Source organism: Bacillus sp. FSL K6-3431 (assembly GCF_038002605.1).
Classification (GTDB): Bacteria; Bacillota; Bacilli; order Bacillales; family Bacillaceae_C; genus Lederbergia.
The window spans coordinates 4,495,899-4,726,584 of record NZ_JBBOCT010000001.1; the positions used below are offsets into that span (position 1 = coordinate 4,495,899).

The 230,686-nt window shown below is 37.1% G+C and carries 164 protein-coding genes and 3 riboswitches (2 of these 167 only partly in view); of the genes, 152 read left to right on the forward strand and 12 right to left on the reverse strand.

The features are described from left to right. From MHB53_RS21625 to MHB53_RS21635, 3 genes are all read left to right on the forward strand, one after another. A protein-coding gene (locus MHB53_RS21625; RefSeq protein WP_340922302.1) for a methyltransferase crosses the window boundary here: on the forward strand, positions 1–550 show its 3' portion. It extends 59 nt beyond the left edge of the window; the window shows 550 of its 609 coding nt (coding positions 60–609); the start codon falls outside the window, past its left edge; its stop codon occupies positions 548–550. 666 nt (positions 551–1,216) lie between these two features. Further along, positions 1,217–2,239, forward strand: coding sequence for a VanW family protein (locus MHB53_RS21630; protein WP_445661468.1), 1,023 nt, complete (start codon positions 1,217–1,219; stop codon positions 2,237–2,239). Between the two features lie 182 nt (positions 2,240–2,421). Beyond that, positions 2,422–2,730 carry a DUF3892 domain-containing protein gene (locus MHB53_RS21635; protein ID WP_340922304.1) on the forward strand — a complete coding sequence of 103 codons (309 nt, stop codon included), beginning with the start codon at positions 2,422–2,424 and terminating at the stop codon, positions 2,728–2,730. Between the two features lie 103 nt (positions 2,731–2,833). Here the strand turns inward: MHB53_RS21635 and MHB53_RS21640 are convergent, their stop codons facing one another. Further along, the gene (locus MHB53_RS21640) at positions 2,834–2,998 is read right to left on the reverse strand and encodes a hypothetical protein (RefSeq protein ID WP_340922306.1); all 165 of its coding nucleotides are present in this window, start codon (positions 2,996–2,998) and stop codon (positions 2,834–2,836) included. 547 nt (positions 2,999–3,545) lie between these two features. Between MHB53_RS21640 and MHB53_RS21645 the strand changes: the two genes are divergently transcribed. The 11 genes from MHB53_RS21645 (at position 3,546) to MHB53_RS21695 (ending at position 17,403) form a co-directional block, all read left to right on the forward strand. After that, complete coding sequence (locus MHB53_RS21645; protein WP_340922308.1) at positions 3,546–4,757, forward strand: NupC/NupG family nucleoside CNT transporter; 1,212 nt, start codon at positions 3,546–3,548, stop codon at positions 4,755–4,757. A gap of 1,203 nt (positions 4,758–5,960) precedes the next feature. Next, on the forward strand, positions 5,961–6,593 hold the full coding sequence (locus MHB53_RS26490; RefSeq protein ID WP_445661540.1) for a methyl-accepting chemotaxis protein: 633 nt from the start codon (positions 5,961–5,963) through the stop codon (positions 6,591–6,593). 194 nt (positions 6,594–6,787) lie between these two features. After that, positions 6,788–7,045 carry a DUF3949 domain-containing protein gene (locus tag MHB53_RS21655; RefSeq protein WP_340922313.1) on the forward strand — a complete coding sequence of 86 codons (258 nt, stop codon included), beginning with the start codon at positions 6,788–6,790 and terminating at the stop codon, positions 7,043–7,045. Between the two features lie 338 nt (positions 7,046–7,383). Continuing rightward, positions 7,384–8,202 carry a PRD domain-containing protein gene (locus MHB53_RS21660; protein ID WP_340922315.1) on the forward strand — a complete coding sequence of 273 codons (819 nt, stop codon included), beginning with the start codon at positions 7,384–7,386 and terminating at the stop codon, positions 8,200–8,202. 438 nt (positions 8,203–8,640) lie between these two features. Continuing rightward, on the forward strand, positions 8,641–10,092 hold the full coding sequence (gene nagE / locus MHB53_RS21665; RefSeq protein ID WP_340922317.1) for an N-acetylglucosamine-specific PTS transporter subunit IIBC: 1,452 nt from the start codon (positions 8,641–8,643) through the stop codon (positions 10,090–10,092). Positions 10,093–10,161: 69 nt separating this feature from the next. Beyond that, on the forward strand, positions 10,162–10,389 hold the full coding sequence (locus MHB53_RS21670; RefSeq protein WP_340922319.1) for a hypothetical protein: 228 nt from the start codon (positions 10,162–10,164) through the stop codon (positions 10,387–10,389). A gap of 138 nt (positions 10,390–10,527) precedes the next feature. Further along, positions 10,528–10,634, forward strand: a riboswitch (SAM riboswitch). A 173-nt stretch (positions 10,635–10,807) separates the two neighbouring features. Next, a riboswitch (SAM riboswitch) is annotated at positions 10,808–10,921 on the forward strand. 249 nt (positions 10,922–11,170) lie between these two features. Continuing rightward, on the forward strand, positions 11,171–13,135 hold the full coding sequence (locus MHB53_RS21675; RefSeq protein WP_340922321.1) for an acetoacetate--CoA ligase: 1,965 nt from the start codon (positions 11,171–11,173) through the stop codon (positions 13,133–13,135). Then, positions 13,135–14,301, forward strand: coding sequence for a thiolase family protein (locus tag MHB53_RS21680; protein WP_340922323.1), 1,167 nt, complete (start codon positions 13,135–13,137; stop codon positions 14,299–14,301). The genes MHB53_RS21675 and MHB53_RS21680 overlap by 1 nt, the downstream gene beginning before the upstream one ends. Further along, complete coding sequence (locus tag MHB53_RS21685) at positions 14,298–14,720, forward strand: Zn-ribbon domain-containing OB-fold protein (protein ID WP_340922325.1); 423 nt, start codon at positions 14,298–14,300, stop codon at positions 14,718–14,720. The genes MHB53_RS21680 and MHB53_RS21685 overlap by 4 nt, the downstream gene beginning before the upstream one ends. A gap of 32 nt (positions 14,721–14,752) precedes the next feature. Beyond that, positions 14,753–16,075, forward strand: a complete 1,323-nt coding sequence (locus MHB53_RS21690) for an MFS transporter (protein ID WP_340922327.1) — start codon at positions 14,753–14,755, stop codon at positions 16,073–16,075. Between the two features lie 170 nt (positions 16,076–16,245). Beyond that, the gene (locus MHB53_RS21695; RefSeq protein WP_340922329.1) at positions 16,246–17,403 is read left to right on the forward strand and encodes an acetyl-CoA C-acyltransferase; all 1,158 of its coding nucleotides are present in this window, start codon (positions 16,246–16,248) and stop codon (positions 17,401–17,403) included. A 183-nt stretch (positions 17,404–17,586) separates the two neighbouring features. Here the strand turns inward: MHB53_RS21695 and MHB53_RS21700 are convergent, their stop codons facing one another. Continuing rightward, positions 17,587–17,766, reverse strand: coding sequence for a hypothetical protein (locus MHB53_RS21700; protein ID WP_340922330.1), 180 nt, complete (start codon positions 17,764–17,766; stop codon positions 17,587–17,589). Positions 17,767–18,247: 481 nt separating this feature from the next. On the opposite strand from MHB53_RS21700, the gene MHB53_RS21705 reads away from it, so the two are divergent. From MHB53_RS21705 to MHB53_RS21780, 16 genes are all read left to right on the forward strand, one after another. Next, the gene (locus MHB53_RS21705; RefSeq protein ID WP_340922332.1) at positions 18,248–19,603 is read left to right on the forward strand and encodes an ABC transporter substrate-binding protein; all 1,356 of its coding nucleotides are present in this window, start codon (positions 18,248–18,250) and stop codon (positions 19,601–19,603) included. A 78-nt stretch (positions 19,604–19,681) separates the two neighbouring features. Beyond that, entirely contained in the window at positions 19,682–20,638 is a 957-nt protein-coding gene (locus MHB53_RS21710) for a carbohydrate ABC transporter permease (RefSeq protein WP_340922334.1), read from the forward strand. Continuing rightward, positions 20,635–21,510, forward strand: coding sequence for a carbohydrate ABC transporter permease (locus tag MHB53_RS21715; protein WP_340922336.1), 876 nt, complete (start codon positions 20,635–20,637; stop codon positions 21,508–21,510). Before MHB53_RS21710 ends, MHB53_RS21715 begins: the two co-directional genes overlap by 4 nt. A 70-nt stretch (positions 21,511–21,580) precedes the next feature. Continuing rightward, the gene (locus MHB53_RS21720; RefSeq protein WP_340922338.1) at positions 21,581–22,246 is read left to right on the forward strand and encodes an aspartate/glutamate racemase family protein; all 666 of its coding nucleotides are present in this window, start codon (positions 21,581–21,583) and stop codon (positions 22,244–22,246) included. Next, entirely contained in the window at positions 22,247–23,761 is a 1,515-nt protein-coding gene (locus MHB53_RS21725) for an FGGY-family carbohydrate kinase (RefSeq protein ID WP_340922339.1), read from the forward strand. Between the two features lies 1 nt (position 23,762). Next, entirely contained in the window at positions 23,763–24,683 is a 921-nt protein-coding gene (locus MHB53_RS21730; protein WP_340922341.1) for a class II fructose-bisphosphate aldolase, read from the forward strand. Positions 24,684–24,756: 73 nt separating this feature from the next. Then, a complete protein-coding gene (locus MHB53_RS21735) occupies positions 24,757–27,222 on the forward strand; it encodes an alpha-mannosidase (RefSeq protein ID WP_340922343.1) in 2,466 nt (821 codons plus the stop codon). A gap of 100 nt (positions 27,223–27,322) precedes the next feature. Next, the gene (locus MHB53_RS21740; RefSeq protein ID WP_340922344.1) at positions 27,323–27,976 is read left to right on the forward strand and encodes a class II aldolase/adducin family protein; all 654 of its coding nucleotides are present in this window, start codon (positions 27,323–27,325) and stop codon (positions 27,974–27,976) included. A gap of 4 nt (positions 27,977–27,980) precedes the next feature. Further along, positions 27,981–29,270 (forward strand): four-carbon acid sugar kinase family protein, encoded by a 1,290-nt coding sequence (locus MHB53_RS21745; protein ID WP_340922346.1) that lies wholly within the window; start codon positions 27,981–27,983, stop codon positions 29,268–29,270. Positions 29,271–29,313: 43 nt separating this feature from the next. Further along, on the forward strand, positions 29,314–30,123 hold the full coding sequence (locus tag MHB53_RS21750; protein ID WP_340922348.1) for a DeoR/GlpR family DNA-binding transcription regulator: 810 nt from the start codon (positions 29,314–29,316) through the stop codon (positions 30,121–30,123). 2 nt (positions 30,124–30,125) lie between these two features. Then, entirely contained in the window at positions 30,126–30,761 is a 636-nt protein-coding gene (locus MHB53_RS21755) for a D-sedoheptulose-7-phosphate isomerase (RefSeq protein ID WP_340922350.1), read from the forward strand. Then, positions 30,758–31,735, forward strand: a complete 978-nt coding sequence (locus tag MHB53_RS21760; protein ID WP_340922352.1) for an ROK family protein — start codon at positions 30,758–30,760, stop codon at positions 31,733–31,735. Before MHB53_RS21755 ends, MHB53_RS21760 begins: the two co-directional genes overlap by 4 nt. A gap of 338 nt (positions 31,736–32,073) precedes the next feature. Then, positions 32,074–34,203: a Sip1-related alpha-galactosidase gene (locus tag MHB53_RS21765; RefSeq protein ID WP_340922354.1), complete on the forward strand. Its 2,130-nt coding sequence runs from the start codon at positions 32,074–32,076 to the stop codon at positions 34,201–34,203. A gap of 167 nt (positions 34,204–34,370) precedes the next feature. Beyond that, complete coding sequence (locus MHB53_RS21770) at positions 34,371–36,176, forward strand: MBL fold metallo-hydrolase (RefSeq protein WP_340922356.1); 1,806 nt, start codon at positions 34,371–34,373, stop codon at positions 36,174–36,176. A 392-nt stretch (positions 36,177–36,568) separates the two neighbouring features. Further along, entirely contained in the window at positions 36,569–38,176 is a 1,608-nt protein-coding gene (locus tag MHB53_RS21775; protein ID WP_340922358.1) for a PTS sugar transporter, read from the forward strand. A 327-nt stretch (positions 38,177–38,503) separates the two neighbouring features. After that, positions 38,504–39,229: a response regulator transcription factor gene (locus tag MHB53_RS21780; protein WP_340922360.1), complete on the forward strand. Its 726-nt coding sequence runs from the start codon at positions 38,504–38,506 to the stop codon at positions 39,227–39,229. Here the strand turns inward: MHB53_RS21780 and MHB53_RS21785 are convergent. Continuing rightward, positions 39,210–39,377 carry an anti-repressor SinI family protein gene (locus MHB53_RS21785; RefSeq protein ID WP_340922362.1) on the reverse strand — a complete coding sequence of 56 codons (168 nt, stop codon included), beginning with the start codon at positions 39,375–39,377 and terminating at the stop codon, positions 39,210–39,212. The genes MHB53_RS21780 and MHB53_RS21785 overlap by 20 nt on opposite strands. 124 nt (positions 39,378–39,501) lie before the next feature. Between MHB53_RS21785 and MHB53_RS21790 the strand changes: the two genes are divergently transcribed. The 13 genes from MHB53_RS21790 (at position 39,502) to queE (ending at position 57,907) form a co-directional block, all read left to right on the forward strand. Further along, positions 39,502–44,736, forward strand: coding sequence for an ATP-binding sensor histidine kinase (locus MHB53_RS21790; protein ID WP_340922364.1), 5,235 nt, complete (start codon positions 39,502–39,504; stop codon positions 44,734–44,736). Positions 44,737–44,941: 205 nt separating this feature from the next. After that, positions 44,942–46,153: an ROK family transcriptional regulator gene (locus MHB53_RS21795; protein WP_340922366.1), complete on the forward strand. Its 1,212-nt coding sequence runs from the start codon at positions 44,942–44,944 to the stop codon at positions 46,151–46,153. 23 nt (positions 46,154–46,176) lie between these two features. Next, complete coding sequence (locus tag MHB53_RS21800) at positions 46,177–47,001, forward strand: sugar phosphate isomerase/epimerase family protein (protein ID WP_340922369.1); 825 nt, start codon at positions 46,177–46,179, stop codon at positions 46,999–47,001. A 23-nt stretch (positions 47,002–47,024) separates the two neighbouring features. Beyond that, the gene (locus MHB53_RS21805) at positions 47,025–47,987 is read left to right on the forward strand and encodes a Gfo/Idh/MocA family protein (RefSeq protein ID WP_340922371.1); all 963 of its coding nucleotides are present in this window, start codon (positions 47,025–47,027) and stop codon (positions 47,985–47,987) included. Positions 47,988–48,128: 141 nt separating this feature from the next. After that, positions 48,129–49,073: a carbohydrate ABC transporter permease gene (locus MHB53_RS21810; RefSeq protein WP_340922372.1), complete on the forward strand. Its 945-nt coding sequence runs from the start codon at positions 48,129–48,131 to the stop codon at positions 49,071–49,073. A gap of 15 nt (positions 49,074–49,088) precedes the next feature. Beyond that, positions 49,089–49,988 carry a carbohydrate ABC transporter permease gene (locus MHB53_RS21815; protein ID WP_340922374.1) on the forward strand — a complete coding sequence of 300 codons (900 nt, stop codon included), beginning with the start codon at positions 49,089–49,091 and terminating at the stop codon, positions 49,986–49,988. A 73-nt stretch (positions 49,989–50,061) separates the two neighbouring features. Continuing rightward, complete coding sequence (locus tag MHB53_RS21820) at positions 50,062–51,441, forward strand: extracellular solute-binding protein (protein WP_340922376.1); 1,380 nt, start codon at positions 50,062–50,064, stop codon at positions 51,439–51,441. Positions 51,442–51,656: 215 nt separating this feature from the next. After that, positions 51,657–53,153: an amidase gene (locus MHB53_RS21825; protein WP_340922378.1), complete on the forward strand. Its 1,497-nt coding sequence runs from the start codon at positions 51,657–51,659 to the stop codon at positions 53,151–53,153. 191 nt (positions 53,154–53,344) lie between these two features. Next, positions 53,345–54,667, forward strand: coding sequence for a branched-chain amino acid transport system II carrier protein (gene brnQ, locus MHB53_RS21830; RefSeq protein ID WP_340922379.1), 1,323 nt, complete (start codon positions 53,345–53,347; stop codon positions 54,665–54,667). Positions 54,668–54,688: 21 nt separating this feature from the next. Beyond that, positions 54,689–55,864, forward strand: coding sequence for a GNAT family N-acetyltransferase (locus MHB53_RS21835; RefSeq protein WP_340922381.1), 1,176 nt, complete (start codon positions 54,689–54,691; stop codon positions 55,862–55,864). A gap of 77 nt (positions 55,865–55,941) precedes the next feature. Next, a riboswitch (PreQ1 riboswitch) is annotated at positions 55,942–55,984 on the forward strand. A 52-nt stretch (positions 55,985–56,036) separates the two neighbouring features. Continuing rightward, positions 56,037–56,717 carry a 7-cyano-7-deazaguanine synthase QueC gene (gene queC / locus MHB53_RS21840; protein ID WP_340922383.1) on the forward strand — a complete coding sequence of 227 codons (681 nt, stop codon included), beginning with the start codon at positions 56,037–56,039 and terminating at the stop codon, positions 56,715–56,717. Continuing rightward, entirely contained in the window at positions 56,704–57,186 is a 483-nt protein-coding gene (gene queD, locus MHB53_RS21845; protein WP_340922385.1) for a 6-carboxytetrahydropterin synthase QueD, read from the forward strand. Before queC ends, queD begins: the two co-directional genes overlap by 14 nt. After that, complete coding sequence (gene queE, locus MHB53_RS21850; RefSeq protein WP_340922387.1) at positions 57,179–57,907, forward strand: 7-carboxy-7-deazaguanine synthase QueE; 729 nt, start codon at positions 57,179–57,181, stop codon at positions 57,905–57,907. The genes queD and queE overlap by 8 nt, the downstream gene beginning before the upstream one ends. A gap of 183 nt (positions 57,908–58,090) precedes the next feature. Here the strand turns inward: queE and MHB53_RS21855 are convergent, their stop codons facing one another. Further along, positions 58,091–58,399 carry a PepSY domain-containing protein gene (locus MHB53_RS21855; protein WP_340922388.1) on the reverse strand — a complete coding sequence of 103 codons (309 nt, stop codon included), beginning with the start codon at positions 58,397–58,399 and terminating at the stop codon, positions 58,091–58,093. A gap of 241 nt (positions 58,400–58,640) precedes the next feature. On the opposite strand from MHB53_RS21855, the gene MHB53_RS21860 reads away from it, so the two are divergent. The 12 genes from MHB53_RS21860 (at position 58,641) to MHB53_RS21915 (ending at position 72,499) form a co-directional block, all read left to right on the forward strand. Next, the gene (locus MHB53_RS21860) at positions 58,641–59,525 is read left to right on the forward strand and encodes a GNAT family N-acetyltransferase (RefSeq protein WP_340922390.1); all 885 of its coding nucleotides are present in this window, start codon (positions 58,641–58,643) and stop codon (positions 59,523–59,525) included. 39 nt (positions 59,526–59,564) lie between these two features. Beyond that, positions 59,565–60,347, forward strand: coding sequence for an ABC transporter ATP-binding protein (locus MHB53_RS21865; protein WP_340922392.1), 783 nt, complete (start codon positions 59,565–59,567; stop codon positions 60,345–60,347). A gap of 298 nt (positions 60,348–60,645) precedes the next feature. Then, positions 60,646–61,227: an ABC transporter permease gene (locus MHB53_RS21870; protein ID WP_340922394.1), complete on the forward strand. Its 582-nt coding sequence runs from the start codon at positions 60,646–60,648 to the stop codon at positions 61,225–61,227. Positions 61,228–61,241: 14 nt separating this feature from the next. After that, positions 61,242–62,222: an ABC transporter ATP-binding protein gene (locus MHB53_RS21875; RefSeq protein WP_340922396.1), complete on the forward strand. Its 981-nt coding sequence runs from the start codon at positions 61,242–61,244 to the stop codon at positions 62,220–62,222. After that, the gene (locus tag MHB53_RS21880; RefSeq protein WP_340922398.1) at positions 62,215–62,958 is read left to right on the forward strand and encodes an ABC transporter permease; all 744 of its coding nucleotides are present in this window, start codon (positions 62,215–62,217) and stop codon (positions 62,956–62,958) included. The genes MHB53_RS21875 and MHB53_RS21880 overlap by 8 nt, the downstream gene beginning before the upstream one ends. 24 nt (positions 62,959–62,982) lie before the next feature. Further along, the gene (locus MHB53_RS21885; protein ID WP_340922400.1) at positions 62,983–63,885 is read left to right on the forward strand and encodes an ABC transporter substrate-binding protein; all 903 of its coding nucleotides are present in this window, start codon (positions 62,983–62,985) and stop codon (positions 63,883–63,885) included. 129 nt (positions 63,886–64,014) lie between these two features. Beyond that, positions 64,015–64,218, forward strand: a complete 204-nt coding sequence (locus MHB53_RS21890) for a hypothetical protein (RefSeq protein WP_340922402.1) — start codon at positions 64,015–64,017, stop codon at positions 64,216–64,218. A gap of 931 nt (positions 64,219–65,149) precedes the next feature. Then, positions 65,150–66,553: a cytochrome ubiquinol oxidase subunit I gene (locus tag MHB53_RS21895; RefSeq protein ID WP_340922404.1), complete on the forward strand. Its 1,404-nt coding sequence runs from the start codon at positions 65,150–65,152 to the stop codon at positions 66,551–66,553. Beyond that, positions 66,540–67,556 carry a cytochrome d ubiquinol oxidase subunit II gene (gene cydB, locus MHB53_RS21900; RefSeq protein WP_340922407.1) on the forward strand — a complete coding sequence of 339 codons (1,017 nt, stop codon included), beginning with the start codon at positions 66,540–66,542 and terminating at the stop codon, positions 67,554–67,556. Before MHB53_RS21895 ends, cydB begins: the two co-directional genes overlap by 14 nt. Continuing rightward, complete coding sequence (gene cydD / locus MHB53_RS21905; RefSeq protein ID WP_340922409.1) at positions 67,556–69,280, forward strand: thiol reductant ABC exporter subunit CydD; 1,725 nt, start codon at positions 67,556–67,558, stop codon at positions 69,278–69,280. The genes cydB and cydD overlap by 1 nt, the downstream gene beginning before the upstream one ends. Then, the gene (gene cydC, locus MHB53_RS21910) at positions 69,277–71,010 is read left to right on the forward strand and encodes a thiol reductant ABC exporter subunit CydC (protein WP_340922411.1); all 1,734 of its coding nucleotides are present in this window, start codon (positions 69,277–69,279) and stop codon (positions 71,008–71,010) included. The genes cydD and cydC overlap by 4 nt, the downstream gene beginning before the upstream one ends. A gap of 301 nt (positions 71,011–71,311) precedes the next feature. Then, entirely contained in the window at positions 71,312–72,499 is a 1,188-nt protein-coding gene (locus tag MHB53_RS21915) for an MFS transporter (protein ID WP_340922413.1), read from the forward strand. A gap of 70 nt (positions 72,500–72,569) precedes the next feature. Here MHB53_RS21915 and MHB53_RS21920 read toward each other — a convergent pair whose 3' ends face one another. Both MHB53_RS21920 and MHB53_RS21925 read right to left on the reverse strand, forming a co-directional pair. Continuing rightward, on the reverse strand, positions 72,570–74,084 hold the full coding sequence (locus MHB53_RS21920) for a glycoside hydrolase family 5 protein (RefSeq protein ID WP_340922415.1): 1,515 nt from the start codon (positions 74,082–74,084) through the stop codon (positions 72,570–72,572). A 201-nt stretch (positions 74,085–74,285) separates the two neighbouring features. Then, entirely contained in the window at positions 74,286–74,906 is a 621-nt protein-coding gene (locus MHB53_RS21925; protein WP_340922417.1) for a YktB family protein, read from the reverse strand. A gap of 88 nt (positions 74,907–74,994) precedes the next feature. On the opposite strand from MHB53_RS21925, the gene MHB53_RS21930 reads away from it, so the two are divergent. The 11 genes from MHB53_RS21930 to MHB53_RS21980 all read left to right on the forward strand — a co-directional run bounded on the left by MHB53_RS21930 (position 74,995) and on the right by MHB53_RS21980 (position 90,014). Continuing rightward, on the forward strand, positions 74,995–75,963 hold the full coding sequence (locus tag MHB53_RS21930) for a 2-hydroxyacid dehydrogenase (protein ID WP_340922420.1): 969 nt from the start codon (positions 74,995–74,997) through the stop codon (positions 75,961–75,963). Positions 75,964–76,323: 360 nt separating this feature from the next. Beyond that, positions 76,324–78,609 carry a UvrD-helicase domain-containing protein gene (locus MHB53_RS21935; RefSeq protein WP_340922422.1) on the forward strand — a complete coding sequence of 762 codons (2,286 nt, stop codon included), beginning with the start codon at positions 76,324–76,326 and terminating at the stop codon, positions 78,607–78,609. A gap of 222 nt (positions 78,610–78,831) precedes the next feature. Continuing rightward, complete coding sequence (gene brnQ, locus MHB53_RS21940; RefSeq protein WP_340922425.1) at positions 78,832–80,139, forward strand: branched-chain amino acid transport system II carrier protein; 1,308 nt, start codon at positions 78,832–78,834, stop codon at positions 80,137–80,139. Between the two features lie 485 nt (positions 80,140–80,624). Next, positions 80,625–81,755 (forward strand): betaine/proline/choline family ABC transporter ATP-binding protein, encoded by a 1,131-nt coding sequence (locus MHB53_RS21945; protein ID WP_340922427.1) that lies wholly within the window; start codon positions 80,625–80,627, stop codon positions 81,753–81,755. Further along, positions 81,752–82,405, forward strand: a complete 654-nt coding sequence (locus tag MHB53_RS21950) for an ABC transporter permease (RefSeq protein ID WP_340922429.1) — start codon at positions 81,752–81,754, stop codon at positions 82,403–82,405. The genes MHB53_RS21945 and MHB53_RS21950 overlap by 4 nt, the downstream gene beginning before the upstream one ends. A 10-nt stretch (positions 82,406–82,415) precedes the next feature. After that, complete coding sequence (locus MHB53_RS21955) at positions 82,416–83,300, forward strand: glycine betaine ABC transporter substrate-binding protein (protein WP_340922430.1); 885 nt, start codon at positions 82,416–82,418, stop codon at positions 83,298–83,300. A 549-nt stretch (positions 83,301–83,849) separates the two neighbouring features. Beyond that, positions 83,850–84,551 carry a response regulator transcription factor gene (locus MHB53_RS21960; RefSeq protein ID WP_340922432.1) on the forward strand — a complete coding sequence of 234 codons (702 nt, stop codon included), beginning with the start codon at positions 83,850–83,852 and terminating at the stop codon, positions 84,549–84,551. Further along, entirely contained in the window at positions 84,548–85,921 is a 1,374-nt protein-coding gene (locus tag MHB53_RS21965; protein WP_340922434.1) for a sensor histidine kinase, read from the forward strand. The genes MHB53_RS21960 and MHB53_RS21965 overlap by 4 nt, the downstream gene beginning before the upstream one ends. A 21-nt stretch (positions 85,922–85,942) precedes the next feature. Further along, positions 85,943–86,713 (forward strand): hypothetical protein, encoded by a 771-nt coding sequence (locus MHB53_RS21970; protein ID WP_340922436.1) that lies wholly within the window; start codon positions 85,943–85,945, stop codon positions 86,711–86,713. Positions 86,714–87,041: 328 nt separating this feature from the next. After that, on the forward strand, positions 87,042–88,394 hold the full coding sequence (locus MHB53_RS21975; RefSeq protein ID WP_340922438.1) for an ABC transporter substrate-binding protein: 1,353 nt from the start codon (positions 87,042–87,044) through the stop codon (positions 88,392–88,394). Positions 88,395–88,667: 273 nt separating this feature from the next. Beyond that, on the forward strand, positions 88,668–90,014 hold the full coding sequence (locus MHB53_RS21980; protein ID WP_340922440.1) for an ABC transporter substrate-binding protein: 1,347 nt from the start codon (positions 88,668–88,670) through the stop codon (positions 90,012–90,014). A 401-nt stretch (positions 90,015–90,415) separates the two neighbouring features. Here the strand turns inward: MHB53_RS21980 and MHB53_RS21985 are convergent, their stop codons facing one another. Next, positions 90,416–91,765 carry an ABC transporter substrate-binding protein gene (locus MHB53_RS21985; RefSeq protein WP_340922442.1) on the reverse strand — a complete coding sequence of 450 codons (1,350 nt, stop codon included), beginning with the start codon at positions 91,763–91,765 and terminating at the stop codon, positions 90,416–90,418. A gap of 691 nt (positions 91,766–92,456) precedes the next feature. Here MHB53_RS21985 and MHB53_RS21990 point away from each other — a divergent pair. The 27 genes from MHB53_RS21990 to MHB53_RS22120 all read left to right on the forward strand — a co-directional run bounded on the left by MHB53_RS21990 (position 92,457) and on the right by MHB53_RS22120 (position 131,517). Then, positions 92,457–93,797 (forward strand): ABC transporter substrate-binding protein, encoded by a 1,341-nt coding sequence (locus MHB53_RS21990; RefSeq protein WP_340922444.1) that lies wholly within the window; start codon positions 92,457–92,459, stop codon positions 93,795–93,797. A 517-nt stretch (positions 93,798–94,314) separates the two neighbouring features. Next, positions 94,315–95,619, forward strand: coding sequence for an extracellular solute-binding protein (locus tag MHB53_RS21995; protein ID WP_340922446.1), 1,305 nt, complete (start codon positions 94,315–94,317; stop codon positions 95,617–95,619). A 176-nt stretch (positions 95,620–95,795) separates the two neighbouring features. Further along, the gene (locus MHB53_RS22000; RefSeq protein WP_340922448.1) at positions 95,796–97,109 is read left to right on the forward strand and encodes an ABC transporter substrate-binding protein; all 1,314 of its coding nucleotides are present in this window, start codon (positions 95,796–95,798) and stop codon (positions 97,107–97,109) included. A 406-nt stretch (positions 97,110–97,515) separates the two neighbouring features. Next, complete coding sequence (locus MHB53_RS22005; RefSeq protein ID WP_340922450.1) at positions 97,516–98,613, forward strand: GntR family transcriptional regulator; 1,098 nt, start codon at positions 97,516–97,518, stop codon at positions 98,611–98,613. 86 nt (positions 98,614–98,699) lie between these two features. Beyond that, the gene (locus MHB53_RS22010; protein ID WP_340922452.1) at positions 98,700–100,016 is read left to right on the forward strand and encodes an ABC transporter substrate-binding protein; all 1,317 of its coding nucleotides are present in this window, start codon (positions 98,700–98,702) and stop codon (positions 100,014–100,016) included. A gap of 306 nt (positions 100,017–100,322) precedes the next feature. Then, positions 100,323–101,642: an ABC transporter substrate-binding protein gene (locus tag MHB53_RS22015; protein WP_340922455.1), complete on the forward strand. Its 1,320-nt coding sequence runs from the start codon at positions 100,323–100,325 to the stop codon at positions 101,640–101,642. A gap of 407 nt (positions 101,643–102,049) precedes the next feature. After that, a complete protein-coding gene (locus MHB53_RS22020; protein WP_340922458.1) occupies positions 102,050–103,168 on the forward strand; it encodes an ABC transporter ATP-binding protein in 1,119 nt (372 codons plus the stop codon). A gap of 13 nt (positions 103,169–103,181) precedes the next feature. Beyond that, positions 103,182–106,166 carry an extracellular solute-binding protein gene (locus MHB53_RS22025; protein ID WP_340922461.1) on the forward strand — a complete coding sequence of 995 codons (2,985 nt, stop codon included), beginning with the start codon at positions 103,182–103,184 and terminating at the stop codon, positions 106,164–106,166. Continuing rightward, a complete protein-coding gene (locus tag MHB53_RS22030; protein WP_445661469.1) occupies positions 106,156–107,169 on the forward strand; it encodes a carbohydrate ABC transporter permease in 1,014 nt (337 codons plus the stop codon). The genes MHB53_RS22025 and MHB53_RS22030 overlap by 11 nt, the downstream gene beginning before the upstream one ends. Beyond that, a complete protein-coding gene (locus MHB53_RS22035; protein WP_445661470.1) occupies positions 107,156–108,073 on the forward strand; it encodes a carbohydrate ABC transporter permease in 918 nt (305 codons plus the stop codon). Before MHB53_RS22030 ends, MHB53_RS22035 begins: the two co-directional genes overlap by 14 nt. Positions 108,074–108,099: 26 nt before the next feature. Beyond that, on the forward strand, positions 108,100–110,250 hold the full coding sequence (locus tag MHB53_RS22040; protein ID WP_340922463.1) for a YIP1 family protein: 2,151 nt from the start codon (positions 108,100–108,102) through the stop codon (positions 110,248–110,250). Then, positions 110,250–112,574 carry a DUF5696 domain-containing protein gene (locus MHB53_RS22045; RefSeq protein WP_340922465.1) on the forward strand — a complete coding sequence of 775 codons (2,325 nt, stop codon included), beginning with the start codon at positions 110,250–110,252 and terminating at the stop codon, positions 112,572–112,574. The genes MHB53_RS22040 and MHB53_RS22045 overlap by 1 nt, the downstream gene beginning before the upstream one ends. Continuing rightward, positions 112,575–113,441 (forward strand): carbohydrate ABC transporter permease, encoded by an 867-nt coding sequence (locus tag MHB53_RS22050; protein WP_340922467.1) that lies wholly within the window; start codon positions 112,575–112,577, stop codon positions 113,439–113,441. It abuts the gene before it with no gap. Positions 113,442–113,453: 12 nt separating this feature from the next. Then, entirely contained in the window at positions 113,454–114,431 is a 978-nt protein-coding gene (locus MHB53_RS22055; protein WP_340922469.1) for a carbohydrate ABC transporter permease, read from the forward strand. A gap of 369 nt (positions 114,432–114,800) precedes the next feature. Beyond that, on the forward strand, positions 114,801–116,567 hold the full coding sequence (locus MHB53_RS22060; protein WP_340922471.1) for a sensor histidine kinase: 1,767 nt from the start codon (positions 114,801–114,803) through the stop codon (positions 116,565–116,567). Position 116,568: 1 nt separating this feature from the next. Continuing rightward, positions 116,569–118,233 (forward strand): response regulator, encoded by a 1,665-nt coding sequence (locus tag MHB53_RS22065; RefSeq protein ID WP_340922473.1) that lies wholly within the window; start codon positions 116,569–116,571, stop codon positions 118,231–118,233. A 105-nt stretch (positions 118,234–118,338) separates the two neighbouring features. Then, complete coding sequence (locus MHB53_RS22070) at positions 118,339–120,003, forward strand: extracellular solute-binding protein (protein ID WP_340922475.1); 1,665 nt, start codon at positions 118,339–118,341, stop codon at positions 120,001–120,003. A 184-nt stretch (positions 120,004–120,187) separates the two neighbouring features. Then, on the forward strand, positions 120,188–121,078 hold the full coding sequence (locus MHB53_RS22075) for an ABC transporter permease (RefSeq protein WP_340924918.1): 891 nt from the start codon (positions 120,188–120,190) through the stop codon (positions 121,076–121,078). Between the two features lie 20 nt (positions 121,079–121,098). Further along, positions 121,099–121,983 (forward strand): carbohydrate ABC transporter permease, encoded by an 885-nt coding sequence (locus tag MHB53_RS22080; RefSeq protein WP_340922476.1) that lies wholly within the window; start codon positions 121,099–121,101, stop codon positions 121,981–121,983. A 53-nt stretch (positions 121,984–122,036) separates the two neighbouring features. Further along, on the forward strand, positions 122,037–123,887 hold the full coding sequence (locus MHB53_RS22085) for a glycoside hydrolase family 16 protein (protein WP_340922478.1): 1,851 nt from the start codon (positions 122,037–122,039) through the stop codon (positions 123,885–123,887). Between the two features lie 113 nt (positions 123,888–124,000). Further along, positions 124,001–124,822, forward strand: coding sequence for an alkaline phosphatase family protein (locus MHB53_RS22090; protein ID WP_340922480.1), 822 nt, complete (start codon positions 124,001–124,003; stop codon positions 124,820–124,822). Positions 124,823–125,787: 965 nt separating this feature from the next. Next, positions 125,788–126,294 carry a pyridoxamine 5'-phosphate oxidase family protein gene (locus MHB53_RS22095; RefSeq protein ID WP_340922482.1) on the forward strand — a complete coding sequence of 169 codons (507 nt, stop codon included), beginning with the start codon at positions 125,788–125,790 and terminating at the stop codon, positions 126,292–126,294. A gap of 318 nt (positions 126,295–126,612) precedes the next feature. After that, positions 126,613–126,870 (forward strand): transcriptional regulator SplA domain-containing protein, encoded by a 258-nt coding sequence (locus MHB53_RS22100; RefSeq protein ID WP_340922484.1) that lies wholly within the window; start codon positions 126,613–126,615, stop codon positions 126,868–126,870. Beyond that, positions 126,863–127,891 (forward strand): spore photoproduct lyase, encoded by a 1,029-nt coding sequence (splB, locus tag MHB53_RS22105; RefSeq protein WP_340924921.1) that lies wholly within the window; start codon positions 126,863–126,865, stop codon positions 127,889–127,891. Before MHB53_RS22100 ends, splB begins: the two co-directional genes overlap by 8 nt. A 65-nt stretch (positions 127,892–127,956) precedes the next feature. Next, positions 127,957–128,904, forward strand: a complete 948-nt coding sequence (locus MHB53_RS22110) for an AEC family transporter (protein WP_340922486.1) — start codon at positions 127,957–127,959, stop codon at positions 128,902–128,904. Positions 128,905–128,965: 61 nt separating this feature from the next. Further along, positions 128,966–129,379 (forward strand): YugN family protein, encoded by a 414-nt coding sequence (locus MHB53_RS22115; RefSeq protein ID WP_340922488.1) that lies wholly within the window; start codon positions 128,966–128,968, stop codon positions 129,377–129,379. A gap of 1,316 nt (positions 129,380–130,695) precedes the next feature. Further along, positions 130,696–131,517, forward strand: a complete 822-nt coding sequence (locus MHB53_RS22120) for an alkaline phosphatase family protein (protein WP_340922490.1) — start codon at positions 130,696–130,698, stop codon at positions 131,515–131,517. A gap of 436 nt (positions 131,518–131,953) precedes the next feature. On the opposite strand, the gene MHB53_RS22125 is transcribed toward MHB53_RS22120, so the two are convergent. Together MHB53_RS22125 and MHB53_RS22130 are read right to left on the reverse strand one after the other, a co-directional pair. Further along, a complete protein-coding gene (locus tag MHB53_RS22125; RefSeq protein ID WP_340922492.1) occupies positions 131,954–134,047 on the reverse strand; it encodes a hypothetical protein in 2,094 nt (697 codons plus the stop codon). 37 nt (positions 134,048–134,084) lie between these two features. Continuing rightward, positions 134,085–134,705, reverse strand: a complete 621-nt coding sequence (locus tag MHB53_RS22130) for a hypothetical protein (protein ID WP_340922494.1) — start codon at positions 134,703–134,705, stop codon at positions 134,085–134,087. A 377-nt stretch (positions 134,706–135,082) separates the two neighbouring features. On the opposite strand from MHB53_RS22130, the gene MHB53_RS22135 reads away from it, so the two are divergent. From MHB53_RS22135 to MHB53_RS22185, 11 genes are all read left to right on the forward strand, one after another. Further along, positions 135,083–137,287, forward strand: a complete 2,205-nt coding sequence (locus MHB53_RS22135) for a helix-turn-helix domain-containing protein (RefSeq protein WP_340922496.1) — start codon at positions 135,083–135,085, stop codon at positions 137,285–137,287. A 399-nt stretch (positions 137,288–137,686) separates the two neighbouring features. Then, positions 137,687–138,652: an ABC transporter permease gene (locus tag MHB53_RS22140; protein WP_340922498.1), complete on the forward strand. Its 966-nt coding sequence runs from the start codon at positions 137,687–137,689 to the stop codon at positions 138,650–138,652. A 12-nt stretch (positions 138,653–138,664) separates the two neighbouring features. Continuing rightward, positions 138,665–139,567, forward strand: coding sequence for a carbohydrate ABC transporter permease (locus MHB53_RS22145; protein WP_340922500.1), 903 nt, complete (start codon positions 138,665–138,667; stop codon positions 139,565–139,567). A 107-nt stretch (positions 139,568–139,674) separates the two neighbouring features. Continuing rightward, complete coding sequence (locus tag MHB53_RS22150) at positions 139,675–141,339, forward strand: ABC transporter substrate-binding protein (protein WP_340922502.1); 1,665 nt, start codon at positions 139,675–139,677, stop codon at positions 141,337–141,339. A 636-nt stretch (positions 141,340–141,975) separates the two neighbouring features. After that, entirely contained in the window at positions 141,976–142,938 is a 963-nt protein-coding gene (locus tag MHB53_RS22155; RefSeq protein WP_340922504.1) for an ABC transporter permease, read from the forward strand. 14 nt (positions 142,939–142,952) lie between these two features. Further along, the gene (locus tag MHB53_RS22160; RefSeq protein ID WP_340922506.1) at positions 142,953–143,858 is read left to right on the forward strand and encodes a carbohydrate ABC transporter permease; all 906 of its coding nucleotides are present in this window, start codon (positions 142,953–142,955) and stop codon (positions 143,856–143,858) included. 120 nt (positions 143,859–143,978) lie between these two features. After that, positions 143,979–145,586 carry an extracellular solute-binding protein gene (locus MHB53_RS22165; protein WP_340922508.1) on the forward strand — a complete coding sequence of 536 codons (1,608 nt, stop codon included), beginning with the start codon at positions 143,979–143,981 and terminating at the stop codon, positions 145,584–145,586. Positions 145,587–146,022: 436 nt separating this feature from the next. Then, complete coding sequence (locus MHB53_RS22170) at positions 146,023–147,435, forward strand: sulfatase-like hydrolase/transferase (RefSeq protein WP_340922510.1); 1,413 nt, start codon at positions 146,023–146,025, stop codon at positions 147,433–147,435. A 61-nt stretch (positions 147,436–147,496) separates the two neighbouring features. Beyond that, complete coding sequence (locus tag MHB53_RS22175) at positions 147,497–148,789, forward strand: sulfatase family protein (RefSeq protein ID WP_340922512.1); 1,293 nt, start codon at positions 147,497–147,499, stop codon at positions 148,787–148,789. 211 nt (positions 148,790–149,000) lie between these two features. Further along, complete coding sequence (locus tag MHB53_RS22180) at positions 149,001–149,621, forward strand: YesL family protein (RefSeq protein ID WP_340922514.1); 621 nt, start codon at positions 149,001–149,003, stop codon at positions 149,619–149,621. A 30-nt stretch (positions 149,622–149,651) separates the two neighbouring features. Then, positions 149,652–151,925 (forward strand): AraC family transcriptional regulator, encoded by a 2,274-nt coding sequence (locus MHB53_RS22185; protein WP_340922516.1) that lies wholly within the window; start codon positions 149,652–149,654, stop codon positions 151,923–151,925. 164 nt (positions 151,926–152,089) lie between these two features. On the opposite strand, the gene MHB53_RS22190 is transcribed toward MHB53_RS22185, so the two are convergent. Further along, a complete protein-coding gene (locus MHB53_RS22190; RefSeq protein ID WP_340922518.1) occupies positions 152,090–154,306 on the reverse strand; it encodes an AraC family transcriptional regulator in 2,217 nt (738 codons plus the stop codon). A gap of 37 nt (positions 154,307–154,343) precedes the next feature. Beyond that, on the reverse strand, positions 154,344–154,964 hold the full coding sequence (locus tag MHB53_RS22195; RefSeq protein ID WP_340922520.1) for a YesL family protein: 621 nt from the start codon (positions 154,962–154,964) through the stop codon (positions 154,344–154,346). Between the two features lie 284 nt (positions 154,965–155,248). On the opposite strand from MHB53_RS22195, the gene MHB53_RS22200 reads away from it, so the two are divergent. The 38 genes from MHB53_RS22200 (at position 155,249) to MHB53_RS22385 (ending at position 217,319) form a co-directional block, all read left to right on the forward strand. Further along, positions 155,249–156,643 (forward strand): alpha-L-fucosidase, encoded by a 1,395-nt coding sequence (locus MHB53_RS22200; protein WP_340922522.1) that lies wholly within the window; start codon positions 155,249–155,251, stop codon positions 156,641–156,643. Between the two features lie 47 nt (positions 156,644–156,690). After that, a complete protein-coding gene (locus tag MHB53_RS22205) occupies positions 156,691–159,816 on the forward strand; it encodes an alpha-mannosidase (protein ID WP_340922524.1) in 3,126 nt (1,041 codons plus the stop codon). Between the two features lie 273 nt (positions 159,817–160,089). Further along, a complete protein-coding gene (locus MHB53_RS22210; RefSeq protein ID WP_340922526.1) occupies positions 160,090–162,390 on the forward strand; it encodes a glycoside hydrolase family 3 N-terminal domain-containing protein in 2,301 nt (766 codons plus the stop codon). Positions 162,391–162,715: 325 nt separating this feature from the next. Continuing rightward, positions 162,716–163,657 (forward strand): ABC transporter permease, encoded by a 942-nt coding sequence (locus MHB53_RS22215; RefSeq protein ID WP_340924924.1) that lies wholly within the window; start codon positions 162,716–162,718, stop codon positions 163,655–163,657. Between the two features lie 16 nt (positions 163,658–163,673). Further along, a complete protein-coding gene (locus MHB53_RS22220) occupies positions 163,674–164,567 on the forward strand; it encodes a carbohydrate ABC transporter permease (protein ID WP_340922528.1) in 894 nt (297 codons plus the stop codon). Positions 164,568–164,663: 96 nt separating this feature from the next. Further along, entirely contained in the window at positions 164,664–166,235 is a 1,572-nt protein-coding gene (locus tag MHB53_RS22225) for an ABC transporter substrate-binding protein (protein ID WP_340922530.1), read from the forward strand. A 115-nt stretch (positions 166,236–166,350) separates the two neighbouring features. Beyond that, complete coding sequence (locus tag MHB53_RS22230; RefSeq protein WP_340922532.1) at positions 166,351–169,431, forward strand: beta-galactosidase; 3,081 nt, start codon at positions 166,351–166,353, stop codon at positions 169,429–169,431. Between the two features lie 16 nt (positions 169,432–169,447). Beyond that, positions 169,448–169,612, forward strand: coding sequence for a hypothetical protein (locus MHB53_RS22235; protein WP_340922534.1), 165 nt, complete (start codon positions 169,448–169,450; stop codon positions 169,610–169,612). A gap of 4 nt (positions 169,613–169,616) precedes the next feature. Beyond that, the gene (locus MHB53_RS22240; RefSeq protein ID WP_340922536.1) at positions 169,617–170,939 is read left to right on the forward strand and encodes a glycoside hydrolase family 125 protein; all 1,323 of its coding nucleotides are present in this window, start codon (positions 169,617–169,619) and stop codon (positions 170,937–170,939) included. A 318-nt stretch (positions 170,940–171,257) separates the two neighbouring features. Further along, positions 171,258–172,316, forward strand: coding sequence for a Gfo/Idh/MocA family protein (locus tag MHB53_RS22245; RefSeq protein WP_340922538.1), 1,059 nt, complete (start codon positions 171,258–171,260; stop codon positions 172,314–172,316). A gap of 22 nt (positions 172,317–172,338) precedes the next feature. Further along, on the forward strand, positions 172,339–173,199 hold the full coding sequence (locus MHB53_RS22250) for a sugar phosphate isomerase/epimerase family protein (protein ID WP_340922540.1): 861 nt from the start codon (positions 172,339–172,341) through the stop codon (positions 173,197–173,199). A gap of 257 nt (positions 173,200–173,456) precedes the next feature. Beyond that, positions 173,457–174,455, forward strand: a complete 999-nt coding sequence (locus tag MHB53_RS22255; protein ID WP_340922542.1) for a Gfo/Idh/MocA family protein — start codon at positions 173,457–173,459, stop codon at positions 174,453–174,455. Next, on the forward strand, positions 174,452–175,435 hold the full coding sequence (locus MHB53_RS22260) for a Gfo/Idh/MocA family protein (RefSeq protein WP_340922544.1): 984 nt from the start codon (positions 174,452–174,454) through the stop codon (positions 175,433–175,435). Before MHB53_RS22255 ends, MHB53_RS22260 begins: the two co-directional genes overlap by 4 nt. Positions 175,436–175,544: 109 nt before the next feature. Then, the gene (locus MHB53_RS22265; protein ID WP_340922546.1) at positions 175,545–176,333 is read left to right on the forward strand and encodes an endonuclease/exonuclease/phosphatase family protein; all 789 of its coding nucleotides are present in this window, start codon (positions 175,545–175,547) and stop codon (positions 176,331–176,333) included. A gap of 233 nt (positions 176,334–176,566) precedes the next feature. Further along, entirely contained in the window at positions 176,567–178,903 is a 2,337-nt protein-coding gene (locus MHB53_RS22270) for a helix-turn-helix domain-containing protein (RefSeq protein ID WP_340922548.1), read from the forward strand. A gap of 648 nt (positions 178,904–179,551) precedes the next feature. Then, positions 179,552–182,236: a M60 family metallopeptidase gene (locus MHB53_RS22275; RefSeq protein WP_340922550.1), complete on the forward strand. Its 2,685-nt coding sequence runs from the start codon at positions 179,552–179,554 to the stop codon at positions 182,234–182,236. 63 nt (positions 182,237–182,299) lie between these two features. Continuing rightward, positions 182,300–182,896: a hypothetical protein gene (locus MHB53_RS22280; RefSeq protein ID WP_340922551.1), complete on the forward strand. Its 597-nt coding sequence runs from the start codon at positions 182,300–182,302 to the stop codon at positions 182,894–182,896. 54 nt (positions 182,897–182,950) lie between these two features. Next, on the forward strand, positions 182,951–183,496 hold the full coding sequence (gene sipW, locus MHB53_RS22285; protein ID WP_340922553.1) for a signal peptidase I SipW: 546 nt from the start codon (positions 182,951–182,953) through the stop codon (positions 183,494–183,496). A 92-nt stretch (positions 183,497–183,588) separates the two neighbouring features. Beyond that, positions 183,589–184,176: a CalY family protein gene (locus MHB53_RS22290; protein WP_340922555.1), complete on the forward strand. Its 588-nt coding sequence runs from the start codon at positions 183,589–183,591 to the stop codon at positions 184,174–184,176. A gap of 286 nt (positions 184,177–184,462) precedes the next feature. Next, the gene (locus MHB53_RS22295; protein WP_340922557.1) at positions 184,463–188,092 is read left to right on the forward strand and encodes a polysaccharide lyase family 8 super-sandwich domain-containing protein; all 3,630 of its coding nucleotides are present in this window, start codon (positions 184,463–184,465) and stop codon (positions 188,090–188,092) included. Positions 188,093–188,205: 113 nt separating this feature from the next. After that, positions 188,206–191,133 (forward strand): M60 family metallopeptidase, encoded by a 2,928-nt coding sequence (locus tag MHB53_RS22300; RefSeq protein ID WP_340922560.1) that lies wholly within the window; start codon positions 188,206–188,208, stop codon positions 191,131–191,133. A 179-nt stretch (positions 191,134–191,312) separates the two neighbouring features. Next, positions 191,313–194,777 (forward strand): polysaccharide lyase family 8 super-sandwich domain-containing protein, encoded by a 3,465-nt coding sequence (locus tag MHB53_RS22305; RefSeq protein WP_340922562.1) that lies wholly within the window; start codon positions 191,313–191,315, stop codon positions 194,775–194,777. Between the two features lie 257 nt (positions 194,778–195,034). Further along, positions 195,035–196,375 carry a sulfatase family protein gene (locus MHB53_RS22310; RefSeq protein WP_340922564.1) on the forward strand — a complete coding sequence of 447 codons (1,341 nt, stop codon included), beginning with the start codon at positions 195,035–195,037 and terminating at the stop codon, positions 196,373–196,375. Between the two features lie 337 nt (positions 196,376–196,712). Continuing rightward, positions 196,713–197,546, forward strand: coding sequence for an MBL fold metallo-hydrolase (locus MHB53_RS22315; protein ID WP_340922566.1), 834 nt, complete (start codon positions 196,713–196,715; stop codon positions 197,544–197,546). A gap of 595 nt (positions 197,547–198,141) precedes the next feature. Further along, on the forward strand, positions 198,142–198,993 hold the full coding sequence (locus MHB53_RS22320) for a sugar phosphate isomerase/epimerase family protein (protein WP_340922568.1): 852 nt from the start codon (positions 198,142–198,144) through the stop codon (positions 198,991–198,993). Between the two features lie 473 nt (positions 198,994–199,466). Further along, entirely contained in the window at positions 199,467–200,696 is a 1,230-nt protein-coding gene (locus tag MHB53_RS22325; RefSeq protein ID WP_340922571.1) for an MFS transporter, read from the forward strand. Between the two features lie 263 nt (positions 200,697–200,959). Continuing rightward, positions 200,960–202,552 carry an extracellular solute-binding protein gene (locus MHB53_RS22330; protein WP_340922573.1) on the forward strand — a complete coding sequence of 531 codons (1,593 nt, stop codon included), beginning with the start codon at positions 200,960–200,962 and terminating at the stop codon, positions 202,550–202,552. 161 nt (positions 202,553–202,713) lie between these two features. Beyond that, positions 202,714–203,676, forward strand: a complete 963-nt coding sequence (locus MHB53_RS22335) for an ABC transporter permease (RefSeq protein ID WP_340922575.1) — start codon at positions 202,714–202,716, stop codon at positions 203,674–203,676. Positions 203,677–203,689: 13 nt separating this feature from the next. Continuing rightward, on the forward strand, positions 203,690–204,571 hold the full coding sequence (locus MHB53_RS22340; protein ID WP_340922577.1) for a carbohydrate ABC transporter permease: 882 nt from the start codon (positions 203,690–203,692) through the stop codon (positions 204,569–204,571). A 104-nt stretch (positions 204,572–204,675) separates the two neighbouring features. Continuing rightward, positions 204,676–206,385, forward strand: coding sequence for an alpha-L-fucosidase (locus tag MHB53_RS22345; protein ID WP_340922579.1), 1,710 nt, complete (start codon positions 204,676–204,678; stop codon positions 206,383–206,385). A 175-nt stretch (positions 206,386–206,560) separates the two neighbouring features. Beyond that, entirely contained in the window at positions 206,561–207,391 is an 831-nt protein-coding gene (locus tag MHB53_RS22350; RefSeq protein WP_340922580.1) for a sugar phosphate isomerase/epimerase family protein, read from the forward strand. Between the two features lie 208 nt (positions 207,392–207,599). Then, entirely contained in the window at positions 207,600–208,697 is a 1,098-nt protein-coding gene (locus MHB53_RS22355) for a mandelate racemase/muconate lactonizing enzyme family protein (RefSeq protein WP_340922584.1), read from the forward strand. Between the two features lie 181 nt (positions 208,698–208,878). After that, the gene (locus tag MHB53_RS22360) at positions 208,879–210,678 is read left to right on the forward strand and encodes a glycoside hydrolase family 36 protein (protein WP_340922587.1); all 1,800 of its coding nucleotides are present in this window, start codon (positions 208,879–208,881) and stop codon (positions 210,676–210,678) included. Between the two features lie 228 nt (positions 210,679–210,906). Then, positions 210,907–213,198, forward strand: coding sequence for a glycoside hydrolase family 95 protein (locus tag MHB53_RS22365; protein WP_340922590.1), 2,292 nt, complete (start codon positions 210,907–210,909; stop codon positions 213,196–213,198). A gap of 38 nt (positions 213,199–213,236) precedes the next feature. Next, a complete protein-coding gene (locus MHB53_RS22370) occupies positions 213,237–214,268 on the forward strand; it encodes a glycoside hydrolase family protein (protein ID WP_340922593.1) in 1,032 nt (343 codons plus the stop codon). Between the two features lie 102 nt (positions 214,269–214,370). Next, positions 214,371–215,513, forward strand: a complete 1,143-nt coding sequence (locus MHB53_RS22375; protein ID WP_340922596.1) for a DUF2264 domain-containing protein — start codon at positions 214,371–214,373, stop codon at positions 215,511–215,513. 48 nt (positions 215,514–215,561) lie between these two features. Beyond that, positions 215,562–216,431 carry a metallophosphoesterase family protein gene (locus tag MHB53_RS22380; protein WP_340922599.1) on the forward strand — a complete coding sequence of 290 codons (870 nt, stop codon included), beginning with the start codon at positions 215,562–215,564 and terminating at the stop codon, positions 216,429–216,431. Between the two features lie 57 nt (positions 216,432–216,488). Continuing rightward, positions 216,489–217,319, forward strand: a complete 831-nt coding sequence (locus MHB53_RS22385) for an amidohydrolase family protein (RefSeq protein WP_340922602.1) — start codon at positions 216,489–216,491, stop codon at positions 217,317–217,319. 43 nt (positions 217,320–217,362) lie between these two features. Here MHB53_RS22385 and MHB53_RS22390 read toward each other — a convergent pair whose 3' ends face one another. Beyond that, on the reverse strand, positions 217,363–218,382 hold the full coding sequence (locus MHB53_RS22390) for a LacI family DNA-binding transcriptional regulator (protein ID WP_340922605.1): 1,020 nt from the start codon (positions 218,380–218,382) through the stop codon (positions 217,363–217,365). 843 nt (positions 218,383–219,225) lie between these two features. On the opposite strand from MHB53_RS22390, the gene MHB53_RS22395 reads away from it, so the two are divergent. From MHB53_RS22395 to MHB53_RS22440, 10 genes are all read left to right on the forward strand, one after another. Further along, positions 219,226–220,197 (forward strand): ABC transporter permease, encoded by a 972-nt coding sequence (locus MHB53_RS22395; RefSeq protein ID WP_340922608.1) that lies wholly within the window; start codon positions 219,226–219,228, stop codon positions 220,195–220,197. 27 nt (positions 220,198–220,224) lie between these two features. Then, positions 220,225–221,121: a carbohydrate ABC transporter permease gene (locus MHB53_RS22400; protein WP_340922610.1), complete on the forward strand. Its 897-nt coding sequence runs from the start codon at positions 220,225–220,227 to the stop codon at positions 221,119–221,121. Positions 221,122–221,314: 193 nt separating this feature from the next. Then, the gene (locus MHB53_RS22405; protein WP_340922613.1) at positions 221,315–222,940 is read left to right on the forward strand and encodes an ABC transporter substrate-binding protein; all 1,626 of its coding nucleotides are present in this window, start codon (positions 221,315–221,317) and stop codon (positions 222,938–222,940) included. A 134-nt stretch (positions 222,941–223,074) separates the two neighbouring features. Then, positions 223,075–224,385: an alpha-L-fucosidase gene (locus tag MHB53_RS22410; protein ID WP_340922615.1), complete on the forward strand. Its 1,311-nt coding sequence runs from the start codon at positions 223,075–223,077 to the stop codon at positions 224,383–224,385. A 298-nt stretch (positions 224,386–224,683) separates the two neighbouring features. Beyond that, the gene (locus MHB53_RS22415; RefSeq protein WP_340922617.1) at positions 224,684–225,964 is read left to right on the forward strand and encodes an alpha-L-fucosidase; all 1,281 of its coding nucleotides are present in this window, start codon (positions 224,684–224,686) and stop codon (positions 225,962–225,964) included. Between the two features lie 268 nt (positions 225,965–226,232). Further along, the gene (locus MHB53_RS22420) at positions 226,233–227,579 is read left to right on the forward strand and encodes an ABC transporter substrate-binding protein (RefSeq protein WP_340922619.1); all 1,347 of its coding nucleotides are present in this window, start codon (positions 226,233–226,235) and stop codon (positions 227,577–227,579) included. Between the two features lie 251 nt (positions 227,580–227,830). Further along, on the forward strand, positions 227,831–228,154 hold the full coding sequence (locus MHB53_RS22425) for a UxaA family hydrolase (RefSeq protein ID WP_340922622.1): 324 nt from the start codon (positions 227,831–227,833) through the stop codon (positions 228,152–228,154). 1 nt (position 228,155) lies between these two features. Continuing rightward, positions 228,156–229,316, forward strand: coding sequence for a UxaA family hydrolase (locus MHB53_RS22430; protein ID WP_340922623.1), 1,161 nt, complete (start codon positions 228,156–228,158; stop codon positions 229,314–229,316). A 28-nt stretch (positions 229,317–229,344) separates the two neighbouring features. Next, entirely contained in the window at positions 229,345–230,160 is an 816-nt protein-coding gene (locus MHB53_RS22435; RefSeq protein WP_340922626.1) for an SDR family NAD(P)-dependent oxidoreductase, read from the forward strand. Continuing rightward, on the forward strand, positions 230,157–230,686 hold the 5' portion of the coding sequence (locus MHB53_RS22440; protein ID WP_340922628.1) for an SDR family NAD(P)-dependent oxidoreductase. Its footprint extends 244 nt past the window's final position; the window shows 530 of its 774 coding nt (coding positions 1–530); its start codon is at positions 230,157–230,159; the stop codon falls past the right edge of the window. The genes MHB53_RS22435 and MHB53_RS22440 overlap by 4 nt, the downstream gene beginning before the upstream one ends.

Below are 230,686 nucleotides of genomic sequence, written 5' to 3' on the forward strand. Positions count from 1 at the left end.
GTTTAATAAGTCCAAGCATTATCATCGTTATGAAGCAACACCATATAATGCATTAGAAAAGCTATTTCAGCAATATGAATTAAAAAGTAGCGATCGTATAGTCGATTTTGGATGTGGTAAAGGACGTTTAAATTTTTATATTCATTATCTGTTTAAAGCATCAGCTATTGGAATCGAAATGAATAAGATATTTTATCAAGAGGCAATGGAAAATCTTAATAGTTATACGAAGAAAAATAAAAAAGGTTTAGAGAAGATTCATTTTCATTGTTGCTTAGCGGAAGAGTATCAGATTGATCCATTGGATAACCGTTTTTATTTCTTTAACCCTTTTTCGATACAAATTTTCATGAGAATTATATATAATATATTGCTTTCTGTGGAAAAGTCACAACGAGAAATAGAACTAGTATTATATTATGGATCAAGGGAATATGTATTTTTTTTAGATAACTACACCTCATTTGAATTGGAAAGGGAAATAGTACTTCCAAGTTTGTATGAACACGATCCTTATGAAAAGTTTTTAATATATAGATTATTATTTTAGAAACCTAATTGAATGAAATTTAAAAGCAGTATTAAGAAAACCAGGCGAAATACCCGGTTCTTTTATAACTATTCGAATATGAGTGTTGTTTTCCGTAGTACTCGCTTTCCGCTAGCATAACAATTACCTTTGCAAAAAGACTACTCATGATTCTGAAAGTGATTTTTGAATCGCTTTTTTTATTGATATGGTGTCTATTTTGATGATAGTTTAATCCATTAATTTCAATAATCGATTACTTTAATGATCTTTTGACAATTCTCCATTTCATCCTCCATGAAATCTGTTGTGTTTTTGATGGGAATCTTATATGAACTAAAAATCATTGATTGTTGATTTTTAGCAGGTTCGGTTGATTGGGGCGGAAGGCGGCGACTGGAGCGGAAATCAACGGTATTCTAAAATAGATCCTTACATTAAAAGGACTTTTTTAGTGCCCTCAAAAATACTTACTCATTTTTTATCTATGTCCGACGATGCTGTTTTATCATACACACCATCATAAGTGACTGGCCAAAAAAAGTATGTCAATTAACAATCCCAACATAGGAATATTTCAATATGTGTTCTATTGGAATATAGAAATGCCTACCTGAATAGTATTAAAAGCATCAAAGAATAACGCTTAATGATATCTATCAGATGATAAAAAGGTAGGAGAGAAAAATGGGAATGTTTAAAGGGGCAATCGTGATGGTGTTAGTTGCTAGTTTAATAGGTTTAGTTGGGTGTTCAGGAAAATCAGCAAAGGAAAAGGAGTTGGAGGAAAAAGTAGCAAAACTAGAGAAGCAAATTAACACGAATAAGAAAAAAGAGGAAGTAAAACAAAAAGAAGCACAACAAAAAGAGGAAGAAGAGCAACCACTTGCAGTAAAAGTGGTGGATCCTAATACAAAAGAGGTTATTAAAACATTTTCTCCAGAAGAAATGGGATATGGGTCTAATGATGAATATAAAGAAGAAGTTAAAAAGTGGGTAAATGATGTGGCTAGAGGAACAGAAACAACGGATGGATACGATCAGAGAATGATCCCAGATAAAATAGGAGAAGATGGACAGATCATAAAAGGAATACCTAGAGTAATATTAGAGGAATCTGAGCTATTTAAAAAAGTAATTAGTGCGTTTTCAGAAGGTGGAACAGTTGAATTACCTCTATATGTAAGTGAAAGTGGATATAAAACGGAAGAAGTTTCACAATTGGGAGAAGTGATGGTCGCTTCATATACGACAAATTTCGATAGTAGTGTAGCTGGGAGAACAAAAAATATAGAACTTTCTGCGCAGGCAATCAATAATGTAATTCTCGGAGTGGACGATATATTTTCTTTTAACACGACTGTTGGACCGAGCGATGAAGCACACGGATATCAAAAAGCAATGGAAGCATTAAACGGAAAATTAGTGGAAGGAATTGGTGGCGGTATCTGTCAGACGTCATCTACTTTGTTTAATGCGGTAGATAAATTAGGTGTTTCTTATGTGGAGAAGCATCATCATTCGTTAAATGTTGGGTATGTACCGGATGGAAGAGATGCAACCGTATCATACGGAGGGTTGGATTTTAGGTTTCAAAATTCTGTAGGTGTTCCACTGTTATTGCAAGCTATTGCAAATAATGGAACACTAACCGTAGAGGTTAGAACGTCTAAAGTAAATCAAGGTCTAATAAAAACAGGAAATAATTAAGTTATTACGGGATTGAAAAATGGACATTTAAATAATAAAAGCTTAGATATACGAATCTTTATTTCAAAATGGAGGTATCATTTAAAATAAATAACATCCATTGTATCTGTATAAAAAATGTCAAACTCCACATAAAACACTCCAATATAGTAAAGCTTATCAATATATTGGAGGTGTAGGAAATGGAGAAAAAGGACTTTGAGAAAATATATGATGAGTATCGTGGAAGTAACCAAGAGACCAATATTACTGATCAAGAAGATACAATGGGAAAAGAAGAAATTATTGCGGTACGGAAAAATAATGATGGAAATCTTATTGCTTTTAAAACGAAAACAGGGCGTGAATTGGATTATATAACGGCTCTGGATGAAGCAAAGGCAGGGAAAATTGCTAATATTGATGTATTTCATAAATATGACCGAGACATTATTCGCAGCGAACCTGATGGGATAGAAGAAAACAATTTAGATAACCTCCCTTTATTTTAGAGGATGTTCAAAAAATCACCAAATGATAAAAGGAGAATTTCCTCGTTGGCACTTTTTAGTTAACAGTTATCCCCCACATCCATTCAATGTGAGGGATAACTGTTTATAGATTATTATTTTGTTGCTCTATCTCTTTACGGGCTTGAATTAAATTTGCTGTTTCAAACGCCCGATGTTCATTCACGGAATCGCCAGGCTCCAAATTGTTTAAATTTGCCTGAACCTTCATTTTCTCCTCGTCTATACTAGCATTTAATTTCTTCTTCACGTTAGTCACTCCATTTAAAGAAATTCTTCTATTCTATAGCTTTTACGAATGTATAACCATTATTCCTCTCATATTGTTAATAACATAAAAACTTCTGTAAAATTAAAATGTATGTTGGTTAGATATCAAGGAGTTGGTGCAAGTGAAAGCATTTTTTAAATCAGCACAAGACTTTTTCAGTATTGATTTTTCTAATGTTAAAAATTATTTTATTTCCTTAGCTTTAACAATAATCATTACTTATCTAATTATATTCGTTTGTCGGAAGATACTAAGGCAAATCTTCAAACATGTACGTATTATAGAAGCGAAAAAGGCGGAAACCATTGAAAGTGTTGTAAAAAAATACATCTAAATATATATTTGCAACGATAATATTAAAATTAAGATGGCGGAGCAATCTGTGGAGATAAAATAGAACGTTACTGTATTTTTCATAGGAATATTAGATAATTGTATCAAAAAGTAAAAAAGGCTAATCCTATTTATACTTAGCCTTTTTTCTTTGCGTCAATTTAAAAAGGAAAAACATAAAGAGGTGGAAAAAGTGAATTTGTTATGGGGTATTTTTGGTGTATTTGTTGTTTTAGGTATTGCTTTTCTGTTATCGAATGCGAAGAAGTCATTAAATTTTAGAACCATTTTAGGCGGCTTAGCCATTCAGATAGCTTTCGCATTTATCGTATTAAAATGGGAGGCAGGAAGAGCAGGGTTGAAATGGTTGTCGATGGGAGTACAAAATATTATTAATTATGCCAATGAAGGAATTGCCTTTTTATTTGGTCCGGCCGCAAATACAGAAGAATTTGGATTTGTCTTTGCTTTTCAAGTATTAACGATAATCATTTTCTTTTCTTCTTTAATTTCCACATTATATTATTTAGGTGTAATGCAATGGTTTATTAAATTAATTGGAGGTGGATTAAGAAAGCTGTTAGGAACAAGTCAGGCTGAGTCCGTATCTGCTGCAGCAAATATTTTTGTGGGCCAAACGGAGGCTCCGCTTGTTATCCGCCCATTTTTGGCAAATATGACAAGGTCTGAGCTTTTTGCTGTTATGACAGGTGGCCTTGCTTCTGTTGCCGGTTCCGTACTAGCGGGTTATGCACTCCTAGGCGTACCACTTGAATATCTTTTAGCAGCGAGCTTTATGGCCGCACCTGCTGGATTAATTATGGCTAAAATAGTCATGCCTGAAACAGAAAAGTCAGTGGTGACTGATTTTAAAATGGAAAAAGAAGGCGATTCCGTTAATGTAATTGATGCGGCGGCACGCGGTGCAAGTGATGGTTTGAAACTCGCATTAAATGTAGGCGCGATGTTATTAGCGTTTATTGCATTAATTGCATTAATTAATGGGATATTGGGTGGAATAGGTGGCTTGTTTGGATTTGGTTCCATCACGCTTGAAGGAATATTAGGAGTTTTGTTTTCACCACTTGCATTTGCAATTGGAGTTCCATGGTCGGAGGCAGTGATTGCTGGTAGCTTTATTGGTCAAAAACTCGTTCTAAATGAATTTGTCGCTTATGCTGCTTTTGCTCCAGAAATCGGAGAATTATCGTCTAAAACAGTAATTGTTGTAAGTTTTGCGTTATGTGGATTTGCTAACTTAAGCTCATTAGCGATTCTACTTGGCGGACTAGGTGCACTTGCGCCAAACCGACGTCCAGATATTGCAAGATTAGGTATTCGCGCTGTAGCCGCGGGTATGTTGGCTTCATTATTAAGCGCAGCAATTGCCGGAATGTTTATATAAAAACTTTATTGGGACGTGTGAATATTATTCCAGATACAGATTGGTGCTAGCAGGGGATGAAGTAGCCATTTAATATAGGGGCATTCAATGGCTGCCTGACGTATTAATTATGTACGGAAGCACTTTCTTACATGAAATATGAGTCGATAAACATCATCTTAGTGATCACAGACCTGCTACAAAATTGGTTTACTCTTTTTTTGTAGGCTTAAAGAACTATTTGTAGGGGGGATAGTGGTAACTATGATTAATTAGACTTATGATTAGACAACATAAGATGATTCTAAATAACTAAGGGGTGTGAAAGTGTTGATTGTTAGAAAAAATATTATGATGATGGTTTTTGCATCTTTTGTTGTAATATTATCGGCTGTTATTTATATCTTACATAGGTTTGTCGGTTGGCTAGATTCGTATATACTCTTAACGCAGCTCCGAGGAGAGAATACTAGTTACGAAGGAAGTGTAATATTAATTTTTTTCATTTTACCAGTATTATTCTTATTAATGGCTTTTGTTTTTTTCCGAAAGGAGAAAGATCATGACTGGATTCCTATTCTTTTAACATTATCATTAACATTTGGTAGTATTTCTTTAATTGCTAATGGAAATGGAATGGTAGAATATCATTTTTCAATTTTTATGGTAGTTGCGGCTTTGGCTTATTTCGAAAGCGTTCGCCTTATTCTATTAAGTACAGCAATTTTTGCAATACAGCATTTTGTAGGATTTTTTGCATTTCCAGAATTAGTCTGCGGAACTGCAAACTATCCATTTAGTTTGCTCATGATTCATGCATTGTTTTTAGTGTTTACTAGTGCAGTTGTCATTGTACAAATTATTGTTAGACAACGCTTTTTTCTACAGTTGAAAAAAGAGAAAGACCATGCAGATATTATTAAAGAAATGATGAATAGTATTTTATCTACTTCCAAAAATGTATTACAAAACGTGGAGAATTTAGAAACAGGTTCAGAGGAATCAGCGCACTCGACCCATGAGACTGCTGCCTCGATAGAAAATATGGTGAACGCTGCACAAAAACAATTGGATGATGCGAAAAAGAGTCGCCAAATGCTAGATGAAGTGTTAAAAAATGTTGCTTCTATTATTCAACAATTAGATCATTCAAAAGCATCTTCTTTAGATACGACAAAAGAGGCACTTATTGGTCAAAAAGGAATGATAGAAACGGTTGAGCAAATGTCTTATATCTCTGCCAACGCAGAACAAATGGGTCAGGTAGTGGCGAGGCTCGAGAAACGCTCCATCGAGATTCAAGAGACATTAAAACTGATGACAGAAATAACTAGGCAAACAAATTTATTAGCTTTAAACGCAGCTATTGAAGCTGCAAGAGCTGGTGAAGCCGGAAAAGGTTTCGTAGTCGTCGCGGATGAAGTACGAAAGCTGGCTGATCTCTCGAGTAAACATGCCGATAAAATTAGCGTGGTACTGAATGATTTAACGCATGATACAGCTGATTTAGCTATTGAGATGGACCGTTCAAAAGAGACAACATTGATGGGAATATTAAAAGTAAAAAGCTCCGATGCAATATTCTCAAGCATTGTCCAAAAGGTAGAAACGGTTCATAATTTACTTGATGTTTCGCATACGATGGCTGAAAACATCGGGAGAAGCGCGGATAATGTCCATCGTTTTATAGATGAGATGAATATTATGTCAAAAGAAAATAAAGAAAATATGGAGAGTATCTCGGTTGCCTCGGAGCAACAATTGGCTACATTTATTGAATTTAAAAGTATTACAACAGATTTACGAAGTACTACAGAAAATCTTAATAAGCAAATTGCTGATATCAGGGTCTCATAATAATCTGACACGTTTTAGTGGCACATCTGGAGGGGGAGATTTATCGTATCTAAATTGGAATTAGATAGAATGTTAGGTATTTAAAAGCTGCGACTTTATATGTTCATTCAAGTATTTTTCAACAAAGTGAAACTATAATCCTTCCCTTCCGTATTATTAATATTAAGATATAATGTGTAGGGAAGGAGAGTACAATGATGGAGTTTATGATTATCATTGGTTCAGTACTTGTTCTTTATTATATAGTTTTGATTCCGATGCAATACGCAAATATTGCCACAACAAAGAAGTCGATGAAAAAGTCCGGTTTAACTCATAATGAGGAATATGAAAAAATGAGTTTTGAAGAGCAGCAATTACAATACAACTTACAAGGGAATATTTTCAATTTGCCCGCTACATTAATTGCGCAGTTTATTTACTTTATTCGCCATCGAAATGAAAACAGGTAGAAGGTAGTACGAATCCACCTTTCTATCAATTAGTTAAATAAATTGATTGCGGTTACATCTTGTAATTTTAAAAGTTCAATGTTATACTACTACTATAATTTCATTACGGATCACATGTTACTGATACGATCAGGCATGGTGGTAAATAAAAGAAGTCATGCTTCTTTTGTTATACCTCCATGCCTTTTTTGATGCCTTGTTTCACTTTGTATAACTATAAGCGACATGTTAATGGTTTTGAATACATGACCGAATCACCGCTAATTCGCGGTTGAAGGATAACAGCTTATATATAGTGACACACTGATGAAAAAGGGAAAACAAGGAGATGGTTTCCGTTGAAAATAACAAAGATATTGAATAATAATGCTGTGATAGTAATGGATGGACAAAAGGAGAAAATTGCGATTGGAGCTGGGATTGCTTTTCATAAGAAAAGAAATGACATTGTAAATGTCCATAAAATTGAGAAGCTTTTCGTTATGAAAGAGAATGAAAAGCTTCAACAACTTCTAAATAGGATCCCAGAAGAGCATTTTACCATCTCGGAGGAAGTTATTACTTATGCAGAGGAGTATATCGGCTCAAAGTTAAATGAGCATATTCATATTGTTCTTACTGATCATCTTTCATTTGCGATCGAACGGGCAAGAGATGGCATTCATTTGAAAAACAAATTATTTCATGAAATAAAAATCTTATACAAACGAGAATTCGAAATAGGCCTATGGGCAGTTAAACATATAAATGAAAAATTTCGAATAGATATGCCCGTTGATGAAGCTTCTTTTATTGCACTTCATATCCACACGATGAAGCTCCAAGGTGGTGACTTGCGGCAAACGGTTAGACATACAACGATTGTTCGAGATATGGTCCAAACGATTAAAGGATATTTAAATATCACGGTCGAAGAAGACGACATATCTTACCAACGTCTGCTTACTCATTTACATTTTGCTTTGGCTAGATTAAATAATTACGAAATCCACACGATGGATGAAGAAATGTTAGGAATGATCAAGAAAAAGTTTCCAATATCGTTTAAATGTGCATCAGAGGTAGCAAAGAAGTTGTCTATAGTGCATAAGGTAGAGCTACCAGAGGAAGAATTAGGTTATATCACACTTCATATTGAAAGATTAAGAAAATATTAGTTTAACAAGGAGATTTGCTTTTTCAATATGGGAGTAAAAGTGACTTTAAAGGAGGCGATGCAAGCCATATATGCTTTCGATTGTTTATTTTTCAACAGAGAACTACAAATGGATGCAATTTTATATAATATAAATTCGTTTTCTATTCATCGTTGAACATAGATAATTGTGCCGTATTGATTCAAAAGGTTAATTTATCGCAGATTAACGGGCAGTAAAACCCCGCTTCAAGACTTAGAGAAATCGAAGAAGGATAAGTGAGGGAAACTGCCCGTAAAGGCCCGATTGGTTCAGGCCAACAGGATGTTGGTCACTCAGGCGTTGCCGCAGGACGCGGCGACCTTTTCCTGAGTTCCTTAACCATCAGTGGGGGATGAACAAAACCCCCACTGATGGAAGTTTCACTTTATACGAGTTTTGATAGGAGGAATGGTTAAAATGATGAAATATTTCCAAAAACTTGGTCGTTCCCTCATGTTGCCAGTTGCCGTATTACCAGCAGCAGCAATATTAATGGGAATTGGTTATTGGATCGATCCCTCTGGAATGGGAGAAGGAAGTGCGATAGCCGCTTTCTTAATTAAAGCTGGATCTTCCATAATTGACAATATGTCTATTTTATTTGCAGTTGGTGTTGCGCTCGGGATGTCCAAAGATAAAGATGGCTCCGCTGCGTTAAGTGGGTTAGTAGCCTACCTTGTAGTAACCACTTTGCTTTCAACAGAGTCAGTAGCTATGCTACAGGGAATAGATGTGGAAAATGTAAACCCTGCCTTTGAGAAAATAGGCAATCAATTTGTTGGTATTATTTCCGGTATAGTGGCAGCAATTATGTATAATCGCTTCAGTCATGTACAATTACCAGATGCATTGGCATTCTTTAGTGGAAAGCGCCTTGTGCCGATTATGACAGCTGTTTCAATGTTAGTAGTATCTGCTATTTTGTTCTTTGCATGGCCTGTTATCTTTACTGGATTGGTTTCATTTGGAACAATGATTAGTAAGTTAGAGTTTATTGGTGCAGGATTATATGGATTCTTCAATAGATTATTAATTCCAACAGGCTTACATCATGCATTGAACTCTGTATTTTGGTTTGATGTAGCTGGAATAAATGATATTGGGAACTTCTGGGCTGGAACGGGTACTAAAGGTATAACAGGAATGTATCAAGCAGGATTTTTTCCTGTTATGATGTTTGGTTTACCAGCAGCAGCACTTGCTATGTACCATACAGCGAAAACGAAAAGGAAAAAACAAACTGCATCCTTAATGTTGGCAGTAGGTTTTGCTTCGTTCTTTACAGGTGTTACAGAGCCACTAGAATTTGCATTTATGTTTTTAGCACCAGCACTTTATGTCGTCCATGCTGCTCTAACTGGTATCTCTTTGGCCATTGCCGCATACTTTCAGTGGACTGCCGGGTTCGGATTTAGCGCAGGATTCGTAGACTTTTTCTTAAGTTCAAGATTGCCACTTGCTAATCAACCATATATGTTAATTGTTCAAGGATTAGTTTTTGCTGTTATTTACTATTTCTTATTCCGATTCTTAATAGTCAAATTCAACTTAAAAACACCAGGTAGAGAAGACGATGTAGTAGAAGAGAAACAGGAAGAAGATGAAGTAGAAGAAGTTACCGGAGATAGATTTGCTGTTATGGCAGCTAAAATTTATGAAGGATTAGGCGGTGACGATAACGTCACTTCTGTCGACAATTGTACGACACGTTTAAGAGTGGAAGTAAAAGATATGGATGCAGTAAATCAAAATAAAATTAAGAATACTGGCGTCCCAGGAATTAATATTGTTGGAAAACAAAGCATTCAAGTAATTGTTGGTACAAATGTTCAATTCGTAGCGGATGCCATTGATAAGATTCGCAAATAAAAACCGAAACCTTTTTTATATAGAAACGTAGGAGATAAAGAAGGAGGGATTAGGCTGAAAAAATACTTTGTGTTTGCTGTTATTTTTGCTTTAGCTTTGATTGTACTCCAACTCATTTTAGGTGTAGTATTAACAATCTCGTACACACCTAGCTCGTCAGTAGGGGAGATCACTGCATTATCATCCAAGGTTGAATTCGGAGAAACAAGTATGGTTTCGCAAGTTGTCATCGCCTTATCTGCATTAGGTATTACTATTGGTGTGACAAAGCTTAGCAATAAAAAAATAGTTAGATGAGCAAAAGGAAGGGATGCAAATGGCATTCCCTTCCTTTTTGTTATTCGATGAGGAAACATTCACACTTTTTGTAAAAATATGTTGACTAATTGTAACGAAGCAAGTATTATCATTTTATACAATAATTTAATGAATTTCTTCTTATCAAGAGAGGTGGAGGGACTGACCCCGTGATGCCTCGGCAACCGACATATAAATGTACGGTGCCAATTTCAGAGGAATTAAGATGATTCCGAAGATGAGAAGGTGGACTAATGCTGATTATGTTTATTCACGCACTCCCCTTCTCTCTTTATGAGCAGAGGGGTTTTTGTTTTCTAAAATAAGGTAAGGATTCTAACTTTTCATTTTCAATAAAATAATAAAAGTATCTATAATCTAGATATATGAATACTTTAATATATAACTAAATATGTATTTCTTATCCAGAGAGACGGAGGGTACACAGGCCCGAAGATGTCCGGCAACCTTCAAGTGAAAGCTTGAAAAGGTGCTAATTCCTGCAGGTATGTATGTTCCTGAAAGATAAGATGAGGCGCCCCTCTTCTTATGATGAGGGGCTTTATTGTTTATAGCTTCTGTTTTACATTTCCGAGTATCCACTTAAAGAGTATAAGAGAAGGGCAGATCAAGAATTAATCTGAGTAATATTATAGAAATAATTAATATTGAGCAAGAGAGTTAAAACCAAACGGAAGTATTTAATGACATAATTTTTCTAGAAGTGATGAACGATAACCAATTAGATGCGTTCACGTTTGGTTCAGAGGAGGAAAAGAACTTGATAAAAGAAGAGAATTTACTGGAATCAAATATATTATGGCAACCGAGTGAAGAGTGGATTTCACAGTCTAATTTAGTGGAATTTTCTAAACAGATTGATTATCCACTTCTACCATATGAACGTTTTCACCAATGGTCGGTGGATCAACCTGAAGAATTCTGGTCAGCTATTTGGGATTTCACTAATATCATTGGGGAAAAAGGTGAAAAGGCATTTGTGCCTCCAACTAAGAGTGGCATGCTGGGTGCCCAATGGTTTCCAGATGCTCGTTTGAATTTCGCAGAAAATCTATTGAGTGGGGACAAAGGAAATGCAGCAGTGATTGTAGCTGGGGAAGATGGTGTTACCCAATCTTATACATGGGGGGAATTACGCAGTAAAGTAGCTAGGGCACAGCTAGGTTTGAAAAATCTAGGTGTATGTCGTGGTGATCGCGTAGCAGGGATAGTGACAAATGGAATCGAAGCGATAGTAGCGTTATTGGCGACAACGTCACTGGGAGCTGTTTGGACTTCATGTTCTCCAGATTTTGGCTCTCAAGGGATTGTCGATCGTATCGGGCAAGTAAAACCAAAGGTATTGATCGTTTCACTGGATTATCAATATAATGGCAAGTTTTTTGATATTCGAGAAAATATCAATGCTGTATGTAAGGTGCTTGACGGTATTTCTGCAATCATTACGTTGACAGAGAAAACAGATGAATCTATTAAGCAAACAAAGAAAGTGTTGAGCTGGCAGGAACTGTGTCAGGAAGGGCCTTCTGTTCCAGAATTTACGAGAGTTCCTTTTGATCATCCCCTGTATATCCTATATACATCAGGGACCACGGGCCTTCCTAAAGCAATTGTACATTCCGTTGGCGGCACATTAATTAAGCATTTGAAAGAACATCAATTACACTGTGACGTGAAACCTGGAGATGTAATGTATTGGTACACGAATACTGCATGGATGATGTATCCGTGGTTAGTTTCGGGGCTTGCGAGCGGTGCTGCAATTTTGCTTTATGATGGATCACCATTGCGTAAGGATAAAATTGGAATACTGTGGGAGATTGCTGAAAAAGTTGGTGTGACACATTTCGGAACTAGTCCGAAGTATCTGGAAGCTTTACAGAAAGCTAATTATTCGGTTGGACAGGAACACAATTTGTTAAAGTTGCGCAGTGTTCTTTCTTGCGGGGCACCACTATCGGCAGAACAGTATGACTGGGTCTACAAACATATTAAGAAAGATTTAATGTTGGCATCGATTTCGGGTGGAACTGAAATAATTGGTTGTTTCGTGATGGGCTCTCCTATACACCCTGTTCGGCGTGGTGAGATTACTTGCAAAGCCCTTGGAATGGCTGTCGATGTGCTTGATGAATATGGTCTATCGGTTTACAACCAAAAAGGGGATTTAGTTTGCACAAAGCCGTTTCCAAGTATGCCGCTCACATTCTGGGGAGAGGGTGGAGATGAAAAATACCATTCTTCCTATTTTGCTAATCGACCAGGGATTTGGACACATGGAGATTTAGCAGAACAAACTGCGGAACAATCGCTTGTCATATACGGAAGGGCTGATACAACACTTAATCCAGGCGGTGTCCGCATTGGTACTGCTGAAATTTATCGTGTTGTTGAACAAATCCCGGAAATCATAGATTCTTTAGTTTTCGGTTTACCGAATGCGGGTGATGAAGAAATAGTGTTATGTATAGTAACGAAAAATGGGGAACTAGACGATGTACTAGCTGATGTTATACGTAAAAACATTCGAAGAAAAGCTTCTCCACGACATGTTCCTCGTCGTATTTATTGTGTGAAGGAAGTCCCTTATACAATAAATGGGAAGAAAGTGGAAGGGGCGGCACGATCCGCGGTAGTTGGTCAGGAGATAAAAAACAAGGGATCACTTAATAATCCAGATTGTCTTGTGGATTATGCTACGTTGTCAGAAAGGAGTTACGTATGATGGTCAAACGACGGGTTCCGAAATGTGCAATTGTAGGTATCGGGGAACTTGCGCCGGTACGTTATACAGAAGGCGCAACAACATTAGGATTAATTGCGGAGTCTGTGCGGCTAGCAGTTGAAGATGCCGGTCTGGAAAAAGATGCGATTGATGGTCTTTTAGTCGGCCCACAAGTGGGAGAAACTCCTCAACATGTACCAGCAACAGTAGCGGAATATCTTGGCCTTGAGCCGACAATGTCGAATGTGGTCGATCTCGGTGGAGCTTCTGGAGCTGGAATGTTATGGCGAGCTGCAGCAGCGATCGAAGCGGGTATGTGTGAAACGGTTGTATGCGTGCTTGCTAATACGAATGAAAGAAGCGGAACTCCGCGTTCACCTAATCGTAATCCAATTCGAGAATTTGATGTACCGTTCGGTGCTTCCGGAGCGAATACCTCCTATGCGCTGCTGAAGCAACGTCATATGGCAGAATATGGATCAACGCAAGAGCAATTTGCTTTGATTGCACATTGGGCGCGGAAAAACGCTCAACTGAATCCGAATGCAATTTTCTATGGTAAACCGCTTTCGGTTGAGGAAGTTTTACAATCACCTCTTATTATCGATCCAATGCATTTATACGAAATTGTGATGCCAGTTGCCGGTGGAGCGGCATTCGTCGTCACTTCGAAAGATAATCTGCCAAGTGGGGGTCATCCACCGGTATATTTACTCGGTGCGGGGGAAAAGATCACTCATCGCGCGGTTAGCCAATCCCCGGCGCTCGCATCAGCGCCGTTGCAATATGCGATCTCGGCTGCATTAGGCCAAGCTAATGTGAGTGTGCAGGACATGGATTTATTATCTTTATATGATTGCTACACAAGTGTAGTCGGGATTACGTTAGAAAATGCGGGATTATGTACACCAGGGAAGTTCGGTGAATGGATGAAAGACCATTCATTCGGCTACGACGGGGATTGGCCGCTTAATACGCATGGTGGTCAACTTGGATTTGGGCAAGCAGACCTTGCGGGGGGCATGTCACATATTATTGAAGCAGTGCGTCAGTTAAGGCATGAAGCACATCCGCGGCAAATTCCCAATGCGCGCCTTTCCCTTGTGACAGGCAATGGGGCCACATTAAGTGAAGCAGCAGCTTTAGTAATGGGGGTGGAATCATGAGTAAGAAGTTTGAAAATCTCGTAGTTCCGGGCCCAACAATTACCGCTGTGTCAAAGCCTTTCTGGGATGCGGTGGCGCGAAAAGATTTTATCTTGCAAAAATGTGTGGATTGCAAACAATCGGTATTTTATCCGAGAGAGATATGTCCACATTGCTGGAGTGCCAATCTAGAGTGGGCACCTGCTTCCGGACATGCACGTTTGAAAACATGGGGTGTTGTTCATAGACCTGGTCATCCAGGTTGGCAAGCGGTGGCTCCATATATCCTTGGAATTGTTGAACTAGAGGAAGGTCCAACGATGATGACTCATCTGTTACTCGATCCCGTTCAAGACTTGCACATTGGTTTGCCATTACAAATTAGTTTTACAAAATGCAATGATGTTTGGCTGCCTTTTTTCAAACAAAAAAGTGAATGAAATAAAACATAATAAATAAAGGAGGGCATAAAATGTCCCAAAGTCATTTACAAGAGAAATCAGTTACAGTGGGCAAAGGCCTTTCCAAAGAGCATCGAAAAGTAGCGCTCGCTAGTTTTATCGGAACTACGATAGAGTGGTATGACTTCTATCTTTACGGTACGGCAGCTGCACTCGTTTTTCCGGCATTATTTTTTCCGAACTTTGATCCATTATATGGAACATTGGCTGCCTTTGGTTCATATGCAGCAGGGTTTATTGCACGTCCACTCGGTAGTATGGTTTTCGGACACTACGGAGATAGGCTTGGGCGTAAGAAAGTACTTACCATTTCGCTATTACTCATGGGGATTGCCACCTTCTTAATGGGAGTACTCCCAACGTACCAATCGGTTGGACTACTAGCACCACTATTAATCAGTCTCCTGCGTGTCATTCAAGGATTCGCGATCGGGGGCGAATGGGGATCAGCTGTTGTAATGGCTGTGGAACATGCACCGAAAGGAAAGCGTGGACTTTACGGAAGTTTTCCGCAAATGGGCGTTCCAGCTGGGCTACTCTTATCGACAGCTGTCTTTTCACTCGTATCAAATAATATGTCAAATGAAGCCTTCCTTACATGGGGCTGGCGGGTTCCATTTTTATTAAGCATCATACTTGTGCTTATCGGACTTTATATTCGTTTAAAGGTAAGTGAATCACCAGCATTTTTGGAAATGGCAGAAAAAAAGCAACAGGAAAAGCGACCTGTTGTAACAGTGTTACGTGAACAGAAAAAGCCATTATTCTTAACAATTGGAATGAAACTATTACAGAATGCTGTGTTTTATATTTATTCCGTATTTGTACTAACTTACCTTGTAACAACACATAATTTTGATCGTTCAGTTGGACTAAATGCAGTGATGATCTCCTCAGTGATCGGATTAGTGACAATGCCACTTTGGTCATATCTTTCTGATAAAATTGGACGTAAACCTGTGTACTTGTTTGGAACGATTGCTTCTACTCTGTTCATTTTACCTTTTTTCTGGATGATGGATTCAGGTTCGGTCATTTTAATCACCATTGGAATTGTAATTGGATTGAATGTTTTGCATGATGCAGTGTATGGACCACAGGCTGTATATTATTCCGAACTTTTTAGCACAAAGACACGTTTAAGTGGTGCATCGATCGGATATCAAATAGGAGCGATTCTAGCAGGCGGATTTTCGCCAATTATTGCCACAGCCTTATTAGCAAAATACGATGGGCAGTACTGGCCGATCGCAGTTTATTTAATTGCACTTGGGATACTTAGCATTATTGCAACGCTATATGCACGAGAAACGTATCGTGACTCATTGACATAAGAACTTTTAACCATTCAGCAGAAGTCCCCGACTTTTGCTGAATGAAGTTAAAGCCTCCGGCGGAATGTCACAGATTTTTAAGGGGAAGTTTATCGAGAGAGCTCGATAAAATCTGGACGCAATTCCGCCAAGGCGTAATTGATAAATATGAGATGTTAGGGTGATTTGTTTTGAAAAAAGCTGTGTTATTAGATGGAGTTCGCACACCAATTGGTCGATTTAAAGGCGTTTTTCATACAAAATCAGCTGTAGAATTAGGTGTTAAGGCAGTTTCTGAGCTTGTTCGCCGTTATCCTGAAGCAACGCAAGCGGATGGTGTCATTCTTGGTCAAGTCATTCAAGCAGGCCAAGGTCAGAATCCTGCACGTCAAGTTGCAATGAACGCTGGGATCGGCATTCATTCGCCAGCTATCACGCTTAATAATGTTTGTCTTGCTAGTTTAGCTTCCGTTTCTGATGCTGCTCGCCGGATAGAAAGAGGCGAAGGGGAATTATTCGTTGTTGGAGGTTTTGAATCGATGACGAATGCTCCACACGTTTCTAACATGCGTAAAGAAGTTAAAATGGGGTCTGTGGAATTTGGAGATACGCTTAATGATGGATTACGGTGTGCGCTCTCTGATGAATCGATGGGCGGAGTTTCCGAAAAGGCAAATCGCACATTTAATATTAATCGTCAAGATCAAGATGTGTATGCAGAACAATCGCAATTAAGGGCAGCGAAAGCTCAAATAGAAGGAAAGTTTAAGGGAGAGATCGTTGGGGTTACAGTGTCTGATCAACTTATTACAGAAGATGAGTGTATAAGATCACAAACTACACTAGAAAAATTGCAAAATCTTAAACCTGCATTTGAAAAAGATGGCACGATCACAGCAGGAAATGCGAGCCAAATGTCAGATGGAGCAAGCGCTGGCCTGATCTCAAGTTTAGAAACCTGTGAAAAAATAGGCAAATCTCCGCTTGCGACAATTATAGATTGGGCCTTTATTGCCGGTCCAGATCCAACATTACATCTGCAACCTGCAAATGCAATCAAATCCTTGTTAGATCGTACGCAATTACGACTATCTGATATTGATTTGTTTGAAATTAATGAAGCGTTTGCGAGTGTTGTGATTGCTAGTCAACGAGAGTTAGGATTACCATCAGATGTAGTGAATGTGAATGGTGGAGCAATCGCCTTGGGTCATCCTTTAGGTGCTAGTGGTTTTCGAACGTTATTAACACTTGCGCAAGAACTTAAACGCCGTGGTGGAGGTAGAGGTATTGCCTCCTTATGCGGTGGCGGAGGCCAAGGTGCGGCGGTATTGATAGAAGTAGAATGATATTATAATAGTTGAATGAAAAAGTGCTTGGACAAAGTTTTATTGTCTAAGCACTTTTTTGTGGAAATAATAGAGTTCAAGGTAGGAATCCGTGGAGTAATGATTAGTATTTATTTTTTGGTTTTCTTTTTAGAGGAAGGTTGCAGCAAGTAATATACGAAATTATCATTGATATACATTCATTTATATTATCCGCCTGCATTCGGCAGTATCGGCTTCATGCTCGATAGAACGAATGGATAAGCGTCCTAATATTTTTTCTTGTCTTAATTGATCAGCATCAAGCTGTTGAAACAATTCTTTATGCGATAATTGTTCCACTTTTAAGTTAGTAACTTCCCCGTGGTGTTTATGGATATCCAATGAAATACTTTCTAATTTAGCATCTGTTTCTTCTTGTCTATCACGAATGATTTTTACTATTTCCGTGTTCTCTTTTAATCGGGATTTAATTTGTTGTTGTTCTAGTTTGATATCTTTCAGTTCTGATTTTATCTCTTTTACTTGTGAATTAGTGTCCTCTCCATTCTACCTACATATTTGTCAAGAATTTTTAGAATATATCTATTCTAATTAATTGTTATTGGAATAAGGAGCCTTGAGCATGTTTTATTAGTTGTTGTATTGGGGTTTATGAGTTTTTTTGTTGAGGAAACCATTAAAAGTAGTCAGATTTTTTAAAAAACCAGTTGACATTGTAAGCGTGCTCATATAATAATGTTAACAAGGCAACAAAATACCACGTAAAGACCAATAAAAACACCATAAAGCATTATGAAGGCAAATGAACAAACTTAGAATGTGGTCTTTGTTGCTGGAAATTTAAATTTAAGGGGGAAGAAGATTGATAGGTTTTAATAAGTCTTACAAAATGTTACTCGTTCTTATTGTTGTCTTTAGTGTAATGTTGGTTGCGTGTGCTGGAAAGCCACAGTCACAGCCGGTAGAAAATTCAGATGGTAAGAGTTCAAGCACGGAGTCTGGAAAAGATAAGGTTGTTCTTGATTTTTGGACATTCTGGGGATCGGAAACACGCAAACCCATTATTGAAAAAATTATTAGTGATTTCAACTCTTCCCAAGACGAGATCGAGGTAAAACATACATATCTTCCTTGGGGTGATATTTGGACGAAGGCATTGGCTGCAGGTGCGGCAGGAAATCCACCTGATGTGATTATCAATGATATCAACACCGTTGCACAGCGGGCAGATAAAAAACAAAACACAAATCTATCGGAGTATATTAACAAAGAAGATGGTTTTGAGGATCAATTTTACCCTAATTTGTGGAGTCCGGTATTACATGATGGCGATGCTTATGCACTCCCTTTTACTACCGATACTTACATGCTTTTTTATAACAAAGAGGTCTTTAAAGAAGTTGGTTTAGATCCTGAACAACCACCTAAAACATGGGCTGAGGTTGAAGAGTTTGCTAGAAAAATAGACAAGAAAAACGGTGACCGTTATGAGAGGATTGGATTTTTGCCTCGTTATGGAGCTGGTCATAATATCTGGATGCTAAATGCAGATGGGCAATCATATTGGGACTATGATGCAAATGAACCTACAATCAATCAACCAACAGACGTTGAAACCCTTGAATGGATTGTAGATTACGAGAGTCATTACGGTCAAAAAGTGATCAACTCATTTACAGCAGAGTTTGGCTCAGAAACAGCTAATCCATTTATTGCTGGTAAAATTGGGATGTTTATCAATCCGGGTACATTTTATACTCAGATTCGTGATTATGGAGATGGTGTGGAATTCGGAATTGCACCATTACCGGCAAAGGAAGAAGGGACAGGAAATATTACATGGGGTGGCGGATTCGTAGCCGAGATTCCATATGGAGCCAAAAACACCGATGCATCTTGGGAATTTCTCAAATATTTAGCAGGCACGGAAGCACAAGAATATTGGGCTGTTAAAAACTTTGACAATGTGGCAAATATTGATGGTGCAAAAGCAGCGGCCGAAAGTTCGGAACTTTCGGAAGAAGGGCGTGCTACGTATGGAGCAACGGTAGAGAACTTAGAAAATACGATTTTAACACCAAATCCGCTTGAAGCTCCAGATTACACTACTTTAATAGATCCAGAAATTGAAAAAGCTTTACTGGGTGACCAGTCACCACAAGATGCATTGGATAAGGCCCAAAAAGCTGTGGAAAAGTTGATTGATAGTTCTAAATAACGACCATAAATGATTAGGGAGTGAGCATCCTTTCTGCTCCCTGATCATCTCATATTCAGGAAAAAGGGGATGAGAAGCATGCGTGCCTCACCAATAACCAAGTCAAAGAATCTTATCCGCAAAGAGAAGAAACCGATGTCTCTTGAGAGGAAAGAAAGTATACAAGGATACATATTTATTGCCCCGTGGATCATTGGCTTTTTATTTTTAACTGGGGGTCCAATTTTATTTTCTTTATACGGCAGTTTTACTAATTACGATGTCACTTCAAGGATGAACTTTGTCGGCTTTAGTAATTATATACGCATGTTCACTAATGATGATTTGTTTTGGACGTCTTTGTACAATACATTGTATTACGTTGCAATATCTGTTCCTTTAACTACAGTTGGGGCTGTTTTGTTAGGTGTTTTATTAAATCAAAATGTTCCTGGCATGAGGGTATTCAGGACTATTTATTATTTGCCAGCTGTTTTATCCGGTGTGGGGGTTTACCTGTTATGGATGCAATTATTAAGCCCAGATACTGGGTTAATAAATACTATTTTAAGTTGGGTAGGCATTGACGGTCCTGCTTGGCTCTCCGACCCAACTTGGACAAAACCGGCCCTAATATTTATGAAGCTCTGGAGTCTTGGTGGCGGAATGCTTTTATATTTGGCTAGCTTGCAAGGCGTTCCGAAATCTTTATATGAAGCGGCAGAGATGGATGGTGCTAATATAATTCACCGTTTTCGCCACATTACAATTCCAATGATTACACCGGTTATATTCTTTGACCTGGTTACAAGTTTAATTGGCGGATTCCAAATTTTTCAAGAGGCTTATGTTATGACAGAAAGTGGGAGCGGAGGTCCAGCTAATTCATTGGTATTCTTTAATCTCCATATGTGGAATAAAGCATTTAAGGTATTTGATATGGGGTACGCAATGGGGATGTCCTGGGTGCTCTTCGCGATTGTTTTTCTCTTAACACTTATAAATATAAAGCTTGCTCCACGGTGGGTGCATTATGAAGGGGAGGATCGAAAATGAATACAGTGACGCAAAAGAAAACAACTTATTTTGAAAGTTCGAAAAACAGAGAACGAATATTGCAAATTTTCGTCACTAGTATTTTGATCCTAGGCAGTATATTAATATTGTCACCTGTTTGGTGGATGATCGCTACTTCCCTAAAGGATATGAAAGAGGTTATGGCTTATCCACCGACTTTTTTTCCGAAAGAATTTCACTGGGAAAACTATAAAAGAGTATTAGATGCGGCACCATTTTTTGGATATGCTGCGAATACTCTAATCATAACATCTATAGGTGTAGTTGGTAGCGTTCTTTCAAACACTTTTGTAGCATATGGGTTTTCGAAGATCAGATTTAAAGGAAGAAATACATTGTTCGCAGTTGTACTTGCTACGATGATGATTCCAGGATTCGTTATGCTGATCCCTCAATATATTATCTTTTCTAAATTGGGTTGGCTGAATACATGGTTACCATTGATTGTGCCAGCGTTTTTTGGAAATGCCTTTTTTATCTTTTTATTGAGACAGTTTTTCTTAACAATACCAAATGAGTTGATTGAAGCCGCAAAAATGGATGGTGCTAATCACTTCTACATTTGGTGGAAGTTGATGATCCCTCTAACAAAACCTGTCATTGCTACTGTTGCTATTTTCTCATTTAACGGAGCTTGGAATGATTTTCTTGGTCCTTTACTCTATATAAATGACGAAGCGCTTTATACATTGCAACTAGGGCTCCAAGTGTTTAAAGGTCAAAGCAATACACAGTGGAACCTATTAATGGGTGGTTCATTAATGGTGCTATTGCCAGTTATCGTCCTTTTCTTTATTTTCCAACGATACTTTATCGAGGGAATGAATATCACAGCAGGAACGAAAGGTTAAGTTTTCATAAGTACAAATACACAATTTTATGCAAGAAAAGTATATTACTAAAAAGGAGCGCTATTGAATAATGGGTAATACATTGGCGATCATTCATACGACACCTGTTACAGTAGAATCTCTAAATACTTTGGCAAATGAGTTGTTACCTGAGTTTAATATAGTTAATTTTGTTGATGACTCTATCTTGCCACAATTAGCGGAGAATGGCGGGAAAATTGAAGAAGTGGAAGAGAGGCTAATTCAATACGCAAAATATGCCGAACAAGTAGGTGCGGATATTATTTTGAATGCATGCTCTTCGGTTGGAGAAGTGGTTGAAAAAGCGCGAGAAGCATTAAACATACCGATTATTAGGATTGATGAAGCGATGGCTGAAGAAGCTATTAAACTTGGTAGGAAAATTGGGATTGCTTCCACTCTTTCGACGACAATGAATCCTACGCTTAAATTATTGGAAGATACAGCACGAAAATATAATAAACAAATAGACTTTCAACCTGAGTTAGCAGGGGAAGCATATAAACGTTTAGTAAACGGTGATAAAAAAGGTCACGATGATTTACTTCTTGAAGTATTATCGAAACTAATGACAGAGGTAGATGTTGTCGTACTTGCACAGGCATCAATGGCTAGAGTTGTTGAGAAACTTCCGAAACAGCAGCAAGGTAGGTTTCTTACAAGCCCTAGGCTTGGAATGGAGAGAGTTAAACGAACGATGGAAGGGATCCAATAGATGACAACGACAACGCTTCTTGGAATAGATATAGGAACAACACATTGTAAGGTAGGATTATTCGATCTGTTCGGCAATAGCTTAAAAATAGCAAGCCGTAAAACGAAAACTCATTATCATACAAACGGTAATGCCTATTATAATCCGGAAGAAATTTTGGAAATTGTGTTACTTAACATAAAAGATGTTATTAAGGAAAATAGCAAAATAATTGCTGCTATAGGTATAACAAGTATGGCTGAAACAGGTCTACTGATTGACACAAAAACAGGTTTGCCCAAAACAGAAATGATCCCTTGGTTTGATAAACGTGCAATGGAAGAGGCAAAACGAATTGCTAAAGAAGCAGATCAATTTGAACGCTTTACAAAAACAGGAATACATAACAGCTATAAATATGGATTATCCAAGTTATTATGGCTGAAGAAACAAGATTCATCTATTACCAATAATGCGATTTGGCTTTCTGCCTCAGATTTTATCGCCTATAAGTTAACAGGTCAATTTGGGACCGATTATTCTCTAGCGGCAAGAACATATGGTTTTAGAATTGATAAAAAAATGTGGGATGTACCATGGCTTAACAATTTTGGCCTCGATGAAAAAAACTTTCCACTTGCACAACCAAGTGGAACACCAATCGGAGAGCTAAACAATGAGGAATATATTGCAAGCGGACTGCCTAAAGGGATTCCAGTTGCAATATCAGGTCATGATCATATTTGTGCTGCATTAGCAGTAGGAGCCATTAACCCAGGTGTAATCCTTGATTCAATTGGAACAGCGGAAACATTAGTAGGGACATTGAATGTACAAAAATTAGGGGAAAAAGAATACAAATCCGGCTTATCATACGGATGTCATGTCGTGAAAAATCGATACTTTTGGATGGGAGGACTTCCTGCTTCAGGTGGGTCAGTGGAGTGGATACGGTCGCAGCTTTCCGAAGTTACCTTAACATATGAAGAACTACAAGAATTATTGAATGAAACCACACAAAACCCTACAGGGATCTTATTTTATCCCTATTTGTCGGGGAGTGGTGCGCCGAATCTTAATCCATATGCAAAAGCAGCATTTATTGGGCTGGAAAGAAAGCATGAGAGAAAAGATTTACTAAAAGCAATATTGGAAGGTACAGCATATCATTTGGAATCTATACGCAAAGCTGCTGAATCTATTATAAAGAGTGATATCACAAAGGTAGTTGCTGTAGGAGGAGGAACGAAAAACAATCATTGGATGCAAATTAAATCAAATGTTTCGGGGTGTTCCTATTCGATTCCGGCAGTCACTGAATCATCCTTGCTTGGAGGAGCAATTGCTGCAGGGATCGGCGCAGGAATTTATAAAAATGAACAAGAAGCAACCGATTTAATAAATAGACAAAACCAAACAGAGATTAAACCAAATAAAAAATGCCATATTGCTTATCAATCATTATACAAAAATGGATATTTGAGAATGGAAAAACCACTTCGCATGTATTATCAAAATCTGCTGGGAGATGAGTGACATGACAACGAATACAAAACCAAAGAATGTAATAACTTTGAAGAAAATATTAGAAATGGCTGAAAAAGGCAGCTATGCAGTTGGCTCCTTTGCACCACGATATACAGATATGATACGCCCAATCCTGAGAGCAGGTCAGAAAACAGAATCACCAATAATTGTTCAAATATCTCAAAAAGAGATGATACGGTATGGGGTCTCACCTTTCGAATTTGCTGAAGAATTTTATACTGCAATTTCAGATGAAAATATAACGGTACCGGTTGTTCTCCATTTGGATCATACAAAGGAATTATCTGTTATTAAAAATACTATTCAAGCTGGATTTACTTCCGTGATGATTGATGCTTCTGAAAAGGAATTGGAAGAAAATATTGCTATTAGTAAGGAGGCTGCAGAGTACGCACATTCAAAAGGAGTGTCTGTTGAGGCAGAATTGGGGAAGATTGGTACCACTGATTTCGTTGAGACGGATAATGACGAAGAATTATATACAGACCCAGTTGAAGCACTTCGCTTTATCAATGAAACTCAAGCGGATGCATTGGCTGTTTCAGTTGGGACGGCACATGGTGTGTATGTTGTAAAGGAACCGAAAATTGATTTTGATCGATTAAAAGCAATTAGGGCGTTAACTCCAGTCCATCTCGTGCTTCATGGCGGATCAGGCGTTCCCCCGAAAATGATACAACAAGCGATAAAGCTAGAAGATGGAGGAGTCAGTAAGGTTAATATTGCTACTGATTTGGAAGTTTCTTTACTGAAAGCATTAGGAAAAGAAAAAAGTATGACCAATGCAGAGTGTAAGGCATTACCTAAAGATCAATTGGAAATCGCCCAATCTGCTGTTGAAAAAACGGTCACAGATAAGATCAATCAGTTTTTAAGAAGTAATAATCATGCAGCTGAGTTTCAACTATAAAATAACAAACAAATCATATAACAGAGAAAAGTTTTAATAATGTCATGTTTTATAAAAATGGGAGGTCTTAAACGTGAAGGAAGCAACTTTAGTAAAAAACGAACAAGTCTTAAAAACGAAACAACAAACATTGCATATGATTGGCAATGCCCACTTGGACCCAGTGTGGCTATGGCAATGGCAGGAAGGGTTTCAGGAAACAAAGGCAACATTCCGTTCGGCACTTGATCGAATGAAGGAATACGATGACTTTATTTTTACGAATAGTTCAGCAGCTAATTATGAGTGGATTGAAAATAACGAACCTGAAATGTTTGAGGAGATTAAACAACGCATTAAAGAAGGGCGCTGGGAAATTGTTGGTGGCTGGTGGATTCAACCCGATTGTAATATTCCAGGTGGAGAATCTTTTGTTCGTCAAGGGTTATACGGACAGCATTATTTTCAAAATAAATTTGGTGTAACCGCAAAGGTTGGCTATAACGTTGACAGCTTTGGTCATCATGGCATGCTACCGCAAATTCTTAAAAAGAGTGGGATGGATCACTATATATTCATGCGACCTAGCCCGCAAGAAAAAGGCCTGCCAGGACGTATCTTCTGGTGGGAATCTGATGATGGGTCTCGGGTATTAACGTATAGAATCCCGTTTGAATATTGCACATGGGGCAAGGACATTGAAAAGCATGTTCGTCGCAATGCTGGAGAATTAAAAGCTCCTTTTAATGATTTAATGTGCTTCTACGGTGTAGGAAACCATGGAGGTGGGCCAACGATAGAAAACATCGAAAGCATTAAAAGAATGAATAATGACCCGGAGTTTCCTAATCTTGTATTCAGTACACCAAATCGATATTTCGCTGAAGTGATTAAAAAAGACTTGCCATTCCCTGTTGTACATGATGACTTCCAACACCATGCAAGTGGGTGCTATTCCGTCCATTCCGGTATAAAGAAATGGAATCGTGAAGCAGAGAATATATTACAAACGGCGGAAAAGTTCTCATCAATTGCTAGTTGGACAACGGGACAAAAGTATCCGGAAAACTATGAATTGGCATGGAAGAACGTACTTTTTAATCAATTCCATGATATTTTGGCTGGCACAAGTCTTGAGGCAGCCTATGAGGATGCCCGAAATATGCACGGAGAAGCGATGTCAATTGCCAGCAGGGGTTTGAACTATGCGATCCAATCTTTATCGTGGCGAATTGATATTGAGGAAGAAGAAGGAATGAAACCAATCGTTGTCTTTAATCCGCATTCATGGGACAGCAAAGTAAATGTGGAACTTGAAGTTGGCGGCTTGAAAGATTCCTATGTATTAGTTGATGATGAAGGAAATGAAGTAGCACATCAAACCGTTCAATCATGGGCAACTGCAGGAGGAAGATATCGCATCAGCTTTATAGCTGAATTACCGGCATTGGGATACCGCGTATACAAAATTAGAAAACAAAATCCTAGCATGAAATTTCAAACGATTAAAGCAAATGATCATACGTTGGAAAACGATACATATCGTGTGGAGATTGACCCAAAGACTGGCTATGTGATAAGTCTTTTTGACAAATTGAAAAACTTAGAACTGCTTGAAGGTCCCGGGGCACGACCTGTTGTAATGAATGACAAGAGCGATACATGGTCCCATAATGTCTTGCATTATAATGATGAAGCGGGTCAATTCATCGCTAAAAGCGTTCAAAGAGTGGAACACGGTTCGGTTAAATCGGTCATACGAGTCGTTAGTGAGTACGGAAAGTCGGTATTAGTGCAAGACTTTACGATGTATCGTGAGTTAAACCAAATTGATGTGCACGTAACCGTAAATTGGCAGGAACAATTTAAAGCCTTGAAATTAAAGTTCCCAGTAGATCTTGTCTTTAGAAAAGGAACGTATGAAATTCCTTATGGACATATTGTGAGAGAGTGTAATGGGGAGGAAGAACCAGGACAAAGTTGGATTGATATCTCTGGGACACATCCATCCACAGGTGAAATGTATGGTCTAAGCATTTTAAATGATGGAAAATACAGCTTTGATATTCATAATAAAGAAATGAGCATGACGGTTTTACGTAGTCCGATTTATGCCCACCATGATCCGCTTGAACCGGTAGCGGATGGACATTATACATTTATCGATCAAGGAATCCAAACATTTACCTATTCATTAGTACCACATGTAGGGAATTGGGAAACAGCAGGTATTGTCAAAAAGGCAGCGGAATTGAATCAAAAGCCAACAACTATTATCGAGACATATCATAAAGGTGCGCTTCCACAAAAGGATTCTTTCATATCGATTGATGTAGACAATATCATTGTAAGTGTTATTAAAAAAGCAGAAGACAATGATGATTTAATAGTCCGTGCCTATGAAACAACGAATAGTGAAACCAAAGTGAAAATTGAATTACCCAAATGGAATCGAGTGATAAGCACAACGTTTAAACCATCGGAAATTAAGACGTTCCGCATTCCTAGTGAGCAATCAGAACCGGTAAAAGAAACAAACATGTTGGAATGGGTCGAATAAATTTATCTTGATGAAAGGCAGTAATCCCCTCACCTTAAAAGTGAATATTACAGGTGGGGGAAACTGTCTATTACATTTTCAAAAGAAAGGAAGAGGGAAGTTGATAAACAGAGCTGAAGCTCGGGACCAATTGCAGGCAGTCGGACATTATATGATGGAAAATCAATTAGCTTGGGGTAATGCAGGAAATATTAGTGCACGAGTTGCTGCTGATCAGTATTTAATTACAGCTAGTGGAACATACTTGGGTGAGTTAGGTGAAGGTGATTTCACACATTGTAACTTTAACGGGAATATTTCTTTCGTTGATCGTAAACCATCGAAAGAGATGCCTATGCATAAGGCGATTTATGAGGAAAGACCCGAGATAAATGCGATTCTTCACGCATCCCCATTTTATAGTACATTGGTTGCGTGCTCTGAGATTGAAATACCTGCAAACCTATTTGTGGAATCGATGTATTATCTTGAACGAATTGAGCGAGTTCCCTACCATCATCCAGGGTCAGTTGAGTTAGGGGAAGCTGTGAGAGAGAAGGCATCTAAGGCAAATATCCTCCTTTTGGAAAATCATGGTGTGCTCGTCTATGATACAAGTGTGCAAGAAGCGCGTATGAGTTTGCAGACGCTTGAGATGGTTTGCCGAATGATCGTCACTGTGGAAAAGTCTGATATTAAGTTAAGTGCATTATCAAATGAAACGGTAGACGACTTCCTTCATCATTCTGGTTATAAGCCTAAAAGAAAGTGGTGAAATCATGATTGGTGTTGTAGCAGATGATATTACGGGTTCAAATGATATAGGAATAATGTTTGCTAAGTCGAGCTATATAACAGATATCTTTCATTATAAAGAATGGGATCTATTAACAAATGTAGCGAAAGAAAAGCGTGATGCTTTGATATTGGATACTGACTCTCGTTTTGATCAACCTGATGTCGCATATGAAAAAGTCTATAAAGCGACAATGAACTTAAAAAAAGCGGGAGCTAAACAGTTTTTTAATAAAACTTGCTCCGTTTTTCGAGGGAATATTGGCGCTGAATTTGATGCAATGCTAGATGCATTAGGAGAGGAATTTGCAGTTGTTGTTCTTGGCTTTCCCAAGAATGGGAGGACAACGATGGAAGGGATTCATTCCGTTAATGGTAAAAAGTTGGAAGACTCCGAGTTCCGAAATGACCCCATGCATCCGATGATTAGATCCAACCTGGTAGAGATTTTACAAACTCAAACGAAACGAAAAGTGGGATTGATTAACTATAAGGTAATACAGGAAGGGCCAAAGGCAATAATATTAGAACTAGAAAAGCTTAAAGGGGAATTTAATTATGTTATTTTTGATGTAAAAGGTCAAGAAGATCTTCGGATCATTGCACAGGCTGTTCATGATGTTACGGTTTTTTGTGGAAGCTCTGCATTGGCAGAAGAACTTCCAAGCGTTTGGCCACAAAAAAAGGGTGAGAAATTGTCGTTGGACCTGCCAGCTTATTCACATGATAATGGATTACTCTGTGCTGCAGGAAGCCTGATGCCACAATCCGCAAGCCAAATTGACTATATGCGAGAAAAAGGTGTAATTGTCATTGAACTCGACACGCTTCAATTGTTTGAACTAGAAAGAAGAAGTTATATATTAGAAAAGTTGTCTCATCAAATTATTTCCTATATACAACAAGGATCTGATGTTGTTCTACATTCTTCAAATGATAATGAAGCGGTTAAGCGAACAAAATCATTGGGATTGTGCAAAGGTTTTAACCAAACGGAAATCTCAAGGTTAGTTTCAGGAGCCATCGCCGAAATAGTTCAAATGGTTGTACATCGGACCGGACAAAACAGACTGCTTGTAGCGGGTGGAGATACTTCTGCAGCCGTTTGTAGTAAAATGGGCATTCACGGGATGCGGGTATGGAAGGAAATTCAACCTGGTTTACCTTCGTGTGTTTCATATTCCGACCCACCAATTTTACTAATATTAAAATCGGGTAGTTTTGGTCAACCAAACTTTTTTGAACAAGCATTTACTCATTTGAAAAGTCAATAATTGGTTAATTGTAATTTTTCCGGTGAAGGAGTGGTACATAGTGATGGCTGTTGAACGACAAAAAAAAATTAGAGAAATTTTAATGGAAAATGGAAGTGTAGAGGCCCTTGAATTAGTCCGGCAATTTGGCGTTTCAAAGGAAACTATCCGCCGGGATTTAAATCAAATGGAAAAAGACGGTTTCATCCAAAAAAAATATGGCGGTGCTATTTTGATAGAAGAGCAAGAAAAGACGCCAGATTTTATTTTACCTGTTCATCAAAGAAAACTGCAGTATTTTAAGGAAAAGAATGAAATCGGCAAACGAGCAGCTAAATTAGTTCAGGAAGAACAAATTATCATTCTTGATGCGGGGACAACAACGTGGTGCACAGTTAAATATTTGCATCACTTGGAAAAAATAACCGTCATTTCTAATGGATTAAATGTAGTGGAAGAATGTAGTAAAAATGATGCAGCTTCTATTTATTTATTAGGGGGTCAGCTGAGGAAAAATTCAATGAGTTTAGTCGGACCGCAAGTGGAAGATGAACTTAAAAAGTATAATGCGGATTATGTATTTTTGGGTACTTCAGGATTTTCCCTTCACCAAGGGTTTATGAGTTCAGACCTATATGAGGCAGAAATAAAACGGGCAATGGTGTCAGCTGGGAAAAAGGTAGTCTTACTGGCTGATCATAGCAAATTTGAAAGGACTGGTCTTACTTCCTTTTGTGGTTTTAATGAAGTAGATATATTGATTACCAGTGATCTAGTGAACGAAGAAGTTCGCAAAGAAATTGAAAAATTCGGCGTTGAAGTGATCGCAATTTCATATCAAGAAAATAATGAAGAGAAGGAGGAGAAAGGATAAAAATGGATTATGAACTTATTAACCTAGTAAGAAAATATCCCGATTTGTCCATTTGCAGTTCAGATATAGAGACAGCTTTTCAATTACTTAAGGCAACGTATCATGATGGGGGAAAGCTACTACTCTGTGGGAACGGAGGTAGTGCCTCGGATTGTGAACATATTGTAGGTGAGTTAATGAAAGGCTTTCGTTTAAAACGATCTGTTGATGATCCATTTAAACAGAAACTACAACGCAACTTCCCTGCTGACTCTGAATATATGTCAAGTCATTTACAAGCAGCGCTTCCTGCCATATCATTAGTTAGCCATACTGCATTAATTAGTGCATTCGCCAATGACGTTGCAGCAGATATGATCTTTGCCCAGCAAGTGTTTGGATATGGTAAAGACGAAGATACACTAATTGGTATAAGTACATCCGGCAACTCGGAGAATGTGTTAAATGCTTTAAAAGTAGCCCGAACAAAAGGTTTAAAAACAATTGGTATGACTGGAAAAAATGGTGGGCAGATGAAAAAAATATGTGATGTAACGATATGTGTGCCAATGGAAAACACACTTGATATACAAGAGCGGCATTTACCAATCTATCATACACTTTGCATCATGTTGGAGGAGGAGTTCTTTGGACAATGAGTATCCTAGCTGGAATAGATATTGGTGGTACTAAATGTGCAGTTTCAATTGGAAAGACTACTGACCAGTCAGTGGAAATGATCGCCAAAGACCATTTCCTAACTCCAGACACTCCGGAGCAAACATTGAAGCAACTGATCGAAACATTAATGAATCTCTTGGATAATCTGAACATGGATTCAATTGATTCAATTGGTATCAGTTGCGGAGGCCCATTGGACAGTAAAAGTGGACTAATCCTTTCTCCCCCAAACTTGCCTAATTGGAATAATGTTAATGTCATTCGACCTTTTCAAAAACAATTTTCTGTTCCCGTCGGTTTACAGAATGATGCTAATGCTTGTGCACTCGCAGAATGGAAATGGGGGGCTGGACAAGGGTGCAAAAACATGATTTTCCTTACTTTTGGAACCGGAATGGGAGCAGGTTTGATTCTGGATGGAAAGTTATATTCAGGAACAAATGATAATGCTGGGGAAGTTGGTCACGTCCGATTGGAAGAGAAAGGTCCGGTAGGATACGGAAAAGCGGGTTCTTTTGAAGGTTTTTGCAGTGGCGGGGGAATCGCAAATTTGGCACAGACAAAAGCGATGGAGCATCTTTCTAACGGTAACGAAACTATATTTTGTCAGTCGCTAGATGAAATATCGAATATAACAACTAAGAAAGTAGGGGAAGCAGCGCAGGCTGGCGATCCACTTGCAATAGAAGTATTTCAAACCGTGGCAAGAAAACTTGGAAAAGGATTAGCGTTTATTGTAGACATTTTGAATCCGGAACGTATTGTCATTGGAAGCATTTATGGACGACAGCAATCATTATTAATGCCGATTGCGCTGGAGGTTCTTAAAAAGGAAGCATTGCCGCAATCATTGGAAGTATGTGAGATTGTATCTGCTGGGCTTGGTGAACAAGTCGGTGACTATGCTAGTTTGTCTGTAGCATTAAATACATTAGAAAGTGTCCATTCTTAAGGGAAAAAGAAATTCTCCTACAGGCAGAGTCTTGGCTTGAAAGGAAGTTGATGAACTGTGGATATACAAAGCCTATTATTGGATTAGGACATACTGCAGTTAAAACTCCTAACATTAAATAGCTCGTGCCAAATATTGTAACATCTGAAAGTACCTATTATAATTTCTCCATTTGTGCCCTATCCATAGCTTTCTTTGTTACAAGGATACAATAGCCTTTATTAATGAAAGCGGGAACATGATTTTAATAAGAGGTTTTGTTATATCAAGAACTTATACTTATCGGGTCTTACTAATGGTTTAAAAACTAAAAACATTACTTATTTGAAGGAGATAAAATGGCACATCCTAAAATTAATATTCATTGTAAATCCAATATCATTTTAGGTGATATAGGCCTATCGGTTACATTAAATGATCATTCGAATGTTGAACTTACGTACAAAGATACAGTTGAACATAATGGTAAAGATCACCTAGGAAACTATGAAAATATCCTCCATCATTTTTCTGATCCGGCAGAGACAATATCATTAACACTACAGCTGAAAGTGTATCACGAAGTCACTTTTGCGTTTGTAGATGCCACGATAAAAAATGAAAGAATACAAGGCAGACATCATTACTTTGCACCTGAAGGATGTATTTCTATAAGGGTTGGAGATATAGGTGAGATACAAGGTTTAATGGCCAACTATCAGCATAAGGACTGGTGGACTCGCCCTTACTTTGGCCATGACATTTCATTTCTTCCGGAAAGGACACAATCTTTACTTTGGAAAACGGAAGAAAATCTCAATTACATAATACCTGTTGTTGATAAGGAGTACAGAACAGATTTTGCAGGTGGAGAAAAAGGCTTGACTATTAAGCTTTCATCCTTTACAGGTGGATATGATCAATGCCAAACACTGGCCTTTGCAATTGGAAGTGGCGATAATCCATTCAAACTTTCCGAGAGAACGATTATAGCAACACTGAAAATGTTAGGCTTTCCAACATTACCACGGGAAAATAAGCACTATCCTGAAATTTTGGAATATCTCGGGTGGTGTAGCTGGGATGCGTTGTATCACCAAGTTAGTGAAAGTGGAATCATTGAAAAAATGGAGGAACTTGAGGAAAAAGAGCTACCGGTCAAATGGGTAATGATTGACGATGGTTGGCTTAATGTGAATGAAAATCGTCTTGTATCATTTGATGCAGACAAGGAAAAGTTCCCTAATGGGCTTCACTCCATATCCAAAAGGCTTAAAGAACAATTCGGTGTTAACTGGGTCGGCGTATGGCATACGATAACTGGGTATTGGGGAGGTATTCACCCTGAAAGCGATCTTGCAAAAACAATGGAACGATCTCTTTATATGACAAATAGTAACAAGTTAATTCCAAATCCCGATCCAAGTAAAGGCTTTGATTTCTGGAATACATGGCATAAGGCACTTAAAAAGGAACATATCGACTTTGTAAAAGTAGATAGTCAAAGTGCCGTTAATAATTTTATGATGTACCATGATGCAATTGGCAAAACTGCTCGAGGAGCGCATGTAGGATTAGAGGCATCTGTCGGCATTCATTTTGACCAGTGCATTTTAAATTGTATGGGGATGGCTTCTGAAAATATTTGGAATCGTCCTATATCAGCTGTTTCTAGAAATAGCGATGATTTTGTTCCAGGTGAAGAAATCAGTTTTAAGGAACATGCCCTCCAGAATGCCTATAATTCTTTTTATCATGGCCATTTCTATTGGGGAGATTGGGACATGTATTGGACTAAACATGAAGAGGATGTACAAAATGCTGTTTTGAGAGCGGTCAGCGGTGGCCCAGTCTATTTCAGTGACCGTATAGGTGAAACAGACCCTTCCAAAATTTGGCCATTAATTTTAAGCAATGGCCGGATTCTGCGAGCAGATCGACCAGGACTACCAACCAAAGACTGTTTATTCATAAATCCTAATGAAGATGCCGTCCCATTAAAGATCTGGAATACGACAAATGGTGTAGGGATCATCGCTGTTTTTAACATCCATTTGCACGATGAGCAGGTAAATGGAACAATTTCTCCAACAGATGTTCCAGGACTTGCTGGAGATAAATTTGCCATTTACGATTATTTTAATAAAGATATAACAGTAATCGGAAAGGAAGAAAAGTTAGACGTTTCACTAGAAAAAGAAGCGGCCCAATTATTTTTAATTATACCTTTAGTAGAAAAGGTTAACCCTATTGGTTTAATCAGAAAATATTTGGCACCACTAACGATTTCAAAACAATTTCATTATGAAAATAAATTGGTCATTCATTTAGTAGAGGGCGGTCAATTTGGATTTATTTCAACTGAAAGACACCTAACCGCAATAATTAATGGGAAGGAAACTGCTATTTTACAAATGGAGGAAAATTACTATACGATTGATTGCTCAAAATATAAAGAAGAAGTAGTTATAGAAATAGTGCATGGATGAACTTTATGATTTGGAGAATAAACATTTGCCAAATATCAAAAAGCGAAAATGAAACTACTTATAGTACTGGTGAACAAAATGAAATTTCCCATTTGAAAGACAGGCGGAGTGGATAACTTATAACCCTTTGATAGGTAGGTTTATTGGAAAGGGGAGGATGAATTACAATGAAACAAATTTCTACCAATCTTTTTCTATATGAGGATACGTGCAATGTTTATATCATTCGAAAAGAAAAAACTGCTATCCTAATCGATTTTGGGGATGGCGGGGTATTAGAAAAGCTTTCATCGATAGGAATCAAAAGCGTATCTGATATCCTTATGACTCATCATCATCGGGATCAAGCCCAAGGTTTACATAAAGCAGTAAAAGCAGGTATTCGAATATGGGTGCCACATGTAGAACAAGATTTATTTCATTCAATGAATGAACATTGGAATGCTAGAGAAATAGATAATAATTATAATATGAGACAGGATAGGTTTTCGATCCTTCACTCTGTACCTGTGTATAATATATTAAAAGATTATTCTATGCATGTTTTTCATGGGATGAAATTCAACATTTTGCCAACACCAGGTCATACTATGGGGTCTATTACGATTATGGGACAAATAGATGGTAAACATGTTGCCTTCACGGGAGATTTGATTTATGCACCTGGAAAGGTTTGGTCAATGTCAGCAACTCAATGGTCATATAACGGCGGAGAAGGGATCGCATTAAGTGTACTTTCTTTATTGGACCTAAAAGATCAAAACTTTGATTTGTTGCTCCCATCCCATGGTCATATCATGGATCACCCAATTGAAGCGATAGATCTATTGATAGAACGTTTTACTAAATTAATGACAGCACGAAAACAAAATCCAAGACTTTTACAATTACGAGAAAAACCATATGAAGCGATAACACCCCATCTATTAAAAAACCGCACAAGTATGGCAAATTCATATGTATTATTGTCGAAAACTGGTAAAGCATTATTTATTGATTTTGGTTACGATTTTATTGGTGGAATGGCGGCTGGTTCAGATCGAGCTTCAAGAAGACCTTGGCTGTCTACCCTATCAAAGTTGAAAGAGGAGTTCAATGTTAATAAAATAGATGTTGTTATTCCAACTCATTATCATGATGATCATATTGCCGGAATAAATTTGTTAAGGGATGTAGAAGGGACAGAAGTCTGGTGTCCAGAAAACTTTGCAAATATATTGGAGAAGCCAAAGAATTATAACTTGCCGTGCCTTTGGTACGACTCAATAAAAGTAGATAGGAAACTGGCTCTTTACCATAAAATCCAGTGGGAAGAATATGAATTTACTTTATATGAACAGCCAGGCCATACCCTATACGCGGTAGCTATTAGCTTTCAAATTGATGGAAAACAGGTAGTAGCAATTGGTGATCAATATCAAGGGGATGAGGGCGATTATAATTATGTCTATCATAACAAATTTCGAATAAAGGATTATGTTGATAGTGCCGAACTATATAAAAAAATCAAACCTGATATTCTTATTTCCGGCCATTGGGACCCTATTTATGTGACTGAGGATTATCTCCAGTTAATTGAGGAAAAAGGAATATTGTTACAAGAACTTCATAATGATCTGCTTCCCTTAGAAGAAATCGATTTTGGTGTAGAAGGTTTTGGAGCTACAATCTTGCCCTACCAATCATTTGTGCGGGCAGGGGAAACCTTTTCAGTAACAGTAGAAATCAAAAACCCATATCCAATAGAGACACTGGTAAGAACCAGCATGGTTACACCTAAGGATTGGGAAGTTGAAAAGAAAATATATGAAAGAATAGTATCTGGTAATAAAAGTGTTTGTTTTCAAACTTCTATTACTATTCCTAAAGGAACGACAGGATATAGAGAAAGAATTGCTATCGACATAACAGTGGGAGATCAACAGTTTGGACAACATGCTGAGGCGCTTGTCTCAATTATGAATAGTAAATAATGTATTTGAATGCTTCAAATTGAAATTTACACAAATAAAAAAACTATGGATACATTCAAATACAGTTTTTAAATAAAACATAGTAACGGAGATAGATATTTTACAATTATGAAGTGGAAACAATATTTTGAAAAATACGCTTGCTAGTTTCATCTTATGATATTTTATTAAATGTATATTGCTTACAGAAGATGTCGATGGGTTTCTTAGATTAAATTTTATCAGGCTGTGTTTAACCTCATAGACACAGTTAAATCTTTGAGAGGAAAATAAAAAGAATGTTATAATAAAAAAATTGATATTGACAAATTTTCAGAAATCAATTAAATTGTGCGTACATCATATATAAATATTCATTATATTATGGCAATGAGATGTTTAGGGGGAAAGTTGTGAAAAACGTAGCAATTTTAGGTAGCAGTGGGGGGAATTTGTATAATTTGGGTGGTAAGAATCCCAAAAGGCTTGTCTCTGAAATATTAATTCAAAGTGATTCTGCAGGAGTGAATGTTAGCGCCGTCCAATTTATTGGTGCTGAGGTATCTATGGATGTAGCGAAGAAAAATACAAGAGCTACTCTTTTTACACTTAAGGAAGAAATACCTATGAGAATATTTGAAGGATCATTACTAGAAGTTAATCATGAAGCTAGTACGCTTGATTCAGAAATTGCTCAAAAAATCCGTGATGGGAAAATTGATGGACTAATCGTGATGAGTATCGACCCAGAGGGCCCAAATAGAAATGCTATATTGGCAGCTATTGAGAAAAAGATTCCGATAGTAGGTACAGGTGGAACATCTATGGCAATCATTGGTTCTAAAGGAGCCAATGTCATTTCCGCTTCTGGTACAACTGGGACTACTAATCGAACAAGGGCAATATCATTTATTTCATCTTTATGTAAATTGTGGGGAATCAAGTATCACCCGATAATTGGTCAACCGTCTGGAAAAAATAATGTAGCAGGGAATCCTTTAAAACGAATAAACATTAGGGGCATCATGATCTCTTCCCTACCTGCATTTATTGCACTAGCACTTATTCTAGCATTAAGTAAGATTCCGGCCTTATCTGGTTTGGGTGAAATATTTGATATTTTATTACAAGCTCTTCCAGTCGTCATTGCCGCGATTGCGGCCAAACAGGTATCAGATTTAGATGAAGTATCAATTGTTGCAGGGATAATAGCTGGGGTTTTGTCAATAAAGGGCGGTATTATCGGTGGAATTATCGGTGGTATTGGAGCAGGACTATTCGTTCAGTTATTATTCTTGAAATGTGTACAATGGCGTTTTCCAATGACTACTGTTAATATCGTTGCAGGTGGGGTTTCAGGAATTATATCTGGGTTACTTGTATTTTATTTTGTAGCACCTGTAGCATTAATGGTTGGAGATTTTATTAAATTAATCATTGAACAAGCCGTAGTATTCAGTCCTGTTCTTGCAGGTGCTGTTGCTGGGTTATTAATTTGGCCAGCAATACTAGGCGGCATATATCATGCGGCAATACTACCAATTGTTTTGCTTGAAATGGAAAAAACAGGAAATAGCTTCTTAGGAGCTGTAGATATGGTCTCTTTAGTCATGGTTGCTGCCGGAATTAATCTTGCGAATATCATTTCGCCTAGAGATAAAGGAGAGGCTGCAATAGCAACACCTGGCTTTATGATTAATCTTGGTTTTGGTACTTTCGTAGAATCAGCTTATCCGTTTATGTTCTCGAATAAAGTCGTCTTTGGAGGGGCGATATTGTCTGCTGGTGTTGGTGGAGCGCTTGTTGGAGCATTTGATGTTAGGGGTACCGCCTATTTACCTTCTTTTGTAGCACCTTTTGCATCAAATAATGTAATAGGATTCATTATTTCGATGATTGGGGCATTTATTTGTTCATTTCTAATCACGGCTTTTGCTAATAAATTAATGAAGAAAAAAGGAACGGACGTTGAAAATGTTGTTTCAAAAAGTACCATACAGATTAATAAGCAAAGTCTTTAATGTATGCCTATAAGTATACGATTAAACAACAAATAATAGTTATCAGCCATAATTACTTAAGCACTAAGAGGAAACGAACTGCTTGGCCCAAGAATAATGTTTTTAAAAGCAAGCCCTATGGAAATTACCCCATAGGGTTTTTGATTTTATGACAAATGCTTGAAAAAAATGGTAGTTAATTTATGCTGGAAATGGTAAAATTGAACTAGGAATAGACGATATAAAAGTATTACTATATAAATGAATTGACTGAAATTGTTTAGGATCCGAATGTAAGATCAATTTATGAATATAAAGACATAGAGTGAGGAAAAATTGGAGGGGGAAGTGTTGAATAAGGAAAAGATTTTGATTGTCGATGATGATGCCGACATTCGTAAAGTACTTCAGCTCTATTTATGTAAAGCGGGTTTTGATGTGATTGAAGCTGAACATGGGGAAGGATCCCTCACGCTTTTTGATCAAGAAAACCCAGATTTGATAATTTTAGATGTAATGCTACCAGGTCTGGATGGTTTGGAAGTATGCCAAATCATTAGACGAAAAAGTGATGTTCCTATTATATTTTTGAGCGCAAAAGAAGATGATGTAGATAAGATTGTAGGATTAGGAATTGGCGGTGATGATTATATATCTAAACCGTTCAGTCCGTCTGTTCTGACTGCAAAGGTAAAGGCTCACCTACGCCGAAAGCGTCTTTTAGATAATCAGATCAATCAATTAGAAAAAGAACATGATAAACAGGCGATTATTGCATATCCGGGATTGGTTATCAATCAAGAATCATATTCAGTAAAAGCAAATGATGAAGAAATCCAACTTTCAGCAAAGGAATACAGAATCCTATGTCTTTTGGCTGCAAATCCAAATAAAGTGTATACAGTGGAGCAGCTCTTTCAATTGGTTTGGGGTGAAGAAAGTTTCGGTGATCATCGAACTGTCATGGTACATATTAGTAATCTACGAAAAAAAATCGAAGCTAACCCAACGCAACCATCTTTTATTATTACCGTTCGAAGCATTGGGTATAAATTCAATGTTCAGAGAGATTGAATTGACTAGTTTTCTGGAAAAAAGCGCGGATGTCGTCTACAGTTAAGCCAATCTCTTTTGCAGATAGGAATAAAGTAATCCATTCTTGATCCAATGGAATCTCTGACTTATCACATGCTGTTGGTCTTATATTAGTGCTTTGGTTCATACTAATATACCCCGCCTTTCATTGTATCTCAATTCATCATACAACTTAGAGTATAAAATGCGATCAAAGTTATCTAAAGATTCGTTAAAGATTAATTTTATTATGGTATCTGTGGGGGAATTTCATGAATAAGCTAGCTGATCAAAAAGTGATCTTACCGGGATATGACATACTTGAAGAAATGGAAGCGAATAGTGTATGGGCTTTTTATAAAGCAATGAATAGTTCTTCAAGGCAAGTTGTGTTAATTAAAAAGCTTCAAAAGCATAACATCAGCGCTCAAGATCTAGCTGCAGCAACCCATGAATTTAATCTGGTGAAGGATCTTCGTATTGCAGGTATATTGACACCGATTACATTAGAGAAACATTGGAATCAACCATTTCTTATAGTGGAGCCATTTGATGCCTATACATTAAGCTCCTTCATTCAGAATAAACCTGTTGAGATACGATCATTTTTTAGGCTAGCAAAGCAATTAACATCAATTGTAGATAAACTTCATCAAAATCATGTCATTCATAAAAGTCTTCAGCCCGAAAATATACTCATTCACAAAAAATCAGGCGAAGTAAAATTAACCGGATTCTATCATGCAGCAATGCTTAAGAGTGAAAATCATCGTTCACATGCCAATCCATATACATTAGGCAGCCAGCTTAATTATATTTCTCCCGAGCAAACAGGACGCATAAACCGGCATCTTGACTATCGATCCGATCTATATTCATTAGGTGTTGTATTTTATCAAATGCTTACTGGAATGCTTCCTTTTGATCAGGAAGATCCGATCGAACTTGTTCATTCGCATATTGCAAAAAATCCTATTCCACCGATAGAAGTGGTTGGAACCGTTCCCAAAGTAATGTCAGATATTATCATGAAATTACTATCTAAAATGCCAGAAGATCGTTATCAAAGTGCAACAGGATTGGGCTATGATTTGATAGAATTTGAGAAGTTATGGCATGTACATGGAACAAATTCCCTTGAGTTTTTAATGGCAGAAAAGGATATACCGCAGAATTTTGAAATCGGAGGGAAACTGTACGGCAGGGAAGAGGCATTAGGCACATTAATATCGGCTTTCGAACGTACATGTAATGGTCAATGCACGTTTGCTTTAATACCTGGAATTTCTGGAATTGGAAAAACCGCACTTGTCAATGAAGTGCGGAAACAACTCATACATAATAAGGGATATTTTATAGCTGGAAAGTTTGATCAGTTGAAACGCGAAGTCCCATATGCACCGCTTGTTCAGGCATTTCAAGATTTGCTGAAACAGGTAATGGCAGAGGGAGAGAAAAGCATTCAATATTGGAAAAGTCATTTGGAATCTGAACTGAGTGCAAATTTAGCTGTACTTACAAAAATAATACCTGAAATAAAATGGATGACAGGAGAATTGTCGGAGCCTGAAATGTTAACAGCCGTTGAAACGAATAACCGAATTCGCTTCGCTTTTCTTAAATTAATTAATATATTTGCAAGCGAGCAACATCCGCTTGTTTTATTTTTAGATGATTTACAATGGGCAGACCAAGCTACGTTAGATTTGCTACAATACATTCTTGCCCAACAAAAGCGAAGCTATTTATTCATCATTGCTGCTTATCGTGATGATGAGGTGGCTGTGACGCATCCGTTTAATGTGATGTTAAAAGATCTGCAAACGATCGAGGGCCTTATACAAACAATTCCCCTTAAACCGTTGGAGATGGAGCATCTGGAGGAATGGGTGCTAGATACTTTATCTTGCGAAGATAATGAAGCAATAGAGTTAGCTATCTTTATGCAACAAATTACACGTGGGAATCCCTTTTTTTTGAATCAATTGTTCCAAGCTTTTTATGATCAGCAATTGCTCGTATACGATGAGGAAAAAATGAAGTGGACAAGCGATTTTCAGAAATTATTTCAGTTGGATATTCAGGGAGATATTATTACTTTTATTGCGAAACGCTTCTATAAGTTGCCTGAAGAAACACAGAAGCTGTTAAAGCTTGCTTCATGTATAGGGAACCAATTTGAGATAAATGTGTTAAGTGCAGTTTATGAAAATAGTAATGTAACTACAGTGCGCACATTGTGGAATGCATTAAGAGATGGGCTTATTTTACCACTAAGTCCGAGATATAAATGGGTATTTCCAAATGAGAACTTGTTAGATGAAGAAAAACAGCCACTTATATATAGATTTTTACATGACCGAGTTCAACAAGCTGTTTATTCTACGATGACAACATCAGAATTAGAACAAAACCATTTAACGATAGGACGTTTAATAGTAAACTATTATACTCGAAAAGGAAGTCTAGAGGAAAATATATTTGAGGTTGTTAATCATTTGAACCAATGTCGAAATCTATTGAATACCAAAGAAAGAATTCAGCTTGCTAAGTGGAATGCAATCGCCGGAGAAAAAGCAAAGCATGGTGCAGCATTTAAGGCTTCCCTTTCTTTTTTTGAAGTTGGAAAAGAATTGTTAGGTGATACGGGTTGGGATTTACATCATAAATTAACCGCTAAGATCCTGATTGGTCTCGGTGAAACAGAGTATCTAGATAATCAATTTACCATCGCCGAAGGAAGGTTCGATGAAGCCTTAGATAAAGTGCAATCCAGGCAAGAACAACTAAAGATTTATCATTTGAAAATGACTTTGTATATTCATGTACATCGTGTAGAGGACGCAGTAGATTGTGGGCTTAAAGCCTTAGAGTTATTCGGATGGCATATTAATAAAAGACCTGGAAAGATGGCCGTTGCAAAAGAATTCTTGCAGACAAAGATCGCTCTAAGAAATCGGAAGGCAAAAGATTTGAATGAATTACCAGAAATGACCAATGAGAATCAGCGACTTATTATGCAGACGTTTATTAATATGAATGGGCCTGCCTATCATGTGGATCAAAATTTAGCGACATTATTAATGCTAAAGGCATTCAACTATACATTAAAATATGGAATTACCGACTTATCTTCGCTTGTATATAATAATTATGCGCTGATTTTAAGTGCTGGTTTCCATCAATATAATGACTGTTATGAATTTGGCAACCTTGCCCTTCAAAACGCAGAAAAGAGTCAAAATTCTCATTTAATGGGTAGGGTGTATTTTGTATTTGGAAGCTTCGTGAATCACTGGAAAAATCCAATCAGGTATAACCAGCAATATTTAGAACGTTCACAAAAGTATTGTATTGAATCCGGAAATTCTCATCTAGCTGGAGCAGCAAGTTCATTTATTTGCATCGCTAGTTTTTTAAAGGGACATGGGCTAGCAGAAACAGATCAGACCATTAATGAACAATTGCGATTTTCGGAGCAAATACAGTATGATTTATCGAAAAACTTTTTAAATGATTTAAAATACTGGATATATATTTTAAGAGAAGCGAAGGAAGTACCAAATTGGGATGTTGTTCAAATGACAGATGATAAATCAGCGGAAATAGTCCATTACACAGTCCGATTGCAGCTAAGTTATATTCTTAATGAACAGGAAGTTGCGAAGATTTTGAGGCAGAAACTCGATCAACTTGTAGATAAATCATTAGTTCTAGTGATTGCTCCAGAATATTATTTTTATGAAGATCTATGGATGACGAAGCAATATGACAGTGAGGGTACGAAGGGAAAGCTGCGAATTCGTAAACGATTAAAAATGCATTTATCCCTTTGGAGAAAGTGGGCATTGCAATCTCCAGATAATTATCTGCACAAATATTTACTCATCAAAGCCGAAGTCGCAAAAATTAAAAAGCGAATATCTAAAGCAGCAATTTATTATGACCAGTCCATCGCTCAAGCGCAAAAAAATGGCTATATTCAAGACACAGCAATTGCCAATGAATGTGCGGGCCTTTTTTATCTGAATCGTGGTTTGCCTTATTTCGCAAAAGTGTATATATTAACCGCTTATTCAGCATATGAAAGCTGGGGTGCAAGTCGAAAAGCATTACAGCTTAGAAAAGAGTTTGATGAATTATTAACAGATAGTGGTAAAAGCTTAATGATACCAAACAGTAAGGAGCAATTTTACATTGACATTGATGAAGCCACAATGTTAAAGGCAGCACAAGCAATCTCTGGAGAAATTGTCTTAGAGAAGCTCATTTCAAGATTATTGAATATTGTTCTAGAAAATGGCGGTGCGCAAAAAGGAGTATTGTTTTTAAAGATTGATGATCAGTTAAAACCTGTAGCACAAGGTAATATTGATGAAATAGTAATGCATATTGCGGACAAGGATGTAGTTGAATACCCTGAAAATATTTTACAGTATGTAGAGAAAAGTCTTGAGCCTGTTGTACTCACTGATGGGGCAGATACGGGGATATTTATGAATGATCATTATATGAAAGTCCATCGTCCAAAATCTGTTTTATGTTTTCCGATTTTGTACCAACGTAAGTTAGTAGGCGCTTTATTTTTAGAAAATAATATGATTACCCATGCTTTTACAAAAGAGAGAATTGAATTGTTAAATTTTCTATCCTCACAGGCAGCTGTTTCACTAGAAAATGCCTATTTGTACAGAGATTTAGAGAAGAAAGTAAAAGAACGTACCATACTTTTAGAATCAGCTTATGAGAACCTAGAAATGGCTAATCAGGATTTGGCCCTAGCGGAAGAAGTGCGTCGTAAATTTTTATCTGATATTTCCCACGATCTAAGAACACCAATTACATCGATCCAAGGTTATATTGAAGGTATTCTAGATGGGGTCATTGATAATAAAGAGGAGCGAGAGTTGTATTTAAAAAGAAGTCATCAACGCTTATTGACGCTGAAACGATTAATTGATGATTTATTTGAATTGGCGAAATTAGAATCAAGAGGAATGTCTTTTGATATGGAATATGTGCCTTCCGATCAATTATTTGACCATCTTTGTAAGCAATTTGAGCATGATATCATACAGGCGAATCTCACGTTTACGGTTAAGATTGATCGGTCATTTTTGAATGAATATCCTCTCGTTGAAGTTGATGTAAGGCGGATAGAACAATTAGTCCAAAACCTTATTTCAAATGCAATTAAATTTACACAAAGCGGTGAAATAGTTTTACAGTATATGTATGATAAGTTTAATAAAGAAGTTGTTCTTATTCTTAAAGATACTGGAATGGGAATACCTAAGGATGAGCTTCCACTTGTTTTTGATCGCTTCTATACGAAATCCCCCGATAGAAAAGAGGGGCATGGATTAGGTCTTGCGATCTGTAAAGAAATTATCCAATATCATAAAGGAAAAATTATAGCTGAAAGCATAGAAGGCTCTGGTTCTATCTTCACTATCAGGCTACTAGTTTATGAATTAAAATTAGAAGATAGTGAACAGATTGAATAAAAAGGTGTCTGACCTCCAGTGCGTTATTGTAATAATGCAGGTGGGGGAAGATGCTTTTTTTGTAATGCGTTTTATCAAAAATTTTAAAATAATCAAAACAATTATTGAATTCCAAAAAGATATATGTTACCTTAAACTTAATAAAGGCAATGGAGAAAGAAAGGAAGAAACTACATCATAGTAGGCTGAATGGAATGAGTTGATATTGAAAAGAACTGGAGATCTTAATCTTATAAAAGAGTTAAACAAATCGATTGTATTAGATATAATTCGCAAAAAGGGTCCAATCTCGAGAGCCGAGATTGCCAAGACTGTCAAGATTAGTCCTACAACTGTAACATCAGCTGTTAGTGAGTTAATAGGCGATTTATTAGTATGTGAAGCTGGTTTAGGGTCTTCAAATGGTGGAAGAAAACCAATACTTGTTCAGCTGAATCCAAATAATCGATTTTTAATTGGAATTGCAATAGATGCATCTAAAATTACAATAGCTGAACTTAATCTAAACGCCGAAGTACGTTTAAAAGAAGTGCACCATTTAAGCAAAGTAACTGATTTCGATCTTAGTGTCTTAATTATGGACAAGATAGAGAAATTTAGTGAAAGGTGTAAAAGCTTGGATCAATGTTTAGGTATATCGATAACGATGCAAGGTATAGTTGATTCTGTTAACGGTGTTCTTCTTTATAACCCAAAGTTAAAAATAAAAAACCTTTCCCTTAAAAGTATGATAGAAAAGCGGTTTAATATACCGACGTATATAGACAACGATACAAATGGTAATCTCTTAGCTGAAAAAGGTTTCGGAAAATATCAGCATTCGAAAAATATAATATATGTCAAAGTTGGAAACGGGGTGGGTGCAAGTATTTTAGTAAATGATTCAATCTTTCGTGGATTTCATGGAGGAGCGGGAGAATTTGGTCACACTACTATTGATCGTAATGGTGTTCCTTGCTATTGTGGGAATGTTGGTTGTCTTGAGGGTTATGTTAGTTGGGGAGTTATTTATAAACGTATTTTGGATAGTATTAGGAAAGGGCAAGGTACAATTATTTCAGAGATAATTGATGGGGAATCATCTAAGCTTACACCTGAAGTCCTTCGACAAGCGGTCGCTAGGGATGATCCATTATCTATATCAATTATGGAAGCGTTATCAAGGGATCTGGCTATTGGAATGGTTAATCTGATCAATTTATTCAATCCAGAAATAATTATTCTGGGTGGTGAATTCGCATATAAAAACTCATATCTAATTAGCAGCGTAAATGAACATATTTCATCCCATGCGTTGGAGGTACATACAAATGGTTTGAAAGTTGTACCAAGTTCCTTTGGAAGTGACTTTGAAGTAATTGGATCTGCTTCTTTATTGCTCCATGAATTGTTTCATTTCACATTAAGCGGTCGATGAATGGAAATTAGGAGGGAAAATGAATGTTAAAAGGGATAAATCAATGGTGCTATCCTGAAGGCACCTCTATCGAAGAAATATTTGAATATAGTAAGAATGCGGGTTTTGATGCTGTAGAACTTAATCTATATCCAGAAGGCGGAGAGGGACTAACACTAGCAACGACAAGGATTGAAGCTGAAAGGGTTGCTTCACTTGCATCTAATTACCAATTACAACTTAGGAGTTTATCAACCTCACTTCTTTGGGGGACACCACTTAGCTCATCAGATGAAAACATTCGTAAGCAAGGTATGTCGGTCATAGAAAAGATGCTTGAAATTGCAAGCTGGATAGGGATGGATACAATTCTGGTTGTGCCAGGAGTGGTTTCAAAAGAAGTCTCTTATGATGAGTGCTACAAAAGGAGTCAGGAATGTATCAAACAGATTCTTCCTATCGCAGAAAAGTTTAATGTGAAGATCGGTATAGAGAATGTATGGAATAAATTTTTGCTATCCCCACTTGAAATGATGAGGTATATTGATGAATTTCAATCAAATTATGTAGGCGCTTACTTTGATGTAGGGAATATTTTGCAGTATGGTTATCCGGAGCAATGGATACGGATACTTGGGAACAGAATTTTAAAAGTTCATGTGAAAGATTTTAGTGCGAATGTAGGAAATGGAAATGGATTTGTACCTTTATTAGTGGGGGATGTTGATTGGAAGGCTGTGAGATATGCACTTGAGGATATTGGCTACGAAGATACACTTACAGCTGAACTTACCCCGTATGCACTTTGTCCTTATACATTAGCAGACGACACGGCGCGACATATTGATGTGATTTTAAATAAAAAATAAAATATTTTTAGGAGTGGTTTATCATGACAAAAGTTAAAGTAGGTTTTCTAGGTGTTGGTGGCATAGCTACTGTTCACTTGAAAAACGTACAAAAAATGGAAATGGCAGAAATTGTAGCCGTTTGTGATATATCTGAAGAGAATGCAAAAAAACAGGGAGAGGCATTTCAAGCGACAGTATATACAGATTTTCAAGAAATGCTTGATAAAGAAGAAATGGATGCATTATTCGTAAGTATTCCTCCGTTCGCCCATGGAGATATAGAAGAGAAAGCGGTAGAAAAGGGCATTCATATCATGATTGAAAAACCGATAGAGCTGGATCTTGAAACAGCACGAAAAAAGGCAGAGGTCATTCGTGCATCGGGTGTAATAAACGCTTCTGGCTATTGCCTCAGATATTTAGATACTGTCCAAAAAGCAAAAGAGTATTTGCAAGATAAGAAAATTGCGATGGTTCGTGGGCATTATATTACTAGTTTTGTAGAAACCCCTTGGTACCGGATAGACAGTAAGTCTGGAGGACAATTAGTTGAACAGGCAACACATATACTTGATACAATGCGCTATATGGCAGGTGATGTTAAAAAAGTAAGCGCTAACATGTCCTTGCAGGTAATGCAAGATATTGAAAATATAGATATACCTGATGTTACCTCGGTCAATCTTACTTTCGAATCTGGAGCAGTTGGTCATTTAGATAGTTCATTTATACAGCATGATCACCGAATGGGTGTTGAACTATTAGGTCGAAATTTTCGTATTGAGTTGAATGGGACTACTCTTTCAATCATTGAAAAGGATAAAACAATTACTTATAAATCCAATGTCGATTTTTATGAGGAGCAAGATCGTAGTTTCATAGAAGCAGTTAGAACGAAAAATCAAGCATTAATTTTAGCATCTTATGAAGATGGCTTAAAGACGTTAGCAGTAAGTCTTGCCGCAAAAAGATCTAATCAAGAAGGGGAAATTATCCAAATGTAAGTTTCATCTTTCATTGAAAGATATAAGGTAAGGTTGGTTTAAAATGAAAACTACTAAAAGATAAGGAGCTATGACTAGGTGCTAATAATGTATAAAAATAGGTATCCTTTTTCCTAAATTTAATCATAAAGGGCTGAGTATATGTCAAATAAAGCGGAATATTCTACTGGGAAAAATATTGGATTGAAGCCTAATAGAAAAAAATTCTTCACACCACAGGATTTGGCTGGATATGCATTTTCTGCTCCGTTAGTTATTGGTGTATTGGTATTTGCCATTTACCCAATGATAGGTGCATTAATATTGAGTTTCAAAAAGTCAGCTTCTTCATTTGGAGGCGAGTGGATAGGGCTTGCTAATTATAAGTATGTGCTGACAGATACTATGTTTTGGAAATCTTTATATAACACGGCTTATATGGGTGTTTTGTCCGTTATTTTAGGTGTATCTTTATCTTTTATACTTGCAACCTTAATTCATAACGTACCGTGGTTGAAGTGGCGGAATTTCTTTAAAGGTGTATATTTTTTACCAAATGTAGTGTCTCTAGTAGCCACAAGTATTCTATTCCAATTCCTTTTTAATCCAGGGAGTGAGGGGATTTTAAACTATGTTTTAGGCTGGGTTGGTATTGAGCCTATAGGTTGGTTCACAAATCCAAGTGTTTCGAGATTCAGTATCGTGTTAATGACTTTATGGGGAATGCTAGGCTACAATACAATTATTTTCATCGCAGCTTTATCAAGTGTACCACGAGATCTTTATGAAGCATCTGAAGTCGATGGAGCAAACTGGATGAAGAAATGGTTATACATTACTGTTCCATATTTAAAACCCATTATATTATTTATGGTCATCATAAGTACGATTGGCGCAATGAAGCGGTTTACCGATGTTTGGTTAATCGGAGGAACAGCTGGGAATCCAGCAGGTTCATTAATGACTGTAGTTCTATATATTTATCGCAATGCATTTTTATCCAACCAAATGGGCGTTGCAACCGCGGCTTCATATATTTTGTTTATTGTGATTCTCGTACTAACGGTTATCATGTTAGTGACAAACAGAAAGAATAATTTTGACTGATAAGGGGTGAGGGATATGAGTAAGGATATCAGTATGACTAATGCAAATATAAAGAATGGAAACCCTAATGAGAATAAATTTTTTAAGAAATCAAAACTAATTGGTAGCTATACGCTTACGACCTTTCTTATTCTAGGCTCACTTATTATGATCATTCCTTTTGTATGGATGGTTTTAACAAGCTTTGATTGGGCTGCAAGATTGAATATTCCATTTCCCCCTAGATTCTGGCCAAAGGAAATAACGACAAGGACATATGAAGCTGCTTTTACAAATATTCCAATGTTTCGATATATGTTTAATTCTTTAGTCATTTCTGTAGGAGTTATTGCTGTCAGTTTAATGTCTGCGCTACTCTCTGGATATGCAATTTCAAAACTTAAATTTAAAGGGTCTATGATCGTTCTTGTTTTAGCATTAAGTACTATGATGATTCCGTTTGAGATGACAATGATCCCTCAATACCTACTATTTTCAAAGATTCGTCTATTGGATACGTATTGGGCATTTTTTCTACCTGCTTTAAATTATGCATTTGGAACATTTTTGGCGAAGTCTTTTATTGATCAAATTCCATCAAGTCTACGAGAGGCAGCTATTATTGATGGGGCAAGTGAGTTTAAAGTATTCTTTAAAATCTATTTTCCTTTATGTGTTCCAATTATTGCGACCATGGTTATCTTACAGTTTTTAGCAGTATGGAATGATTTATTATGGCCATTATTAGCACTGAAAACACCTGATAAATATACAATTCAACTTGGACTGGCTATGTTTACTTACAATAAAAGTATGCCATTACCATCCATCATTATGGCTGCAACAACCGTTAGTTTAATTCCAGTTATTACTCTATATTTATTCCTTCAACGTTATATTGTTGAGAGTATTGCATTATCCGGAATTAAACAATAATTAAGGAGGTGAGTAATACGTTTCGCTTGTGTATATGTATGCTCTATGAAAATACTAAACGGGGGGAATAAAAATGAAGAAAAGTATTTCAATTTTTATTGTGGCATTAATTATAATGATGTCTTTAGCTGCATGCTCGTCTAGCTCAGGTGGAAAAGGTGAGAAAAAGAGCGATATTGAAGTAGTTTCAGATATAAAAGGAACTGTTCGTGTTTCATTAGCGGGTTGGGCACTTGAGAATGGAATTGATCCAATCACAGGTATAAACACGATTGGATTAAACGAATTCTTAGAAAACGAATTTTATCCTAGGTACCCTAATATTAAACTAGAAGTTTACCAAGTACCTTGGGAAAATGCACAAGCAAAGCAAAGTGCGATGCTACAATCAGGCGATGTTGATATATTATACACTGGTGGGGCATTTGCATCACAATGGATGGAGCAGGGATTATTAAAAGGTATTGATGACTTATTAAAGAATGATAAAGATTTCGATCCAAGTATATATTTAAGCGGAATCTGGGAGAATTCGTATAGTACAGTATCTTTTGATGGTAAAACTCGCTTTGGACTACCGGCTGTTCTAGGGAAACGTATTACAATATATGATAAAAAAATGTTCGAGGAATGGGGAGTGGAGCCATTATCTGATAAGCCTACTCCTGAAGAAATTTTAGAAAAAGCAGCAAAAATGACAGGGAAAAATCCTGTGACTGGCGAAAAAAACTATGGTTTATGGTTTAACGGGAATAACCTTAATATTTCTACTTTCGTTGCCTTAACACATGCATTTAAGGCTGAGGGCGCGGTTGGTTCATTGGCTGATGTTAAAAATATTGAATGGAAGCTGAATACTCCAGAGATGGTCAAAGTAATGGAATGGCTTAAGGAAGCATCGAAATTTCCGCCTACTGAGTTTTTAAATGCTCAAGGAGCAGAGAACTTCGGGTTGAACACAAATAATATTGCGATAGCCCTTGACCATGCTGGCGGTGCAACAATGGGAGAATATGCTGCTAACGATGATAAAGAGTTATTGGATCGTTTTGAATCAGCATTGAACTTAGGACCAAACGGCGAAGGCTGGGTGGCAATGGATCCATTTGTCATGGCTGAAAAAGTAAAAGATGCCGACGCAGCTTGGGAAGTGATGAAGTTTTTAACAGGATATGAAACACAAAAGTGGAATTACGATAATTTCAAATCAACACCTACTTTAGTTGAGGCTGATTTTGTTGGGGAAGAAGATAAATATGTAAAAACAGCGATGGAAATAGCAGATATCACTTCTTCTGTTTTGATGGATGAAGCAAATCCGTTTTTCGGCAGTGAGATTGCTCCAGCTGTAAACGGCTTTATAAGTAATGCGGCTAATGATAAAGCTCCAGACATTCAAAAGTTTTTAGATGATTTACAAAAACGTGCGGAAAAATGGTCTGCAAGTCAATAAGATAACCCATTGTGCGGTAGTGACGAGTAGTTTTTTCACTACCGCATATTCGGTTAACAAGGCATATTCTCTCTGAAAATCAAAGATCTGCCCTCCCACCGTGTTAATACATTAACGCAGTGGGAGGGCAGATACCTTTTTACTTCTGAATACTTTGTTCACTCCGCTATCAATGATAGAGTATAGATTATAATAATATTTAATGAGGTGAACAAATGAAACTACATACATATTTGCAATTGGATGCTACTGATATGACTAAGCTAATTCAAAGGAAAGAAGTCCAGCCAAGTGAATTAATTGAATTGAGCTTTGAACAATTGGAAAAGGTAAATCCGACCTTAAACGCAGTTACTCATTCTCGAAAAGAAAAAGTATTAGAAGAAGCAAAGCAATTTAACGTGGATAATCGCCCGTTTGCGGGGGTTCCTTTTTTATTGAAAAATATATCACAATCATTGAAGGATGAGCCAATTACTTCTGGATCTAGATTATTTCAATCAGTGATATCGGATCATGATTCACATCTCGTTTCAAAGATACGCGAGGCTGGTTTTTTATTCACGGGTCATACCAATGCACCTGAGTTTGGATTGAAAAATATAACGGAACCAGTGCTTTATGGACCTTCGAGAAATCCTTGGAACGCGGATTATTCACCAGGTGGCTCAAGTGGCGGAGCAGCTGCAGCGATTGCTTCAGGTATTGTTCCGATGGCGGGTGCAAGTGATGGTGGGGGATCGATCCGTATCCCAGCATCTTTTTCTAGTTTATTTGGCCTTAAACCTACAAGAGGACGTACACCAGTAGGTCCAGGGGTTGGTCGTCAGTGGCAAGGTGCTTCCATCGATTTTGTTCTCAGTCGAAGTGTGCGGGATAGTGCGGCCATGCTTGATGCTCTCCAAGTCATACAACAAGCGGCGGCATTTCAGACACCGTTACTGACTGGTAGTTCGATAAAGACGTTGAATGAATCATTTCAAAAGCCTTTAAAGATTGCATTTACAACAAAGTCACCTGTTGGAACACGGGTTTCTGAAGAGGCAGAATTTGCGGTTAATAAAATAGTGACATGGTTGGAAAACGAAGGTCACATAGTTGTGGAACAGGAAAATGGAGTAGATGGTACTCAATTAATGAAGGATTATTTTCTTATGAATAGTGGAGAAATTTCTACATTAATCGAACAATTAGAACGAGCAATTGGAAGGTCAATTACAGCGGATGATGTTGAAATTGAGACATGGCTGCTTAATGAAGCTGGGAAATCAGTGTCCGCTTCCCAGTTTTCAGCTAGTCTTGCTTCATGGGATATTGCTGCGGCAAAAATGGCTACACTTCATGAAACATACGATTTCTACATTACACCGGCGACGGCATTTACAGCTCCGAAAATTGGCGAATTAACACATACCGTAATGGAACAAGAACAACTGCGTGAGCAGATGAGAATGGCTGTAGGAAGTGAGCAACAGCAATCCTTAATATGGGACATGTTTTTACCGAGTTTAACGTATACGCCATTTACTCAACTTGCAAATTTGACAGGACAACCTGCTATTTCTGTTCCAGTACATTTATCAAAAGAAGGTCTCCCGCTAGGCGTTCAAGTAATGGCACAGAAAGGGGAAGAAAGACGCCTGTTGCAGCTAGCCGCTCAACTTGAACAGACTAGTTTATGGGTTGGAATGAAAGGCAATCCACTGTTATGAGTATCATTGTAGTGTAAATAGTTTAGGAGAGGATATTCAAAAATTCACCAAATGATAACCGGCGAAAATTTTACTCGAAAATAAAAAGAAGATAATTTGTCATGACTTTTCGCTAATATACGACAACTTTTCTGTGAATATGTTTATAATGGAAGGCATGCTTATCAAAATTATATTTAGGAGTCTTCACTATGAATTATTCACAGAAACTATCAATTAAGAAAAATATAACAGTAGGACTGATGTTGTTCGCATTATTTCTCGGGGCAGGAAATATTATATTTCCCCCTGAACTTGGTCAGATGGCAGGAGAAAATATAATCATTTCGATGATTGGCTTTCTCATTACTGGCGTCGGTCTCCCGTTGTTAGCTGTTATTGCTATTGCAAAGTCAGGTAGTGACTTTGAGTTAATCGCGAGTCGAGTACATCCTCTCTTTGGCATTATTTTCACAATTATTGTTTATTTATCGATTGGTCCATTTTTCGGTATCCCACGTACAGCAACCGTTTCTTATGAAATCGGGATCGTACCATTTTTGCCGGAAATATTACAGAATTCGAGATGGACGCTTGCGGTGTTTACCATTCTGTTTTTCGTTATCACCGTTCTATTTGCGTTAAATCCAACAAAGCTTGTTGACCGAGTTGGTAAAATCCTAACACCAGTTCTACTTATTGTCATTGGATTACTTGCCTTAAAAAGCTTTATCACACCGATGGGGGAAATAGGTGCTCCACTTGGCTCGTATGTAGACAATGCCTTTTTTGAAAGTTTCGTTCAAGGGTATTTGACGATGGATGTCATCGCAGCACTTGCGTTTGGTATTGTTGTTATCAATGCTTTACATAATGAAGGGGTAAGAGAGAGTAAATCACTTGTAAAAGCAACAATAATTGCAGGTGCCATCGCAGCAGCCGGGTTATCGCTCGTTTATATTTCGCTTGGATATATTGGGGCAACAAGTATGGAAGTAGTCGGATTACAGGAAAACGGAGGAGCAATTTTATCAATTGCTTCGAAGGTACTCTATGGACAGTCTGGAACAATGATACTTGCAGTTACGATTATTTTTGCTTGTTTGACAACATCAATTGGCCTTGTTTCTGCATGCTCGCAATATTTCGGTAAGCTAATGCCGAAAATACCCTATAAGTTGTATGTTTTCATTTTTGCCGGATTTAGTATGTTCGTAGCTAATGTTGGACTTACAAAGTTAATCGAGATCTCCGTTCCAATATTGCTGATCGTGTATCCATTAGCGATTGTTCTGATGTTGATGTCATTTATTGATCATTTATTTGGTCGTGAGCCAATTGTTTATTCACTTGCACTAATTGGGACTGTCATTGTTAGTATTTTTGATGGACTGAAAGCTGCCGATATTAACATCCCTATCGTTGAAAATATCTTATCCTTTTTACCACTATATGAACAAGGGATTGGTTGGCTGGTACCCGCAATAGTCGGTGCATTTCTAGGTATTCTTATTCATAAGCTAAAGAAAAAATAGTTGAAATCGGAGGACATCCCTATGAAAGAATTGAAAAGGTTGGGAGAAGGCGATTATGAGGAAGCAGTAGCATTATCTCAGTTTGCATTTCAATACAAGCTATCTGATGAAGAGCGCGAGAAGAAGGTGGAGGAATTTAGAAATCAGGTCATTTGGGGGCATATAGTCGAAGGGAAATTGGCCGCCAAATTGCATCTTTTTCCTTTCACTTGCTATATAAACGGCGAATCATTTGACGTCGGGGGCGTTTGCTCCGTTGCTACATGGCCAGAATATCGGCGTCAAGGAAGCATTAGGGCACTAATGCAGCAATCACTTCAGTATATGAGAGAAATTGGACAAACGGTTTCTTATCTCCATCCCTTCTCCGTAGCCTTTTATCGGAAATTCGGTTGGGAATTGACGTTTTCGAATCGTAATTATAAGATTCCAATTAATCATTTAAAAAGGAATTGGGCTGGGAAGGGATTAGTGAGACGTATTGATGCTGACATACCTTTACTGCATACCATTTATACGGATTATGCAAGAAAATATAATGGGATGCTCGGTCGGGACGAAAATTGGTGGGAACAGCGTGTATTAAAGGATCAGCCACAAATAGCGGTTGCATATAATGAGGCAGGCAATCCTGGAGGGTACATTATTTATCATGTGAAAGATCAGCTGATGACTGTAAAGGAAATGGTTTCTACCTCTTTAAATGAATGGAAGCTTTTATATCAATTTATCGCAAATCATGATTCGATGGCGGAAAATGTTACGATCACTGTACCAGAAAATGATCATCTTCCTTTTATACTAGATGAACCAAGGTTTGAACAAATGAATATTCCTTTTTGTATGGCACGAATTGTAGATGTACTACCTTTTTTGAAAAAATATCCTTTCCATATCGAAGAAGGAAATGCAACGGAATCTATTATTCTACAGGTTGATGATGAGTTCCTACCTGAAAATGAAGGAGTTTACGAGATAAAACTGGAAAATGGTATGATGGATGTATGTATGCTGAAGGATTTTAGAGGTGAAACAGGCATACATTGTAGCATCCAAGCATTAACGGCCATGTTTTTAGGATATAAACGCCCGTCGACACTCCATAATTTAGGTATGCTCAGTGGTGAAAAGGAAGAAATAGAGCGATTTGAAACAATGATTCCATCTAGACAAACGTATATGATCGACTTTTTCTAATATATGTTGTAGGAATGTGGGTAACCAAAAATATTAACTTATGATAAGATGATAGAGAGAAAAATATATCCGTCTTTACGGAAGAGGTTCTAGCTACCCTCTCTAAAAAACTAAGGAAAAACAGTACCGTTTTCTTAGGTGCTGTTTTTTTCTGTGAAAAAGGAGTTATCAGATGAAGAAAAAAGAAAAGGCAATCGTCGTATTTAGTGGAGGTCAGGACAGTACAACATGTTTGTTCTGGGCAATGAAGCGATTTGCAGAAGTAGAAGCAGTTACGTTTGATTACAATCAAAGGCATCGTTCAGAAATTGAATGTGCGAAAAAAATTACACGAGAACTTGGGATTAAGCATCATGTTCTTGATATGAACCTTTTACATCAATTAGCACCTAATGCATTGACTCGTGATGAAATTGAGGTTGAAGGTGGAGAGAATGGAGAATTACCTTCCACTTTTGTCCCAGGAAGAAACTTGTTATTTATGTCATTTGCTGGTGTATTAGCACATCAAATCCAAGCTAAAAGTCTTGTTACAGGTGTGAGTGAAACAGACTTTAGCGGCTATCCAGATTGCACCGATATATTTATGAAATCACTCAATGTTACATTAAACCTATCAATGGAAAAAGACTTTGTGATACACACGCCATTAATGTGGCTGAATAAGGAAGAAACATGGGAACTCGCAGATCAATTAGATGCATTTGAGTTTATTAGGGAAAAAACACTGACATGCTATAACGGTGTAATTGCTGATGGTTGTGGTAAGTGTCCTGCTTGTATACTGAGAAAAAAAGGACTTGACGACTACTTGATCAATCGGAAGGAGGTAGATAATAATGTATGGCTTTAGAATTGTCGATAAACTTCAGAAGATGGATGAGGATATTAAACGTGAACAATTAAAGTATCATCATAAAAGAGTGCTAGTAAGTAAAGAATTTACGTTCGATTCCGCACATCATTTGCATTGTTATGAGGGTAAATGTAAAAACCTGCATGGACATACGTACAAAGTGGTATTTGGTATCAGTGGATATGCAGACGATCGTGGCCTAGTCATTGATTTTGGGGATATGAAGGACATTTGGAAATCAGAAATAGAGATTCATCTTGATCATAAATATTTAAATGAATCATTGCCACCAATGAATACGACAGCTGAAAATATCGTTGTGTGGATATATGAGAAAATGAGTGAAGTTTTGCAACAAGGGGATAGACAAAAACAGTATCATGATGTGAGAGTCGAGTTTGTTCGTTTATATGAAACTCCCACAAGCTATGCGGAAGCAAGACGGGAGTGGATGGAAATTGAGTAAGATTCCTGTGATGGAAATATTCGGACCAACCATTCAAGGAGAAGGTATGGTTATCGGCCAGAAGACGATGTTTGTGCGGACTGCCGGTTGTGATTATTCATGTGCATGGTGTGATTCGTCTTTTACATGGGATGGTAGTGCCAAAGATATGATTAAACAAATGGACGCGGAGTCGATTTGGGAAGAATTAAAGTCAATTGGTGGTGACGGTTTTTCCTTTGTTACGATTTCCGGGGGGAATCCTGCCTTATTAAAAAATTTAACTCATTTAGTACAGTTATTGAAAAACAATAACATTAAAACATGTTTAGAAACACAGGGTAGCAAATGGCAGGAATGGTTTCTTGATATAGATGAATTAACAATTTCTCCTAAACCACCTAGTTCAAAAATGTCGACTGATTTTAAGATATTGGATACGATTATAGAGAAGCTAAATCAGCAATCAACTTCACAAAGTATTAGCTTAAAAGTAGTTGTTTTTGATGACGAAGACTTTGCATATGCAAAAAGAGTTCATCAATGCTATCCAATGATTCCTTTCTTTTTACAGGTAGGAAATGACGATTCAAGCACCTCTGATCATGGCAGTCTAGTCTCCAACTTACTAGAAAAGTATGAATGGCTAATAAATAAAGTCATCGCAGATCCGGAAATGAATCATGTAAAGGCGCTTCCTCAATTACATACATATATATGGGGGAATAAGAGAGGCGTATAGCCTAATAAAAAGCTTGTTCAAATTGTCCATATTTTTTATTAGGTGTTATGCACAAAAATACTCTTGCTCCAAGGAACTATCCCTAATCGTTCCTTGGAGCAAGAGATAAAATGAGCCAAATATTAACAGCTTCATATAACAAAGCCTATAATAAATGTAAAAGTGCCTTATCTGATACCATTTTTAATCAAGTTCTATGCTGATTATTTCGCCAGTATTCACATCAACCTCTACTTCATATTTGACGCCTTGTTGTGTTACGATGTCTACTTCATATATTAAAGCTCCCATTTTAGTATCTAGCTCCACTTTAACTATTTGGCCAGGAACTCGTTCTACAGCTATATTCATTGCCTCTTGGATTGTAACTCTGCGCTGCAAATTAATTGGTTGTTGGTGGTATCCTTCTTGGTTATACCAATTAGTAGGTTGTTGGTGATATCCTTGGTTATGCCAATAATGATTTTGATTATACCAATGGTTATTATTCATTAAGCATGCTCCTTTATATATATAATCATAGTCAGTTAATATCATATTCATCTGCCTATGATAGGTGCAAAATTAGGGGAGCAAGCCTTTGTTAAATGATAAAGAGTTAGACAATTCTGAGCATCAATCCCCTAATATGGAATGTTTTCCTTTATAATATAATGAAATACAATTTGAAAAGAAGAAAAGGAATAGTGTGCATGTTAATTAACACATTACTGTATTTTCTTAGGGTGACATAATGAAGAAGCATACAATTATTAGTGATTATTTCCACAACGATCTGTATCGAAAAAGCTTTAATCAATTATCAAAGGATATATTTCAGTTGGATTTAGAATCTTGGTATCAAGCTGGATTTTTTAATGATCGATACATTCCATATTCCTATGTACTAGATGATAAAATTATTGCGAATGCATCGATCAGCTTTTTAGATTTAGTCATTAATCATCAGCAGAAAAAAGCAATTCAAATTGGAACGGTGATGACCGATAAAAAGTATCGTCATCGGGGGTTAGCCAGACTTTTGATGGAGCGGATAATCGCTGATTATGAAGATCAATGTGATATTCTTTATTTATTTGCTAATGATCAAGTTTTACAATTTTATCCGAAATTTGGTTTTAAGAAAATAACTGAAAAGCATTATACAATGGACACAAAAGAAGTTGTCCTCCACAATGCAAAGATTCAAATGTTAAATCCTAATAATGATAGCGACCGATTGATTATTTCCAGACTAATGGAAAATAGGAAGCCAGTTTCGAATCTTTTTGGTGTTGTGAATGATAAGTGGCCACTTTCCGCTTCAACACTCGATTCTTATTGTGATTATTTAGAACGTTATTACCTCGTCGATGATGATGTAATCGTATTAGCCGGCAGAGACGAGGGTGTGTTGAACATCTATGATATCATTAGCCAAAACACTATTAATTTGGATGATGTCATAGAAAAAATGATTACTAAACGAGATCATCAGATTGACTTTCATTTCATCCCAGAATTGAAAAAGTACAAGGTAATGAATACGTCAGCATGTTGGGAAGATGATACCTTATTTATAAAATCTAAAGAGCCGATTGATTTTGATGTGTTATTTCCTTTAACATCGCACACGTAACATAATACATATTAATTTTTAAGTATCGGGGGGAGTTCGTTGGAGAATGTTCTTTCTTTTAAGGATGTAACATGGCGAAGAGAAGGGCAAGTGATTTTAAGTGAGATCAATTGGAATATACAACATGATGAACATTGGGCAATACTTGGATTAAATGGGTCTGGAAAAACATCTCTACTTAATATTATGACAGGCTATCATTTTCCAACCAAAGGAGATGTTACGGTATTAGGAAATGAATTTGGTAAAACGAATTTACCGGAGTTACGCAAGGAAATTGGCTATGTTAGTAGTTCATTAGATCGTTTTTCTCATATCATGCAATATGAAACAGTAGAAGAACTCGTCGTGAGCGGGAAGTTTGCTTCCTTCGGTCTATATGAGGAAGTGTCTGATACCGATTGGCAAAAGGCGAATTTTTTATTAAGTAGTTTACGGTTAGATTATTTGAAGGGAAAGTCTTTTCAAGTATTGTCCCAAGGTGAAAAAAGAAGGGTACTGATTGCCAGAGCACTGATGAGTGGTCCTAAAATGTTGATTTTAGATGAACCTTGTTCTGGATTGGATATTCTTTCACGCGAGGAAGTTCTAGCTCTAACGAAAGAAATAGTCAAAAGTAAATGTCACTTAATTTATGTTACACACCATATAGAAGAATTAGTAAATGAAATTACACATGTTTTACTTCTTCATAATGGAAAAATAGTGGCAGCTGGGCCGAAGAAAGAAGTTGTAAGAGATGATTTATTATCAGAAACATTTCAGATAGGTGTACAGGTTCGTTGGGAAGAAAATCGACCATGGCTGTCTGTTAGAAAATAGTATGAGTGTAAAATCATAGAAACTATTTGTATTTTCAACTCCCCTTGATCAGGTGAAGCTGACTAAGAGGAGTTTATTTTTTCTAGAAAATGATTCCATTAATGCTTTGGAATATATGTTGGTTTAGTTACAGCTGTTGAAATATATGTCGAACGTTGATATCATAGACTGTCGGGATGTTTAATTTTTATCAATATTAAAGCTTACATGGTAGGAGGTGCACATCATAAGTAAAATCATAGACTATGTTTCTCGTAACAATAACGAAATACTCCAATTCACTTTGGAGCATATCCAGTTGGTTGGAATTGCAACGATTATCGCCATTTTGATTGGTGTTCCTCTCGGTATTTATTTAACTACCAATGAATATTTGGCAGAATCAATTCTTCGCATTGCATCAATTATTATGACAATTCCGAGTCTCGCTTTATTCGGAATGATGATCCCCATTCTATCTCTCATCGGCCAAGGAATAGGATTTTTGCCTGCATTAATTGCACTTGTACTATACTCACAACTGCCCATCATACGTAACACCTATACAGGTATAAAAGATGTTAATCCAAATGTTCGTGATGCTGCTAAGGCAATCGGTATGTCGACTGTTCAACGATTAGTAAAGGTGGAAATTCCAATCGCAATGCCACTCATTATGACTGGAATTCGTCTTGCTACGGTTATGAATATTGGAATTGGAGCTATTGCAGCATTTATTGGAGCTGGAGGCTTAGGTGTTTTAATCAATCAAGGAATTAGCCGTTCTAATTCGACAATGGTGATTGTAGGGGCTGTGGCAGTATCTATTATGGCTATTATTGCTGATTTACTACTTAAGTATATTCAAAATCGTTTTACCGTAAAAGGAATAAATAGTTGAAGTGAGGTAAGCGTGTGATTAAATTCCAAAATGTAATTAAAACATATGAAGGAAATATTAGAGCGATCGATAATGTAAGCTTTAATGTGGAAGATGGCGAGTTTGTTATTCTACTTGGTCCCTCTGGTTGCGGGAAAACAACATTATTACGAATGGTCAACCAACTAGAAACAATTACAGATGGCGATATCATTCTTAATGATAAAAGTGTAAAACACTCGAATATCATTGAAATGCGTCGGAACATTGGATACGTTATTCAAAGTAATGGATTATTTCCTAATATGACGATTGAAGATAATGTTTTGGCCGTACCTAATTTAATTGGCTGGGATAGGGCAAAGCAACAAAAACGTTATTCATATTTGATGGATTTAATAGGCCTGAATCCTGATGAATATAGAAAAAGATATCCACATGAGTTATCTGGGGGACAGCAACAAAGAATAGGTGTGGCGAGAGCCCTTGCAGCAGATCCACCTGTCATGTTAATGGACGAGCCATTTGGTGCACTAGATCCGATTATTCGCACAAGATTGCAAGAAGAGTTTTTACAAATTCAAAGAGAAGTAAAGAAAACGATTCTATTCGTAAGTCACGACATTGATGAAGCTGTGAAAATGGGAGATAGAATCGCTTTATTTCGTGATGGAAAAATCATGCAATATGATCGCCCAGCAGAGATTCTAAATCATCCCAAAAATGATTTTGTTTCGGAATTTATTGGGAATGATCGAATGTTAAAATCGATGAGTCTATACACAATTAAAGATTTGTCTAAAGTTTGTTCGCTTCAACCAAATAGTACTTCCGAAGATATAAAAATCATCCAAGAAAACGCATCATTACGAACAGCTATTTCTTTATTATTAAATCAAGAAGCTGATCAACTCGTCATTGAAGATGAAAATGGAAATAATATGGGCAGCTTGACGTTTGACCTTATCGACGAGTTCCTTCGCATGGAAGTTAGAGGAAGCAAAGTATATGAATAAAAAGAAACTAATAGCGAATATTGTCAAAGTAATATCTTGGATATTTGTAATTGTCTTTTTTTATTGGGCAATCAAGAACAATATGCTTACTCATATTTATGAAGAGCCAGATAAATTTTTGCGATTGCTCAAGCAACACCTAACAATCGTACTCGTCTCAGGTTTAGCGGCTATTTTTACGGCAATTCCATTAGGTATATTATTGACACGACCGAGATTTCGTAAAGGAGAATGGTTGTTTGTCAATATTGCAAACTTAGGACAAACGATCCCGAGTTTAGCTATTTTGGCACTTGCGATGGGATTTTTAGGAATTGGGATAAAAGCTGCAATTATCGCCTTATATGTGTTTTCAGTTTTGCCGATTCTCCAAAACACAATAGCGGGATTAGATTCTGTTGATAAACAAACAATCGATGCAGCAAAAGGAATGGGCTTCACGCCTACACAAGTTCTGTGGAAAATAGAAATGCCACAAGCTTCTTTTTTTATTTTTGCAGGGATACGAACTGCCCTAGTTATCAATATAGGTACCGCGGCATTGGCATACTTAATTGGTGGCGGTGGATTAGGTGTTTGGGTTTTTACAGGTATTCAATTATTTGATAATGGCTTTTTATTGTCTGGTGCGATTCCCATTACAATACTAGCGATTGTGATCGACTATTTATGTAGGGGACTAGAATATTTAGTCGTACCAAAGGGGTTAAGATTAGCTAGAAAAAGAAATGGATAAACAGATATAGGGGGAATGAAATAGATGAAAAAGTTATTAATACTATTATCAACTTTTGTATTAGTTTTCGTTTTAGCAGGATGTAATAACGGTAAAGATTCAAAAAAAATTACTGTTGGTGCTAAGAACTTTACTGAACAGTTTATTTTATCGAAGATGACAACAATAATGCTAGAAGAAAATGGATTTGATGTAAAAGAAAAAAGTAACCTAGCAAGTCTTGCACTTAGAAGTGCACTAGAAAACAAGCAAGTCGATCTTACTTGGGACTATACAGGAACTGGACTTGTCACATATTTAAAAGAAGATCCAATCAGTGATGGTCAAGAAGCACTCAAAAAACTCAATGAACTTGATAAAAAAAATGATATTGCTTGGTCAAATATTACCGAAGCAGACAACACGTATGCACTTGTGATGAGAGCTGATCAGGCAAAAGAATTAGGAATAAGCACGCTAAGTGATTTTGCTAGCTATATGAATGAACATCCGGATAAATTAAAGATGGCTTCACATGCAGAATTTGCTAATCGTCCAGACGGAATACCTGGAGTAGAGAAAGAATATGGTTTTGAATTTGCTGATGGATCTATCGTAGAAATGGATTCTGGGCTTACGTATGCAGCATTGAAAGATAAACAGGTCGATGTATCTGTTGCGTTTGCGACAGATGCTCGTATTAAAGAATTTGATTTTATTATTCTTGAAGATAATAAAAGCTTTTTCCCTTCTTACCAAGCAGCAGTTGCGATGACAATTAAAACAAAAGAAAAGTATCCGGAAATCGAAGAAATTTTAGCACCTTTACAAGATATTCTTAATAGTGAAACATTACGTGATTTAAACTATCAAGTAGATATAGAGGAAAAAAGCGAAGATGCTGTTGCTAGAGAATTTTTAATTGAAAACGGATTGATTGAAAAGTAAGTAATATAACAAGGGCTGTTCCAAAAGTCATAAAATGGCTACGGGACAGCCTTATTTTTTATATGGTAGAATGGAATATATTGTTTCGCCTATTTAAAGGAAAGAAGCTTGATGAAAGGAAGTTGAAATGTGAAAAGATTAGTCGTTGTCATCCCGATTATGGTTATCGTAGCAACAATCGCTATGTGGATGCTTGAGAAAGATTATTCGGATATTGAACCCTCAATAAGATTAATGATAACAGGTGGTGCAGCTATTCTATCAGGAATAATCTCGTATTTTTTAATGAGAAATGATATAGACAAAGTCGATCCACCTAAAAATAAGAAGTAATAAAAAAAGGGGGTGTCCAAAAAGTCATATAATTGGCTTTTAGGTGCCCCTCTCCATTTTATCCTCATCGCGAAAAAGGCAGGACCTGGTCATTGGATGCACTTCGAATGCCCCTCCCTGCGAAAAAAGTAGAACTACGGTAAATCGAACGCCTCCCGAATGCCCCTCCCTGCAAAAAAAGCAGAACCAAGGTAAATCGAACGTTTCCCGAATGCCCCTCCCTGCAAAAAAAGCAGGACGAGGGTAAATCGAACGCCATCCGAATGCCCCTCCCTGTGAAAAAAGCAGGACTAAGGTAAATCGAACGTCTCCCGAATGCCCCTAACTGCGAAAAAAGCAGGACTAAGGTAAATCGAACGTCTCCCGAATGTCCCTCCCTACGAAAAAAGCAGGACTAAGGTAAATCGATCGTCTCCCGAATGCCCCTAACTGCAAAAAAAGCAGAACTAAGGTAAATCGAACGTCTCCCGAATGCTCCTAACTGCAAAAAAGGGGTAAATCGAACGTCTCCCGAATGCCCCTCCCTGCAAAAAAAGCAGGACTAAGGTAAATCGAACGTCTCCCGAATGCCCCTCCCTGCAAAAAAAGCAGAACGAAGGTAAATCGAACGCCAACCGAATGTCCCTAACTGCGAAAAAGGCACTCCCAAGGTCAATTGAACGCACCCCACTCCAATCAACTGACATTTTTTTAAATCAGAGCAAGATGAAAAATCAGCAGAAAGCCGTTTTACCGATTTTCCTATTTATCGGACAGCTCCTTTTTATGATGAGGCGTTTACAGGATATAATTGTGTCTAACGTATAACAGTGACGAAAGTGTCATAATTAAGAGTTTCTTATTTTGTAACAAAACTTTGTTCAAACGTTCACAAACAAATTTGTTTCTATAGATATAATGAAGATAGATCAAATTTGGAGGGATCACATTAATGGATGCAGTTTTACTGGCAAGGATTCAGTTTGCTTCAACTACATTGTTTCATTTTATATTCGTGCCCTTATCTATTGGTTTAGCATTGTTAATTGCGATTATGCAAACCATGTATGTTATAAAAAAAGATGAAGTTTATTTAAAGATGACGAAGTTTTGGAGTATCTTTTTCCTAATTAACTTTGCTGTCGGTGTTGTAACTGGTATTATTCAAGAGTTTCAGTTTGGGATGAACTGGTCTACTTACTCTCGCTTTGTCGGAGATATTTTCGGTGCACCGTTAGCAGTTGAAGCGTTATTTGCCTTTTTTATGGAATCAACTTTTATTGGTTTATGGGTTTTTGGTTGGAATCGACTACCTACAAAGCTTCATTTGGCATGTATTTGGCTTGTTTCAATTGGAACAATCGCTTCTGCATTTTGGATATTAGCTGCCAACTCATTCATGCATAATCCTGTTGGCTTTGTAATGCAAAATGGTAGAGCAGAAATGAATGATATTGTTGCGTTGCTGACTAATCCAAAATTATGGGTCGCTTTTCCGCATACTGTATTTGGTAGTTTCGCCACAGGCGCGTTCTTTATTATCGGTGTGAGTGCGTGGAATATAATAAAAAAGAAAGACATCGATTTATTTAAGCGTTCGATGAATGTTTCATTAATTATCGGATTAATTGCCGGATTGGGGCTAGCATTCACTGGCCACTCGCAGGCAACATATTTAATGCATGCACAACCGATGAAAATGGCAGCAGCTGAAGGATTGTGGGAAGATAGCGATGACCCGGCAGCATGGACGCTCGTGACTAAAATTGATGTAGAAAATAAAGTTAGTACGAATCGACTGGAAATTCCTTACCTATTAAGTTATTTAGCATATGGTAAGTTTGAAGGAAAAGTCCAAGGAATGAATACACTGCAGGAAAAATATGTGTTGAAATATGGTGACGGAAGCTATGTGCCACCTGTAAAAACAACATTTTGGAGCTTCCGGATTATGGCTGGAACTGGTGGAATGTTAATTCTATTAAGCTCATTAGGTTTATTTTTATCGTATCGGAAAAAGCTAGAAAAAAGTACAAAATACTTAAAAATAATGGTTCCTGTCATATTATTACCATTTATCGGAAACTCCTTTGGTTGGATTATGTCAGAAATGGGACGGCAGCCATGGGTTGTTAATGGATTAATGAAAACAGCTGATGGGATTTCTCCGAATGTTTCAGCAGGACAGATATTATTTTCGCTTATTTCCTTTTCGACAATTTATACATTGCTTGGAATTACGACGGTGTTTTTGTTCATTAAAGTAATTAAACAAGGACCACATGAAAAACCAAAAGATGATATTTCTACTACAGATCCTTTTGAGACGGGAGGGTTAGAACATGCAGCTAAGTGAGATATGGTTTGTGTTAATTGGTGTTCTATTTGTCGGATTCATGTTTCTCGAAGGATTTGACTTCGGAGTAGGAATGAGTACGAAGTTTCTCGCTAAAAGTGACTTAGAAAAGCGGGTGTTAATTAATACAATTGGTCCGTTTTGGGATGCGAATGAAGTATGGCTAATAACAGCTGGCGGCGCGATGTTTGCTGCTTTTCCCCATTGGTATGCAACGTTATTCAGTGGTTTTTATATTCCATTCGTTGTGTTACTACTTGCGTTAATTGCAAGAGGTGTAGCATTTGAGTTTAGAGGGAAGGTACAGACGGAACGATGGGTTAAAACATGGGATTGGTCCATACTGCTAGGGAGCATACTGCCGCCATTTTTACTTGGTGTCGTATTTTCCAGTTTAATTAAGGGTCTCCCGATCGACGAAGATATGAATATGTATGCGGGATTATTAGATTTTGTGAATATATATACAGTGATCGGTGGAATTTTATTTGTGCTATTGTCCTATTTACATGGGTTGATGTTTATTTCACTGAAAACGACTGGAAATATGCGGGAACGAGCACGTAAAGAGGCACAGAAAATATATATTATTAGCGGAGCGGTTCTCGTAGCATTTATTGTTTTAACTGCGATTTATACAGAGGCATTTACAGAAAAGGGATCGATCTTAATTCCTATATATGTGATCGCGATAATATTATATGGTTTACTATTCATTCTTTTACGCAATAAAAAAGAAGGACTTAGTTTCACAATGACTGGATTAATTATCATTCTGATTATGACATCCTTTTTTATCGCCTTATTTCCTAATGTAATGATCAGTTCAGTGGATGTAGCTAATAATATGTCCATTTATAAAGCCGCTTCTGGGCAATATTCCTTGCGTATAATGACAATTGTTGCAGCAACAATGATTCCAATCGTGCTTGGTTATACGATTTGGAGTTATTATATATTCCGTAAACGAGTGACGGAGGAGAAGGAGCATTTAGAATACTAATGGATAAACATTTGCTTCACTACAAAGGTAGTAAATCTGTCATGGCACTTGTCGGGTTGCTCACAGTTGTCCAAGCAGTCGCTATTATCGTTCAAGCTTTATATTTATCGAAAGCAATTACACAGATGTTTCATGGGACTGCTTGGTCAGCAGTCCTTCCCTCGTTTTTTATTTTCCTTGGGGCACATATTTCTCGCCACTTTCTGCAATGGGGAAAGGAGAGAGTAACGTATCGGTTTGCTGATCTCACTGCGCTAGAATTTCAACAATTACTTATTAGGCAAGTGTTTAAACTTGGACCCCGTAGTATTGGGAAACATGGTTCAGGAAGCCTAATTACACTTGCACTTGAGGGAATTCCTCAATTCAAAACGTATTTAGAATTGTTTATTCCCCGTTTATTATCAATGGGGATAATTCCAATCGTTTTGGTCGTTTATATTTTTACGATGGATCGGATCTCTGGGATTATTCTAGGAATTGTGATGCCGATTATGATCGCCTTTTTAATTTTACTAGGGCTTGCCGCAAGAAAACAAATGGATGCGCAGCTAGACACGTATCAGTTGCTTTCACGCCATTTTGTTGATTCACTTCGCGGTCTTGTCACATTAAAATATTTGGGACGTAGTAAGTCACATAAAAAAGCAATTGAAATTGTGAGTAATAAATATCGGATAGCAACGAATCGAACACTTCGCGTTGCTTTTTTGTCTACATTTTCATTGGATTTTTTCTCAAGTTTATCCGTAGCAGTTGTCGCAGTAGAACTTGGGTTGCGGCTTGTTAATGGGCATATCGGTCTTGAGGTAGCATTAGCAATCTTGATTTTAGCCCCCGATTACTTCTCGCCAGTCCGAGAACTAGGAAATGACTTTCATGCGACGATGGATGGGAAAGAAGCTGGTGCGCAAATTCGGAGCTTGTTAGCAGAAAATACGGGCGATCGAACCGTTGCGACACCAACACTTTTAAGTTGGTCGGAAAATAGCAGCTTAACGGTTCGTAATTTAAATAAGCAGTCAGAAGACGGTCGGGATATCCTTAAGAATATCAATTTCTCAGTAAAGGGGCATCAAAAAATTGGTATTGTTGGCGCATCCGGTGCAGGAAAATCAACAATGATTGACTTATTATCGGGATTTACTCGTCCAACTACAGGAATTATTGAGTTTGATGGGATTGACTTGGATGATCTTGCCATACCGGTTTGGCAGGATCAAGTAACATATATTCCACAGCATCCTTATATATTTTCTGGCACAGTATCGGAAAATATCGCATTTTATCAGCCTGATGCACAACAGAATATAATTGAACACGCAGCAGAAATGACTGGATTGACTGATTTAATTAGTCATTTTCCGAAAGGCTTCGATGAAAAAATTGGACAAGGTGGCAGGTCTTTAAGTGGAGGGGAAGAGCAAAGGATTGCACTTGCACGGTCACTATTGCAAAATCGAACGATTCTATTATTTGATGAACCGACAGCTCATTTAGATATCGAAACCGAGCATGAGATCAAAGAAATGATGTTACCAATATTAGAAAATAAATTGGTTTTCTTTGCGACACATCGCTTACATTGGATGAAAAATATGGATCTTATTTTTGTGGTGGAAAATGGTCAAATCGTTGAAACAGGAACACATGAGCAATTAGCAGGTAAATCAGGGGCATATGACCGATTGATCCAGGCACATAGGAGGGGAATGAAGGTATGAAATTATTTCAATCCTATATATCACCGTATTTAAAAAAGTACAAAAAGCTAATGATTGCCACTATATTATTAGGTGTATTATCGGTTTTATCAGCCGCAATGCTGACCTTTACTTCCGGCTTTTTAATTTCTCGTGCCTCAGAAATGCCAGCAACAATATTGCTATTGTATATCCCAATCGTAGGTGTTCGGACATTTGGACTGTCAAGAGCAGTGACACGTTACCTGGAAAGATTGGCAGGTCATAATGCCGTCTTAAAAATACTATCAGAGTTACGGGTGAAATTATATGGGATGCTTGAACCGCAAGCATTATTTATTCGTTCTCGTTTTAAAACAGGTGATTTACTTGGTACCTTAGCGGATGATATTGAGCATTTGCAAGATGTGTATATTCGTACTATTTTTCCAACCGTGATCGGCCTATTTTTATTTGTTTATGCGATCACAGTATTAGCTTTATTTAATTGGTTGTTTGCTATTTGGATCGGATTCTGTTTAAGCGTGATTGTGTTCGCATACCCATTGCTTTCTTTATTCCTTTTAAAGAAGTGGCAACGGGATTCAAAGCTTATACGCAACCGCTTATATCAAACACTTACTGATGCTGTATTTGGGATTAGTGACTGGATTATTAGTGGGAAAAAAGAGCGATTTATTACTGACTTTATGGACATTAGCCGCGACAGTCATGTTGTTGAAAAGAAATTGGCCAATTGGAATCAATCGCGTCAGCTACAATTGCAAATTATCTCAGGCTTGATCGTTTTAATGGTTGGCATTTGGGCTGGACTTTCCGCGATACAAGGTGATATTCGTCCTGTCTATATTGCTGCTTTTACATTGGTTACATTGCCGATTATAGAAGGGTTAATCCCACTTTCTCACGCGATCGAACGGATTCCGGCATATCAAGAATCACTGACGAGAATTGAATCAATTCGAAAGTTTGTTCCCGAAGAAGAAACAAGCAATGCTATGATCGAAATTGCTAAAAAAGTGGATCTAACGATCAAGGATGTTACCCATAGGTATGAAGGGCAACAAGCTGATGCACTTCATGAAGTGTCTTTAGCTATTCCACATGGACAAAAAATAGCAATGCTTGGAAAAAGCGGCGCGGGAAAATCTACTTTGTTGCAAATACTGCAAGGAGCACTCTCTCCAACTGCTGGAAATATTCTCGTAAATGATCATAAGCCAGTGCAATATGGAGAGCAGATATATGAATTGATGGGTGTATTAAATCAGAAGCCCTATTTATTTGCGACAACTGTGGAAAATAATATTCGCCTAGGGAATCAACAAGCATCGAAAGAAGAAATAGAACGCGTTATTAAACAAGTGAAACTAGATGCATATATTCATTCCCTTCCCAATGGATTGCAAACTCAAATGGAAGAGACGGGACAGCGCTTTTCCGGAGGAGAAAGACAGCGGATTGCATTAGCGAGAATCTTATTAAAAGATACACCGATTGTTGTGCTTGACGAACCGACGGTTGGATTAGACCCGGAAACGGAATTTGAGCTGATTGAAACGATATTAACAAGCTTAAAAGATAAAACGGTCATTTGGATCACCCATCATTTAATTGGAATTGAACAAATGGATCAGATTTTATTTTTAGATAAAGGGCAGATTGTCATGAAAGGAACCCATGAACAATTGATGAAAACAAATGAGCGCTATCAACAATTGTATAGACTGGATCGAGGAACGGATGAGTGATACCAAATTTTACTATAATAGATAGAATGTATGTGAATGCAAGAAGGATTCCAGGAAAATCCTTCTTGCATTCATTTTATATTAACGGACTTTATTTACCAATATCTAATGGTATAGAATAATATATTTTCCTTATTCTATTAAAGTATTCTTGTAAGATGCTAGGTGGCGAGGTAGAATTTAGATTAGAAAGATAATTTACTAGAGAGCCTCTAAATAAGCTTGCACTTATTATCAGCTAATCGTAGTTGGGAGGCCTTGTAGCAAGAGATGTCTGTATGTTGAAAAAATAGGAGGGAATATGAATATAATTAGTGATATACGAGCATTTTTAAACATAAAAGGGGCATGGTTCCTCTTGCTTGGGTTATTTTTGTATGGGATTGGAACGGGGATATTAGCGCCGATGAATGCTGTGTATATGAGTGAAGGTATTGGGTTATCTAAGGTAGAAATTGCTTCGATTTTTTCAATATCTGTTTTGCTAAATATGACTATCACGATCTTAGTGGGTTTTATTAGCGATAAAATGCAACGAAAAAAGCCATTGCCGCTTTTCGCATTACTCTTGTGTATGGCTGGACTCATCATATATATGCAAGCGGATACATATATAGGGGCGTTAATTGGTATGGTCATCACGATCGCGCCTTCAGGCTTAATTATGGGACAGTTTTATGCGATGGCACGTAATCATTTTATGCAGCTTGCACCTACTATTTATGAAATAGCACAAATATGGCTGCGGGCGATGATGAGTGTGGGTTTTTTTGTTGGATTACTAGTCGGGGCAAATCTTTACTTATTTGCTAGTTTTAAAGGAATATTGATAGGAAACTTTTTTGGTTACCTTTTCCTTTTCATTCTTTTACTCTTCTATAAAGAGTATGAAGGTGTAGATTCGAATGCTGCCAGCACAAAGGGAGAAACCTTTTCTTTTATTATGCTCCTTGCTCTCCTTTTACTCGGTTGTGCTGATTCATTAAGAGGACTTTATTTACCGCTTATTGTTGTTGATTTATTTGAAAAGCCATATTTAATGTCTTATTTATGGAGTGTACAAGCAGTATTTGAATTGCTATTTATGACGTTTGCTGGATATTGGGCAATGAAATTTGGCAGTAAGCGCGTGATTTTATTAAGCAGTTTTTGTGCGGTAATCACCTATCTTATTTATAGCACGAGTCCACCACTATTCGTATTTTTCCTTGTGCAGCCGCTCTATTCTTTTTATGTATCCGTTTTGTACGGTGTAGTGATGGGCTATGTGCAAAGAATGTTTCACACAAAGATTGGCTTTGGCTCAAGCATCTATGTCTTTTTATTTCAAATGGCCTCCCTCATTGGCTACGTATTACCATTTTTAATTGAAGGATATAAACCGCAAATCTTTATTATTCCAACCGTTCTTGTTGCAATTGGGATTTTGCTAATGTTTGGCCTAGCAATTACGACGAATCGGCAAAAGCAGTTGAAAATTCCGATGTAAATTCTAAAAGGATTAAATGATGAATCCCCCTATCTTTTAGATAAGGGTTCATCCTTCTAACTTGAACTTTCTATTCTTTTGCCCCAACTATGACCAAGCTCCGGATGCCATCCGTGATAGGGGGGATCTCCATCAAACCGGCATAAGAATCTTCAATTGGGTGAATCGTATAAAGGCTATCATCGGGATCCAAGGTTACACTATCGTCCGTTATTTTTCGAATGTCTGGAAGATAGACGATAGTTGGTACGTCGCTATCATTCGTTTCGTCCCACTTCATATGATAAGATTTCAGGCTATGTTCGTAACGATATTGCAACAGCCTTCCTGTAACTGCCATCGGGTAGCCTCGGCATACGCCTAAGAAAGAAAGGCTGCTATCCATCTGCGGTGTATAATGCCAGTATGTGTCACTGCATAGGAGCTGCTCCATGATATGTTGAATATGGACGGAAACATGCGCTGTTTTGTCCGAATCGTAAAATGCCCCCCATTCACCTATGAGCATGGGCATATCTAGTCTTTGTCGCGTTTGTTCGTGTCGATTAATAATAAACTCCAATCGCTTATCATTAGCTGTATGCGCTAAATGGGTGTCTGTAACCAAATCATATGCGTGCGGTGCGTAGGCTTGAAGTTGATCCCTATCACCTTTCGCATTCTCCACTGGTTCAATCATGCTTGGAGTACCTAAGTTAGAAAAATAATTTGTTTCTAAGAACAAGATACCTTGTTTATCGTTTTCACGAATGGTGTCAGCTACTTTACGGTACAGTAGTGAGAGTGTAGACTGCTCGAAAGGGTGTGAAATTTGGCTGGGCGCATCTACTACTTGTTTAAATGCATCTACATCTTCAAGTAAACGAAGATAATCATGTTTCTTTTGTGGATCTACCCAGGCGGCAAATAATTCTTCTGTGTCGACATCCCCATAACGATTACTATACATTTCTGCATATTTAGCAAACATTTTTTCGTTTACTTGAAGAGCTGGACTGCCGACGAAGGGTTCATTTATTATATCGTAACCGATAATATTCGGTTCGTTATGTAGCTTTTCTACGAGATATCCCCAGGCTTGAACAAAATGATCTTGGATACCTATTTCATCTGGGGCTGGTGTATTACTCCAAAAGTGATCGAACGCTCTATGAACGGCACCATTAAATAAATAAGCGTCACTCCATACATGACCAGGTTCATACGTTTCTCCATCTGTGAATGTAGCCCAATAAGGAGCACCACTGGCATATACCGAACTATACAAATCCTGATGCATATCAAGGATAATGTACAGATTTTTCTTGTGAGCCAACTGAATCAAGTGACGAAGCTCCTCTATATACGAATCATTATATGATCCTGGTTCTGGTTCCAGTCCATCCCAAATCACACCAAATCGGATGACATTAAACCCCCAGCTTTGAATCTTTTTGAAATCATCTTCCCCCCAATCCCCTATATAATTTTGTTTTGCATCCTTGCACACCATATTAATACCGTGAAGTAGTACCTGCCTCCCGAAAATATCGGTAAAGCTATTCTCCCGAATACCAATACCTAGACGTTTGATTGTATCAGCCATTGGATATATCCTCCTTAATCGATTGTGCTCGAAAAACTGTGCCGCTAATTGTTAGGTCCGTGAAGTGCAATCTATTATTAATCCCCATTATAACATCTATTGCGAATAGTCTGATTCCTAAATAAAGAAAGCCCATAAAAAGTATATTCTTTTTACGGGCTTCCCGATTAAGGAGGTATTTGGATATTGCTTTTCAACTAATTATGATGAGTAGGCTAATTGATAAATAGGAATCAATGTATCAAAAGTTTCCTTCGCTAATTGGATCAGTTTTTCGCCATTTTGTAAAATAGGATCATTTATGGCTATATGTCGACCGATCAAAAATTCTGATTTTTTTACATCGCGAAAACGTTCTAAAGCCTTGGTCAAGTTTAGTTGCTCAATAGAAACAGCGCCTTTTTTCATATGATCTAGTGAAACGACATAATCATTAGGTATCGTATCTTTGATCATTTTGGTATTTTTTAAGAAAGTCTTTGCGATTTCTGTTTTACCTGGTAATTCGTAAATAAATGCCAGCCAGATAAAGAGATGATCGTCGAAAAGGCCAATTTGAAAATGTGGATGTTGTTTATATCCTCGTTTATTATTACAAATTGCGAGCCATGTATCCTGTGGTGGATTAACCGTTCTTCTTGCATGCTTTGCAATATGTAGGAACATTTCATTTCCAAGAATTGCAGCTAAATCATCTGTCAAGATATCACCAATTATTTGGAATTTCGGTTGGATTCTATCTTGAATTGCTTCCATTCTTTCTTCTAAACCTTTAATATGAAAAGTATCAAAGTCACTTTTTACAAAACCTACAAATGTCATTGTTAAAACTCCTATCTTTAGTAGCGTCAGGCACCACCTGAAATTTATTGTTTTTTGTCGAATACAAAACCCCAAGGAGGAATATAGTATGAAACCTAAGGTATATCTTACATTACCAGTTCCTGAAGAAGTAAGAAAGTATATTGCTGAGCATTGTGATATTAGCCAATGGGAAGAGGAGGGGCCGATTCCCCGTGAAGTACTATTTCGGGAGATTGCAAACGTAGATGGAATAATTACTAGTGGTGGTAAGATTGATGCTGAGTTACTTGACCATGCTCCAAATTTAAAAATTGTTAGTAATATGTCTGTTGGATATAATAATTTTGATTTAGAAGCCATGAGACAGCGGAATGTGATTGGAACGAATACGCCATATGTATTAGATGAAACTGTTGCGGATTTAACATTTGCACTTATGTTAGCTTCGGCTAGAAGAATGACAGAGTTGGATTGTTTCGTTAAAGATGGGAAATGGGAGCCAACAAAAGATGATGAAGTGTTCTATGGGCTTGATGTACATAGTACAACAATTGGAATTATCGGTATGGGAAGAATTGGTGAGGCAATCGCAAGAAGGGCGAAGTTTGGGTTTAATATGGATGTGCTTTATTACAATCGAAACAGAAAGCCTGAAGCAGAGAAAAAGTTTGATGCGGTACATTGTGATCTAGATACACTATTGGAAAAGTCGGACTTCATTGTGTTGATGACCCCATTAACTCCAGAAACTCAACATTTAATTGGCGCGAAGGAATTTAAATTAATGAAAAACTCAGCTATTTTTATCAATGTGTCTCGTGGACAAACTGTTGATGAAAAAGCACTGATTCAAGCATTACAGAATAAAGAGATCCATGCAGCAGGGCTAGATGTTTTTCAAAAAGAACCTATTGAAAAGGACAATCCTTTACTTAAAATGCCAAACGTCGTGACTGTTCCCCATATAGGGTCTGCGACTTTGAAAACACGTGATGCGATGGCGATGAGAGCAGCTAAGAATCTAGTTGCAGTCGTTACAGGCAAGGACGCGATTGATCCTGTAACTAAATCTTAAGGAAAAGCGAGTGATTTATAGCTATTTGTTTTTGATAAATATTAAAAGGTATACAAAATAATGATATAATAGGTGAGTGAAGAAGTGAACACTAGGTCGTTTGTCTTTAGTGAGTAATTTCATTATAAATATATTGATAGCTCATTAATAAATCAACATCCATGAACATGATGAGAAATAGTATTTTCAGTTTACATTATTGTTCCAAAATAATTGATTATAAACTAACTTCCACTTTTACAACTAATAAGGTGACCAACATTGGGTTGCCTTTTTTAGTTTTACTTAGAAAATATAATAAATGGCAGATAAAGAGTACCGTCTAATAAGATTCTATTATATATAGGGAGTAAAATAACTATGAATGTAAAAGAAAAACCACGCTTTTTTAAGTTGCCTGCAGGTGCAAATTTGCATGAGTTACCTTTTGCAGAGATCGCAGAAACAGCAACGAGTGTAGATTTAGTAACAGAATCGGATAAAGATGCGTTTTATTTCCGAGGGTTAGAACAGCAAGAAATACAATTAAATCGTTCTCAGATAGAAGCTGTAAGGCATGTAGATGGTTCGCTGCTAATTTTGGCTGGTGCAGGAACGGGGAAAACGTCTGTACTCGTATGCCGAACTGGTTATTTATTGAATGTACAAAGAGTTGCACCACAAAGCCTTTTGTTGATGACATTTACCAAAAAAGCGGCTGACGAGATGAGGGAACGAATTGCTTCCTTACCAGGTATGGACGCGGGGCGGGCGAGGAAGATCGAAGTCCGAACGTTTCATTCCTTTTTCTTGCAAATACTGAGGCATTCCGGCTATCGTCAGGAAATGTTGGCAAATGAAAAATTTAAACAAATTATTTTAAAAAAGAAAATGAGGGAATTCAGCATCCCCGATGACTTTCAACCTGAGTCTGTTTTATCCCTACTTTCATTATATAAAATGAACGGTAAAACTGTGGCGGATATGCCAGAAACATCAGCGGCCGAAAAACAAATTAAGCAGTTAGCTGGTTACTATGAACAGTGGAAAGTTAACAATCAAAAGCTTGATTTTGACGATGTTCTAACAGAAGCATTTTTACTGCTTAGAAAGGATGAGCGATTACTTCAAACGTTGCAACAACGTTTTCAATATGTCATGGTTGATGAATTTCAAGATACGAATCCGTTGCAATATGAATTAGTAAAACTAATCGCCGCTCCTCAAAATAATTTATGTGTTGTCGGAGATGATGATCAGACGATTTATGCATTTCAGGGGGCAAAGAATGATATTATATTGGATTTTGATCAGTTATACCCTGATGTAAGAACAATCGTTTTAACGATTAACTACCGATCTACTTCGCCAATTGTAGGATTAGGAAATGCGGTCATCTACCAGAATAAAATACGTAAGGAAAAACAGCTAGAGTCGACAAGAAAAAGCAGTATTGTACCGTTCTATTTAAGGCCTTGGTCTACTGATGAAGAGGCGGAGTGGATCGCAGAAGAAATTATGAGGAAAGTAAATGAAGGTACTTGTAAATATAATGATATTGCTATTTTACATCGGACAGCGAGTAATAGTAGGGCCATTTTCGAACAACTTGCACTAGAGGAAATTCCCTTCTATGATTTTGGCATGGGTGGTAACTTCTTTTATGAGCAAAGTATCATTAGTCCGGTAATGGCTTATTTGAAATTAGCACTGAACCCTCTTGACTGGCACGCTTTTGAAACGATATTACCAACTATGTATATTCAAAGAGATGCAGGGATGCAGCAAGTACATGCGGAACAAATGCGCCATCCAAGAGAAAGTCTTATCGATCATATCGCTGCATTATCAACACTTAAGCCGTATCAGCGTAAATCAATTGTAGAAAAAACAAACTTACTTAAACAATTACCATCATTAGAACCAAAATTGGCTGTGAGACGAATACGCCAACAGTTTTATGATAAGTATCTTGAAACACATGATCAAAAAACTGTCACAACTCAGAAAGAATCTATAAAGGAACAATTAGATGAGCTAGAAACATCGGCAAGTCGCTTTGAAAAACTGGAAGATATGCTCCATTTTATTAAAGATATGAAAAAGCGGCATGAGCAAATGAAAATGGTAGCAAATAATCCGGATGCTAATGTCGTAAAAATGATGACGATTCATAAAGCGAAAGGACTAGAATTTCCTATTGTTTTTTTTATTGGAGCGTCAGAAGGTATTGTCCCTCATATTACTGCGATAGACGTAAAAAAGTATGAAGATGTGAAGCTAAAAGCAACTGCAGAGGCTGAAATGCTTAAGGCCATTGAAGAGGAGAGAAGGCTAGCTTATGTAGCAATTACAAGAGCAAAAGAGGAACTATACATTAGTTCACCTTCTTTTTATCGTGGGAATAAAATTGAAGTATCTCGCTTTATCCGGGATGTTTTTGATAATGGAGAAAAGAAAGCAATAATTAGGCGTAGTGGGAAAGTAAAGGAGATCAACACAGAAAGACGGAAAATAAAAGCATGGATTTGCACCTCAGATAAATGTATAGCCTGGCAACGAATTACATCAGATGAAGAGCAAATTCATACTAGTAAAAATTGCCCTCTTTGTTCGAGTTCTATGGAAAAAGGGGAAAAGTATGTTGAGGTACCCGTAGTTTCTTAGAAAAAAGCTTTTCTAAACGGTATGCTTCCAATGTTACGTTAAAATAGCGAGTAATTATCTCCTAGTCGAGAATAATTACTGGCTTATTTTTTGCTATTAATCTTAGATTTTTCACTTGTAGCCTGACATATAATTATGAGTAATTTGAATTTTTATTCCTGTGGATATGAGCGATACTAGTTGTTATAATTTTATCTATTGATTCGAAAGGAAAGGGACATCATGAAGCAATTTACAAAAAGAGAACTTCTCTTCATTAGTTTGATGTTATTTTCCATGTTTTTTGGAGCAGGTAATTTAATATTTCCTGCCTTTTTAGGATATGCTGCTGGTAATAATATGTGGCTCGCTTTAACTGGATTTATTATTTCTGCTGTTGGGCTTCCCATACTTGGTGTTTTGACCATCGCGAAAGCAGGCAGTTTCGAAACACTTACGAAAAGGGTACATCCTTTATTTGCGATTGTTTTTCCATTTTTGATTTATATTTCAATCGGGCCAGGTTTGGCTATTCCGCGTGCTGGAACGATGGCTTTTGAGATGGGAATGAAACCATTTTTGCCAATCGGTCTAGCAGATAACCCCCTTATGCTACTGATTTATTCGATTATTTTCTTTAGTGTTGTGCTATGGTTGAGTTTAAACCCATCAAAGCTTATTGATCGATTTGGTAAGCTGCTGACTCCTTTACTTTTATGTATGATTTTAGTTATCTTTATTAAAAGTCTTTTTGTGCCGATGGGATCATTTCAAGTACCTGCTAAAAATTATCAAATTGGCCCACTTTTGCAGGGGTTTTTAGACGGTTATTTAACTATGGATGCTTTGGCGGCGCTTGTGTTTGGAATTGTGGTTGCTAACACCATCCGATCCAAAGGAGTAGAAGATCCTAAAAAGATATCTAAATATATGATGATATCCGGAATTGGTGCAGGAATTTTACTTGCGTTAATGTACAGTATTCTAGGTTATGTAGGAGCCTCAAGTACATCACTAGGACAAGCTGATAATGGGGCAAAAGTATTAACGATTGTCATGTATGAATTATTTGGCTTTGGCGGGTCAATTATGTTGGGGATATTATTTATACTCGCTTGTCTCTGTGTATCGATTGGTCTTGTTATCTCCTGCAGTCAATATTTCTCCAAAGCGTTAACTACGTTAAGGTACAAAGGCTGGGCGATTGTATTAGTAATATTGAGTACTATTGTCGCCAACTTAGGATTGACACAAATTCTTAATGTTTCTGTTCCAATTCTTGGTGCCATCTATCCAATGGCTGTTGCGCTTATTATTATTGGATTATTTGATTCATATATAAAAACAAGAGTGATGTATTTCTTCCCAATTTTGTTAACAGGTTTATTTAGTTTAATCGAAACAATAAATGTCACATTTTTATCCCGGTATCTCGATCCAATATTAGAGTATTTCCCACTTTATGGACAAGGCGTAGGTTGGATCATCCCCGGGATTATCGGTGTGGTTGGAGGATATATTTACAGTAAAATAATTGCACTTGATGCTTGATAATAGCCTTGAACCCCGATAGATGGAAGGGTTCAAGGCTATTATCGTTTTTAATTTAGGTGGGAAAATATGTAGCGTTAATATCGTCGGTGATCATTTCACAACTAATTTCTATTATTAATTTCTATATTCAACTAGCATACAAATGGTCATTTCTATCATCATCCACACAAGGTAAATAATATCCTTATTTATTTTGTGAGGATATATTTATATGGAATTATTATACGATATCTAGAGTAATACATAGGATATGAGAGTAATAGGCATCATTAACACAGTTTCTTACATAGGTTGCATGAATAGTGAGAAATTTCAGAGTTGTATCGGGATTGTACGGTTTGTAACAAAGTTGTCATACATGTATACTTTTAGTAGATGCTTTTTTTCACAGCCCTTTTGTTACCTAGGGTTTCCTTAGTTTAGTCAACACTAAGGAGGTGAAAAGTAGTTTTTTTTTTGTAAAAGTAAAACAGGAGGTTCACATGCTTAAATTTGAAAATGTAAGCAAAGTGTATGATGACGGTTTTAAGGCAGTAGACTCTGTTAGTTTTGACATTCAAGAAGGAGAACTTTTAGTACTCATCGGACCAAGTGGTTCTGGTAAATCAACGACCATGAAAATGATTAATCGGATGATACCGCATACAACTGGTAAAATTTCAATCGATGGCGAGGATATTACAAAATTAAATGCGGCGGAACTTAGAAGAAATATTGGATATGTTATTCAGCAAATCGGCCTATTTCCCCACTATACAATCGAGAAGAATATTGGGGTTGTTCCAGAATTAAAGGGTTGGGATGAGAAAAAAACAAAGCTACGGGTACGAGAGCTTATGGAAATGGTCGGTTTGGAACCTGAAATATACGCTAAACGTTACCCGAAAGAATTATCTGGAGGTCAGCAGCAACGTGTCGGGGTTGCGAGAGCATTAGCAACAAACCCACGAGTCATTTTAATGGACGAACCATTTAGTGCGCTGGATCCAATTACTAAAGAACAGTTGCAGGGAGAATTGATTTCATTACATCAAAAACTAAAAAAAACGATCGTTTTTGTCACACATGATATGGACGAAGCTTTAAAATTAGGTGATCGAATCGCAATTATGAAAGATGGAAAATTACTTCAGTTAGACACCCCTGAAAAATTATTACACGAGCCTTCCCACGGTTTTGTAGAGGACTTTATTGGTAAACATCGTATCATGCAAAATCCTGATTTAATGTCGGTCACGGATGTGATGAATGAAAAGCCTTTAACCTCCCTACCTAAACGCTCTCCTGAAAGGGCACTTTCAATGATGCGTAAACGTCAAGTAAATACGTTAATTATTGTAGATGAAAATGATGTATTATTAGGCATTATGACTGCCTATGATCTCATCGCAAAAATGAAAGTAATAGAAAAGATTGAGGAGATTATGTTTACTCCGGAGCCATTTTTATTTGATACGGCAACTGCAAAAGATGCCATTCTTATGATGGATGAAGCACCAGATGGCATAATTCCGATTGTAGACAAAGGTAAAAAGGTAATTGGCGTAGTTACACGAGGATCATTACTGTCTGCTTTGTCTAGTCAGTGGACAGAAATGGAGGTAACTGAATGAATAAATTAACGATATGGGAACAATTTATTCAACAATCACAATTACGTTGGCAAGAAGTATTAATGTCAACATTTACACATATACAACTCGTGTTTTTTTCAATGATACTAGCAATTATTGTCGGTGTGACTTTAGGTATTTTGATTACAAGGGTTCCATCATTAGTCACAGTTGTGATGGGTGGAGCAGGTGTCATGCAAACGGTGCCTAGCCTGGCACTGTTAGGATTCATGATCCCAATTTTTGGTATAGGTATAAAAACAGCGATTGCTGCTTTATTTTTATATTCGTTATTACCAATCATTCGAAATACGTATGCTGGAATAAAAGATGTTGATAAAGGAACAAGGGAAGCTGCGAAAGGAATAGGAATGACAAACTGGCAAATATTATTCAAAGTAGAACTACCTCTTGCCATTCCTGTCATGATGGCTGGAATTCGAACGGCAGCTGTTATCAATGTTGGTACTGCAACATTAGCAGCATTTATCGGTGCAGGTGGACTTGGAGACTTTATCTTTTTAGGGATTACGCGCGGTATTGATGGGCTAATACTATTAGGAGCTATTCCGGCAGCCTTATTAGCGATTATTCTTGAAATTCTACTTAGTTCAGTTGAGCGCTGGACAACACCAGAAGGACTAAAGTAAAGGAGAAACTATGATAAAACGTAAAAAATATATACTTTTGTTAATGATACTTTCAGTCCTCCTTTCCGGTTGTATTCTGAAAAGTGGAGATTCAGTTACAGTGGGTTCAAGAAACAATACGGAAAGCATTATTTTATCTAATTTAATTGGGCAGTTAATTGAAGAGAAAACGGATATAAAAGTAATATACAAAGAAAATCTTGGCGGTTCAAACGTCGTTTGGAATGCGATGCTTAATGACCATATTCAAGTGATACCTGACTACACAGGAACGATTGTAGCTAATTATTATAATGAAACGCCTGGTAATGCCGAAGAAACATTGGAACAAACGAAGAAACTTGTTGGAGAAGACGGAATTATCGCCTTCAACACGTTTGGTTTTAATAATACATACACACTTGCGCTTGATGAAAAGAGAGCAGAGGAGCTTAACTTGGTTACATTTAGTGACTTTGCAGAAGTATCCGACCAATTTATTCTCGGTGCAGTATTTGAATTTATCGATCGTCCGGATGGATTGCCAGGATTCCAAAAAGAATATGATATTCAATTTAAAGATGTAAAAGGAATGGATCATGGTATCATGTACCGATCTTTTGGATCAAAGGAAGTTGATGTGATTAATTCATATACAACAGATGGTCAACTTCAATTATACGACTTGAGAGTTTTAGAAGACGATCGATCATTTTTTCCTCCATACCATGCACTTCCACTCATAAGAAAGGATACGTTAGAACAATATCCAGAATTGGAAGAAGTGTTACAATTATTGGAAGGCAAAATAGATGAACCAAATATGCAAAGTATGAACGCGAAAGTAGATAATGAGGGAATGATGGTTGAAGTTGTTGCGAAGGAATTTTTACAAGAAATTGGTTTAATAGATTAGTAGATGTTAAAATGGCAGCTCTTGAAAAAGGGTTGCTTTTTTTATTTGGTAAACGTAGAGATAAAGAAGAATGATGTAACATACGTGCCAATGGTTTCTGTAAATCAAAAACTGATAAGACCCATAAGATATGAAATTAAGTTGAATTAAAGAAGCTAAACCGTGTTGCACAAAGGTATTATCATCAAAATTGCAAAACTAACATATCAATAAAAAAATTACATAGAGGGATAAATTTCAAGGTGTGTTGACGCTTACAATATAGCTGAGTATAATTTAGATTACATAGATGTTACAGATACGAATGAATGTTAATTAAATACTCCAATTGCGCGCAAGTATTAAGGAGTAAAAAGTAAAAAAAATATGCTAATAAAATAGTAATAAGACATTATTGAAGTAACTATTACAAGTTTCACTTTTGTGAGTGGAATTTGTGTATTTGGTGAATTTGCGGAATAATTAAAAATCTATAAAATCATTTAATCAATACGAGGAATATAGGCTATGAACTCGAGTAAATGAGAAAATTAAACAGGAGGTTTCATTATGGCTATTCTGATTGTTGAGGATGAGGTTTCGATTCGTGATGTTCTAAAGTCTTATTTTTTGAAAGAAGGATGGGATGTTTTGACCTCTAGTGATGGATTAGATGCAATGAAGAAGATACGAAAGTTCAAAATAGATTTAGTAGTTTTAGACCTTATGATTCCAAAATTATCAGGTGAAGAAGTTTGTAGGGAAATTAGAACAATATCGAATGTACCGGTTTTTATCATTTCGGCAAAATCGAGAGAAGAAGATATGATCAATGGACTAAATTTAGGCGCGGACGATTATATAACTAAACCATTTCGAATTAAAGAAGTCTTGGCCCGTATTAATGCTTTATTGAGAAGAATTGAAATGGTTACAAAGGAAAGTAAAAAGATATTGTATTTTAATCACAAAAGCCTGGTTATTAATTTTGAAACAAAAGAATTGTTAGTTAGCAATAAAGTAGTTAATTTAACTTTTACCGAATTTAAAATTCTAGATGCCCTAGTAAAAAAGCCTGGGAAAGTCTTCAGTAGGCAAGATTTAACATATATAGTTCAAGGGTATCGATTTATAGGCGATGGTCGTACCATGGATGCTCACATCAAAAACTTACGAAAAAAGATCGAAGAAGATCCAAAGAATCCTAAGTATATTGTTACTAAAATTGGATCAGGGTATAAGTTTAACTGTCATTTGGATGAGGCTCAATGATATTTAAACACTTTTTTCGAAGAACACAAACGATTTTATTTTTCGTATTAGCAAGTTTTTCTATCATGTCGGTAATTATATTATATCTAGTTATTTCAACCTTTTCAGATAGGCTATTCATGCAATACAAGAAAGGTTATTTTACAGAACAAACATATAATATGAGTTATATTATTACTACTAAAATGGAAGAGTTTCCGCATGCAGAGAATGATAGGGAATTGTTTAAAAATATGTCTGATAAATTTTCAACTCCGGTTGAATTATTAAATGAAGATTTAACTGAAATACTATTAAAAAATGATTTAGATTATACTGCATACGAAAAATCCTTTTCTGTGGATGTTCCAATCATTACAGATGGTAAGTTAAATGGGTATTTACGGGCTTATTATGATTTAGAGCATTCAATAAGTTCACCAGCACTATCCATGTTTCAACAGAAAATTAATAATATACAGCGTTATATCATGCAAATTGGTGTTATATTAATAATCGTTTTCAGTTTTATCATAGCAAAAGTGCTTTCTAAACAAATACAAGCATCATCCTTTTCCGCTCTCCGGGTATTGAAAGGTAATCGTGAAGCATTTATACCAAGAAAAGGGACAGAGGAAGTTAAACAATTGATTGATAGTACTAATAGTTTATTAACAGAGTTTAATAATCTAGAGGGTTGGCGTAAGCAGATGATGGAAGATTTGACTCATGAATTACGTACACCACTAACATCAGTACTTATGAGAATGGAAGCGATCATTGATGGTGTCTACCCAACAACAACAAAGAACTTACAGGATATCTATGATGAAGTGGAAAGACTGTCGAGATTAGTCATTAGCGTACAAAAGTTATCAGAAGCAGAAGGAGCACGGTTTAAATTAAATATAAGAAAAGTCAATGTAGTTAATTTGGTAAAAGGAACATATGAAGGGTTTTTGTTTATAGCTAAACAAAAAGAAATTCAGCTCCATTTTAAACATCCGAACAGACCATGTACGGCATATGTAGATCCTGATCGAATCATTCAAGTAGTTACAAATATTATTTCAAATGCCCTTGAATATACTCCCAAGGGGGGGCGGATTGAAATAGGTGTCGAAAGTTATGAAGATAAATCGATTATTTATTGTCGTGATACCGGCATAGGCATATCAGAAGAAGATCTTTCATTTGTTTTTCATCGTTTTTACCGGACTGATAAGTCACGATCACGTGATAATGGTGGATCAGGTATTGGTTTGAGCATCTCAAAAGCACTTATACTTGCGCATGGAGGGGAAATTGGTGTTCATAGTGAACCTAATAAAGGTTCTAGATTTTGGGTAAGTATCCCTACATCTAACAAAGAAATAGTATCAAAAATTTAAAGTAATATTGCGGAGGGCATAATGATATTAGTAAAAGCATTTGGGAACATTCATCGCCACTATACTCTCCTTTTATATCCGATTTTATTTGATCTACTTTCATTAGTTATCGGTTGTTCTATCATTGGTTTCTATGGAAAAGAGATAGTATCAATTCGCCTAATATTGGAAATGGGACTACCATCAGTTAGCCATCTGGCGAATATCCCGTTATTTGCAAATAATCTTGAGTTTTTAAATGCTGCGGTAGATAAACCTACATATACATGGCTTGTAGTCGTGATAATGATCATAATAGGAGCCTTTCTTCAAGGCGGATACATAAGTTTTTTATATGCGGTTGTCATGAATAAGAGTTTTCGTTTTTCACAGTTTTTAAATGAAGGAAAAAAGTATTGGTTACAGTTCATTTTCCTAGAAGTAATTGTTTTTTTAGGGAAAATTGGAGTGACAGCTTTTCTAGTTCTATTCTTTAATATAATCGGCGTTTTTGCTTCACTTGCTTTTTTTATGTTCTTGCGCATTATATTTATTTATCTAGAATTTTCAATAGTAGTTGATTATGTAAGCATAGCTTCAGCAATGAAACGTAGTAGAAGTTATTTGAAACAGTCTTTAATTGTTTCTTTAGCCCTTATTGTTGTCATGTACGCAGTTTCTAGTGGCATCAGTTTACTCGTCCACATGTTCTGGTCACCTTACATTATTATTGGGTCCATACTTGTTTATGCCTATGTAATGAGCGTGATACAAATGGCATTAATGTCAGTTATATGTAAGGTGCGGAATTGAATAAATTATCTAGGTAACCATGAGAAAGATCTCATGGTTTTTTAATTTAAAAAATTCGACTAAGAGATGTTTCCGAGCAACTACTTCTTGGTACAACTCGGAAGTGTTGAATTATTCAAATAGATTCATATGAAATTCACACCATATAATGCAAAATAGTATTAAGCGTTTCATCGCTGCTACATGGAGAGGAGGGTAGTGAAAAATTGATAGCAAAATATAAATATATAAATATTTATTGGGGTGTTGATTGTTCTTACCGGGTAACAGCTATGCTAAGTATCTCGTCAGGAAGAAAGGATAACAAAGTTAATTGGGGTGAAAGGTTATGAGCATTGTTCATCGTAAATGGTATTTAATTTTAGGATTAATGATATTGAGTATACTTGTCGGAGCGTGTTCAAATGGTGAGCAGTCAGGTGGAGAGGCAGAAAAGAAAGAAGAGAAAAAGTCACAGACTGCTGATGAAGAACAAGGGACTGCCGAGAATCCGATAACAATGACAATTGCCTATCCATGGGACGAGGGGCAATTTAATGAACGCTTTGGTCCAATTGATGAAAAGCTTGAGAATTTGGAGATAAAATATGCGAGCTATGATGGATCGAGCCAAGGTTTACAAGAATTGTTTGCAGCTGATGTTGTGCCTGACATCATTGTATCATCGCCAACTAATATTGCTCCATTAGAAGAATTAGACGCTATTTACCCTCTTGATGATCTCGTTGAGCAAGAAAATTTCGATGTTGGTAAACTGAACCCTGCGCTTGTTTCGCTTGTGAAAGGCTTTGATTCCGACAATCGATTAATCGGGTTGCCAGATGGAACAGGTTTATTTGCACTTTACTACAATAAGGAAGTATTCGATTTATTCGGTATGCCATATCCTGATCCAGATAAACCCATGACATGGAAGGAGACATTAGAAATTGCCGCAAAAATGACGGCAGAGCGAAATGGTCAAATGTACATCGGGCTTGAATTTGGCGGCAGTGGCTCAACAGGTGAAGTAGCTCAAGTGCCACTAAAACAGCTTGCAACAGCGATGACCGATCGGGAAACGGGAGAGGTCTTGATTACAGAGAAATCTGAATTCAAGTCCTATCTAGAGTTGATGAAAGATTATTATAGTATCCCTGGTATGCGTAGTAAAACAGCCATTGAAAATGAGATGTTTGCGCAAAAGAAAGCAGCAATGGTTATTAATTGGCATAACTATTTGGCCTATGGATGGGGAGATCTTGCCTATCAGGAAAAAATGGATCTTGCACCTGTACCTGTTTGGGAGGATAAACCGACGACAGGACCATATCTTGGTACGGCGACGATGGTGGTAACGACATACAGCAAGAATAAATTGTCAGCCTTCCATGTGTTAGAGGAATACTTATCCACTGACAATCAGATTAACATTGTGAAAACAATGGCATCAGGACCTGCTGTCATTGAACCAGAAGTATTGAAGGAATTTGGTTCGGAACTAGATCAATATGCTACACGCGATACATCTGTCTTTTTCGCCCTAGAGCCCGCAACATTTGAAAAATATAGCCATTTAGATCGTTACGTGAATTTAGATCTCCAAAAGTTTGCCGAATCAGATGCGGATATTCCCACATTCCTTCGGGAAACAAAGGAAGAGGCAGAAGCTGCGATTGCCGAGGCAGGGGCGAGCAATTAAAGTGGGGCTGTATTTATAGTTTGAGAGTATAAGCGGAAATGGCTTTACACTTGATCCACTGCATGGATGATGTGAAAAGTATAAAAGGGGTAATAGCATCGGAAAATGGTATGGGGAGTTAATTAAAAAAGCGAATTTGGAGATGTTTGAGTGGTTTTTTTATTCAAGTGCTCTTATTTTATCTTCCGCGCGATTTGACCTTATATATTAGTATCAGTATAAATGTTTGAACATTAGAAAAACAGAAGCAATTAATCATCGTTGGAGGAATGTATGATGAATAGAGTAAAATCCAATCTTATACTAATTTTTATTTTTATGGTAATAGTTGTACTTGCGGCTTGTAGCAATTCCCCTACTTCTAAAACTGAAAGTCCACAAGACCAAGAGCCGGATAAAAAGAATATCGTGACAGAAGTTTGGGATGAAAATGGGGAAGAGGTCACCGTAAAAGTATTATATCCTTGGGGAGAAGATGCTTTTCAACAGTTTATTGTAGGCACCTATAAAGATGCCCTTCCGAAAAACATTACATTAGAATGTGTATGTGTTGGTGCACAATTGGAACCACTCCAAGAAATGAATGCAAAAGGAATCATCCCTGATATGATGTTTGCCAATTGGGGAATCGATGATCTGGACGAGTTGGAAATGCTTGAGCCAGTCGATGAGTATGTAGAGAAATATGGTGTAGATTTAAGTGAATTTAATCAAAGTGTCATCGCTACATACCGGGCGATGGACCCAGAAGGAAAAGATCGTTTAATCGGTATGCCGACTTTTGTGGACAGCGTTGGCTTGTTTTATAATAAAGATGTTTTTGATTTATTCGGAGTTCCGTATCCTGATCCAGAAAAACCGATGACGTGGAAGGAATTGCTTGATCTTGCTACTAAACTGACTGGGGAAAGAAATGGCGTCCAGTATCGAGGGTTGGAAATGGGACTTGGTTTCACATCGTTTGAAGCGACTTTCCCATTAAAAGAATTTGGAATAAACCTGACAGATCCGAAGACCGGAGAAGTATTAATTACTGAATCCCCGGAAGTAAAACAATATTTAGAGCTAATGCAAAAGTTCTATAATATCCCAGGGTTGTACGATCCCGCTCCAGAGGCAAGGGAAACAGATAAGTTTGCACAAAAAACAGTTGCTATGACGGTTTCCTGGCCTGGCTATTATAGATGGGGATTGGGAGAAGAACCAGAAGAATCAACAATGATAGATTCAGCACCTGTACCAGTATGGGAAGGGGAAGGAAAAGGCCCACAAGCATATGCCCATCCATATGTGCTAAATAAATTTAGTGAAAATAAAGATGCTGCATTCCAAGTTATGTTGGCCATTAGCAAAGTAGATAGCATGGACCCATTAACAAGCCCGAATAGTGAATTCAGTGATTCAAGTGAGTACTTCCCTATTTATGAAGGGAAAAATTTGCAGCCCTTCTTTAACTATGAATCAGCGATGCCTCCTAAACAGGTTAGTAAGTGGGATAATTATGTTGATATTCCAGGTAGTCTCAATAAATTAGCAGAGGGCGATTCGGATATAAATGAATTTTTGCGGGTGCTAAAAGAAGAATCGGAAATTAAAATTAAAGATGCTATGGCGAAATAGCATTTATTAGTTATCAAGTAATTGTAATCAATCCAAAAAAGGATGGGTTCATTATTGCTTACTTTTTGGAGAGAAGATCCGAATGAAAAATGGCGATCTCCAGTAAGTGACTTGAATGACCAGTAAACGACGCTCGAAGGTAAGTAAACATTAAAAAGCAGCCACATCACACGCAAAAAGGCACATAATCTATCGCTTTATCGATTTGATTTTGAAAAACCTCGGGTCAGTACTCGGGGTTTTTCAATGGTTATGAAACGATATAATTAGCTAACGCAAAAGTCTCTATCAAAGTTTAAGTATCAAATTTGATAGAGACTTTAGTCTATTAAAACAAATTTAAGACCGTTTATATTACACTGCCATTTTATGAATCAAGCTTAGGATGAAAGTGAGGTAAGTTATTTTTGAGCTTGCATTTCTTTAACGATTGTAGTGTATTCTTCCTCCATTTCCCGTAAATAAGTGACGACGTCTTGCTCAGATGTTAAAAACTCTCGTGCCTTTTTACTTATATAATCTTCACCATGGAACGTTATGATTGGATCATATGGAGAATACGGAGCAACCTTAGCCACCTTGTCAATGAAAGGAGCTTTTGTGTTGTACTCTTTACCGAATTCCTCCATATCTGCAGCGCTAAATTGCTCATAGGCTGAGTCACTATTAATAGTAGGGGCGCTTCCAACCCTAGATAATGCAATTTGTGCTTTTTCCGAAGCCAAATAGGAAATTACTGCCCATGCTGCATCTTTATTCTCACTAAATTTAGTCAGATTAAGAGGCAAAGCAACTGAAGTAGGTGCAACATTCGGATGGTCTTCCCATGTAGGTGTTGTTACCATATCAAAGTTAAACCCTTCTACAGGCGCTAGCAATGGAAGCCATGGGGCATTTTGAATCCACATAGCGATGTTTTGCTGCCCATCTTGAAAACCATCGGGCCTATTTGGGTCACTCTCCATCATTCCCGGGATATTTCTAAGTTCATCAAGTAAATCAAAAACCCGCTTTGTATCTGGGTTTTTAGCAAATAAAACCTCGCCTGTCTCTGGGTCCGTACCTGGGATACTCAGTTGTGTATACGGGATAGCGTTAGTACGCGAAAGTTGTATTCCTTTATATTGTATGCCGTTACGGACTGCTGTTAATCGACGGGCTAGGTCAAGCGCTTCCTTCCAAGTCATCCCATCTTGCGGATATGGTTCACCAAACAAGTCAAAGATATCTTTATTGTAAAACATGGTCATTAAAGTAGATTCCACTGGCAAGCCATATAAATTTCCTTCACCAAGTGGGTCATAAGCGCGTAAATTATCAACCACACCATCTCTAAAGATACCCAGGTCAAAATTAGACTTTTCAATATACTCATCAATCGGCATTAACGTCTCCAGCTCTTCCACTAACTCATGCGTTGGGATGCCCACGATAATATCTGGATATTCACCTTTGGCAAACAATTCCTCTAGGTCATCATATATAAGATCAAGTGTAATGTTCGGGAATTTAGCTTCGACCTGATCTTTGTACCGTATTTTAAATGTTTCCTCATCAACAGCAATCATCATTTTTACTGTTGCTGTTCCTCCATCATAACCCCATTGCTCCATATTCTCATTGGTGGCCTTATCACCCTCTTCATTTTTTGGACTAGTGCTTGAATCGTTTGAGCAGGCCGCAAGCGATACTACGGTAATAATTAGCATTAGTAATATAAAAAAGCGGTTTTTTGGTGTAGGTGTCATCATCAATTAATCCCCCTCCATTTTTCGATGGCTTTTGTCCAATAAATTCATTAATTTTATCCAAACGTTGTCACGCTATTTTGATTCACCCCCTTCGTTTCTATTAATAAATACATTCCCTTAATGAAAGCGCATTCATTCAGAGGAGTTTATTATATTTTCCGAAAATTGTCAATCCGAGGATTTAAGTTGTTTCAAAATATAAATGAAAAAGGACATCATAACAAATTGATGAGGTTAAAATGAATGTCACGTTGGTTTGTGCCCCAAGTTTTGAGAAATTAACGATGAGTATATTCAAAAACGATTTTATTCCATTAGATAAATATGCATTTAAGGATCAAGTGTCCAACGTACAGTTATTCATAACATTATAACTGAGTGAAGAGTTTAATTTTATAGAAAATTAGAAAACCTTCACACGAAATTCACATTGCATAGATTAAAATTATGTTAGCGCTAACATTTTGGAAAATATTATATAATGCAGCCCGAAAATCAAACTTAAAAAGAGGGGATGGCTATAGATGGGAAATAACCATTAGTAAATGTTGAATGACTTCATGCATTTGAGTCGACAATGTTTGAAAATGGAGAAAAGGTATTATCGAAGTTGAGGGGGTCAGTTAGTCAGCTATTAATTTAAATCTTCTTAAATCTGTTCTGTTTAATATAAAGGGGGCGTAAAAAGTCTATGAAAAGCATAAAGCTAAAAACTATTTTACTTGTAATGGTAGTAATCATGTCTTTGTTTGTAGCAGCGTGTAGCAGTAAGTCTTCTGATGCTAATCCAGTAGATAAATCGGGTGCAGGAGAAAAAGAGGTGGTAGAGAAGAAAGAGTTTTCAAATGAGGAAGTAACTTTAAAAGTGGCTACTCCATGGGGGAAAGAGTATTTCATGGACCGTATCGGGAATCATATGGAAGAAAGTTTGCCACATATAACGTTGGAACATATTGACTGGGATGGAACCGTAACTAAATTGGAGGAACATTACGCTGCCGATGTGATCCCGGATGTTTTATTAGCATATACAGGGCAGGCTCCATTGGAAGAATTGGAAATGGTTTTTCCTTTGGATGAGATGATCAAGGAATATGGTGTTGATTTGAGTGATGTTAATTCGGCTTTACTTGATGAATTACGTTCAAGACACAAGGAAAATGGACTGATTGGTGTACCTGCGGAAACAGGAGGTGTTTTAGCACTCCATTACAATAAAGAAGTATTTGATATATTTGGTGTGCCATATCCAACAGAGGCAATGACTTGGACTGAGACGTTGGATCTAGCTAAGCAAATGACTGGTGAACGTAACGGGACTTTTTATCGTGGTTTTGAAACAGAAGCCCCGACAGCACCACTGGGACAGTTATCTGTGAACATGACGGATCCAGAGACGGGTGATGTTCTCATTACAGAGGACCCTGCTTTCACAAAGTATATGGATTTTATGGAAGATCTATTTAGTATTCCAGGTTTATATAATGAAGATCCGGAAACTAGAAACACACAATTTGCTCAAGGGACGGCTGCAATGCATATTAGCTGGCATGGTTACCTTACTTGGTTCGGCGGTGAAGACGCACAAACATTTCAAAAAAATATGGATATTCTGCCTATCCCACATTGGGAGGATCTTCCAAATGTAATCCCTTCACGAGGATCACACCCATGGGTTATCAACGAATACAGTGAACAAAAAGAAGCCGCACTTCAATTTTTGGCAGAAAGTCTAACACCTGAATATCAAACAAAACTGTCTAGGGTAGGAACTCCGCCGGTGCTAATGGATGAAGCAATCCTTGCACAATTTGGTGCGGATAATAAAGTGTATGAAGGTAAAAATGTGCTTGCATTTTTTGAAGGAGTCATAGCTCCACCTCCAGAAAAACAAAGCGTGTGGGATCAATATGTTGATTTCGGAAAGGCATTGGAGGAATTTGCTAAAAAAGGTACGGATGTTCAGACCGTTTTAAGAGTACTAAAGGAAGAGTCGGAAATCAAAATTAAGGATGCAAAAGCGCAAAATTAAAAGTTATAAAACTACGGAATGCATAAGGTAGTAAATAAGTAGATACACAAGATTAGGAGTTTATTAAATATTCGTGGAAGCCATCCTTAAAGGATGGTTTTTTCTATGGGTTCCTTTGGCGTGTGCGTAACATCTATTCTACACAAATTGCGTTTCTATTAGTCCTGAATGAGCTGAAAATCAAGCGCAAGCATCTAGCTGGTACCACATCTAAACCGATCAAGTTTTAAGGATTGAAAACACTAAATTAGTTAATGTAAAATGTGCAATTTTAAAAATATTCTTCACACGAAATTCACATCTCATAGATTAAGATAAAATTAAGCGCTTACAATAGGTGGAAAATGAGATTCAGAAAAAGTTGTATGATGCTTGATCAAAAATTATATTTTGAAAAGAGGGATGCCAAGCTATAACATAATTTGTGTTGCCCAAGAAGTAAAAAGCAAACGGGGAATGAGTTTAAAAAGAGCTGTGGTCCTAGTAATTAACAGTATTTAATGAAGGAGGAGTAAAAATGGGGAAGTATAAAAACTTATTTTTATTCGTACTAACCATTTGTTTCACAATGCTTCTTATCTCATGCTCTAATAATAAAGCCCCAACGGCGGGGGAAAAAGGCGAAGATGTAAATGGACAGAATGAATCAAATGAGCCAGAACCTTTTACTTTAGAAATTGGCGTTCATTTTGATGAAACGATGTTCAAAGAGCGATTTAAAGATCCTATTGAAGAACACTTCCCGTATATTACTGTTGAACAAGTCCCAGTATTCACCTATGGACGAAATGATTTGGAAGAATTATTTTCGAGTGGGAAGTCCCCGGATTTCTTCTTCTCGATTTCTCAACAAGATATGGAATATTTTGAACTTGACTCCGACATGGACGAGTTACTTACGAAACATAATATAGACCTAAGTCATGTAAACGAAAATTTACTGGATACGTTACGGGCACGAGACAAGGAAGGTAGATTAATCGCTTGGCCTTATGAAGACACATACTATGTACTCGCCTACAATAAAGATATATTTGATATGTTCGGTGAGGCATACCCCTCGGATGATATGACTTGGGAAGAAACAATTGAGTTAACGAAGAAACTTACAAAAGAAAGAGATGGTGTGCAATACAGGGGCTTGGATTTTGCGGATAATGTTGCACTTTCGCAACTTTCGGTAAACATGACAGATCCAGATACTGGTGAAGTTCTCCTTCTTGACCAACCGGAATTCTCGCAATATCTTAATTTGTATAAAGGTCTCTTTGATATACCTGGTCAATTCGAAGCGGGGGATATGTTTAACGGGGATCGTTTTAGTAATGAAAGGACAACGGCAATGCTCGTAATAAATGCCCAAGCACTAAACTGGTATAAAGATAATGAAAGTCTTCATTACGATATTGCTGCTGTTCCAACTTGGTCAGACCACCCAGGGGTTGCTCCGACTGGATATTTGCAAACACTTACAATGAACCCGAATAGCAAACATAAAGATGATGTGATGAAAATATTTAACTTTTTCATATCAGATGAATATCAGACTTGGATGTCTCGAAATGGGATTGGTATTGTCTCTGATAAGAAGGAAGTGCTTAAAGAGTTTTACAAGGATTATGAAAATACTCATGATAAAAACGTACCAGCAATCTTTAAAAATAGCGCTGCACCTCCCCCAGAACGTATTAGTTTATGGGATGGTTATGTAGATCTTAGTATACAAAAATTTTATGAGTCTAATATGGATGTCAATGAGTTCCTGCGTGTGACTAAAGAAGAGTCAGAGGCAAAGATTAATGAGGCGAAGGAATCAGAGTAAATTATAATTTCCTTGACATAAACTAGGAATTTAGGAATTGTTTGTTTTTAATGTATTATCATAAACTGTTTATTTGATCAGAAGCGCGTTTACAGATGCACCTTAGTTTCACTGAGGGGATAAATAGTGAGGAAAAAACCGATACATCAAAATTTGAAGTGGGGGTGTTCTTTAATATGAAAAAGAATTTTAAGTTCTTGTTATTATTACTTACACTAGTGTGCTCCATCTCGATAATGGTAGCTTGTAACAACTCATCTACACCTTCTAGTACTCCCGAAAATGGGGAGCCAAAGGGGGAAGGGAAGGATAAGGAGAAGGAACCTGAACCTGTAACATTATCAGTGCTTGTACACTGGGAGGAGGAAATGTTCAATGAGCGTTTTAAAAATCCGATTGAAGAAGCATTTCCTCATATCACATTGGAACATGTAAGAGCCGGATCTGGTAGAGAAGACTTGGAAGAACTGTTTGCCAAAGGAACTCAACCTGATATCCTATTTGAGGTCTCACAAGACAATTTGGAGTATTTGGAACTTGACTACGATTTAGGGGAATTAATCGAAAAACACAATTATGATTTGAGTCATATTAATCCAGTCTTTCTGGACTCATTACGAGCCAAAGATAAGGAAGGGCGGCTTTTGGGTTTACCTTATGAAATTATTTATTATGCTCTATTCTATAATAAGGACATTTTTGATTTATTCGGTCAACCATACCCAACCGACAATATGACATGGGATGAAGCGATTGAATTGGCGAAAAAAGTGACGGGGGAACGTAATGGTGTCAACTATCGTGGATTGGATTTAGCTAATCCGGGAGTCCCGCTTATGCAACTTGCTGTTAATAAATCAGATCCAGAAACAGGTGAAGTCTTATTGGACCAACCGGAGTTTTCTAAGTATTTGGAGCTAATTGATAAAATCACTGCTACTTCCGGAAGTGATAACGAAGCATTTTTCAATGGTGAGCGATTTGCAACTGAAAATACGACAGCTATGTTGGTTGAATTCATCCAAGGTCTAAATTGGTGGCAGAATAATGAGGGTCTTAACGATGCGGTAGCGCCACTCCCTGTATGGGCAGATGGTCCAGCAGTAAGTCATCGTCCCGATGGCGGCATTATTCCTTTAAGTATCAGTCCATACAGTGAGCAGAAGGATGCGGCATTCGATGTGATTACTTATTTTACTGAAAATGAATATCAGACATGGGCCTCACGTAACGGCATCGGTCCATCTAGTGGTAACACTGAAGTGCTTGATGAATTTTTCCAAGGTTACGAGAGTACACATGATAAAAATGTGTCTTCCATTTTTAATCATCCGCCAGCTGATCCACCGGAGCGCATTAGTTTATGGGATTCATATGTTGATCTGGATCTCAGAAAATACGTAGAGTCGGGAATGGATCGCAATGAATTCCTTCGAGTCACTTCAGAGGAGGCAGAATCCGCTATTCAAGAGGCGATGAATACTAAATAATTGATTGTAGCGTGCTACAAATTACTGGCAAAGATGTAAAGTGGAGTATGATGATAGGGCTTGCTACTAGGTGAATTTAGATGTAATGAGGATGCCGTAAATTAGGAATATAGCATAGTTTAACTTCAGCAAAAGTTTGAAAACAAAGAGTCAGAAGTATATAGGAGATATTTTGAAGTAGTGGAGAAGTGAGGAACCTCAGCTGGAGGTTTTCACTTCTTTTTCTATTTTTTTCTTCGGAATGGTTTACCAATTCTATGAGAATTGCAAACAACAATTATGAAAGGAATTCAAACTAATTAGAAATTTCACCATTGACTAATAAATGTATTGATATTATATTGAGTTATATCAGCTAATACCTGGTTTATCTCAATATATCAGGTTTAGGAAGGGAGGAGGGTTTGTGCGTAGAAATAAGTCACCCTTGTATTTACAGATTAAAGTACATCTTCAGGAGAAAATCAAAGAAGGTATTTATCAGCCACATGATCAATTACCATCAGAGGCCGATTTGGCAAAGCAGTTCAACGTAAGTAGAATTACCTCCAAAAATGCCGTGTTGCAACTTGTTAAAGATGGAAAAGCCTATCGTATACCAGGAAAAGGAACCTTTGTTGAAGGGGAGAATGCAGATAAAGCATTGAAAAAGGATAATCTGCCTCAACAAAACGAGAAGGTCATTATTGGATTAATCATGCCTGAAATTGTCGAGCGTTTTTCAGCGCATACTTTATCAGGGATCGAAACTGCTGTCACAGCGTATGGATACCGTTTAATGCTACGGCAGTCTCGTCATTCTCTTGATTTGGAAGAACAAGCGATCCGAATGATGGTGCTAGATGGTGTTCAGGGATTAATTGTCTTTCCCGTTGACGATCAACTATACAATGAAGAGATTCTACGACTTACATTAGACAAATTTCCATTGGTGTTGATTGATCGCTATTTAAAGGGGATTGATACCTCTGCTGTTTATTCTGACAATGTCCAAGCAGCATATCGGTTGACAAAACTTCTTTTAGAAAAAAAACATCACAAAATTGGTATGGTGACAGCTCCTAATTTTGAAACCATCACTGTAGAAAATCGCATTAAAGGATATGAGCGAGCCCTGACCGAGGTGGGTATTCCGATAGATAGATCTATCTGGTTTACCGAAGTCCTCCTTGAAAATCCAGTGGAACGAGCTATGTCATTTTTCCAAAGGAATCCTGACATGACAGCCGTGTTTGCGATGAATGCTTATGCGGGACAAATCGCTTTTCAAGCCGCTAAAAGGCTTGGTAGAAAAATGCCTGAGGAATTTTCAATTTCATCATTTGACCAAGAACATGAACTTGATGTTTACCCAATTTATACGGCTAAACAAGATTCGTTTCTAATGGGTGAGAAGGCAGTCGAATTATTGGAGTTACAATTAAAAAAGGATCAATCTGTTCAACGAATAGTTCTGCCAGTAAGCATCTGTTTTAAATCAGAGCAGGAAGAGGTTAAGTCTTAACCTAATCTGTCAATTTTTTCAATAAGTCGGAACTTAGTGCTTCAGGCATAAGATAAGTTTCGGGAAAAAGGGGAATATACAAAAAAATGAAAAGGCTTACGAATTTATGGGCGTTTGGTTTATTACTACTAATCTCGATTTTTCTTTTGGCGGCATGTAATGGTGGAAACACTGCTAATGATGCTTCTGGTAATAAGAACGAAGAGGAAAAAACTGAAAAAGCAGAAGAACTCGAAGCTGAACCAGTGACATTAAAGTTTAATTATGCATGGGAAGAAGAGTTTAATGAGGATATTAAAGGACCGGTTGAAGAAAAGTTTCCTCATATTACGTTAGAATTCGTAGAAATGGCTTTGGATGAAGTGGAAACGGAAATTGCTCAAAAAAACATTCCTGACATCTTCTATTTATCTGGAGGAGATCAAGTACCGTTATTGGAGGAATATGAACTTACGTATGATCTGGATGAACTGATTAATGGGAATAACTTTGATCTAAGCAGTATTTCGCAAGCGCATATTTATCAGGCGCGTGGTTGGGGGGATGGAGCTCTCTACTATTTCCCATATGTAAGAAGATGGGAAGTACTTTATTATAATAAGGAGATTTTTGATCAGTTTGGGGTTTCTTATCCCAAGGATGGGATGACTTGGGGAGAAGTGGGAGACTTGGCTAGTCAAGTAACCGGTGAGCGGAACGGGGTTGAGTACCGAGGCCTCGATATATCTGCTGCTGGTGGTATGCTTTCTGAACTCGAGGTAAATCATCTGGATCCTGAGTCGCATGAGCCAATGTATGTAAAAGATGAACGCTTTGTCCAATATTTGAATATGGCTGAAAAGTTGGCCGCAATCCCAGGAGTAGTTCCTGAAGAAGGTGATTGGGGAGACTTCATGAATACTCAAAACCTGGCAATGGTGCCGCTCTTTGATGTTCATATATGGTTAGCTGGTGTTGAGGCAGATACAGGATTGAACTGGGATATGGTGACCTATCCTGTCTGGGAGGATAAGCCGAATGGAGGACCAGGAGCAGGTGCAGCTGGTTTAGCGATCTCAGAAACTAGTGAACATAAAGAAGAAGCATTTCAAGTACTAGAATATCTTATGTCCGAGGAATGGCAGTTAATGCGCTCTAAAAAAGGTTTTGCCACTATATTAAACGATCCAGAAATTCAAGGGGCGTTTTCATCTGAAGTTGAGGGATTACAAGATAAGAATATGCAGGCTGTGTTTGCGTTGGATATTGCTACTGGTCCTAAAGTGACTTCTCCATATGAACAAGAAGGACAGGTATTAGATGTTATGGAGTTCATTAAAGAAGGAAATGATGTGAACACATATTTGCGCGAAGCTTACGATAAATCGAAAGCTAAAGTCGCGGAAGCACAAGGTAGTAAGTGAACGCGTTTCAGCATTCATCCGTGCGGAGTATCAAGTGAAATTTATGGAGATTATTGTTGAAAAATACAATATTATCAGGATTTCTTCACACGAAATTCATATTCGATAGAGTAAAATATACTTAGATGCTCCATAGTTGTAAAAAAGTAAATTGTAAGAATAGTAAGATGATAGTCAGGAGATTATCTAAGAAAAGAGAGGGATGCTGAGAGAAAGAACGAAAAAAGAAATAGTTATGACTGAGCATTAATAAAGGAACTTAAGTTATTTTGAATGTACTTACTTCAACAGGGGAGGTTTTACATAATGAAAAAGAATTTCAAGTTTTTAGCATTGATTTTTACGATAGCGCTTTCAGTTTTTGTAATGGCGGCATGCAATTCCTCAACGACTTCAGGCGGTAATGAAAGTGAAAAGCCAAAGGGAAAAGAAAAAGAAGCAGAAAAAGTGACAATCAGATGGGCGCATCAATGGGGAGAAGAGCATTTTCAGGAGACCTACGGGACATATCTTGAAGAAAAATTTCCTAATATTACAATCGAAATACAGGAAGCAGGAACAGACCATCCGGAGACGCTTGAACAATTAATTGCAGGCAAGAAAAGTCCAGATGTCGTTACTATGGGGCTTTTAACTCATTCGAGCTTTTTAAAAAGCCTCGGTTTAGCCTACAATATGGATGAATTAATTGAACAAGAAGGCTTTGATTTGGATCGGTTGGAACCATCGATTGTTAAATACGCACGTAATAAAGATCCAAATATGGAAGGCGGAATATACATTATTCCAAATAGCCGTCCAACATACTCATTGCACTATAATAAAGACGTATTTGACACACTAGGGGTTAATTATCCCTCCGATGATCTGACATGGGAGGAGGTTACTGAACTTGCTAAGGATTTGACACGTGAAATGAATGGCGTTCAGTACCGTGGTTTGGACCTTGACGTTCCTTATGATGCATATACTCAATTTGGACAAAATTCAGTTGACCCTGAGACGAATGAAGTATTAATTACTGAATCAGAGGCATATAGAAGATATTTGGAAATGGTTGGGGCAGTAACTTCAATTCCAGGTAATTACCCTGCTGAAGAACCTGGAAGTCTTCTTCATAACTGGGGATCCTTATTTGGTGAAGGTAATGTAGCAATGGCACCAGCTGCAACTAACCATGGATGGTTAGAAAAAGATAATATTGGTATTGCTACTTATCCTGTGTGGGAAGGATATGAAGGAATTAACCCTGCACCTAATGCTGGTGGATTTGCAATTACTGAACCAAGCGAACATAAAGAAATAGTATTAGAAATGATCGAGTATTTGTTATCTGATGAAGTGCAAATCGAAAAGTCTAAACAAGGAGGGGCTTCAATCCTTAAGGATCCAGAGATCCATGCCGTATATGGTGAAGAAAAACCTGAGTTTAAAGGGAAAAATCTTGCATCATTATTTAAAAATGAGTATTCGACTGGACCGGACAAGTCACCTAAATACGGTGATGGAGTTTATTGGGAAGCGCCAATCAAGTTTGTAAACTCCGGTAAGGATATAAATGAATTTTTACGAATTCTTCAGGAAGAAGCTGAAGCAAGCGTAAAATCGCAAATGGAGGCAGAATAAGTAGATAACCTAATTTAACGAAATATGGATATAGACGTTAAAGTGAAAATAACCTCTGCAAATATAATGATTGCAGAGGTTACTTTTAAAATTGGGGTCTAAGAAATGAATGCAACTAAACCGATAAGGGCATTTCACTTAAGGTTTGGTTCTTATGAGTTCATAGGGCTATCACAACTAGATTGAGATAAAGAACCACCGTGTATTTATTAAGTTGTTCAAAAAGCCAGATAAGATACGGGGGCATTATAGCTGCTATATTAGGCTCTTTTGTAAAGAGAAGCGAAATTTGCTTGTCCCACCGTGTGAAATATTATGAAATAAACTTCACACCAAATTCATAGGAATCTGTATATGATAAATGTAATATCAAAATTTGGAATACTTTGTCTTAGGAGGGAACCTTAATGGCAAGAATTTTGCTAAATCAAGTTTCAAAACGTTACGGAAAATACAAAGAATATGCAGTAAATAATTTTAATTTGGATATCGAAGATCAGGAGTTTTTGGTATTTTTAGGACCGTCGGGGTGTGGGAAATCCACAACACTTAGAATGGTGGCCGGTCTTGAAGATATATCTGAAGGTGAGATATTCATCGGTGATAACCTGGTAAATGATCAACCACCTAAAGATAGAGATATTTCGATGGTCTTTCAAAACTATGCTTTATATCCAAATTTAAGCGTATATGAAAATATCGCTTTTGGGCTGCGGATCAGAAAGATACCTAAACATGAAATTGAAGATGCAGTTAAAAGGGCAGCTCGGGTATTGGAAATTGGTAATTTTCTGGACCGTAAACCTAGAGAACTTAGTGGTGGTCAGAGACAGCGTGTTGCATTGGGGAGAGCAATTGTAAGGAGTCCACAAGCATTTTTAATGGATGAACCGCTCTCAAACTTGGATGCCAAACTTCGTGTTCAAATGAGGGCAGAGATTATTAGTTTACACAAAAAAATGGGTGTTACAACTATCTATGTAACACATGATCAAATTGAAGCGATGACAATGGGAGATCGAATTGTCGTTATGAATAGGGGAGAGATTCAGCAAGTAGATACTCCTGAAGAGGTTTACAATAAACCAAAGAACTTATTTGTAGCAAAGTTTATCGGTAATCAACCAATGAACTTTTTTGAAGGGACATTACATGAAAAAGATGGAGATTTAATATTCTTTACAGGTACTTTTTCTCTAAAACTAACAGACCAGCAGGCGAATATGTTAAGGAATAGAAAAATGCTTGAATTCACAATTATTATGGGAATAAGGCCAGAAAATATGGGCTTTGAACAAATTATGTTTGACACTTATCCCGACGCAACGATCAATGGTTATTTGCAATTTAATGAGTTTATCGGTTCAGACCATTATTACCATCTTTCCACACATGGTAAAGAGTCATTCACAGTGCGTGCACATCCTAGATACCGTTACGAAGAAGGCGAAAAGGTAACTATAGCTGTAGATATGAACAAGATATTGCTATTCGATAGGAATACAGAAGAATTGATGACAGATTGAATGGAGTGGGAAGATGGCACATCAATTATGGAGAAAATCTAATATTAGGAAACTATTATGCATTGGTATAAGTGTAATATTCATTATTAGCATGATGTTGCCCTTATCTAATAAGAACATAGTTTTTGCGGATGACAATGAAACACCGGAAGATAGTGCAACAACGGATAATTTTGAAAGGCAGCTTGAGCCATACTTTTATGAGATGAATCAGAAATGGGATAGTGAAGGAATTAAACTAGGGAAAGATAATGTAAAAGTAGAAGCGAATGAATATGCAAATAAATCAGAAGATGCTGATATTGAAGTCGGTTCCTACGGTGGGGAAGACAAGGTAATACTTTGGCCAAATCCAATTGGATGGGTTGAATATAATGTGGATGTGGCTGAAGAGGGTCTATATGAAATCGCCATTGAAAATTATCCGTTTTCACTAGAAGATGGTGGGAGCCGACAATCTGTCATTTTGGGTGTACAGATTAATGATTCCTACCAATACAAAGAATCACGCTCCATTGAACTAAAAAGGGAGTTCCGAGATAAGGAGCCTCAGTATGATGAAACGGGAAATCAAGTTCGCTCACTTGTAGAACCTATTACCGGGTGGAAGAAGGAATCACTTCGGGATTCAGATGGTTCCAATGTCGGACCATTATTATTCCATTTGAAAAAAGGAAACAATACGATTCGGGTGCGTGCATTAAGGGAAGCTGTAGCACTTAAATCGCTCTCGATTGAAGAACCTAAGGTAAATAGTCCCTATCAAGAAGTAAAAGAACAATATGAAACAACTTCAATGGAAACAGATGAAGTGATAACAATTGAAGCTGAAAATTTTGCTAAAAAGAATTCAACCTCGATTCAAGTTCAGTACGATCGCGCTCCTTTGACTACACCGGAATCACTTAAAAAAGTCAAATTTAATACTTTAGGCGGAATGAGTTGGTATAAAGGCGGGCAAGCGGTAACTTGGGAATTTGAAGTGCCGGAAAATGGTGAATATAAAATTGCCTTCAGGGGAATGCAAAACTTTCGGAAAAATTTATCTGTCTTCCGAACATTGTCAATTGACGGAAAGATCCCATTTGAAGAAATGGAACATTACCAAATACCATATGCTTCAGGATGGCAAGACATTACTTTAAATGATAAGAGTGATAAACCATTCTATTTTTATTTGGAAAAAGGCACTCATACCATTTCACTTGAAGCGACCCATGAGCCGTTCGTGCCACTTATTATTCAGATAGATGAATTATCAAAAGAGATTAAAGAAATATCTGAAGAACTTCAAATAGCTACGGGCAATAGGGAAGATAGCTTTAGGGTTTGGAATGTAGAGAAGGAACTACCAGGGCTACTTGAAAAGCTAAAAAAGATGCATAAGAGTTTTGAAAACATGACCAAACAAATGATTGACATTAACGGTGAAACAAGTAATGTTTCGCAAGCTTTTGAGTCATTATCACAGGATATCTCGGAATTACTAAAAAAGCCGAATGAAATTCCAAATAAGCAAGTAAGAATTGGAACATTACAGGAAAAACTAGAGGCTCAAAGAAAAGAATTAATGGATAGTCCTTTACAATTGGATCGGTTTTATTTTGCTCCTCAAAAAGCGGAATTTCCGCGAATGACGGCAAAATGGTATGAGAAAATAAAGGGAACGTATCATTCCTTGATTTATTCATTTTCGAAAGAAAATCAATTAATGGATCAAGTAGATGAAGAGTTGAATGTATGGATGATGTGGGGAAGAGATTATGCTGAAGAGCTACAACAGTTGGCAGATCAACAATTTACACCTGAACATGGCATTAAAGTAAACGTGAATCTAATTCAAGATCCTAATTTACTGATCATGGCCAAAGCTGCTGGAATTATGCCCGATGTCGCTTTAGGGGTTCCGAGTGGAATGCCTTTTGAAATGGCGCTTCGTGGTGCAGCGCAAGATTTCAACAAAATGCCAGGTGTAGAGGAAGTATTGGAAAAGTATGCGCCAGGTACATTACTACCATATTATTATGACGAAGGAATTTACGGTATCCCTGAAACGATTAATTTCAAGGTTTTATTTTACAGAAAAGATATCTTAAAGCAACTAAATTTACAAGTGCCTGATACATGGGATCAAGTATATGACATGATACCGACATTATTGCAAAATCAACATAATTTTTATGCTGATCCAAAAGATTTTTCTTATATGTTCTATCAAAATGATGTCGATTTATATACAGCCGATGGTATGTCGACAGGCTTAGATACACCTGACGCATTTAAATCGTTTGAAGAGTGGACTAATTTATTTAATCTTCATGGCATGGATTTACAGGTTCAGAGCTTCTATCAACAATTCAGAAAAGGCATGTTACCGATCGGGATTGCAGATTTTAATCAATATATGCAATTACTCGTTGCTGCACCTGAAATTCTAGACGTTTGGGGAATTGCTCCAATTCCTGGACGTGTAAACGAAAAAGGTGAGCTAGTGCGCTGGGCTGGAGGAACAGGAGTAGATACAACAAGCATGATGTTGTTTAATGATACACCTGAGGAAAAACAAGGTGTAGCCTGGGAATTCCTAAAATGGTATGCGTCTTCAGATGTTCAAACCGAATATGGTCTGAATCTTGAGCAATTTCGTGGCGAGACATTTCGCTGGAACTCAGCAAACATTGAAGCTTTTACGAAAATGCCTTGGAGACGGGATGATTTACAAGCTATTTTAGAGCAATGGAAATGGGTAAAGGATATCCCAAATGTTCCTGGAGGATATATGACTACGAGACAATTGGATTTCTCGTGGAATCAGTCAGTTCTTGAAGGTGAAAATTGGCGGATTGAACTGGAGAAGGCTGTAAAAGAGATTTCTCGTGAGTTGAAAAGAAAACAAACAGAATTCGATCTCATTGACGAAAAAGGTAATGTCTTGAATTCTTTAGATCTTCCAATTATTAAGGAACCGTGGGAAGGAGTGAGCCAGTATGAACAATAATATAGAGATAGAAAAGTCGAATATAACGACAGTGAAAGTGGGGAAAATAAACAGATTAAAAACAGAGTTAGCAGCCCGAACTAAAAAAACGCTGGCAGATATGTGGAAATCTCGTCTGTCCTATCTGTTTATTGCTCCGTTTCTCATCTTGTTTATTGTATTTATTCTCATCCCCGTCATAACGGCAATTGGTTTGAGTTTCACTTATTTTAACTCGATTCAATTTCCAGAGTGGACAGGATGGTTGAATTATCAAACATTATTCTCGCAAGATATTATATTATTACAAAATGTTTTGCCTAACACTTTTAAGTTTGCATTATTTGTTGGGCCGGTTGGATTTGTGTTTGCATTTTTACTTGCATGGTTTATCGCTCAGCTACCAAACACTTTACGAATGGGATATGCATTAGCCATGTATGTCCCGTCGTTAGCCGCAGGAGTTGCTATGACGGTAGTTTGGCAGGTAATGTTTACTGGTGATAGGATCGGATATATTAATAGTTTCCTTCTTAATTGGGGATTTATAAGTGAACCAATTATATTCTTACAAGATCAGGATTGGCTTTTAAATATAATGATTGTCGTTTCAATCTGGTCTAGTATGGGTATCGGATTTCTGGCTATGTTAGCCGGTGTTTTAAATGTAGATAAAGAGTTATATGACGCTGGTAGGATGGATGGGATTTCGAGTAGGCTTCAGGAAATCTGGTATATTACCGTTCCGATGATGAGGCCTCAACTATTATTTGCTGGTATTATGTCGATCGTTCATACATTACAATCCGGAAGCTTAGGGGTTCAACTTTCCGGTTCCAACCCAACGCCAAATTATGCGGGGCAGGTAATGGTAAGTCACATTGAAGATTACGGATTCATTCGATTTGAATTAGGGTATGCCAGTGCGATATCAGTTGTACTTTTAGTAATGATGTTTCTATTAAGTCGTGTCTTCTTCTTTATTCTAGAAGAAAAGGAGGATCCGAAATATGAAGATAAGTGAGATACTAAAGAAAATCGGATCAGCAATCAAATGGAAGTGGGTTAACTTAAGACTGGAAGTTAAAAGAATGGACGGTACACAATACACAATATTATTCTTCCTAACTTTACTTTCTGTTTTTATGCTTCTCCCTATCGTTTATATTTTTAATCATGCTTTTAAACCATTACATGAGTTATTTCTCTTTCCGCCAACTTTTATCGTTCAGGATCCAACCATTCAAAACTTTGTGGAACTACTCTCATTAACACAAAGTACATTTGTTCCGGTTTCCCGTTACATTTTTAATAGTGTCATAGTTACAGTAATAGCGACAATAGCTATGGTTATGACAAGTGCGTTTTGTGCGTATGCATTATCAAAACAGAAATTTCCAGGTTCAAAGTTAGTATTTTCAACGATTATGTTATCACTATTATTTGTTCCTACAGTTATACAAATACCACGATTTGTCGTTGTACAAAGCTTAGGCATTATGAATACATATTGGGGGCATGTATTACCAATGATTGCAATGCCAGTAGGTGTATTCTTAATGAAACAATTTATTGATCAAGTACCAAATGAAGTAATGGAAGCTGCAAAAATAGATGGTGCCTCAGAATTTGGTATTTTCACGAGGATCGTCATTCCAATTGTGACGCCTGCAATCGCTACCATTGCGATTATATCTTTTCAGGCAGCCTGGGGGAATGTTGAAACATCACAGTTATTTATGCAAGATGAATCAATGAAAACATTGCCTTATTACATGATGTCTCTAACTGCAAATTTAGCAAATACTGTTGCAAGACAAGGGGCTGCTGCGGCAGGTGCACTTATCATGTTTTTGCCTCAGCTCATCATATTTTTATTCTTCCAGAGAAAAGTTATTGCTACGATGGCGCATTCTGGAATTAAATGAGTTAGAAGGGAAACGGAGGGTCATTTATGAACGAAGGGAAAAATTGGCGTTCGCTAGTCGCCATTCTTAGCCTTATAACATTTTTCTTCTCATTTTCGTTAACGGGAAAAGCAGACACGCCTTATGAAACGTTTAGCGTTGATGGTTTCGGAAGAACAATTTTCACACAGCCTGCATATGAACCTATCGGAGTATTTGCTCAAGATATATATGTAGTGGATGAAAAGGGGGAAAAGGTATATTCACCACTAAATAAACCCCAAGATTTATTTGTAGATAATAAAGACGAGGTATATATCGCTGATACTGGTAATGATCGTATCGTTCACCTTGATAAAGAGGGACAACTTGTAAGGGTTCTTTCCATTCCAGAAAGCCCTTTGAAGCAACCATCTGGAGTTTTCGTTACTGGAAATGGAAATATTTACATTGCTGATACAGGTAATAAGCGGGTTGTTCGCTTAAATAAAGATGGCAAAATGCTTCAAGAATTTTCTCGGCCTGAATCGAAATATATCAATGATGCATTCGTCTATGAGCCAATAAATATGACTGTAGACAGACGTGGATTTGTTTACGTAGTATCGCGGGGAACTTTCCAAGGGATTATTCAATTCGACCCAGAGGGAGAATTTTACGGATTTTATGGTACAAACATAACCGAAGTATCATTAATGGATAGAGTTCGTAATCTATTTTATACGGAAGAACAGTTAAAAAGGCAGGTCCGATTATTACCAAGCCCAATCAGAAATATAGATATTGATGAAAACGGCTATATTTACACTGTACAAAGAGATTCGACAGAGCAAATTAAAAAGTTAAACATTCGTGGAGAAAATCAGTGGAAGGAATTTTCCTTTACAAAGGATATAAATGTAGGATTTTTGCGGGAAAATGCCGTCATTAAGGAAGTTGAAGGTGAGGAAAAACCACCCAGCTCCGATCTTACAGACATAACCGTTGATGAAAATGGGATCGTGACGGTTGTAGATAAAGCCAGTGCATTAGTTGCGCAATACAACCAAGATGGGGATTTGCTTTTTTTCTGGGGAGCATTTGGATCCGGTAGTGGCTCACCACAAATGGGAGTAAATAGGAGTCCTGTCGCTTTAGATACAAACTCTGCAAATGAAATATTCATATTAGATGACGCATTAAACTTAGTTCAGGTACTTGTACCAACAGAATTTGGCGGTACTGTCCGAGACGCTTATATTATGACTCAACAAGGTAAATATGAAGAGAGTGAGCAGTACTGGAAAGAAATAGTTAGACAAAATGCGCTATTTACACCGGCATATTCTGGACTAGCTCGAGCGGCTTTCAATCAAGAGGATTTTGAAAAGGCTACAGAATTATATAAGTTTGCTGGCGAGGAGCAAGGGTATTCAGATTCATTTTGGCAAATTCGATTAAATTGGTTCCAGAGTAACTTTGCTTATTTCGCGAATGGTTTTCTTATAATTGGCGCTGCTAGCATCGCTGGAAATCAAATGGTGAGACGAAGAAAAGTTAAAAGTAAATCAGAGAAGAAGAAAAGTAAAAAGCTGACAGATATAAAATTAATTCAACAGTTAAAACATGCTTTTTACATACTTAAACATCCGTTAGATGGTTTTGCAGATATCCGTTTCAGAAATATGGGGGGATATACAAGTGCATTGATCATCTTAGCATTAGTCATATCGATGGTTCTGGGAAGAATTTACTTTACAAGTTTTACTTTTCAACCGGTACCGATAGGAAGTACAAACGTCAACTCTATTATGACAATCGCTTTTGTAGTCTGGGTATCTTGGGTGATATGTCACTACCTAATAGGATCTATCAAGCAAGGTCAAGCACGATTTAAAGATGTGTTTATCGGTAGTGCATATGCACTGTTTCCAGTTGTCCTTTTGGGACTACCATTGGCACTTTTTTCAAATATAATGACATTAAATGAATCTTCAATATATGGATTTTTTGAAATGTTGATGCTTGTTTGGAGTGCTGCCTTGTTTTTCTGGATGGTACAGGCACTACAAAATTATTCAGTCGGTGAAGCGATTGTTAACATTTTACTATCATTATTTTCAATGATTATGCTATGGGTGTTGATTTTTATTGTTCTAGGTCTTTCCTCAGAAACAATTGACTTTGTCTTGACACTTTATAGGGAGGTGACCATGTAATGAAAATGGGAAAAGCGATTTTGATTGTGGCCTTGACCTTACTTTTATTATTATCGGCAATACCAACGTCAAGTAGTACGGCTTTAGCCAATGAAGATCAAGCCGATAAAGAAAATACGGAAGAAACAGCTGAATCAACAGACGTAGAAGAAACTGAAGAAGAAACAAAATCAGAACAGAAAGCTAATACCGAAGTAAAGGCGAATAACTTACCTAAAGATAGTGATTTTCAGACAGTTGCTGAAAACGATAATTTTATCTTAAAAGCTGATCCTAAAACAGGCCATTTCAGCGTATTGAACAAGAAAACGGAGAATGTATTTAGATCTTTTCCTAATCCCGATGCCTGGGATCAAGGGGGAACTTCAGATGCATGGCAATCCCATTTACAATCGCCATTTATGTTTTCATATGTAGAAATGAATGTGCGAAAAGACATGGTTAAAGAATCAAATTTTAATAACCAACAAGGAACAGTTGATTTCAAAAAGATTGATAATGGGTTTCAGATAACATATGACATGCCTAATATTGGCTTTGTTATTCCGATTCAGGTCCAGCTTGGGAAGGACTTTGTGGAAACAAAGGTTTTATCAGAAGGTATTCAAGATGTTAAGGAATATAAAAAAGATGAGAAGGACCCGATGATTCGACTTGTTTCCCTACGATTATTTCCGTTTTTAGGTGCAGATAGTTCCGAGGAGGAAGATGGGTTTTTATTCCTCCCGGATGGTTCCGGTGTGCTAATCGACTTTAAAAAGAATCGGGCAAGCACAACGGACTTCTATAGTGAACGAGTATATGGCGAGGATTTGGCTTTTTCAGCTAATGCTAATTTATCTTCAAGACTCCCAGTAAGAATGCCGATATTCGGTATAAGGTCGGGAGAGCAAGCGATATTGGGGATTATTAATGAAGGAGATGTTTACGCTAACATTGTATCAGCTCCTTCAGAATCATTAAGCCAATATAATTGGGCAACTGCTGAACATTTGTATCGCTTTAAAGTCTTCCAACCTACAAATAAAAAGAAGACAGATGGATATTTTACTTATACAGGTGATATTCAGCGTACAGACCGATCAACTCGTTACTATATGATAGAAAACGATGACGCTGATTATGTGGAAATAGCTGAAAGGTATCGTCAGTATTTAATCGAGGAGCAAGGAATTAAGGTAAAAGATGATAAAAAAGAAAACTTGGATTTACAATTAAGTATTCTTGGTGGTGGGACTAAAAAGGGCTTTTTACTAGATTCTTTCCTATCATTAACAACGATGGAACAAGCAAAACAGATCGTGCAGGAGTTAAATAGTTTAGGTGTTGAAGATATGTCTATCACTTATCAAGGTTGGCAAAAGGGTGGATACGGCAAATTCGGCGGGCATTTCCCGATTTCTAATCACTTAGGTGGTAATGATGAGATGAAGGATTTTGTAGATTTTGCTCACTCAAAACAATTTTCTGTTTATCTTGATGCAAGCTCCTATACGTATAACAATACTGGGAAGGACCACTTCCGAGAAAGTAGAGATGGATTACGTGATTTGTATTCATCTGTAATCAAGTATTTCAGAACAGGTGTTGAGACTGTTTTTGTAAGCCCACTCTTTATGAAGAAGGTCATTTATAATGATCTAAATAAAGTGAATGAATTAGGTGTTGATGGTTATGTATATGGTGATGGCATTGGTTCAACTCTAGTAACGGATTACAATGATCGCTATTTAGCATCGAGGTCTGAGGTAAAGGAAATTCAGCAAGATATCTTTGAAAAAACAAAACAAGAGCTTGGTGATGTGCGTGTAGCATCAGGTAACTTTTATGCTTTAAATAATAGTAGTCATATAGAACAGATGGATAATAATTATTCATACGATTTATTTGTAGATAGAACAGTACCTTTTGCTCAAATTGCCCTTCATGGTTTAGTAAGCTATTCGTTTGAATACGGTAATATGAGCGGAAATGTAAAGGAAGCATTTTTAAAAGGGATTGAATACGGAGGTTCTCCAGCATTTTTAGTTACGTATGAAGAATCAAATAAATTATTGGAATCAAGGTCTATGCGTAGATTTTATAGTACCTATTATAAGGATTGGGAAGCGGAAATTGCTTCACAATATCAACGTTTTAATGAGGCGCTAGCCGATGTACAAGATCAGTTTATTACGGATCACCGTATGTTAGCAAATGAGGTGTTTGAAACAACATATGAAAAGGGAAAACGCATTATCGTTAATTACAATGATTTTCCCTACACTAATGAAGGAATCACCATAGAGGCAGAGGACTTTGTCGTAATTGAAGGAGGGAAATAAATGATAAAAAGGAGGCTAAGTGCTAAAATATCCCGCAATTTGGAGGGGAGCTTGTTTATTGCTCCTTGGTTAATAGGTTTTATGACTTTTCTTGCTTTTCCCCTAGGATTTTCACTGTATATGAGCTTTCATAAAGTGAAAATTCTTCCTAGCGGCATGAAGTACGATTTTAATGGGATCGGTTATTACAGAGAAATCCTCTTTAACAGCTCATCCTTTTATGATGAGTTAATACCGTACTTTCAAGAAGTTGTTATTATGGTACCGATAATCCTGATATTTTCACTGATGATCGCGATTTTGTTAAATCAAAAACTACATGGTCGCTTTCTGTTTCGTGCAATTTTTTTCTTACCCGTTATTTTTACAACCGGTTATTTATTAACTGAATTTGTAAATCAGGGAGAAGGCAGTCTAGGCTTTTTGGAACGTTTTTCTATTGGAACATATCTAGACGCGGTTCTCGGTGACAGCTCATGGGGACAACCAGTTAAAACCTTATTGAATCGTTTTGTCTTAGTTTTATGGTATTCCGGTGTTCAAATCTTGATTTTCTTATCCGGAAGACAAACAATCCCTATTTCCGCCTATGAATCTGCAAGAATAGATGGTGCATCTCCTTGGGAGGTCTTTTGGAAAATAACGTTGCCAGCCATGTCACCTTTTATCTTTTTAAATTTAATTTATACAGTTGTTGACATGTTTACATTCCCGTTTAATCCTATAATCGGCTTAATAGGTACAGGAAATTATGGTTATAGTAGTGCACTTGCCTGGATCTACTTTATCATTATTAGTGTATCGTTGGCGTTAGTCATGCTGATTTATATGAGGATGAATAGAGGTAAGAAGTTATCAAGAGGTTAGGAGGGGTGTTAAATGAATGTTAATATCGAGACAGCAAAAAACAGTAATCGAGCAAAGGGGAAATTCAACTTTCGGAAAGGCGTAAGAAGCGTAAAATATACTGTACTTGGTAAAGAGATTAATGAAGGACTGCTTTTCAAAGTTTTTCTATACACTATATTTATCGCAACTTCTTATATTTATCTAAATCCAATATTAAAAATGATAGTGAATATGCTCATGAGTACGGCAGATCTAATGAATCCTACCGTAACTTGGATTCCTACTAAACTTTATTTGGGTCATATTCTTCGTGCTTGGGAGATGATGAATTATACACAGGCGTTCTCAGTCAGCTTGATCGTTGCTTTGGCTGCATCCGTTTTTCATTGTATATCATGTGGATTTGCAGGATATGCCCTAGCTCGATTAGACTTTCCTTTTAAAAAGCTTGTTTTTGGGTTATTGCTAATGGCGTTTATTATTCCACCACAGGTTATTATTTTACCGACAATCATTGCTTATACAAACTTGGGGTTAAATAATTCATTGCTTACCTTAGTTATCCCTTCTATTTTAGGATTTGGGGTAAAGGGCGCATTATTCGTCATTATCTTTCGTCAATTCTTCCTTACTCAACCGAAGGAATTGGAAGAGGCAGCCAAAATTGACGGTGCAACTGCGATCAAATTTTACCTGAAGGTTATGCTTCCGTTAGCAAAGCCAGCAATATTGGTTGTATTTTTATTCTCTTTTGTGTGGACTTGGAACGACACTTACTATCCACAGATGTTTTTAACAGAGTCAAAATTGCTACCGCTTGCTAGTGAAATGCTACAGTTGGATAGGGTAATTACAAGTTCGGTTGAGACTCAACAAATTTCAAGCTTTGATGCTGGAGCAATTAAAATGGCAGCTAGTTTCTTATCTATTTTACCTCCGTTACTAATCTTTGTATTCTTCCAACGCCATTTCGTAGAAAGCGTAGACCGTACTGGTTTGGTAGAATAATAATGGATGTTTGATAAAGTGCTTAATAGCAGCTGATAATTTTGTTATTGGCTCACTGAAAAAAGGAAGTTCTAGAACCAACGCTAGACCGACTTTTTTCAACTTCCATTAGTAGAGATTACTAATGGAAGTTTCACTAATAGGGGACAGCCAATTGGTGGGATTGATGATGGTGTGGAAATGATGAAAATTTTAACAGGTATTATGAATCTGCAGCGAAAAAACAAGAAGTTGATTTTGAGTGATATCATTTAATTTACAGAGGTTCGAATGACTCTTCATAAGTGGCACCTTTCTTTGGTATAATTGGTTTCGTCTCCAATATTACCATCAGAAAAGGTGTTATTCTTTTTTTATCTAAGAAAGTAGGTGACAACGATAATAAAGCGGGTTAATGTCTTTAATAAATTATTAGTTTATCAAAAAATGATAATAGTTTTTGGAATAATGCTATTATTTTTATATGTTATAAGCTTGGTACTAACTAATTACGGTAAAAAGAACATTGAAGAACAGTATTTGGATTCGGTTTTATCTAAAGTAAGCTTTTATGGAGATTTATTGAATGAACAAATTTTATTTCTAAGCACTCGTCAATTACAACTTTTTTCAGATTCTGATGTAGAGAAATTAAACTTTCTAGGAGATTTAGTAACTGGATATGAGGAAGTAGCTTTGGTAAATGGTATTAAAGAAGAACTATATACGATAAATAATTCGAGTGATTTAGTAATGAATAATGGAATACTTCTAAAATCATATGATCGATCGATATCGATTAATAATGGCTTACACCAAATCAATAGTAATGATTGGGATGTAAGTAACGAAAAAATTAATAAAAATGGAATTAAAAACTTGTATTATATTGAAGATAAAGTTTTTCTTGTTGCGAGAGATAAAAGTGAGGAGATTATTTCATATATTCAGTTATCAGAGGATAAATTACTTGAAATGATTGCCCGTATTACTGAAGGAAAAGAAGATGCAGGTGTGCTTTTGGTCGATCATTCTTCTGGTTATATTAATGCTAATAGCGAAATAAACCAAGGGATATTAAGGGAAATATTATCAGATAGAATTGCTATGAAAAAAACAAACATGGATGCTGTAAATCCTACCAATCGTCGTTCTGGTATTGCTAAAATTAACGAAAGTGAATATCTAATTACTTCTAGTGAAATTTCCTTTTTAGACATGACTTTATATACTTACATTAATAGAAAAGAAATGACTGAAAAGTTATCTAGTTTGAGTTTGGGATTTTTAATTTTAACGATCGTCTCTTTTCTCACTTTTCTTATATTCTCGTGGTCTGTAAACAAAATGATACATAAACCACTTAATAAATTGCTATTATTATTTAAAAATCATCAAGAATCTAGTAAGGGCAACTATATAGATACTAAACATGAAAGTGAGTTTTCTTACTTATATAATAGCTTTAATGAAATGACTGATCGACTAGATCAGTTTATTAAAGATAATTATATGCAAAAATTAGCTATACAGAATTCCGAATTAAAACAGCTTCAATCGCAAATTAATCCACACTTTTTATATAATAGTTTTTATAATATTTATCGCTTAAGTAAAATGAATGATCTTGATCAAGTTTCCATTCTATCCCAAAGGCTAGCAAGCTACTATCAGTTTATTACAAAAGGTGGAAACGATGAAGTAGAGTTTGAAAAAGAATATAGGCATGCTCTAGACTACTGTACTATTCAGAAAATCCGTTTTTCAAATAGAATTAGTTTCCTTGCCCCTGAATTAATTAGTGATATTAAACACATTTTAGTACCACGTTTAATTCTACAACCGGTTATCGAAAATACATTTGAACATGCCTTTGAACACATTGAAGAAGGAATACTCCATATTGGCGTGACATACATAAACAAAAATTTGATCATTACAATAGAAGATAATGGCAATCAGTTAACGGATGCAAGATTATTTGAACTTCAAAATAAATTACAATATCCAGAAAAGGAAATTGAAAAAACGGGAATTTTCAATGTTTGTTCCCGATTGAAATTACGATATGGAGATGAAAGTGGTTTATATGCAAGTAGAAGTAGTTTAGGTGGGTTAAAAATAGAAGTAAAAATAAATAATAAAGAAGGATATTAATATGTATCGATTGCTTATAGTAGACGATGAGCCTTTTATTGTAGATGGGTTAATGCATTTATTTTCTGAAGTAGACATAGAATTGGAGATTTACACGGCTTACACTGTTACAGAGGCGATGAAGCATGTTATGCGAACAAGGATTGATATTGTTATCTCTGATATGAGAATGCCAATAAAAAACGGCTTGCAATTTATCGATGAATTACTAACATTTTGGCCTCAGTGCCGAATCATATTTTTATCAGGTTACGACGATTTTGATTATGTCTATCATGCAATGAAACGAAATATAGACAGTTATATTTTAAAAACCGAGGATGATGAAATTTTAATTGCTGCAGTAAAAAAGTCAATAATGAAGATAGAAGAAAAGAGATCTTATCAAAAACTAATCAAGACGACTGAAAGTAAATTTGCAAAGATGATACCGATTGTAAAAAGGAAGGTATTAGAGGCATTAGCAAAAGGTGAAAGTGTAACGGGCATATTGAAAAGCCCCGTTATCGAGAAGGATGCATTTGACATTGAATTAGATGGAAAGTGGTTTACGATTGCTGGGCGAGTGGAAAGCATTAAAAGCTCCGAAAGTAGTGAGGAAAGATTGCAAAATCTTTACTATATTGAAAGTCTATTTATCAAAGAACTACACCCAAACTTATCAATAGAATTTTTTATGTTTGAACATAGTTTAGCAGTTTGGTTCATACAGCCGAAAAAAGTCAACGGAGTATTCTATAAGGAAGATAAGCCTGAATGGGGAGCAATAAAAGAATATTTAAAAGGATATTTAGAGAATGTACAGGATAATTACTTAAGCCTCTTACAAACGAAGGTGTCTTTTGTTATAGGAGATGAACCAGTTGATTGTCAGGTTGTTAGTCATGCTTTTCATAAAATTTGTGAATCCCTGAAAATAATGTCCTATTACACGAATGAAATGATTATTGTAGATCTAGGGGAGGAAAATCCATTTTTTGAAGATGAAATCGAGACATCCAACTATCATTTTTGGAAGAAGGATTTGCTTATTTTAGAAAGTGCTATTTCTGTAGGCGATCATCATAAATCACTAGAAATAGTTAATAAAATATTTGAAGAACTATTCAACAGTAGTCGCCATTCCAATATTGTAAAAACAGAATTCTTTTATTCCATATCGTTACTTTTATTAGAATTTTTACGTAATAAAGATTTATATCATCATTTAGTTAGAGAGAATGAGAAACTGACCAGTAAGATAATCGATAATTTCCCAATTATTATAGACACCAAAGAGAAAATTGATTATTTTGTAAAAAAAATATGTGAGTACCAAACTACAAAAAGAGAAGAGGGAAAACATAATCTTGTTTCACATGTTAATGAATATATAAAAGAAAATATTTCAGGCGATCTATCGCTTACAACAATAGCTAAATCTGTCTATTTCAATCCATCCTATCTATCCCGATTCTATAAGGAACAGACGGGAATAAATATTTCCGATTATATTAATCAATTAAAAATAGAAATGGCCAAATATTATTTAACTGAAACTGAAATGTTTGTACAAACAATTGCCAGCAAGCTAGGATTTAGTTCGCCCTCTTATTTCACTATGTTCTTTAAAAAGAATATTAATCAATCCCCACAAGATTATCGAGAACAACGGTGGAGAAAGTAAACAAAGTATAAGGAAGTAAATAGACTCTTATTGTAAGCGCTTGCGTGTGAAATTATAATTAATGGTGGGAAGAGGGAATATTCAAAAAAGAAAGTGGGGGTAAAAATGAGAAATAAGTTTGCTTTAATTTTGGTTATTATCTTTATGGTAGTAGGGTCCGTACTAGCTGGATGCAGCAAAAACAGTAGTTCGGATAACCAGGGGGAATCTGGAAAGGTACCTGAACCTGGTGATAAAGATCCATTTGGAAAATATGAAAACACGGTTGTGGTATCACAAGTCTTTGGGCACGGGAAACCTGAAGATCCTAACACCAAGAAGGGTGTTACACCACAGACAAATGGATATGTAAAAAAGCTAAAAGAAATGTTAAATATAGATATACAATATGACTGGACAGTACCTACGGAACAATTTGAACAAAAGTTTTCCTTAACAATTGCTTCGGGTGACTTACCGGATGTTATGACGATTGATATGAAGCAGTTTGAAAAATTTAAGCAACAGGGCGTATTGGCAGATTTGACGGATGCTTATAATGACTATGCATCTCCAGAGATTAAAAGTTATATGGAATTTGATGGAGGAAAAACGTTAGATTTATTTAAACAAGACGGAAAAATATTAGGAATACCTAATTTTGAGGACCCATATATGTCTGCTCAATTTTTATGGCTCAGGAAGGATTGGTTAGATAAATTAGATTTAAAAGAACCAAAGACCTTGGAAGAGTTACAAAATGTTGCTCAAGCGTTTGTGGATCAAGACCCTGATGGAAATGGAAAGAATGATACGTATGGGATCGCACTTAATAAGGAACTAATTTCTTGGGGATTTGATGCACGAGGCCTATTTTATTCCATGGGGGCATATCCAAAATCTTGGGTTAAAGGAGAAAATGGTGACTTGATTCCAGGTGAAACCCAACCTGAGACGAAGGAAGCATTAAAGTTTATGAATGCTTGGTATGCATCAGGAATAATTGATAAAGAATTTGCATTAAAGGACATAGATAAAGCTGTAGAGGATATTGTTGCAGGAAAAGTAGGTATTTCATTCGGTGAATGGTGGTATCCTGGCTACCCACTTAATACTTCTAAAGAACAAGATCCAAACGCTGAATGGATACCATTGGAGCTTCCAACATATAAGGGAGAAGCGAAAGATTCACTTATCCCATCGTTACGACTGGGCTCTGTAGTAGTTGCTACGAAAGACTTTAAACAACCTGAAGCTGTACTAAAAATGATTAATTTCTATCAAGAGATGCAAAAGCCGGAGTATAAGGATGAGATAACAGTAGAGAACGGATATGTCTATAACTGGTATCAACCAAGAATTTATAAGCCGGACGATTTTAGTCAAGCGTATCAAGACGTGAATGAGGCTTTAGAGAAAAAGGCAGAACAAATTGATTCGACTAATTCCACATCAATAAGTATGTTTGAAGCGGCAAAAAAATACTTTGATGGTGATGAATCACAATGGGGATTATATTTTAGCCGTGTTGCCGAAGATGGTGGTTGGGGAATGGTAGAGAAAATTCGCGAGAAGGGAAATGTAATTTTTAATGAATTTGGTGGTGGTACAACCCCGACTATGGTCTCAAAAGGTAGCTCATTAGATAAATTAACAGATGAAACCTTTGTTAAAATAATTATGGGCTCAGAGTCTATTGATAAGTTTGATGATTATACGGAGAGTTGGAGTAAACTAGGTGGTGATAAGATTACAGAAGAAGTGAATGAATGGTATAAAAATAATAAATAGTTTATCCGAAATGCTATAGAAAGGTGCCATTACAACGTTTACTTTTCGATATAATTATGTGCTAATCCAACAAATTGTCTACAATAGTTAAGGGTTAATAGATTATTAATAAAGAGGGAGAAATCTCCCTCTTTATTAGATAAGAACGAAGGTGGGTTTTAAATTGAAAAAGGGTCACTTTTTTATGATTCAGTTCAAAAAAGAATTTCCAATGCATATTATGTTGATCCCAGCTGTTATTTTAACTTTGATCTATGCTTATGGTCCAATGCTTGGAATTGTCATGGCTTTTCAAGACTTTCAACCGTATTTAGGTTTCTTGAATTCTCCATGGGTAGGTTGGGAAAATTTTGAGTATATTTTCAATTTACCAGATTTCGGACAAATTATTTACAATACATTGCTTATAGCTGTGTCAAAAGTAATATTAGGCCTGCTCGTTCCTTTGATATTAGCTTTGTTACTGAACGAAGTAAGAAAGGTATATTTTTCGCGGATCATTCAAACAAGTGTTTTTCTTCCTTACTTTTTATCATGGGCTGTGTTGGGAGGAGTAGTATTTGAGATATTTTCTTTAAATGGTCCGGTCAATGCATTATTAGAGTTTTTTAATATTGAACCAATTATGTTCCTTGGAAGTAACGGCTGGTTTCGGACAATTATTATCAGTTCTGATGTTTGGAAAGGTATGGGCTATAATATGATCATCTTCTTAGCAGCGATAGTGGGTATTAATCCAAGCTTATATGAATCTGCTGATGTGGATGGTGCTACCCGATGGAAGCAAATGTTACATATTACCCTTCCAGGTATACTGCCAATCATCATTTTGTTAGCAACATTAAGTATTGGTGGGATTTTAAGTGCTGGATTTGATCAAATACTAATTTTATATAATCCAACAGTGTATGAAGGCGCAGATGTTATCGATACATTTGTTTATAGGCTGGGCTTATTTGATCAGCAATATGCAGCAGCTGCAGCGGTTGGTCTCTTTAAATCAGTAATATCATTAGGTTTGGTTGGACTTTCATACTTTTTAGCTTTCAAATATACGGATTACCGTATTTTTTGACATAGAATTGGAGCGATATTATGTTTTATAAGGAATCAATGGGGCAAAGGATTTTTAACGTTGCGAACATGATATTTTTAACTGGCGTTACATTGTTAGGGATACTTCCTTTTCTTCATTTATTGGCGGTTTCCCTTAGTTCAAATAGTGCTGCAGTTGCAGGAGAAGTATTTTTTATACCAGTTAAATTTACAACAGTCTCTTATCAATATTTAGCAGAAAATGTGGACTTCTTTATTGCATTGTGGATTACTGTTAAAAGGGTAGTTATCGGCACTGTATTAAATATGTTTTTGGTTATTATTACTGCTTACCCTCTGTCACGGAGCAATAAGCAGTTTCGTGGTAGAACAGTCTATGTATGGTTTTTTGTGATTACCATGTTTTTCGGTGGGGGACTAATACCTACTTATATGGTAGTTAAAGACACAGGGATACTTGATTCGATTTGGGCATTGATCTTACCAGGCGCATTGAATGTTTTTTATATGGTTATGTTATTAAACTTCTTTCGCAATATTCCCAAGGATCTAGAAGAAGCTGCTACTGTAGATGGTGCCGGACACTGGACATTGCTATTTAAAATTTATTTACCGATCTCATTGCCTTCACTGGCTACAATCCTATTATTTACCATTGTCGGACACTGGAATTCTTGGTTTGATGGAATTTTATACATGAATTCACCGGCAAACTATCCTTTACAATCCTACCTATCTACTTTAATAACATCGATTAATGTGCAAGCGATATCATCAGAAGATTTAAGTAGACTCCAAGAAATGGGATCAAAAACATTAAGAACGGCACAAATATTTATGGGGATTTTGCCGGTTTTACTAGTGTATCCATTTTTGCAGAAATACTTTATTAAAGGTATAACACTCGGTAGTGTGAAGGAATAAATGAAAAGCTAAGTGGTTCAACCATAAAAATAAGTAAATAAAGGAGAAAGGCTATGGAAGGGTGCAATGAATTAGAAACTATTAAGCAAATAGAGGTTGTTGATCGCGAGATAGGTATGCCAGTTTCACAAAGTTTAAAAATTCCATTCTCAGGTTGTACGAGGAGAAGGTTTACAGCAAATGCTGTAATAAATAATCATACTAAAAGGAAAATAGACGATGTTATTTGGTCTCTATCGGCTAAGGTTAATGGGATAACAATTGATCAAGAAGGATTATTAGTCATTACACCAGAAGCTAATATGGCTACTTTTAAAGTTGTTGCTAGATATAAAGATAACATGATTATTAGAGGAGAGACTGAAGTGCAGGTGATTAAAACCTCAGGACGAGATATCCCACCGAATCCTTTGGAAAGGGATGGTTGGAAATTATATTTTCATGATGAATTCGATACAGGGATGTTAGATCGCTCTGTTTGGGCTGATCAATATATCAGAAATTGGTCTGATGATATACGTTCTAAAACTAATTACTTTTTTGAAGATGGTGCAATAGTCATTAAAGCTGATACAGATTCACAATCATGGAGCCCGTTTGATCCTAACGAAAACTCGAGTATTACTTCTTTTGAAAAAACATATTTACATCGGTTTGGGTCGAATGTAAATGAATCAAGCCGAATTATTCCAGAGTATGATGGTTTGGCAACGAAGTATGGATATTTTGAAATTCGCGCTAAACTTCCTGATACAGGTGATGGTAGTCATGTTGCCTGGTGGATGATTGGTGTACAAGATGACCAAAACATCAACCCGCATGTTGAAGATCCGACCGTTGTGGATAAGCGCTCATCGAATGAGACGGGAGAAGTAGATATTATTGAAATCGGTTTGGATGAATTAACTTCCTGGAGACCTGTCATGCATCCTAATGATAGTACAAGTCTGGAATATTTGTATGTGCCTGAGACAATATTCCATTTCGATCCAGGCAATGAGTTTCATATATATGGTTTTGAGTGGGATGAAAAAGGGACAAAATACTATATTGATAATCAATTAGCCCAGGTCACAGATCGTACATTTGATTATAGAATGATGACCTTTTTAGGATTATATCCTCAAGGTGGAATGGGGAAGGCTAATAAAATTTTCCCAAAAGAATTTGCAATTGATTATGTTCGAATTTATAAAAAAGATGAGCCTATAAAAGCGAATGATATTATGTTTGATAAGAATAATAGGCCGTACTCTGTTGAAAAACCTACAAATACTACTAGCAAAAATTTCCGATTGACAGCAACCGTATTAGATCAATTTGATAAGCCAATGCAAGATATCCCACTAGAATGGCAGTTTTCAGAAAGTATTTCTGGGGGAAATGCGAAAAGTATTCCAGGAGCTTCTATTGATCGTGAAACAGGAGAAATTTCTATGACTAATCAGATATCCGAAAAAACAGATTTGTTTATTACAGCTAAAGTAAAATCAGACTTGAAAGTGAAGAAGGTTTTTCATATGAAAGTGTCTTCTGCAACATCCAAACCGTTATTTATTCATTTTATGCGCCATAAAAAGCTGATGGAATTAAAGATACCAAAGGGCGCAGAAATTAGTGAAATTATGTTTGAAGCAAGGCTGATTGATCAGTATGGAAAGCAAGTGAATGGTGAGCTATCATGGCAATTGGCGGAAGGAACCACCATAAGGGATTCGACAAATATAAATGGTATATCCATTGACCCTGATAAGGGTATTCTTACATTGACTAGTTCAGCCCGTGGTGGAACGCACTTTTTCGTTCAAGTGAAATCAGCCTACCAGTCTAAAGAGACAAATAAATATAAATTGGACAATACCATTTATGGTCATCAATTAATCAAACTGGTACATGCCACCTGACACTAAACTATTAGTTATTGTAATAGGGAGGAAATCAAAGATCCGTATCGAATTAGAAGAAGGTGTAGACTCTAAGTCTATGTATTATAGAAATAAATCAAAGGAGTGATGGTATGGTTAATAAAATTGAACGAGTATTTGTGATCGGCCTGGACGGTGCCGGTAATTTTATCAAAGATACAGATTCACCAAACATCCATCAATTATTGGAAAACGGGGTTCTTACTTATTCGGGACAAGCTTCATACCCTACGATTAGTGCAGAGTGTTGGGGCTCTATTTTGCATGGTGTATTGCCAGAAAAGCATGGGTTAAATAATGATTTGATTTCGGCAGAGACCTACCCTGAAGATTCACCATTTCCTTCTTTTTTTAAGGTGATGAAGGATGCATGGCCGGATTGTAAATTAGCTGCATTTAGTGAATGGGCACCTATTAATCATGGGATTATCGAACAATCTACGCAGCATCAAGCGGTATCCAAGCCGGATGAAGAATTGGTTCATGCAGCAGCTGCCTATATTCGTGAAAACCAAGATTTAAAGGGGATGTTTGTGCAAATTGATACGCCAGATGCTGCGGGACATCAGCATGGATATGGGACAAAACCGTACTTGGATAGTATCACGAAGACAGACCGTTTTGTAGGTGTTATTATTGAAGCGATTAAGGATGCTGGACTGCTGGATAGTAGTTTGATAATCATTACGTCAGATCATGGCGGCGGCGGAGATCATCATTATTCTCATGGTAGTAATCATCCTCAAGATATGACAGTTTTCTGGGGATGTCATGGACCAGGAGTAAATACAGAGGCGCAATTGGAGGAAGGCTTTAGGAATATGAATACTGCGGCAATCGTACTGCATGCTTTTGGCTTAGCGATCCCAGAACAATATGATGCCAAGTTACCAAGTGGATTGTTTTTGCAGTAGTAATTGCGCTTCAATGTCAAGGATTTGGTGAATTAAAGCGGCAAGTAGACTCCTCAGGGGTGTTTAAACGGTCCGGTAAAAGATTTTGTCAGCCAGCTTCTCCTCTCATACGTATAGGAAAGGAACCTCTGTTAAGTGTCCTGTGAGCAAATACAGAAGAGGTCAGCACTTCCTGTGCAAGCCTCGGTGATCGAAGGCTGAAAGAAGGGGTACTCTTTCGGTAAAATATGATAGAACATTCTTGAGTGGTGAGATTTGACACTAAAATAGCAGAGCTACCTTTTGCGAGTCCACTGAAAAAGTACTCCTAATGCACTCAAAAGAATATTAAAACTAATGGATAAAAGTAAGGGTAAAATAATAAGTACTTGATGGAAAAAGACGACTCAAATTCTTTTTGAATTTTAGAGTCGTCTTTTTTGGTACTACCGTCCAGTACCTTTAAAAATGGAAATATTTTCAGTCCCCTCGCTTGAGACGCGCCTGCGGGGTCTCAACTGACCCGTTTTTCTCACGCCTTCCGCTACAATCAACTTAGTGATTACAGCCATAATAATAATAATGTACTATCCTTGACTTAGTTTGTACCAACGAATGACAAAAAGTGTACCACTGAATGACAGACTGTTTACCACTTCATATCTTCTGGAAGGTCAAAGGTAAAAATGTTTTAATTATTATACAAATTTAATTGATTTCCAAGAAGGATCAGTCTTCCGCCGGGCGCTTCGATTTAGCTCGTATAAAGTGTTATGATGATTTCACCTTTTTGGCCACTTCCCTTTGTTGCAAATCAAACGGAAGTGGCTTTAATCTAATTTTCATTAGCCTAAGCCATCAAATGTCCCTGTGGACCACTCTTTAAAAGGCTTCCCCCTTATCTAACGTTTAAAATCCGCAACTTCTGCAAAGGATAATGGAGAATAAGGCTGCATGCCAATAACAAACCTAAAGAGGTGAGCGATATGACTACTACTCCTGATCCAGACCAAGATGCAATTGAGACAGTAAGGAATTTAATTAAAGGAATCGACATCGCTATGTTAACAACAGTTACCGAGGAAGGCTTAGTATCACGTCCCATGAAGACGCAAGAGGTTGAATTTGATAGCGACTTATGGTTCATGACAATGAAAGATACAGACAAGTATGACGAACTTCTTCGTTACCCGAATGTGAATATATCATATGTTGGAAAGTCGTATGTTTCCATTCGTGGTACTGCTGAGCTTGTGAATAACAGGGAAAAGATAAAAGAACTGTGGAATATTGCCTACGAAAAGATGCTACAAACGACTAGTGATGATCCTAATCTTATTTTAATCAAGGTTAAAGCTAACGTAGCAGAGTATTGGGAGATGGGTAATTGGACTAAGATGGTCAAACAGTTATTCGATAAACTAGCAGGTACAGATTCCGATGAAACAGATATTAACCAAGTAGTTGATTTAAATAATAACAAACAGGATTAACACGAGAAGCATAGGGACGAAGCTCCTTCTTCATATTTTGTAAAGGGAAGCGTCCGAAACGTCCCTGTGCTTCAATCCTATTAAACACTGATTCCGTCTGCAAAGAGTCAGTGTTTAATAGGATTGCCACGAATTTTCACCATGATCCTTATCTATCCCTATTTAATTTAGGTTTTCTTTAAAAAAACCCCAATAAAGTCTCTTGTAAATTCAATGCGAAGATAATTAGAACGGATTCTCGCCATAAATAAAATCTTAAACATATATTAATGTTTAATTGGCACAATAAAAAGAAAAACGTAGAAAATGGGTGTAAACATGGACATGGATCAAAACTATAAACCAGGAGAAATTGTGTATATAATCATTCGCAATCCACACGTACAAGATGTAGCGCATGTTCAACAGGCAGCAATTGTACAACATCCGGAAAATCCGAATAAGCTAGCACTATTTACCCACGATAATTACTATCCAGTGACAGATGAATTAGCTATTTTCACAACTGAAGAGGAAGCTGAAAATGCTTATCAAGAAGCATTCGGCAGCTTCGAAAATGGTGAATTCTATGGTTAAGCCATTTGTACCACAGTTGGTTTATGTTGAACCTCAAGCATTAGAGTATTCCAATGGCAGTAGACTAATTTCAAAGTTCCGGGAAATGGGGATAGAAATTCGCCAAACGACCTCTCATAACCAGATTCGTAACCTTCCGGGGGAAAACCACTTTCAAAAATACCGTATTGCCAAATCGACACTCGTTGTCGGAGTTCGTAAAACACTTAAATTCGATACATCAAAGCCCTCTGCTGAATATGCCATTCCCTTAGCAACTGGATGCATGGGCCATTGCCATTACTGCTATTTGCAAACAACGATGGGGAGTAAACCATATATCAGAACGTACGTGAATGTAGATGAAATATTTGATGCCGCCGAAAAATATATGAACGAGCGGGCACCGGAAAGTACTCGATTTGAGGCATCTTGTACATCTGATATTGTAGGCGTGGACCATCTGACACATCATTTGAAGCAAGCGATCGAATTTTTTGGGAAATCAAAACACGGTAAGCTTCGTTTTGTTACGAAATTTTCCCATGTCGATCACTTACTCGATGCCGATCATCAGGGGAAAACCCGTTTTCGTTTTAGTATTAACGATGATTATATTATTAAATATTTTGAACCGGGAACTTCCAGACTGAAAGAACGAATTGAGGCTGCTGTTAAAGTAGCAGAAGCTGGATATCCACTGGGATTTATCATCGCCCCAATATATCTGCATGATGGCTGGCAAGAAGGTTATTTGGAAATGTTTGAAAAGCTGGAAGCATCATTACCTGCGTTTGCCCGAAAAGATTTGACGTTTGAAATGATACAACATCGCTTTACGAAACCAGCAAAGCGGGTCATTCAAGAAAACTATCCAATGACGAAATTAGAACTGGATGAATCCAAACGAAAAACAAAGTGGGGGCGATATGGAATTTACAAATATGTGTATGAGGATTCACAGCAGGAGGAAATCAAGGATACAATAGGCGGTTATATAAAGCGCTTTTTTCCTGAGGCGAAAATTGAGTATTTTACTTGAAAGCAGAGTAACTTCTTTCCTTTGAATTCATAAGCTAAGTACAAAAATTAAAGGGGAGAAGTCTTTTGCTGAACACGAGTGCGTTTTTACAAGCGATGATTCCACTTTATATCATGGCTGGTGTTGGATTTTTTGCCCGTAAAACAAAAATTCTTGGCGACCATGCTAACCAATTTATCACGCAACTTATGCTTTATATTACGTTACCTGCACTTATTTTATATTCACTCAATATTAATTTTTCCAATGAACTTCTGAAGGACTTCCTTTGGTTAGTCACCATGTCTATCTTCATATTAACTGTATCCATTTTTGTAGGGGCTTTACTGAGAAAAAGGGCAGCACTTCCCGCAAAGCAAAAGAGTGTATATGAAAGTTTAATTATCTTTGGCAATCAAGGGTTTATCGGTTTTGCTGTCAGCTATATTCTGATGAAGGAACAAGGGATAATCTATCTCACACTTTTCAACGTCTGCTATCTGATCCTGATTTGGACATACGGCATTTATCTGTTTAACAGAAATGGAAAGTTCGTAAATTGGAAAGCCTTATTTATCAATCCAGGTATTTTATCCACATTAGTAGGATTGTCCATGATGTTCATGCCATTCTCTTGGCCTGGTGTGGTTTTGGCGACATTTGAAAATCTAGGAAAAATGACCATTCCATTATCGATGATATTAATTGGAAGTTTACTGGCTGAGATTAAACAGTACGCTTTTGAGAAATATTGCAAAAATATCTATCTCTGGATTGCATCCGGATGTAAGCTGCTATTACTCCCATCATTTCTGCTCTTATTTCTTTTTCTGCGGGTGCCATACCCTTTACTGATTATTGCTGTGCTAACTAGTGCCATGCCAAGCGCTTCGACAACTTCTGTTTATGCCGAAAAATTTCGTGCAGACGCTTCTTACGCCTCGTTTGGTGTCATACTTTCTACATTAATTTGTATCCTCACCATTCCAATTCTTTACAGTCTTCTCCAATGGCTACATCCTTATTTTTACTAAAAATTGCATGTTCCCTCCATAAATGGAAATGCTATTAAAAAACTAGTTGGGGGCGATTTACATGTTACATTTAGATACGGATATGGAAGGCATACAAATGACCTTTGGTGAAGCAAGAAACTTGTTGAAAAATCATGGACTTGTACTAGGCGGAGGTTGGGAATATGATTCCGGGTTTTTTGATGGGGTCATGCACCGAGAGCATGGAGAAACGTACTATATTCGAATGCCAATTCAGGTGATTGAGGGCGAACTGGACAGAAGTGATGCACTAATTGAATTTCAGAAGTCATTTGTCATCAAACACGTTGTCAACGTAGGATTAGATAAAGATGAAAATTCGTTGCTGACTGTTACTGGATTTAGCCAATTTCAAGAGCCATTGGACAGAGATGGCTACATCCGGGATAAAAGTAAATGGCAAGAATTTGGGGAAGAAGCAATTGGCGATATATTAAATAAGCTAAAAAATTAAAAAAGGGAGAAATCTGCAAACCAAGATGGCAGATTTTTTTCTAGCATGGAAGGTTACCGTTTTCGGTGCCAAGGACGTGCTTAAGTGGTATGAGCGCTTGAGGTCTTGTTCCAGAAAAATAAACCTAAACTGAATTCAATATTAAATAAAAATAGGATGTTGCCGGAAATTTTTAATGTTTTGGATGGCACCCTATTTTTATTTCCAATAGGAAATAATTTAAAATAGAGAATCCCTTATGTCTGTCCCTTTCTCTGCAAGGTTTATAAGGTATTCTTCCAAATAATCCTCATTATGTTCAGGATAGATCATCACAAGTTAAATGATAAGCAACTTAAAGAGGTCAATAATTGCGTGAGCAATGTCTAAATCAAGCATTCTGATTCTACATCTCATCTTGCATACACTTAAAAATATTGAATGAGTTGGATTAGTTGGAGCTCCGTATGCTGGGAAACTCCCGTACGGTATGAAGTGAAGGAAAAGCTGGCGATAACGTATAATTATAAGCCTGATTCCATAAAAAGACAGAGGAATTAGGCTTTGTTATCTTTTAATACTCAACGTTATAAATTAGCACTTTCCTGACGATACCCATTGTAAATGCAATGGCAATCCGTAGTAGACTTCATGGGAATCGCTGGTAAAAAACTTGGCAGAAGTGGTACATTCATATGGCTGTAATCACATAGTTCCCAAAATGGGGTAATGCTCTTTTAAAGAGCATTTTAGAGTCTTATTAGACAGCACCTTTTTAAAGTACTATTTTCTTTTCTTATAGAAAGACATAGCTAAATAAGCCTACTAAGTAGGTTTAAAAAATGTTTTGTTTAGAATAAAGTGGTAGTGGTTCATTATTGATTAACATAGAGTAAATTTTACAAAGCATTCGATAGCCTTTAGCTGCGAGTGCTTTATCCCTTTTTCCTGCAGAGATCAATATTCCAGGGCATTTCGTCGGTAAGCGAGCATAAAGAGCAGGCCTTTAGGCTATTCAGTTCCGGTTATCTGGGGTAATTGTAATATGGAAATAATGATGACGAATGGTTTGACCGGCCGAAGACGGTTAAGTCCTAATACCGCCATCTTCGCTTATGATAATTTGATGACAGATGAACCAATTAGACTCAAAGCTAATAGTTCACATGTTTTTTAATAGAAGCTGAAGAGAAATAAAATTAGTGAAACTATTAGTTATTTTTGTAAGTATAGAGGAAATTATAGTTCTATATAGAATAAGAAGATTGTATAGATATAGACTCTGAGTAATCTAGATGGATTGTGGAAGTAAATATAAAAAAGAAAAGATGGTGGTTATGGTTAATAAAATAGAACGAGTATTTGTTATCGGCCTGGACGGTGCCGGTAATTTTATCAAAGATACGGATACGCCGAATATTCATAAAATATTGAACAAAGGAGTTCTTACCTATTCAGCACAAGCTTCATTTCCTACAATTAGTGCGGAATGCTGGGGTTCAGTCTTACATGGCGTATTGCCAGAAAAGCATGGGCTAAATAATGATCTAATTGCGACAAGGACCTACCCAGAGGATTCGCCATATCCTTCTTTTTTTAAGAGTGTGAAGGATGTATGGCCAGATAGTAAATTAGCCTCTTTTAGTGAATGGGAACCGATTAATCATGGAATTATCGAACAATCCACCCAGCATCAATCGGTGTCTAAACCAGATGGAGAATTGGCCGATGTAGCTGCAAACTATATTCATGAACATCCAGATTTAAAACTGATGTTTGTTGAATTTAGTACACCAGATGCTGCCGGACATGAGCATGGGTACGGGACTGGATCTTATTTGGAGAGTATTACCGAAACAGACGGCTATGTGGGTGTATTGATTGATGCCATTCAGAATGCCGGACTGTTGCAGAGCAGTTTAATCATCATTACTTCGGATCATGGAGGTGGAGGAGATCAACTTTATTCCCACGGCAGTAATCATCCCCAGGATATGACCGTTTTTTGGGGATGCCATGGACCTGGGATTAATCAAGAGGCACAACTTGACGAAGGCTTTAGGAATATGGATACTGCGGCTATCGTACTTCATGCTTTTGGCTTAGAGATACCAAAACAATATGATGCTAAGCTGCCAAGTGGGTTGTTTTTCGAATAAAAATTGAGCTACTTAAAAAGTTTATCCCGTCTTAACGGGGCAGTAAGACCCCCACTTCAAGATTTCAAGGAAACCAAGGAAGTATAAGTGGAGGATCAACTGCCGGAAGGCCTGATTCGTTCGTGCCCAGGATATAGGTCATAAAGGTGTTACAACACAATGCTACGATTCTAACCTTTGCTTATCTTCCATCATTCTATCACAAAATATTAGCGTTAACATATAATTACTGATAGAAGCAATTATATGTTCGATAAAGCTTGCAAGTGTTTACGTGGGGAGAATCCCCACCTGACTTCCCTATGTTTCAGCTTGCTGAAACGAGTTCTTTAATGCCGAGGATTTAATGAATAAAGCAACAAGTAAACTACTTAACTTACTTTTTTATGACTACCATTGAATACTATGGAAATTTAGCTTTTTACTAGATTAACATTTAGGTAATAAAAAACCATGTTGTCGCACCCGCCTCTAGCATAACCGGAATTTCGATATAGTATCCTCGATCAAGCGTATAGACCGCTTCAGCTCCTTTTCGGTCACGAACGACGGCTTTGTCAGTCAAACCAGTATAATAAAGCGGTAATCGAATGTAATCTTCAGTCGCCTCTTCTAGCGGATTATTTATCACCGCCAATCCTTTAATATCAAGTTCAGGATTGACATGTAGGATACAATCTATCTTTTTTCCATCTGGTCTACGAACATGTATAATATCCGAATCAAGGATTGCACGGTGTTTCTTATAGAATTCGACCCAATTTTTTACCACTTGCTTCGTTTCTTCCGTATCGTATAATCGAAAACCACGATAAATCGCTTGGACCCCTGATGTGAAATTAGTTATTAAATGTTGTTCATAGCTATCCAGATGCAGAGAGAGTGGCTCCATGGTCGATGCTGGTCCACCGCCATGGTACTCCATTATCGGAACAAACATCCACCCCATACTTGGTGTCTTCTCCCATGTGCCATCATAAATATTTTGTCGGACCAATAAATTGTGACGCTCTCGCGGCAAAGCCCAGTTCACTTCACGATAACCCATTCCCGCTTTGTTCGAACCATTTAGAAAATACCAATCTGGCACGTTTAAATAAACGCCTTTCTCTCGGCACCACTTATAAAAGGTTGAGATGGTCTTCCATTGAGTCCACTGAGAATCCTCTTTGCTTTGGTGTCCTGGATGGTTTGTTGATTCACAGACATCACCAGGATACGATCCATCATGCTCGAGCACATCAAAACCCGTTTTCTCAAAGAATGTCATCAGTTTCTTAAAGTACCTCATTCCCCATTGACTACCGATACATGGAGATTGATTAAACGTAACTCCTTGAGCATTAATGACATCATCCTCTTTACTTATTGTACGACTAGCGAGTAATGAGTAGCCACCTAATTCAATGCCTTTACTATGGGCGTAATCCGCCAATTCTTTCATCCTAGCAAGATAGTCTTCATTTTCATTTTCGATATCAAAGCCGCTGCCAAATGATAGGATAACCATTTCAAATCCGACTTCAGCTGATTGATCAATGGCTTCCTTGACCTTATCAGTCCCATCACTTAGAACATGCATAAAGATCGGGTTTTCTGTGACCCATGGTGCAACAATGCGGTACATTCTTTTTTGACTTAGTGCTTTTCTTTCACGCTCTGTACTATCATAAATTAATTCGAAGGTACGGAACGTTTCAAAGGATTCACCTTGAGCAATTGCTGCAGCAGGGCCTAACTTCGGCTTGCTTTCTATTCGAGCAATCGTGTTGCAATTAAAATTGACCTGGGTTGTATAGTTAGAATCTGGCAACCAATGCGTCGTTTCATTCGCTGCACTAGCTGTCATCCCATGAAAGGAATAATCACTTTCAATATGAATATTTGGATGCGCCCAACGGATCTGATCATCAACAGGAGATTCCGCCTCAACAACGGAAAGTATTTCACTAGTAAAATGATCGAGGACAACTTCCTTTTCACTATGATTATAAACAGTCAAAGATTTAGATAGCAGTGGAATGCCATCATACATCTCATAACAAATATCAACTGAAATCCCTTCTAAATTGCTGTTCGCGGGGGCTTCATAGTTAAACGTTAATGAAACGCCTCTAGGCGGCCAGTTTATGCCAGCTGAATATCTTTTGCGCTTCCAAGAAAAGCGTTCTTTAAGATCAGCAACTGTATATTTAGTATATTGAAAACTCTGAGGATTAGTCTTAATGCTTTCTAGCCAATCTTGCTTAAAATAGGCTTGTTCTCCTTGCCAGATCAACCCACCAACCTCATATCTTTTTCCGTTAATAACTAATAATGCTTCCGGGTTGACCCCACGGATAATTGATTCACCCGTCATTAAATTATCGTATGAAACTGTGGCTGCATTAGGTTCAAGCCTCCACATTCGGCTAATGAGTCCATTTGACATGATAACGTCACGATGATCAGAACTTTGGGAAACAGATGGATGACTTTTTGTCGGTTGAACAAGCCAATCAAGTTGACGTGTACGCACTTCAGTTGTCATAGTGTATGTTCACTTCCTTTTGATATATTTATAAAAGTTATTCTTGATCTTGTCTTTCTTTCACTAAAGTGGTATACTCATCTTCCATTTTTCTTAAAAACGTAGGTGTATCATCACCTGATTCAAAGAATTCATTCATTTTCTCCTCTATGTAGCCCATAAATCCCATTGTTTCAGGAGTCAATTTAAGTGGGTTCGCCGGTGTTAAAGTCCAACCTGATTTCACATTGTATTTCTTGTCTCCAAAATTTTCTTCCCCATACTGTTCATGAATTGTTAGCTCAGCTAATGACGAAGGTCTTCCAATCCGAGATAAGTATGTTTGATATTCATCGGATACCAAATAATTTAGCACCAAAAATGAAGCCACTGGATCTGACCTCGTACCAATATTCGGAAGATCAGGCCAAGTTGGTACGGTTAACACATCAAAGTTCAAACTTTCTGTATGACTTCCGACATTTGCATGTGATATCCAGGAGACCATCATCGCAACTTGTCTGCTTTCATTAAAATTTAAATCTTCGTCTTTTTCGTAATTACCTTGTATTTCCTGGACTCTCCTCATTAAGTCGAAATACTTCGTTAGATCGGGATCCTTCGCGATGGCAAATTCATCGGAATCCGAATCATAGACTTGCGGGGTCAATTGGCGCAAAGGGGCACTTCCCTCAATTTTAAGTCCCTGATACCGTACCCCATCCTTTGTTCCCGATACTTTTGCCGATAGTGTCTTGCTAAGCATTTGTTACCGGTACCACAACAGTAATACATTGGTAAATTACTGTCAATTATGAATCATTCGTCAATTATTGATTGTATTTATTTTATTGGGACAAATCTTCATGTATAGTTGGTTTGGGCTACTCTTGAAAATTATTGTAACATTATGTATTTTATAAGATAATAAGAATTATGAGCTTAAGAGCTTAAGAGCTTAAGAGCGAAGTGTTGTCTAATGTTTTGGATAAGGCACAACACTATTTTTCAACATCCGATCCTTCGGGCTTAAATTGAGGAAAGGAGAAAAATTATATGAACCATAATTGGTTTCGTCGCATGCTGATGGCGTATACGCCTGTTTTTTTTATTGTCATTTTTATTTTATTCCTTATTTTCTTTCAAGCATTAAATGATCAGAGCAGGCAAGAAGCATTGAATATTAATGAATCATTGGCTGGACAAGCCTACCGTTATGTTGATCGTAGTTTAAAAGAAATAGATCATAAAGTGCTAAGAGAATCTTTGATTAATGAAAGCTTTCAGCATTTTTTAAACGAACAGGGTATGTCTAATGTTCCTGTTAATCTGGAAGCGCTAAAATCACTGCAGGAACTGAAGATCAACTACCCGATTATTGATTCCGTATATCTTGTGCGTTACAGTGATCAGTCAGTTTTGAGTCTAGGGATGATGGGGAAAGTATCGGACTTTGGTGACAAGTTATTTATCAATGATTATATTGAACATCACACCTCTCATTGGACAGATACGCGTTTATATCGAGAATTTTCAAAACAAAGCAAGAGAGAAGTTGTATCTCTTACTCGCCCCGTACCCTTTTATAGCAAATCTAAAGGATTAATTGTCGTAAATGTCAGTCTCGACAGCTTGAGGAATGGAATTCAGGAGATGTACGATCCTGAAGTAAGCTTTGTTCGGCTCATTGATCGTAAAGGGACAGATCTGAATAATGAAGAGGCTATTCAAGTTAAAGAGCAGGTACTTACTCGTTTGACCTCAGACTATTACGGCTGGACAATAGAAAGTGGTCTTATTCAGAGCAATTTGAGCCGAATCATGGAATCTATCAATATAATATGGATACTTATCTCCATACTTGTTGTGTTTACAGGCGTCATCTGGATTATTTATATTACAAAAAAGGCCTACAAACCGTTGGAGCAACTTGTAGGAAAAATCCATTCGTACTCTAAAGAATCTTTGCAGGGACAACCTATTTCTTCTCATCAGAATGAATTCACGTTTATTGACTATACATTGAATCAAATGTTAGAGCAATCAAACCGCTATGATCAGGAACGAGACGAGGTCTTGGTGTTGCGTAGAAAATATGGATTTGAAAAACTATTAAAAAATATAGGCGCTTTCCCGGATTGGGAAGAAGAAATGGCCAAAATTGGATTACCACATACGTTCCATCCGTCCGTCGTATTTATGGTAGAAATGGATCAATATAGTGAATGGGAGAAGCAACTGAAAACAGAACAAATGTTGCAATTAAAGATAATCACTGAGGAGGTCGTATCCCAAATCGATGATGAAACAGTATCCATCCTTTGGTGTGGATGGGCAAATGAGTCTCGATTAGTTGGGATTGCAAAAATTTCGGATGTAGATAGGGACCCTTATCAGCATTTTATGAAATATAAAAATCAGATAAGAGATCATTCAGCATTCACTGTAACGATTGGTTTTAGTAGATTAATACTAATCCCTGAAGATCTTCGCAAAGCGTATCGAGAGGCAGAAGATGCGTTGGCATATAAAGCAGTCATGGGACTAGATCAAGTTATCCGATATCAAGAATCAACGTATACTGAAGTGGATGTGTATACTCATTTAAAAATTGCCAATGAAGTTGTCTTAGCATATAGGATGAGTGCGGATAGTTGGCGGGAGCAATATCGGCAACTGTTTACACAGATCCGTAAAACGAAGTTAAGGAAAGAAGAGTTAGTTAACATTATGAACTTTTTTGTTTATCATTTAGAAAGGGAGAGGCATATGTTTCCCCAGGAAATACAGAAAAAATGGAGTGAACATGTGCTGCCAGGGTTAACTGTCCAGCTTGAGCAGTTTGATACGATCGAAGAGTTAGAAGGCAACATATTTCAAATTCTAGATGGAATGTCTAATGAAATTGTAACCTTTAGACAAGCAAAGAACTATCATCAAGTGCTGCTGGAGATCAAGATATATATGGAAAAAAACTACGATAAGGTAGAGCTTTCCCTAGATCATTTAAGTGAAATTTTTGAAATGCCAGGGAAAAATATAAGTAAGTTATTTAAAGAGGAGTTCGGTGAGAAGTTTGTAAACTTCTTGATAAGAATTAGGATGGAGCGTGCAGAGGAACTGTTACAATCAACAAATGATACGATAGTTGAAATTAGTGAACAAGTTGGCTATATTAGTGCTAATTCATTTACGAGAGTTTTCCGTAAAGTATATGGAACATCTCCAGGAGAATACAGAAAGATAAAGCAAAACTTATAAAGCCTATTAGATGTATTTTTAAATTATATATTTTTGCAAAAGACAATGTCATCTGGCATTGTTTTCTTTTTATCTATTTTTATAAGAGTACTGGTGTAGTAGAGCGAGAACTTCGTTTCATAATAGTATTGTAATATGGATGGATTAGTTACTATTTAGTAACATTGCTCTAGGGTTTCAGCGAGTCAGCGAAAAAAGCATATAAGAGAAAATAGGGTTATACATCCCACTTTAGATGGGATTTACAGAAAAAGCGAAAAAGGATTGGTCGAAGAAAATTGCTTGTTGCCAGCTCATTTTATAAAAAGCTATGATAAATTCAACCGCAGAGGGAATGAGGATAGCGGGAAGTAACTATATTTGAAAACCCTTACACGTATCAAGGAAGGAGAGGCTAGAATGACACCAGAGAAAGCAATACTTGAGAAAAATGCGCATCATCTGTTTAATAACCGAAAAAGAAAAACAAACTGGAAATTAGCGAAGAAACATTGGCAACTTTATTTATTAATGTTGCTACCATTGGCTTCCCTTATCATCTTTAAATACGTTCCGATGCTTGGTAGCGTAATTGCATTTAAAGACTACAACGTCATAAAAGGAATAATGGGTAGTGAGTGGGTTGGTTTCAAATACTTTACGCAATTTTTTAATCTACCTCACTTTTGGACTATTATCGGTAACACGCTTGGGTTAAGCCTTTACGGACTGCTAATAGGTTTTCCGGCACCAATCTTATTGGCACTTGCTTTAAATGAGGTACGCCAAGGACTTTTTAAAAAGTCGGTTCAGATGGTTACATATGCGCCTTATTTTATTTCAACAGTTATTATGGTTTCGATCATTATCGTTGCTTTGTCTCCTAATACCGGAATCGTCAACAGTATACTTGGCATATTTGGGGTGGACCCAAAGAACTTTATGGGCGAACCAGGTCTATTTAAATCAATTTATGTGTTTTCCGACGTTTGGCAACACACGGGGTATGGAGCAATTATTTATCTTGCAGCTTTGGCAGGTGTCAACCCTGAATTTTATGAAGCAGCCAAAATGGATGGCGCCTCAAGAATTCAAAAGATTTTGAATATAGACCTACCTAGCATCCTCCCAGTGACTGTCATTCTCCTTATCTTAAATATTGGGAATATGATGGCGATCGGATTTGAAAAGATTTACCTGATGCAAAATTCATTGAATGTCCAAACGTCAGAAGTTATTTCAACCTATGTATATAAAGTAGGGTTATTAGAATCTAATTTTAGCTTCTCAGCAGCAGTAGGATTATTCAATTCAGTGGTCAATTTAATTTTACTAGTATTAGTCAATTATATTGCGAAAAAAGTATCGAAAAACAGTCTATGGTAAGAGGTGAAAAAAATGGCTAAGAAAAAAACTGCAATTCGTGAATCAAACAGCGATCGTCTATTTCTTGCTGGTGTATATTTGTTTTTATTTATTGTATTAGTAGTTATACTTCTACCTTTACTTAATATTGTCAGTTCCTCCTTTAGTCACCCAAGTGCAGTCGTAGCAGGAAAGGTTTGGCTGTTCCCAGTTGATTTTTCGCTAGCAGGATATAAAGCGGTATTCAACAACCCAAATATATTAATTGGTTTTAGGAACTCACTATTTTATACGGTGCTTGGTACACTAGTTAATGTCGTTTTGACAGTCATGATTGCTTATCCATTATCACGAAAGACGGTTTACGGGCGGGGTCTAATTATGGCAATACTCGTCTTTACAATGTTATTTGATGGCGGACTTATTCCCTATTACCTTGTTGTAAAATCATTGGGATTACTTAATACGCCATGGGCGATGATTTTACCTGGGGCACTAGCTGTATTTCAAGTGATTATTGCTAGAACATTTTTCCAAACTACGATACCGGATGACCTCTTTGAAGCAGCAGAAATCGATGGTTGTACGGACTTTCGCTTTATTACAAGCGTGGTTTTGCCCTTGTCAAAACCTATTATTGCGGTAATGACCCTAATGTATGCGGTTGGGCATTGGAATGCCTATTTCCAAGCGTTGATTTTCCTAAGGGATCCAAACTTATTTCCGTTGCAACTAATTCTTCGAGAAATTCTCGTTTTAAATACAATTGACCCTTCAATGTTGGCAAATGTTGATCAAGTGCTTGCTCAGTCTGGTTTAAAAGAGCAGCTTAAATATGCATTAATAGTTGTAGCCAGTGTACCTGTTCTTGTGATTTATCCATTTGTTCAGAAGCACTTTGCAAAAGGTGTGATGATTGGTTCGTTAAAAGGATAGGAAGATTGGTAGATATCTAATTACTCATTGAAAGGGGGGATGAATAAGTATTTGAATGTATGAATGAAGTCAAACTAATGTAAAATCAAAAAGGGGAGGTATTATCTATGAAAAAGAAGGCAATTTTGTTTATTGGTATTATAGCAATGATGATGATATTTCTTGTAGCTTGTAGTTCGAATGAGAAGACTGGTGAAAGTGAAAAAAATGCAAGCAAAGAGGATGTGTCAGTAAATCCGGTTGGAAAATTACCGATTGTAGACGAAACAATGACACTTCGGATGTTTGCGCCTCAATATGCAAGTATTGAGAATATGGATACAAACTTGTATACGAAATGGCTAGAAGAAAAGACAAATATACACATTGATTGGGATCTTGTCCCAAATGATGCATTGAATGATCGTAAGCAATTAATGCTTGCAAGCGGTGATTACCCAGAAGTCATCCTTCACGGAACTCTAACACCAGATGAGCAAATGAGATATGGTGAACAAGGTGTATTTTTACCATTGAATGACCTGATTGACAAGTACGCCCCAAATGTAAAAAAGGCAATGGAGTCACTTGATTATTTATCTAAATCGATTACAGCGCCTGATGGAAATATATACTCAATCCCAATGGTGAATGAATGCTATCATTGTACGTACCCAAATAAATATTGGATGAACAAAACATGGCTCGATAATTTAGGACTTGAAGTGCCAACAACGACAGATGAATTATATACCGTATTAAAGGCATTTAAAGAAAAAGATCCGAATGGAAATGGAAAAGCAGATGAAGTTCCGTTAACAGCTGCAACGGAAGAAACAATGTGGGGGGGCACTTTTGCAGCCTATCTGATGAATCCATTTATTTATAATGACGCTGATACCTTCCTTCGTGTTAAAGACAAAAAAGTTTCTTTAGCGGCGAATACGGATGAGTGGAAAGAAGGCCTCCGCTTTATGAATAAATTATATTCTGAAGGGCTTATAGATATGGGTGCATTTACACAAAATGCGGATGCTGTTAATCAACTCGCAAATCGTGATCCAGATAATATTATGGGTTCAATAACAACAGCGCTGCTAAGCTATGCACTTTCACCGGATGATAAAACACCACGACATAAGGAATATGTAACAGTGGCACCATTAAAAGGACCTGAAGGTGTACAACAAGCAAATGTTCAAGAAAGTGTAACAAGTGGCCAATTTGCATTGACGAATAAGGCTACGGAAGCGCAACAAATCGCAGCGATTAGACTAGTCGACTTCCTCTTTACAGAAGAAGCCGTACTGTTACAAGAATATGGACCAGAAGGTTCGGGATGGCGCAAAGCAGAAGAAGGAGAGCTTGACTATAATGGAAAACAAGCGAAATATACTCAACTTCCTGTAGAAGCGGCTCAAACCCATAATAACGGATGGGAGCAAATTGGTCCTTCCTTACGTACATTCGAGTACCGAGCATCATTTACAGCTCCAGAAGATCCGCTATCTAACGATGGTTACGGAACTAGACTTCATCAAGAGACAAAAGAAAATTATGAACCTTATGGGACAACTGAAGCATATCCAAAAGGAATATTCATCAATTTGGAAGATTCCAGTGAAGCTGCTCAGTTAAAGACAACAATTTCCGACTACATCGAGTCAAATCTAGCCCAATTCGTAACAGGCACTCAGGATATCGATAAGGATTGGAATAAATATATTAAAGGCTTCAAAGGGCTTCAACTAGAACGATATTTAGAGATCTATCAGGAAGCATTTGATCGTTAATCAGTTCACAGTTTTTGCCGAGCGGTCTTACGGAATAAAGCCCTAAAGTGACGGAAATAGTTCTTAAACTAACGAAATTAGTAATCAAATTTTTAGAATAAAGGCGTTATTTACACTAACTTATAGGCACTGGAGTTTTTGTACTCAGGGGCATGGCTTAGGAGTAATCGGACTAAGACCAGCCCTTCGCAACAACTTATTGTTTAAAAGGTGAAAAGTAACTATCTAGTGGACCCCTAAATTCAAATGTTGAATTTAGGGGTATTTTTGTAAGATAAAAAGGAAAAAGTTTTACAAAAGTATTTATGTGTCTAGCTACAGCGCTTCCTAGAACCGTTAATTGGGGCAAAATCCTTTCCAACCAATAAGAGTGAGAAGCACGCTGAGAATGACATAAAGCCATTTTACCAGACTTTTAACATCTACTAAAACAGTAATATTAATTTATACATACTTTATTAAAATTCACATATGACCAATTGGAAAAGCCAATGACTTCACGGTAAGTAGGGGTATCATCATCAATGATAGCTACTATCATTAAAAACAACATATTGCTAACAAGTAGTCAAAAAAAATAGAATGAAACTACAGCTGTAATGAAAACACTTACATATGAATGAGGAGGTATATGCGATGAGCACGAGTTTAGCTACTGATCCACAGCAAAGGAAAAAACTTAAAAGACAAACGTCTAAATCATTATATAGAAAAGTCTTGCAAAATTGGCAATTATACATATTTGTTTTGCCGGCTTTCTTATATTTTTTGATCTTTCACTACATTCCAATGTACGGAGTCCAAATTGCGTTTAAAGATTTCATTCCGACATTGGGAATATGGGATAGCGAATGGGTAGGATTTGAACATTTTACTAGATTTTTTAAGTCGTTTTATTTTTGGGATTTAATTAAGAATACACTAGGAATTAGTGTATATGAGCTAATTATTGGTTTTCCGTTACCGATTATTTTGGCCTTGTCATTAAATGAAGCTAAGGATGGTTTATATAAGAGAACAGTGCAAACTGTAACATATGCACCGCATTTTATATCCGTTGTTGTTATGGCCGGAATGATCATCTCTTTTCTATCCCCAACAACAGGTCTTATCAATCATATAATACAACTGTTCGGTTTTGAGCCTATTCCGTTTATGACAGATCCCAAATGGTTTAAAACAGTATATGTATTATCAGGTGTATGGCAAAGCGCCGGTTGGGGAACTATTATTTATTTGGCTGTTCTTTCAGGTGTAAGTCCTGAGCATCATGAAGCAGCTATTGTAGATGGAGCAACCCGTCTTCAGCGTATTCTGCATATTAACATACCTGCAATTGTTCCAACAATGGTGATTCTGCTGATTTTAAACGTAGGAAATATAATGGCCATGGGCTTTGAAAAAATATTGTTATTGCAAAATGCTCTCAATCTTGAATCTTCAAATGTCATCGCAACATTTGTTTATGAGTCAGGTTTATTGAATGCTCAATATAGTTTTGCAGCAGCGGTAGGTTTGTTCAATGCAGTTATTAACGCCGTATTACTTGTAATGGTAAACCGAATCGCAAGGAAGACAAGTGAAACGAGTCTATGGTAAGGGGGTAAAAACATATGGGGAATGCAATAAAAGAAACAAAAAAAGATAAAGTATTTAAAGTATTAAATTATACGTTCTTAACTCTTGCAATGGGCTTTGTTCTTTATCCTTTAATCTATATTGTAAGTGCTTCAATAAGTGCTCCATCAGCTGTAAATTCAGGAGATATGTGGCTTTTTCCAAAAGAAATAACTTTTGACGGATATAAGCTTATTTTTGACAATAATAACATTTGGAAAGGATACTTAAATACCATTTTTTATACTGTTCTTGGTACATTAATTAATTTAGCTATTACCATTCCGGCAGCATATGCCCTTTCACGAAAAGATTTTGCGGGCAGAAATTTCTTCATGGGAATGTTTGTACTTACGATGTTCTTTAGTGGAGGGCTAATTCCAACATATTTAGTCGTAAAAAACGTGGGTCTTATCGACACTATATGGGCTATGGTTTTACCAAATGCTGCAGCTGTTTGGAATATCATCGTCGCACGAGTGTTTTTTCAAACATCAATCCCGAAAGAACTGGAAGAATCCGCAATTATTGACGGTTGCTCCAATTTCACAATGTTTATAAAAATTATCTTGCCTTTATCTGCTCCAATCATAGCTGTTATGGCACTTTTTTACGGAGTTGGCCACTGGAATGGGTACTTTAACGCATTAATTTATCTATCTGATAAGACTTTGTATCCACTTCAATTGGTTTTAAGGGAAATTCTTGTATTACAGGAAATGTCATCGCAATCAACAGAAATGACCGGTAGCATGGCTGAAGCAATGCATAGTAAACAGCAGTTGGCAGCGGTTATCAAATATGGAGTGATGATTGTATCCTCCTTACCTATTATCATCGTCTATCCATTTCTCCAACGCTATTTTGTTAAGGGAGTGATGATTGGATCACTTAAAGGTTAAATTCCGCTAAAAGAGGATGTTCAAAGAGTATAAGGAAAAGATTAGGGGGTGGTACACTTCATTTGATGAAACGTAACTATATATGTAAATCAGTATTCATTATTGAAAGGGGATTTATGGATGAAGAAATCATTAAAGCTACTCCTTACATGCACATTTTCAGTGATATTGCTGCTAAGTGCTTGTTCATCAGGAAATGGAGAAAAAAAGAAATCGTCAAAATCTGCAAATGTTGAGATAAATAAAGAAGGATTTCCGATTGTCGATGAAAAAATAGAATTGACCATGATGGGACCTAGCACTGGACTTGCAGAATGGAAAGACATGGTTGTATTGCAAAAGTACGAAGAGATGACTAATATTCATTTTCGATTTGATACACCGCCAGTTAGTGATTTTCAAACAAAGTTAAATTTGGCATTCGCCAGTGGGGATATAGCCGATGTCATCTATGGTGCGGGTTCAAACAATTTAACTCCGGGAATGGAAGTTGATTATGGAGAACAAGGAATTTTAATTCCTTTAGAAAATCTTATTGATAAATATGCCCCAAATATAAAAAAAATGTTTGAAAAAAATCCTGATTTACTGAGATCAGTGACAACAGTTGATGGCCATATCTATTCATTACCAAGAGTTTCTAAGGGACCCACCGCCAGCTGGAAGATGGGACCAATGTGGTATAATGGACAGTGGCTGGACGCTTTGGGAGTTAAAGAACTGCCTAAAACAACAGATGAATTTTATGAATTATTAAAGCGCTTTAAAACGGATGATCCGAATGGGAATGGCAAAGCTGACGAAATCCCGTTGTCTGATGTCAAAGAGCAGCATACTCGTGCATGGCTGATGGGTGCTTTTGGTTTGAAAGAATGGGGTATTGATGAAATCAATGGAAAAGTAAGATATACCCCAATAACTGATAATTATAAAGAATATATTACATTTATGAATAAACTTTTTAAGGAAGAACTGCTGGACCCAGAAGTATTCTCTCAATCAAGTGAGCAGAAAAAAGCAAAGGGACAAGAAAATAGATTAGGATTGTTCCAAGATTGGTTTTCATTCTTTACTACAGGCGAATCAGAAGAAGACGCAGATAATAATCCGATGTTTTACCCGTTAACTAGTTCTTTTTCCGATGAACCAGTTATACCACGCAATCCAGCAATTGCAAGGGGAACTTTCTCAATCACTAAAAATAACTCTAATCCGGAAGCAACGATTAGGTGGATTGATTATTTTTATTCACAGGAAGGATTTGAATTTTTAGCTCAGGGACCTGAAGGTTATCTTTGGGAGTGGATAGATGAAGAAGCAGGCACTAAAAAGTGGCTCGATGCACCAGAAGGTTATAAAACATCTGAAGATTATCGGGGAACATTAACACCTAATTATGGGATTTCTGCACCTGGCCTAGTTGTTCCTATTGGTGGAAAAGAAGACACAGATTTTGACAAGTTTATTGGTTCCGAAACAAAAGAAAAAATTGAACCATATGCAGAAGTGCCATTTCCTCTCGTTTATTTAACGAAAGAGGAACAGAAGAAAATCAATACCATTGAGGTAGACCTGCAATCGTATGTAGAGCAAATGGAAGCAAAATTCATCACTGGTGTAGAACCGTTATCTAATTGGGATAAATATGTGCAAACGATCCAGAAAATGAATATCGATGAATATATAAAGATTTATCAAGACGCTTACGACCGTTGGGCAAATAGTTAGAATAGATTAAATGTTTGAAAACAGTAAGTGGGATAGATCGGTGCTCTTAAATTTCAAACTGTAAACTGTCTATATTACTGATGGAGCACATATCAAGTAAGCTATGAAAATCATTTACATGTGCTCTTTTTTATTAGTTATGATGTTATATTATACTGTTTATTTTTGGCTCATGGCCCAAAGCCACTTTTCAGCAGGCTGATAGGTGAGAGAAACTGTGGTTTCTCATGAATGGGCCAAAAATCGTAACAATATTGTTTAACAAATCCTGTTTATTAATGCAAAGGATTTCATTGTTTTTCAAAATATAAATATTTGACTATATGTATCTATCCAAATGGTTAAAAGTACAATTTTACAATGATAAAAAGATTGGCAATATACAGACTCTATTTGATAAGATTGTATATGACTACCAAAAAAAGGAGGAAGAATAATGCTTAATAAACAGCCGAATATTATTTTTATTTTAACGGATCAACAGCGTATTGATACTTTAAAAGCTTATGGAGGAAAAGTAAGTAAAACACCAAATATAGACCGTCTGGTAGAGGAAAGTGTTGTCTTTAATAATGCATATGCTAGTTGCCCTGTTTGTACACCAGCCCGTGCATCACTTCAAACTGGATTGTATCCTCATAATCATGAAATGAGAAACAATACTTCTGAACCAGGGTGTAAATATGACGCCTTACCGAATTCACCAAAGTTGCTCAGCAACAAACTGAAAGAGCAAAATTACAGCATTGGTTATACAGGGAAATGGCACCTTGGACCCGGACCTACTGAGGTTGGATATGAAGGTGATGATTTTCCTGGACATGGTGGTGGCGGGCATACATATTCTCAATACCAAGAATATTTAAATGAAAAAAGGCTAGAAGTTAAGCTGGAAAATAAAATATCTGGCCATTACAAAGGGCATTGGGCGGCAGAAGTCGTTTCTCCGGTTGAAACAACTGTAGAATACTTTTTAACAGACCAGGCGATTCATTATATTGATCAATTCCGTCAAAGATCGGATCCCTTTTACTTTCAATTAAACTTTTGGGGTCCGCATGAACCATATGTTGCTCCAACTAAACATTTAGATCTTTATCGTGATATGGACATTGAACCATGGACTAATTTTTATGAAGAATCTACTACTAATAAGCCTGCCATTCATAACTTGAAAAGGGCAAAGTCTAATGAATGGAAAACGTTTGAGCCGTATGTAAAGCATTATTTTGCTAATACAAGTTTGATTGATGAGCAAATTGGTCGATTACTCGCTTATTTACAAGAGCATAATCTGTATGATAATACAATCATTATCTTTTCCGCGGATCATGGAGAATCCTTAGGTATCCACGGTGGATTATGTGATAAAAATTTCTTTATGTACGAGGAAACTTGCCATATTCCACTTATTGTTAAGCCCCAAAATAAAATGGAACAGACAAGATACGAAGAGCGTTTTGTTGGAACCTGTGATTTTTACTCAAGTATATTAGATTGGGCTGGAATATCTAAGGAGGAGGCACATCGTGATGGAAGGTCGTTTGTTCCTCTAGTAAATAATGAAAATGTTAGTGATTGGCCTGATCATATTGTCACTGAAGGAAATGGACTTTCTGAAATTCTGTATACTCAGCGTATGATCCGAAAAGGGCATATAAAATATGTTTTTAATTGTGGAGATACAGATGAATTATATGATCTACAAAATGATCCCTATGAAATGATAAACGAGGTCGATAATCCTACGTTTAATAACATCCTCCTATCAATGAGAGAACTTTTGGCAACGTGGATGGAAAAACATAATGATCGGGTTTTAGGGCAATACAAAGATCTACGCATGTGACGACAAAATAAATTAGATATAGTAGAAAGTTTCTCTTAAGAAAGTGAAGGTGGTTAACGTTTTGAAAAAGCCAAACTTTATTATTATTTATTGTGACGATTTGGGATATGGTGACTTGGGATGTTACGGATCGGAACATGTGAAAACTCCATATCTTGATAAACTAGCAGAAGAAGGTGTTAAGTTCACGAATTGGTATTCGAATTCCCCAGTATGTTCGCCATCACGTGCTTCTTTGTTAACTGGCCAATACCCTTCAAAAACTGGGATAACCAGTATACTTAGTGGAAAAAGAGGAGCAACGGGACTGCCAACGACTACTGAGACCCTTGCAACAAAACTAAAATCAATCGGCTATAACACTGCTATGTTTGGTAAATGGCATTTGGGTGCTTCCTTAGATACTGGGCCGAATGCACATGGCTTTGACGAATTTTTTGGTTTTCGTGCTGGCTGTGTTGATTACTATTCACATATTTTTTATTATGAAAGCCCACCAGTACATGATCTTTGGCATAATGAGCAAGAAGTGTGGAGTAACGGCGAATATTTGACAGAATTGATTACAGAAAAGGCTGTTACATTTATTGAAAAACAAGAAGATCAAGAGAACCCATTTTTCATGTATGTACCTTATAATGCTCCACATTACCCAATGCATGCTCCAGACACGTATATGGAACGTTTTTCACATCTACCATGGGACCGTCAAGTGATGGCGGCTATGATCGCTGCTATGGATGAGGGGGTTGGTCATATTGTTGACACCCTCAAAAAGACAGGAAACTACGAAGATACAGTAATTTTCTTCTCTAGCGATAATGGTCCTTCGGCTGAAGTACGGAATTGGCTAGATGGAACAGAAGATCGTTATTACGGAGGAAGTGCCGGTATATTCAGGGGCCATAAAGCTAGTTTATTTGATGGAGGAATCCGAGAACCTGCAATTTTAAGTTACCCTGCGGTCATATCGAAGGGACAGATATCAGAAGAACTTGGAGTAATGATGGATATCTTTCCGACTTTCTTGTCATTAGCTAAAGAGCCATACTCAGAAGATGCCTTTGACGGTAAAGACATTGTTGAAATGGTAACAAGAGATGGAATAAGCCCACATAAACAAGTTTTTTGGGAATATAATGAGCAACTAGCTGTCAGACAAGGGAATTGGAAACTCGTATTAAATGGGAAACTAGATTTTGATACTAAGGTTGAGTCTAGTATTCATTTATCTGATCTGAAAGATGATCCAAGTGAACGAACAAACCTTGCTGAGCAAAATCAAGAATTAGTAGAACAAATGAAAGAAGATCTATTAAAATGGAATGAAGATATGAAAAAAGTCTCTATTTGAAGATAAGAGAAATAGAAAAAGAAAAGATTAATATACTGTTGATGAACATTTGAAACGTTGAATTGTCTTTTAATTTGCATCATATTAACACATTCTTCTCTTTTTTCTCGTGATTTTTATGGCAAATAAGGTGAGGGATGTGTGTTTTATACTGAGCATCAAAGGTGGATACCCTCACTTATATATGGGGATATAGAGGAGAATGCTAGTTATGTTAAATTTAAATGGTATATTAAAATGGATTTACGATATTGGAAGTTGGTTGGCAAAAGTCATGTATTTGCATATACTTTGGGTTCTTTTCACGCTATTAGGATTCGTATTATTTGGGGTCATGCCAGCTACGACAGCATTGTTTTCCGTGATTCGTAAATCGATAGAGGGTGATCGTGAAACCTCTATTTTTTACACCTTTTTTTCGACTTATAAGAAGTATTTTCTAAAGTCAAATGTTCTAGGGCTGCTAATGGCTAGTTTAGGAATATTTTTATATATTGATTTAACAATTTCTAAACAAATGATACAATCATTCTATATTCATGCAGTTCTCCTGGTTGTTTGCTTTTTATACTTTATCACAGTATTATACTATTTCCCTGTTTTTGTACGATACGATTTCAGAATATTTAAATATATAAAACAATCTTTTCTTATTTCACTTGCCAGACCGTTTGAGACAATAGCAATGATAGTTAGCTTAGTCCTTCTCTATTATTTATTCAACTTGATACCGCCTCTTCTGTTTTTTGCAGGCTCTGCCATTATCGCGTATCCGCTTATGTGGTTTGCCTACCGTGCATTTAGTGGAATAGAAGGCAAGAATTCAACCTAAGACTTCCAAGTAGGAAGGAGGAAGATTAAAGTGTTTTTTAGGAGTAAAAAGTTAAAGAACCGATTAGTCTATAAATATGTTATATCTAATTTGTTGGTATTTCTAATTCCTGTCGTATTCATGAGTGTTTTTATTTATCATAATTCTGTATCAGGCCTGCGTATGGAAATTGAACAGTCTAATATAAATAAATTAAAGCAGATCGAAAATATGACTAATGAGCGCATGAATGAATTTGAAAAAATAACATTCAGGATATCGCATGATCCTCGTTTAACGCCTTATATGATGAGTCATGATTATTATAGCGGAGAAGCAAGGGAAGAATTAAAAAAGTATAAGGACAACAGTTCGATCATAGAAGAAATATTTGTTTACTTTTATGACAATGAAAATTATATATATTCCTCCAATGGTTTATCCTCTTTGGATACCTTGACTCAAAAAATGTATCAATTTAAAAAATGGGAGAAAGAGGACCTGGTCAGCGATTTGTATACCACCAAGGCGATGATCAAACCAGCTGGGGATGTCACTCTTAATAAAAGTGTTCATGACAGGATTATTGCCTTTTTATACCCAATCGCCCCAAATAACCCCCAACCATACGGAACTGTTATGTACTTCGTTGAAGAAACTGTATTAACAAATCTTATTGAAAATATTCTAGGTGACTATCAAGGAAATACGTACATTCTCGATGAAAACAGCCATATGATTGTATCAGCAATGAATGATCAGAAAATAGAACTGGATAACCTGGATGAGTCAATTCTTAATACGCAAGGGGTTAATAAAATTCAGCTAAAGGGAAAAGAATATTCAGTAGTATCGGTTAAATCGGAAGTCAGCGGTTGGACCTTTTTTACAATAATGAATACTAATCAATTTTTTGAACGGGTTGTTCATATGGAGACATTCATTGTGTTACTTCTAATCAGTTTATTGTTACTAGGTTTTGTGATCGCGTTTTTATTTGGTCAAAAACAATATAAGCCAATTCAAAGTTTATTTGAATTAACAAAAATGAATGATCGGAAAGACACTGTCTTGGATGGGAAAAATGAAATAGAATCCATACGAAATAGGATTACTAGTATATATAAAGACCATAAAAGCATAACGGAAACATTGGATTTACAAATGCCGTACGCAAAGGAAAAGTTATTGGCAAAATTGCTAAAGGGAGATTTCCAAAATAATTCAGAGATATATTCAATGCTGCATGCGCTAAATATTAAAATGAATGATGGGTTTTATTTTGTTGCTATTATTGAATTGGCAGAAGTAGGATGTGAGGAAGAATATATAAAAAAAAGAGAGCATTTAATAAATTTGTTATCGGAAATTTCTTTCTCGAATGCGACAGCATATGGGGTTGATTTACTTTATAATGATGCAATTGCCCTAATTATCAATATTAATAAGAAGACTGAAAATGTAAAAAAGGAACGGCGAATATTTGCTAGGCAAATCCAACAATATATAAAGAAAACTTCATTAACAGATCCTTTGATCGTTGCAGTTGGAACCATATACGATAAAAAAAGTTTTATTAATCGTTCATATATTGAAGCGCTTGCTACAATGGAATATAAACTTTCAGTACCACAAGGCAGCATTGTTTACTTTGAAGAATTAGGATCTTCAACCGAAAAATCATTAGGTTATCCGAAGGAAGACCAAATAAAACTTGCTCAAAGTTTGAAACAGGGTGATCAAGTTGTCGCGATAGAAACATTGCAAAATATATTTGCTAGTTTAGGCAAAACAGAGTTATCAATACATGTATTAAAATGTATTTGTTTCGATATTACAAACACAGTTATCAAAACAGGAATAGAATTGGGAATGACGGAGGATTTTGGGGATTTCAAAGGTATTGCTGATTTTAATTCGGTTGAGCAATTAAATAATCGACTTACAACGGTTATATTACAAATTTGTAAAAAGGTTGAGGCAAAAAAAGAAAGCCATAATGAAAAATTACGAATAGGGATAATGGATTATATTGATTCACATTATAAAGAGTATGGCTTAAGTCTGGAAGTAATTGCTACAAAATTTGAATTGTCGATTCCTTATCTAAGTAAATTTATAAAAGAACAAACTGGTGAAACATTTACACAATATGTAGTGAAACTCCGAATGAGCGAAGTGAAAAAACAATTAAGAGAGACGGATAAAACAATTGAAAAAATAATAATGAATGTAGGATACAAGGATGTTGCCAATTTCACTCGGAAATTCAAACAGATAGAAGGCGTTCCGCCAGGGCAGTATAGAAAATTAAATAGATCCTAACTTCAGAGATAAACTAGAGGAGTTTAGGATCTATTTTAAAAGAAAAGAAAGCATAAAATTATTATAAATTTAATTTGACTAGAAGTGCTTCTTTGTCCAACTTCAGGCGCTATCAGCTCAAGATTACTAATTGGTGGAAACAATTTATATAGTTTTAGAATAACCTATTTTGCTTTAGAGTGTATATTCCGATACTCACTAGGTGTTAATCCAACTGAGTTTTTGAATTTTCTAGTGAAGTTTGGAGCGTCAATATAACCAACTTCGGAGATAATTTCCTTAATTGGAGAGTTGGTTTCGATTAATTGTTTCTTTACCTCAGCGAGCCGCAATTCCCAAACATATTGGGAAAATGTCTTTTGTGTCTCATCTTTGATAAATCTACTTAAGTAAGAAGCAGATAGATTGAAATTTTGTGCCATGTTTTCAAGGCTTAAAGCATAGTCTTGAAAATGATTATTAATATATGTTAATATATCAATTTGCAATTGATTCTTTTGGTTTTCTTTCTTTTGTGATATTTCTAAACAAACTTCTTTTGCTAATTCGGCTAAATCGCTTTCAAATTGTTTGAATGATCCTACATCAAAATGATAATCTGCTTTCTTTAGATTAATAGAAATACCGGTTTCGCTTGCGGTTTTGATGATTGTGTTGATAATGTCGTATTGCATATGTTTGACCAAATGAATAGGTGCATCACTTAGCCACGCAATTAGTGATTTGATCGCTTCGTTTGCAATTTTGGGATTCCCTTGTTTGCAACTTTGAGTTAATTTAAGTAAATGAGTTTTGGGAAGCCACATTGTTTCTTGCTGTTCTTTGATTTCCTCAAAATGTATGACTCCTCTAATTTGATTCGCTGTCCCATGTTCAAAAGCCGCAGATGCTTCAATAAAAGAGCGATTAATCGATTCCTTCCCTGGATACGTTTTGCCAACGCCTATACATAGATTTTTTTCATTAGCCATCAGTAGTTGCATAAATTGGGATAGAAACTTTTTCTTCTCCTCTTTTTTATTCATGTTTCCATTAATGATGTAGGCGATTACTTTTTCATTTATTAACTCTACACTATATAACCTTGCATCCTGCAATAATTGACTAGATGCTAAATCCAATTGCCTCATATCAATATCACTTAATTGTTCTTTTGAAAAGGATGTAACGAACACAAAGGAATAATCTCCCGTAAAATGTAGATTAAGTGAATGAAACAATTCCTTAGATTGATTAACAGCCTTGGTATGACCTTGAAGAAGGGTGATTAAACATTGATCACGAACTAAAGGCTCTTGTTTTACAAATTTATTGTTTAAATCTTCATGTTTTGCATATAAGTTTTCAATAATGATACGCAAGTTATCAAGTTCATTTTTATTGCTAAGTGGATATGTATTGTCTTTTCGTTTTACGATATCTATCATTTTTTCAATAGGATGATATTGTCTAAGTGCAATATATATCGAAAGGATGGAAGCGACAATAACTATAAATAAAAAAATAAGCAACATGAATGTTCTGAATTCTGATACTTTACTGAAAAACTGATTTGTAGGCAAGGCAGTTACATAGGACCAATTACTTGTATCAGATTTAACCTTTAAAATTGAATAATTTACTTTATCAATAGTTAATTCACTAATACTAGCATTTTTGTCAAGAATACTTTTCACATTAACTACATTTAGTTTGGTACTATCGTTGGAATAGGTAGCTATGACTTCGTTATTTTGATCGAAGATAAACACAATTCCTTCATAACTGCCTAAAATATTATTAATCATATTTTTAAAAAAGGTATCTTCCAATTTCATAAGGACAACACCAAAAGAACTAACAGGTCCGGGTGGAAGAGGATAAACAAAAGCTGGATTATCATCAAATGGTTTAACATAGGTAGAAATTATTGGAATATTTATATTACTTAAATTCTCGGTAAAAAAGTCTTTGTCTGCAATTTGTAAACTAGATTGGTACTCTAAAAAGGTATCAACCGACATATGACCGTCTGCTGAAAATATCTCATTTTGATTAAAATAATATAAGTATAGTTCATCGATAATGGCGCTGTTTTCTTTGTATTTTTTTAGTTCATCAATTGCTTCAGGGCGGAACTCATTCATACTGACACGATAAGGCGATAATTTAGGATCATAAGAGATGAGAGCACCGATTTCATTTAATTCTTTCATGCGATCATCAACAATATTTTTAATGTTTCTGAGGTTATTTATATTGGATATTTCAATTTCATCTCTCAAACTATTAACTGAATTATAATAGAAGATCAGTGACATAATTGAGAAAGGGACAATAAAAATTAACATATATGAAATAATATAAGATAGTTGCAATCTGGAAGTCGATCTTTTTTTCATAGGAATTTCTTCTCCTTGCTACATATTCTCTCTAAAATTATTGAATTTGCTTTTTCGCCAGTTTATTAAAGGACATTAAACTGAACCACATAATTGGGTAAGACAATATCGAAGCGCCCATAAAAAAGTATACAACAGGAATCTTAATATAAATGATATAAGCACATGAAACCCAAAGAAGCATTGAAATTGTATATAAAGGCTGAGAAAAAGCAAGCAAGAATGATTGTTTAATATATTGTAAGGGCTTTAATTTGTAGTGAGAAAAAACCGGGAAAAGGTATAGACAAGTCAAGAAAAAGACAAAGCTAATTATTAGTAAACATATATGTAATGGGGCAAATTTCAAGAATTCTTGCGAAACCTTAATGTCTATATAAAGAAAGCCACCGATGATTAACATCACTAGCCCTATCAGATTGGAGCTTTTCCAAGAACTTTTATAAGTTTGGTAAAAATAAGGGAAGATGGAGATGTCATCTTCTTTCATTAGCCACTTTCTTATAACCGAAAAAACCGCTGATGTTGCCGGCATAAAGCCAAAGATACCTAGTCCTAAAATAGTGAATACTACCCAGAGAATATGTACATACATCACTCTGAAAATCCATTCCGAAACGCCGAAAAATACCCCTGCTAAGCCTCTTGTATTAATCATATCTATCACCAATTTTCTATGAAGTGTATTTTACATTATGTCTTCCTTAATGGTAGGGAAGATAAAAAAGAATGTCAAGTCACTTTCCCCTACAGTATTGGCGTATATAGACACTACGACTGTGTAATATCTTACATAACTATGTAGATCATGTCTTTTTAAGAAAAAGGAAATAGAAAGGGTTTTCAAAGTGAGCGGAATTTACACATTTACAAAGCAATGAAAAGGAATCTAAAATGACTATGAGAAAGTTCTATATACAATAGTTATTTGGAGGTAATTTCATGGCTGAAAATAATACTGAAGCATTAGCAGAAAAAGAGGAAAAAGTAGTAGAGAATGGTGTCCACCATTTTAGCAATGAAAAAGGATGGGTAAAGCCTGAAGATCCTGTACTTTTAGAGCAAATAGAATGGTTTAAGGATCAAAAGCTTGGCTTTATGATGCATTGGGGACCTTATTCTCAATTAGGGTTAGTAGAGTCTTGGGCATTAAGTGATCATGATGCTGAATGGTCTAGGGAGGATGTTGACTGGGAGTCTGATGCAGAGGTTTTTAAAAAGCAGTACTTCGATCTGAATAAAAGTTTTAATCCGGTCCGCTTTCAGCCGGATGAATGGGCGGAATTGGCAAAAGAGGGCGGCTTCAAATACTTTTTATTTACTACAAAACATCATGATGGCTTTTGCATGTGGGATACAAAGACAACAGATTATAAAATAACAGATCCCAGCTCTCCTTTTCATACGCATAAATATGCTGATATTGTAAAACATGCTTTTGATGCTTTCCGCGCAAAAGGTTTGCCGGTTGCTGCCTATTTCTCAAAAGCAGATTGGCATACACCTACATATTGGAAACCAGGAATGGAACGTGGAACAGAGATGTGGCGTGGCCCATCTTATGATCCAATAGAACATCCTGAGTTTTGGGAGGAATTTGTTCAATTTACTCATGAGCAAATGTTGGAATTATTAACGGATTACGGAAGGGTAGAAGTGCTTTGGCTTGATGCAGGCTGGGTTTCACCAAGAAGTAAGCAAGATATTCGTCTTGGTGAATTAGTTGATAAGGCGCGCGAAAAACAGCCGTGGTTACTTTCAGCTGACCGTCTAATAGGTGGACCTTATGAAAATATTATTACACCTGAGCAAGCTGTTCCACAAAATCCAATGGATGTGCCGTGGGAAAGTTGTATTACGATGGGATCAGCATTCTCATTCCGCTATGAGGATGATTATAAACCCACACGTGAGCTCATCCAATTGTTGATTGAAGTAATCTCCAAAGGTGGAAACTTGGCTTTAAATGTCGCCGCACAACCAGATGGCCGACTACCTCGTGGAGCGATTACTAGAATGAAAGAAATGGGTGCTTGGTTGAAAGTTTATGGGGAAGCCGTATATGGAACAAGACTGTGTTCTCCATACTATAAGGAGAATATTGCATTCACACGTAAAGCCGAAACTGTTTACTGCTTCTATATGTATGAAAACGAAGATACACCTATTAAACAGGAAATTTTTATCCCATACACTGACAAAGTGAATAGTATTGATATTGTCGGAGGATCTGAAAATATTAAATATACTTCATCGAATGAAGGAATATTCATTGAACTTCCTGAAACTGAATTGGGAGAACATGCTCCAATTGCACATGTGTTTCGATTTAATTGAACTATATAAACAGTTTCCCTAAAAACATATAAAGGAAGTTATCAACATTGCAAAGAATTAATCGTTTTATTCATCATTTAAGTGGACATCAAAGGCTAGAAACATTAATTATTGGTTCATGGGCAGCTAGACGAGCTCAATATACGGAACCTGTTAAATATATGTATGAAGACCCAGAGAGTGAAATAATTAACGTAGGAGATCAGTTAATTACTACAGGAGTAACAATGTTTTTAGAACAGTCTATTACTGTTCCAACTGAATGGGATGATCATCCTGTCGGAGTAGAATTTAGAGTTGGACAACCTGAAATAAGTACGCACCATGAAGGTCTTTTATCAATAGATGGTGTCCCATATCACGGAATTGATCGGAATCGCAGTTATATCCCATTTCCGAAAAATAGGGATGGAAAACATGCTTATGATCTGAAAATCGAGTTGTTTAACCCAGCCGCCCAACCAGTAGATACATTGAATCATCAAAATGAACCAGCAGAATATAATCCTGCTCCACTTATCCTTCTACAAAGTGATTTAATTTGTGTAAACGCTGCGGTGGAGAGCTTACTATACACGGTTAAGGTTTATTTTGAAACGGCACGAACAATGTCAGCTGGTGATTTAAAGCAATCCTTTATTGTAAAGGCTTTAAAAGAGACTTCTGAGCTTGTTTTAAATGAAAGTGAACAAAAACTAAAAGATCAAGCTTGGGTAAAATCGATTGAAGCAAGGTTATTAAACAAGTTAGAAGAGTTAAATGGATATTCTCATGGGAAAATTCATATGGTAGGCCAATCACATATTGATTTAGCTTGGTTATGGCCGTTAAAGGAAGCTGTTCGAAAATGTAGTCGGACCTTTTCTACGATGAGTACTTTATTAGATCAATTTCCGGCATTCGGATATGCGCAAAGTCAGCCACAAGCGTATGCGTTTATAAAAGAACATTACCCGGATATTTATGAGAGGGTGAAAGCACATATTGCTTCTGGAAGATGGGAAGTAGTTGGCGGGATGTGGGTGGAACCTGATCTAAATATACCATCCGGGGAATCGCTTGTACGACAACTTGTTTATGGAATGCAATTTTACCAAGAAGAGTTCGGAGTAAAGCCAAGAATTGAGTGGCTTCCAGATACATTTGGTTATTGTGCATCTTTACCACAGCTACTTCGTAAAGCAGGCATTGATTATTTTATGACAACTAAAATGAACTGGAACGATACGAATGCCTTCCCATATGATCTTTTTAATTGGGTTGGCATTGATGGAACGAGTGTTATATCCTATGTTAATCATGGGGTAAATGAATATACACATCCGAAGGAAATCCAGCTTCATTGGGATAGTTATAAGCAAAAGTCAGTCCATCCAGAGCAAATGCTACTGTATGGGCATGGTGATGGCGGTGGCGGTGTAACGAAAGAGATGCTTGAATATGTAGAGCGCTCGAGCGATCTACCAGGATTACCAAGCTGTGTCTATAGTACTGCCCATGAATTTTTTGACGGCATTCAAGAAGCAGACCCAAAATTGCCTACTTGGCATGGTGACATGTACCTGGAACTTCATCGTGGGACATATACAACTCATGCAAGAAATAAACGTTGGAATCGAAAAGCTGAAGTATTATATCGCGATGCTGAAATTTGGAGAAGTTTTGCTTCTTTACATGGGGCTCCAGGAAATGTCGAAAATATGGAAGCGGGATGGAAACTATTATTATTAAACCAATTCCACGATATCATCCCTGGGACATCGATTCCGGATGTATATGTGAAGTCAGAATCGGATTATCAGGAAGTATTTAAGATTGGAAACAGTGAGAAGGAAAATGCGCTTCAATTTCTTGAAAGCCGAATAGACACTACCGGCAATGGTGTACCCGTTCTATTATTTAATAGTTTGTCTTGGGAAAGATCAGAAACAATAATAATTAAAGGTGGATCCGAACTATTGGAAGTAGGAGCCTACGATGAGGATGGTACTTTATTAACTAGTGATCTACAGCAACTTAATGGGGAAGAACTAGAATTGTCTGTGTATATACCAAGTATTCCAGAGATGGGCTATCGCACTATTTGGTTAAAATCAGATCATGTAAAAAAAGAAATAGAAACGATTGAATTTAATGGTAATTGGGAAACGGATTTTTATCAAGTGGAGTGGAATGATAACGGGGAAATTTTGCGCTTATATGATAAAAAAGCGAAGCGCGAAGTAGTTAGGTCTGGGGAAACAGCCAATCAATTGCAATTTTTCCATGATCGACCTTTGTATTGGGATGCTTGGGATATCGATTCGAAGTTTGCGGAGCAACAGGCAGATCAAGTGAAATTATTATCTGTATCTGTGATTCAAAAGGGGAAGACCAAAGATATTTTGCGTTTTAAATGGTCGATATCGCAATCTATGATAGAGCAGGATATTATCTTTTATCACGATTCACAAAGAATTGATTTTGAAACAAAAGTAGAGTGGAAAGAAGCACATAAATTATTAAAAGTAGCCTTTCCTGTGGATGTATTGGCGAATCGAGCCGCATTTGAGATTCCCTTTGGGACTGTGGAGCGAGCCACGCATACGAATACAAGTTGGGAGCAGGCACAATTTGAAGTATGTGGACATCGCTTTGCAGATTTATCAGAAGCAAATTATGGGGTTAGCCTATTAAATGATTGTAAGTATGGATATGACATAAAAGATAATGTATTAAGATTATCTTTACTACGAGCATCTAAATGGCCAGACCCGGGTGCAGATCAAGGTTTTCACGAGTTCACTTATTCTATTTATCCGCACGAGGGAAATTGGCAGGAAGCGAATATAGCAAGACGAGGCTATGAACTCAATCATCCAATCAGTGTATTAACAACGAATAATCATGAAGGTATATTACCTAGTCAACATAGTTTTGTGAAAATTGAGGGGAAACACGGAGTATTGGATACGATTAAACCTGCAGGAGATGAACGTGGGTTAGTTCTTAGATTTTATGAATCTGGTGGTGGTAGAGAGCAAATAAATATGCAAATAGCAAGCTCTTTAATTTCAGCAGAGGAAACGAATTTATTAGAGGAGCATATATCTACGCTTGCAGTACAAGATGGCGAATTAGCCATCGACCTTCAACCATTTGAAGTAAAAACGATTCGCTTAATTAACGACTGAATCCTAATCAATTACGCCTCGGCGGAATTGCGTCCAGATTTTATCGAGCTCGCTCGAAAAAATTCTTCTGAAAATATCTGAAAATCTGTGACATCCGCCGAAGGCTTTCACTTCATTCTGCCGGAGTTTGCACTCCCACTGAATTAGGTAAATCGCATTCATCTCGCCACTTATGAAGTGGGGGACTTCTGCTGAATGAAGTTAACATACCAATTCGACATGTTTCTGTGTTGAGTTGGTATTTTAAAATAAAACGAAATGAGTGTGGCTAAGATGAAATATAAAGATAGCTCTCTTTCTATCGATGAACGCGTGGAAAATTTACTATCCCATATGACATTAAAAGAAAAAGTAGGACAGCTTAATCAAAAAATGTATGGTTGGGATGCATATAGGCGTTCAAAAGACGGTATCGAATTGACAGAAGAATTTATGAAACAAGTGGCATTTGGGGAAGGAATGGGTGCATTATACGGATTATTCCGTTCAGATCCTTGGTCAGAAGTTACGTTTGAAAATGGTATTCCTACACATGAAAGTGCCAAAGTGGCGAATATAGTGCAGCGTTATATGACAGAAAACACGAGATTAGGCATTCCTGTACTCTTATCTGAAGAATGTCCACACGGCCATCAGGCACTAGATGGAACAATGATTCCTACGAATATCGGTGCAGGTAGTACTTGGAATCCAGAGCTGATGGCAGAAGCTTATGCATATGTGGCAGCGGAAGTCCGTTCTCGTGGAGCCCACCTAGGCCTGATATCTACTTTGGATATATTACGTGAACCTAGATGGGGGAGATCGGAAGAATGTTATAGTGAAGATCCTTATTTAGCCTCACAAATGACAATGGCTGCGGTCAAAGGACTTCAAGGAGATGCATCCGCTCTTGATAAACAGGAGAAGATTGTCGCCGTGTTAAAACATTTTGCAGCGCAAGGGTCTGGTGAAGGGGGGAGAAATGCTGCTCCAGCCAATATAGGTGAAAGGGAGTTGCGTGAGATACACCTACCTGGCATGAAGTCAGGTGTAGAAGCAGGTGCCCTTGGATGTATGGCAGCTTATAATGAAATTGATGGAGTACCTTGCCATGCTAATGCAAAGCTATTAACGAAAATCCTTCGAGAAGAATGGGGATATGAAGGGATTGTAATGGCGGATGGAGTTGCAATTGATCGTTTAGTCATACAGGCGGGCGATTATGAATCGGCAGCGGCGATGGCATTAGCAGCTGGAGTAGATCTAAGTCTATGGGATACTTCTTTTACAACCTTGGAGCAAGCAGTGAGAAACGGGAAAGCGAAAGAAGGGCTTATTGACCGAGCGGTTCGTAGAATACTCCGTTTAAAATTTTCTTTAGGTTTATTCGATCAGCCATTTATCGATGAGACAGTATCGGTAAATGTAGTAGGCAGTGAGTCTTTTCGCCAAGTCAATTTGCAAGTGGCAAGAGAATCTATCGTGTTATTAAAAAACGATGCAGATGTCCTTCCACTAAGCAAAAATACAAAAATAGCTGTGATTGGGCCGAATGCTAACCAAATATATAATCAGCTAGGAGATTATACAGCTGTTCAAGCAGAAGGCAAAGGAGTCACGCTTCTTCAAGGTATCCGTAATATCGCAAAATCAGAAGTCATTTATGCAAAAGGATGTAGTATCAGAGATGAATCAAGAGCAGGTTTTGCGGAAGCGATTGCAGCAGCAGAGCAAGTGGATGTCGTTGTTCTAGCATTGGGTGGCAGTAGTATGCGTAATTTCGATATTCAATTTGACACGAATGGAGCAGCCATTATTTCTGGCAATCCTAGCGAGATGGATTGTGGGGAGGGTGTCGATCTAGCTGATTTACGATTAGGCGGTGTACAAGAAGAATTAGTGCAGGCGATCGCTGCAACAGGAAAACCGGTGATCACAGTTTTAATTCAAGGCAGACCACATGCGATCACAGAAATATTAAATGATAGTGATGCTGTACTTTGCGGATGGTATCCTGGGGAAGAAGGAGGGCAAGCGATTGGGGAAATCCTTTTCGGAGATGTCAATCCAAGTGGAAAACTATCTGTCTCTTTACCAAGATCCTCAGCACAGCTTCCGGTTTATTATAATCATAAAGATCAAGGGAGAGAATTGCTTTATATCGATTCAACGGCTGCACCATTATTTCCTTTCGGCCATGGTTTAAGTTATACACAGTTTGAATATAGCAATCTACGACTTGTTCGATCTGACATACAATTAGAAGAAATAGAAAATAATCAGCTAGTGGAAGTATGTATAGATATAACAAACACTGGGAAAATGGCTGGTGCGGAAGTTGTCCAGTTGTATATTAAAGATTTGGAAGCAAGTGTTACTAGAAGAATAAAAGAGTTAAAGGGGTTCAAAAAGGTTTGGCTTGATCCAGGTGAACGAAAAACAATTACGCTTCCATTAAGTAAAGAAGAATTGGCAATATGGAATGATGAAATGAAATTTGTAGTAGAGCCGGGAAATATTAAAGTGATGGTTGGCTGTGATTCTGTGAATACCGAGGAAATTAGTTTACAGTTGAAGGGACTTCATATTTAATCTAAAAAAAGTCTGTCTATTGTTAGAAAAAACCATGTAGTAGTACGAGCTACATGGTTTTTTTTACAATGTGTCAAATCTTACTTCAATGTGTAAATCATTCACTGTTGCGAAAACACTGACTTGTAAGCATTTACAACACGCAAAAATCTACACATTTACAAAGTTGCAGAAAGCGCTTTAAGATTAGTTTAGAAACACCAATAAAAAATAGTAGTTAGGGGAGGTTGGATTTTTGGGTGCTCTTAAAGAACAAATAGCAGATACAACTGCTTCACCTCTAATAGAAGAAGTGAATGTAAAAAAAGAAAGTAAAAAGTTGAATATGGGCACGAAGGACCCGGATTTCAAGCGAAGACAAAAAATATATAAAAGAAAAATGATTATCCAAAACTGGCAGCTTTATCTTTTTGCACTTCCATTAGTAGCTTATATTATTGTTTTCGCTTATTTTCCAATGTATGGAATCCAAATTGCATTTAAGGATTTCAACCCAGTTGACGGGATTTTAGGGAGTCCTTGGGTTGGATTTAAGCATTTTGTGAGGTTTTTTGAGTCGTATTATTTTTGGGACTTAATAAAGAATACGGTCGGTATTAGTCTTTATAGTCTACTAGCGGGATTCCCAATACCAATTATTTTGGCGTTATCTCTTAATGAAGCAAAGGATGGAATTTTTAAGCGAACTGTACAGACTGTAACGTACGCTCCTCATTTTATTTCAGTTGTAGTTATGTCTGGTATTATCATTACATTCTTAACGCCATCAACGGGAATTATTAATTTTTTTATTCAAGCCTTAGGGTTTGAGCCAATTTCATTCTTAACGGAACCAGGTTGGTTTAAAAGTGTTTTCGTGTGGTCAGGAATATGGCAAAGCACAGGGTGGGGTACCATTATTTATCTCGCAGCATTAGCGGGTGTAGATCCTGAGCAGCATGAAGCTGCTACGATAGACGGTGCAACGAGATGGCAGAGAATATGGCATATTAATCTACCTGCAATCATACCCACGATTATTATCCTACTCATTCTAAATGTTGGAAGCTTTTTATCTGTCGGATTTGAAAAAATATTATTGCTACAAAATGCATTAAATATGGGAGCATCCGATGTAATATCAACATTTGTCTACAGAATAGGACTTGTTGAAGGACAATATAGCTTTGGTGCTGCAGTTGATATATTTAACGCAGTTATCAATGCGACACTATTGATAACAGTCAACTATATAGCTAGGAAGAAATCAGAAGCTAGCTTGTGGTAAGAAAGGAGATAAAAATATGATTAAAGATACATATTCTGATAAAGTGTTTAAAGTTTTTAACTATATTTTTCTATCATTAGCGTTAATCATTGTTTTGTATCCGATTATCTTTATTGTTAGTGCTTCTATCAGTAGCCCGAAGTTTGTTAACTCAGGAGAAATGTGGCTCTTTCCGAAAGGTCTAACATTTGAAGGATATAAAATGGTTTTCCAAAATCCGCAAATTTGGATTGGATATAAAAATACCTTGATATATACTTTTTTAGGAACGGCAGTCAATTTATTAGTAACAGTCCCCGCGGCGTATGCCTTATCGAGGAGAGACTTTGTCGGACGCGGATTTATTATGGGACTTATGCTTGTCACAATGTTTATTAGTGGAGGATTGATCCCAAGCTATTTACTAATCAAAAGTTTGGGGCTAATTGATACAATTTGGGTCATGATTCTTCCGGGAGCTGCTTCTGTTTATAATGTTATTGTATGTCGGACATTCTTTCAGAGCACGATCCCTGGTGAGTTGGAGGAATCGGCGAGAATGGATGGTGCCGGTAATTTCACCTTATTTGTGAAAATTATTGTACCATTGTCTGCACCGATTATCGCAGTTATGGCTTTGTTCTACGGTGTAGGGCATTGGAACAGCTATTTCAACGCATTAATTTATATTCGAGATCAAGATTTATATCCATTACAACTTGTACTAAGACAAATCTTAGTATTGCAAGAAATGAGTGCAGAAATGACAATGGATGCCTCTACAGTAGAAGCACTCCAAAATAAAGCTACCATAGCAGATACTGTCAAATATGCAGTGATCATTATTGCAACGCTTCCGTTAATTGTCATTTATCCTTTTATGCAAAGATTCTTTGTTAAAGGTGTAATGATCGGTTCAGTAAAAGGTTGATAGATGCTATAAATTTAAGGTGGTGGTGTACAAAACAGAGTAGATCAATAATGTTATAAATTAATAAAGTTCAATACAAGTACTAGGGGGATAAATATGAAAAAAAGTATATCTATTTTTATGATTATTTTGTTGTTAGCGGGAGTATTAGCTGCCTGTGGAGCAAATGAAAAAGAAGGAAAATCTAGTAATTCAAATGCAAAAGAAGTAGAAGTGAAAAAAGAAGGTTTTCCGATTGTAGATGAGAAAATCACACTTTCTATGTTTGGACCGAATGTTGGTGTCGCTAAATGGGAAGATATGAAGTTTTTCCAGGAAATGGAGAAAAAAACAAATGTTGCATTTAAATTTAATACACCACCAAATGAAAGTTTTGAAACACAAAAAAACTTGCTCTTTGCTAGTAATGAGCTCCCAGATGTATTCTATGCAGCGGCATTAACGAATAGTGATGTTACAAAATACAGTGAGCAAGGTTTAATAGTGCCTTTAGAAGATTTGATTGATAAATATGCACCAAATATTAAAATGATGCTTGAAGAATATCCTGATATTAAAAAAACAATTACTGCGTTAGATGGTCATATTTATACATTACCAGCAGTAGACCGCACATTACCTTGGAATATCCATCCTATGTGGTATAACGGTGACTTCTTAGAGGCTTTAGATGTAAAAGAATTACCAACTACTACGGATGAATTGTATGAACTATTGAAAAGAATTAAAACAGAAGATCCAAACGGTAATGGCAAGCAAGATGAAATTCCATTAACGGCAGCAGAGATGTGGGATATTAGACAGTGGTTTATGGGCTTCTTTGGTCTTAATGAGCTTGCCCAAGGTGTGTATGACGGAAAAGTAAAATACGGCGCAATTCAACCAGAATTTAAGGAATATCTAGAATATATGAATAAATTATGGGAAGAAGACTTATTTGACCATGAAGCATTTTCTCAAACAGGAGAACAAAAAGGTGCAAAAGGTAAAAATAATCAAGTTGGTCTATTTGCAAACTGGAGTCCAGGAGCGTTTAAGGGAACTGAAGAGGGAACGAAACACCCAATGATGCAACCTGTAACTGGTCCAAACGTTGATCAACCAGTGATTCCTATCAGCCCTGGACAAAGTATTAACCAATTTGCTATTTCCAATGTAAATAAATACCCAGAAGCAACTATGCGTTGGATCGATTATTCTTATTCACCAGAAGGATCTGCGTTCTTACACGGATTGGATGAAGGTGATGTATGGGAGTATTCTGATGACGCTAAAACAAAACGAACAATGAAAGAAGGAGCTGAGGACATTCGTGGGAAATTAACACCAGCTTACGGAATTCCAGTACCTATGTGGACAAATGAAGAGTATGCAGCTAGCCTTGCTGGTGAATATGATCAATTCAGAGATAAAGAAACAGAGGAGAAAATTCTTAAGTATGGGCAAGTAGCATTGCCACAATTATTCTTGACAGCAGAGGAATTGGATCAAATTGCAGGTATTAATGCAGACATCGTTGCCTATGTGGAACAAATGGAAGCAAAATTTATTACAGGTGCGGAACCAATCTCCAATTGGGATAAATATGTAAAAACAGCCAAAGACATTGGTATCGATAAGATTGTAGAAGTTTATCAAACTGCCTACGACCGTTACGAAGCAAATTAGTAATGAGCAGATTAGTTCAATCACTGGATAGGTCTAATCAGTGATTGAACTATTTTGATTTATAAGGGTATTGAGCTTGAGAGGTATAACTTGGTTTGTAAAGGGTGGGAAAAGAATGAACAAAATTGTGTTGTTTTATGATGAGAGTTTTCCATATGCGGGAGAGCGGCCTAAAAAAACATATGTAGAAAAATTAAAAAGCCTATTCAAAGTTGTAACGGCAAGTGAATTAGAAGAGACACTAAAAGATCCAAAGATTGAAAGCTTTATCAATATACATGGACCATACTTTCCTAAACAAGCATGGCCAACTATATTGCAATATCTACAACAAGGAAAAGGCTTTGTCCATTTTGGCGGCATTCCATTTCGGATTCCATGTAATCTAATTGATGATTATTGGCAGAAAGAAAGAGAACAAACAGCATATCATATGCAGATTAATATTCATGAAGCGCTACAAGTGAAAACAGATCAAGTAAAAGTATTAAAAGCCAATGCCGATGTCCCACTTTTAAATGGGTATGAACAATTATTCACTATTGAGGATACATATCATTTTATTTTACATGTTTCAAAAGTAAGTACGATCAAAAATGAAATGGGTTCTAATGGTCCGATGGATGCAAGAATCTATCCATTAATGAAGGGGATTAGTCACGAGAACAGAGAAATCGCTTCCCCTGCTGTATTAATGGAAAATTATCGCGGGAATTTCACAGGTGGTCGGTGGGTATTTATTAACCAGCCATTGCAAGCTGTTTTTTGGCAAGATAAAGGGATCGACTTTATTGAAGCCGCTGCAAATTTTGTTTCTTTTGGCGTCACAGAAATATGGTTGAAAACAAACTATGCAACATATGAAAAAGGCGAACAGCCAGTCATTTCGCTACAATATCAGTCCATTGATAAACGTGAAAGGGAATGGACGTATGAAATAACGATCAGAAAAGATGACGCGGTGCAATATCATCATCTATTTTCTGCTACAGTAGATCAGCATTTAAACATCACGAAATTAATTCCGGATATTGTTGTTGAACCAGGTTTATTTGAAATGGACTGTATTTGTACATCTGCTGCCCAAGAAAGAATTGTGATAAGGCAAGGATTTTGGGGTGTCGATCATGCTTTATTAGAGCAGGGGGCACCTTTAACATGTGATCGTGACTATTTCCGAAAAGGGGAACAGCCATTTCCGATCGTTGGTATGACTTATATGACATCTGATGTTTCCAGGTACTTCCTCTATTTACCAAACCCAGCAGTCTGGGATCACGATTTTGCACAAATGAAAAGAGCGGGAATTAATTATGTGCGTACAGGAGCATGGTTTGCTTATCGAAATATGATGTTTGTTGATGGACATGTAGACGAAGAAGTACTTCGTGCACTCGATGCTTTTATATTAGCTGCTAAGAAACATGATATTTACGTAACACTATGCTTCTTTTCATTCACTCCAGAGACATGGGATGGAGAAAATCCTTACTTAGATCCACGAAGTGTAGAAGCGCAAAAAAGATTTATCGGCACAATTATTCAGCGCCATCAACAAACAAAAAATGTAAATTGGGATCTTATTAATGAGCCGTCTATGTTTGACCCTGACCGCGTCTTTTCAGGGCCAAAAACAAATCGAGATCGTTTTGAAAGACAAGCATATCAAACATGGTTACAGGAAAAATATGGATTAATTACAAAGCTTCAAGAAAACTGGAATGTTACATCAGCAGAACTGCCATCATTCTCTAGTATCAACCCACCTGAAACAAGTGAGATTAATGCACATATTCAAAATATGGCTACAGGGAAAAAAGGATTAAAATGGCTGGACTATACTCTGTTTACTATGGATATGCATAATAATTGGGCAAAAGAGTTGACAGCGACAGTCAAGCATTATACACCTAATCAACTAGTAACGGTTGGTCAAGATGAAGCCCTTGCTGGACAGCGTCCTTCTGCATTTTTCTATGAGGAAGTTGTTGATTATACAACGAATCATTCGTGGTGGTTGATGGATCAACTCCTATGGGATAGCATTTTCACGAAAACACCGAATAAGCCTAATTTAATACAGGAAACGGGCATCATGTATGTGGAACAACCTAATAATATCGCCAAACGAAGTGAGGAAGAGTTAAGAAATATTCTTGAAAGAAAATATGCTTACGCTTATTCAGGAGCAGGTGCTGGCGCGGTTCAGTGGATATGGAATACAAACTACTTTATGGATAATATTAATGAATCAAATATTGGTGCGTTAAGGGCAGATGGTACAGAAAAGCCGGAAACAAATGTATCTTATGACTTTGGTACATTCATGAAAGAAGTAGGACATATTTTTGAACATCGAGAACTAGAAGATATTGCTGTCATCTTCCCTTATTCAAATGATTTTTCAAACAGACGATTGGCATTTGATGCGACGACAAAATTAACGCGTGTGATGGCATACGAATTGAATATGCCATTCAGAGCGTTGAGCGAATATCATCTTGAATCACTGAGACAAGATACACCAAAATTGATCATTGTACCAAGTGCACATAATTTTCAATCAGCTGCATTTAATGAGCTTCTCAACATTGTCGAGGAAAAAGGATCGGTCTTATTGTTTACTGGACCTTTGAATCTGAATGAGTTTTGGGAAAAAACGAATCGTGCATCACATCTTGTTGGCGAAACGAAGACTAGCAATATAAGACGGGAAGAAATGATGGTGTTAAAAAATAAAGCGTATGGCTTATCATTCCCAGATTTACGAATCGCGGAAGTGATGAAAGAGGTTCCAATAGGCAGTGAAAAGGCAAATACTGTGTTAGAATATGCCATCGGTAAAGGAAAACTGATTTGGAGTCCCGCACCAATTGAATTGAATGAAAGAACGGAGCCATTGATTGCTTTATATAATTACGCAATTGACCAAGCGCATATTTCCTCACATTTAGAGTGGTTACAAGGCGACTATCCTGGTATATATGGGAGAAAACTATCGTTGAAAAATGCGGATTTATTTGTATTTGTATCTGAGTTTGGTGAGGATGCAACGGTAGAAATTAAAAATCCAACCAATAATGCAATCTTTGAATTTGTTCTTGAAGCAGACCGATCTGTTTTATTCGCAACAGATAAAGAAGGACATTTGATTGGGACATATCGTAAAAATGAAGTCGTAATTAAGACGAAATAATATGAGGTATAAATAAGTGGATAAAAGCACAAAAGTCCATTTCATATCCCATTCCCACACTGGGACCATGAGTGGTATATACCTTATAGAAGAAACAGGTAAAATAATGTATAAATCGAGTGTTCAAGAAATAGTAATGCCATATAAATTAATTACAATGGGCGGTAGCTTGGAGGTATAGAGAGATGAAACAAGAAACAACTATTCCAACATCATTAACAAATATTATTAAAATAGTAAAAGAAAAGTTTCCTCAAGATGAAAAATTACAGGAAATGTTTGAGCAATGTTTTATTAATACTTATGAAACAACGCTAAAACATCAAGATAATGGAACTACCTTTGTCATAACTGGAGATATTCCGGCAATGTGGTTACGTGACTCAGCAGCGCAAGTTCGTCCATATTTAATCGCGGCTGAAGAAGATCAATTGATAGCAGATATGATTAAAGGCGTGATTACTCGTCAATTCCAATACATTAATCAAGATCCATACGCAAATGCTTTTAATGAATCTGCAAATGGACAAGGCTATCAAACAGATGATACGGATATGTCGCCCATCGTTTGGGAGCGAAAATATGAAATAGATTCATTATGCTATCCTGTCCAACTCGCCTATCTTTTTTGGAAAGCGACAGGAAGAACAGATCATTTCGACCAATCATTTAAAGATGCTTTACAGAAAATACTACATGTATGGAAAACGGAACAGGATCATGAAAATGAATCACCTTATACTTTCGAACGTGACGATTGGAGATATTACGATACGCTTACGAGAGAAGGAAAAGGAAGCGAAACAGGAAAGACAGGGATGACATGGAGTGGTTTTAGACCGAGTGATGATTCATGTTTATACGGTTATTTAGTCCCTGCTAATATGTTTGCAGTAGTAGCTTTACAATATGCAGCAGAAATTAGCAAAGAAGTATTTGCTGATGCAACAGTACAAGCACAATGTGAGCAATTGGCAGATGAAATTAATCGTGGAATTGAAAAGTTTGGAGTGTTTAAGCATCCAATTTTCGGAGACATCTACGCATATGAAGTCGATGGACTAGGAAAATATAATTTGATGGATGACGCGAATGTGCCAAGTTTGCTTTCTATGCCTTATTTAGGCTATTGTGATTTCGATCAAGAAACATATAAAAATACGCGCAACTTTATTTTAAGCAGGGAAAATCCATACTATTATGAAGGACAAGCTGCAAAGGGAATTGGTAGTCCACATACACCAGGACAGTATGTTTGGCATATTGCACTATCCATTCAGGGTATGACAGCAACGTCGGAAGAAGAGCAGGAAAAAATCTTACACACGTTGGCAACGACAGATGGTAGAACTGGTTTCATGCATGAAGGATTTCACGCAGATCATCCAGAAAGATTTACTAGAGAATGGTTCTCTTGGTCGAATTCTATGTTTAGTGAATATGTACTAAGCTTGTGTGGTGTCGCAGTAAAAGGAAGCCCTTTATATAAAAGGTTGAGCCTCAAGTAAGCTGTCTAGTTATAAAAAGTATTACATTGAATATGGTTGAGATAGAAGGTCGGCTTTTTTATACTTCTTTCGTTCAAAGAAAGTATAATTTCGTAGACTAGTAGAAGGTGCTATAGTGAAATTGAAATACAGGGTGAGAGCACTGTAGTACCAATGATATCAAGCAATAAATTTCGATGGAATAGCAAAGATGATAAAAAACATTAAGTTTTTTAACAATAGCTAATCAATATTTACTATATTAATGGTTCAATCTCTACTATAATGAGAAATGAAAGAAAGCGTTTTAATATATAATAATTACTGGGAGTGAGAAAAGTGAAAAAATTAAAAATTGGTGTTGTTGGTGCAGGTTCATTATCAGAAGCGCATTTAGGTGCTTATAAGAAAAATCCAGATGTAGAGTTAATTGCAATTTGTGATTTGATGGAGGAACGAGCAAAAGCAAAGGCCGAAACTTACGATATTGCGCATGTATATACGGATTACCATGAAATGTTTAAAAACCCTGAGTTGGATGCTATTAGCGTTGTTACATGGAATAACACTCATAAAGAGATTTCTATAGCTGCCCTTGATGCTGGGAAACACGTCCTCTGTGAAAAACCATTATGTATGAATCATGAGGAAGCTTTAGAAATTAAAGCAGCTACGGAGCGCAGTGATAAGAAATTTATGGTTGGGTATGTTCGCCGACATGCTTCAAATGCAGTCATTTTAAAAGACTTTATCGATAAAGGGACTTTAGGAGAAATCTATTATGCAAAAGCATCGATTTTAAGAAGATTAGGAAATCCAGGTGGTTGGTTCTCTGATAAGTCACGTTCTGGTGGCGGACCTTTAATTGATATCGGTGTGCATGTTATTGACCTATCTTGGTATTTGATGGGTAGACCAAAAGTGAAATCGGTTAGTGCGAACACTTACAATAAATTAGGCAATCGTTCAAACATAAAATCATTATCCTTTTATAAAGCAGCAGATTATTCCCCGGAAAATGACGTAGAAGATTTAGCGAACGCTTTAATTCGTTTTGAGAATGGAGCTTCTTTAATGGTTGATGTGAGTTTTTCTTTACATATTAAAAATGATCAAAGTGGTGTAACAATTTTTGGGGATAAAGGTGGGGCAGAAGTAGAACCTAATTTATCTATCGTTCATGAAGCGAATGATATTATTCTTAATAGCACTCCACAGGTTGATCACGCAACTTTTGACTTCGGGGAAGGTTTCCAAAACGAAATCAATCATTTTGTGAATTGCTGCCTGACAGGGGAGAATCCTATTGGCGGGATTGATGATGGTGTGGAAATGATGAAAATATTAACAGCTATTTATGAATCTGCAGAGAAACAACAAGAAATAACATTTGAATAATTAATAATGGAGGGTTTAACCTATGAAACTAGGAATGAGTTCATATAGTTTGTTTCAAGCTATTAATAAAGGCGAAATGGATATTTTTGATGTGCTAGACTGGGTGAAAGAAATTGGTGGTGAGCACCTTGAATTAGTACCGATGGGATATGACTTTATTGAAACACCGGAATTAATTGACCAAGTAAAGGAAAAGGCTGCATCACTAGACCTAGATTTATCCAATTACGCTATTGGAGCAAATTTCATTTGTGACACAGATGAAGCTTTTGAACAAGAAATTGAAAGAGTGAAGCAACATGTTGATGTTTGTCATCAATTAGGTGTGAAATTCATGAGACATGATATTGCAAATCGTGAAGCGGACCAACGTACTTTAGATCAATTCACGAAGGATTTGCCTAAACTAGTTGAGGCTTGCCAACGAATCGCTGACTATGCACAGGATAAAGGGATTGTAACTAGTATTGAAAATCATGGATTCTATGTTCAAGCTAGTGATCGTGTCCAAGCAATTGTTCATCAAGTAAACCGCGAAAACTTTAGAACAACTTTAGATATCGGTAACTTTTTATGTTATGACGAAAATCCTTTAACAGCAGTGAAGAATAATTTGCCAATCGCTTCTATTGTACATCTAAAAGATTTCTATTATCGTCAAGATAAAATAAATCGATTTGGTGGATGGTTTGGTACTCATTTTGGAAATCAATTGCGAGGTGCGATTGTGGGTCATGGTGATCTACCGATGCCGAAAATTATTGAATTAATCAAAGCATCTGATTTTGATGGCTATATTACAATCGAATTTGAAGGCGTAGAGGAATGCAGATTTGGTGCGAAAGCATCTTTTGACTATGCGAAAAACCTTTTATTTTCATAGGACTTTGCACACGACGTGCTGACCTCTGTGTTGCTCACAGGATGTGAGCGATCCTAACAGAGGTTCCTTACCAGCGGTTCCTTTTTGACCGAGGTTCCTTACCTTAATAAAAGAGCCTAATTGCCAACGAAGAAATTCGCCATTTATCATTTGGTGACTTTTGGAAGAACCTCTATAATAACAGCTGTTACAAAAGAAAAGAAGGTCATACAAAAGGCTTTCTTTTCTTTTGTAGTAATGATGAAAGGGTGGATAAGATGAAGATTGCAGTTATCGGAATAGGGAAGTTGGGACAAAGACATTTAAATGTGTGGTCACAACTTAAGGGTGTTGAGATTGTCGGTATCATTGCACGTGATCAATCAAAGTTGCAAGAAGCAGCAGGGCATTATGGAACAACTGCATTTACTAGCTTTCAAGATTTACTTGCAGAAACGGATGTTGATGTTGTTGATATTTGTACGCCAACTGACACACATATTGAGTTTGTAAAACTAGCTGCAGAAGCGAATAAACATATTATTTGTGAAAAACCACTTGCATTAACGAGTGTGGAAGCAGAGGAAATGATACATATTTGCAAGCTGAATAATGTTCAATTACTCGTAGGTCATACCCTTCGCTTTTTCCCTGAATATGAAAATGCTAAGGAACAGATTGAAAAAGGTGCAATTGGACGTCCCGGCGTTATACGTATGTCTAGAGGAGTACCATATCCAACGAAGGAGAGAAGTTGGTATACGGATGAAAATAGAAGTGGCGGACTTTTTCTTGATCTAGGTATTCATGAATTTGAATGGATTCAAGCAACATTTGGTGATGTTCAAAGAGTGATGGCTAAGCATGTGAAGCATACAGAACCAACTGGGAAATCAATCGAGTATGGACTTGTTACGTTAAGAATAGCAGATGGAACGATTGTTCAAGTTGAACTTTCTTGGGCTGAAACAAAATTCCGCTCTTCATTTGAAATTACCGGCAACAAAGGCATGATTACTTATAATCATGATGATAGCAACCCAGTAATACTTGATACTCGTGACGAGGATTCAGCGGAAACTTTGCCAAAAAGCATGCTAAGAAGAGATCCATACGTACGTCAATTGGAACACTTTTTACAATGTCTTGCTGGGAAAGCAGAACCAATCGTTACTGCTACAGATGCATTAAAAGCGATTAGGATCGCTGAAGCTGCTAGAAATTCTGCTGCAGAAGGACAACCTGTAACTTTGTCTGAAGGAGGGCAAGTAAAATGAAAATAGGAATGATAAGTTTTGCTCATATGCATGCGCACAGCTATGCAGGAGGACTTTATAATCGGACCGATGTCGAATTATCCTATATTTGGGATGATAATGCAGCAAGAGGCCAAGAAATGGCGGAAAGATACAATTGTGCATTTATAGCAGATTTAGATGAGCTTTTACAAACGGATATCGAAGCGGTAGTCATTTGCTCGGAAAATGTGAATCACAAAGAGCATGTCATAAAAGCTGCTAAGGCAAAAAAACATATTTTATGTGAAAAGCCGCTAGCAACTGAAATCAAAGATGCAGAAGCAATGATTCAAACATGTGAAGAAGAGGGAGTAATTTTACAAGTTGCATATCCAGTAAGGTTTGCACCAGTGATGGAAAAAGTGAAAGCAACGATCCAAAGTGGTGCAATTGGAGAAGTACTAGCTATTAATGCTACCAATCATGGACTAATGCCAGGTGGTTGGTTTATCGAGAAAGAACTCTCCGGCGGTGGCTCAGCAACAGATCATATTGTCCATATTATGGATGTAATTCGCTGGATCTTCAAAGATGAAGTGAAAAGTGTGTATGCGGAACTTGATACAAGATTTTATGATATAGATGTAGAAGATTGCGGCATGGTGACGCTTGAATTGGAATCTGGGATGATCGTTTCAATTGATCCAAGCTGGTCAAGACCGAAAACATTCCCAACTTGGGGAGATGTTGTTATGCACTTTGTCGGGACGAAAGGTAATTTAACTGTGGATGCATTCAAACAACATTCACTGTTTTATAATGACAGCGAGGAAAAAATTCAGGAACTCCCGTGGTCGGAAGATATGGATGAAGGTTTAATCAATGATTTCATTAATTGTGTCAAAGTAAATGGTACTCCATCGATCACTGGTACAGATGGGCTTCGTACATTGGAAGTAGTCAAGGCCGCTTATCAATCGAATGAATTGAAAAAAGCTGTCATTCTTGAGCGTGTGTGAAGAAATGACATTTCTATTCGCAAAAATGACAAACTATAGCAATAAATCGTAAGTATGTGATGAACAAACCCTACTATCTAACATTCACTTTTTTGAGGAGGCATAACTAATGGAAAACCGTAAGAATCTTCGGATCATGACATATAATTTAAGGAATAATAGTGATGTACCCCCTAACTCCTGGGCGGAGCGCAAAGAATTAATTCTTGAATTGCTTCAGCGCGAATCCCCGGATATTATCGGTACCCAAGAATGCATGTATGCACAAGTACAGGATATGAATACGATGCTTCCCGAGTATGACACAATTGGTTTAGGCAGAGAAGGCGGAAGTAATGGTGAATTTATGGCGATTTATTTCAAAAAAAGCCGCTTAGAGGTTTTGGAATATAATCATTTCTGGTTATCTGATACGCCTGATACTATTGCTTCTTGCACATGGGGAAATGATGTTACACGGATGGTAACTTGGATTCGCTTTTTAGATCTTGAAACAGGTCAACAATTTTATCATTTGAATACTCATTTAGATCATATTTCTGTAAATGCTAGGGTGAAAGGCGCGGAACTAATCATCAAAAAAGTCACCTCATTTGATCCAGAGCTTCCAATTATTATTACTGGTGACTTTAATACAGAATCGAGCTCCGAGCCTCATCAAGTATTTTTAGAAAAAGGTAAGTTCATAGATACTTGGGATGCTGCAATAGAAAGAATCAACAAAGATTTAGGAACCTTCAATGATTTTAAAAATCCAACAGGTGGAAAAGATCGAATTGATTGGATTTTATGTCGGGGAAATGTGAAGACAGGATTCATTAAAATTATTAATGATCAACCAAAAGGGCGTTTCCCAAGCGATCATTTTCCGGTTATGGTTGATTTGGAAATTTGTTAGGAATATATTGCTAGTTAAGAATAACCTAATAGTAGACTCGTTTGGGCAAGCTGAACATCAGGAACTAAGTGAAGTTCTTAAACCTTAAAGAATAATAACTTGCATACGAATAATCGTTCTGGGCGCATGGATTGTTCATGCGCCTCTTGTTTTACTTGTATTGGATCAATAGATTTCTGAATATTATGCTAAGGGTGTTGTAAAGAGAAAAAGCTATAATATGGGGGATAAATATGTCTAAGAAATACAATAGTAAAAGTGTATTTGTCACGTTATTATCATCTTTTATTATCATTTTATTATTCCCAATTACAATTGAAACCTTGCTTTATAAAAGGATGGAGTCAATTATCAAAGATAATGCTGACCGCTCAAATGTAGCTATGCTTAAGCAAGCAAGCAATATGTTGGACAATGAGCTTCAACAAATAACTCATTTATCTGAACAAATATCATTTAATCCAAAACTTCGTTTTATTTTGAGCCAAATTAATTCAAGCGATGATAAAAATATAATTAGTTATTACAATTTTATGAAAGATATTAAAAACTATAATATCTCAAACACCTTTATTCATGACTATTATGTTTATTTACCAACAAAAGATATAATAATCACGCCCTCGGCAAAAACGGATTCCAAAACCTTTTACCAATATTTTTACGGCTATCAAGATATGAATTATGATGCATGGAAAAGGAGTATATTTTCAACGAATCAAGTTCAAAAATATATTCCTTCAACTACAGTCTTTGAGGGGCTATCGTTAAGTCCTGAACCAATTATTACCTACTTGCAACCTCTCCCATATGGAGAGATCAAGAATCCAAGAGGTTATCTAGTCATTTTAGTAAATGAACAAATCATTAGAAATATCTTGAAAAATCTTGAATGGGCAAACCAAGGAGATATGTATATTCTGGACAATCAGAACAATGAAATTATGACAACAGGAGATAATGAACACTCCTTCAAAGAGCTTGGTTTAAATCTGAATGATGGGAATGGTATATTACAACGCAAAGTTGATAATGAAGATATGATTGTGTCCTATGTTGTGTCACAGAAAACTGGTTGGAAATACATTTCTGTTGTTCCAAAATCTCTCCTTATGGAAAAAGTAAATACTGTCAAAGTATGGGCTATTTCCTTATTAATATTTTGTTTGGGAGGCGGTTTCATTGTTTCATATTATCTTGCTTATCGCCATTATATTCCGGTCAAGGATCTTGTTAGTTCCATTGTAAAAAAGAGACGCGGGGACAAAGATTTACACTTAAATGAATATCATATCATTAAAGAATCGCTTAACGACACTTGGGATGCCGAAAGAGAGTTGAGGGCTGCCCTTATAGAACAAACACCACAAATTAAAGCTAATTTTTTAACACGCTTAATAAATGGTTTTGTCGACCAATCAACCATTACACCGGAATCATTAGAATTTATGGATCTCGAGTTTAGTAGTAGAAGATTTACTGTTTTTGTGATTGATGTGGAAGATTGTGGGCGCTTTGCACAACAAAATTCTGAAAAGCAGTGGGCTATTATCAGATTTATGATAAGTAATATAAGTGAGGAACTTGTAAAAGAGAGCCATAACGGATTTATTGTTGAGCTAGACCAGAAACGGTTAGGCGTTATCTTGAATGTAAATGATGATCAAAATCCACAGTTTGCTATCGACAAAATGGTATTAAATCTGAAAGGAATAATTGAAGAGCGGTTTGAGATTATTATCTCGATCGGGATTGGTAATGTTTATGAAGGTATGGAGAATATCGTTAAAACGTATAGAGAAGCCGTCCAGGCTCTAAAATATCGGATGATTAAAGGGAACAGTAGAATTATCTATTTCCATGAAACGAATGAAGCGGAGGATGATTATTATTATCCGGCAGAAATTGAAGGGCAGCTGATCAATTTCATTAAAATTGCAGATATCAAAAATGTCGAAAATATTCTTGATAACGTATTTAAAGTGAACTTTGAATCACGCAATATTTCACTTCAAATTGGAAAATGCCTATTTTTTAATATTATGAACACGCAACTGAAAATTTTGAATGACATAAAAGTCAATTATGATAGTATTTTTCCACTAGAACAGGACCCTGTGAAACAATTATTGGAATGTCAAACAGTAGAAGAAATGCACTTTAAAATGAAAGATATTTATAGAAAGCTTTGCAATTACATTAAAGACAATCGGTCAAATCAAAGCGATCGTTTATTGAATAATATCATTCAGTATATCGAGAGCCATTATGCTGATAATACGTTAAGTTTGACGTTGATAGCAGCGGAAATGAATATAACGCCACAATATTTGTCAGCCTTTTTTAAAAAGCATAAAGGGGAAAATATTACGGAATGCATCGCAAAGGTACGATTAGCCTATGCAAAAAGTCTGCTAGCAGATGAAAAACTAACGATTTCGCAAATTGCCAAACAAATTGGCTATTCCAATGATATTGGATTGATACGATTATTTAAAAAATATGAAGGGATAACTCCTGGCAATTATCGTTCGAGATTTAATGATAAAGATACAGTATCTAACCGATGATTGGTGTGAAAGTAAGATTTTTTAGAAAAAGTTTAATAAAAGAAAGTCTATATTAAAATTTGATAGTCACCTATTTTATAATTGTATAGCGAATCTTAAGGATGGGTTATTTACAGGGTTGAGCGCATATGTGAGTATGGTGATGTGATCTAAAAGGTTAAAATTGGAAGGGGAGGGACAGAAAAACACCTTGATCTTTTGGGATGAAACCATCTGATATCCATGTAGGGAGGCTAGATTATTCAGAAATATGTATTAAAAAAGATAGTAAAATGGTAGCGTTTACAAAGTAGGAGGAAATCACAGATATCCATGTTGATTTCCAGCAATTATTCATAGTAAGGTGATCGGTAAAGTTGATTACCATGAAAACGAAGGAAGAATAATCTTGATAACTAATGCTAATAGCACAAATAAATCTGGGATGAATAGGGATCTATTGTAAGGATTGAGAAATGAACAGTTTCCTTTTTTGAAAGCGCTTTAAAAATAGATAAAAAGCGAAAAAGGATAATAACTGAAATGGGTGGATGCCATTTTCCAATCGAATAATGATGTACGGATTCTTTTAGTTGAAGGAAGAAGCGAGTATGTTGCCCTCACTGATAATGGCATATATCTACTGATAATGAATTTGGAGGAATTTATTTGAAAAGGAAATGGGTTACAGCTATGTTGGCTGGAAGTCTTATTGTACATCTATCAATCCCATCTACTCTGAGCATTCATCCATATGCAGCTACAACAGATGCGGGTGATTTAACAGGACAGGAACAATTGCGAAAGGATCTTGATGTGTTTTATAAAGACCTAAAGGGGTTCCCTACTTATTCGAGTTCACACGCAGGTGGCATAAGTGCTATCGGAAATAACGCATTTCCTATTGCGATTAACCCCGATACTATTCCTTTTGTTGGAGCTTCGAGGTATGGAGAAGGAAGAGTATTTGCGGCGGGGTTAAGTGAGTACTTTGATTTTTCCAAGGAGGATGCGGATAAAACAGCAGTTTTAAATAATATCCTTAAGTGGGTTACAAGTAAGGATAAACAGCTTCCTGACCATTTAACGTACGAAGATGCATTAAAGGGAAATGGGGAAATCATGATGGTTACGAATCGCGAAATTCCCGTCAGCTCTGACTTGCCAATTCAACTTGAACACGTAGATAACTTCCTGGCAATCAAACTTGATCCATTAAAACATCAAGTTATTTATGTGAACAATTTCCACCAGCCACTTTCGGATGAAGAGGTTACAGTATTACTTGAATATGTGGAACAAGGAGGAGCAGTTATCTTTGGTGAAAAGGGATGGGTAATGGAAGGACACCCAAAAGAATGGATGGCTAATACAAACAATAAGCCAAAGATTTCTGATTATGGTATTCAGAAATTTCTTAATGAAGTTGGTCTGTCTCTAAGTAACGTTATTGCAACTACGAAGACAGCTACACTACCATTACTTCCTATAGAAAAAATACAAAACTATTATGTGCCGACCCTTATTGACAAGGCAAAAGCAATTGAAAACGGAACGTTGGATCCTGATACTCTAATTATCGGTCCAGAAGGTGCTGATTCTACGAAAAAGAAGGAAGTCATTGCACAGGTCGTCAGTGGAACAGTCAGTAGTTTAGTAGAGGAACATCCTCTATTACAACAGATGAAGTTGGATTTGAAACAGCTTGAAGTAACTTGGCCGTTTATAAAAAGTGATTATCCATATTCCAGTGCCCTGTTAGCTTACCAGGCTAATGAAGCCTCACTGGGTGTAGATGGCGAAAAGTCACCTTATGCCGACCATTTTCCTGGTCCGGTTCCTGAGGACGCAACGATAATCCAAAACAAGGAAATAGAAGTTGATTTTGATTATCAGGATAATAGCTATCTTCGTATGGCGTATCCGCCCGGGACTTGGATTAGTACTGGCCTTTATGCACCAGCAGGTCAATCAATCGAGATTGATGTGCCTGAAGGAGTTGAGGACTTATATGTACAGATAGGTTCACATACGGATGTGTTAACTGGTAAACCCACATGGAGTCGGATGCCTTTTGTCGCATTAGAAGAAAAGCTCGAATCTGGAACTAACCAAATTAAAAGCCCTTATGGGGGAATCGTGTATCTTATACCGAAAGTAGAAAAACCAAGTACAAAAGCTTCAATAAATATTAGTGGAGCAGTTTCTTCTCCTTCATTTATAAGAGATCAAACAACAAATGAAGAATGGCACAGTTCTGTTAAGAATAACCCTGCCCCTTGGGGAGAACTAATAGGAAAGCATGTTATTTTTACACTGCCAAAGGAATCCTTATTGGCCATTAAGAACCCAGAAGCAATCATTGAGCATTGGGATAAAGTTGCTGAGAGCTACGATACATTTGTTGGGATTGATCCAAATTCTCCTCTTCCACATAAAGGTTTGGATAGGCAGCACCGTTATGTGGCTGATGTCCAAATTAGCGCAGGCTATATGCATGCCGGCTACCCTATGATGATACCAGTTGATCCGGCTGCTTCCCATGTGGTAGACCCAGAACTGGCTTTAGTTAGAGGATGGGGATTCTGGCATGAAATGGGCCATGAATATCAACAAAACGCTTGGAAGTGGGGAGATATTACAGAGGTTTCTGTTAATATCTATACGCTTTACATTCAGGAGAAATTCACTGACGTACAAAGACTTTTGCAAAAAAGCAGCGATGGAAAATCTCATTATGACCGGGCACTCGAGTTTGTATCCAATCCAGCCCCTTCAAAGAAATTTACAGATATAGAGGGAATGGATCAGCTTGTATTCTTTAAACAACTACAATTGGCATATGGATGGGACTTTTATACAGACCTCCATATCGCTTACCGAGAGATGGATAGCAAAGAGATTCCAACAACAGATCAGCAAAAGAAAGACATGTTACTTTATATGACGTCTAAGACATCCGGATATGATCTAGTGTCATTCTACCAAAAATGGGGATGGAGTATAACGGATGAGGCTATACAAAAAGTAAAAGATCTCAATTTACCAGTACCTACAGTTCCCGTTGAGACATTACACGAAATACCTGTTGAGACCGTGGATGATCTGATTAAAGTTGTCGAGCAATTCGAAAAGGGAGGAGAATTCGAAAATAAAGGTACTCCCCGCTCTTTGAAGATCCATTTAACAGCAGTGGGTCGTTACGAAAAGCAGGAAGCATCTGAAAAGGTGCTCAAACACATGGAAAGTTTTAAATTGATGCTGGACCATCAGAAAGAAAACGAGTTGATTTCCGAGAAGGCATATAAAAGGCTCAAGGCCGATGCTGATTCATTAATTTCGAAGTGGCAGTGAAAAGATATAGGTGAATTTTCTTCCTGTGGCAGCGATTGATTTGTCACAGGAAGACTTTAAAAAGTGACATGGAGGTTAGGTTTTGGGATTTCCTCCATCCGGATTGTCGGGAGGGGGATTACAATAGAGAGTTATCGTTTTTCCAAAAAAGATCGGAGCTTGGATAAAAAAGGGACAAACAAACCCCTTCAGATATTCGCTCTATTATATTCGTTATTGTTAATCGTCTCACAACTAACTTCGCCGACTGGTGCTTCTTTTCATGATGCAACAAATATTGGAGGGACTCTTTCAGCTGCCGAGGTTTTTAATGAAGCTGAATTGGAGAGCCCACTTCAAGAAAATAAGGGTGACCAGCAAAAAGAGACGAGCAGTGACGACCAAAATCGGGACGAAATCGTTGACAATGAAAGCGAAGAGCAAGTTCTGGACAAAATCGTTGACAATGAAAGCGAAGAGCAAGTTCTGGACAAAGTCGTTGAGAATGACAGCGCAGAACAAGATCGCAGTGTAATGGAAAAAAATCTCGATTCGACTAAGAGCTCTGAGGTTCAGGGCGGTCAGGATGATTCAGAAACCAAGGAGAGATCGGATCCATCTTCTAAACTTGAAAATCAAGATGACTCTCAACTAGATAGTGGGAAGGGAGATGTTAAATAGGACAAGCCTTGATATTCCTGCTGTAAATTCAAATGGATCGGAGTGATAGTGAAAATGAAAGGGAAAATCATTCTAAGATGGATTAGTAATATCATCACAACAGTGTTGATTATCCTGCTGGTCAGCACAGTTTTCGTTGTGATTTCTTCTAGAGCTTCGGGAGGGGAACCAAGTCTGTTCGGTTACCAATTAAAAACGGTCTTGTCCGGTTCCATGGAGCCTGAGATACAGACAGGTTCGATCATTATGATTCAATCAACCAAAGATACGAAAGATTTTAAAAAGGACGATGTGATCACTTTCAGAACGATCGAAAATATGATAATTACGCACCGGATCGTAAAAGTCGAAAACTCCGGCCAACGCTATATCACTCAAGGCGATAACAATAATGGACCTGATGTAGAACCAGTACTTGCTCAAAATATCGTTGGACAATATTCAGGATTTACCATACCAAATGTAGGTTATATGCTTCATTTCGTTAATACAAAGTTAGGTGCTGCATTGTTATTGATCATACCAGGCCTATTATTTCTTGGACATGCGGTTTTAACGACTAGGCGTGTGTTACGTCTCGTTGAGCTCCAAAATAATTGATTGAACATGAATGAAAAATAGGTGACTGCGCTTATTATGGAACTTAATTATATAAGGCGTTCGCATCATACAAAAAATGAGGAGGAAGAAATATGAATATCAAAAAGCAACTTAGCATGGGTCTGATGTCTGCGGTACTCGGTGTGACTTTAATAGGGGGAGGCACATACGCGTATTTTAGTGACAGTGTGAAAACGAACAACACATTTGCAGCGGGAACTCTGGATCTTGCTGTCAATCCTACACAGGTGATTAATGTAGACAACATCAAGCCCGGTGACTCTTTTATTCGTGATTTTGAACTTCAAAATAATGGTACTTTAGATATTGGAAAAGTACTGTTGGAAACAGCTTATACGGTTAATGATGCAATAGGAAACAACACAGAAGACCTTGGCAAATATATTGAAGTGGAGTTTTTATATAATGCTGATAAGTTGGATGAAGTCATATACAAAACGACATTAACTGAACTGAAGGAGATGACGCCGGAAGCAGTGAATGAACGTGTTTTTGAACCGATTTTTGAGGAGCAAGGACTTCCAGTGGGTTCAATGGATGACCTCATTGTCAAATTTAACTTTATTGATAATGGAGAAAATCAAAATGAATTCCAAGGGGATTCATTAAATTTAACTTGGACATTTAATGCACAGCAAACAGAAGGGGTGCAAAAATAACTGACGCGTTAATGTAGTGGATATAGTTTTTGTTAGTTATAGCCATATTTAAGGCGTTACAAAGAAAAGCTCCTGTATACCTTTTATCTTGTTGGGTGTAAGTTTATACTTTTAATCTAGGTTAGGAAAAAGCAATGGTTTTTGATAAAAAACCGTTGCCTTTTTTGAAAGGCAATCTATCAGCTATTGAATTGCATTTTGTTTCTATCATAGAAAGGATTTAGATAAGGCTCCTCAAAACGTATTGTCAAAATATTTATAAAATACAATTTAGAGGTGAATTAAAATGAAAAAAACTGTAACTATATTTTTAGGTATTTGTTTAATATTCGGCTTAGTGAATCTTCACCCAGCTATATTTGTCAGTGCAGAAGGCGGAACCAAAGACAATCAAATCGTTAATGGCAATTTTGAAAAAACGATAATTACAAAGAAAAACATATGGGCAAATAACGTGGAACCAGATGGATGGGGAGTATGGATTCCCAGTGGAAAGCCACAATTATCTATCGACCATGAGGAGTATCGTGAAGGCAGTCAGTCCATACGCATTGATGCTCCAACAAACAGCAGGGCGGACGTTTTACAGGATGTGCCGATTATTCCAGGAAGTAACTATAAGTTCAAGGTTTGGATCAAAACCGATAAAGTAGAGGCTTCCTTGGGAGGCGTATTCGTTCGAACACAGTATTTGGATAATCAAGGCAAGAAAATTAGTGACGGACCAAGTACAGATAAATTAACAGGCACCAATGGTTGGGCTTTACATGAGATGAATGTACCAGCTCCGGAAAATGCAAGTAGGTTGCGAATCGAGCTTTTCCTAGAAACCGCCACGGGAACTGTTTGGTTTGACGACGTAAATTTGGAGGAGACAGATGAAGTGTTCTTATCAGGATTCGCACTGAAGCAAAGTACGATCACAATGGAGAAAGGAGAATCTATTTCTTTAACCCCGCTCTTTACACCTGAGACTGCCACTGACAAAACCGTGTTTTGGGAATCAACAGATTCAGATGTTGCATTAGTAGATGATCAGGGGAATGTAACGGCTAAAGATAATGGATACGCCACAATTAAAGCGACGACACAAGATGGGGGATATATAAGTGAAACACTAATTAGCGTTGAATCCCCTGAAACGATACAAGCATATAATGAGGTGCGGTTGAATTGGTTCAACAAATTAACGGGTAATGATTTATACGACCCAGAAGATGCGGATGTTGCCGCATATATTTCTAATTTGAATGAACGTATAACCAATTCCGATAATACTGGTCGCTGGGATACGTTAAATAAATCTTTGGATCGGGATTTTTTATGGGATTTCTTGCAAAGCAAGACCGACTCCAGTCAAATTTCACATGCTTTCGGTATTATCAGGGATATGGCTATGGCTTATTCAATAAAAGGGTCGAAATTGTATCATCATGAAGAACTTCGAGATGATATTATCGGAGCTTTGGAGTGGATGTATGATAACCGATACAATGAGCGTAAAAAAGAGTATGGAAATTGGTGGGATTGGGAAATTGGAACACCTCAGATTTTGAATAATATTGTGGTTCTTATGTATGATGATTTAACCTCTTTGCAAATTGCTAACTATATGGGAACGATTGATCAGTTTGTACCAGACCCTACAAAAAGGGTAGCAAATTCTGGTGTTACAGAAACAGGAGCTAATTTGTTGGATAAGGCCCTTGTTGTTACCCTAAGAGGTGTTATTGGTAAAAGTGGTGCAAAAATCAATCAAGGAAGTGACTCCATTGGTGACGAGTTTCGGTACGTTGACCAAGGGGATGGGGTATATAAGGATGGATCTCTTGTCCAACATTCTGTGATAGCGTATACCGGAAGTTACGGATCTGTTTGGGTAAACCGTGCGGCAGACATGCTGTATTTATTAAGAGAATCCCCTTGGGCTGTTACAGATCCTAATGTCAATAACGTATATAATTGGGTAACAGATTCCTTTGAATCACTGATTTATAAAGGTGCCATGATGGATATGGTTCGAGGACGAGCCATATCTAGAGAAAACGAAAGGGATCGCCAGAGTGGTAAAGGTACGATTTTAAGTCTGCTCCGCTTGGCCGAAGCGGCACCACCGGAAAAAGAACTATTGATCAAGCAAATGGTAAAAGAATGGATTGAGGAAGACAGCGTAATCGACAATTATGCTGAAGGTCTACCAATTTATGAAATGAACCTAGTCAAATCTCTTATAAATGATTCTTCCATTAAACCAAGAGGAGAATTGATTAAGAATCAAGTATTTGCTGGGATGGATCGAGTTGTACATCTACGACAGGAATTTGGATTTGGCATCAGTATGTTTTCTAACCGGATATCGGCATTTTCGTACGGAAACGGAGAAAATAAAAAAGGGTGGCATACAGGCACTGGTATGACATATTTATACAACGACGATCTTACTCATTACAGTAATGATTTTTGGCCAACCGTCGACAGTGAACGATTACCAGGTACGACAACAGATCGATCGAAAGGAACATTGCAGGATTGGCGAGCTTATCATAATCCCAAAACATGGGTTGGAGGCTCGTCCATGGATGGAATTTATGGTGCGGCCGGAATAGACTTCTCATTGGAAAAATCGACGGGAAGTACATTACAAGGGAAAAAGTCATGGTTCATGTTCGATAATGAGGTAGTTGCTATCGGATCGGGAATTACAAGTACAGATAACCGTCAAGTAGAAACGATTATCGAGAACCGTCAACTGAACGACAGCGGAGATGATCAGCTGATGATAAATGGAAAAATCAAATCGGACCAACTGGGATGGTCAGAAACAGTGGATGAGGTAAAATGGGCTCATTTGGAAGGCAAAGTCTCAAGTTCCGATATTGGCTATTTCTTCCCGGGAAATTCGGAAATATCTGGTTTACGTGAATCCAGAACCGGTTCTTGGAATGATATCAATAACGGAGGTTCCAAGACACCCGTTACTAGGAATTATCTGAGTTTGGCTGTAGATCACGGGCTAAACCCAGAGGCAGGAGCGTATTCATATATTCTCTTACCGAACAAGAATGCAGAGGCAACGGAACGCTACAGTCTAAATCCAGATGTGACCATACTCAGTGACACTTCGGATTTACATGCAGTAAAAGAGGATACCCTTGGAATCACAGCGGCTAATTTCTGGAACGCGGGAACTGTAGATATTATTACATCAGATAACCCGGCCTCTGTCATGGTAAGAGAGGAGAATGGGGAGGTAGCAGTTGCTGTTTCGGATCCAACGCAAAGGCAGAAGAAGGTCACGATTGAATTGGATAAAGCAGAACTATCTTTAGTTAGTCAGGATGATACAGTTGACGTTTTGCAGACTTCTCCCACATTAAAGCTAGAAATCAATGTAGCTAGCTCTATTGGGAAAACACATATTGTAAGATTCAAAGATACGTCTGATCCTGAACTAGATAAGCGAGTGTTGGAAGAGTTACTAGAAACTGCAGCGATCATATCGAACGACAATGGTGAGTATACAGAAAAATCTTATGAATCTTTACAACAAGCGATCAAGTTAACAGAAGAAGCTTTGGAAAGCAGTAAATCGCAAGAAGATCTAGATACGGCTGTGAAAGTTCTGCAAACAGCGGTTGATTGGTTAGTACCTGCGAAAGACATAAGTGTATCATGGCTTCTCGATGTGCTTGAAGAATACAAAGAAGATTTATCGGAGGACGTCACTCGTGCTTTAAACATACATTTAACAGCGGTGGCTCGTTACGAAGAGCAGGAAGTAGCTAAAAAGGTGGTTAAACACATGGAAAGCTTTAAATTATTGCTTGACCAGCAGAAAAGAGACGATTTAATTTCTGAAAAGGCGTATAACAGGCTTCTGGATGGTGCTGACTCTTTGATTATGAAGTGGCAATAAAATCAAGTATCCCTCGTGGTAATTATGATCATGGGGGATCTTAACAAATAACACGAAGGTTAGGTTTTACGCTATTTCCTTTTTAAAAAATAATATCGAGATTAGGTGAGTAAATGTTAAGGAAGATAATATATTCATACTCAACAATTCTTTTATTTAGTTCGGTACTTTTTCTTTCAGAAAACGTAATGGCTAATACTATGGATCATGAAGTAGGCTATCAAACCTCCTCGTTAGAGAGTGATTATGTTTTTTTTAACAAAGATTTAGAAGCGGGAATCCCTGTTATTCCAGGAAGTGGAGGAGTAGCAGCTTTGGGTGATGGAGCGTTTGTCGTCAATGTTCCAGAGGCTATTCCAAATATTGCAGCTGCCACCTATGATAAAGGAAGAATTGTGTTAGCGGGTGATTTAAGGTATTTTTCTCTTAAAAATAATGAGGAACCGCTTAGTCTGCTTAGCCGGAATATCCTGCTATGGTTGACTGATAAATCGATTATAGACAACGGAAATGGAAGCAAATACACTGGTCGATATGCAGAAGCACTAACCGGAAAGAAAAAGTTAAAATTGGTTACGAACTCTGAAAAGCTAAATATCGATCCAGCTCTCCCTATCGAAATTGTCAAAGTTGAAAAATTGGATAAAAGTGCATTAAATCCAAATAAACATACAGTAGCCTTCGTTGATGAAACTGTTAAAGGGGATGAGCTCCCGATACTTGAGAAATATATACAACAAGGCGGAAATATCATTGCTGCGATAAATGGCGGAGATTTAGAAGGAATTACAAGAAACACTCCGGTAGAGAAGCGAGCTCAGCTTGGGAACTGGAGAGGCATCCGAATCAACCAGCATTATCCTATACAAAGTTTATTGAATCGTTTCGGTTTATCATTGCTCAACAGCAAAACCAGTCCAACTGTATTCACAAGTAAATTAACGATAGAGGAGATTCAGGAAAATCACATTTTAAATAGATTACAAGAAGGAAAGTCAATTGAGGAAGGTGCCTTGGGCTATGAAGATATTAATCTGGGGCCAACCGGAACAGATAACACGAAAAAACAGAAATTGTTATTAGATGTATTAAATGAGACGTTGGAAACAATAACAGAGGAATCTACGCTTTATCAATGGGCAATAAAGGAATCTGCTTCATATGGAAAAGTTGAGTTTCCTATTAAACGGGTGGAAATGCCATATCGTAATTCACTTTTAAACTTTCAATTTACACATTTTACAATTGACGCTGGAAATGAAAAGTCTCCATATGCTGATGAGTTTCCGGGAAAGGTATCTGAAGATGCACAGCTTGTTCATAATAAAATGGTATCTATAAACATTTCAAATCCTGATCTTATGTATGCCCGGGCATTGCCGAGCAAAAATTGGAAAAGCACAGGTCTGTACGCTCCTCCAGGTAAAGATGTCACGATTAATGTACCAAAAGGTGTCCAGAACGTAAGTGTGCAAATTGGTTCGCATGATGATGAGATAAATGGATTATCTGAGTGGAAAAGAGTACCTAATATCGTTCATTTTAAGAAACTTGTTCCAGGGGAAAACGTCATTAGTAGTCCTTATGGAGGTTTGATTTACTTTATTCCGATGATGACCGATACGCCGGAACAGATCGTTGATTTTTCAATTAGCGGCGCTATAGAAGCACCTTATTATGAAATTGGAAAAACAACGGACCAGGAGTGGCAGGAAATCCAGGCAAGAGGTGCAGTCGCTCCATTTGGTGAATTAAAAGCTGATCAATTGATTATTACTCTTCCTTCTGAGTATTTACTAGAGTTGGAGGATCCAGAACGTATCGCTGGTTTATGGGATGATATCATTTCAGATTATGATAAGCTCGCTGGGCTGGACTTTAATAATGAAATGCCAAATAAGAAGTATCCCATCCCTTTCCGAATTGTTTTGGATAAACAAATCAAGGGAGGATTAATGCACGCAGGAAGTCCTATCATGGCACATATTGAATATGGTTCGACTAATTATGCTTCTTCTATTGTAGATGAGTCATATATCAAACATCATGCATGGGGTTTCTGGCATGAAATAGGACATGAATATCAGCAGGCACCGTGGACCTGGGGAGATTTCAGTGAGGTTACAGTGAATCTTTTTTCTCTATTAACAGATGAAAAGTTTAATAACCCATCACGATTACTAGATGTAACCAATGGAAAAGATTCATATGATAGCGCTTTGGAGTTTGTTACGGATCCTAATCCAGACAAGCTTTATAAGCAAATAGGAAACTTTGAAAGATTGGTCATGTTCCAGCAACTTAGAATGGTATATGGATGGGATTTATACACGGAGGTTTTTACTGCTTACAGGGAAATGGATGACCAACAACTTCCGAAAGCAAATCAGGATATGATAGATACGTTCGTTATATTAGCATCAACAACATCTGGGGAAGATTTAATCGAATTTTTCTCCAAATGGGGAATTTATATTTCTGGGGACGCTGCCCGCGATATTGAAGCATTAAATTTGGACAAACCTGAATCAGAAATCTGGCTTTTACGAGAAGAAAAGGATACGCCTGATCCTGAAATAGATAAGCGAGTGCTGGAAGAGTTACTGGGAACTGCCGCGGCCATATCGAACGACAATGGCGAGTATACAGAAAAATCTTATGCATCTTTACAACAAGCCATCAAGTTAGCAAAAGAGGCTTTGGAAAGCAGTAAATCGCAAGAAGATCTAGATACGGCTGTGAAAGTTCTGCAAACGGCGGTTGATTGGTTAGTACCGGCGAAAGACATAAGTGCATCATGGCTTCATGATATGCTTGAAGAATACAAAGATGATTTATCGGAGGATGTCACTCGTTCTTTACGCATACATTTAACAGCGGTGGCTCGTTACGAAGAGCAGGAAGTAGCCAAAAAAGTGGTCAAACACATGGAAAGCTTTAAATTATTGCTTAACCATCAGAAAAAAGACGATTTAATTTCTGAAAAGGTGTATAAGAGGCTTCATGACGGTGCTGATTCTTTGATTATGAAGTGGCAATAAATGATAAACAGCTTAAGCCCCCACCTTTAAGCGAAGCGTAGGCGGGAGTTACCAATCAGGTGGGGTAAAAATCCTACCTGGTTCTATACGATGTTCATGATTTTAGGCTGACGATTGTTCACAGAGGAAATATATTTAAATATGTTAAGTTTTATAATTAAAAACCGGAGTGTGAGTACATGAAAAAAATATTCTCTGCGGTGTTAACTGTTAGCTTATTATTAAGTGTGTTCTTTCCTGGAATTAAAAGCGAAGCAAGAGCTAAAGAAGCTTCGGAGACAGAAGCTTATGAAAAAATGCGGTTACAATGGTTTAACCGTTTAACGGGAAATGATAAATATAATGCAAATGATACAGATATGGAAGTTTATGTCAAAGAAATCGTTTCAAAAGTTAGTAATGAAGAGCAAAATGGGCATTGGGATACGATGGAGCTATCAAAAGATCGTAAGTATCTATGGAGTGATTTAATAAGTACTACTGATTCTGCGGATGTGGCAGTTAATTATTATCGGTTAAGGGATATGGCTTACGCCTATACCATGGAAGGTTCAAAACTCTTTCAAAATGAAAGATTACGAGATGCAATCCTTGATGGTATGAAATGGATGTATGTTAATCGCTACAATGAAAACAAATCACAATATGGAAATTGGTGGAATTGGGAAATTGGTGCACCAACTGCACTTAAAGACCTGCTCGTATTGATGTATGACGATTTAAATGGAACTGAAATCACAAATTTTCTCAACGCGATTAATCAATTTGTGCCTGATTCAGTGAATCGTGTACGATTTCCCGGGGTGATTGAAACAGGGGCAAATCGAACTGATAAGGCATTAATTGTCACTATCTCCGGAATTATTGGGGAAAATAGAGATAAAATTGCGGAAGCCAGGGATGCATTAAGTCAAGTATTTCGGTATACAAAAAAAGGCGATGGCTTTTACCAAGATGGTTCATTTATCCAACATGAGCATGTCCCTTATAATGGAAGTTATGGTTCAGTTCTAGTTAACGGACTTGCTAATGTACTATATTTATTGAACGACTCACCTTGGGAGGTAACCGATCCAAATGTAGCCAATGTATATAAATGGATAAAGGATTCATTTGAGCCATTGATGTATAAAGGGGCAATGATGGATATGGTGAGGGGGCGGGCGATATCAAGGGAGAATTCTTCGGATCATAAGACCGGACAAGGTATTACTTTAAGCATATTGCGTCTATCTGAAGGTGTCCCAGCAAACCAAGCTTTGGAACTAAAAAGCATGGCGAAGGAATGGATCCAATCAGACAAGACATTTGAAGAATATTATCAAGGATTAAATATTTACGACATGATACTGGCGAAAAGTGTGGTGAATGATGACAACATAGAACCCCGTGGTGAGTTGGTCAAAAATCAAATATTTGGTGCAATGGATAGAGTCGTTCATCAACGACCAGAATTTGCGATGGGGATTAGTATGTCCTCAAGTCGAATCTCCAGTATTGAAATGGGGACACATAGTGGACATGAAAATACTAAAGGTTGGCATACCGGATACGGAATGACTTATTTGTACAATGATGACCTAAAGCAATTCAGTAACGACTACTGGCCTACGATTAATATGCTTCGCCTCCCTGGTACCACAACAGATGGAACAGAAGGAAAACTAGTTCAATCTTGGACCCCATACTTCAGTTCTAAATCTTGGGTGGGTGGCTCATCTATGGATGGACTGTACGGAGCAGCTGGGATGGAATTTGATATTGAAAACAGTACCTTAACGGGTAAGAAATCCTGGTTTATGTTTGATGATGAGGTTGTTGCGTTAGGCTCTGGAATCATCGGTTCAGATAATCGAAAAACTGAAACAATTATTGAAAACAGGCAATTGAATCACAATAGAAATAATATCTTGACAGTTAACAATGAAAGAAAATCAAATAAGTCCGGATGGTCGGAGGAAATGAAATCCGTCAAATGGGCACATTTGGAGGGGAACACGGATAATTCGGCAATCGGCTACTTTTTCCCAAGGACTTCGACAATACAAGGTTTACGTGAATCAAGAACGGGTACATGGAGAGATATTAATGCCGATGGTTCGACAGACTTAGTTACACGTGATTATTTAAGCTTGGCGGTTGATCATGGGGAAAATCCTGAAGGGGCAGATTATGAATATGTTTTACTTCCAAGTAAAAATGTAAAGGAAACCGGTAAATACGCTCAGAATCCTGATATCACGATTATTGAAAACAGCGAAAGTGCCCATGCTGTAAAAGAAAACAAGCTTGGAATCATAGCTGCAAACTTTTTTGAATCCAAGCCACATCATGTCGATTTCATCCGTTCTTATGGACCCGCATCAGTGATGGTGAAGGAAGAAGGGGATGAATTGACTATTTCCGTATCGGACCCGACACAAACTCAAAGTAAGATAAAGCTAGAACTAGGTAAACTTGGCTTATCGGTTCTTAGTAAAGATGATACTGTTAACGTTTCACGCATGGAACCATTTACCGAAATCGAAATTAACGTATCCGGTTCCTTGGGAGGGTCTCACAAGGTGAAGCTTAAGTACGATCCAGAAGAAGTCGAACTACCTTCAGAGATTTTACCGACTGAAATTTCTCTTGATCAAAGTGAATTCAATCTTTTTGCAAAATTCTCTGGAGTTGTTCTTAATGCAACTGTATTACCAAAGGATGCTTGGGTGAAAGATGTTGAATGGTCTAGCAGTGATCCATCCATTGTTTCAGTTGATGCGAATGGGTTTGTAATGCCGCTTTCTGTTGGTACTGCAGTTGTCACAGTTAAAAGTATCGCAAATCCGGACATGAAAGCGACTGCTACGATCACTGTAGAAGAAATGGAAGGCTTAAGTATTGTTACTGAGGATGCATTTGTAAGAAATGGAAGTTATGCGAATACAAATTATGGTGCAGACCCCTCTTTAATTGTAAAAAGTGATGTGGCTGGCTATGCTCGGAAATCATACCTGAAATTTGACGCAAATAACATCGACAACGACAAAATAGAATCCGCAGTACTCAGATTGTTTGTATCAGGGTTCAATAAGGATCCTAAAAGAACATTAAATGTATATGCTACTAATAGCAATTGGTCAGAGTCGTCGATCACATGGAATAATGCACCTGATGGGGAAACACTCTTATCAAGTAAGGAAATAACGCAAGCGGGTATATGGTATGAGTTTGACATCACGGATTATATAAAATCAAATGACTCAAGGGAAGGGGTTTCTTTCCTTCTACAGAATCCGGGACCAAATACACAATTAAATGATCTTTTTATTGCATCGAAAGAAAAGGGAATGAACCAACCCCAACTAATTATCACATCTAAAGATGCTTCAGATGATACTAGTGCCGAAGATCTTAAGGGACTTGTTGAGAAATTAGAGGAAGAGGGAGAATTCACGAATGCTAAAGCCCCTCGTTCTTTGAAGATGCATTTGACAGCAGTTGGACAATTCGAAAGTCAAGAAGTAGCTAAAAAGGTGATCAAACATATGGAAAGCTTTAAATTATTACTTGACCATCAGAAAAAGGACGATTTGATTTCTGAAAAGGCGTATAATAGGCTTCGAGATGCTGCTGATTCTTTGATCAAAAAGTGGCAATAAACATGGTTAGATAAAAAGTATCCCCTCTATGGCAGTGGTTGGTTCGCACAGGGGGGAACTTAGACAAATGAGATGAAGGTTAGGTTTTACAATAGTACAGAATTTCCTATAAAAAGCGATGAATTAATTGGAAAAAAGTGTGGAGTGATCAAATAGACGAATAATGGAGGTCACAAGGCTGAGGTTGCTCGGGGAACCCAGTTTATTAAAGTGTTACTGCCCCCAATAAATCTAAAAGAAAAGGAGAAAAGCAGAAAATGAAAAGGAAAAATGTGATTTGGATTTTTGGAGATCAACATCGAGCACAAGCACTTGGATGCAATAATGATCCGAACGTACATACACCTAATATAGATAATCTAGCAGCATCTGGAGTGAGTTTTTCAAATGCAATATCAGGTTATCCACTATGCTGTCCGGCGCGGGGATCAATTCTGACTAGCCGGTACCCTCATAAATGTGTTCCGGGTCATGAACATAGACTACCGCAGGATCAACCCACTATTGCCAGCGTTTTCAATGATGCCGGATATGATACAGCCTATTTTGGCAAATGGCATATTGATGGATTCAAAGAAGAAGAGGGAAGAGCAGCACATCATATTATTCCACCTGAGAGAAGGGGTGGGTTTAAAAAATGGCTTGGCTATGAAAATAATAATAGTCAATGGGATTGTTGGGTACATGGCGGAGAAGGAGAAGATGCTGTTCATTATCGTCTTCCAGGATTTGAAACAGACGAGTTGACAAATTTATTTACCAACTATATTCATGATAAAGGTGTAGAAAAGCAACAAGGAGATACAAGTCAATTTTTTGCTGTCTTATCTGTGCAGCCACCACATGACCCGTATATTGCTCCGGAAAACTTTCGAAAGAGCCATACTCCTGGTGATATTCAATTAAGACTGAATGTTCCCGCAGTGACACGAGTGGTAAGTCAAGCTAGAAAAGATCTATCAGGATATTATGCCATGATTGAAAACTTAGATTGGAATGTGGGAATAATCCAAAAGGCTTTACATGATAACGATCTGGATTTTGATACCCACATCATATTTTTCAGTGATCATGGTGATCTTCATGGGTCACATGGGCAATTCAAAAAGATGAGCCCGTATGAGGAAGCGATCAGAGTTCCGTTTATAATTGGTGGGGAACAACCATTTTATGAGGGAAGAAAAACAGGTGATTGCCCTGTACCTTTTAATCATGTAGATATTGCTCCTACGTCGTTAGGACTTTGTGGAATTGAAAAGCCAGATTGGATGGAAGGAACCGACTTTTCATCCTATCGATTAGAAAACAGTCCCGTAGATACGGAGCCGGATTCCGCCTTTTTACAATCGGTCATTCCCACCGGTCATGGCGATAGTGTTGATAAACCATGGCGTGGAATTGTCACGGATGATGGATGGAAATATGTATGCTTTGAAGGTGTCCCTTGGTTAATGTTTAATTTGAATGAAGACCCCTTTGAACTAGTGAACCTTGCTCATAATACATTATTTTTTGAGAAAAGGAAACAGCTGAACGAAAGACTTATAAAGTGGATTGAAGATACAGGGGATGCATTTTTATTGCCTTCCTATGAATGAAATATAATGAACTCGTTCTAACAATTAGTACCTACATGGAGCCGCTTGCTTTTGAAACTAATTTTTGAAAAAACGTAATATTCATCTGCACCCGGCATATGAATATTAACAAATTTAAACTTCATAGTGCAATCTAGTGGACAGACTCGATAAGGACTTGAACACTTCGATATTACCCTTTGAGGTGGAGAAACTAAATTGATCTGCGTTATATACTAATAAAAATTTAGATTTTCTAAACAAATTTAGATTTTACGAAAGGTGTTAGAAGATTAATATATTCAATGTGTATTAGCTTTTTGGTCCAAGACTAAATCTAAAAGGAGTGGTTAACTGTATGAAGGTACATGTTCTTGGAACTGCGGCAGCGGAGGGATTTCCGAATCCATTTTGTACATGCAATGTCTGCGAAAAGGCGAGAAAGCTTGGTGGTCGCAATATTCGTTCCCGTACATCCGTTATCATTGATGACGTCCTGAAGGTGGATTATCCGCCAGATTCCTTTTTTCATGCGATTCGTGATCAGATTGACATGACATTGATAAAAGATTTGTTGATGACGCATACACATTATGACCATTTCAATCCAGGAGATTTGTATAATCGCATCGAAGGGTTTGCTCATGGGATTGATTATCCGTTACATATATATGGGAATGATTTGGCAATTCAAGGATTTCGTCAAGTTTTACCCTCATCTCAGGAAGGGAAAAGGTTTGCTTACCATCGGGTCTTACCCTTTAAGGAAATAAAGACGCAAACGGCTACGGTCACTCCACTTCTGGCTGATCATGATAAATTGGAAACATGCTTGCTGTACTATATAGAAAAAGACGGAAAGAAAATTTTGTACGGTAATGATACAGGCTGGTTCCCTGAGGAGACGTGGGAATGGCTAAGAGGAAAGAAAATAGATTTGGCTATTTTAGACTGTACTGGAGCTTTTAATGGGACCAAGCATAGTCGTAATCACATGTGTATTGAAACAGTTGTAGAAGTCCAACGTATCTTTAAACAAGAAAAAATTATTGAAAACAGTGGGCAAATCATTGCCACTCACTTTTCTCATAACTCCGGGTTTTTACATGAGGAATTTGAAAAGGCTTTCAACCCATATGGCATACAAGTGGCATATGACGGTATGATTATTCATCTTAGGAATCCTGCCTGACCCCCAGGTTTCTGAAACGATAAAAACATAGACTCTCGGAATTTCGAGGCGTAAATCTGCCGAATTTCCAAAAACCTACTGGGAATTAAGCTTCATTGAATAATTGGTATTTGTTTTCAAAAAGAGACATACCAAAGAAGCGTCACATAATTATTTTTTAAAAAGACTGTTTATGCAAACATTGTTGCTTTACCAAGATAGTGCGTGGTTATTTCCGTTATAGGGTGAGCCTCGGCGTAAACGCCTGTGGGGTCTCTCACCTGTCCTACCTTTCACGGAAATCGTATGAATAGGAAAAGATTTGAGAACAAGGTATGAACAGTCGCCCTATCATGAGCAAAAGAATATCTCAGTTGATTGGAGTGGAAGTGTGAGACTCCTGGGGGCTCACCGCACGCCCCCCCCCGGAACGCGTCCGCCTAGAACGGAAATCAACGGTGGCAGGCGGACAGCTGTATGTAGATTATTTATCTCATTCAATACAGAATGGGTAATTCTACTAATAAAAAGTTCACTATCCCCCTATTAAAGAAAATCTTGTAGCATCCGGCTTGGTGAATGCCGAGAGTCTATAAATAAATTTGGAGGAACTTTTATGATCCAAAAAACTAGGATAACGAAACCCGATTCTTGGAAGAGCGGCACTTCGATTACAATCACTACATCTAATAAAACAGACATGGATTTAGAAGCAATTAAAGAAGCTGGTATAAACTGTATCGAATTAGCCTGGAATAATAAAGACGTTAATATATTTGAACCTAAGAATAACCGGTATTTTGCCCACTTAGTGCAACAAGCAAGATGTCTTGGTATTCAAGTATGGACAATTCATCTGCCTTTTGGTTCGGAATGGGATATTTCAGTTATGGATGAACAAGAAAGGCAGTCGATCATTCAAAAGCATTTGCAATTATTGCAATTCGCTTCAGAATGGGGAATCCATATGGCGGTTATCCATCCAAGCTTTGAAGCAATTCTGGATGAGGAAAGAAAAGAACGCATCCGATGTTGCAAAGACGCATTAATGATACTATCCGAACAGGCACAACAAATGGACATACAGATTGCTGTGGAATGTTTACCAAGGACATGCCTAGGTAATAAGAGTTCCGAAATGGAGGAATTAATAGAAGGAAATGAATTAGTGGGGATATGTTGTGATGTCAACCATCTCCTTTATGAAAAACCTGAACATTTCATACAAAAACTTGGTTCACGAATTATTACAGTCCATATTTCAGATTATGATGGAATAGATGAAAAGCATTGGGAACCTGGTGAAGGCATCAATGACTGGAATAAAATTATCTCGGTACTGGTTGAAAAAGGCTATGGAGGTCCTTTCATGTTCGAAGTTTCTAATCCTGAACCGCTCCAGCTCACGCAATGTTGGCATCGTTTGTTGAATGATTATGAAAAGAAAAGTGAAACAGAATGGACCTGAGGGAATATGAGAGTAATTAAAGAATAATAAAGGCTATAATTCCACATACGGATAGATATTCATCTCTTTATATGGATGAACTTGTTATCATTATCAAACAGTTCAGGACTGTTTGATAATAACAACATCTTCTGAATCATATTTAAAAATATATACGATAAAACGAATGAATAGCTTCAATACTCTTCATTTGTTTTGTCGTTAATTAAATGAAGAAAAAATACTGTTTATCTCCCCCATTGGTAGTCAGTCAATTCCTTCATATGTTAATTTTAAATCCCCTTTATGCTAAAACAAGATAGTAGGTCCCAAAATTTGATGAATTGTTGATGTAATTATAATTATGACGAAAGCGAATGAAAAATATCGAGCAGTTCCTATGTCCGAGAAAGAAGTAGTAAAAATTTTGTGATTCAACTTATTCGATGTTAATTGTTGTAAAAGTATCGTACTAGAAGGGGGGAAAATAAACAGTGAAAGAACGGAAACCTATAACAATTGTAGCAATGATCACAGCTATCTGTCTGCTAGGAGATTCCATGCTGTACATTGTGTTGCCTGTTTACTGGAAGGATGCCGGGCTCGAATCCTTGTGGCAGGTTGGTATTTTACTTTCGGTGAACCGATTTGTAAGGCTTCCATTAAATCCGGTGATCGGATGGTTGTATAATAAAATGACATTGCGAACCGGTTTAATTACAGCGGTTTTGATGGGAGCAATTACAACAGTTGGTTATGGACTCTTTAAAGGATTCGCTATCTGGTTCATTCTCAGATGCTTGTGGGGAGTGGCGTGGTCATTTCTTCGCATGGGCGGTTATTTCACTGTCATTAGCTATTCAAACGATGGAAATCGAGGGCATCTAATGGGCAGTTACAATGGGATATCTCGTCTAGGCAGTCTAGTTGGGATGTTAGTCGGAGGGCTTCTGGTTCCCTTTCTGGGTCTTCAGGTCGTTTGCTTATTGTTTGGAATAATCATTTTGTTGGGTCTGCCCTTGATCCTGTTCTTTATATCACACAAAAAAGTGACGGATGCCTTTGCTTCTCCTACCGACAAGGAATTAAACGCAGCCAATAGACTATGGACAATACCTGTTATTAGAGTGCTTGCGTGTGGGTTAATGATTGCCCTTTTACAAGCAATTTTTAGTTCAACGCTAAGCCTTATCATCGATACGAATTATTCGGGTTCGGTATCTATATTTGGCATAATCTTGAGCAGTACTGCCTTTGCTGGAATTCTACAGTCGGCACGGTGGGTCTGGGAGCCGTTCCTCGCCCCAAAGATTGGGCGCAAATCGGATGGTCCGAGAGGTAGAGGGCCTTTATTTCTTTTATCCCTTATCTGTGCAGCCGCTGGTTATGCCATGATTGCGTGGGAACTGCCGGTCCAATTCTGGATAATCATCGTCTTGTTCGTTATGATGACGGGAACAGCGACACACACTTTGATGGATGCTATGGCATCCGACACCGCTAAGGCGACATCAGTGATTGCAGTCATGACTGCCTACTCGGTTGCTACCGATCTGGGTTCTGCACTGGGACCGATGCTTACGTACTTGTTTATTGAATTGGAAAATGGATTATTGGTGGTTTATTTCAGTAGTGCTGCTGCTTATTTAGGACTTATGTTATGGTATCGTCCGGTGTTTTCGAAAAAGTCAGTTGAACAAGCGGAAAGGTCTAGTTCTAGTTAGATATGCAGTAATCAGTAATATATATATGAAAAGTATGCTGTTTTATGCACAAAAGTTAATAATCGATAGTGCATATTAAAAATTGATAGCTTCTTATTTTAAAACTGTATAGTGAATCGTAAGAATGAGTAATTTACAGGATTCATAGTATATGTGAATATGGTTGATAAGACCTATGGGGTCAATCGTGGAAAAGAAGGAGGTAAAAATCCATTCAGGTTTTAGGATTTAATCATGGCATATCAATTTAGGGAGGTCAGATCATGAAAAAAAATTTTCTTAGAAAAAGACCGGCAATAATGTTATTATCTCTACTATTAAGTGTAAGCGCTTTATATGGATGTAAAGGTTCGGAGGAAACGAACAAAGATGCAAATAAAAAAGAAGACGGATCTCTTACATTGACCTATTGGGTTGGAAATAACAGACCCGATACACTGAAAAATTATAACGAAATGGGAGCATATAAAAAGTTGGAGGAAATTACTGATGTTCATGTTGAATTTGAACATCCGGCCTCAGGGGAAGCGGATCAGCAATTTAACTTGATGATGGCTTCAGGGGATCTGCCGGATGCAATTGAGCGGATATGGACATCGGTTCCAGGTGGCCCAGAAAAATATATTAAAGATAAAAAGATTATCAAATTAAATGATTATATTGACGAGCATGCCCCGAATTTTAAGAAGATATTGGAAGAACATCCGGAGTGGAAAAAAATGATTTCAACAGATGATGGAAGTATTTATTCCTTTCCATTCCTAAGAGAAGATGAAGTCAATTTGACCTTTTTTGGGCCTATTCTTCGAAAAGACTGGTTGGAAAAGCTAGAATTGGATATTCCAGAAACAATTGAAGAGTGGCATACGGTTTTAACCGCCTTTAAAGAACAAGATCCTAACGGAAATGGTGAAGCAGATGAAATTCCTTTATTAATCAATAAAGATTCAATCACATCTAATGCATTTGTTGGGGCATGGGGAATTACAAATGGCTTTTACCAGGTAGACAATAAGGTAGATTACGGCCCAATTCAGCCTGAATATAAAGAATTTTTGACATTAATGAATGATTGGTATAAAGAAGGTTTGATTGATAAGGAATATGTTGCCACCGACGATAAGCTTAAGGATGCTAAAGTAACTAATGATCAACTAGGCTCACTTTTGGGCTACACGGGTTCCAGTATTTTGCGATATATGCAACTTAAAACTGATGAAAACCCTGAATTCAAACTGACGGGAGCTAAGTATCCTGTTCATAAAAAAGGGGAAATACCTCCCTTTAATCTAGGAGAAAATAATTATAATGGCGTGGGAGCAGCCATTACAACCTCTAATAAAAACATCGAAGATACGGTTAAATGGTTTGATTATAAGTATGGAGAAGAAGGTTTTAATCTATTTAACTTCGGTATTGAGGGTGAAAGTTATGAAATGATTGATGATTACCCAACATATACGGAAATTATTACAAATAACCCTGATGGAAAATCAATGTCAGAAGGATTGGCAATGTATGTTCCGGCTGGCTGGAGCGGTCCATTCATACAGGCCAAAGAATATGCGGAACAGTATACAAATATGCCTGAACAACAGGAAGCCATTGCAAATTGGAAAATAGGATCCAATGAACGGGTTATGCCGATGGTGACTCCAACGCAGGAGGAAAGTTCTGAATATGCCTCAATTATGAATGATATCGGCACATATAAATCTGAGATGATTAACAAGTTTATTATGGGAGAAGAATCGCTTTCCAATTTTGATGAATTTGCCAAAACCATCAAATCAATGGGAATAGAAAGAGCAATTGAAATTCAGCAAGCGGCGTTGGAAAGATATAATAAACGATAAAATGTAAAATAAGCGCTTATGTCCTCTTTAAGACTAGGCGCTTATCTAAAAATTAAATATAGTGAGAATTAATTTTCTTATTTAGGATGTGTGAGAAAGGAGTTAACTCATCACATTCTACAACTTGGTTTTATACTTTGTCTGAAGTGAGGTATCAAAAAATGGAGACAATAAAACAGCGCACAACAGTTGGACCAGTTTTGGGATCTAAAGAAAGGTATCGAAAAAGGCTAGTAAAAGATATCAAAAGAAATAAATATATTTATATCATGGTTCTGCCCGTTGTCGTTTACTATTTGATTTTTCATTATGGACCAATGTACGGTGTACAGATTGCATTCAAAGAATTCAATATCACAGATGGAATATGGTCCAGCCCCTGGGTTGGTTTTGATTATTTTGTTGAATTTTTTAACAACTTTTATTTTTGGCGTTTGATCAAGAATACATTTTTAATTAATTTTTTTGAATTAGTGTTTGCTTTTCCCGCTCCGATCATTTTGGCTTTGCTATTAAATGAACTAAGAAGAATGTGGTTTAAACGGGTGGTACAAACGATCAGTTATTTGCCCCATTTTATATCAGTTGTTGTAGTTGTGGGAATGTTGGTTGATTTTACAGCTCAAAACGGTTTGATTAATCAATTCTTAGCGACTTTTGGGATAGAACCAATTTCATTCTTACAGAAACCAGAATGGTTCCGTACGGTTTATATTGGTTCAGGTATTTGGCAAGGTATCGGGTGGGGATCGATAATTTATCTTGCTGCTATGTCCAATATAAATTCAGAACTTTATGAAGCGGCCAGAATTGATGGTGCAAATCGTTTTAAACAAGCCATGCATGTTACAATTCCAGGAATAGCCCCAATTATCATTATCCTGCTTATTCTCCAAATAGGCTCAATGATGAGTGTGGGATTTGAAAAAATAATCTTAATGTATAATCCTTTAACATATGAAACAGCGGATGTCATTTCAACCTATGTTTATCGTAAGGGGATTTTAGAAGCCAATTTTAGCTTCAGTGCGGCAGTTGGTTTATTTAATGCAATCATCAATTTGACATTGCTGTATTTGGCAAATCGTATAAGTGCAAAAGTCAGTGAAACAAGCTTATGGTAAGGGGGCTGATACGATGAAAACGAAACAAAGCATAGGAGAAAGAACTTTTGATTATTTAAATATCCTTTTCATGATTATTTTAATCATTGTCACTGTTTATCCTTTTTTATATGTGTTGTTCTCTTCTGTCAGCGATCCAGGCCTTTTGGCTAAGAATCGTGGAATCTTATATATGCCACTTGGCTTTAGCCTAAAAGCATATGAATTGGTATTTGGCAATTCGATGGTTATGGTGGGGTACTTGAATACGCTATTCTATGTTGTCGTGGGAACGACGATTAATATTTTTCTTACAAGCTTGGGGGCATATGCACTATCGCGACGTAATGCGATGTTAGTCAAGCCGATTATGATGATGATCATCTTTACAATGTTTTTTAGTGGTGGTTTGATTCCTACATATTTATTAGTTGGTGAATTGGGAATGATGGATTCCAGATGGGCTCTTATTATTCCTAATGCGATGAGTGTTTGGAATTTGATTATTATGAGAACATCGTTCAAGGGGATCCCTGTCAGTTTGGAAGAATCAGCTAGAATGGACGGGGCCAACGATTTTACAATATTATTCAAAATAATTTTACCGCTATCCTTGCCTGTTATCGCGGTAATGGTACTATTTTATGGTGTAGGACATTGGAATTCCTATTTCAGCGCGATGATTTATTTGCGTGACAGGGAACTCTTTCCATTACAACTTATACTTCGAGAAATTTTGATTACAAACAGCACAGATAACTTTATTACAGGTGTGGGTGGAGGCGACAGGTTCCCAGTAGGAGAAACGGTAAAATATGCAACGATTATGGTTGCAACTGTACCAATTCTCTTCTTATACCCATTCCTTCAAAAATATTTCGTTAAAGGTGTAATGATTGGGTCGGTTAAAGAGTAAAGGTGTGGAACTTGTATAGATTCGTCTTTCTATAAATATATTTATGGAAGGTATTGCAAGAAAATATCATGCATGTGAAATAACAAACACTAGGGAGCATTTAATTGGATAAAAATCATGAGAAGCGATTGAAATGGTGGAAAGATGCAAAGTTTGGCCTGTTTATTCATTGGGGGCTTTATGCATTGCTGGCAAGAGGAGAATGGGCAATGGCCGCTTCGAAAATTCCAGTAGATGAATACGAAAAATTAGGGAAACAATTTAACCCAATTAAGTTTAATGCGAAGGAATGGGTGAATATTGCAAAAACGGCAGGTGTGAAATATATTGTAATTACTGCGAAACATCACGATGGCTTTGCAATGTTTCATTCCAATGCAGAGAAATTCAATATCATGGATGCTACCCCATTCAAACGGGATCCGATTAAAGAATTAGCGGAAGAGTGTCAAAAGCAAGATATTAAACTATGTTTATACTATTCTCACGTTATCGATTGGCATCATCCTCATTCGGTTCATGAATATTATAATAATACATGGGATTTTGATTTAGAGAAAAAAGCATTTTATAATTATTGGAATAATCTTGCCAAACCACAAATACGAGAATTACTTACCAATTATGGACCAATCGGGTTGCTATGGTTTGATACAGCTGGTGGATTATCCAAAAAGGATAGTAAAGAAATTATAGATATTGCTCATAAACTTCAGCCTAATTGCTTGATTAACAGCAGAGTGAGCCATTGGCCTAATATGGGAGATTATCAATCCAAAGGTGATAATGAAATACCTATGTATGGCGAAGATACCCGACCTTGGGAAACACCGATGACTTTAAACAAGTCATGGGGATATCGTGATAAAGATCAAGAGTGGAAGACTACGGAATCTGTCATCTTTAAGATGGCTAATATTGTAAGTAAGGGAGGTAATCTATTATTAAATGTAGGACCGACAGCAGAAGGAATGATTCCTGATACTTCAGTTGAGAGATTAACGGAAGTGGGAACGTGGCTAAACATAAACGGTGAAGCCATATATGAATCTGATCCAAACCCGTATCCATATGAGTTTGAATGGGGAGCAATCACGGTAAAACCGAGAAAAGTGTTTCTGCACCTCTATCATAAATATTGTCCTAAGGGTGAGTTGGTACTATTTGGTTTAAAGAACAAGGTATTGAAAACGTATGTATTGGCGGATGAATTGAAGGGACAATTAGATATAAATCAAGTGTATAATGAAGAAAGCGATCATCATGCATTATCAATAAAACTGCCTGAGCAGTTACCAGATAAGTACGTATCGGTCGTTGTCTTGGAGGTGGCTGGGGAAGTGCAAGTAGATCAAAGCTTCGGTCAACAGGCATCCGGGATGATAAAACTCGATATGGTACATGCAACAATAGACGAAAAGAATACCACGGCCAATTGGGAATTCAAAGTAGTTCATCCTGGCACTTTTGATGTTGTTCTTGTGAATTTTAAAAAGGCAGGAACTGATTGGGATAGTGAATATAAAGAGAGAGTTAAAATAAAATTGGCCGAGCAACAATTAGAATGTATTCCTAAAGAAGATATCACAATGGAAGAATCTCAATCATGTCAATATCCTTATAGTGAAATTCACTCTAAGCTTGGCAGGGTTGAAGTAAATAGAAGTGGTTATTTAACCTTAACCTTAACATCTGATAAAATTCACGGTAAATCTGAGACGACGGAAATATGGCAAGCTAATGCAGTAAAATTGCGATCGTTAATACTCATACCAGCGAACTCGGTTCAGCCAGATGTAACATCGGAGAATTAGGTGGGTATTCTAAACCCCACCTAATTGGTATATCCATAAACGCTTCACTTAAAGTTTGGCTCTTAAACTCTGAAGTAAGATAAATAATGTAATAGGGTTTAACCCTACACGCATACGTCTTGCGACGAATCATGGTTAGAAACGTAAATTATTTATAAAATAAGGAGATAAAAATATGAAACTAGCTTTTACCACTCTAGGCTGTCCGAAATGGGATTTGGATACAATTATAACCAGAGCGGTTGAGTTTGGTTATGATGGTGTGGATTTCCGTGGTTATCTAGGTGAAATGGAAATTTATAAATTACCTGAGTTCTCAACTAATTTAAAAGAAACAAAGAAAAGGTTTGATGATGCTTCGTTGGAAGTTCCTTGCTTTTCAAGCTCAGTGCGCTTATTTACTACATCGGAAATAGAACTGGAAAACTATTTAGAAGAACTCAAACAATATGGTAGATTATGCCGTGAATTTAACACGCCATATATTCGGGTTTTTGGTGGATCGATTGGTGAAACAGCGAGACCAGATGCAATTGATGTAGTGGTCAATAATTTGCATAAGATGTTAAAAGTAGCTGAAGAATTTCAAGTGACTTTGCTTTTAGAAACTCATGATGATTGGACAAATTGCGAATATGTAGACGATGTTTTAAAACGAATTGATTCCGCTTACTTCAATGTTTTATGGGATGTACATCATCCTTTTCGCACAGTTGGTGAAAGCCCAGAACTAACATTGGAAACTTTAGGTGATCAGATAAAATATACACATTGGAAGGATTCTTATATAAAGGAAGATGCAAGACGAGGGTATCAACTGTGTTTATTAGGTGAAGGAGATATACCGTTAGAAAGTATATATCGTCTATTACAAAACAAAGGATATAAAGGCTACTATACACTTGAGTGGGAGAAGCTTTGGTGTCCAGAAATTGAAGAACCAGAAATAGCATTTAGCCAATACACGAATTATATGAATGCTATGGCAAAAGAAATAGTAAAGTAAAAGAAATGATTAAGCGGGGCTTTTAGACAGGCACCCGCTTTTCGCATTTTATTTTATGGGAGAAGAAATAATTATCTCGCTATTCATCTTGCTATTCGTGCTTCTTAGTATTGTGCTAATGTTCGTTAGCTTTATCTATGTTTATTTGATTGAAAGTTCGTATAATTATAATAGATTACTACTTTTACGTTTAGAGGAGGGAAAAGAATTGAAAATCACGAAAGTTAAAACCTATTTACTAGATGTGCCACTAAAGCAACGTGCGATTACTGACTCACAAACAAGGCTTGAATCTGTTGAATTTATCGCCATTAGGATAGATACAGATGAAGGTATTAGTGGCTGGGGATTCAATTGGAATTATACGAAGGGAACAAGAGCGGTTCAAGCCATTATTGATGATACGTATGCGCCGAAGTTGATTGGAAAAGATCCACTAATGCATAAAAATGTTTTGCGAGAGCTTCATTATACAAATCATTTTATTGGTCAAGTCGGTGTCACGCGTGTCGGTCTATGCGCCGTAGAACTAGCATTATGGGATATTAAGTTAAAGATAGCCAATATGCCATTATGGAAATTTTTGGGACCGGTAAAAAATAAGGTAAAGGCATATAATACGGACGGCGGTTGGCTGCAAGTGACAGAGAATGAATTAGTAAAAGATATGACTGATTTGGTGGAACGTGGGTTTGATGCGGTTAAGATGAAGATAGGCTTACCGAATCCTAGAGAAGATTATAATAGAGTAAAAGCTGTTCGGAAAGCAATTGGTGATGATATTAAATTAATGGTTGATGTGAATACTGTTTGGGATTTGAAAACGTCAAAAGTTTGGGGGCGCAAATTAGAGGAGCTGGATGTATATTGGCTGGAAGAGCCGATGAATCCCTTTGATAAAAAGGCTCATGCTGAGTTAGCCCATTCAATAAATATCCCGATTGCTGTTGGTGAAACAATTTATACGAAGTATGATTTTCGAGATTATATTGAAATGGGTGCGGTTGATATCGTACAAGCGGATGCTACAAAACTATCAGGGATAGATGAGTGGTTGGATGTAGCTGCACTTGCTCGCTGCTATAATTTAGAAGTTATTCCGCATACAAATGTTCAACAGAAGCTCCATGTTCAGCTTGCTGCAGCATCATCGAATGTTCCGATGGTTGAATACTGTTATGAATCGCTTGTAGATATTTGGGAAAATCCCATTCAAGTTGTCAACGGTTATTACACACTACCTGAAGAACCTGGCTTGGGATGCAAACTAACAGATAAAATTCTTACTGAATGTAGAATCGGATAAAATATTAAAATGAATGAGTTTTGATACTGCATTTTAGGAAGTGGGAGAGAGAATAGAAAATACAAAGGAAATACGGAATTAATAGGCATGATTGATAGCGCTGATATCCTTTCTTTTATCCGAACTAAGCAAGGTTGGATGGGGTCCTATCATTGTATTAAACAAAGAAGGGATTAATTAAATGTATACGATTGATTTATTAAAGAAAGCCGATTCGGAAGTTAGGGTAACGGAATCTTTAGATCATGAAATACAATTAACTAGAAAATGGGATGACAATACTTGTGTTTCAACTTTGGAAAATCGAGGGAACCAACCGGTAAAAGTGAAAGAGGTTGTGCTTTTTAAAGGCAACTATGACTCGGAATCTATACAACAGGTTTATGGGGAAGGGTATAGTATGCTTTCTCAATATATAGGCGAACTTTCATCTCTAAAATCAATCAGTAAATTCAGTGATCAGGATCATTATAAAATACCTCAGGTAAAAGGCTTTCAAACTGTTTATAATTTAGCAGTTCTCACCATGAATAATGGTGACCAAATACTATTAGGATTTTCCTCTTGTCACCGTTTTAACGGTGAAATCCGGTTTGGTAATAGAGAATTCGAAATTGTACTTGATTTGGAAGGATTAAGTATGGGGTCCGGTCAATTATGGGAGTTAGAAGAATTCGTTATAGCAATAGGGAACAATCGTGAGGAAGTGATGGATCAATTAGCGGGGCGGATTCAAATTAATCATCCGAAATTGGAGGTTAATGAGGTTCCAACTGGATGGTGCTCCTGGTATAGTTTTGGACCGAATGTTATGGAAAAAGATATATTTGCTAATATGGAATCAATTGCTAAAGAAATCCTCGACTTAAAATATATTCAGATTGATGACGGTTATCAGCCTTATATGGGAGACTGGCTGATCCCCTCTGCTAGATTTTCAAGTAACATTCAATCATTGTGTAAGGTAATACGTGAGAAGGGTTTTGAACCTGCTATTTGGGTTGCACCATTTATCGCTGAAGAAAACTCAGAATTGTTCAAAGAACATCCGAATTGGTTTGTGACGGATGAAGATGGTCACCCGCTCCTATCTAGCAAGGTTTCTTTTGGCGGGTGGCGCAGAGGACCATGGTATATGCTAGACGGTACGCACCCCGAGGCACAGCAATATTTATATGAAGTTTTCCGTACAATGCAGGAAGATTGGGGATGTCATTATTTTAAGCTTGATGCCAATATGTGGGGGGCAATGCATGGAGGTTTTTTTCATGATTCAGGAGCCACGAGAGTAGAAGCATATCGTAGAGGTATGCAAGCGGTACTTGAAGGCGCGGGAAAAAATGGCTTTCTCTTAGGATGCAATGCGCCAATGTGGCCTTCTTTAGGTATAGTTCACGGTATGCGGGTAACGGGCGATATCTCAAGAAAGTGGAGTGCAATTTCAGATCTTGCAAAGGAATGCTTCTATCGTAATTGGCAACATAAACGTCTCTGGGTGAATGATCCCGATTGTATTGTATTAGAAAATTCTAAAACAAAATTGATTGGACCGGATGGAAAAGATAGTATTAAAAACATATCTAATGTGAGCGATAATGAGTTCTTATTTCATGCTACATACATTGTTGCTTCAGGAGGAATGGTACTTTCAGGAGACAATATTGTGAACATGACAGATGAAAGTATAAAAATACTGAAAAAATGTCTCCTGCCAACCAACGCCCCTGCACATTTTGAAAGCGATGCATTTCGAATTGGACGAATGGACCTAAATGGCTATTCGTTAGTATGTCTGTTCAACTGGGAAAATAATGCATCAACTTTCGAAGTTGATTTACAAGGGAAGTGTGAAATAGTCGACTATTGGACCGATGAAAATTTGGGCATTCACGAACGTAAATTCAGGATTGAGAATATGGAGCCTCATTCGGCTTCATTATTAAAAGTTACTAATATTTCTAACCACAATCTATTGATTTAGAAAGCACCTGAAATCAGTTAAGTTTATTAGAAACGTATAAATAAATCATTATGGTTTGGGAGGATTTGAAAGGTATGCGGTTACAGGGTATGGGGAAATATATCAATCTTTGAGAGTGCTTAAATATGGAGGTAACGGATTTGGAAATTAGAAGAAACATTGCATTCGCCAGCCTGTTTTGTGGTTGTAATTATAATGGCAATTGTTTAAAAGAAAGGAGTTGAAAAAATGCATTCAGACAAGCAACTTTGGTATGATCAGCCTGCCAAAAAGTGGGTAGATGCGCTCCCAGTTGGTAATGGTCGGTTGGGAGGAATGATTTCAGGTAATATTCAGCAGGAAAAAATTCAATTAAATGAAGATTCTGTTTGGTATGGGGGACCGAAAAATTCGAATAATTCGGATGCACAAAAGTATCTACCAAAGATTCGTCAATTGTTATTCGAAGGAAAGCAACACGAGGCGGAACATCTAGCTAGAATGGCTATGCTCTCTCAACCAAGATATTTACACCCGTATCAGCCTCTTGGAGACATGTATTTATATTTTCTTGATCAGGAAGGTCCCGTTCAGGATTACCGTAGGGATTTGAACTTAGATACAGCGATTGCAAATGTTAGCTATACATTAAACAATTCGGGTTTTTACCGGGAATATTTCAGCAGTGCTGTCGACGAGGTGTTCATCGTTCGGTTGACGAGTGAGAAGCCAGGCGGATTGAATTTTAGTGTAAATATGATGCGTCGCCCTTTCGACATTGGCAGTCGGGCAATGGCATCAGATACAATTATGATGTTTGGTGAGTGTGGTCGCGACGGTGTTGAATTTCGTACTGTAGTAAAGGCAATAACTGAAGGGGGAAAAGTGAGCACGATCGGGGATTTTATTTCAATCGAAAATGCTGACTCAGTCACACTCTTTCTTGCAGCAGCAACAACGTTTCGCAATGATAATCCCGAACAGGTGTGTCTGGAACAAATCGAGTCTGCTTCCCGAAAATCATATGCTGCATTAAAAGAAGCTCATATTACGGAGTACCGGGAAAAATTCCGTCGGGTATCTTTAGAGCTTGCCGGCTTAGATATAAGGGAAGAATCCTATACACTTCCAACTGATCTACGATTAAAGCGCTATCAGGAAGGAAAGGAAGATTTGGGATTGGTATCACTGTTTTTTCATTACGGCAGATATTTACTCATCTCCTGCTCAAGGCCTGGGAGTATGGCTGCAACCCTGCAAGGGATTTGGAATGATAGTTTTGTCCCACCTTGGGAATCGAAATATACAATTAATATTAATATCCAGATGAATTATTGGCCTGCTGAAGTGTGTAATCTCCCGGAGTGTCATGAACCTCTTTTTTATTTGATTGACCGCATGAGGGATAAAGGAAGGATTACAGCGCGGGAAGTTTATGGGTGTGGAGGATTTGTGGCTCATCATAATACTAATATATGGGGAGAAACACATATTGAAGGTATTCCCTTATCCGCCTCCATTTGGCCGATGGGTGCGGCTTGGCTTTCTTTGCATTTATGGGAGCATTATCGATTCGGAAGGGATGATACTTTTCTAGCTAACCGTGCATATCCTGTGATGAAGGAAGCGGCTGAGTTTTTTCTGGATTATCTTGTAGAAGATAGTGAAGGGCGCTTAATTACAGGTCCGTCTATCTCTCCAGAAAACACGTTTATACTTCCAGATGGAACACGTGGTAATGTTTGCATGGGCCCTTCTATGGATACTCAGATCCTAGAATCACTTCTTATTGCAGTGCTTGAAGCTGGACGAAAGTTAGAGGTCGATCGGGAGTTCTGTTCAAAAGTGGAGGGAGTATTAGCTCGAATACCTCAGCCACAAATTGGGAAACACGGTCAGATCATGGAGTGGGTCGAGGATTATGAAGAAGAAGATCCAGGACATCGTCACATTTCCCAATTGTTTGCATTGCATCCGGGGGAAGCGATCCATCCGGTTCATACTCCTGCATTGGCTGAAGCTGCAAAACGTACATTGGAAAGAAAGTTAGCCAATGGCGGTGGGCATACCGGGTGGAGTCGGGCTTGGATTATCAATTTCTGGGCGCGTTTGGGAGAGGGGGACAGTGCTTATGAAAATATACGGCAACTACTGACAACATCGGTATATACGAATTTATTTGACGCTCATCCTCCTTTCCAAATTGATGGCAATTTTGGAGCGACGGCAGGTATTGCTGAAATGCTGTTACAATCTCACGTTGGGGAAATTGTTTTCCTACCCGCATTGCCTAAGGCATGGCAAGCAGGAGCAGTTAAAGGGTTGCGAGCGCGCGGTGGATTTGAAATCGAGATGATATGGAAAACTGGGAATTTGGTTTCCGCTAAAATCGTGGCGAATCAAGAAGGACCTTGCCGCATCAGGACTGATATTCCACTTTTGATTAAGTGTGAAGGCGAAATTATGCCTGGTAGTTATCAACAATCTCTTCTTGAATTTAAAGCTATTAAAGGAAAGATATATACAATAACCCCAATTTAATAAGCACATTAAACACTTTCAATAAAGGATGAGGAAAAATGATCATTTCAAATACACTATATGAAAGAATCCTACCTGCTCCTAAAGATGGCGGATTTCGTATGGAAGATTATTGGATCTGGTGTGGGTCGGTAATTGAAGGAGAAGATGGCCGTTATCATATGTTCGCTTCGCGTTGGCCCAAATATCTTCCGATGCATCCAGGTTGGCTAGTTGCTTGCGAAGTTGTTCGTGCTGTATCGGATAAGCCGGAAGGGCCGTATGATTTTCAAGAGGTGGTTTTATCCGCGCGTGGCGCACAATACTGGGATGGTAGAAGTACGCATAATCCTCATATTACTAAGTATGAGGACACATATCTGTTATATTATATGGGCTCAACACATCCTTTCGAAGATGTGAAGCCGAACGAAGCTTTTAACTTACAAGACCCGAGAACGATCGTGGCCCGATCTAATAAGCGAATTGGGTTAGCCACTTCAAAAAGTATTAATGGTCCATGGGTGAGGTCGGATGATCCTATATTACAAACACGCCCTGGGAAGTTTGATAGTTTTCTCGTTTCAAATCCCGCACCATGTGTAAATGAAGATGGCTCAGTTTTGCTCATTTATAAGGCCAGAACTTATGTGGGGAATTACCATAGTGACATGATGATAGGTGTAGCAAAAGCGGAAAATCCATTCGGTCCGTACGTGCCCATTACAGACGAGCCAATTTTCAGTTCTGCTGATGTTCATATTGAAGATCCTTTCATATGGAAATCGGAAAAAGGCTATGAAATGATTGCTAAAGATATGAAGGGAAACCTGTGTGGTGAACGACATGCTGGAATTCACGCCGTCTCCGTGGATGGAGTTTGTTGGGAGATTTTACCCGGTGTAAAAAGTTATTCGCGCAAAATCAAATGGGATGATGGAAAAATACAAACTATGGGTTCTTTGGAAAGACCGTTTATCTTATTTAAGGAAGGACACCCCCGCTATTTATTTGCAGCAACAGCGGATGGAACAGGCGGATTTTCAAAAGCAACGAAAACATGGAATATGGTCATTCCATTGAAGAATTAAAGCAAGATTTTATATACACTTTTAAAATAAGACTTTCTAGATAATAGTTATGGATTATTGCATTCATTCATTCATTTTAATAATTCAAAAGGATGGTTCAAAATGGAGCAAAAATTTAGTGCGGATCGAAAATATTGGTTAGAGACTATGTGTAAAATTGCTGACCCAGTACTTCATGCATTATCTGATAAACGATTAAAACTACGAATGCCAATTGAAGGAAAGCTGTCAGACCGAGATAAGTATAGTTATTTGGAAGCTTTCGGTAGACTATTATCTGGTATGGCGCCATGGCTTGAAACAGGTCCAACTAGTGGTAAGGAAGGTCAATTAAGAGAAAAATATGCTGAACTATCAAGATTGGGAATAGATGCAGCAACTGACCCTGATTCACTAGATTACATGAATTTCACTGAAGGGCATCAACCCCTTGTTGATGCAGCTTTTCTAGCACATGCTATTGTTCGTGCACCAAATGAATTATATCGAAAACTTGAACCCCGCGTTCAAAGAAATTTGGTGCAAGCATTAAAATTAACACGGACTCGGAAACCATTTTTTAATAACTGGTTATTATTTTCAGCAATGATTGAAACCGCATTATTTAAAGTTGGACAAGACTGGGATCTGATGAGAGTAGATTATGCATTAAAGCAACATGACCAATGGTATGTTGGTGATGGTATGTACAAAGATGGACAAGAATATCATATGGATTATTATAATAGCTTTGTGATCCAGCCGATGTTGGTTGATGTTATTGAGACTGTAGCTGACCAATCCCCAGATTGGAAAGAAATGAAAGAATATGTTATCAAAAGGGCAAAGAGGTTTGCTATTATTCAAGAAAGAAGTATTTCTCCTGAGGGAACATTTCCGGTTGTAGGTAGATCACTTGCCTATCGATTTGGTGCTTTTCAACATTTAGCCCAAATGGCGCTTCAGCATAAAGTGGATAAAAGTCTTCAACCAGCCCAAATAAGATGTGCACTAACAGCTGTTATTCGTAGAATAATCGAAATGCCCGAAACTTTTGATGAAGGTGGCTGGCTTCGTATCGGTTTATGTGGGCACCAGCCTGAATTAGGGGAGCCGTATATCTCAACAGGTAGCTTATATTTATGTGCAACTGTTTTTTTGCCCCTCGGATTACCTGAAAATGATTCGTTTTGGCAAGGAGAAGCAGAATGGACATCTAAAAGGGTATGGTCTGGAATGGAGGTTCCTATTGATTCCGCGCTATAAAGGTATAGAATGGATAGGGAAAATCATCCAATTATGGAGGGGTGCCAAATGCCTAAAGAAAATCCAATCATTGAATTCTTTGTGATTAGTGATATCCAACTGACCGTACATAATGAAAAATCACATGAGAAATTGAAGGTGGCTTTGCAAGATCTACAAGCCATCAATCCAAATGTAGATGCATTGATCATCAATGGCGATTTGATTAGTGATGGAGAAAGCGAAAGCTATCAAAAACTTGGAGAAATATTAAAAAGTAATGTACATGCTAAACATACATTCTTTACAATTGGCAATCATGAATATTTCAAAAATGACGGTAATCAACCTTCTAAAGAGAGGTTTTTATCGTTTGCGGGTTTGGAAAATGTATATTATAAAAAAATGATTCAGGACTATTCATTCCTATTTCTTGGAACGGAGAGTTGGGGACCAATCGGTGCTCCGACTAAGGATTCGGCAGTTTTAAGTGCGGCACAGTTAGCTTGGTTAGAAAATGCATTAAAGGGACATCGCGGGTCAGAAAAGCCAGTTTTTGTATTTTTACATCAACCAATTCCGTATACGATACCAGCAACTGATCTGGAATATTATCAAAATGGCATTATTCAAAGTAAGGAATTAATCGATATACTTGGTCAATATCCACAAGTAATCTATTTTTCGGGACATTCCCATTGGGATTTGCAATTGCCAGGCATGTTTTTGCGGAAAGAGTTTTCAATGGTTAATTCAGGTGCTATTTATAATACTTATGGGATAGATGGCAATGGGGAAGAATCAGTCATCGATGCAGAGGGAAGTCAAGGACTATATATACAAATTTATAATCATAAAGTTGTGATTAAAGGCCGTGATTTTTCTAAAAAAGGTTGGATAAACTTAGCAGATATCAAGTTTAATGTGGACAATAACTAAGACAGGCGAATCAAGTTGGAAAATAGGTGGTTATCACTTTAAAAAAGGAAGGGTTATATGAGAATCGATGCACATCAACATTTTTGGAAATTGGACGAAAAACTAAATGATTGGCCGACACCAGATTTACAAGCGATATACAAAGATTTTCTACCAGAAGATCTAGCTGTTCATTTAAAAGCGCATCATATTGATAAAACAGTACTTGTCCAAGCAGCTCCTCTTATAGCAGAAACGGAGTTTTTACTAGATTTAGCAACACAATATGATTTTATTGGTGGAGTTGTTGGCTGGCTAGATATGGCTTCTGAACAATTTCCAGTACAATTTGCTAAGTTGACTAAACATCCTAAATTCATTGGTATTAGACCCATGCTACAAGGTCTAAAAGATGATCGGTGGGTATTGAGGCCTGAGGTGAAAAGAAATATTCATATATTAGTTGAAAATGACTTTCCGATCGATTTATTAATCTATCCTAAACATCTTCCTCATATTGTGGAATTATTAAAAGAATTCCCGACATTAAGAGCAGTTATTGATCATTGTGCCAAACCTAATATTGAGAATCAAGAATGGGAGTCATGGGCTGATTCGATAGCCGACGTGTCAGTGTTTGAATCAGTTATGTGCAAAATATCTGGGCTAGTGACAGAGGCAGATCATAAAGCGTGGAAAATCAGTGATTTTAAACCTTATATTCAACACCTGATTAAAAGCTTTGGTACGAGTAGAATTATGTTTGGTAGCGATTGGCCAGTTTGTCTCTTGGCTGCACAGTATAGTGAAGTGATGGAAATTGTAGAAAGTAATTTGCCTAAAAAGATGACAGTAGAGGATTCGAAGCTATTATTTGGAAAAAACGCGCAAATGTTTTATAGACTATAGAAAATGAAAGGGTAGAACTTCATAAGTTCAACCCTTTCACCCTTTAATTAAGATTATAAAGTGAGGAAGCTCTAATATTGAATTCGGCTGGGAGAACTATTTTTCTAGGTTGCTCTGGTGCAGTTTTTTCAATTCTTTCGATTAGCATTTGCATACCCATGTATCCAAAATTATAAGACGGTTGTTCTGCAGCCGTCAGAAAAAGTTCACTATCTGTATAATTTGGCACCCCATCATAACAAACAACTGCTACGTCTTCAGGAACTTTTATATTATGTTTTTTTAATGATTTAACAATATTAAGTCCGATAAAGTTACTTGTGGCGAACATAGCTGTTGGCCGCTCACTTATTGGTAACTCCATCATTAGCTTGATCGTATCAGAAAGGTCGCTGTTACGGAAAAAGTGACTATGATGTATCAAATTGCTGTTTACTGGCAAACCATGCAATGTTAGAGTGTCATGATATGCTCGATAACGATCTTGCGAAGTTGCGACATCGGAGGGACCATTGATGATCGCAATCATTCTATGACCTTGCCCTATAAGATGTTCCATTAATCTACGGGTGGTCGTCTCATTGTCACTTAGAACTTGGTCACACTTAAGATCTTTAATATGACGATCGATTAATACAACCGGGATATTATATTTCGTCAGTTTGCGAATGTTTTTTTTAGAAGAGTCGTTTGCTGGAGCTATCAGCACACCATCCGTTCCAGTAGATATAAGCATATCAACATATTTTGATTCTTTTTCAACACTTTCATCACTGTTACAAAGCATCAATTGATAACCCATCTGCATAGCTTTATCTTCGGCACCTCGTGCGACGTTTGTAAAAAAGGGATTCGCTATATCTGTAATCATTAAAGATAATATTTTTGTCTTTTTGGAAATTAAACTTCTTGCAGAGTTATTAGGGACGTAGTTTAAATCTTTTATAATATCCTCTACCTTTTTCCTCGTTTTTTCACTAATATTATCTGCATGGTTAATTACTCTTGAAACCGTCATAGCTGAAACATTCGCTTTTTTAGCGATATCATAAATAGTTACCAAAGCTTTTCCACTCCTTTATATACCTAAGGCCACAATATATTGTTAAAATTATACAAGTATCTACTTTCAATACATCATAGATATTATTTTCGGTCTTCCAAAACTACTGATATATAGAAGAAAAAGGCCCTTTAAAAAGAAAAGGGCAGGTGGTTCCTGTCCAAATCCAAATAAAGGACCAAGCTTATAGACAAGAATACACTACTTTCATCATTTGGTAAATAGGGTTCATCCATACATTAACTACTAAAACCATAATTTCCCACTCTTATGGTTTAATTAAGCCTATATATTTTCTTTAACTTTAACATAAGGTTATTTTATCTGAAATGCTAAGTTGACACAAAACTATAGCCTTATTATTACCTTGTTACCTATATCCTTATTGTAACATCAACAATATTATAATAAAAATGGCGAGCATTTATGAACATATAATAAACAGTTGAACTATAACTGTAACCCTGCTATTAGACAATAAATAGTCTAATAGCAGGGTTTTTCATTTTTAATCAATTAAAACATGAGTAAGTGTAAATTAAATAAAATTATTAATTTTTTTGAAAATTTGAATTGACAGTCAATTGTTGAGGTGTTACCTTTAAATTACCGATAACATAAAATACCAAATCCTATGTGTAGTAATACATTTTAAATGGTTTACTAACCTAGAAATGGTGCTTAAATAATTTGGAAAAAGAGGTGTGAAAATGTTAGGTAAGGTGGAATGCACAATGGGAAGGGGATTCTGCTAGGTTAAAGGAGTTTTTAACAGGCACTAATAGCTAAAATGTAAGCGCTTAACAGTAGGTTATCATCTCAAACTTATAAGGAGGGTTATAGTTGAAAATTACAGAAACAGTGGAAAATAAGAAAAAGGTTTCTGCAATACTGAAAACAGGTAAAAAAAAGTCTTTCATAAAACAAATGAAAGATAGCTGGCAGCTACATGTGCTTTTTTTCCTTCCATTGATGTATCTCATTGTATTTCATTACATTCCTATGTACGGGGTAACTATTGCTTTTAAAAGCTTTAATCCTGCTCAGGGGATTTTAGGGAGTCCGTGGATAGGATTTGATCACTTTATCCGATTTTTTCAGTCACACGAGTTTTGGAGATTAATCAAAAATACATTATTCTTAAGCTTTTATCAATTAATAGCAGGGTTCCCATTTCCAATTATTTTAGCATTAAGCCTGAATTATGTGAACAAACGGCGTTTTAAAAAGACGATGCAGATGGTGTCTTATGCACCTCATTTTATCTCAGTCGTAGTAATGGCCGGCATTATTCTTATATTTCTTGAGCCGAGTGGGCCGATTAATGGTCTTCTACAATTACTAGGGTTTGAGACAAACCACTTTATGAGTAACCCTGATTATTTTAAATCCATCTATGTTTGGTCAGGAATTTGGCAGAGTGTCGGCTTTGGATGTATCATCTATCTCGCGGCTTTATCCAGTGTTAGTCCCGCCCTTCATGAAGCCGCCACTATAGACGGCGCAACGAAACTTCAAAGAATTTGGCATATTGACATTCCGGGAATATTACCTATAACAATTATTTTACTCATCCTTGATATGGGGAATATTTTAAACATAGGATTTGAGAAAGCACTATTATTACAAAATCCATTGAATCTACGAACATCCGAAATAATCGATACTTATGTATATAAAGTAGGACTAGTGTCCGCAATTCCCAATTATTCTTACGCTGCTGCGATTGGATTGTTTAAATCAATTATTGGTTTGATTTTAATTTATTCGGTCAATAAATTTGCTAAAAAGGTAGGGCAAGAAAGTTTATGGTGATGATACAAATAGAAAGAGGCGATTACGTTGTCCGTTAATTCTATTCGAGACACTGGCAAGGATAGAATATTTGAAATAGTTAATTATACTATACTTAGTATTCTGCTTATTGTATTTCTTTACCCACTCATATTTATTGTTAGCTCTTCCTTTAGTTCTACTGAAGCCGTCGTTGCAGGTGATGTTTGGTTGTTTCCTGTTGACTTTAGCTTGGAAGGGTATAAAGCAGTATTTAAATATAAGCATGTGTGGACAGGCTATGGGAATTCCCTTTTTTATATGATTGTCGGTACTTCTATTAATATTGTATTAACGATTCTAGCTGCGTATCCATTGTCAAGGAAGGAATTTTACGGTAGAAACATTTTAATGTTTATCTTACTCTTTACAATGTTATTCAGTGGTGGTTTAATTCCAAACTATTTACTTGTAAAGGAACTTGGAATGTTGGATACACGGTGGGCGTTGATCATACCTAATGCCATGTCCGTATTCAATGTTATTATCACAAGAACTTATTTTAAAATGACGATTTCTGATGAATTGGTAGAGGCAGCAAAAATGGATGGATGCAGTGACTTTAGGTTTTTGAGAAGTGTTGTTGTTCCGTTATCGGGACCTATTATTGCAGTTATGGGATTATTTTATGCTGTTGGACACTGGAACAGTTTTTTCAGTGCCTTAATTTATTTAAGAGATCCAGAATTATTCCCATTACAATTAATATTAAACAATATCCTCATTCAAAATAAAGTGGAAGCAGAAATGTTAATCGATGTCCAAAGGGAGGCGAATCTGTCCGGCTTAAGAGAATTGTTAAAATACTCGTTAATTGTTGTAGCGTCCATCCCAGTACTCGTTATCTATCCATTCGTACAAAAGCATTTTGTCAAGGGTGTTATGATCGGGTCGTTAAAAGAATAAGCCCTATAAACCTATATTCGAATAATTGGTAGTTTAGAAAAAAATAGAATATTACCTACGTTCACCATGGAAAGGATGTGGTGTGATAGGAGTTAAAGACTATCAAAGTGGAAGCTAGCTAATGTTTAAACTGATTATAGTGAAAACGTGGATACTATCAAATTAATAGGTAGACTCAGGGGGGGGCAACCATATGAAACATAAACCAATTATTTTCATAGCAATGCTATTAATCTTGACGCTATTTTTGGTGGCGTGTAATAAGGATGGAAAAACTAGCACCACACCTAAAGATAAGTCTAAGCAAGACGAAGAAATCAAATTGTCTGAACCTGGAACTTTTCCAATCACAGAGGAAAAAGTAACATTAAGAGTATTAGTGCCTGCGTCTCCGAGTGTAGAGGATTTTAAAACAAACAAATTTACAAAATGGTATGAAGAGAAAACAAACGTGCATATTGAATGGGAGGTCATGCCTGACGATAATGCGTTGAACCTAGTTCTAGCTAGTGGTGATCTGCCTGACGTTATCATGAATACTTCTATAACACCTTCGCAGCTTATGATATATGGTGGACAAGGTATGTTTTTAAAACTTAATGAATTAATAGAAGGTCATGGGAAAGACACCAAGGAATTGTTAGAAGAGAGACCAGATATTAAAGATGCGCTTACGACACCTGATGGAAGCATTTATTCTTTACCAGTAATAAACGAGTGCTATCATTGTACAATGTCACAGAAACTTTGGGTTTATGAACCATGGCTTGACGCGTTAGATCTTAAAATGCCTGAAACAACAGAAGAATTCTATCAGGTACTAAAAGCGTTTAAAGAAAAAGATCCAAATGGAAACGGTAAACAAGATGAAATTGCTATCTCTGGTAGTAAAGATGTTTATCCATACCCCTCCTTTCTAATGAATCCGTTCATTTATTCGGAAATGTATTTGGACGATGGAGAAATTAAAGTTCCATATATTTCTCAGGAATGGAAAGAAGGATTAACATTTATTCACAAATTATATAAGGAAGGCTTAATGGCAAAAGAATCGCTGACTCAGGATGGGGATCAGTTAAAGCGCATGGGTAATTCAAAAGAAACTATTTTGGGAATGTCCATGGGTAACTGGCCCGGGAGCTTCATAGACGCAGGACAACCCGACGGGAAATGGTTAGATTATAAAGCTGTTCCTCCTTTATTAGGGCCAGACGGTAACCGAGTTTCCTGGTATAGTCCAGCTGTACCCGCAAGAGCTGGATATATAATAACGAATCAAGCAAAACACCCAGAGGTTGCTTTACGTTGGGCAGAAGGTTTTTATGATCCGGAGGTAACGTTAAGAGCTGAGGCGGGTGAACCTGATAAAGATTGGAGATGGGCAGAAGATGGGGAAACTGGCATTGACGGTGAAGCGGCGATGTGGGCAAGGCTGAGCTCTTTCGGACAAATGCAAAACTCTCATTGGTCACAAAGAGGACCATTAATACGAACAAATGAATTCCGATTAGGTGAAGTAGAATCGAAAGAAGTACCACTTGAACCGTTTCTTTATAATGAAACTAAGGATAAATATGAACCATATAAAGATGAAAGTAAAGCATTGCCACCTTTATACTTTAGCGAAGAACAATCTGCCGAACTCTCTGAGCTTGAAACGACAATAACAAGCTTTGTTGAAGAATCGAATGCACGATTTATATCTGGTGATGAAGACATTGAAAAAGGTTGGAAAACTTATTTAAAAACATTGGAAGGTATGAATGTAGAGCGATTCATTGAAATTTACCAAGAAGCGTATGATGCAAAATACAAATAATTAGATAAAGAAATAAGAAAGGGAGTAGCAGAGATACAATGTGGTACTCCCCTTTTAGAAAGAATAAAAAGAATAAAAAATTTATGATCATAATAGTCACATATAGCAGATTTAAAAATAGGAGGTTGTTCTTTATGACTATTGTAACTGATAAAAATACGGAAAACTGGCCTACCAACTATGGAAATCCACAATGGTTATTACATGATCGATTTGGATTGTTTATTCATTGGGGACTATATTCAAGTGCTGCTAGGCATGAATGGATTATGAATCGGGAAAAGATTCACCCGGATACATATAAAAAGTATTTTAAGCATTTTGATCCAGACTTGTATGACCCGAAAAAATGGGCGTGTGCTGCAAAAGAGGCAGGAATGAAATACTTTGTTATTACAACGAAGCATCACGAAGGGTTTGCTCTCTGGGATTCAGAGTTAACTGAATATAAAGTTACTAACACACCTGCCAAACGGGATTTATTGTTGGAAATGGTTAATGCATTTAGGGAGGAAGGACTTAAAGTAGGTTTTTATTATTCTTTAATCGATTGGCATCATTCAGAATTTCCTATCGATCAATTACACCCGCAAAGGGATGACGAGGAGTTTAAAGAGAAAGCTGCTAATAGGGACATGAACAAATATGCAGAGTATTTACACGGGCAAGTTCGTGAATTATTAACCAATTATGGAAAAATTGACTATCTTTGGTTTGACTTTTCTTATAAAAATCTTGCGGGAGAGAACACCGGTAAGGGGTCAGAAGACTGGCAGTCTGAAAGATTAGAAAAGCTGATTCTTGAGTTACAGCCTGATATTCTTATCAATAATCGTCTTGATTTAGATCGTGGTGTGATAACACCTGAGCAGTATCAGCCAAGTGAAGCTCCTACGAAAGGCGGAAAACCTGTAATATGGGAAGCTTGTCAAACGCTTAATGGTAGCTGGGGATACGATAGAGATAATCTGGATTGGAAATCAGGTGAAATGCTCCTTAAGATGTTAATTGATAGCGTTTCAAAAGGAGGGAATCTCTTACTGAATGTTGGACCAAATGCACGAGGCGAGTTTGATCAAAAATCTCTCGACAGCTTGAGTGAGATTGGTACGTGGATGAGAGTGAATTCACGTTCAATATACGGGGCTAAAAATAGTGAATATACTGCACCGTTAGATTGCCGCTATACTCAAAAAGGGAATCGATTATATCTTCATATTTTTTCTTGGCCATTTAAACATATTCATTTAGACGGACTTGCTGGAAAAATAGAGTATGCTCAATTACTTCATGATGCGTCGGAAGTAATTTATAAAGAACATAATTCGAACGAAATTCACACACATATTTCAACTAAAGTAAGACCAGGGTCAGTTACATTAGGACTTCCAGTACAAAAACCTAATGTTAATATCCCTGTCGTAGAAATCTTTCTAAAAGACTAGCAAGTACACATGAACACAGATACATCTATATATTTGTGTTCATGCTTTTATTTTTTATTCAGATTTTAAAACAATATATAGTAAAAGTAATTTCAAAAATGAAAACTAAATTACTAGGCTACGGAAACTCCACAAATTCATAGCTAAATCCTCAGAAAAAGTTAAATTGACAGTTAAGTCTAATGATGTTATCTTAACATTACCGGTAACATTTTGTATCAAAGTTTATATGCATCCTATGTTATGAAAGGTTTACTGGCTTAAAATTGTGTTGAAAATTATGTGGAGGCGGGTAAAGATGAACAGGAGAACTGAACGGACAAAATGGTTTTTGGAAGACAGATATGGAATGTTTATCCACTGGGGCTTGTATGCTATTCCTGCAAGGGGAGAGTGGGTAAGAAGTTTTGAAAAAATTAGCAATGAGGATTACCAAAAATACTTTGAGGAGTTTAACCCAACTCAATATAATCCAAAGGAATGGGCGAAGGCAGCCAAAGCTGCAGGGCAAAAATATGTCGTACTTACGACCAAACACCATGATGGATTCTGTTTGTTCGATAGTAAACTTACTGACTATAAAGCCACAAATACACCTGCTAAGAGGGACTTGATCGAAGATTATGTAAGCGCATTCCGTGAAGAGGGTTTGAAAGTAGGCTTCTACTATTCTATTATCGACTGGTATCATGAGCATTACCCAGCATATGGAGATCGGATCCATCCAATGAGGGATAATGAAGCGTATAAGGACAAAGAGATTGATTTCGATACATATCTGGAATACATGCATGGTCAAGTAAAGGAACTGCTAACCAACTATGGGAAAATTGATATAATGTGGTTCGATTTTTCTTATGACGATATGACAGGTGAAAAGTGGAAAGCAACAGAATTAGTTAATATGATCCGGGATATCCAGCCTGATATACTCATTGATAATCGACTAGGTGGAAACATAAAAGCGGGCAATCCAGAAGTTTATGCAGGCGATTTTTTCTCTCCAGAACAAATTGTTCCTCCAGAGGGGATTTTGGATGAAGATGGTGAACAGGTGCCATGGGAGGCATGCATTACATTAAATGACAATTGGGGGTACCACGCTAAAGATACGAATTATAAATCTCCTAAACAAGTAATTCGCACTTTAGTAGAATGCGTGAGTAAGAATGGAAATATACTCCTAAATGTTGGACCAGATGCGAAGGGCCTTATACCAGATCAATCAATAGCGATTTTAGCGGAAGTAGGCAAATGGATGCAACGTAATGGAGATAGCATTTATGGTTGTCAAGCAGCTGATTTAGCAAAACCGGAATGGGGTCGCTACACACAAAACGGTAATAAATTATATGCCCATGTGTTTGATAGAGGGATTGGACCGATCTATTTTGCGGGATTAAAAGGAAAAATAAAAAAAGCTAGATTGCTAGCAGATGGATCGGAGCTTAAGGTTTTTACACCATGGATGGCGGAGGAGTACTCAGACATTGAAGGTGGCGCTTTTATTACATTACCGGGTGCAAGACTCCCAGATGAATCCGATACAGTAATAGAATTGGAATTGATTGAAGGTTGAATAATCCTATTTTATAATAGGTCCCCCTCACAGTAGAGTAGAGCGACTGAATTTTATTGTCATTTCATCGGAATTTTTAAAATGCGGAAAGTTCAATTTTTAAAATTTAGAATCAGTGGTACTTTTTCTTTGGTGCCCTACGATATTCCTAAGATCAGTAAGCTATCGTTTATATAAATATCGCCCTAAAATATCTAGGTTCGGGTTTTAGTGTAAACAAGTCTACAAGTAGGAAGCTGCGAATAATCATTATTACAGGGGGAAACGGATGAATAAAAAGAGAAACAATCCAGGGGTTGCTTTACTATTAACGTTAGTTTTAGGTTTATTATTATTAGCTGGGTGTAGTTCGAAGTCAGAAAAGACTGGAAGTGGAAATAAAGACAAAGGGGATAATACGGGTCAAGAGGCAAACAGCGACACAGAATTTGATCCAGATGAAGAGATTACATTAAAATTTATGGCACCATGGAGTGACCAACAAGTCGCTAGCCGTTTCAAAGATGAATTTGAGAAGGAATATCCAAATATTACGATTGAGCCAATAGTGGAATGGACGGATAAAGCTGCACTGGAAGATTTATTTGCTAAGAAGATTTTCCCCGACGTTTTACTCGTTCTTGGTGACTATCAAGAATTAAATGGCTTGGAAATGCTTACACCATTGGACGAAATGGTGGAAAAGCATCAATTAGACTTGTCGAAATATCGTGAAGGAGCAATTGAGGCCATCCGCTCCCGAGATCCTGAGGGGGAAGAAAGATTATTAGGATTACCGATTGAAGATGTTATGTTTGCAATGTTTTATAATAAAGATGTCTTCGATACATTTGGTGTCAAATATCCGCACGATGGTATGACGTGGGAAGAAGTTATCGATCTAGTTCCTAAGGTAACGGGCGAAAGAAATGGCGTTAATTATGTAGGCTTACCTACAAATAGCTGGTCACAGGCATTCCAACAGCTTTCTGTTACTGGTACGGACCCTGAAACAGGAGAAGTACTATTTGTGGATCAGCCTGAATTTGCTAAATACTTTAATTTAATTGAACAGCTCGGTAGTATCCCGGGGAACAAAGTCGAGGATCCGGAAGAAACGCATTTTAAAGCAGGCAATGTAGCGATGAATTTACTAACTGTCTCTAATATCCCGAATATGGGTGGAGAAGATGGAGTGAATTTTGATATCGTACGATTCCCTACTTGGAAGGATTTACCTGATATTGTCCCGAATAACTTGCCGTTAACGTTAGCGATCAGTCCGCAAAGTAAACATAAAGAAGCGGCATTTAAGCTACTTGAGTTTGTTTCTACAAAGGAGCAGCAAATTAATATGGCTAAAGCAGGGGTAGCCCCTGTCCTAAATGATCCGGAGATTGCATCCTATTTAGCTGGAGAAGATAGCGATCTTAATATTAAAGGTGTGTATAGTGGAACGCCAGCAAAACCGGCTACCTATTCTCCATATGGTCCAGACATGATCTATTATTCTACGAACTTCTTAGGTACGAAGACTACTGAGTTCCTAGAGCAACAAGTGGATGTCAATACGTTCATAAGGACGATAGAAGAAGAATACGAGACAATTGTCAAAGAGAAAAAAGCTCAAGAATAATCAGACTAACATTCAGTAGGAAAGAGAACTACTGAATGTTAGTTTATTTATGATTTACACTAAAAGAAGACTTTTCAGAAATGATCGTAGTGAGCAATCGATTGTTGAATTTTTAGACGAAGAGACATGTAGAAGTTTAGCGATTAAATAAATTATCATTGACAGATTTATTGAGTTATTGATAGAATGATGTTATCGGTAACAATAATGCTATTTAATAAAAATTACATAGATTAGAAAGGAGAGAAATAATGGCTGAACAAACATACGAAGAAGGAATTACAAGTATCGTGATGGATGAGAAAGACAATGTTGCAACACTCCTAAAGGATTTTAAAAAGGGAGAAGTGTTAACGTATTCAAAAAAGGGAGAGACCATCCCGGTAACATTAAATCAAGATGTTAACTTTGGGCATAAGGTTGCTATTACGGTTATCCAACCGCATGAAGAAGTGATTAAATATGGGGAAGTAATTGGTGCTGCAACTGAGGAGATTCCAATTGGTGATCATGTTCATATTCAGAACATTGAAGGAATAAGAGGACGCGGAGATAAAAAACGAAAGGAGCAATAAAATGCAAACATTTAAAGGATATCGCAGAGAAAATGGGAAAATTGGAGTTAGGAATCATTTATTAATCCTCCCGACTGTTGTATGTGCGAATCAAGTATGCTCTAGAATTCAACAACAAGTTTCTGGAACAGTAGCGATTCCACATCAACATGGTTGTAGCCAAGTCGGATCAGATAAAGACAGAACACATAAAGTGTTAGTTGGCATGGGGAAAAACCCGAATGTGGGCGCAGTCCTCATTGTAAGCCTAGGTTGTGAAGTGATCAATGCAGAAGATGTAAAGGCAGAAATTGAGACAACTGGAAAACCGGTTATCTGGATTGATATTCAAACTGAAGGCGGTTCGATTAAAACAATTCAAAAAGGCGTAGAAGAAGCGCAAAAGCTGATGAATATGATTGAGCATACACCTATTGAAGATGTCCCAGTCTCAGAGTTAATCGTTGGCGTGAAATGCGGTGGTTCTGACTTTACTTCTGGTTTATGCAGTAATCCTGCACTTGGAAAAGCAGCAGATCGCCTTCTTGGTGAAGGTGGAACGATTGTAATGGGTGAGACAACGGAGATTATTGGTGCAGAGCATTTGGTTGCTGCAAAGGCGATAAATCAAGAAGTAAAGGATAAATTATATCGTTGTGTCGGACAGTTCGAAGATGAAATAGAGCGGATGGGCGTGGATATGCGCGGCGGGAATCCTAGTCCTGGTAATATTGAGGGTGGGTTATCCACCATTGAAGAAAAATCACTTGGATGTATAAGCAAAGCCGGATCTGCTCCATTACAAGGGATAGTAGATTTTGCTGATGAAATCCCAGGGACAGGTTATTATTTCATGGACTCTCCAGGAAACGATATTGAATGTGTGACGGGTATGGCTGCAGCTGGCGTTCACGTAGTTTGTTTCACAACCGGAAGAGGTACACCGACAGGAAATCCTATCGTACCAGTTATTAAAATAACAGGTAATGAACTTATAGCTAAACGGATGGAAGATAATATGGACATAGATACGAGTGCTGTATTGCAAGGAAAGAAAACGTTGGAAGAGTCAGGAGAAGAAATATATCGATTTATTACGAGCGTAGCAAATGGTGAGCAAACAAAGGCCGAGGTTCTAGGTCATGAAGAATTTAGTATTAGTAGGATTGGAATCAGTCTGTAAATTGAGGGTTAGTTAAGGAGGAAACGATATGAAAAGATTAGAAAACAAAGTGGCTCTAGTAACAGGTGGTAGTAGAGGGATAGGTGCTGCTATCGTCCAAAGACTCGCTGAAGAGGGAGCCCATGTTGCTATTAATTATACTTCTCCGAGTTCACTAGGAAAAGCAGAAGAATTAAAGAAGCAAATGGAAGAAACATATCATGTACAAGCAATGGTTGTAAAAGCAAATGTCGGCATTAAACAAGAAGTAGACGCAATGATCGATGAAGTGGAAAAAACAATCGGTGCTATTGACATCCTTGTAAATAATGCAGGTATTGCACCATTCGAGCCATTTATGAAGCTTACAGAAGAAAAATGGGACCAAACATACCAAACAAATGTGAAGTCTATCTTTTTAACAACGCAACGAGTAGCAAAAAAAATGATAGAAAAACGATACGGGAAGATCATAAATATTACATCAACAGCAAGTTTACTTGTCACAAGTCCTGTAATCCCGCATTATATATCATCTAAAGCTGCTGCAAGCCATTTAACAAAAGCTTTAGCAATTGAGCTAGGGAAATACAATATTAATGTAAACGCAGTAGGACCGAGTACAGTTGCTACAGATATGTGCCATGATTATCTACAAGATCAAGAGATTCTAGAAAAAGAGATTCAAGCTAATCCAATGAAAAGACTTGGGACTGAAAAGCAGATCGGTGATGCGGTCGTCTTTTTAGCATCTGATGAAGCGATGCAAGTAAACGGTCATCTATTAATGGTAGATGGTGGGCTAACTGTAAAAGCTGCACAACCGGAAGACCATATGGAAGCAGAACGGGAGTTGATCATATGAGATTAGAAGGTAAAGTTGCCTTAATTACTGGATCTGGCAGTGGTATCGGAAAAGCCACTGCACTTCGCTTTGCAGCAGAAGGAGCGCATGTGATTGTTAATGATGTCGCTCAGGAAAATGGAGAAAAAACAGTTGCTGATATTAAAGGGAATGGCGGGAGTGCATCGTTTTTTCACGCAGATGTGACAGTGCCTGAATCAGTCAAAGCATTAACTGAATATGCAATCCGGGAATATAAGCAGATTGATATTTTATTTAATAATGTTGGAATTAGCAATGTAGGGCGTATCGATGAAGTGGAGCCTGATGTTTGGGATAAAGTGATGAGTGTAAATGTAAAAGGCGTGTATTTACCATCTAAATATATTATACCTCACATGATGGAGCGTAAGAGTGGTTGCGTTATTAATATGTCGTCCTGTGCAGCAGAGATGGGTTTAATGAAACGGGCATTGTATTCCGCTACAAAAGGAGCGATACTTTCGCTGACAAAAGCAATGCAAGTAGACTATGCGCCATATAATAT

Excerpts from the sequence above, each read along its gene's own strand:
- MHB53_RS21970 (WP_340922436.1), top strand. The coding sequence starts at position 85,943 with ATGATATTAGTAAAAGCATTTGGGAACATTCATCGCCACTATACTCTC.
- MHB53_RS22160 (WP_340922506.1), top strand. The coding sequence starts at position 142,953 with ATGGGGAATGCAATAAAAGAAACAAAAAAAGATAAAGTATTTAAAGTA.
- MHB53_RS21770 (WP_340922356.1), top strand. The coding sequence starts at position 34,371 with ATGAAACAAATTTCTACCAATCTTTTTCTATATGAGGATACGTGCAAT.
- MHB53_RS21635 (WP_340922304.1), top strand. The coding sequence starts at position 2,422 with ATGGAGAAAAAGGACTTTGAGAAAATATATGATGAGTATCGTGGAAGT.
- MHB53_RS22350 (WP_340922580.1), top strand. The coding sequence starts at position 206,561 with ATGAAACTAGCTTTTACCACTCTAGGCTGTCCGAAATGGGATTTGGAT.
- MHB53_RS21955 (WP_340922430.1), top strand. The coding sequence starts at position 82,416 with ATGATAAAACGTAAAAAATATATACTTTTGTTAATGATACTTTCAGTC.
- MHB53_RS22255 (WP_340922542.1), top strand. The coding sequence starts at position 173,457 with ATGAAGATTGCAGTTATCGGAATAGGGAAGTTGGGACAAAGACATTTA.
- MHB53_RS21920 (WP_340922415.1), bottom strand. The coding sequence starts at position 74,084 with ATGGCTGATACAATCAAACGTCTAGGTATTGGTATTCGGGAGAATAGC.
- MHB53_RS22075 (WP_340924918.1), top strand. The coding sequence starts at position 120,188 with ATGATTCAGTTCAAAAAAGAATTTCCAATGCATATTATGTTGATCCCA.
- MHB53_RS22405 (WP_340922613.1), top strand. The coding sequence starts at position 221,315 with ATGAAACATAAACCAATTATTTTCATAGCAATGCTATTAATCTTGACG.
- MHB53_RS22180 (WP_340922514.1), top strand. The coding sequence starts at position 149,001 with ATGTTAAATTTAAATGGTATATTAAAATGGATTTACGATATTGGAAGT.
- nagE (WP_340922317.1), top strand. The coding sequence starts at position 8,641 with ATGATGAAATATTTCCAAAAACTTGGTCGTTCCCTCATGTTGCCAGTT.
- MHB53_RS22125 (WP_340922492.1), bottom strand. The coding sequence starts at position 134,047 with ATGACAACTGAAGTGCGTACACGTCAACTTGATTGGCTTGTTCAACCG.
- MHB53_RS22305 (WP_340922562.1), top strand. The coding sequence starts at position 191,313 with ATGAAAAAAATATTCTCTGCGGTGTTAACTGTTAGCTTATTATTAAGT.
- MHB53_RS22080 (WP_340922476.1), top strand. The coding sequence starts at position 121,099 with ATGTTTTATAAGGAATCAATGGGGCAAAGGATTTTTAACGTTGCGAAC.
- MHB53_RS21880 (WP_340922398.1), top strand. The coding sequence starts at position 62,215 with ATGAATAAAAAGAAACTAATAGCGAATATTGTCAAAGTAATATCTTGG.
- MHB53_RS21730 (WP_340922341.1), top strand. The coding sequence starts at position 23,763 with ATGACAACGAATACAAAACCAAAGAATGTAATAACTTTGAAGAAAATA.
- MHB53_RS21810 (WP_340922372.1), top strand. The coding sequence starts at position 48,129 with ATGTCAAATAAAGCGGAATATTCTACTGGGAAAAATATTGGATTGAAG.
- MHB53_RS21860 (WP_340922390.1), top strand. The coding sequence starts at position 58,641 with ATGAAGAAGCATACAATTATTAGTGATTATTTCCACAACGATCTGTAT.
- MHB53_RS22330 (WP_340922573.1), top strand. The coding sequence starts at position 200,960 with ATGAAAAAAAATTTTCTTAGAAAAAGACCGGCAATAATGTTATTATCT.
- MHB53_RS21750 (WP_340922348.1), top strand. The coding sequence starts at position 29,314 with ATGGCTGTTGAACGACAAAAAAAAATTAGAGAAATTTTAATGGAAAAT.
- MHB53_RS22165 (WP_340922508.1), top strand. The coding sequence starts at position 143,979 with ATGAAGAAATCATTAAAGCTACTCCTTACATGCACATTTTCAGTGATA.
- MHB53_RS22070 (WP_340922475.1), top strand. The coding sequence starts at position 118,339 with ATGAGAAATAAGTTTGCTTTAATTTTGGTTATTATCTTTATGGTAGTA.
- MHB53_RS22100 (WP_340922484.1), top strand. The coding sequence starts at position 126,613 with ATGGACATGGATCAAAACTATAAACCAGGAGAAATTGTGTATATAATC.
- MHB53_RS21855 (WP_340922388.1), bottom strand. The coding sequence starts at position 58,399 with ATGAATAATAACCATTGGTATAATCAAAATCATTATTGGCATAACCAA.
- MHB53_RS22230 (WP_340922532.1), top strand. The coding sequence starts at position 166,351 with ATGAACAAAATTGTGTTGTTTTATGATGAGAGTTTTCCATATGCGGGA.
- cydC (WP_340922411.1), top strand. The coding sequence starts at position 69,277 with ATGAAATTATTTCAATCCTATATATCACCGTATTTAAAAAAGTACAAA.
- MHB53_RS22085 (WP_340922478.1), top strand. The coding sequence starts at position 122,037 with ATGGAAGGGTGCAATGAATTAGAAACTATTAAGCAAATAGAGGTTGTT.
- MHB53_RS21925 (WP_340922417.1), bottom strand. The coding sequence starts at position 74,906 with ATGACATTTGTAGGTTTTGTAAAAAGTGACTTTGATACTTTTCATATT.
- MHB53_RS22260 (WP_340922544.1), top strand. The coding sequence starts at position 174,452 with ATGAAAATAGGAATGATAAGTTTTGCTCATATGCATGCGCACAGCTAT.
- MHB53_RS21755 (WP_340922350.1), top strand. The coding sequence starts at position 30,126 with ATGGATTATGAACTTATTAACCTAGTAAGAAAATATCCCGATTTGTCC.
- MHB53_RS22140 (WP_340922498.1), top strand. The coding sequence starts at position 137,687 with ATGACACCAGAGAAAGCAATACTTGAGAAAAATGCGCATCATCTGTTT.
- MHB53_RS22360 (WP_340922587.1), top strand. The coding sequence starts at position 208,879 with ATGTATACGATTGATTTATTAAAGAAAGCCGATTCGGAAGTTAGGGTA.
- MHB53_RS22190 (WP_340922518.1), bottom strand. The coding sequence starts at position 154,306 with ATGAAAAAAAGATCGACTTCCAGATTGCAACTATCTTATATTATTTCA.
- MHB53_RS21995 (WP_340922446.1), top strand. The coding sequence starts at position 94,315 with ATGGGGAAGTATAAAAACTTATTTTTATTCGTACTAACCATTTGTTTC.
- MHB53_RS21815 (WP_340922374.1), top strand. The coding sequence starts at position 49,089 with ATGAGTAAGGATATCAGTATGACTAATGCAAATATAAAGAATGGAAAC.
- MHB53_RS21820 (WP_340922376.1), top strand. The coding sequence starts at position 50,062 with ATGAAGAAAAGTATTTCAATTTTTATTGTGGCATTAATTATAATGATG.
- MHB53_RS21655 (WP_340922313.1), top strand. The coding sequence starts at position 6,788 with ATGATGGAGTTTATGATTATCATTGGTTCAGTACTTGTTCTTTATTAT.
- MHB53_RS21960 (WP_340922432.1), top strand. The coding sequence starts at position 83,850 with ATGGCTATTCTGATTGTTGAGGATGAGGTTTCGATTCGTGATGTTCTA.
- MHB53_RS22410 (WP_340922615.1), top strand. The coding sequence starts at position 223,075 with ATGACTATTGTAACTGATAAAAATACGGAAAACTGGCCTACCAACTAT.
- MHB53_RS22375 (WP_340922596.1), top strand. The coding sequence starts at position 214,371 with ATGGAGCAAAAATTTAGTGCGGATCGAAAATATTGGTTAGAGACTATG.
- MHB53_RS22170 (WP_340922510.1), top strand. The coding sequence starts at position 146,023 with ATGCTTAATAAACAGCCGAATATTATTTTTATTTTAACGGATCAACAG.
- MHB53_RS22120 (WP_340922490.1), top strand. The coding sequence starts at position 130,696 with ATGGTTAATAAAATAGAACGAGTATTTGTTATCGGCCTGGACGGTGCC.
- MHB53_RS22020 (WP_340922458.1), top strand. The coding sequence starts at position 102,050 with ATGGCAAGAATTTTGCTAAATCAAGTTTCAAAACGTTACGGAAAATAC.
- MHB53_RS22010 (WP_340922452.1), top strand. The coding sequence starts at position 98,700 with ATGAAAAGGCTTACGAATTTATGGGCGTTTGGTTTATTACTACTAATC.
- MHB53_RS22415 (WP_340922617.1), top strand. The coding sequence starts at position 224,684 with ATGAACAGGAGAACTGAACGGACAAAATGGTTTTTGGAAGACAGATAT.
- sipW (WP_340922553.1), top strand. The coding sequence starts at position 182,951 with ATGAAAGGGAAAATCATTCTAAGATGGATTAGTAATATCATCACAACA.
- MHB53_RS21725 (WP_340922339.1), top strand. The coding sequence starts at position 22,247 with ATGACAACGACAACGCTTCTTGGAATAGATATAGGAACAACACATTGT.
- MHB53_RS22385 (WP_340922602.1), top strand. The coding sequence starts at position 216,489 with ATGAGAATCGATGCACATCAACATTTTTGGAAATTGGACGAAAAACTA.
- brnQ (WP_340922379.1), top strand. The coding sequence starts at position 53,345 with ATGAATTATTCACAGAAACTATCAATTAAGAAAAATATAACAGTAGGA.
- brnQ (WP_340922425.1), top strand. The coding sequence starts at position 78,832 with ATGAAGCAATTTACAAAAAGAGAACTTCTCTTCATTAGTTTGATGTTA.
- MHB53_RS21785 (WP_340922362.1), bottom strand. The coding sequence starts at position 39,377 with ATGAACCAAAGCACTAATATAAGACCAACAGCATGTGATAAGTCAGAG.
- MHB53_RS22265 (WP_340922546.1), top strand. The coding sequence starts at position 175,545 with ATGGAAAACCGTAAGAATCTTCGGATCATGACATATAATTTAAGGAAT.
- MHB53_RS22240 (WP_340922536.1), top strand. The coding sequence starts at position 169,617 with ATGAAACAAGAAACAACTATTCCAACATCATTAACAAATATTATTAAA.
- MHB53_RS22320 (WP_340922568.1), top strand. The coding sequence starts at position 198,142 with ATGATCCAAAAAACTAGGATAACGAAACCCGATTCTTGGAAGAGCGGC.
- MHB53_RS22195 (WP_340922520.1), bottom strand. The coding sequence starts at position 154,964 with ATGATTAATACAAGAGGCTTAGCAGGGGTATTTTTCGGCGTTTCGGAA.
- MHB53_RS22095 (WP_340922482.1), top strand. The coding sequence starts at position 125,788 with ATGACTACTACTCCTGATCCAGACCAAGATGCAATTGAGACAGTAAGG.
- MHB53_RS22220 (WP_340922528.1), top strand. The coding sequence starts at position 163,674 with ATGATTAAAGATACATATTCTGATAAAGTGTTTAAAGTTTTTAACTAT.
- MHB53_RS21915 (WP_340922413.1), top strand. The coding sequence starts at position 71,312 with ATGAATATAATTAGTGATATACGAGCATTTTTAAACATAAAAGGGGCA.
- MHB53_RS21975 (WP_340922438.1), top strand. The coding sequence starts at position 87,042 with ATGAGCATTGTTCATCGTAAATGGTATTTAATTTTAGGATTAATGATA.
- MHB53_RS22365 (WP_340922590.1), top strand. The coding sequence starts at position 210,907 with ATGCATTCAGACAAGCAACTTTGGTATGATCAGCCTGCCAAAAAGTGG.
- MHB53_RS21895 (WP_340922404.1), top strand. The coding sequence starts at position 65,150 with ATGGATGCAGTTTTACTGGCAAGGATTCAGTTTGCTTCAACTACATTG.
- MHB53_RS22335 (WP_340922575.1), top strand. The coding sequence starts at position 202,714 with ATGGAGACAATAAAACAGCGCACAACAGTTGGACCAGTTTTGGGATCT.
- MHB53_RS22295 (WP_340922557.1), top strand. The coding sequence starts at position 184,463 with ATGAAAAAAACTGTAACTATATTTTTAGGTATTTGTTTAATATTCGGC.
- MHB53_RS21790 (WP_340922364.1), top strand. The coding sequence starts at position 39,502 with ATGAATAAGCTAGCTGATCAAAAAGTGATCTTACCGGGATATGACATA.
- MHB53_RS21710 (WP_340922334.1), top strand. The coding sequence starts at position 19,682 with ATGCGTGCCTCACCAATAACCAAGTCAAAGAATCTTATCCGCAAAGAG.
- MHB53_RS22155 (WP_340922504.1), top strand. The coding sequence starts at position 141,976 with ATGAGCACGAGTTTAGCTACTGATCCACAGCAAAGGAAAAAACTTAAA.
- cydB (WP_340922407.1), top strand. The coding sequence starts at position 66,540 with ATGCAGCTAAGTGAGATATGGTTTGTGTTAATTGGTGTTCTATTTGTC.
- MHB53_RS22210 (WP_340922526.1), top strand. The coding sequence starts at position 160,090 with ATGAAATATAAAGATAGCTCTCTTTCTATCGATGAACGCGTGGAAAAT.
- MHB53_RS22370 (WP_340922593.1), top strand. The coding sequence starts at position 213,237 with ATGATCATTTCAAATACACTATATGAAAGAATCCTACCTGCTCCTAAA.
- MHB53_RS21690 (WP_340922327.1), top strand. The coding sequence starts at position 14,753 with ATGTCCCAAAGTCATTTACAAGAGAAATCAGTTACAGTGGGCAAAGGC.
- MHB53_RS22030 (WP_445661469.1), top strand. The coding sequence starts at position 106,156 with ATGAACAATAATATAGAGATAGAAAAGTCGAATATAACGACAGTGAAA.
- MHB53_RS22045 (WP_340922465.1), top strand. The coding sequence starts at position 110,250 with ATGAAAATGGGAAAAGCGATTTTGATTGTGGCCTTGACCTTACTTTTA.
- MHB53_RS22150 (WP_340922502.1), top strand. The coding sequence starts at position 139,675 with ATGAAAAAGAAGGCAATTTTGTTTATTGGTATTATAGCAATGATGATG.
- MHB53_RS22310 (WP_340922564.1), top strand. The coding sequence starts at position 195,035 with ATGAAAAGGAAAAATGTGATTTGGATTTTTGGAGATCAACATCGAGCA.
- MHB53_RS21715 (WP_340922336.1), top strand. The coding sequence starts at position 20,635 with ATGAATACAGTGACGCAAAAGAAAACAACTTATTTTGAAAGTTCGAAA.
- MHB53_RS21985 (WP_340922442.1), bottom strand. The coding sequence starts at position 91,765 with ATGATGACACCTACACCAAAAAACCGCTTTTTTATATTACTAATGCTA.
- MHB53_RS22300 (WP_340922560.1), top strand. The coding sequence starts at position 188,206 with ATGTTAAGGAAGATAATATATTCATACTCAACAATTCTTTTATTTAGT.
- MHB53_RS21720 (WP_340922338.1), top strand. The coding sequence starts at position 21,581 with ATGGGTAATACATTGGCGATCATTCATACGACACCTGTTACAGTAGAA.
- MHB53_RS21990 (WP_340922444.1), top strand. The coding sequence starts at position 92,457 with ATGAAAAGCATAAAGCTAAAAACTATTTTACTTGTAATGGTAGTAATC.
- MHB53_RS22055 (WP_340922469.1), top strand. The coding sequence starts at position 113,454 with ATGAATGTTAATATCGAGACAGCAAAAAACAGTAATCGAGCAAAGGGG.
- MHB53_RS21745 (WP_340922346.1), top strand. The coding sequence starts at position 27,981 with ATGATTGGTGTTGTAGCAGATGATATTACGGGTTCAAATGATATAGGA.
- queD (WP_340922385.1), top strand. The coding sequence starts at position 56,704 with ATGTATGGCTTTAGAATTGTCGATAAACTTCAGAAGATGGATGAGGAT.
- MHB53_RS22435 (WP_340922626.1), top strand. The coding sequence starts at position 229,345 with ATGAAAAGATTAGAAAACAAAGTGGCTCTAGTAACAGGTGGTAGTAGA.
- MHB53_RS22090 (WP_340922480.1), top strand. The coding sequence starts at position 124,001 with ATGGTTAATAAAATTGAACGAGTATTTGTGATCGGCCTGGACGGTGCC.
- MHB53_RS22420 (WP_340922619.1), top strand. The coding sequence starts at position 226,233 with ATGAATAAAAAGAGAAACAATCCAGGGGTTGCTTTACTATTAACGTTA.
- MHB53_RS21835 (WP_340922381.1), top strand. The coding sequence starts at position 54,689 with ATGAAAGAATTGAAAAGGTTGGGAGAAGGCGATTATGAGGAAGCAGTA.
- MHB53_RS21885 (WP_340922400.1), top strand. The coding sequence starts at position 62,983 with ATGAAAAAGTTATTAATACTATTATCAACTTTTGTATTAGTTTTCGTT.
- MHB53_RS22380 (WP_340922599.1), top strand. The coding sequence starts at position 215,562 with ATGCCTAAAGAAAATCCAATCATTGAATTCTTTGTGATTAGTGATATC.
- MHB53_RS22430 (WP_340922623.1), top strand. The coding sequence starts at position 228,156 with ATGCAAACATTTAAAGGATATCGCAGAGAAAATGGGAAAATTGGAGTT.
- MHB53_RS22115 (WP_340922488.1), top strand. The coding sequence starts at position 128,966 with ATGTTACATTTAGATACGGATATGGAAGGCATACAAATGACCTTTGGT.
- MHB53_RS21680 (WP_340922323.1), top strand. The coding sequence starts at position 13,135 with ATGGTCAAACGACGGGTTCCGAAATGTGCAATTGTAGGTATCGGGGAA.
- MHB53_RS22025 (WP_340922461.1), top strand. The coding sequence starts at position 103,182 with ATGGCACATCAATTATGGAGAAAATCTAATATTAGGAAACTATTATGC.
- MHB53_RS21980 (WP_340922440.1), top strand. The coding sequence starts at position 88,668 with ATGATGAATAGAGTAAAATCCAATCTTATACTAATTTTTATTTTTATG.
- MHB53_RS22225 (WP_340922530.1), top strand. The coding sequence starts at position 164,664 with ATGAAAAAAAGTATATCTATTTTTATGATTATTTTGTTGTTAGCGGGA.
- MHB53_RS22040 (WP_340922463.1), top strand. The coding sequence starts at position 108,100 with ATGAACGAAGGGAAAAATTGGCGTTCGCTAGTCGCCATTCTTAGCCTT.
- MHB53_RS21825 (WP_340922378.1), top strand. The coding sequence starts at position 51,657 with ATGAAACTACATACATATTTGCAATTGGATGCTACTGATATGACTAAG.
- MHB53_RS22315 (WP_340922566.1), top strand. The coding sequence starts at position 196,713 with ATGAAGGTACATGTTCTTGGAACTGCGGCAGCGGAGGGATTTCCGAAT.
- MHB53_RS22145 (WP_340922500.1), top strand. The coding sequence starts at position 138,665 with ATGGCTAAGAAAAAAACTGCAATTCGTGAATCAAACAGCGATCGTCTA.
- MHB53_RS22035 (WP_445661470.1), top strand. The coding sequence starts at position 107,156 with ATGAAGATAAGTGAGATACTAAAGAAAATCGGATCAGCAATCAAATGG.
- MHB53_RS22425 (WP_340922622.1), top strand. The coding sequence starts at position 227,831 with ATGGCTGAACAAACATACGAAGAAGGAATTACAAGTATCGTGATGGAT.
- cydD (WP_340922409.1), top strand. The coding sequence starts at position 67,556 with ATGGATAAACATTTGCTTCACTACAAAGGTAGTAAATCTGTCATGGCA.
- MHB53_RS21685 (WP_340922325.1), top strand. The coding sequence starts at position 14,298 with ATGAGTAAGAAGTTTGAAAATCTCGTAGTTCCGGGCCCAACAATTACC.
- MHB53_RS22250 (WP_340922540.1), top strand. The coding sequence starts at position 172,339 with ATGAAACTAGGAATGAGTTCATATAGTTTGTTTCAAGCTATTAATAAA.
- MHB53_RS21950 (WP_340922429.1), top strand. The coding sequence starts at position 81,752 with ATGAATAAATTAACGATATGGGAACAATTTATTCAACAATCACAATTA.
- MHB53_RS22270 (WP_340922548.1), top strand. The coding sequence starts at position 176,567 with ATGTCTAAGAAATACAATAGTAAAAGTGTATTTGTCACGTTATTATCA.
- MHB53_RS22340 (WP_340922577.1), top strand. The coding sequence starts at position 203,690 with ATGAAAACGAAACAAAGCATAGGAGAAAGAACTTTTGATTATTTAAAT.
- MHB53_RS22290 (WP_340922555.1), top strand. The coding sequence starts at position 183,589 with ATGAATATCAAAAAGCAACTTAGCATGGGTCTGATGTCTGCGGTACTC.
- MHB53_RS21965 (WP_340922434.1), top strand. The coding sequence starts at position 84,548 with ATGATATTTAAACACTTTTTTCGAAGAACACAAACGATTTTATTTTTC.
- MHB53_RS22135 (WP_340922496.1), top strand. The coding sequence starts at position 135,083 with ATGAACCATAATTGGTTTCGTCGCATGCTGATGGCGTATACGCCTGTT.
- MHB53_RS21930 (WP_340922420.1), top strand. The coding sequence starts at position 74,995 with ATGAAACCTAAGGTATATCTTACATTACCAGTTCCTGAAGAAGTAAGA.
- MHB53_RS22200 (WP_340922522.1), top strand. The coding sequence starts at position 155,249 with ATGGCTGAAAATAATACTGAAGCATTAGCAGAAAAAGAGGAAAAAGTA.
- MHB53_RS22000 (WP_340922448.1), top strand. The coding sequence starts at position 95,796 with ATGAAAAAGAATTTTAAGTTCTTGTTATTATTACTTACACTAGTGTGC.
- splB (WP_340924921.1), top strand. The coding sequence starts at position 126,863 with ATGGTTAAGCCATTTGTACCACAGTTGGTTTATGTTGAACCTCAAGCA.
- MHB53_RS22015 (WP_340922455.1), top strand. The coding sequence starts at position 100,323 with ATGAAAAAGAATTTCAAGTTTTTAGCATTGATTTTTACGATAGCGCTT.
- MHB53_RS21800 (WP_340922369.1), top strand. The coding sequence starts at position 46,177 with ATGTTAAAAGGGATAAATCAATGGTGCTATCCTGAAGGCACCTCTATC.
- MHB53_RS21805 (WP_340922371.1), top strand. The coding sequence starts at position 47,025 with ATGACAAAAGTTAAAGTAGGTTTTCTAGGTGTTGGTGGCATAGCTACT.
- MHB53_RS22065 (WP_340922473.1), top strand. The coding sequence starts at position 116,569 with ATGTATCGATTGCTTATAGTAGACGATGAGCCTTTTATTGTAGATGGG.
- MHB53_RS22215 (WP_340924924.1), top strand. The coding sequence starts at position 162,716 with ATGGGCACGAAGGACCCGGATTTCAAGCGAAGACAAAAAATATATAAA.
- MHB53_RS21945 (WP_340922427.1), top strand. The coding sequence starts at position 80,625 with ATGCTTAAATTTGAAAATGTAAGCAAAGTGTATGATGACGGTTTTAAG.
- MHB53_RS21630 (WP_445661468.1), top strand. The coding sequence starts at position 1,217 with ATGGGAATGTTTAAAGGGGCAATCGTGATGGTGTTAGTTGCTAGTTTA.
- MHB53_RS21765 (WP_340922354.1), top strand. The coding sequence starts at position 32,074 with ATGGCACATCCTAAAATTAATATTCATTGTAAATCCAATATCATTTTA.
- MHB53_RS26490 (WP_445661540.1), top strand. The coding sequence starts at position 5,961 with ATGTCTTATATCTCTGCCAACGCAGAACAAATGGGTCAGGTAGTGGCG.
- MHB53_RS21935 (WP_340922422.1), top strand. The coding sequence starts at position 76,324 with ATGAATGTAAAAGAAAAACCACGCTTTTTTAAGTTGCCTGCAGGTGCA.
- MHB53_RS22050 (WP_340922467.1), top strand. The coding sequence starts at position 112,575 with ATGATAAAAAGGAGGCTAAGTGCTAAAATATCCCGCAATTTGGAGGGG.
- MHB53_RS21760 (WP_340922352.1), top strand. The coding sequence starts at position 30,758 with ATGAGTATCCTAGCTGGAATAGATATTGGTGGTACTAAATGTGCAGTT.
- queC (WP_340922383.1), top strand. The coding sequence starts at position 56,037 with ATGAAGAAAAAAGAAAAGGCAATCGTCGTATTTAGTGGAGGTCAGGAC.